This is a genomic window from Streptomyces fulvorobeus (assembly GCF_013167895.1).
In the GTDB taxonomy this organism is placed as follows: Bacteria; Actinomycetota; Actinomycetes; order Streptomycetales; family Streptomycetaceae; genus Streptomyces; species Streptomyces fulvorobeus.
This window is the reverse complement of record NZ_BLWC01000001.1, coordinates 5,482,278-5,710,867: the sequence shown is the minus strand read 5'-3', so window position 1 is coordinate 5,710,867 and position 228,590 is coordinate 5,482,278. Positions and strand designations below refer to the sequence as shown.

Sequence of the window (228,590 nt, the reverse complement as noted above, 5' to 3'; positions counted from 1 at the left end):
TGGAGCGGTTCCCGGCGAAGGGCGAGATGGTGCTCTCCCCCGCGCTGAAGGAGCTGCTGGAGTCGGACTCCGGCGCGCTCCTGCGCGAGCGGCTGCCGGACCGGATCGTCGGCACGATCGGGGAGAGCGGGCTGATCGGCTCGGCCGAACTCGCCTTCTACCAGGGCGCCGAAGGGCTCGCGCCGCACATCGACAGTGGCCGGATCGCCCGCATCGACGGGTACGGCACCCCGAACACGACCTCCGAGCGGTCAGATCCGGTGCTGCTCCTGCTGATCCTGGTCCTCTTCGTGGTGCTGCTGATGCCGGTCGCGGTCTTCATCGCGGCGGCGGTGCGGTTCGGCGGGGAGCGGCGGGACCGGCGGCTGGCGGCGCTGCGGCTGGTGGGCTCCGACAGCGGCATGACCCGGCGGATCGCCGCCGGTGAGGCGCTGGCGGGCGCGATGCTGGGGCTGGTCTTCGGCGCCGGGTTCTTCATGGTCGGGCGCCAGCTCGCGGGGACCGCCGAGGTGTTCCGCATCAGCGTGTTCCCGAGCTATCTCAACCCCTCGCCGCTGCTCGCCCTGCTGGTCGCGGTGGCCGTGCCGACGGCGGCGGTGCTGGTGACGCTGCTGGCACTGCGCGGAGTCGTCATCGAGCCGCTCGGTGTGGTGCGCTCGGGCCGGCCGCCCCGGCGCCGGCTGTGGTGGCGGCTGCTGCTGCCGCTCGCGGGGCTTGCCATGCTCTACCCGATGATCGGCAACGGACGGGAGAACGGAGACTTCAACCAGTACCTGGTGACCGGCGGTGTGGTGCTGCTCCTGGTCGGCGTGACCGCGCTGCTGCCGTGGATCGTGGAGACGGTCGTCGCCCGGCTCGGTGCCGGCGGCGTCGCCTGGCAGCTGGCCGTGCGCCGGCTGCAGATGAGCAGCGGCACGGCGGCCCGCATGGTCAACGGCATCGCGGTGGCCGTCGCCGGGGCGATCGCGCTGCAGATGCTGTTCGCGGGCGCCGAGGAGGAGTACACCAGGTCCACCGGGCAGGACGTAGCGTGGGCGCAGATGGAGGTGACCCTGCCGAACGCCGTGCCGCCGGCCCCGGCGGCCGAGAGGTTGCGGGACACCAAGGGAGTGAACGAGGTGTACGACTACTCCGAGGGCCATCTCGGTGACCGCGCCCGCGACCCGGAGGCCACCACGACCGTGACGGTGGGCGGCTGTACCGCGCTGCGGGAGATCGCCGATCTGCCCTCGTGCGCCGAGGGGGACGTGTTCGCCGTCCACGGCGCCGAGTGGGACTCGGGGGTCGACGTGGCGAAGCTGGCCGCCCCGGGACGGAAGCTGTACCTCGACCCGTCGTACGAGGGCACCCCGAAGAGCCTGGAGATCCCCTGGACGGTGCCGCAGGGCGTGAAGGCGGCGAAGCCGCGTCACGGTCTGCTGGCCGGGATCGACCGGGGCGGCATCCTGATCACGCCGAAGGCCGTGCCGGACACGCTCGCGCCGGCCCTGGAGGGGCACGCCTACCTCAGGCTGGACGAGTCGGTACCGGACGTCCACGACCGGGTGCGGAACACCGTGGCGGCCGTCGATCCGCTGGCGAACGCCGTGACGTGGGCGGAGACGGAGCGCAGCGGCCGGTTCGACGCCATCCGCACCGGTCTGTTCGTCGGGGCGGCGTGCGTGCTGGCGTTGATCGGCGCGAGCCTGCTGGTCTCGCAGCTGGAGCAGCTGCGAGAGCGGAGGAGGCTGCTGTCGGCCCTGGTGGCCTTCGGCACCCGGCGCCGCACGCTGAGCCTGTCGGTACTGTGGCAGACCGCTATCCCCGTCGCCCTGGGCCTGCTGCTGGCCTCGGTCGTGGGCCTGACGCTGGGCACGGTGCTCCTGAAGATGACGGGCACTCCGGTCCGCGTCGACTGGACCGGTGTCCTCGCCATGGCCGGCATCGGCGGCGCGGTCGTCCTGGCGGTGACCCTCCTCAGCCTGCCACCGCTGCTGCGGCTGATGCGGCCGGAGGGGCTGCGCACGGAGTAGCCCGGAGCTGCGGCCCCACGGGGCTCGACAGGTTCCCCCTCGGCGCGGTGATCAACAGAGGACCGGCCTTGTGGGGCGCCCAGATGCACGGCCAGCGTTACATCCCCATGCTGCTGGACCGTGTCGCCGCCGGGGAGCTGAGCACGTCCCATCTCGCGACGCACAGCGTCACCCTGAACGAGGCGCCCAGCGCGTACGACATGTTCAAGCACAAGTCCGACGGCTGCGTCCGCGCGGTCATCCGGCCCGAATAGTGACCCGAATGGTGAGGGGCCGGGACGGCGACGGAGGAGGGAAGTCGTTCCCACCCCCGTCGCCGTCGCGCGTGCCGTGGAGGGGGAGGGACGGAGTGCTCGGCCATATCGCCCGGCCCTGCACCCCCCAGGGATGATCGTGACGGCCCAACTCGACGGGACCCGCCCGGCTGAGACCGGTCGTCCGAAAGCGAGGGCTTCAGCCGCCGAGCTTGCCGACCGCGTCGTCCAGCGACGCGGCCATCAGGGTCATGGCCTGTGGGGCGGGGTGGGCGGTGCCCAGGCGGTCCACGAGCTCCGCCCTTGTGAGTACAACCGCCGCGCCCCGGAGGTCATCGCCGCGGCGGGTGGCCCGGTCGGCCACCCGGGCGCGGCCCTCCAGAAGGACCAGGGCGGAGTCGTCGTCGGCCGCGTCCAGCAACTCGCGGAGCAGAGCCTCGTCGATCATCACGTTCCGCCTTCCCGTTTTCTCCGCTTTCGATGGGCCTTCTCCTCCGTCTCACCGGCCATAGGCGTCCCTACGGGCCAGCGGCCCGACGTCGGAGTGCCGACCGGGGCGGACGGCGGCGTGGCGTTGTCCGGGTCCCGGACCGCCGCGTGCGGCGAGCGCGTCGGCGACGGCTCCCGTGGCGAAGGCGTAGACGGCCTTGTGCAGCACGTCGACGACGAGCTCCTTGCGAGGCCAGGTGGAAGGCGGGGCGACCGGTGACGGCTTGCTCAAGTTTCTCGCCGAGAGTCATCACGACACCGCCGACGGTGCCGGCGATCAGACCCCGCCACAGCCACCTGAGCGGCGCCGACTCACCGCGCCCGCGCCGGAAACGCGCCTGTCCGCCCATCCGCCCGACCGCCGGGGAGAGAGCCTCCCGGCACCCTGCTCACGCGACAGCCTGCGCGATCAAGGCGGACCACACCCCCGCGTGCAAGGCCCCTGCCGCCGGAAGCACCACTCCCCGTCGTCCTCTCCGGCAAACTCCTCGGCGCTGCCTGGGTCACCGCCTTCACCGCCCTGTTCCTCGTCATCACGGGCCTGGCATCCACCCTCGACATGCCCGACGTGCACTCCCTGCTCTGGCCCACGGGCTCCGGCTTCGTCGTCGGCCTGCTGTACGTCGCCGAAGGCGCCCAGCGCCGCAACCTGCTCCACTACACCCTCGGCACCTGGCTCGCCCTGACCTCCACCGCGGCACTCCTCTTCGGCATCCTCGCCGGCACAGACTGGCCGTCCTCGCGGCCCTGATGCTGGCCGCGTTCACCTTCAACACCACGGAGAACCTGCCGATCGGGCTGCTCGAACTCGTCTCGGCCGATGTGCAGGTGTCACTCTCGGCGGTGGGCTATCTGGTCACCGCCTACGGGCTGACCGTCGCCCTGGCCTCCCTGCCCCTCGCGCACGCCACCCCCTCGATGCCGCGCCGGCATGTGCTCACCGTGCTGCTGGCCGCGTTGGTCCTGTCCAGCCTGGTCTCGGCACTGGGTTCCGGTTGCTGGCTACGGCGCCGTCCCGCCGAATCCGGCCGGACGGCGGACAGCGGCCCCGTCGAGCGGCGCTGATACCGGCGCCTGATGACCCGTCCGTACGGTCCGCGCGGCGCCAGGGCCCGGGCCCAGCGGCCGGTGCCGACCACCGGTAGGGCTGCCGGGTGCTCCAGGAGCACCGAACCCCTCTTCATTTTGCTCGCACTTGCTCGAAACAGGCAGCTTGCGAGCAGATGTTGACATCACACGAGCGGTGCGACACCGTACTGAGCAGGCAGCCGCCGCCTACGCGGAATGCCGTTCACCGCTTCCGTGGAGAAGACCCGTGCCCCTCAGCCCGACCGATGCCATCACCGGCTCCGCGTACACCCGGCGGTCAGGGGTGGGCGCGTTCAACGTCGTTCAGATCGAGCACGCCCAGGCCATCGTCGCCGGGGCCGAGCGCGCCGGTCTGCCCGTCGTCCTCCAGATCAGCGAGAACACGGTCCGCTACCACGGCTCACTCGCCCCCATCGGCCTCGCCTCCCTCGCGCTGGCCAGGGCCGCGAGCGTACCGGTGGCGGTCCACCTCGACCACGCGGAATCAGCCGAGCTGGTCCACGAAGCGGTCGAACTCGGCTTCACCTCGGTCATGTTCGACGCCTCCAAGCTCCCGTACGAGCAGAATCTCGCCGCCACCCGGGACGTCACGGAGTACTGCCACCGTGCGCACGTCTGGGTCGAGGCCGAGCTGGGGGAGGTCGGGGGCAAGGACGGCGCTCACGCCCCCGGAGTTCGCACCGACCCCGAGGAGGCCCGGGCCTTCGTGGCGGCCACGGCCGTCGACGCCCTGGCCGTCGCCGTGGGCAGCTCGCACGCCATGCTCACCCGGGACGCCGTGCTCGACCTCGCGCTCATCGCACGGCTCCGGGCAGCCGTCCGGGTCCCCCTGGTGCTGCACGGCTCGTCGGGCGTCGGTGACAGCGGTCTCGTGCGAGCGGTGACAGCCGGAATGACGAAAGTGAACATTTCCACACATCTGAACAAGATCTTCACCCGCACCCTGCGCGACCAGCTGGACGCGGCGCCCGAGGTCGTCGATCCCCGCAGGTACCTCGGCCCCGCCCGGCACGCCGTGGAGTCCGAGGTGGCCAGGCTGCTGGGCGTGCTCGCGTCGCCGTCAGCGTCCGGGGCGCGTCCGTCCCCCGAATGCCCGGCGTATCAGGAGGCGTGAGCCCTTCACCGGCTGCTCACCCCTCCCCGTCCAGCGTGAACACCGACCGCGCCGTCCCTTGCCCCTGGGCCCGGTGCGCCGAAGTGTCCGCGCAGGGCGGCGAGCACAGCCGCGGGCCGCTCGACAGGTGCCAGACCCGCTCCGAGACGATCAGCCCACCGGTGAGGTGCAGGTTTCCGCACGCGGGCGGGGCGCACCCGCAGCCCGGTCACCAGCTCGGCCGCGTCCCGGGCCGCTCCCCCGGCCGGCAGCAGCAGGTCGCGTGAGGTCTCCCCCTCCGCGTGCCAGGCACCTGCGGGCCCTCCTCAGCGCCGTACGACTGCCGGACCCCGCGGCCTACTCCGCCTCGGCCTCAACCCGGGCCGCCTGCCCCTTGGCACGCCTGCCGACGACGGCGGCCGCGGCGAGCGCGCTTCCGGCGAAGGCCAGGGCGACCACCCACGGCCCGTCCAGGACGTGCCCTGTGACCTCGTCCAGCGAGTAGCGGCCGGGGCCGCTGAGCCCGATCGCGGCGGCGGTGAAGCCGAGGAAGGCCGGGTACTCGTACCCGCCGCCCTGCGCGAAGAAGCCCGCCGGCGCGTGTACGGCCACAGCGCCCGCCATCGCGCCGGCCGCAGCGGCTCCGGCCGCGGGTGTGGCGAGCCCGAGGGCGAGGAGAACCCCGCCGCCCGCCTCGCCCAGTCCGGCGGCGACCGCGCTGTGCCTGGGCGGCTGGAAGCCCATGGCCTCCATGGCGGCCGTGGTCCCTCGGATCCCACCGCCCCCGAACCAGCCGGCCAGCTTCTGCGAACCGTGGGCGGCGAGGACCGCTCCCGTACCGACGCGCAGGACGAGCAGGCCGAGGTCACGCCGGTTGAGGCAAACCATGGGTGTCTCCCGGGGATGGGGTGGCGAGCAGTACGCGTCCACTGTCCTCGGACCGGAGACTCCGGGTGCGATCGTGCTACGCCGTCCGGGCGCGGTGCCCGCCGCGAGTGCGACGTACGTCATTATGCAACTTGTTGCACAATGCGCCTCCCCTGGTCTACAACTGGCTCGACGACACTGCGCGAGGAGACGCCGGATGAACCCGTACCCCACCCTGCTGAGCCCTCTGGACCTGGGGTTCACCACCCTTCCCAACCGGGTGGTCATGGGATCGATGCATACCGGCCTGGAGGAGGCAGAGCGTGGCTTCGAACGCATGGCAGCCTTCTACGCGGCCCGTGCCCGTGGCGGGGTCGGCCTCATGGTGACCGGTGGCATCGCGCCCAGTGCGCGCGCCTGCTCGTTCCCCGGCGGCGCGAAGATGACGACCGAGGCCGAAGCCGATCAGCACCGCCAGGTGACCGACGCCGTGCACGCGGCCGGTGGCCGGATCGCGATGCAGATCCTCCACTTCGGGCGGTACGCCCACCACGCCGACCTGGTCGCGCCCAGCGCGCTCAAGGCTCCGATCAGCGGCTTCACCCCGCACGCACTGACCGACGACGAGGTGGAGGAGACCGTCGAGGACTTCGTCCGGGCCGCCGGGCTCGCGCGGCGCGCGGGGTACGACGGCGTCGAGATCATGGGCTCCGAGGGGTACCTGATCAACGAGTTCATCGTCGCCGCCACCAACCACCGCACCGACCGCTGGGGCGGCAGCTACGAGAACCGCATCCGGCTGCCGCTGGAGATCGTGCGCCGGGTCCGCGAGCGTGTCGGCACCGACTTCATCCTCATCTACCGGCTCTCGATGCTGGACCTGGTCCCCGGCGGCTCCACCCTGGAGGAGGTCGTCCAGCTGGCCCGCGAGGTGGAGGCGGCCGGCGCCACGATCATCAACACCGGGATCGGCTGGCACGAGGCGCGCATCCCCACCATCGCCACGTCGGTGCCGCGCGGCGCCTTCACCTGGGTGACCGAGAAGGTGCGCGGCGCCGTCTCCGTACCCCTGGTGACCAGCAACCGCGTCAACACCCCCGAGGTCGCCGAGGAGATCCTGGCCTCGGGCCGGGCCGACATGGTGTCCATGGCCCGGCCGTTCCTGGCGGACCCCGACTTCGTCGTCAAGGCGGCGGCGGACCGCGCCGACGCGATCAACACCTGCATCGGCTGCAACCAGGCGTGCCTGGACCACGTCTTCAGCCTCCAGATCACGTCGTGCCTGGTCAATCCGCGCGCCTGCCACGAGACCGAGCTGGTGCTCCTGCCGACCCGGACCCGCAAGCACGTCGCCGTCGTCGGCGCGGGTCCGGCCGGTCTGGCCTGTGCGGTCACGGCATCCGAGCGCGGGCACGCGGTGACGCTGTTCGACCTGGCCGAGGAGATCGGCGGCCAGCTCGACGTGGCGCGCCGCGTTCCCGGCAAGGAGGAGTTCGACGAGACGCTGCGCTACTTCCGTACGCGGCTCAGGGAGCAGGGCATCGAGGTCCGGCTCGGCACCCGGGCCACGGCGGAGATGCTCGGCGACTTCGACGAGGTCGTCATCGCGACCGGCGTGGAGCCCCGCACCCCCGCGATCCCGGGCGTGGACCACCCCAGCGTGGTCAGCTACCTCGACGTGCTCCGGGACGGGGCACCGGTCGGCGACCGCGTCGCGGTCATCGGCGCGGGCGGTATCGGTTTCGACGTCGCCGCGTTCCTCACGGACGGCGGTGACGCGGCCTCGCTGGACGCCGAGGTGTTCTCCCGGCAGTGGGGCATCGACACCTCGTACGCGGGCCGGGGCGGGCTCCGCGCTCCCGAGCGGCCGAAGCCGCCGCGCACCGTGCACCTGGTCCAGCGCAAGGCGAGCAAGGTCGGGGCCGGTCTCGGCAGGACCACGGGATGGATTCACCGCACCGAACTGCGCCACCGAGGCGTCACGATGATCGCGGGGGCCTCCTACGACCTCATCGACGACGAGGGCCTCCACCTGACCGTGGACGGCGAGCGGCACGTGCTGGCCGTCGACACCGTCGTCCTGTGCGCGGGCCAGGAACCGCGACGGGCGCTGTACGAGGAGATGGCCGCCGCCGGCCGGCCGGTGCACCTGATCGGCGGCGCCGACGTGGCGGCCGAACTGGACGCCAAGCGGGCGATCCGCCAGGGTACGGAGCTCGCCGCGACCCTGTGAACCGCCGGGACCGCCTCTCCTTAGGATGCACTCCATGTCACTCCCCCACGCGATCCTCACCGCCCTGCTGGAGAAGCCGTCGTCGGGGCTGGAGCTGACGCGCAGGTTCGACCGGTCGATCGGCTACTTCTGGTCGTCCACGCACCAGCAGATCTACCGCGAGCTGGGGAAGCTGGAGCGGTCCGGGCAGATCCGGGCCCTGCCGTCGGCTCAGCCGGCGCGTGGGCAGAAGAAGGAGTACGAGGTCCTGCCCGCGGGCCGCGAGGAACTGGCGGCCTGGATCGCGCTGCCCGAGGACCCCCGGCCGGTACGCGATCCGCTGCTGCTGCGCATGCGGGCGGCGGCGGTCGTCGGCGCGGAGGGGCTGGGTGCGGAGCTGCGCCGCCATCTCGCCCTGCACCGAAGCCAGTTGGAGGAGTACCTGCGTATCGAGGAGCGGGACTTCCCGCCCGAGCGGACCGCCGACGAGGACCGGCTGCGGCATATCGTCCTGCGCGGCGGGATCGACATGGAGACGTTCTGGATCGGCTGGCTGACCAGGGCCCTTGCCGACGAGCCGGTCCTCCGCGAAGGCCCCGCCGCACTGGACGAGCCCGCCCCTGCCGAGGGCTGAGACCAAGCGGAACTGCCTGTGCTCACCCCGCCCGCGAGGTCACCGCCTCGGCGCCACGCGGCTGCCGGTGACGTGCGCGGGGACTGCAGATGACCACCCGCGACGGCGCCGGGGCGGCCGGCGGGACGGTGTCCGCGGCGGCCGGCCCGGCCGCCTTCGCGGTGGCCCTGCTGAGCAGGATCACCCCGCCTACGGCAGCGGCGGTGCCGAACAGCGCGGACACCAGGCCGGCCACCCCGCCCTGGAGCCGCTCGCCCAGCAGCGCCGTCCCGACAGCGGCGGCGGCCACCGGGTTGGCCAGCGTGACGACGGCGAGCGGAGCGCCGAGGCCGCGCCTGAACGCGATCTGCGCCAGCAGCAGACCGCCCATCGCGAAGACCGAGATGAACAGGGCGACGGTCACCAGCCGCCAGCTGACCAGCGGGCCCGTGGTGTGGTCGGTGACGGCGACCGTGAGGGTCTGGGTGAGCGCGGAAGCGACTCCGGACGTGATGCCGGCCGCCGTCGCGTGCCGCAGGCCGGGCCGGGAGCCGGGCCTGCCGAGTACGGCGACGACCGCCATCGTCGCCCCTCCGACGCCGAGCGCCTCCGGCAGCGTCAGCGTCCGGTGCGCGGCGCCGCCACCGCCTGCGGCGAGCAGCAGCGCGCCGAGGCCGAGCAGGGTCAGGACCGTGCCGCGCCATTCGGTACGGGTGACCCGGCGCCCCGCCGAGCGCGCGCCGAGGGGGACCGCGGCGACGAGCGTGAGCGCGCCGAGGGGCTGGACCAGGGTCAGCGGACCGTACTTGAGCGCGACCACGTGCAGCAGCGCGCCTGCGGCGTTGAGACCGACCGCCGACCACCAGGCGCCCCGGCGCAGCATGCGCAGCACCCCGGTGGAAGGCTCGGTGCGTCCGGCGAGCCTCGCCTGCGCGACGGCGGCCAGCGCGTAGGCGGCGGCGGAGACGAGGGACAGCGCGACCGCGATGAGGGTGGCGTTCATCGCGGGCCTCCGGCCCGGGCGAGCGCCGTCGCGGCGCTCGGCACCGGGATGGCGGGCCACGGGTGGTGGACACGGGGCCGGGCGGTATGCGGCGGACGCAGCGCGGCGAAAGCGACGGCGAGCAGTGCCGATACGACGATGGCGTCCAGCCAGTAGTGGTTGGCGGTGCCCACGATGACGAGCAGCGTGGCCGCCGGGTGCAGCAGCCACAGCCAGCGCCACCGGGAGCGGGTCGCGACGATCAGGCCCACGGCGACCATGGCGGCCCAGCCGAAGTGCAGGGAGGGCATCGCGGCGAACTGGTTGGCCATGGAGTCCGTCGCGGGTGTGTCCCCGTACACCGTCGGGCCGTACACCTGACCGGTGTCGACGAGGGCGGCGGCGTCCAGCATGCGGGGCGGGGCGAGCGGGAAGAGCAGGTGGAGCGCGAGCGCGGCTCCGGTCAGCACCGCGAGGATGCGGCGCGACCAGACGTAGTGACGGGGGCGGCGCCGGTACAGCCACAGCAGGAACAGCAGCGTGGCCGGGAAGTGGACGGTCGCGTAGTACGTGTTCGCCGCGTGGACCAGGGTGTCGCCGCGCAGCAGGAGGGCCTGTACCGCCCCTTCGCCCGGCAGTCGCACGGCGCGCTCGAAGCTCCAGACGTGTCCGGCGTTGCGGAACGCCTCCTCGACGTGTCCGTTCGCGGCCTGTCGGCCGAGTTTGTAGACGAGGAAGAGTCCTGCGACGAGAAGGAGCTCACGGACGAGAGGTGGTCGGGCAGAACTGTCCGGCTCCCGTTGCGCAGGCTCGCTGCGGGCGTACATCACCCGGTGCCCCTTTGCTGACGAAGCGCTGTTTAGGCGGCGTGGTCCGGTCCACGCCTTATCGATACGCCAGTGTACCGATACGCGACCGTATCGGTACACCCACGTATCGGTAGACTGCGTACCGAAGGTCCTCGTCGCACCGCCGCTGAGAGGGAAAGCACATGTCGTCGCACGACCCCGCGCAGGATTCAGCAGCCACGTCCCGCCGGTCGAAGATCACTCCGGAGCGGGCGCAGGAGCTCTACGCGGCGGTGCTGGACCTGATCCGGGAAAGTGGTTACGAGGCGCTGACCATGGAGGGAGTCGCCGCCCGCACCCGCTGCGGCAAGTCGACGCTCTACCGGCAGTGGGGCACCAAGCCCGAGCTGGTGGTGGCCGCCCTGCACGGCACCAGGCGCATGCTGCTCCCGCCCATCGACACCGGCTCGCTCGCGGGCGACCTGCGGGAGGCGGCGCGTGCCATCGGCGCCGCCTCCGGGCACGACACCCCGCTGTCCCACGCGCTGAGCCACGCCGCCCTGCAGAGCCCCGAGCTCCTGTGCGCACTGCGGGAGGCGCTGATCCTGCCGCAGATCGCGGCGATCGAGGACATGGTCCGGCGCGGCCGTGAGCGTGGCGAGATCGCGCCCGACGCCCCGGCGGCCGAGTTCGTGGCCGCGCAGCTCCTGGGCGTCATGAGGGCGCGGCCCCTGCTGGAGATGGAGTACGCCGATGAGGCGTACCTCACCCGCTTCGTGGAGAGCTCGGTCCTGCCCGCGCTGGGCCTCGGCGCCCAGGCGGCCCCCTCCGGGGCCTGAAGAACGTGGCCGTCGCCCCAGCGGAGGACGACGGCCCGCCCGCGCCGCACCGTGGGGACGGGGGCGGCGCACCGTCCGGCCGGTGACCTCGCGAGGGGCCACCGGCCGGCCGCCTCTCCGGGCCGGCGCACGGCGGCCCCTCTCACCCGCCGGCCTCCTGACGGAGGAACGGGGAACGGTGACACTCGCCGTCACAGTGAACCGGTCCCCCCTTTTCGTCCGCTTGACGAATAACCTTTCCCCTCATTATCGTCTGAGTGACGACAACAAGGGAGCCGATACACATGGCCGACATCACCAGGCGCTTCGGCTGGCGCCACCTGCGCTCCGCGCCGACCGCCCACATCCGCCATCACAAGCGCGGCAAGCTCAGCCACGACGGCACGGGGCTCAGCTTCTGGTACCGCTCGCTGACCGCGGCGCTCTCCGAAATCCCCGTCGACGACCGCGAACTCGCCATGGCCTTCCACGCCCGCACCGCCGACTTCCAGGACGTCACCGTGCAGGCCACCGTGACGTACCGGATCAGCGACCCGGCCGGAGCGGCGGCGCGGCTGGACTTCTCCGTGGACCCGGACACCGGCGCCTGGCGCAGCGCGCCGCTCGAGCAGATCGGCACCCTGCTCACGGAGACCGCCCAGCAGCACACGCTCGACGTTCTGGCCCGCACGCCCCTCGCCGTCGCGCTCGTGGACGGCGTCGTCGCCGTACGGGAAAGGGTCGCCGCCGGGCTCGCCGCCGAACCCCGCCTGCCCGACACCGGCATCGACGTGGTGGCCGTGCGCGTGGTGGCCATCCGCCCGGAGGCGGAGGTCGAGCGCGCCCTGCGGACCCCCGCGCGCGAGCAGATCCAGCAGGAGGCCGACCGGGCCACCTACGAACGCCGGGCCGTCGCGGTCGAACGCGAACGGACCATCGCGGAGAACGAGCTCGCCAGCCAGATCGAACTGGCCCGCAGAGAAGAACAGTTGGTGGACCAGCGCGGCATCAACGCACGACGGGAGGCCGAGGAGAAGGCAGCGGCGGACGGAGTGCGCACGGAGGCCGAGGCCAGCCGCAAGGTGCGCCTCACCCGCGCGGAGGCGGAGGCGGCGCGCGACATCGGTGCGGCCCGCGCCGAGGCCCAGGCCGCCTGGCTGCGCGTCCACGCGGATGTCGACCCGGGGACCCTGCACGCGCTGGCCGCAACCCGGCTGGCGGAGAACCTGCCGCGCATCGACAGCCTGACCCTCTCCCCCGACCTCCTCACCGGGCTGCTCGCCAAGCTCGGCCGCCCCGAGACCGGGACGCGGCCGTGAGCCTCGCGCCGCGGGCCGTGCTGGTCCACCGCACCACGGAGTACGAGGAGTTGCTGGCCCGGCACGGCACCCACGGCCAGGCGGCCTTCCTCCTCGCCCGGCGCGGCCGGTCCATCGAGGAGGTGGCCCTGCGCCATCACCGCACCCGGCAGGCGCTCACCGAGGTGGCGGCGGCCGTCCCGCTCCAGTGGCGGCGCTCCCGGGTGGAGCGCCAGGACCTCGACCGCTTCCTCTTCGGCCCGGAGGACGTGGTGGTCGTGGTCGGCCAGGACGGGCTGGTCGCCAATGCCGCCAAGTACCTGTCGGGCCAGCCGGTGATCGGGATCGACACCGATCCCGGACGCAATCCGGGGGTTCTCGTACGACACCGCGCCCAGGACGCCCCGGCCCTGCTGCGTGCGGCGGCCGGGCCAGGCGCCCTGGTGGACGACCTCACCATGGTCGAGGCGGTGGCGGACGACACCCAGCGGCTGATCGCGCTGAACGAGATCTACCTCGGTCCGCCCGGCCACCAGACCGCCCGCTACCACTTGGCCGCCGACGGCGCCCCGCGCGCCGGGGAGGCCCAGGCGTCGTCGGGTGTCCTGGTCGGCACCGGCACGGGCGCGACGGGCTGGCTGCGCTCACTCTGGCTGGAGCGCGGCAGCACCCTGAGCCTGCCCGCCCCTCGGACCCCCGGCTGCTGTGGTTCGTACGCGAGGCGTGGCCGTCGCCCGCGACCGGCACGACCCTGGTGGCGGGTGAACTGGCGCGCGGCCAGGGCCTTGCGCTCACCGTCGAGTCGGACCGCCTGGTGGTGTTCGGCGACGGCATGGAGGCCGACGCCCTGGAACTGACCTGGGGCCAGACCGTCCGGCTCGGCGTCTGCGCCACGTCACTGCGGCTGGCCGTCTGACGCCACCGTCCCAGGCGTGGCGCTCGCCTGCGGACCATGCCGGGCATGGGCAACGTGCATGACAAGAACCACAGGCGCGGGCCATGACAAGGTCGGCGGCCTCCGCAGAACCCGTACGCGTGTGCCTTCGCAAGTGCCCCTCACATCAGCCCGGCGACAGCGGGAACGCGCCGGTCGCGGGCGCTTCACCAACGCAACGCAATCCCCCGATCGAGCGCCTTCCCCCGCATGAGTGATTCGAACGCAGGATTACGGTCGCCGCGCCTGAGACTCCACGGGCTACACGCCCTCACGCGAACATCCCTTCGACAAGTAGTCCCCACTCCTCCGTTACGCCCTTCTGATCAGCGGCGTTGTCCGGGCGCTCGTGTCCGACGACACCGTTCCAGGAGGAGCAGATGAGTTCTGTCCGTACCCGCCGTGCACGTTTGCGCGTTCATCGCACGTTCGAAGTGTTCCGTGCGGCCCTCGGCCTGTCCCCCGTGCCCGGCGTTGACGCGTCACCAGCGGCGCCGGGCGACACTCCCCCGCCTCCGTGCCCCGCCAGGAGGGCAGGGCCGGGGCTCCGCGCCCCTCCGCGCCGCCCGAGCTGGGCTACACCGGCCGGGCGCACTCCCGGGCGATGGAGGACACGTCGCTGGTGGACATGGCACGCCGCATCCCGGCGGCGCTCGGCGCCACCTTCCGGCTGGCCTGGTCGGTCGACCGGCGCATGGTCGCGACCGTGCTCGTCTGCCAGGTCCTCTCGGGCATCGGCACCGCCGTGATGCTCGCCGCCGTGGCGGACGCCATGGGGCCCCTGTTCGGCGCCACCCACCCGGCGGCGGGTCTGCGGGAGGCCGGCCCCTCGCTGCTGGTGGCGGGCGTCGCCCTCGGAGCGGGTTCGGGCGCGTGGATCGTGGCCGACTGGGCCACCCGCAGGCTGAACCCGCAGGTCGCTTCGGCCGCGGACCTCGCGATGGTGGACCTGCTCATGCGGGTCGAGCTCTCCGCGTACGACGAGGAGGGGTTCACCGACCGCAGCCAGGCGGCGGAGACCGGCGCCCTGCGGGCCGTCGACCTCGCCGAGGACGCCAAGAACATGACCAACGGCCTCGTGCAGCTCGTCTCGGCCGCCTCCGTGCTCACCGTGCTGCACCCGCTGCTCCTCGGCGTACTGCTGCTGTCCGTGGTGCCGCGCGGGATGGGCGGGGTGATCAGTGCCCGGATCGACTACCGGGTGTTCGACGCGTCCGTCTCGGCCCGCAACACCCGGGGCATGATGCGGTGGTTCCTCACGACGCCGACACTCGCCGATGAGCTGCGCGCCAACACCATGCGCCCCTACCTGCACTTCTGGTACCGCACGATGTGCGACCGCGTGGAGGGCAGAGCGCTCGCCGCGGCCCCGCTGCACCTGCGGGTCAACACCTTCGCCGCCTCGCTCAGTGGCGTGTTCACGGTCGGGATGTGGGGCTCGCTGGCCGCGCTCGTCGTGTCGGACCGGATGACACTCGCCCTCGCGGGCACCGCGATCGTCGCCTCCCAGACGGCGGGCCGCTCACTGAACTCGGTGATCCGCTACGGCGCGGCGATGTTCCACCACGCCCTCTACCTGGACGACTACCACCGCTTCCTCGGCCGGGCCGGGGAACTGACCACCCGCCGCGGCGGCGCGAAGCCCGAGGCCCCCGCCGAGATCCGGCTCACCGGGGCCGCCTTCAGCTATCCGGAGAAGCGCACGCCCGCCCTGCACCCGGTCTCCCTCACGCTGCGCCGGGGCGAGGTCGTGGCGCTCGTCGGTGAGAACGGGGCCGGCAAGTCGACGCTCGTACGCCTGCTGACCGGGCTGACGCTCCCCACCGCCGGTTCGGTGCACTGGGACGACACCGACCTGGCCACGGCGGACGCCGAATCGGTATGGCGACATGTCGGCCTCGTACCCCAGCAGAACGGCCACTGGCCGCTCGCCGCACGCGAGAACATCGACCTCGGCCAGCCCCGGACGCACGGCGACGACCTGGTGTGGCAGGCCGCCGAACAGGTCGGCATGGACGAGGTGATCCGGGAGCTGCCCGCCGGTCTGGACACGCTGCTCGCCCGCTCCCTGTGGGGCGGACACGAGCTGTCGGGGGGTCAGTGGCAACGGCTGGCGTGCGCCCGCGCGATGTACCGCAGCCCCGGCCTGCTGATCCTCGACGAGCCCACCAGCGAGATGGACGCACGGGGTGAGCACCGGATCTTCTCGGAGCTGCGCGGGATGGCACGGGACCGGATCACCCTGGTGGTCACCCACCGCCTGGACAATGTGAAAATGGCCGACCGGATCATCGTCCTCGACAAGGGCAGCATCCGGGAGGAAGGGACCTTCGGACAACTGACGGACGCGGGCGGCCTCTTCGCCGAGCTGTACGCGCTGTCGCAGGACCGCTGACGCCTCCGGGCGCCGCGTCCGCACATCGGCGCGGCGCCCCCGTTCCGTACGCGCAGGGAGCACACGGCATGACCACTGATTCCGACGACCGTCATACCCGCAACACCCGTCCGCCGGTGGCACAGGCCGCGCTCGGTGTGGGCGTCATCGTGCAGGACCAGGAGGGCCGCATCCTGCTGGGACGGCACCGGAGCGGTACGTGGGAACTGCCCGGCGGCAAGGTCGATCCCACGAACGAGTCCATCGCCGCCGCGGCCGTGAGGGAACTGCGCGAGGAGACCGGACTGGAGGTCGCCGAGCACGCGGTGACCGTATTCGCGATGGTGCACGACGTGGTGGGCGGCATCAACCGCATCTCGATGGGAGCCCAGGTCACCGTGGGGTCCGAAGTCCCCGAGGTGACCGAGCCCGAGCTCATCAGCGCATGGCGGTGGACCGGGCTCGACGAGATCCCGGAGCCGCTGTTCCACCCCTCGGCCCAGGTCCTGGCGGCCTGGCGGCCGGACCTCGCCATCGAGCACCCGGCGGCACACTGCCTGCCGATCGGCGCGGCGCCAGGAGCCGGCCGGCCGGGTACGCCGGTTCCGGGCACTCCGTGATACGGGGCAGCGGGGCCTGATGCATGAAGAGGGCACACACCGGGTGATCCGGGACCATCCACCTGCGGGGGATGGTCCCGGCTGACGTACTGGACGGAAACGATCAGGGCCGGTATCGAATTTCTCCGATACCGGCCCTGATCTACGACTCTCTTGAGTCGGGACGACAGGATTTGAACCTGCGACCCCTTGACCCCCAGTCAAGTGCGCTACCAAGCTGCGCCACGTCCCGATGCGTTTCCGCCCGGTCGTCCCGGGTGGCCGCGCATGGGAAACATTACCTCACTCCGAGGAGCGCAATGACGCCCGTGCCTGCTGGGCGCGGGCCGCGAGGCCCTCCGCTCCGCAGGCCGTCGCCATCTTCTGGGCCTTCGCCAGTTCCCGTGCGGAACCGATCGCGATCCCGTGGTCCAGCCGGGCCAGGACATGCTCGTACACCGATGTCGTCGGGGTCCTCTCCAGGTGGCGGACAGCTTCCGACAGCAGGTGCTCCGACTCCTCGGGAGGTGCGAAGAGGGCGACACAGCGCAGGGCCTCGCCGATCGCCGTGTCCGTTCCGAAGCGTTCGGCGTGGACGCGGGCACCGGCGGCGAGCCGGGCGCCGCGGGCCGGGTCCACGTCGACCAGCGCACGGGCGAGGTCGCAGGCCCATGGCGCCCAGACGACGTTGAAGCGCTCACGGGCCTCCAGCGCGACGCCCGCGGCTTCGAGTTCGGCGATGGCCTCCTCGGTACGGCCTTCGGCGAGAAGCAGCCGGCCGCGTACGCACGGGCCGTCGGGCAGCACCATGGCGCTGGGGTACGGCGCACCGAAGTCGTAGCGGTCGGCGACCAGCCGGGCCTCCGATATGCGGCCGCGGGCGAGCAGGGTGTCGATGAGCAGACAGGCCGCGTCCCAGTGGACGGGCAGTCCGCTGCCGACGCGGTCGGCGAGGCGCAGGCCCTCGCGCAGGAAGCCCTCCGCTTCGGCGAGGCGCCCGCGACGGCGGTGGACGAGCCCGAGGAGTGTGTGGGCGAAGGCGAGGTGCGCACCGCTCCAGCCGGAGATCTCGAAGGCGCGCACGGCCTCGCCGAACAGTTCCTCCGCCCGGTCGAGCTGGTCCGTGAACGCGTAGGTGATACCGACGAGGGTGGGGAGCTCGAAGCCCCATTCGGTGTCGGTCCAGCCGAGCCCGCGGGCGGGATGTCCGTTGACGAGTGCGCGTTCGCAGAGGTCGACGACGAGCTGGGCGTTCTCGCCGCGGAGCATGGCGTCGAAGGCGCGCAGGGTCAGCAGGGCCCGTTCGGCGTTGTCCCTGCCGGCCAGGTGGTCCGCGTTGCGGGAGAGCCTGCGTGAGCGGGCGGGACCGTCGTCCTCGACCGCCTGCATGCCCTCCCACAGGAAGTGCCCGGCCTGCAGTCGCATCAGCCCGGGTCCCGGGGCGGTGCGGGACGCCTCGGCGGCGAGGGAGATCGCCGCCTCCTTCAGCTGGTTGTTGTGGGCGAGCGCTGCCGCCAGCCGGAAGGTGGCGTCGATCCGCAGGTCGTCGCCGAGCCCCGGCATGTCGAGGGCCGCGCGGAGGTGCTGCACGGTGGTGGGCGGCGAACTGAGCAGGGTGGCGCAGCCCAGTTCGTACAGTACGGCCGCCTTGTCCTGCGGGCGCGGCGGTTCTTCCAACGCCCGTTCGAGACACCGTCTGGCCGCTTCCGGGGCGCCGACGGCAAGGTGCTGGCCCGCGGCCTCGCGGAGCTGCGCGACCAGTTCCTGATCGTCGTCCGGGTGGACTTCGAGCAGGTGGCGGGAGGCCGCGGCGGCGCCGAGACCGGCCCGGGTGATCGCCCAGGCGGCCCTGCCGTGGAAAGCGGTGCGGTTGGCCGGCGGGATCGAGCGGTACACGGCGGTGGCGATCAGCGGGTGGACGAACTCAAGGGGGTCGAAACCGCTGACGATACGGGCGTCGCGCAGCCGGGCGGTGCAGTCGGCGGCCTCCGCCGAGCTCATTCCGGCCAGGGTGGCGGCCACCTCCTGGGAGATGTCGGTACCGAGCACGGCGGCGGCCCAGGCGAACCGGTTGGCGTTGGTGCCCAGCCGTTCGAGCCGGGCGACGAGCCCACTGCCGCGCGCTGACGCGCCGAGTTCCCGCAGCATGCCGGCGGATTCCTCGACCGGCGGCAGCTCGCGGTCCTGCACCTTGGCGACGAGTTCGACTGCCTCGTACGGGTTGCCGCCGGTGACGGCCCACACCTCGCGGCAGAAGGGGTCGTCCGCGTGCTCACCGAGGGCCGCGCGGACCAGTTCGGCGGTGGCGTCCGGGGTGAGTGCGCGCAGGGCGACCCGGACGAGGCCCTTGTGGCCGGGTGGCTCGGTGTGGGCGGCGCTCAGGGCGGCGTTGCGTTCGGCCAGCTCCTGTGGGCGGTGGGCCTGGACGACCAGGACCGGCAGCTCGCTCAGGCGCGCGGTGAACGAGGCGAGCCAGGCGAGGGATTCACCGTCCGCCCAGTGCGCGTCGTCCACCATGAGCAGCAGCGGCCGGTGGCTGAGCCGCGAGGCGAGCCGGCCCACGACGAAGTCGAGGCCGTCCCGGACACCCTGCGGATCGGGCTGCGGGCCGGTCGGTTCGGCGAGGCCGAGCGCGGGAGCGGTGATCTCGTACCAGTCGCCGAACAGAACCCGCGTCTCGTCCTCGGGGAACTGGTCCAGTGCGGGCTGCAACAACTGGCGTACGACATGGAACGGTACGGAGGTGACGGTCTCACCGCCCCGGGCGGACCAGACGGTGCACCGGCCGGCCGCCATGGTCCGGACCTCGGCGAGCAGCGCGGTCTTGCCGATGCCCGCCTCGCCGCTGAAGACCAGTAACCCGCCGGACGCCTGGGCGCCGCACAGGGCGTCCACGGCTTGTGCGGCAGCGGCGAGTTCCGGTTCGCGCTCGTACAACGGCCGGGACGGCTTCATGCCCACCCTTCCCCTAGTCCGGCAGTGAAGACTGTCGAGACTAGTCGTGCGCGACGCCCCGCGGGCGGGGTTCCGATGAGTTCGCCGCAGGTGCGAGGCACAATCGGAGGGTGGACGAGACTCGCAGGGACCGTGATGCCGAAGGCAGGGCGCACAGTGCGCGCCCCCGGGACGGGCTGGGCCGCCCCCTGCCCTACGGGGCCCAGGGGGTGGAGCGCCAGCCCGAGGGCGTGGTGCGCACGCCCGGGGAGACGGTGCGCGAGGCTCAGCGGTTGCTGGACGCGGGAATGCCGTTCCACGCGCACGAGGTGTTCGAGGACGCCTGGAAGTCGGGCCCGGACGCGGAGCGCGAGCTGTGGCGCGGGCTGGCCCAGCTCGCCGTGGGCCTGACCCACTCCGCCCGGGGCAACGCGTCGGGCGGCGCGCGGCTGCTGCGGCGCGGAGCGGCCGCGGTCTCGGCCTACCGGGACGCGCGGCCGCACGGGATGGGCATCGGTCCGCTGATCACCTGGGCAGAGGAGCTGGCAGACCGGGTGGAGGCGGAGAGCCCGGGGGCGGTGGACGCGGCCGCGGAGGCGCCGCGGCTGCGGCCGTAGACCCGCCCGGTCGGCGTCTGTGGCCGAATCGGTGAACGATTACGATCCGTGGTCATGAGCACTTCTGACGGGGACCGGCACGAAGACCGGGACCGGGACACGGACACCGACGCGGACGCGGACGCGGACGCGGCGATACCTGAAGCGGACGTCAGGACACGGAGACTGACGCCGCGTCAGGCGCGTCGGCTGCGGATCGTCCTGTCCTCGGCGGGCATGGCGGTGATGGCCGTGGTCCTGGCCCTGCGCATCGCGAGCCGGTCATCGGTCCTGGTCGTCGGGGTGTACGGGCTGGCGCTCATCCTCTGCGGAATCGTGATCGAGCTGAGCAGGAACGGCCGTACCCGCCTGGCCAGCTGGCTCCTCGGCACCGGCCTCGTCGCGGCGGTGGGGGCGGACCGGCTGCTGATTCCCTGAGCACCGTTCTCTCGAGCACCGCCCGGGCCGTTCCGGTCGAGTAGCCGTGGACGCCTCGGGGCCAGGGCGGCCAGGACAGCCAGGACTCAGTCGCAGCCGGCGGTGGCGCGCGATGACCTCGCGGTCGTCCCTCGCTCCCGGCAGGACGGGGCACCCTCAGCTCAGCAGCAGGTGGAGCCCGCCCAGTACGGTGGCCCCGAGGACAAGCCGCTCGAAGAGCTTCTGGTCGATCCGGTCCACGCACCTGCGGCCGATCCAGGCACCGGGAACGACGAAGAGCACCAGGCAGGCGTCGACCAGCAACGAGTGCCGGTCGATGAGGCCGAGGCCCACACCGAACGGCACCTTGGACACGTTGACGATCAGGAAGAACGAAGCGGACGTGCCCAGGAATCCGAGCTTCCGGAATCCTGCGGAGAGCAGGTAGAGGGACATGACGGGGCCGCCCGCGTTGGCGACCATGGTCGTGAATCCGCCGAGCACCCCGTAGCTCCGGGCCCTGAACCGCGCGCCGCGCGGCGGCCCTCCGGTCTCCTCCTCCTCGGACGCCGCTGATCCGGTCTGCCCGGCAGCGGTGCGCCGGCGCCACAGGGTGACTCCCGACATGAGGAGCAGGATCGCGCCGATCGAGGTGCGTACCGCCCCGTCGTCGGCCCACAGCATGAACAGGGTTCCCGCCACGACACCCACGCCTACGGCGGGAAACAGCCGGAGCAGGGTCGGCCAGTGGGCATGGCGCCGGTAGACGGCCACGGCGAGCAGGTCACCGGCGATCAGGATCGGGAGCAGGACTCCGGTCGACTCCCGGGCCGGAAGCACGGCCGCGAAGACCGCGAGGCTGATCGTGTTGGCCCCGCTGACGGCCGTCTTTGAGAAACCGACGAGCGTGGTCGCCGCAGCGAGGGCGGCCAGTTGCCACAGGGTGAGAGTGTCCATGCCGGTTCAGAGATTAGACGCTCCCGCCGCCACTTTTGACACGCCCTTTGATCGTTTGACCGTCTGGATCTCCATATGAGCGATCTATTGACCGTTACCGATCACTCGATCAGGATGCGGATGTCCCGAGAAAGGCTGCGCCCTCGTATGACCCTCCCCTTCGCACTTCCCCCGGAAGACCGTGAGACGAGCCCGTACACCGGTTTCACCCGCGCGCACTGGGAAGCGACCGCTGACGGTCTGCTCGACGCGGCCTGGCGGTGGGCCACGCCCGGACGGGCCCTGCTCGACCTGCCGGGCCGGCCGTCCGCCTCCGGTGTCCGCTCCGACGGACTGGAGGGGTACGCGCGTACGTTCCTGGCGGCCGGCTTCCGGGTCGCCGGCGCGGAGGGCAAGGACCCGTACGGCTGGCTCGACCGGTACGCGGACGGGCTGGCCGCGGGTACGCGGACACCGGGGCGCGAGGATGCCGAGTCCTGGCCGCTGATCCTGGACCACCACGTGCGGGGCCAGCCGATGGTGGAGTCGGCGTCCGTCGCGACCGGGCTGCGACTCACCAGGCCATGGCTCTGGGACCGGCTGGACGCCGGGGTGCAGGACCGTGCGGAGCAATGGCTGCGCGGAGCGCTGCGGCACACGCCGTCCCCCAACAACTGGTACCTCTTCCCGCACGCGGTCGCCGGATTCCTGGAGTCGGTGGGACGCGCGGACGCGGAGACGGCCCGCGCGACGGACAGGGCGTACGAACTGATGGAGGGGTGGTACCGCGGGGACGGCTGGTACGCCGACGGGGACGGCCGCGCCTTCGACCACTACAACGGCTGGGCCCTGCACCTGTATCCGATGCTGCACGCGCTTCTGGCGGGCGACCCGGGCCTGTCGGCGCACTACGGCGGGCGGCTGCGCGAGCACCTCGGCGGGTTGTCACTGCTGTTCGGCTCGGACGGGGCGCCGGTCCACTTCGGCCGGTCGCTCACGTACCGCTTCGCGGCCGGTTCCGCCGTCGCGCTCGGCGCCCTCACCGGGCACACCCCGCTCACCCCCGGTGCGTCCCGCCGGCTGATCAGCGGGTCGCTGCGCTACTTCCTCGACCGGGGAGCCGTGGGCGGCGACGGGCTGCTGAGCCTGGGCTGGCACGGACCGCACGGGGCGACGCTCCAGAGGTACTCGGGTCCCGCGTCGCCGTACTGGGCGGCCAAGGGGTTCGTCTGCCTGCTGGCTCCGGCCGGTCATCCCCTGTGGACCGCGACCGAGGAGCCCGCGCCGAGCGAGGGCCCCGACAGGGTGCTCGCGCTGCCCGCTCCGGGCTTCCTCGTGCAGTCCACGCGCGCGGACGGCATCGTACGGCTCCACAACCACGGCAGCGATCATGTCAGGCCGCACGAGGGCGAGTCGGCCGCGCAGGACGACCCGCTGTACGGCCGCCAGGCGTACTCGACCGCCACCGGCCCCACGGCCAGGGGGAACCAGGCCGACAACCACCTGGCCGTGGTCGTCGCGGGCGAGCGCAGCCACCGCCGCCGCATCCGTCCACTGGGCGCGGGCGGGGGTGACGGCTGGGGGTGGGCGGCGTCCTGGCACCTGCCGGTGTTCGCCTCCGGTACGCCGATGGTGCCGGGGATGCGGGTGGAGAGCGTGACCGTGGTCCGGGGCCGTTACGAGCTCCGCGCCCACCGCGCCCTCGGTGTCCCGGCCGGGTCCCGGGTCGAGCAGACCGGGTGGGCGACCGGTCGCGACGACGCGCTGACGTCGGCCCTGCACGGCCTGCACGGCTGGGAGACACACGAGGAGGTACGGGCTCCGCAGGGCACGGCGTACACGAACTGGGCGGTGCTGCCGCGACTGGCCGCCGACGCGCGGGGCGACGTCGTCCTGCTGTCGCTCGCCTCGCTCACCGGGCAGAGCGCCCCGGACCCGCTCGGTCCGGCGGTGAGCGGGGTACGGGTCGACGGCGGCCGGATCGAGGTCGACTGGGCGGACGACGGGTCCACGACACGTATCGGCTTCGAGCCGTTGACGGTCGCGCATGGGGATCGCTGACGGTCGCGCATGGGGATCGGATGCTCGCGGGGTGCTTGTGCGGACCGGCCGTCCGCGTCACACGTCCGTGCGGACCACCACGACCAGGGTGCGCGGCCCGTGCACGCCCTCGACCCGCTCCAGTTCGATGTCGGAGGTGGCGGACGGTCCGCTGATCAGCGTGGTCGGCCGTTCAGGCACCAGCCGGGTGACCGCTTCCGGCACCCCGGCCTCGACCGTCGACAGGTCGACGACGCACACATGCAGATCGGGGACGAGGGAGAGCGCCCGCCTGCCCTGGCCGGGTGAACCGTCCAGGAAGATGGTGCCGGTCTCGGCGCAGCTGACGGCGGAGGCCGTGACCACACCGTCCAGCGCGTCGAGAGCCGGCGCGGGGATGTCGGCGGAGTCCTGCTGGACCTCTCCGTCGTAGCGGCTCAGCCATGTCTCGTCGAGCCCGTCCGGCACGCCGATCCGCCGGGCGCCGAGCTCCCGCAGGACGTCGGCGATGACGTCGGCGGTGCGATCGGCCGTGCAGGCGTGCACCTGGGCCTTGTAGTCGAGGAGCCGGTGGGTCAGCAGGGCGAGGCGTTCACCGTCGGGAAGCGTGCGTCCGGTGCGGTAGCCGCGCGGGATGGTGACCGGGGGCACGGGAGCCAGGGCGAGTGCGTCGCGGACCCGGCCGAGCACGGTCTCCCGTGCGCCGAGGGGGGAGTGTGTCACTTCTCGTCCTCCGGAACCGGGCCGGTGTACTCGTCGGCGGCGGCGCGCATCGTGGCGGCGCCTTCGTCGGATGCCAGCCAGGCGCGGAAGGTCTGCCGGGGCGGGGCGGGGGTGTCCCGGCTCGCGCTCCAGCCCCTGAACGGGGCCGGCAGGCGGGAGATCGTACCGCCGCGTCCTGCGACGGCGCGGCCGAGACCCGAAGCCCTCTGGGCGGCCGTGTAGAGCTTCGGCCGCTTCATCACCGCCGCCGCGGCCTTCATGGCGAGCTTCTCGGCCGTCGTACCCGACTCCTCGGTGTTCTGGTGGCGCAGCTCGACGAGCAGCGAGGGAATGTCGATCTTCACCGGGCAGGCGTCGAAGCAGGCGCCGCAGAGGGTGGAGGCGTACGGCAGGGAGCTGTTGGGGTCGTCGTCGGCCGCGTGCATCCCGGCGAGCTGCGGGGTGAGGACCGCGCCGATCGGTCCGGGGTAGGTCGAGCCGTACGCGTGCCCGCCAGTCCTCTCGTACACCGGACAGACGTTGAGACAGGCGGAACAGCGGATGCAGTTGAGCGCCTCGCGCCCGATCCTGTCGGCGAGTGCGGCGGTGCGTCCGTTGTCGAGCAGGACCAGATGGAAGTCCTGCGGTCCGTCGCCCGGTGTCACCCCGGTCCACATCGAGGTGTACGGGTTCATGCGCTCGCCGGTCGAGGAGCGCGGAAGCAACTGGAGGAAGACTTCGAGGTCCCCGAAGCGCGGCAGCACCTTCTCGATGCCCATGACGGTGATCAGGGTCTCGGGCAGGGTCAGGCACATCCGGCCGTTGCCCTCGGACTCCACCACGGACAGGGTGCCGGTCTCGGCGACGGCGAAGTTGGCGCCGGAGACGGCCACCTTCGTCGTCATGAACTTCTCGCGCAGGTAGGCGCGGGCGGCCGCGGCGAGGTGGGCGGGCACGTTGTCGAGCCCGGGTCGACGCCCGGGATACCGTCGAGGAAGATCCGCCGGATCTCGTCGCGGTTGCGGTGGATCGCGGGCACCAGGATGTGCGAGGGCCTGTCGTGGGCGAGCTGCACGATGAGCTCGGCCAGGTCGGTCTCGTGCGGGGTGATGCCGAGCGACTCCAGGTGTTCGTTGAGGCCGGTCTCCTGGGTGGCCATCGACTTGACCTTGATGACCTCGCGGCTTCCCGTCTCCTGGATCAGGCCGGCGACGATCCGGTTGGCCTCATCGCCGTCCCGCGCCCAGTGCACGGTGCCGCCGCGTTCGGTCACCTTCTGTTCGAGCTGCTCCAGGAGTTCGGGCAGCCGGTTCATGGCGTCGGTCTTGATGGCGGCGCCCGCCTCGCGCAGTTCCTCCCAGTCGGGGAGCTCACCGGTGACGTGGAGGCGCTTGGCCCGGATGGTGCGGGTCGCCCTGCCGAGGTTGCCGCGCAGTTGTTCGTCGCGCAGTTCGCCGCGGGCGGCCTCGGGGAACGTGCGCTCGCCGCGCAGGTTCCCCGTCCCGTACGGGGAACGGGGCGGGGTGGCCGGCATGCCGAGGAACGTGTTCATACGGCGGCCTCCGTCAGGACGTAGGGCGAGGGGCGGGTGGAGGCGAGGATCTGCGCGAGGTGCAGGGTCCGCGCGCCCGCCTTGATGCGGGAGAGCCCGCCGCCGATGTGCATCAGGCAGGAGGAGTCGCCCACGGTGCAGACATCCGCCCCGGTGGCGGTGATGTCGCGCATCTTGTCCTGGAGCATCGCGGTGGAGGTGTCGGCGTTCTTCACGGCGAAGGTGCCGCCGAAACCGCAGCAGGAGTCCGCTTCCGGGAGCTCGACGAGCTCGATGGAGTCGACGGCACGCAGCAGCCGCAGCGGCTTGTCGCCGACCCGGAGCATCCGCAGGGAGTGGCAGGTGGGGTGGTAGGTGACGCGGTACGGGAAATGGGCCCCGACCGAGGTGACGTCCAGGACGTCGACCAGGAACTCGGATAGTTCGTACGTCTTGGCCTTGACGGTCGCGACGCGGGCGCGCAGCGGGGCGTCACCGTACCGCTCGGCGATGATCTCGTGCTGGTGGCGGACCGAGCCCGCGCACGAAGCGGACGGTATGACCACCGCTTCGATGGCGGAGTCGCCGAACTGGTCGGCGAAGTTGCGGACCAGCGGGACGGGTTCGCGCTGGTAGCCGGTGTTGACGTGCATCTGGCCGCAACAGGTCTGCTCCGGCGGGAACACCACATCGTGCCCCAGGCGCGCGAGCAGGACCGCGGTGGACTTCACCGCATCGGGGAAGAGCGTGTCTCCCAGACAGGTGGCGAAGAGTCCGATGCGCATGGGGCCTCCCCGGTCGCCGTATGGTCGGACCATACTAGGTGCGGGCAGCGTTGGATGAAGGCGGGGACGGTGCGCGGGCGCCCTGCGGGCCGCCGGGCGCCAGGCGCTACTCGCTACTCGCTACTCGCCGGGATTCTCCTCGACGAGCGTGCCGTGCAGGCCGCGGATGTGCTGCTCGGCCAGGTCGGCCGCCTCCGCGCCCCGCCCCTCCCGTACCAGCCGCAGGAGCTCCTGGCGGTGGGCGTTGAGCGCGGTGGCCGTGGCGGCCCAGTCCTCGGCCCCTTCCAGCGCCCGCAGGATGAGCGGGCGCACCGACTCACGCACGGCGGAGGTGAGCGTGGAGGTCAGCGCGTTGCCGGAGCTGCGGGCGATCAGGACGTGGAAGCGGGTGTCCAGATCGTCGAACTCGGTTACGCCGGTGTCCGGCTCCCCATGCGCAGGACCAACTGCTCCGCCGCGTCGAGGTCTTCGGCCGGGGCATGCCGCGCGGCAGCCTCGAAGCTGGACCGCTCCAGTACGACGCGGACCTCCAGCATGTCGTGGAGGCTGTAGCTGCCCAGCGCGAAGTGCAGGCGCAGCAGCCGGCCGAGGGCGTCGTCCGGATTGCGCACGATCCGCGCCCCGGAGTCCGGGCCCCGGCCGGGCTGGGCCACCAGCACCCCGATGGTCTCCAGCACCCGCAGCGCCTCACGCAGCGCCGACCGGCTGACTCCGAGGACGGGCGCCAGCTCGCGCTCCGGCGGCAGCCGGTCCCCGCCTTGAGCTCTCCGGCGAAGACCCGCTCCTCGATGCTCCTGAGGACGAGTTCGTGGGTGCGCGACTGCCGTACGGGTTGCCACTCGACCGGCATCCGCTACTCCCTGATCCTGGCGATGGGCATGAGTTCGACCATGTCGCTCAGGGTATGTGGCAGGACCAAAGCCAACACGTCCCCCGGTTCATGTGATTCTCACGCTGCGCCTCTAAGGTGCACCCCGTGACCCAGATGACTCCGCCCGGCTGGCACCCAGATCCCGGGCACTCAGGAATCGGTCCCGCCCAGGAACGCTGGTGGGACGGGACCCGTTGGACGGATCAGCTCCGCGTGCCGCCCGCGACGGTGCGCCGCCGCCGGATGCGCGTCGGCGCCGGCATCACCGCCGGGGTGGTGCTGCTCGCCGCAGTCGGAGGCGGAGCGTTTCTGCTGGGGCAGGACTCCGGCGGCAGGACGGACGGTGCCACGGCCGGCCCCGCCCGACCGGCCCTTCGTCCGGCCCCTCCTCCGGAGCGCCTGGCGGGCCCGGTGCGCCCGAGGACGGCGAGGAGGGCGGTGGCCAGGCCCCGGACCAGAAGATGCCGCCGACCGAGGAGGGCTACGCCACGGACCTGGCGAGCGGGATCAGCCTTCCGGTCCCCAAGGGCTGGACCGGCTCGTCGGGCGTCGTCGGTGCCGGGCTGACGACGGGTGAGTACCCCTGCCCAGGTGACGCCGGGCAGAAGTGCGTGCGCGGCGGGGTGTTCTCGGCGCCGGCGGCCGCTCTCGACCTCAAGGCGGCCACCGCGGAGGAAGCGGCGAAGAAGGACATCGCGGTCAACGCGGCGGAGTCGTACGGCGAGGCGATCTACGAGGGGATCACCTCGCACCGGACGCTCAAGTCCGAGGCGGTCACCGTGGCCGGCCAGAAGGGTTATCTGGTGCGCTGGGAAGTGGTGACGAAGAAGGGCGACGACGGGTACGTGGAGTCGCTGGCCTTCCCCTCCCCCACCGCCAAGGGTCAACTGGTCGTCATCCGCTCCGGGTTCGACATCAACGACAAGGCGCCGAAGCTGTCCGTCCTGGAGGACATCAAGAAGGGCATCAAGGCCGCGTCGGGTGCCGGCGCGGGCTCGGTGGGCTCGGGCGGGAACGCGTAGCCGCGCCCGCACCCCACCACAGCCGGGAGGCCGTACCGGAGCGATCCGGTACGGCCTCCCGCGTCCGCCCAGGGATCAGACGACCGGTACGGGGAAGGTCGGGTACTCCACTCCGGAGACGTGCTGGACGACCCGGATGACCTGGCAGGAGTAGCCGAACTCGTTGTCGTACCAGAGGTAGAGGATCGCGTCGTCGCCCTCGACCTTGGTCGCCCCGGCGTCGACGATCGAGGCGTGGCGCGAACCGATGAAGTCGCTGGAGACCGCGTCGGGGGCGGTGGTGAAGTCGATCTGACGCTTGAGCGGCGAGGTCAGCGACACGTTGCGGAGGTAGCCGAGTACCTCCTCGCGGGTCGTCTCACGACCGAGCCGCAGGCTCAGGATCGCGATGGAGACGTCCGGGACCGGCACACGGATCGAGCTGCCGGTGATGCGCGCGTCGAGTTCGGGCAGCGCCTTGGCCACGGCGGCGGCGGCGCCCGTCTCGGTGATGACCATGTTGAGCGGCGCCGAACGGCCACGGCGGTCGGAGCTGTGGTAGTTGTCCAGCAGGTTCTGGTCGTTGGTGAAGGAGTGCACCGTCTCCACGTGGCCGCGGAGGACGCCGTACTCCTCCGCCATCGCCTTCAGCGGCGGGACGATCGCGTTGGTGGTACACGAAGCGCAGGACAGGATCTGCTCGTCCGGCTTGATCGTGTCGTGGTTGACGCCGTGGACGATGTTGGGAACGTCGCCCTTGCCCGGAGCGGTCAGGACGACCTTGTCGATCCCGGGGCGCAGGTGCTGCGACAGGCCCTCGCGGTCCCGCCACTTGCCGGTGTTGTCGATCAGGATGGCGTCCTTGACGCCGTACGCCCGGTAGTCGACCTCGGAGGGGTCGTTGGCGTAGATCACCTTGATCACGTTGCCGTTGGCGATGATCGTGCTGCTCGCCTCGTCGACGGTGATCGTGCCCTGGAACTGCCCGTGGATCGAGTCACGCCGCAGCAGCGAGGCGCGCTTGACGATGTCCTGCGCGCCGCCCCGGCGGACGACGATGGCTCGCAGTCGCAGACCGTTCCCGGAACCGGACTTCTCGATGAGGAGCCGGGCGACGAGACGGCCGATCCGGCCGAAGCCGTAGAGGACCACGTCGCGCCCCGCGCGGCGGTCGGCCTTGTTGGCGCCCGTGGCTCCGGCGACGGCCTCGGCGGTGAACTCCTCGACCGAGAGACCCCGCCCGTGGGCCTTGTACGTCACGGCGAGCATGCCGATGTCGATCTGGGAGGGGCCGAGATCGAGCGTGGTGAGGGCCTGGAGGAACGGCAGCGTCTCGGTGACCGAGAGCTCCTCGCCGTCGATCTGGCGGGCGAACCGGTGGGTCTTGAGGATGCTGACCACCGACTTGTTCACCAGGGAGCGGCTGTGGAGCAGGACGGTGACGTCCCGCTCCCGGTGCAGCTTCCCGATGACGGGGATCATCGACTCCGCGATCTCTTCGCGGATCTTCCAGTTGGTGAACGCGTCGTCATTGACAGTCACAGGTTTGTCTTTCGAGCTAGGCGGCGCTCATATGCTAACCCCATCACACTTTGATCACTCAGAGGGTGCCTTCTCGGCGACGGGACCGGCACCGGCACGGTCCCCGGACGCACGAAAGGCCGTCCTCTCATGGATGAGAGAACGGCCTCCGCCTGCGTACAGCACCGTCGGGACGACAGGATTTGAACCTGCGACCCCTTGACCCCCAGTCAAGTGCGCTACCAAGCTGCGCCACGTCCCGGTGCCCGTCTGACCTGGGGTTTCCCCGTAGCCGAACGTGCATGAGAACAATACCGCACTTGGGCCGGTGGTTACGAACACCTTGTGGACTTGACCTCAACCGAACTTGATGTCCGACGCTCGTCCCCATGACGAACACCTCTGCCGGGCCGGTGCCCGGCTACCGCGAGCTGGACCGGCTGATGCGCCTGATGACGGGCGACGAGAAACACGGGCCCGCCGCCACCTCCACGCTGGACGCGCTCTGGGTGCTGTACAGCCGGGTGCTGCGTGTCACGCCCCGCACCGTCGACGACCGGGGACGGGACCGGTTCCTGCTCTCCAAGGGCCACGGGCCGATGGCGTACTACGCCGTTCTGGCCGCGCACGGGTTCCTCGACGAGGCACTGCTGCCGGGCTTCGGTGCGTACGACTCGCCCCTCGGGCACCACCCCGACCGGCTGCTCGTGCCCGGGGCCGAGATCGGCAGCGGTTCCCTGGGGCACGGGCTGCCGCTCGCCGTGGGCAGCGTACTGGGGCTGCGGGCGCAGGGGCTCGCCGATCCCCGTGTCTGGGTGCTGACCGGGGACGCGGAGCTGGACGAGGGCAGCAACCACGAGGCGATCGCCTACGCCGGCCCGGCGGGACTTGAGCAGCTGCACACCCTCGTGATCGACAACGCCTCGGCCACCTACGGCCGCCCCGGTGGCATCGCCTCCCGGTTCGAGACCGCCGGATGGTCCGTGGGCATCGTTGACGGGCGGGACCACGAGGCGCTCCACACGGCCTTCACCACGCCGCATCCCGGCCGGCCCCGGGCCGTCGTGGCCACGGTCGCCCCCTGACAGCACGCCGCACAGGCACCGGACACGGAGAGAGGTACCCATGGACACCATGCGGGAACGCTTCATCGCCACCACCTCGCGGCTGCTCGACGAGGACCCCCGGCTCGCACTCGTCCTGGCCGAGATCAGCCGGGACGGCTTCGACCGGGCCCAGCGCGCCCACCCGGACCGGGTCGTCAACGTGGGCATCCGGGAGCAACTGCTGATCGGCGCGGGCGCCGGGATGGCGCTCACCGGGATGCGGCCGATCATGCACACGTTCGCGAGCTTCCTGGTGGAACGGCCCTTCGAGCAGGTGAAGCTGGACCTCGGCCATCAGGGGGTGGGAGGAGTCCTGGTCAGCGCCGGGGCGTCGTACGACTGGCCGGCCGGGGGCTTCACCCATATGTCGCCGGGCGACGTCGCGCTCCTCGACACCCTCGACGGCTGGACGGTGCACGTGCCGGGCCATCCCGACGAGGCAGAGGCCCTGCTGCGGCTCGCGGCCACCGGGGACGACCTGGTCTACGTGCGGCTCTCCCTCCAGTCGAACCGGGTCGCCCGGCCCGTGGGCGGCGGCGGGTTCGCGACGGTGCGCGAGGGCCGGGGCGGCGTCGTGATCGCGGTGGGCCCGATGCTCGACAACGTGCTCGCGGCGACCGAGGGCCTGGACGTCACGGTGCTGTACGCGACCACGGTGCGCCCCTTCGACGCGGCCGGGCTGCGCCGGGCCGTGGGCGCCGCCGAGGGCGCGGACGTGGTGCTCGTCGAGCCCTTTATGGCGGGCACGTCCACGGCGGCGGCCAACGACGCGCTGGCCGAACTCCCGCACCGGGTACTCGGCCTGGGCGTGAGCAGGGCGGAGCTCCGCCGGTACGGACGGATGGATGAGCACCTCATGGCGCACGGGCTGGACCCGAAGGGGCTGCGGGAGCGGATCGGCGGCTTCCTACGGCAGTGAGGAGCCATGGGACAGGAACGGCCGGAATCCGGCGGGTCGCCTCGGGCCGTCGGAGGCCGCCGGGGCCGTCCCGTGAGGGGGAGATGCCCGAGAGCTCATGTCAGCTGCGGCGGCGCTCCCTGCGGTCGATGTGTCCGACGAGCTCCTGGGCCAGGGACTTGATCGTGTCGAGCCCGGCCCGGCCCCACGGGCGGGGCACGGTGTCGACCGCGCAGACCGTGCCGAGGGCGATGCCGGTACGGTCGATCAGTGGCGCCCCGAGGTAGGAGCGAATCCCTATGTCGTCCACGACCGGGTTCCCCGCGAAGCGCGGGTAGTCGCAGACGTCCTCCAGCACCAGGGCCTTGCGGCGCACGAGCACGTGCGGGCAGTAGCCGTGATCACGGGCCATGTGACGCCCGCCGCGGCCGCTGCCCGCTGCCGCCGCACCCAGGTCGGAGCCGCTCTGCGTCCCGGCGGGGGTGTGCAGTCCCGCGAAGAACTGTCGGTTCTCGTCGATGAAGTTGACCATCGAGAAGGGCGTGGCGGTCACTTGGGCCACCCTGGCGGCGAAGGCGTCGAAGCTCTCGAACGAGGCGTCGGCCCGCTCCCCCAGATCCAGGCTGCGCAGCCGCTGGGCCCGTGCCACCCCGTCCGGGTCGACCGGGGTCAGCAGCAGCCGGCCGGTCGCGTAGCGGGTCATGGATGTGCTCCAAAACCGGCGACGGGTGCCGGTGACGCCAGGGCGTCGGTGGCGTTGATGAGGTGCTGCACCAGGGTGACCAGAGTGCCGGTGCCCGAGCTGGCGATCCGGGCGTCGCAGAGGACCACGGGCACCTCGGGCCCCAGGTCGAGTGCGGCCCGCACCTCGTCGGGTTCGTAGCGGTAGGCGCCGTCGAACTCGTTGACGGCCACGATGAATCCGATCCCGCGCCGTTCGAAGAAGTCGACGGCGGGGAAGCACTCCGCGAGCCGCCGGGTGTCGGCCATCACGACGGCCCCGAGCGCTCCCTTGGAGAGCTCGTCCCACATGAACCAGAACCGTTCCTGGCCGGGGGTGCCGAAGAGGTAGAGGACGTGGTGCTGGGAGAGCGTGAGGCGGCCGAAGTCCATGGCCACGGTGGTGGCCGTCTTGGACTCGACGCCTTCGAGGCTGTCGGTCGCCACACTGACCTGCGTCAGCAGTTCCTCCGTGCTGAGCGGTGCGATCTCGCTGACCGCGCCCACGAACGTCGTCTTGCCGACGCCGAACCCGCCCGCCACCAGGACCTTGAGGGCCACGGGAAAGAATTGAGGACTTCCGGTGCTGTCAGAGCTGTCGTCGTAGACCATCGAGCACTGCCTCCAGCAGGGATCGGTCGGTGGGCGTGTCATGGAAAGCGGGGGCGTGCGCGGTGACCGCTCCGCAGTCGACCAGGTCGGACAGGAGGACCTTGGTGACGACCGCGGGCAGTCGGAGGTGCGCGGCGATCTCGGCGACGGATGTGGGGCCGTCGCACAGCCCCAGGGCCACGGAGTGCTCGGGCCCCAGATGGATCTGGGGGGTGCTCCCGGTGGCCATCACCAGTGAGAGCAGGTCGAGTACGGTGGACGGCCGCGTACGGCCGTTGCTCACGGTGTACGGGCGGATGAGCCGGCCGGCCGCGTCGTCGAGCAGGGGCCCGTCCTGCGGGGCCGGCATCCTCACAGCCCCGGGGTGTACGGTGCCCCGGCCGCTTGCCGCACCGGGGTCATGAGATAGGACCGGACGCTCTTGATCAGCATGGCCATCTCGTAACCGAGCACGGCCGCGTCCGCCTCGCGCCCCGCCAGTACGGCGAGGCAGGTGCCGGCTCCGGCGGTGGAGACGAACAGCAGCGTCGAGTCGAGCTCCACGACCACCTGCCGCACGTCGCCGTTGTCACCGAAGCGTGCTCCGGCGCTGCGGCCGAGGGAGTACAGGCCGGCGGCGAGGGCCGCCATGTGGTCGGCGCTGTCGGGGTCCATGCCATGGACCGACTTCACCAGCCCGTCCGCCGACAGCAGGACCGCGCTGCGGGTATAGGGCACGCGCTGGACCAGCCCGCTCAACAGCCAGTCGAGATCGGCGATCTGACCGGACGGCATTTCGCTCGCCATGGTGCATCTACTCCTTGGGGGTGTTCTGTGCGGGGCTGACCGGTGCGGGCGCGTAGTCGGGGACGTACGGGTCGGCGTGGTGCCGGTCCGGCTCCGGAAGATCGGACAGGTGCGGGTCGGACAGGTGCGGGTCGAGCAGGTGCGGCTCGGGGCAGGCGGCTTCGCGGGACCGGGGGCGGCGGGGGTCCGGGAGCTGCGGGGCGGGGTACGCCTGCCGGAGCGGCTCGGGCCCGCGGCGCGGTCCGGGCCCGCGGACCGGGAGCGGCGCGGGGCCGGTGTCCCGCCGCTCGGGGGCCGGTACGACCACCGGGGTGCTCTCGTGGCTATCGCCTTGGGCGTCGCCGGGCCCCATGTCCTCGGCCGCCCGCGCCTCGGCGAGGTCGACTCCGCGCCGGAAGGCGGCGACGAGACCGGGGTCGTGCAGGGTGTGCTGGGCCTCGGTGCGGGGAACGGGGGCCTCGCGCAGTTGCGGGACGAGGTGTTCCTGGTTGCTGCGCCGGGGCAGCTGCGGACGCTCCTCGGCCGGGCGGTCGACGCGCTCGGCGGGCAGTGGCTGCGGCGGCGTGGGCGGATGGATCGTGGGCGGCTGCGGACACGCCGGCGGCGCCGTACCGGTGGTGTCGTCGGGGGGCGGCCGGTGTACGGCTCCGGGCGGCGGGGCCGGTGCGGCGGCGGGGTGCGTCGCGCCGCCCGCCTCACCGTCGACGCCCAGCAGGGCGTGCGGCAGGATCAGTACGGCTTGCGTGCCCCCGTAGATGTTGCTCTGGAGGCGTACCGCGATGCCGTGGCGACGGGCCAGGGCTGAGACGACGAAGAGGCCGATGCGGCCGTCCTGGAGCAGGTGGCCGACGTTGACCTGGTCGGGATCGGCGAGCAGCGCGTTCATGCGTTTCTGCTCGGTGCCCGGCATACCGAGGCCGCGGTCCTCGACCTCCAGGGCCAGGCCCGCGGTGACGTGCTGGGCGCGCAGCAGCACCTGGGTGTGCGGGGCGGAGAACACGGTGGCGTTCTCGACGAGTTCGGCCAGGAGGTGGATGACGTCGGCGACGGCGTGGCCGCGCAGCGTGCCGTCGATCGGCGGCACGAGCTTGACCCGCGGGTACTGCTCGACCTCGGCGATCGCCGAACGCAGCACCTCGGTCATGCTGACCGGATTGCTCCACTGCCGCCGGGACACGGCACCGCCGAGGACGGCGAGGTTCTCGGCATGCCTGCGGATACGGGTGGCCAGATGGTCGACGTGGAAGAGACCCTTGAGCAGGTCGGGGTCCTCGACCTCGTGTTCCAGCTCGTCCAGGATCTGGATCTCGCGGTGGACGAGGGACTGGAGGCGCCGGGCGAGGTTGACGAAGACCTCGACCTTCTGGTCGTTCCTCTCGCCGCTGAAGAGCCGCGACGCCTGTACGACGGCCGCGACGGCGCTGTCCTGCGAGCGGCTCATCTCCTGGGCGAGCAGGTCGAAGGCGTCGGCTCCCGGGTCGCCGGGCTTCGGGGGCGGCGGGCGGCCACCGGTTCCCCGTTGCGGAGCTGTTCCATCACCCGGCGCAGCTCGGCCTGGCCCTGGGCGCTGGAGCGCCGTAGTGCCTGGCAGCGGTCCAGGACCGCGGAGGCGACCCGGGCCGCGCCGAGGCACGCCGCGGCGACCGCCGCGACCGCCAGAGCGCCCGAACCGCCGAGTGCGGCCCAGAGACTCGCCGACGGCAGTTGGCCGGAGGCCCGGATGGTGAAGATGACCGCTGCGGCGCCGCTCAGCACGGCGGCGACCGTCGGCAGGAGCGCTGCCCTGAGCAGCTGGGGCCGTATGCGGGCGTCGGGCGGCGGCTGGACAGCGCGCGGCCTGGCCGTGGCCGAGTGGGCGGGGGCCCCCGGGCGGCCGTGCCGCCCACCCTCTCGGCGTTCCGGTCGCGCGTCGGGTGCGCGAAGTTGAGACATCATCGTCCTCGGTACGGGGGGCACCAGGAATCGGCGTTCGGTGGTGACACCTGCGGCAGTCGGTCGGGCTCGGGTCAACGGTCGGTCGGGCTCGGAGATGCGAGCCCACCGTTGATCGCCGAGCACACACGGTAGTCGTCAGCCGTGCATGTGCGGCGTGCACTTGTCGAACTTGCCCGCCAAGCGTCCCGCTCTGGTATGAGCTCTCGTACGCATGGACGAGAACACAGGATTGACCCCGCAGCGGGTGAACCGCTGCGGGGTCTGGTGACGGTGACGAGGTGAAGGGTGCTCGTGAAATACGCCGGGCCGGCACGGCGGTGCCTGCGCGGGCGCGGCCGAACCGCCCGGCGCCGTGGCGTGAGCCATCGGTTCCGGTCCGCCCGCCTCAGCCCGCGGGTGGACGGCGCCGGAACGTCAGCGGCCGCCCGCGAGGTCGAGGTCGCCGCGCGCGGTCGTCCCGGTGGCCTCCGCCTGCTCGGGGCCGCGCCAGGGACGGGCGAGCGGGGTGGACACGGCCCTCCACCAGGGGACGACGGGCAGCACACCGCCGGGCTCGAAGGACTCGCCCGGCCGGGGGAACGCGGCCGGCTGGCCCGCCTCCTCGGCGGCGTCCTTCGTCCATTCCGCCGGCTCGGCCCAGGCGTGCGGCGCGAGGTTGAAGGTGCCCCAGTGGATCGGCATCAGCACGCCGTGCGGGGTGTCTCCCTGAAGGTCGAGATGGGCCCGTACCCCCTGCGCGGGTGTCATGTGGATGTCCGGCCACGGGCCGGGCAGGGGCGTCACCGCCGTGTGCTCGCCGGACCAGTGCTGGGAGTAGGCACCGATCTGGATCATCGTCGCGTCGAAGGGGCCGTGCTCCGCGCCGATGTCCGCGAAGCCCGGGAAGTAGCCGGTGTCACCGCTGTGGTAGATCCGGTGCTCGGGGCCCGCGACCGCCCAGGACGCCCAGAGCGTGTGCTGCTGGTTGCGCAAGCCCCGGCCGCAGAAGTGGCGCGCCGGCGTGGCCGTGAGGCGGATGCCCGCCACCTCGGCGGTCTCGTTCCAGTCCAGCTCGCGCATCCGGTCAGGGGCGACGCCCCACCGCTCCAGATGGGCACCGACGCCGAGCGGGACCACGAAGACCGTGTCCGTGCCCGCCAGCTCGCGGATCGTCGGCAGGTCGAGGTGGTCGTAGTGGTCGTGGGAGATCACGACCACGTCGACGGGACCCAGTGCGGCCAGCGGCACCGGCACGGGATGCAGGCGCTTGGGACCGGCGAAGGCGAAGGGGGAGCAGCGCTCACCCCAGACGGGGTCGAAGAGCACCCGGCGGCCGTCGATCTCCGCCAGCACGCTGGAATGCCCCATCCAGGTGAGCCGGAGGCCGGTGACGGGCGGCTCGGCGAGGTCGGCGGCGGTGGTGGCGTGCACGGGCACGGCGCCTACCGGCGCCCTGAGGACCCGCTGCTCCTTGCGGAAGAAGCTCTTCGCGAACTCCGTCCTGGTGCCGGTCGGGGGCGTCCGGACGGCCGGCGGGTTCTGGAACACGCCGTCGGCGAAGTGGGGCGAGCGGAGAATGCGCTGCATACGGGCCCCGGCAGGGTCCGCCCCGAATGCCGCGGAGCGCATCGTGCGGAGTCTCGTACGGAGCGGGGGCTGCGGTTCGGCGCCGGTCACAACGTCTCCCGAAGGGTGGATGTCATCTCATTATGGGCGCGCCGCCGGTCGCGGCGATATCGGGGTGGTGAACGGAGTAATACGAACCGTTTGCGGCCCGCACTGCTCTACGGAAGCGCCTGACCGTACGCATGTTCTACATGCAGGGTCAGCAGCACCCGCTGCTCACTGACCATCGCCTGCCGGTACTCGTCCCAGTCGGGATGCTCCCCCGCGGCCTCCCGGTAGAACGCGACCAGCGCCTCCACCGTGGCGTCGTGGGGGTCGGCCGCGGGCGGGGTCAGCTCGGCGGTCGCGTCCACGACCGTCCAGGCCCAGCGGTCCTCACTGGTGACGTGGTAGCTCGCGCGCGGGTCCCTGCGGAGGTTGCGGGTCTTGGCCCGCCCCTCGGTGACCGAGACGCGGATCAGCCGCCCCACGGGGTCATAGGAGTGGTTGACGTTCGACAGCTGCGGCCTGCCGTCCCGCTTGAGCGTCGCCAGCACCCCGGACCCGCGCTCGCCGACGAGTCGCAGCAGCGCCTCGCGCCCTGTTCCCAGATCAGTCATACCGGCTCCAACGTGCGTGCGGGCCAAAGGATTCCGCGCGGGGCCTCCGGATGTCACATCCGGCGCCCCACCGTCCGTCCCAGGGGTGAACAGCGGCACGCACGCGCCGCCGGCCCGCACCACCACCCAGGGAGAAGAACCGTGAACGCTCGAATCTCACTCGACCCGCCCCGAAGCCTGCTCTACCGCGTCGCCTCCTGGTACTCGAAGCGTGAGTACGGAAAGGTCATCGACCCCGTACGGGCCACCGCACACCACAGGCAGGTGCTCCGGGCCGGTTCGCGCTTCGAGATGTCCATCGCCCGCTGGAAGGCGCTGGACCCCGACCTCAAGAACCTCGCGGTGATGGTGACCGCGGCGACGGTCGGGTGCGGCTGGTGCATGGACTTCGGGTACTGGGTGAACCACCGGCGCGGCATGGACGCCGCCAAGCTCCGGGACGTACCCGTGTGGCGCGGGAGCGAGGCGTTCACCCCGGTGGAGCGCGATGTCTTGGAGTACGCGGAGGCCATGACCGTCACCCCGCCGCAGGTCGAGGACGCGCTGGTGCTGCGCTTGCGCACGGCGCTCGGCGATGCCGCGCTGGTGGAACTGACCACCATGATCTCCGTGGAGAACATGCGCGCGCGGACCAATTCCGCGCTCGGTCTCACCAGCCAGGGGTTCAAGGACCACTGCGAGCTCCCTGGGGCCACCGGCCGCTGAATGGCACCCCCGGGACTTCCCGCCCCCCTTTGACAAGGACGGCCCTGCCTCCTGATACTGACTGGCCATTCAGTATCATCGCCTGTGGGGAGCCCCGGGGGCGCTGACCGAGGAGGCCGCCCCATGCCGGTGACGAACCCCCCGCAGCCGCTGTCCGCGCCGCTCCTCTCGCTGACCTGGACGGACCACGTCACCGGCCGTCAGGGGTATCTGGTCATCGACCGGCTGGTGCGCGGCGTCTCCAGCGGTGGGCTGCGGATGCGGCAGGGCTGCACCCTGGAGGAGGTGACCGGCCTGGCCCGCGGCATGACGATGAAGGAGGCCCTGCACTTCGACGCCGACGACGACCGGGCCCGGTACATCCCGCTCGGCGGCGCCAAGGGCGGGATCGACTGCGACCCGCGCGATCCGGACGCGTACGCCGTCCTGGTTCGCTATCTCCGCGCGGTGCGCCCGTACGTCGAGAGCGTCTGGACGACCGGCGAGGACCTCGGGCTCACGCAGGACCTGGTCGACCGGGCGGCGGTGGAGGCCGGGCTCGTCTCCTCGATCCAGGCCGTCTATCCGCTGCTCGGGGACGAGCCGGCCGCACGGCGGCGGCTGGCGGACGCCTTCGCCGTCACGGTGGACGGGATCGGCCTCGACGAACTGGTGGGCGGCTGCGGAGTGGCCGAGTCGGTTCTCGCGGCGCTGGACCTGGCGGGGGTGGCCCACCGCGGGGCGCGCGTCTCTCTCCAGGGACTCGGCACCATGGGCGGGGCGACCGCCCGGTTCCTGGCGCGAGCCGGGCTGGCGGTCGTCGCCGTCGCCGACATCAAGGGCACCATCGCCAATCCGGCCGGCCTGGACGTCGAAGCACTGCTGGCCGCGCGGGACGCCTACGGAACAGTGGACCGGTGCGCACTCCGCGAGGCGGACCGGGAGCTCGCGGCCGACGCCTGGCTGGCCGCCGACGCCGACATCCTGGTCCCGGCGGCCGTCTCGTACGCGATCGACGCCGCCAACCAGTCGCAGGTCAGCGCCCGGTGGATCGTCGAGGCGGCGAACATGCCCGTGCTGCCGGACGCGGAGCTGCTGCTCGCCGAACGCGGCGTCACGGTACTGCCCGACGTGGTCGTCAACTCCGCTACCAACGCCTGGTGGTGGTGGACGCTGTTCGGCGACATCGGCCCCGACGCCGAGGAGGCGTTCGCGCACACCCGCCGCTCGATGCGCGCGCTGGTCGAGCTGATGCTGGCCCGGGCGGAAGCCGACGGCTCGACCCCTCGGGAGGCGGCCCACGCCCTCGCCGCCGACCGGCTTCCGGTGATCGCGGAGCGGTTCGGCCGCTACCGGTGAGCTGGGTGAACGGGCCCCGTGCCGATGGCCGGGAACGGCCGGGGCAGCCGCCTGGCTCCCTTCCGCTTCGCCCCGCTCCCGGCCCTGGCGGCCGGTTCGTTAGGCTGGCCGCGTGGCGAGAGTGCGGTTGGGCGTGGCGGAGCGACGCGAGGAACTGCTGCGCGCTGCCGTCGAACAGATCGAGGTGCGGGGAGTCGCCGCGGTGCGGATCGCCGACGTGGCGTCCGTCCTCGGGGTGAGCAACGCGCTGGTGCTCTACCACTTCTCGACCAAGGAGAAGCTGGTCGCCGCCGCGTTCGCCTACGCGGCGGAGGCCGACCTCGCCCAGCTGCGCAAGCTGCTGACGCGCCGCACCAGCGCCGTACGGCGCTTGCGTGCGGCCGTGCGGTGGTACGCGCCGACAGGTCAGGCCAAGGGCTGGCGCCTGTGGATCGAGGGCTGGGCGGCTTCGCTGCGCGATCCCATGCTGCGCAATGTGGCCGGCGATCTCGACCAGCAGTGGAAGGCGGAGCTGGCCGAGGTCATCGAGGAGGGTGCCGCCGCCGGGGAGTTCCACTGCGACGACCCGATGTCCGTCGCCTGGCGGCTGACCGCCCTGCTCGACGGCCTGGCCGTCCAGATGATCTCGTACGGGGGTCCGCTCTCGCGGGCCACGATGCTCCAGTGGACCGACGAGGCGCTGGCCCGCGAACTGGGTCTGGAGCACGCCGCGCTCACCGCCTGAGACGGCGGTCCCGCCCCCGGCCCCTCCCCGGGTCAGGTCTGGCGGACCGGCGCGTACGCCTGGCCGTCCAGCCCGAAGGTCCAGGCGACGCCCTCCTTCGCCGTCCGGGTGCCGGGCGGCACCCGCAGCCAGTAGGTACGGCACGTGCCGTCCGGCTCCGGGGTGGAGTTGACCACCTCGACCATCACGACGTCCTCGTCGCCGTCCATGGCGATCCGCCAGAGAGTCCCCGTCTCGTCATGGTGCACGGGCTGCGCGCCGGACTCCGCGAGATAGCGGTCGTAGCCGTAGTACTCCAGCATCACCCGGCGCAGCTCCGCGTTCTCCTCGCCCCGTATCCGGTCGGGAGTGAGCGTCGCCAGTTCCGCCAGGAATTCTGCCGGGACCGGCATCCCCCGCCAGGCGTGGAGCGCGAATCCGTCGGGGTACGAGAGCGCCGGGCCCTCCCCGTGGTCGAGCCGCCCCGCCTCGTCGCGGTGGAGGACGGCAGGCCGCTCGCTGATCACCGCGACACGCTCGTAAGGCCACCACCAGCCGGCGTTCCTGGCGACCGCCGCGAGCCCGGTCAGCCTGTCGCCCCGGCCGTCGAAAGCGGCGAGCCAGGGAGCGTCGTGCTGCCCGAGGACCGCGTCGAGCAGCAGGAGCCGGACATCGGACTCGTCCTGCGGGCTCTCGGAGAGATCCGCGACCACGCCGGTCCTAATCCGCTCCGCCAGCGCCGCGGTGGTCTCCCAGAGCTGGGCCCCGGTGGCGGACCAGAGCGCCGACCAGCCCGCCGGGCCCAGCTCGTCGTAGATCCTGCGCCGTTCCTCCGCCCACGGCCGGGTGCGGACCTCGTCACGCACCGAACGGCCCGCGCCGACGAGCTTCTCCACCGCCTCGACGGCCGCCCTGGGCGAATCCGCCCAGACGATCGTCTCCGGTTCGTCGAGCCCCGCCCCGCGGTAGGCGAGCCGTACGCCCTCCTCGGCCGCCGGCCGGTCCGCCGCGCCCGTCGCCGCCGCCACGGCCCGCCATGAGTTCACATACCGCATCGATCGTCCCCGTCCCTGTTCGCTGATTTCTGACTTCCGCTCACCGGCCGCTGGTCCCGGGAGCGCGCCGAGCGGTGCGCTCCCGGGCGCCGGTCAGTCCGCGACGACGCGGACCGCACCTGGTGCGTACTCCCGCTGGCGCACGACGCGGAACCAGCCCCTGGGCAGCGGGATCACCGCGTGTTCCTCGTGCACCACACGCCCGCCCTCGGGCAGATGGAGCAGCATCGGGCCGAACACCCCGGCCTCCCGCATCAGTCGCCCGGGGCCCTGGACGGCGTGCGCGTGTCCTGTCACCTCGCCCAGCGCGAGCACCAGACGCCCCCGCCCGTCCCGTGGTTCTCCGGGCGCCCCCAACAGGTGGGCCGGCACCGCCGACTCCTCCAGCTCCACGATCAGCACATCGCCCTGCCGGTACACAGACGGCTCCCCTCCGGCCCGGCACCCACTGCGCCGATCCCGTGGAAAACGCTACGACGGGGGTCTGACAATCGGCGCGACAGCGGCCGCACCCGTCCCCGGCCGCGGGACTGTCAGTGGGCCTTGATACACCTTGCGGACATCAACGCCCCAGCGACAGGAGTTCAGGACCATGCCCGATGTCGACCACCTGCAAGAGTTGGCCGGCCTTCCCGCCGTCGATTTCCAGAGCGGGACTTCCGCGGTCCGGCCCACCGCCGGCGCCGCGGCCTGGCGCATCCGGGTCGATCCGTACGTGGACGAGGAGCGGACGTGGGAGGAGGAGTTCGCCGCCTTCCTCGACGAGGTCGATCCCGCCGGGGTCCGCGCCCTGATCATCGGGCAGTGGGGCGAGGCGTACGAGCGGGACTCCTCGTTTCCGATCGGTCTCGTCGTCGCGGCCGCCGGCCGGCTGACCTCGCTGGAGGCGGTCTTCGTCGGGGATCTGGTGCAGGAGGAGGCGGAGATCTCGTGGATCGAGCACGGGGACGTCACCCCGCTGCTCACCGCCTTCCCCCGTCTTCGCACTCTGGGGGTGCGCGGTGGATCGAGCCTGCGGCTCCCGCCGGTCCGGCACGAGAGTCTGCGTGAACTGGTCATCGAGTCCGGCGGCCTGCCCGTGGAGGTGGTCCGCGGGGTGCTGGAGAGTGAACTGCCGGCGCTGGAGCGGCTGGAGCTCTGGCTCGGCGTCTCGGCGTACGGAGGCGATGCGTCGGTGGCGGATCTCCAGCCCTTGCTGTCCGGCACCCGATTCCCGGCCCTGTCCCACCTCGGCCTGCGCAACAGCGAGTTGCAGAACGAGATAGCGGTGGCCGTCGCCTCGGCTCCGGTCGTCGCACAGCTGCGCACGCTCGATCTGTCCTCCGGCACGATGGGCGACGAGGGCGCTGCCGCACTCCTGGAGGGCCAGCCGCTCATCCACCTGGACGCGCTCGACCTCCACCACCACTTCCTGACCGAGCCGATGGAACGACGGGTCCGCACAGCGCTTGAGCCGCACGGGGTGCGGGTGGATCTGTCGGATCGCAACACGCCGTGGGACGACCAGGGTCCCGAAGGCCGCTACACGACCGTGGCGGAGTGAGCTGACGTGCGCAGCCGGGCGCCGCGCTTCGCGGTCGTCGCAATTCCTGGGAACCGCCGCGTGACCCTCTTCCAGGACGCCGTGCGCGCCGCCGGGCTGCCCGAGGCGCGGGTGGTGCCCTGGCGTGCGGTGCTGCGGGGCGAGGCGTTCTTCCTGCCGGGTGAGTCCGTACGGATCGACTCGCCGGGCGAGGACCCCGAGGTCGAACGGCTTCTGCGGGGCGTCGACGATCCGGCCGGGGTCGAGGGTTCCGCCCGGTGGTACGGGGCGTTCACCGGCGCCGTACGGGAGGTGGCCCGGGCGGCTGCCGCGGCGGGTGCGGTGCTCCTCGACGATCCCGGCGACCTCGCGGTGCTGTTCGACAAACGGCTGTGCCACGCCGCGCTGGGCGGCGCCGGAGTGCCCGTACCGGATTCGCCGACCTCCGGCGCCGGCGCACCCGCTGTACGGGGGTGGGCGGATGTGCGCACGCTGATGAGGGAGCACGGAATGCGGCGGGCCTTCGTGAAGCTCGCCCACGGTTCCTCCGCGTCGGGGGTGCTGGCGGTGGAGACCGCGGGCGCCGGCCGGGTGCGGGCGGTCACCTCCGTCGAGCGGGACGCGGCGGGGCGGCTCTTCAACTCGCTCCGGGTGCGCCGCTGCACGACGGAGGCCGAGGTCGCCGCCGTCGTCGACGCGCTCGCGCCGGACGGCCTGCACATCGAGCGGTGGCTGCCGAAGGCGTCGCAGCACGGCCGCGCCGCGGACCTGCGGGTCGTGGTGGTGGCAGGCCGGGCGACGCACGCGGTCGTGCGGACCAGCCGGTCGCCCATGACCAATCTTCATCTCGGCGGCAGGCGCGGCGACCTCGAAGCGGCCAGGGCCGCGACCGAGGCCGGGGGCGGCAGCTGGGCCGCCGCCCTGGCCGTGTGCGAGCGGGCGGCCGGCCGCTTCCCCGGCACCCTGTGCGTCGGCGTCGACCTGCTGCCCGCCATAGGCTGGCGCCGCTTCGCGGTGTGCGAGGTGAACGCGTTCGGTGATCTGCTGCCACGCCTGACCGGTCTGCCGGGCAGCGGCGCCGAGAACCTGGACACCTATGCGGCACAGGTCGCCGCCGTGACGAACCGGACAGGGGACCACCGTGCCGACTCCGCTCGCTGACCCCGCCCCGCACCGGCCGGGGGCGGAACCCGACATGTCCACGATCGTGGGCAGTCATGATCTGCTGCTCGTGACCCTGGACACCCTGCGCCACGACGTCGCGGCGGAGCTGGCGGCAGCCGGGCGCATCCCGCACCTGGCCCGCCATCTGCCCGGTGGTGTCTGGGAGAAGCGGCATGCGCCGGGGAGCTTCACCTACGCCTCGCACCAGGCGATGTTCGCCGGGTTCCTTCCGACCCCCGCTGCTCCGGGCCCTCATCCGCGCCTGTTCGCCGCCCGTTTCGCGGGCAGCGAGACCACGGCGGACGGCACCTTCGTCTTCGACACCCCCGATCTGGTCTCCGGGCTGGCCGCTGCCGGTTACCGGACGGTGTGCATCGGAGGTGTCGGTTTCTTCAACGGACAGGGCCCGCTCGGCTCCGTACTCCCGGGCCTGTTCCAGGAGAGCCACTGGGAGCCCGGCTTCGGTGTCGCCTCCCCCACCTCGTTCGAGGAGCAGGTGACCCGCGCCGAGCAGGTGGTGGCGGAACTCCCCGCCGGGCGACGGCTGTTCCTCTTCGTCAACGTGGCCGCCCTGCACCAGCCCAACTGGTTCCACCGGGACGGCGCCACACCGGGGGCTGGTGACTCCCGGGACACCCACGCGGCAGCGCTGGAGTACGTCGACCGTCACATCGGCCGGCTCTTCGCCGCGGCGAGCAGCCGGCGCCGGTGTTTCGCCATCGTCTGCTCGGACCACGGCACGGCCTACGGCGACGACGGGTACACCGGTCACCGGCTCGGCCACGAAGCCGTGTGGACCGTGCCCTACGCCCAATTCTTCCTTGACCCGAAGGCGCCCCGATGACCATCGCCACCCCCGCGGCCAGGCCGTACCAGCATTACGTCTACGCCTATCCGCACAAGACGGCGTACCGCCCGCTCGACGGACACCCCGCCGGGCGGCCCCTGCTGAGCGAGTTGTGGGCGGCGGAGCGGACGGACGCACTCTCCCTGTACATCCACATACCGTTCTGCGAGGTCCGCTGTGGTTTCTGTAACCTGTTCACACGGATCGGCGCGCCGGAGGAGTTGACCGCCCGCTACCTGGACGCGCTGGACCGGCAGGCCACGGCCGTCCGTGACGCGCTGGGCGACGAGCGGCCGGTCCGCCTCGCCGCGACGGCGTTCGGCGGCGGTACGCCCACCTTTCTGACCGCCGCCGAGCTGGAGCGGCTCTGCGACATAGCGGAGAAGCGGATGGGCGCGGATCTCCGGACGGTCCCGCTGTCGGTGGAGACCTCTCCCCCGACGGCCACCGCGGACCGGCTGGCCGTCCTCGCCGAGCGGGGAGCCACCCGGGTGAGCATCGGCGTGCAGAGCTTCATGGACGAGGAGGCCCGCGCCGCGGTCCGTCCGCAGCGCCGGGCCGAGGTGGAGGCGGCTCTCGGCCGCATCCGCGATACCCGCATCCCGGTCCTCAACATCGATCTGATCTACGGCATCGACGGCCAGACCGAGGACACCTGGCGCGCTTCGCTGGACGCCGCGCTGGCCTGGCGCCCCGAGGAGCTGTACCTCTACCCGCTGTACGTACGCCCCCTGACGGGGCTCGACCGTCTCGGCGCCGCGGCGCCGCCCGGGGCGGAGGCCACGGCCGAGGCCGCGTGGGACGAGCAGCGGCTGCGGCTCTACCGAGCGGGGCGCGACCAGCTTCTCGCCGAGGGCTACGAGCAGGTGTCGATGCGGATGTTCCGCCGTGCCGACGCCCCGCAGGAGGGCCCCGGCGACTACGCCTGCCAGACGGACGGGATGATCGGTCTCGGCTGTGGAGCCCGTTCGTACACCTCCGCACTGCACTACTCCTTCGACTACGCGGTGGAGACGCGTGAGGTCCGGGGCATCATCGACCGCTTCACGGCGACGGAGGACTTCACCCGCGCCGAGGTGGGGCGGTTCGTCGACGGCGACGAGGCGCGCAGGCGCCATCTGCTCCAGTCCCTTCTCCAGGCGGCGGGGATGGAGCGCGCGGGGTACCGCGCGCGGTTCGGCTCCGACCCGTACGAGGACTTCCCCCGTGAGCTGGACCGTTTCGCCGAGCGCGGCTGGCTCGCCGGGCCGGCGGACCACGGTCCGCTGCGCCTCTCCCCGGAAGGGCTGGCCCATTCGGACGCGCTGGGCCCCGAGCTGTTCTCCCCCGCCGTACGGGCCGCGATGGCCGCCTACGAGGTGAGGTGAAGCCCATGGACCTGACGATCCTCTACCGGGGCCCGCTGGCCTCCTGCGACTACGCCTGTCCGTACTGCCCCTTCGCCAAGCGGCGTGACACTCCCGGGCAGCTGCGCGCGGACCGCGCCGCCCTGGAGCGGTTCACCGCCTGGGCGGCGGCGCAGACGGGCGACCGGCTCTCGGTGCTCTTCACACCGTGGGGTGAAGGGCTGGTCCGGTCCTGGTACCGCCGGGCGCTGGTCGAGCTCTCGCGGCTGCCGCACATCGGGCGGGTCGCCGTCCAGACCAACCTCAGCTGCCGCACCGGCTGGCTGGCGGACGCCGACCGGGACAAGGTGGCGCTGTGGTGCACGTACCACCCGGGCCAGACCCCGTACGACAGGTTCCTGGGGAAGTGCCGTGACCTGGCGGAACTGGGCGTCCGGCACAGTGTCGGAATCGTGGGACTCGACGGTCACCTCGACGACGCGCGGCGGCTGCGGGCGGCGCTGCCCGAGGAGGTGTACCTCTGGGTCAACGCCGCCGAGGGTCACACCTACACGGACGAGGAGGCGGGCCGGTGGACGGCTCTGGACCCCCTGTTCCCGTACAGCCGCCGCCCTCACGAATCCGCCGGGCTGCCGTGCCGGACCGGTGAGTCGGTCATCTCCGTGGACGGCGACGGCACGGTGCGGCGGTGCCATTTCGTCCGCGCCGAGCTCGGCAACCTCTACGACGGGAGCTACCGCCGGGCTCTGGGCCCGCGCGGCTGTCCGCTCGCCGTCTGCGACTGCCACATCGGTTACGTGCACCTGGAGACACTGCCGCTGTACGACGTCTTCGCGGGCGGCGTACTGGAGCGGATACCCGCCAGGCGGCCGTCGCCGCGCTCTCCTTCCGTACCGGAGCGCTCCCTAGAGCGGCAGTAGGTCGGGGCGCTTGGCCGCGACGTGGTCGCCCGACGACTCACCGCGCAGCCGTCGCCCGATCCAGGGGACCAGGTACTCGCGGGCCCACTGGATGTCGTCGCGCCGGTGGTCGAACGGGCGGCGCAGGGCTTGCGGCGGCCATGCCTGGTCGGGATCGGCCGGCACGTCGATGCCGAGGACCTGGGCGGCGCGGAGTGCGACCCTGGTGTGGCCATCGGCCGACAGGTGCAGCCGGTCGAGGTCCCAGGCCCGGCGGTCCTGGACGGACCGCAGCGACCACAGGTCGAGGACCGGGCAGTCGTAGCGGTCGGCGATGGAGCGGACATGGGCGGTGTAGGTGGCGATCTTGCCCCGGAGGCGGCGCAGCACCGGCATGTGGCGGGGGTCGAAGCCGGTGGTGACCATGACGGTGCCGACCGCGCCGGACAGTTCCGCGACGGCGCGCTCGAAGCGCTCGGCCACGTCGTCGGGGTCGCTTCCCGGCCGCAGGATGTCGTTGCCGCCCGCGCAGAAGCTCACGAGGTCGGGGGCCATCTCCTTGGCTCGCGGGACCTGTTCCTCGACGATCTGGTCGAGGAGCCGTCCGCGCACGGCGAGATTGGCGTACCGGAAATTGGTGTGCCGTGACGGATCGGCGGCCGTCCCGGTTTCCCAGGCCGTGAGCTGATCAGCCAGCAGGACCGCGAATCGGTCCGCCCAGCCGATATAGCCTCCGCCGGGGCCGGGGTCACCGACGCCTTCGGTGAAGCTGTCACCGATCGCCGCGTACGACCCTATGACGCTCCTGACGCCTGGGACGCCCCGGATACCACGCTGATCGAGTCTCGAATCGTCTGCCACAAGCCCTTATCCTGCACCTGCGATTGTGACCTACGCGACCGTAATAAGGGGTTGACGGAGGGTGAGATAGACCACCCGGTCAGTTTTTGGTAAAGCCGGAATAAGTGGCGGGCCCGCCGTATCCGGTGAGGAAGCGAGGAAGGGCGGTGCGCCGCCGCGCACCGCCCTTCCTCACCATTCATCGCCTCAGCTCATCGCCTCAGAGGGAGACGCCGTGCTGACGCAGGTACGAGACCGGGTCGACGTCCGAGCCGTAGCCCGGGCCGGTGCGGACCTCGAAGTGCAGGTGCGGTCCGCTCGAGTTGCCGGTGGAGCCGGAGAGGCCGATCTGCTGGCCGCCGGTGACGGTCTCGCCGACCGACACGCTCAGCGAGGACTGGTGGGCGTACTGGGAGTACATGCCGTCCTCGTGCTTGATGACGACCTCGTTGCCGTAGGAACCGCTCCAGCCGGCCGACACCACGGTGCCGGGGCCGATGGCCCGGATGCTGGTGCCGGAGGCGGCCCGGAAGTCCGCACCGGTGTGGTAGCCGCTGGACCACATGGAACCGGAGGCACGGTACGGCGTGGTGACGGTGGCGTCGGCCAGGGGAGCGGCCCAGCCGGAGGTGGTGCCGGCCGAATCGGAGGAGGAGACCGAGTCCGCCGAGGTGTCCGCCTTGGGAGCGGCGGCCTCGGGCGCCGGCGCCTTCGAGGGGGCGGCCTTGGGGGCCGCGGCCTTCGGAGCGGCCTTGGGGGCGACGGCCTTCGAAGGCGCGGCCTTGGCGGAGCCGGACGCCTTGGCACCGAGCGTGAGTTCGGTGCCGGGGAAGATCAGGCTCGGGTTCTCGCCGACGACCTCGCGGTTGTCCTCGTACAGCTTCTCCCAGCCGCCCTTGATCTTCTGCTCGGCGGCGATCTTCGACAGGTAGTCGCCCTTGACCACGGAGTAGGTCTTCGGTGCGGCCTTGGAGACGGCGAGGGGCGCGGTGTGCGCCGCGGCGAGGGAGGCGGCCGCGGGCTTGGCGGCCGGTGCGGCCTGCTCCGCGGCCTGCGCCCCGGTGGCGCCGATCAGCGGAAGAGCGAGGACGGCGCCACCGGTCCCAGCGGCGAAGATGCCGCGGGCGATCGAGCCGGACTTCGTACGACGGTGCTTACCCTTTGCGGGCATGGGGGAATTCCTCTCCGGCGCCTACGAGGTGAGCTGTCGGGTTCGGGCTGGAGATGCCCGGTCGCGTCTGGTGCGACTTCACCCCGAGCCGGGCCGGATTCCTCCGGACCGGCGGCTTACCTGGGTCCCCCGCTCCTGCCACACGTGAGTGGATGCGGATTCCGGGCGGCGGCAGGATTAGGCGGTCCGTCCGGATTGACGGTGACCGTAAGCGAGTGAGGACGGCCATAACAAGCCGCGTCCCGAGCACCGGAATGCACGCTTCAATTCCGGTGCCGATTTCCGGTCACACTCCGTGGATTACGGATCTTGGCATTCCGGGCGGGGAGCGGACTGCCCACCGATCCGGCCGCCACACACCGTCACGGATATGATCCCGCTCACCAGGCGGTCACCATCTCCCCCATAAGCAGGGCATGTTCTGCTAAACGCACCAATTCGGACATGTGTCGGTCGCGGGGTACGACGGAGCCTCAGGGCCGCTCCTTGGCGACGGTGTCTCCCGGGCGGCGGCCCGCGGGGCGAACTGATTGCCTGAGGAATCGATGTCGTATCGTCACGACCGTGCCCTCGCCGGCGAGCAGCGTCGGCGCCAGACACTCCAGGAGCGACCGTGACCCAGCAGCTGCCGCAGGTCCCGCCGACCCACGCCGAGCTGACCGGTGTGCGCAACTTCCGTGACGTCGGCGGGCTGCCGACCACGGACGGCCGCCGGGTGCGCTTCGGACGGCTCTACCGCAGCGGTCACCTGGCGCACGCCACGGAGCAGGACAGGGCGTTCCTGGACGGGCTGGGGCTGCACACGGTCTTCGACTTCCGCAACGCGGCCGACCACAAGCTCGACGGCTACGACGTGGAGCTGACGGGCGTGCGCAACGTCAGCATCCCGCTCTCCGACCCGGCGGACGGCGCCGAGTTCTGGCGGCTGGTCCGCGACGGCAACATCGAGCAGCTGTGCTCGATCCTGGCGAACGGCAAGGGCGTGGAGCGCATGGTCGCCTCGTACCGCTCGATCATCAGGGACCGCACGGGTGAGCACAGCCGGGTCCTGCACGCCCTGGCCGAGGACAGCGTGCCCGCCCTGATGCACTGCGCGGCCGGCAAGGACCGGGCGGGGCTCTCCATAGCGGTGTCGCTGCTGGCCGTCGGCGTGGAGCGCGAGGCCATCGAGGCGGACTACCTGCTGTCGAACGACGCCCACCGCCGGTACAAGGTGAAGCGCAGCGACACCTCGGCCACCGGAATGTCCGATGAGGTCATGGAGCTGCTCGATCCCCTCTTCGGGGCGCGCCCCGAGTATCTGGCGGCGGCCTTCGACACCATCGCGGAGACCTGGGACACCACCGAGCGCTACCTCACGGAAGGGCTGGGGCTCTCCCCCCGGACCCGGGAGCGGCTGCGGGAGCGGCTCACCGAGGAGGCGTGACCCCGCTCCGGCGTCAGCCCTGGGATGCGTGCCTCCATGGGCCAGGATCCGCCCCGGAGGCGAAGCCGCGCCCGAGCAGGGGTCAGCGGTTGCCGACAGCCTGCTTCACCAGGGTCCTGCCGAAGTCCCACATCAGCCCGCCTCCGCTGTGCGCGTCGTCCATCACCGCCGTGAAGGCGCGCACGAACCGGTCCACCTCCGGCTCGCCGATGATCAGCGGCGGGATCAGTTTGATCACTTCCAGGTGGTCCCCGGAGACCTGCGTGAGAATCCGGTGCTTCTGGAGCAGGGGCACCACCACCATCTGCGCGAAGAGTCCCTTGCGGGCGGCCTGGAGCATGGTCCAGCGGCTGCGGAGCCTGAGAGAGGACGGCCGGCCGAACTCGATACCGATCATCAGCCCGCGTCCGCGCACCTCGTGCAGCAGCTCGTAGCGGTCGACGAGCGCGGCCAGCCGCTCACGCAGCAGATCTCCGGTCCGGCGGGCGTTCGCCACCGTCTCCTCGTCCTCCATCACGGCGAGGACGGCGAGACCGGCCGCCATCGCCTGCGCGTTGGAGCCGAAGCTCGCCGAGTGGACGAGGACCCGGTCCATGGACGAGTAGACGCGCTTGAAGATCCAGTCCTTGCCGAGCGTCGCCCCCACCGGCACGTAGCCGCCGGAGAGCGCCTTGGCGACACAGACCAGGTCGGGTTCGACGCCTTCCTCGTGCTGGTACGCGTAGAAGTCGCCGGTCCGCCCGAGCCCTGTCTGCACCTCGTCCACGATGAGCAGTGCCTTGTGCCGGTGCAGCAGCTCCTGCGCGGCTCGCAGGAAGCCGGGCGGTGCGGCGTGCACCCCCTTGCCCTGGACGGGCTCCACGACGAATGCCGCGACGTCGCCGCGCTCCAGCTCGCGCCGCAGCGCCGCCAGGTCGCCGAGTGCGATCGCGGTGTCCGGCAGCAGCGGGGCGAAGCCGTCCCGGAAGCCCGCCTCCCCGTTGACCGAGAGGGAGCCGGTGGTCAGCCCGTGGAAGGCGTGCGCGCAGTACAGGACTCTGGGCTTCCCGGTGGCGTAACGGGCGAATTTCAGGGCCGTCTCGACGGCCTCCGTACCACTGTTGCCGAAGAACACCCGGTCCAGGTGCGGGCTGTGCGCGAGCAGTTTCTCGGCCAGCAGGCCGGGGAGCGGCTGGCAGTCGAAGCGGGTGAGGTCGGCCAGGGAGGCGTCGAGGACGTCGTGCAGCGCCTTGCGCACGACGGGGTGGTGCCGGCCGAGACCCATCACCCCGAATCCGGCGAGCATGTCGAGGTAGTCGTTGCCCTCGGCGTCCCAGAAGTACGCGCCCTCGGCCCGCTGGTAGACCTTGTCGAAGCCGATCGTGCGCAGCATGCGCGGCAACTGGTGGTTGAGGTGCCTGGTGTGCAGCTCGTAGCGCTCCCCGCCCCGTGCGGCGAGGAGCCGCGCGAGGTCGAAGCCCTTGGGCCCGTCGTCCTTCATGCCCCGCTCTCCTTCGGTACCGGCTGCTGTGCCTTCACCCGCCGGGCGGCGAGGGCGGCGCTGATCCGTCCGGCGATCTCCACTTGGGCCCGAGGTGACCGCCTGTCCTGGACACCGCCTGGATCAAGAACGTCCCGGGGCCGACCGGCCCTACGGAGGTCATGCCGTCATCTGTTCCCGCCGATGGTCTCCCGTGCGGCGCGCAGCGACTCCTTCAGCGACCCCATGGTGGCGAGGACGGCGGTGGGCTCGTATCCGCAGTGCGCCATGCAGTTGGCGCAGCGCGGGTCCTTGCCCCGTCCGTAGGTGTCCCAGTCGGTGTCGTCCACGAGTTCCCGGTACGTCGGCACGTATCCGTCGCTCATCAGGTAGCAGGGCCGCTGCCAGCCGAAGAGCGAGTAGTTGGGGATCGCCCACGCCGTGCAGGGGAAGTCGGCCCTGCCTTCCAGGAAGTCCAGGAAGAGCGGCGAGTGGTTGAGCCGCCAGCGGGCCCTGTTGCCCCCCGCGAACGCCTTCTTGAAGAGCTCCCGGGTCTGCTCGACCCCGAGGAAGTGCTCCTGGTCGGGGGCCTTCTCGTAGGCGTAGGCGGGCGAGATCATCATCTCGTCGACCTTGAGGTCGTCGTTGAGGAAGTCGAGGACCTCGATGACGGTCTGCGGGGTGTCGGTGTTGAAGAAGGTCGAGTTCGTGGTGACCCGGAAGCCGCGGCGCTTGGCTTCCTTCATCGCCGCCACCGCCTCGTCGAAGACGCCTTCCTTGGCTACCGACTCGTCGTGCCGCTCGCGCAGCCCGTCGATGTGCACCGCGAACGCGAAGTAGGGCGAGGGGGTGAACTTGTCGAGCTTCTTACGCATCAGCATCGCGTTGGTGCAGAGGAAGACGTACTTTTTCCTCGCCACCAACTGCCGCACGATCTCGTCGATCTGAGGGTGCATCAGCGGCTCGCCGCCGGCGATGGACACCATCGGGGCACCGGCTTCGAGCACCGCGCCCACCGCCTGGGCCACCGGCATGCGCTGTTTGAGGACGCCCGCCGGATGCTGGATCTTCCCGCAGCCCTCGCACGCCAGATTGCAGGCGAACAGGGGTTCCAGCTCAACGATCAACGGAAATTTATCCCGCTTCCGAAGCTTTTGCTCGATGAGATACGTCGCGACCTTGATGGACTGACGGAGCGGCATGGCCATCTGGGCTCACCTCCTGGGGAGCAGCAAAGATCGGTGCCATTCATGGAAAGCCGGCAGCACGGCACGGAGAACACGGAAAGCCGATATTCCACCGCGCAGCGTGCCGATGCGGACGAGCTCGTGCTCCGGGGCGTCCACGACCACCCGTACGGCCGCAACCGGACGTGCCCCCGCCAGCAGGGCGGTACGCAGCGTGGCCGCTGACTCCATGTCCACCGCGATGGCACCGGTGGCGCTCAGCTCCGCGCGCTCGGGTCCGCGCACGACGTGGCCGGACCCGGTCAGCGGACCGGTGTGGACGGTTCGGCCCGGCACCGCCCTGGCGAGGGCTTCGGCGAGGACGTCCGTGCCGGTGCAGGCGGACCGGCCGCCGGCGTCCCGGGTCTCCTGTGCGACGACGAGGTCGCCGGGGCGCATCCCGGGGGCGAGACCCGCGCAGAAGCCGGAGGCGATGACCGCGGCGCCCTCGGTCCGCTCCAGGGCCAGGGCGCGCGTGACGGCCGCCTCGGCGGCCCTGGGGCCCATTCCCGTCCTGATGACGGTCACCGGCCCGGCGGCCCCGCCGCCCCTGCCGCTGCGCAGTGCGAGGTGCTCGATGGAGAGCGCGCAGGCGATCAGGAGCGGGTACGCGGGGCCTGGCGGCCCGGACGCAGGTCCCCCCATCAGGCCCCCTTGCGGAAGAGGGCGCGGTCGGCGAAGGGGTCGCCGTACACGTATCTGCCGAGCGCGGTGAGCGGGAAGACCTGCCGGTAGAGGTGGTAGTTGATGGAGAAGTCCCAGGGGAACCCGGTCCCGGTGAAGTACGGCTCGTCCCAGGAGCCGTCCGGCTGCTGCGCCCCGGCCAGCCAGGTCACACCCCGCCGCACCGCCCTGCTCTCACGCTCTCCGGCGGAGAGCAGCGCGAGGAGCGCCCAGGCCGTCTGGGACGCGGTCGAGGGGCCGTGCCCGATCCACTTCTCCTCCTGGTACGAGCGCAGATCCTCGCCCCAGCCCCCGTCGTCGTTCTGTACGGACTCCAGCCAGCTCACGGCGCGGCGGACCGAGGGGTGGTGGGCCGGGATTCCCGCGGCGACCAGCGCGGGTACCACGGACCCTGTCCCATAGATGTAGTTGACGCCCCAGCGCCCGAACCAGGCTCCGCTCGCCTCCTGTTCGGCGAGGAGCCACTCGACTCCCCGCCGGGTGCCGGGATGACGGGACATGCCTTCGAAGGCCAGCATCTCCACGACGTGCCCGGTGACGTCGGCGGACGGCGGGTCGACTACCTCGCCGAAGTCGCAGAACGGCAGCCGGTTGGGGAACGGGCTGGTGTTGTCCGCGTCGAAGGCGGCCCAGGCCCCGTTGCGCGACTGCATACCCAGATTCCAGCGCACACCCCGCTCGATGGCGGCCTCGACGCGCACCGGGTCGGGATGGCGGATCCTGCGCAGGGCGAGGACGACCTCCGCGGTGTCGTCGATATCGGGGTAGTTGTCGTTGTGGAACTCGAACGCCCAGCCACCCGGGGCCAGTCGGGGCCTGCGTACCGACCAGTCACCGGGCCGGACGATCTCCTCGCCGAGCATCCAGTCGGCGGCCTTCACCAGGGCGGGGTGGTCGGGGCTGAGTCCCGCGTCGGCGAGTGCGATCGTCGCCAGACAGGTGTCCCATACCGGGGACTGGCACGCCTCGACCATGCGGGCGCCGTCCTCGCGCCACACGGTGAACCGGTCGAGCGAGGCGAGCCCGGCCCGCATCACCGGATGGCCGAGGTCGTAGCCGAGCAGATGCAGGGCGATCACCGAGTACACGGCGGGCGGCTGGATGCCGCCCCAGCAGCCGTCGTTCTCCTGACGCTCGATGATCCACCGGGCCGCCAGGTTCATGGCGAAGCGCCGCAGCCCGCGTGGCGCGACCCTGTGGTACAGGTGCATCGCCTTGTCCAGCCGCTGGAAGATGCCGTCCCAGCTCATGGGAGGGGCCAGCGGCTTGGGCGGGTTCGGGCAGGCCGGGTCCGTGTGCAGCTCGTCCAGGGCGAAGGGCGCGGGGCGGACCGGCCGCGTGGCGGAGACGATGGTGAGCGGGACGATGGTCTGCCGCGCCCAGCAGCCGAAGTCGTAGATGTTGAGCGGCACCCACGGGGGAGGAACATCAACTCGGGCGGCAGCTCCGGCAGATCGTCCCACTTCCACCAGCCGAAGAGGGCGAGCCAGATCCTGGTGAAGACGCGGGCTCCGGCGATGCCGCCCTGTTCGCGGACCCAGCCCGCCGCCCGGACCATGTGCGGGTCCTGGGGCCGGTCTCCGGCCAGCCGCAGGGCCACGTACGCCTCGATGGTGGCGGAGAGGTCGCCCGGCCCTTCGTAGAAGGTCGCCCAGGTGCCGTCGCCGAGCTGTTCGCCCCGGATGAAACGGGCGGTCGCCTCGATCGTGGCGGGGTCCTGAATCCCGAGGAACTGCCGCAGCAGCAGATCCTCGGCGTCCATGGTGACGTTGGTGGCGAGGTCGCCCTTCCACCAGCCCTGCTCGTCCTGCCTGCCGAGGAGGTGCTCCACCGAGCGTTCCGCGGCCCGCCGCGCGGCGGCGAGGACATCGTCCGCGGCGGTGGTCGTGTCGGTCGGTTCGCCGGCCGGGGCTGCGCGGAGGTCCGCGGCTCCGGTGCTTCCGTCTGTCGTCGCTGTCATGGCTTCCCCTTCGTGCAGTTGGTCCTCTGCTGTGCTGGGGTATCCGTCGGCCGGCACCCGGTACGGGCGCCGGCCGGCGACTGCGAGTCATATGGAGCGGATGGTCGTCATCTCTTTCGCACGACCACGAAGTCGGCGAGCGCGGTGAGCTGCGCCCGTACCTGCGCGGGCATGTCGACACCGTGCAGCGCCTCGATGGCTACCGCGTGCTGCCGACGGGCTTCCTCCGCGGTCCACTCCCGGCCGCCCGCCTCCTCGATGAGTGCCGCGCGGGCGGCGAACTCCTCCTCGGAGAAGCTGGCGAACTCCGTGCTCTTCGCGTCGGCGGCGAGGAGCTCGCCGAGGCGCTCGGAGGCCGGTCCGCCCGCGGCGAGCGCGGCGACGACCGGCAGGGACTTCTTGCGCTGGCGCAGATCGCTCCAGGTCTGCTTGCCGGTGGCCACCGGGTCGCCCCAGATGCCGAGCAGGTCGTCGACGGCCTGGAAGGCGAGGCCGAGGTGGTAGCCGTACGCCTCCAGCGTGTCGGCGGTACGGTCGTCGGCCCCGCCGAGCACGGCGCCGATCGAGACGGAGCAGGCGAGCAGGGCGCCCGTCTTGTTGCCCTCCATCTCCAGGCACTCCTCGACGGTGACCCGCTCGCGGTGCTCGTAGGAGATGTCCTGGGCCTGGCCGTCGATCAGCTTGCGGGTGGCGGTGGTCAGCCGGCGGGCCGCCCGGCCCGCCTCGACGGTGCCGAGCTCCAGGAGGATCTCGTTGGCGAGCGCGAACAGCGCGTCACCGACCAGGATCGCCTGGGCCGGGCCGTGCACCTTCCACACCGTGTCCCGGTGGCGGCGCTGCTCGTCACCGTCCATCAGGTCGTCGTGCAGCAGCGAGAAGTTGTGCACGAGTTCGACGGCCACGGCGCCGGGCAGACCGGTCTCGGCCGGGGCTCCCGCCACCTCGGCGGAGAGCAGGGCGAGCGCGGGGCGCACCGCCTTGCCGCCGTCGCCGTCCGCGGGGCGGCCCTGGGCGTCGATCCAGCCGAAGTGGTAGGCGGCGACGGAGTCCATGGGCGGCGCGAGCCGGTCCACGGCGGCCCGCAGCACCGGCGCTGACATGGCCCTTCCGCGCTCCAGAAGCGCGGTGACGTCCGCGGTGTCCACCACGGTGTCGATAGCCGGATTCGCCGGGGTCACTGACTCTCCTCTTGTTCCGGTGGCACTGCTCATGCCGCCTCCTGCAGCGGATGTTCATGGCGGCGGCCCAGAGCGCCGAGGGCGGCGTCCGCGGCGCTGAAACCGCTGCGCACCGCGCCCTCCATCGTCGCGGGCCAGCCGGTTGCGGTCCATGCGCCGGCCAGCTGGAGGCCGGGTGCGCGGGTACGGGTGCCCGGCCGGAGCCGGCCGACGCCGGGTGCGGGGGCGAACGTCGCGGTACGTTCCCTGGTGACGAAGAAGTCGCGCACGCCCGCCCCGCGTGCGGCTGGAAGGAGCCGCTCCAGCTCGGGCAGGTAGCGCCGGCGCAGTTCGCCGACGGGCAGGTCGATCTCGTCCAGGGCCGCCGACTGGGACACCGCGAGGTACTGCCCCGCTCCCTGGAGCCCGGAGGACTCCGTGCGGTCGAAGACCCATTGCACCGGCGATCCGAGCGCGGCGAAGAACGGCCTGCGCAGCACCTTGCGGTCGTAGACCACGTGTACGTTCAGGATGGGCGCGGTGCCGATGTCCAGCAGCCGGTCCGGGTCGTGCAGTGCGCCTTCGGGCAGCAGGCCGTGGGTTTCGCCCTGAGGGACGGCGAGGACGACGGTGTCCGCCTCGATCCGCTCGCTGTCCGTCTCGACGGCCCAGCAATCGTCCTCGGTGCGGGACACGGAGCCGACCCGGGTGCGCAGTTCGGTCCGTACCCCGGCGGAGTCGAGCGCCTTGCGGGCCAGCGTGTCGTGGAGTTCGCCGAGCGGCACGGCCGCCCAGCCGATGTCGGCGGCGCCGGGCTCGGAGAGCAGCCCCGTCTTGAAGACCATGGCGGCCAGCGCCATGGAGGCGTTCGCCGCGGTCGCGTTGAGCGTGGCCACCCCGACGAGGTCCCACAGGGCCTCGATGGCGCGGGGCGACTGCCCGTGCCGGCCGAGCCAGGTCCCGAAGTCGATGCCGTCGAGCGCCGGGTCGGCCGGGTCGAGCCGGCCGAGCGCGAGCGCGGCCCGTCCGACGCCCGCCTTCTCGGCCAGGGAGAGGTGCGGGTAGCCGGCCAGTCCGGCCGCCAGGTGCAGGGGTACGGGGAGGCCGGTGCGGCGCAGCCTGCCCAGGCGCGGCCCCGCGGCGCGTCCCACATCGAGCACCGGTACGTCGAGGCGGTCCTGGAGCGGGGCGAGGCGGGCGCCGCCGATCCGGTCGAGGAACCAGCGGTAGCCGGTGCAGCAGCGCAGGTAGACGTGCTGGCCGTTGTCGACGCTGAGCTCTCCCCGACGGAAGGAGAAGGCGAGTCCGCCGAGCCGGGGCCGCCCCTCGAGCAGCGTCACACCGACGCCGGCGTCGGCGAGGCGCAGGGCCGCTGTCATGCCGGCGAGGCCGCCGCCGACGACGACCGCGCGGGAGGCGCGCGGGCTCTCCTCGCTCATGCGTCCCCCTCTCGCCGGTTCTTGGCCACCCGGATCGTCGCAGTCAGGGACGCGCCGGGCCACCGCAGGGTTGCCCGCGGTTCCGGGCCGCCGCCGCGCCGCGGGGTACGTCCGCCCAGGAGCATCAGGCGCGTCCCCTCGTCGTGAGGCGCGAGATGTGCCGCGCGTCGAGGCCGGAGAGGCCGCGCACCGCGACGTACGCCTTCTCGTGTCCCGGCAGGGAGACCCGGCCGCGCAGCACGGCCTCCGGGTCGCGCTCGATCCGGTCCAGGAGGCGGCGGTAGATCCCGGCCATCGCGGCCACGCACGCCCCGCTGCGGCGGTCGAGCATCGGCAGCAGCCGGTACCCCTCGGCGAACAGGGCGCGGGCGCGCCTGACCTCGAAGTGGACCAGCCCCGCGAAGTCGGAGCCTGGCGGCGGGTGGCCCGGTGGAATCCGGCGGAGCAGCCGAACTTCTCCAGGTCCTCGGCGGGCAGGTACGTCCTGCCGTTGGCGGCGTCCTCGCGGACGTCGCGCAGGATGTTGGTGAGCTGGAGAGCGAGGCCGAGGGTGTCGGCGTACTCGGCGGCACGGTCGGCGCCGGGTGCGCCCTGTTCCGTACCGAAGACGCCCAGGCTGAGCCGGCCGATGGCACCCGCGACACACCGGCAGTACGTCGCCAGAGCGTCCCAGGTCTCGTACGTCGCGCCGCGCACGTCCATCAGCACGCCGTCGATGAGCTCGTCGAGTCCGCCGAGCGGCAGGGGGAAGCGCCGGGCGGCGTCGGCGAGGGCGACGGCGACGGGATCGGTGTCGTCCTCGTCGACCGCACCGGCCCTGATCCGTTCGAGCAGTGCCCGGGTGCCTTCCAGCCGGGTCCACTTGGTCTCCGGTACCAGCTCGCCGTCGCCGATGTCGTCCACCCGACGGGAGAAGGCGTACAGCGCCGACATGGCCTGTCGCTTCTCGTACGGCAGCAGCCTGATGCCGTAGGCGAAGTTACGGGCCTGCTGCCCGGTGACGGCCTCGCAGTAACTGTATGCGGCCTGTACCGGTGCCGACATGTACGTCGTCTGTCCCTCCACGGTCGGGCTCACCCCTCTCTACGCGCTCTTCGCAAGACGACTCCCATTTCGCGCAGCAAGCTGGGCTTGGTGGGTCCGGGCGGTCCGGGCAGTACGTCGAACCCGGCGGCTCCGATCGCGGTGAGGGCGGCGTGCCCTCCGGCGACGAATCCGGCGAGCAGCAGCCTGAGTCTGCCGTGGACGCTGCCCACGAGTGGGGTGCCCTCGTTCAGCAGGTCGCGGGCGCGTTCGGCCTCGAAGGCGATGAGGCTGCGCACCGCCGCGCCGGCGGACGGCGCCGCCAGGTCGCTCTCGCCGACGTGGAAGCGGGCCATGTCCTCGGCCGGCAGGTAGATCCGGTCGCGTCCGAGGTCCTCGGCGACGTCCTGGAGGTGCTCGACGATCTGCAGGGCGGTGCAGACGGCGTCGGACAGGCGGTTGCGCTCGGGGCCGGCGGTGCCGGTGATCTGGAGGACGAGCCGGCCGACGGGGTTGGCGGAGAGCTCGCAGTAGGCGAGGAGCTCCCCGTAGGTCCCGTAGCGGCGGATCTTCTGGTCCTGCCGGTTCGCCTCGATGAGTCCGAGGAAGGGTTCCGGGGCGAGCGCGCAGCGCCGCACGGTGGGGCGCAGTGCGCGCAGGAGGGGGTGGCGCGGGCCGTCCCCCGTGGTGGCGAAGACGCGGTGCAGGTCGGCTTCGAAGGCATCGAGCATGGCGAGCCGGTCGTCGGTCCGGGCCGGTTCCAGGCCGAGGTGGCGGGCGTCGGCGCCGCCGGGAGCGAGGTCGCCGTCACCGATGTCGTCGACGAGGCGGGCGAAGCCGTAGACGGCCATCAGGTCGTCGCGCCAGGCCCGGGGCAGGAAGAAGGGGGCCACGGGGAAGTTCTCGTCCGCGGCCTTGCCGAGTGTGCCGGCCGCCGCCGCGTCGGGGTGGGCCCGAGGGGTGCGGGTCACCGCGTACCGCCCGGCGCGGGGACGGCGGGACCACGTCGGAGCTGGAGATCTTCCGTCATTGCCGTCACATCTCCCGTTCTACACTGCTGACCCAAAACAACCCTTTTCGGACACACCGCTCGCTCTTCCCAGTGCGGGGGAGCCGCAGGCCGCTCGCACCGGGCGTATCGCCCCACTTGCCACGAATCAGCACCGCTACAGCTTACGTTGTACAGCTCACAAGCCCCCCGCGGGGTGTTCCGCGCGTGGCGGCCGTGCCGGTGTTCCAGCCAACCTTCCCCGTCGGCGGGGAATTGGCGTCATCCGCCGGGAGGAGACCGGTGACCGGCGGTACCGCGGTCCGCGCGCGGGCCCCGCGCACCGCTGTGGCCTCCGCCCGGGCGTACTCGGGCGGAGGCCACAGGAACGGCGGACGGCTACTTGCTGGTCTCCCGCTCGTACGCCTTCAGCACCTCTTCGGTGGGCCCGTCCATCAGGAGCTCACCCTTCTCCAGCCACAGCACGCGGTCGCAGGTGTCCCTGATCGACTTGTTGTTGTGGCTGACGAGGAAGACGGTGCCCGCTTCCTTGCGCAGTTCACGGATGCGCTCCTCGGAGCGGATGCGGAACTTCCGGTCACCGGTGGCCAGCGCCTCGTCGATCATGAGGACGTCGTGGTTCTTGGCGGCGGCGATCGAGAACCGCAGCCTGGCGGCCATACCGGAGGAGTACGTCCGCATCGGCAGCGTGATGAAGTCGCCCTTCTCGTTGATCCCGGAGAACTCGACGATCTCGTGGTAGCGCGAGCGGATCTCCTCGCGGCTCATCCCCATCGCCAGACCGCCCAGAACGATGTTGCGCTCACCTGTCAGATCGCTCATCAGCGCCGCGTTCACGCCGAGCAGCGAGGGCTGGCCGTCGGTGTAGACCTTGCCGTGCTCCGTGGGGAGGAGCCCGGCGATGGCCCGGAGCAGCGTCGACTTCCCCGAGCCGTTCGTCCCGATGAGGCCGATGGCCTCGCCGCGGTACGCGGTGAAGGTGACCCCCCGTACGGCGTGGACCTTGCGGACGCCGCGCGACTCGCCCTTGCCGCGGCGCACGATCCGGCTCAGCGCCGCGGTGGCACTGCCCTTGCCCCCGGCCGCCCCGTTGACGCGGTACACGATGTGCACGTCGTCGGCGACGACGGTGGGAATCTTCTCCTGGATCTTGTCCTCAGCCACGGCCGTACCGTTCCTCTGCCTTCCAGAAGTACACGAAGCCCGCGACGCCCACGAAGAGCGCCCAGGCGAGCCCGACCGCCCAGACGTGCTGCGGCAGGTTCTCGGAGCCGTAACCGTCGATGAGCGCGAAGCGCACCAGGTCCATGTAGATGGCCGCCGGGTTGTACTGGAGCACGTCGGCGATCCACTGCGGCTTGTCCGCGAGCATCACCGGGATGGAGAACATGACGCCCGACGCGTACATCCAGGTCCGCATCACGAACGGCATCAGCTGGGCCAGGTCGGGCGTCTTGCTGCCGAGTCTGGCCATGGCGAGCGCCAGGCCCGTGTTGAAGAAGAACTGCAGGAAGAGCGCGGGCAGGACGAGCAGCCAGGAGAGCGTCGGATAACTGCCGAAGCCCACGGCCACGGCGATCAGCACGATCATCGAGAACATCAGCTGCTGGAGCTGCTGGAGCGAGAAGGAGATGGGGAGGGAGGCGCGGGGGAAGTGCAGCGCCCGGACAAGCCCGAGGTTCCCGGAGATGGAGCGGACCCCCGCCATGACCGAGCTCTGCGTGAAGGTGAACACGAAGACGCCGGTCACCAGGAAGGGGATGAAGACCTCCTGGCTCATCCCCTTCCTGGTCCCGAGGATCAGGCCGAAGATCAGGTAGTAGACCAGGGCGTTCAGCAGCGGTGTCGCCACCTGCCACAGCTGGCCGAGCTTGGCCTGGCTGTACTGCGCCGTCAGCTTCGCCCTGGAGAACGCCATGATGAAGTGGCGCCGGCCCCAGAGCTGGCGGATGTACTGGGTCAGCCCCGGCCGGGCGCCACTCACCGTCAGACCGTACTTGTCGGCCACCTGGGCCGCGCTGAGGCCCTCGTCGGCGGACGGCTGGGCGCTCAGCGCGACCGAGCCGTCATGGGTTGTGTCACTCACAAGTTGAAACTCTCGTCTTCAAGATGCGCAGCCAGTCGCGGGCGCGGCTCAGGCGGACAGGTCCCGGAAAGAAAAGTACGCCTCATGCTCTCAGAGGCGAACTTCTCAGATCACGGGAGGGCGGCCCAGTCTGGTCAGGCGCCACACCGTACGCCACTTCATCGGGCGCCGGGGTCCGCAGGGCGTCGCCCACCCTTCCCGGAAGCCGCCGAACCACGCCTTGAGCGCGGGACCGGACGGCCTGCGGACCAGGGTCAGCAGCAGCCAGACACCGACGTAGACGGGGACCAGGGGCGCGGGGAGGTTGCGGCGTGCCAGCCAGACCCTGTTGCGGGCCACCATACGGTGGTAGACCGCGTGCCGCGAGGGAGCGGTGGTCGGATGGTTGAGCACCATGTCCGCGCGGTAGTCGATCATCCAGCCGGCGTTCAGCGCGCGCCAGGCCAGATCGGTCTCCTCGTGGGCGTAGAAGAAGTCGTCCGGCAGCCCGCCGACCTCGGCGAGCACCTGGGTGCGTACGGCGTTGGCGCCGCCGAGGAAGGTCGTCACCCGCGACGAGCGCATCGGGTCCGACGCGCGGAGCCGGGGCACGTGCCTGCGCTGGGTGACGCCGGTCTCCGGGTCGGCGATCCGGAAGGTGATGATGCCCAGCCTGTCGTCGGCGGCGAACGCCTGCCGGCAGAGCTCGGCGGTGTCCGTGTTGGGGAGGAGCCCGTCGTCGTCCAGGAAGAGCAGCACGTCGACGTCGGCGCCGGAGGGACCGAACGCCTCGATCCCGACGTTGCGGCCCCCGGGGATGCCCAGGTTCTCCGGCAGTTCCACCGTGCGTACCCCCGCGGGGACGTCGGGCACGGGGGCGCCGTTGCCGACGACCACCACCTCGATCCGGTCGCCCTCCTGCGCCGCGACCGAGTCGAGCAGGGCACGCAGCTCGGCGGGCCGGTTACCCATCGTGATGACGACCGCGCCGAGTTTCATGCCCGCGCCCGCCCCGCCGCTCACTTCAGCCTGCTGGAAGCGAGCACGGACACCAGGTGGAGCAGCGTCTGCAGGAGCGCGATCCCCGCGAGGACGGCGACACCGAGCCGCGAGAAGAACAGGTCGTCCCTGATGCTGTCCGCGATCGCCGCGGCCAGGATCAGCAGGGACGCCTCGACCCCGAGGACCAGCCGGTGGAACTTGAGCGCGGCGGCGGCCTTGCGGGCCAGCGCCATCCCGGAGGAGCGCGGCTCGGAGGCGGACTCCTGCACCGGCGGCTTCCCGCCCTGGTGGCGGGCGACGCCGACGAGGTCGGTCTCGGCCTTGATCAGGATGGCGCCGAGTGCGGCCAGGGTGCCGAGGAAGGCCCACAGCCAGTCGATCCGCCCCTGGCCCCACAGGTCAGCGGCGCGCAGGCCGAAACCGACGAGGACCGCGGCGTCGCACAGGTAGGCGGCGACCCGGTCCAGGTAGACCCCGGCGAGGGAGTACTGCTTCTTCCAGCGGGCCACCTCGCCGTCCACGCAGTCGAGCAGCAGGTAGAGCTGGACCATCAGCACACCGAGCAGGGCGCCCGTGATGCCGGGGACGAGCAGCGCCGGGGCGGCGAGTGCGCCCGCGACGGTCATCACGTAGGTCAGCTGGTTGGGCGTGACCCTGGTGTTCACCAGATGCCGGTCGATGCGCAGGGAGACCTCGCGCATGTAGAGCCGGCCGGCCCAGTGCTCGCCGCTACGGCGGTCCTTCACACCCGGGGGGTGGACGACCGGTCGGAGCTCAGCTACCGATGGCTTTTGCATAGTCGGCGTATGCGTCCTTGATCTGTTCGGTGGAGAGGTTGAGGTGTTCCAGGATCGTGAAGCGTCCCGGCCGCGTCTGGGGTGCGTACTCGACGGCCTGCACGAACTCGGCGGCGCTGAAGCCGATCTCGCCCGGCAGGACGGGCAGCCCGTGCCTGCGCAGCGCGTCGGCGAAGAGACCGGACTGCTCCAAGGCCCCGCGCAGGTGCATCGCGAAGGCCGCGCCGAGGCCGACCTGCTCGCCGTGGCTCGCCGCGCGCTTCGGGAAGAGCAGGTCGAAGGCGTGGCTGATCTCGTGGCAGGCGCCGGACGAGGGGCGGGTGTCGCCGCTGATCGACATCGCGATCCCGGAGAGGACGAGCCCCTCGGCGAGGACGGTGAGGAACTCGTCGTCGCCGACGCCGCCGGGGTGGCGGAGCACGGCCTCACCCGCGGTACGGGCCATGGCCGCGGCCAGTCCGTCGACCGCTTCGCCGGTGACCTGGCGCGAGAGCTCCCAGTCGGCGATCGCGGAGATGTTGGAGATCGCGTCACCGATGCCGGACCGGACGAAGCGGGCGGGGGCCGCACGGATCACATCGAGGTCGATGACCATGGCGATGGGCGTGGGGACTCCGTAGGAGCCGCGTCCGTTGTCGTTGTCCAGCGTGGACACCGGGGAGCAGATGCCGTCGTGCGAGAGGTTCGTCGCGACGGCGACCATCGGCAGGCCGACCCGGGCCGCCGCGTACTTGGTCACGTCGAGGATCTTGCCGCCGCCGAGGCCGACCACGGCGTCGTACCGCTTGCCCTTGATGCCGTCCGCGAGCTTCACGGCGGAGTCGATGGTGCCGTCCGACACCACGTACCAGTCGGCGCCCGGCAGGAGGGGCGACAGCTTCTCCCGGAGTTTCTGTCCAGAGCCGTCGCTCACGGCGAAGGCGAGCTTGCCGGAGGAGGAGATCCGCTGGTCGGCGAGGAGACCGGCGAGGTCTCCGATCGCGCCCCGGCTGATGTCGACGACGACCGGGGACGGAATGAGCCGGGTCAGTACTGGCACGCGATCTCCCGGCCCCTCTTGAGGTCGTCGTGGTTGTCGATCTCGACCCACGTCACTTCCCCGATGGGGGCCACGTCGACGGTGAAGCCGCGGTTGACGAGCTCCTGGTAGCCGTCCTCGTAGTAGAGGTCCGGGTCGCGCTCGAACGTGGTCCTCAGCGCGTCGGCGAGCTCTTCGGCCGCCTCGGGCTCGATCAGCGTGACGCCGATGTACTCGCCGGTCGCGGTGGCCGGGTCCATCAGCTTGGTGATGCGGCGGACACCCTTGCCGCCCTCGGTGATGACCTTCATCTCCTCGTCGGCGAGGCTCTTCACCGTGTCGAGGGCGAGGATGATCTTCTGACCCTTGCCGCGGGCGTCCAGGAGGGTCTTCTCGACGGAGACCGGGTGCACGGTGTCGCCGTTCGCGAGGATGACGCCCTGCTTCAGGACCTCACGGGCGCACCACAGGGAGTAGGCGTTGTTCCACTCCTCGGCCTTGTCGTTGTCGATCAGGGTGAGCGTCACGCCGTACTTCGCCTCGAGCTCCGCCTTGCGGGCGTAGACGGCTTCCTTGCGGTAGCCGACCACGATCGCGACCTCGGTGAGTCCGACCTCGGCGAAGTTGGCGAGCGTGAGGTCGAGGACCGTCGTGTCACCGTCGACAGGGACGAGCGCCTTGGGCAGCGTGTCCGTGTAGGGGCGCAGACGTCGCCCTGCACCGGCTGCCAGTACGAGGCCGATCATGCGAGTTCTCCTTCGTCGTGTACGGCGGGGGCCGAGGAGGACACCCAGAAGCGGATGGACTCCACGAGCACCACCAGAGCCACGGCCACCGCGAGCGCGGTGAGAGCCGTGGTGAAATCCGAGGCGTGGGTCAGTACGGCGGCGCACACGGCCACCACGACGGTCCGGCCCTCGTGTCCACCGATCGTCCGCACCAGCCACCGGGGCGGCGCGCCGGTGCCGCCGCGGATGCGGTACACCGTGTCGTAGTGATGGTAGGCGACGGCTGAGACCAGCCCGAAGGCCGCGGGAAGGGCGTGCGGGACGTCGCTGCGGGCGGCCAGGACGAGCACCGTGCAGTACTCCGCGGCCCTGAACACCGGGGGTACGAGCCAGTCGAGCGCGCCCTTGAGGGGACGCGCGACGGCGGCGCCCGAGAGGACCGCGTAGAGCGCGGCGGCGGCCACGGTCAGCGGGCTTCCGTACGGCAGGAGGAGGGCCGCGGCGATGATCGCCGCAGCACCGGTGAGCGCCAGCAGCGGGGCGGTGAAACCGCCGCCGGGCCTCGGGACGACGGCGGCGGCCGCCCGTGCGAGCGGGCCCGAGTCCGCGAGGTCGGAGAGGGCCTGAGCGGCCCGGTCGGTGCGCCGCGCCTTGCGGGTCAGCGAGCGCAGGAGGCGGCCGGCGGTGGTGTAGCAGGCGGCGAGCGAGCAGCCGACGAGCAGGGCGTAGAAGACGACACGGGGGCTGGTCACGGCGGTCAGCACGGCGATCATGGCCCAGCGCTCGCCGATCGGCAGCACTATCATCCGCCGCAGCCAGACCGTCCAGCCGACGCTGTCGAGCCGGTCGGAGAGTGCCGCCGTGGGGCTCGTGTTGGAGACCGCGTCGTGGTTGGCCTCGTTGAATGAGAAGTCGACGATGTGGCGGCACGCCTGGAGGACCATCGCGCCGAGCGCGAGGACCCATACGTCGTCACCGCCCCGGGCCGCTCCGAGTGCGAGACCGGCGTAGTACGCGTACTCCTTGGCCCGGTCGAACGTGGCGTCCAGCCAGGCGCCCATCGTCGAGTACTGCAACGAGTAGCGGGCGAGCTGCCCGTCCGTGCAGTCCAGGACGAAGGAGAGGAGCAGCAGCACGCCTGCGGCGACGTAACCGCCGCGGGTGCCGGTCGCCGCGCTGCCCGCCGCGACCAGCGCGGTGATCAGTGAGGCGGTGGTGACCTGGTTGGGGGTGAGCCCGCGCCGGGCGCACCAGCGGGCGATGTAGCGGGAGTAGGGGCTGACCAGGAACGTGGTGACGAAACCGTCGTGGGCCTTCACCGCGTTGCGCAGCCGTACCGCCTCGTCGTCGACGGCGGCGACGGCCTCACGCGCGGCGGCGCGTGCCTGCGGACCGGTGGGGACGGCCGCGGTGAGCGAACCGAGCTCGGGCCGCTGCACCGGGGTGCCCCCGGTCTCCAGGGCCACCGCGAGGCGGCCCGGGACCGTGCGGTCCTCGGCGTCCGGGTCGGCGGGCGGGGGCCCCACGGGGCTTCCCGCGCCGACCGCGGCGACGGTCCTGTCCAGGGCGCGCACCAGCGCCGCCCGCGCCCCGGGCTGCGCGGTGAGCGCGCCGGGCAGGGCGGCGACGTCGAAGCGGGGATCGGTCAGCCCGAGCCGCAGGGCGTGCAGGTGGCCGACGAACCGGGGGTCGACCAGCGCGACGCGTCCGCCGGCGGGAACCGCGGCGAGCATCGCGGCGGCTTCGGTGGCGTCGTCGGCGGCCCGTACGTCAAAGCCCAGGGACCGCAGATCGTCCTCGAGCGACGATCCGGGTACCGGCGCACCGGTGAGGATGGCGGTCGACAGACGAACTCACTCCTTGGCGCTGGACGTGGACGGCGCGACCGTGCGGTCCGGAGGTGGGCCCGCGGCGCGTCGGCTGAGGCTATCGGATGAACGGAAGGCGGAGTTCACCGCCCGTTCAAGCCCTGTTCGGGGCGGTCGGGCACTATCCGGCGCCGTTCGCGGTCATCATCGTCGATCAACACCTCGGCCCACAAACCGCGGTGGGGGCAGCGCATAGGCTGACGCCCATGACGTGGCTGATCACAGGTGGAGCGGGTTACATCGGGGCGCATGTGGCGAAGGCCATGGCCTTCGCCGGGGAACGGGTCGTCGTGCTCGACGACATCTCCACGGGCATGCCGGGGCGGCTGCCCGAGGACATCCCCCTGGTGCGGGGTTCGGCATCGGACCGCGCGCTGCTGGACCGGGTGCTCGCCGAGCACGCGGTGACCGGTGTGGTGCACCTCGCGGCCAAGAAGCAGGTGGGCCAGTCCGTGGAGCAGCCGCTGCTGTACTACCGGGAGAACGTCACCGGGCTGACCGTCCTGCTCGAAGCCGTCGTCGCCGCCGGGGTGCGACGCTTCCTCTTCTCCTCGTCCGCCGCCGTCTACGGCGTACCCGACGTGGACCTCATCACCGAGGACACCCCGTGCGCTCCCATCAATCCCTACGGTGAGACGAAGCTCGCCGGCGAGTGGCTGGTGCGCGCGGCGGGGCGGGCGCACGGCCTGTCCACCGCCTGTCTGCGCTACTTCAACGTGGCGGGCGCGGCCCGGCCCGAGCTGGCGGACACGGGTGTCTACAACGTCGTCCCGATGTTCTTCGACCGGCTCACCCGCGGCGAGGCCCCCCGGATCTTCGGTGACGACTACCCGACGCCGGACGGCACCTGCGTCCGGGACTACATCCATGTCGCCGATCTCGCGGACGCGCACCTCGCGGTCGCCAGGAAGCTCGGCGGGGAGACGGCCGCCGGGGACCTGACGGTGAACGTGGGCCGGGGCGAGGGCGTCTCGGTGCGCGAGCTGGCGGATCTGGTGGGTGAGGTGACGGGCCGTCCGGTGGACGCCGTCATCGAGCCGCGCCGGGCCGGTGACGCGGCGAGGGCCGTCGCCTCGGCCGCCCGGATGTCGCGCGAGCTGGGGTGGAGCGCGCGGCTCGGGGTGCGGGAGATGGTGGAGTCCGCGTGGGAGGGCTGGTGCCTGCGCCATCCGGAGGCACGCCTCCGCTGACCGCGCGGCACGAGGGTGACGTGAGGTGCGGCAATGCTCTGACCTGCGAACGTTTCCGCAGGTCAGAGCATATGACAACGGTGTTCAGTGCCGTGTTGCCCGATACCCCCCACCCGTAGTTGACTGACCCCCGCAGGGCGGACCGCGCCGTCGTCGTTCCACCGGACCGGAGGGGTTTTCATGGGGGCTGGCCACGACCACGGGCACACGCGGGGAGGGCCGCCTCCTACGGCCACGGCGGCCGCCGCGTACAAGGGCCGGCTGCGGATCGCCCTCGGCATCACGCTCGGGGTCATGGTCATGGAGATCGTCGGTGGTCTGCTCTCCGACTCGCTGGCCCTGCTCGCGGACGCCGCCCACATGGCGACCGACGCGCTGGGGCTCGGCATGGCGCTCCTCGCCATCCACTTCGCCAACAGGCCGGCCGGGCTCAACCGGACCTTCGGCTTCGCCCGCGCCGAGATCCTCGCCGCGCTGGCCAACTGCCTGCTGCTGCTCGGCGTCGGCGGCTACCTGGTCTTCGAGGCGGTCGACCGCTTCATCACGCCCGCCGAGACCAAGGGCGGGCTCGCCATCGCCTTCGCCGCCGTGGGGATGGTCGCCAACCTGGTCTCCCTCTCCCTGCTGATGCGGGGGCAGAAGGACAGCGTCAACGTGCGGGGCGCCTATCTGGAGGTGATGGCGGACACGCTCGGCTCCGTGACCGTGCTGGTGTCGGCGGGCGTCATCCTGGCCACCGGCTGGCAGGCCGCCGACCCGATCGCCTCCCTGGTGATCGGCCTGATGATCGTCCCCCGTACGGTGAAACTGCTGCGGGAGACCCTGAACGTACTGCTGGAGGCGGCCCCCGAGGGCGTCGACATGGCTGAGGTCCGGGCGCACATCACCGCGCTCCCCGGGGTGCTGGACGTACACGATCTGCACGCCTGGACGATCACCTCGGGCATGCCGGTGCTCTCCGCGCACGTGGTGGTCCGCCAGGACGTGCTGGACTCGACAGGGCACGAGAAGCTCCTCCACGAGCTCCAGGGCTGCCTCGGCGACCACTTCGACGTGGAGCACTGCACCTTCCAGCTGGAGCCCGCCGGTCACGCGGAGCACGAGGCGAAGCTCTGCCTCTGAAGCGGGTGCCGCCTCGGGGCGGCCGGTGCTAGGGTTCCCCGGGTCCCGCGGGAATTCCCGCGGTGCGACGCCCGGTACGAAAGAGGAGCTGAGGACGATGACGGTCACTGCGACAGCTGCCCGGCGCAGCATGCGGTCCTTCCTCATCCACAGGGTTCTCGGCTAGCGCCGACTCGTCGTCGCCGCGTCGGCCGGAGCCCTCGTACCCAAGGGTTTCCCACGTTGACCGACCACTCCGACGCCTCCGCGCGTCACCAGGCGTTTTTCTCCCTGCACCACCGCCTTCCCCGGCAGAGCCCCGGCTCTGATGCCACCAGCCGGCGGCTGCTGGCCCTCACGGGTCCGCTGCCGGCCCGTCCGCGCGTCCTCGATCTGGGCTGCGGCCCCGGCCGGGCCGCCCTGCTGCTCGCGGCGGAGGCCGGCGCGGAGGTGACGGCCGTCGATCTGCACGAGCCGTTCCTCGACGAACTGCGCGAGGCCGCCGGGTCCCGGGGCCTCGGTGACCGCATCCGTACCGTCAGGGCCGACATGGCCGATCTCACCGGGCCCGGCTTCCCCGCCGGTTCGTTCGACCTGGTGTGGGCCGAGGGGTCCGCGTACCTCATCGGTTTCGACACCGCCCTGCGTGACTGGCGGCGGCTGCTCGCCCCCGGCTCGCTGGTGATCACCGAATGCGTCTGGACCACGGACTCGCCCTCCCCCGGCGCCCGCGCCTTCTGGGAGCGGCACGGCTCGCTGCGCCCGGTGGCCGCGAACACGGCGGCGGCGGTCGCTGCCGGGTACCAGGTGCGCGGGGTGCTGGTGCAGCCCGACAGCGACTGGGACGCCTACTACGTCCCGCTCGCCGAGCGGGTGGCCTCAGCGGATCCCTCGGCTCCCGGTATGGAGTGGGCACTCGCCGCCACCCGTGAGGAGCTGGCCGTACGGCGTGAGCACGGCGCGGAGTACGGCTACGCCGGCTACGTGCTGCGCCCGGCCGATCCGGGGTGACCGACCGGGCCGCGGACGGCGACCGGGCCGCCGTCCGCGCCGTGAACGCGGCGGGCCTCATGTTCCGGTTTCCGGCCTGAGGGCTGTCCCCCCGCCGCGCCCCGACGGCGCGGCGGGGGGACACCCCCGGAGCCGAAGTACGGACAAGCGGCTTTTGTACGGCAGACTTGACCGGACTCCAGGGGCCCGGCGCACGGGGCCGGGGACCAAAGCGAAGGATGGGTATGCCGACCACACCAGCCACCGCGGCGCACAGTTCGCCGAACGGCACCGCAGAAGCGATCATGCTCGAACTGGTCGACGAGAGCGGCACCACCATCGGCACCGCGGAGAAGCTCGCCGCCCATCAGGCACCCGGTCAGCTGCACCGGGCGTTCTCCGTGTTCCTCTTCGACGAGCAGGGCCGGCTGCTGCTCCAGCGCCGCGCGCTCGGCAAGTACCACTCCCCCGGCGTCTGGTCCAACACCTGCTGCGGCCACCCGTATCCGGGCGAGGCGCCCTTCGCCGCCGCCGCCCGGCGTACGTTCGAGGAGCTCGGGATCTCCCCCTCGCTGCTGGCCGAGGCGGGCACGGTCCGCTACAACCACCCGGACCCGGCGTCCGGACTGGTGGAGCAGGAGTTCAACCACCTCTTCGTGGGCATGGCCCAGGAGCGGCCGGCGCCGGATGCGGAGGAGGTCGGCGAGACGGCCTTCGTGACCGCGCGGGAGCTGGCCGAGCGGCATGCGCAGGCGCCGTTCTCGGCGTGGTTCATGACCGTGCTCGACGCCGCGCGGCCGGCGGTCAGAGAGCTGACGGGCCCGTCCGCCGGCTGGTGACGGCCTGTCGGTACGGGGCGGTCAGAGCTGCGTCCCGAACGGCAGCGCCGCCCAGATGATCTTCCCGCCGCCCGAGGTGTGCTCCACGTCGCAGGTGCCGCCCGCCTCCGCGGTGACCTCCCGCACCAGCAGCAGGCCCCGGCCGCCGGTCTGGGCGCAGTCGGTCTCCAGGGCGGTGGGACGGTAGGGGTGGTTGTCCTCGACGGAGATCCTGATCCAGTCGGCGCCGATGGCCACCTCGACCGCGAGTTCGGGCGAGAGCAGCGCCGCGTGCTTCACCGCGTTGGTGACCAGTTCCGAGACGATCAGCAGCAGGCCCTGGAGGATGTCGTCCTGGAGGGGCACGCCCTGGCGGTACACCAGATCCCGCACGGCATGCCGCGCCCGGGGCACCGAGACGTCGACCGCGGGGGCGGTGAAACGCCACACCCCCTCGTACACGGTGGGGGCCGGGACACTCCCTAGGCTGTCCATGATCGGGTACCCGCTCTCGGCTCGCACATCACTGACCGTCGGGTAAAGAGTGTTGGGAACCGCTTGGTCTGCACCGGGCCACTGACAACAAATAGTCACTTATCGGCGACATTTGCTCGGAGTGAGTATGACGGCGTCAACTGTCGGACCACTTCTGACGGTTTTCTGCTGTCTCGCCCCCGGAGGGCCCGTCGAGCTTCTCCCCGGGAGCCGCCCGGTCCGAAGCCGCCCCCGACGCCATCCGGTCCGAGACCATACCGACGATCTGCCGCCCGCCGATGCCGAACGCGATCAGACCGAGGCCGTCGAAGAGCAGGGCGAGCGAGAAGAAGCAGCCGAGCACGTAGAGGCTGCTGTGCGGCCAGTCGAAGAGCACCAGCAGGCCGAGCAGCAGACCGAACGCGCCCTGGAGCAGCGTCCAGCCGAACTGCGGGCCGCGCACGACGACACTGCCCACCAGGCGGAACACGCCGCCGGTGAGGAAGAGCAGCGCGGCGAACATCGTCAGCGCCTCGGCGCTTCCCTGCGGGTGACGGATCACCACGACCCCCGCCGCGATGTTCAGCGCGGCGACCACCACGCCGAGCCAGAAGAAGCTGGTACCCCGGGACTGGAGCGCGTGGAGCAGTCCTACCAGGCCGCCGAGCAGCAGCAGCCAGCCGAAGAGCAGCATCGAGGTCAGGGTGGCCACGCCCGTGTGGACGAGACCCACCAGACCCGCGAGTACGAGCAGAACGCCGAGCAGGACCAGCCAGCTGAAACTGCGGCTGAGCTTCCTGCCCTCGGCAGCGGGACCGGCCATCGACAGCTCCTCACCGTGCGTGTCGGCTTCGGCACCCCTTATCGATCATAGGATCGAACCGCCCGGATAGCATCCGGCGCATGGACCGTACGGATCAGCCCCGGCTGGAGCACGCCGTGGCGGACGGGATCGCCACCGTCGTCATCAGCAACCCCGCCAAGCGCAACGCCATGACCGCGGACATGTGGCGGGCCCTGCCCGTCCTGCTGGAGCGACTGGCCGCCGACCGCTCGGTGCGGGCGCTCGTGCTGACCGGTGCCGGTGACACCTTCTGCGCGGGCGCGGACATCTCCTCGCTCCGCGCCTCCCGCCCGGAGCCGGACGGCGGCCCGCAGACCCTCGCGGTGCGGGCCGAGGAGGCACTGGCTGCCTTCCCCCGGCCGACGCTCGCAGCCGTGCGCGGCTTCTGCGTGGGAGGCGGCGGCCAGCTGGCCGCCGCCTGCGACCTGCGGTTCGCCGAGGAGGGCGCCTTCTTCGGGATCACCCCGGCCAAGCTCGGCATCGTCTACCCCTCGTCGTCCACCAGGCGGCTGGTCGCGCTGGTGGGACCGGCGACGGCGAAGTTCCTGCTGTATTCCGGCGAGCTGATCGGTACGGAACGAGCACTGCGCACCGGGCTGGTGGACGAGGTGCTGCCGCCCGGCGCACTGGCCGGGCGGGTCGACTCCTTCGTACGCGTCCTGGCTTCCCGTTCGCAGCTGACACAGGCGGCGGCCAAGGAGTTCGCCTCGGGGCGCGAGGACCGGGACCCGTACTGGGCGGAGCAGGCACGCCGCAGCGGCGACACCGCCGAGGGGGTCGCCGCGTTCCTGGAGAGGCGGGCGCCCGTCTTCACCTGGACCACGGGGCCCGTGGACGGCGCGGCTACCGGATGACGAAGCGGCTCCCGTACGGAACTCTCCGACCGGGGCGGCCCGGTGATCCGCGGTCGTGGGGCGGCTGCGGACCTTGACGTCAGGCCCTGTGGATGCCGGCCGAGGCGCCCGCGGCCGTCGCGTACTGAGCCGTAACCGCGAGCCAGTCCCCCGCGGACCGCCCCGGCGCGGAGGGAGACGGGCCGCTCGGCCTGCGGAGCGTGCGCGCGGAGACCGTCGGTCAGCCTGGCATGCCCCCGCGCCGCCGGAAATCCTCCGCGTACGCCTTCCATCGCGTACCGACCAGTCGGTAACGTGCTGGACATGAGTACTCTCCCTCCGCGCGCCGGACGCCGCTGCCACAACGCCCTCAACCCGGTGCACTCCACCGTCTACTTCTCCCCGACCTGGGCAAGGAGATGGGCGCGCTGGGCATCGCCGACGCCGACGCCGCCTACTTCGCAGCACGCAGCGCCGCGCTGGGGGCAGTGGGAGCGGGCACCGTCAGCGCCACCTTCTACAACTTCAACCACGAGCTGGTGGCACGCCATCTGCCCGCCGTGTGGTCCGTCGCCTCACCGCAGGCGGTCCTGGACGCCCGCCTGCGGGCGGCCGACACGACGCTCCGCCGACTGCTCGGGGAGGAGACCATCGCATCCGCCGGGCTGGCCGAGGCCGCGCAGCTCGCGCTGCGCGCCACCGAGGGGTGCACCCGGCACGCCCGGCCGCTGTACGCCGCCCACGCCGATCTGCCGGTGCCGCAGGAGCCGCACCTGGCGTACTGGCACGCCGCCACCCTCCTGCGCGAGCACCGCGGCGACGCCCACCTCGCCGCACTCCTCGCCGCCGGACTGGACCCGGTCGAGGCCATGGTGAGCCACACCGCGACCGGCAAGGGCATGGCGCCGCGGTGGATCCTGGCCACCCGCGGCTGGCGCCGGGCCGACTGGGAGGCGGCGGCCGAGCGGCTGCGGGTACGCGGGCTGCTGGACGCCGAGGGCGAGCTGACCGAGGCGGGCGTGGCGCTGCGGGCCGGTCTGGAGGAGGCGACGGACGAGATGGACGCCGCGCCGTACGAGCACCTGGGCGCGGAGGGTGTCGAGCGGCTGACCGAGCTGGGGCGCGGGTACCTGTTCGCGGCGGCGTCCGCCGGAGCGTTCCCGGCGGACCTCACCGGTAAGGGCTGAGCGGAACGTTTAGAGGCTGGGGTCGGGGTCAGGCGCAGAGCACACAACCGCGACGAAGGAGAACATCATGCGCACGATCGCAGACCTCTTCCGCACCATCGGCTCCGCCGTCGCCACCGTGGTGACGCTCCCCTTCCGGCTGGTGGCCAAGGTCTTCGGCGGCGCCTCCCGCGGCGGCCGTACCCGTCGCGCCTGAGCGAACGGCCCGCCGCACGGCATCCGACGAGGGCGCGCGACAGGGCACCCGGCCACCCGGCACAATGCAGGCTCAGGGGATCACCCCCGCCGGGGACCACTGCGTGGGACCCGGCCAGCACAGCCGGTACCAGAAGGCGAGTCGGGAAAACCGTGACGACGTCCATCGAAGGCAGGATCGCCGAGGAGCTCGGCGTACGTGAGCGTCAGGTGAGGTCGGCCGTCGAGCTGCTCGACGGCGGGTCGACCGTGCCGTTCATCGCGCGCTACCGCAAGGAAGCGACCGAGATGCTCGACGACGCGCAGCTGCGCGCGCTCGAGGAGCGGTTGCGCTACCTGCGGGAGCTGGAGGACCGTCGCGCGGCGATCCTGGAATCCGTACGCGAGCAGGGCAGGCTCGACGAGGCGCTGGAGGCGCGGATCCGGGCCGCCGACACCAAGGCGCGGCTGGAGGACATCTACCTCCCGTTCAAGCCGAAGCGCCGGACCAAGGCGCAGATCGCCCGTGAGGCGGGGCTCGGCCCGCTGGCGGACGGGCTGCTCGGGGACCCGTCCGTCGATCCGCTGGTGGCCGCCGCGGCCTTCGCCGACCAGGACAGGGGCGTGGCGGACGCGGCGGCGGCGCTGGACGGCGCCCGCGCGATCCTCGCCGAACGGTTCTCGGAGGACGCGGACCTGACCGGTGAGCTGCGCGAGCGCATGTGGTCGCGCGGACGGCTCACGGCGAGGGTGCGGGAGGGCAAGGAGGAGGCCGGGGCGAAGTTCGCCGACTACTTCGACTTCGCGGAGCCGTTCACCGCGCTGCCCTCGCATCGGGTGCTGGCCATGCTGCGGGGCGAGAAGGAGGACGTGCTCGACCTCGTCCTGGAGCCCGAGGAGCCGGAGGCGGCGGAGCGTCCGGGCCCCTCGGCGTACGAGAACATGATCGCCCGGCGCTTCGGAGTCAACGACCGGGGACGCCCGGGCGACAAGTGGCTCGGCGACACCGTCCGCTGGGCCTGGCGCACCAGAATCCTGGTCCACCTCGGGATCGACCTGCGGATGCGGCTGCGTACGGCGGCGGAGGACGAGGCGGTACGCGTCTTCGCGTCGAACCTCCGCGATCTGCTGCTCGCCGCACCGGCCGGCACACGCGCGACGCTGGGGCTCGACCCCGGATTCCGTACGGGCGTCAAGGTCGCCGTCGTCGACGCGACCGGCAAGGTGGTGGCGACCGACGTCATCCACCCGCATGTTCCCGCCAACCGGTGGGACGAGTCGCTGGCCCGGCTGGAACGGCTGGCGAAGGAACACTCCGTCGACCTGATCGCGATCGGCAACGGCACGGCGTCCCGCGAGACCGATAAGCTCGCCGGTGAACTGTGCGAGAGACACCCTGAGTTGAAGCTCACCAAGGTGATGGTGTCGGAGGCCGGCGCCTCGGTGTACTCGGCGTCCGCCTTCGCCTCGCAGGAACTGCCGGACATGGACGTCTCCTTGCGCGGCGCGGTCTCCATCGCGCGGCGCCTCCAGGACCCGCTGGCCGAGCTGGTGAAGATCGACCCCAAGTCGATCGGGGTCGGCCAGTACCAGCACGACCTGTCCGAGGTGAAGCTGTCGCGCTCCCTGGACGCCGTCGTCGAGGACTGTGTGAACGGGGTCGGCGTCGACGTCAACACCGCCTCCGCGCCGCTGCTCTCACGGGTCTCCGGCATCGGCTCGGGCCTCGCCGAGAACATCGTCGCGCACCGCGACACCCATGGTCCGTTCCGTTCGCGGCGGGCGCTCAAGGACGTGGCACGGCTGGGTCCGAAGGCGTACGAGCAGTGCGCGGGCTTCCTGCGCATCCGGGACGGGGACGACCCGCTGGACGCGTCGAGTGTGCACCCCGAGGCGTACCCGGTGGTGCGGGCGATGGTGAAGACGGTCGGCAGCGGGGTGGCGACGCTGATCGGCAACGCGGACGTGCTGCGCACCCTGCGGGCGGACGACTTCGTGAACGAGAAGTTCGGTCTGCCCACGGTCACCGACATCCTGAAGGAGCTGGAGAAGCCGGGCCGCGACCCGCGTCCGGCGTTCAGGACGGCCACCTTCAAGGACGGCGTCGAGAAGATCGGCGATCTGGCATCCGGGATGGTGCTCGAGGGCGTCGTCACGAACGTGGCGGCGTTCGGGGCGTTCGTGGACGTCGGTGTGCACCAGGACGGTCTGGTGCACGTCTCCGCGATGTCCCGGACCTTCGTGAAGGACCCGCGGGACGTCGTGAAGCCGGGCGACGTCGTGAAGGTCAAGGTCATGGACGTCGACATTCCGCGCAAGCGGATCTCGCTGACGCTACGGCTGGACGACGAGGCGGCGCCGGCCGGGAAGACGGAGCAGCCGGGGCGGGACGGCGGCCGGGAGCGGGGTGGCCGGGGCGTTCAGGGTGAGCGGCCGCCCAGGCCGCGCCAGGGTGGCGAGCGCGGTGGGCGCGGTGGTCAGAGCGGCCAGGGCGGCCAGGGGCGTGACCGGCGCGGTGGTGGTGCGCAGGGCCCCGCTCAGGCGCCGGGGAACAGTGCGATGGCGGACGCGTTGCGGCGGGCGGGTCTGGCGGACCCGGGGCGGGGCGGCGGGAAGCGGTAGCGGGTGGGCGGGGTGGGGCGGTTGCCGCCGCGTGGGGCTTGCCGCCCCCGTCCCGTCCCTTTCCGCCCCCTGCCGAGCCGCTCCCCCTCCCCTTCGTCCTTGGTCCTCGATCTCCGGACGGGCTCGACGACCAGCCTGTCAGGTCAGATCTCCGTCACCTTGCCGTCGGCCACTTCCAGGCGGCGCGTCGTGCGGACCGACTCCAGCATCCGGCGGTCGTGCGTGACCAGCAGCAGCGTGCCCGTGTAGGAGTCCAGTGCCGACTCCAGCTGCTCGATCGCCGGCAGGTCCAGGTGGTTCGTCGGCTCGTCCAGGACCAGGAGGTTGACGCCCCTGCCCTGGAGCAGGGCGAGTGCCGCGCGGGTGCGCTCGCCCGGGGAGAGCGTCGTCGCGGGGCGGGTCACGTGGTCGGCGCGGAGGCCGAACTTGGCCAGCAGCGTGCGTACTTCGGCCGGCTCGGTGTCGGGAACGGCCGCGCAGAACGCGTCGAGCAGACTCTCCGGACCGTGGAACAGCTGGCGGGCCTGGTCGACCTCTCCGACCACCACCCCCGAGCCCAGCGTGGCATGCCCCGAGTCGAGCGGGAGCCTGCCGAGCAGAGCGGCGAGCAGGGTGGACTTGCCCGCGCCGTTGGCTCCGGTGATGGCGACCCGGTCCGCCCAGTCGATCTGGAGCGTGGCCGGGCCGAACGCGAAGTCGCCGCGTACCACCTCGGCGTCGCGGACGGAGGCGACGACCGAGCCGGAGCGCGGGGCGGAGGCGATCTCCATCCGCAGCTCCCACTCCTTGCGGGGCTCGTCGACGACGTCGAGGCGCTCGATCATGCGCTGCGTCTGGCGGGCCTTCGCGGCCTGCTTCTCACTCGACTCGCTGCGGAACTTGCGGCCGATCTTGTCGTTGTCGGTGGCCTTGCGGCGGGCGTTCTTGACGCCCTTGTCCATCCAGGAGCGCTGCGTCTGGGCGCGGTTCTCCAGGCTGGAGCGCTTGTCGGCGTACTCGTCGAACTCCTCGCGGGCGTGCCGCCTGGCACGGTCGCGCTCCTCCAGATAGGCCGCGTAGCCGCCGCCGTACATGTTGATCTCCTGCTGGGCCAGGTCCAGCTCCAGGACCTTGGTGACCGTGCGCATCAGGAACTCGCGGTCGTGGCTGATGACGACGGTCCCCACGCGCAGACCGGCCACGTACCGCTCAAGGCGTTCCAGTCCGTCCAGGTCCAGGTCGTTGGTGGGTTCGTCCAGCAGGAAGATGTCGTAACGGGACAGCAGCAGCGAGGCGAGTCCGGCGCGCGCGGCCTGGCCGCCGGAGAGCGCCGTCATCGGGAGGTCCAGGCTGATCGTCAGGCCGAGATCGGCGGCGACCTCCTCGGCCCTCTCGTCCAGGTCGGCGCCGCCGAGGGAGAGCCAGCGCTCCAGCGTCTCGGAGTACGCGTCGTCCGCGCCCGGCGCTCCGTCCACGAGTGCCTGGGTCGCGGTGTCCATCGCCTCCTGGGCTTCGGCGACCCCGGTACGGCGGGCGAGGAACGCCCGCACGGTCTCCCCGGGGCGCCTCTCGGGCTCCTGCGGGAGGTGCCCGACGTTGGCGGTGGGCGGGGAGAGGCGCAGCTCGCCCTCCTCCGGGCGGTCGAGCCCGGCGAGGAGGCGGAGCAGGGACGATTTACCGGCACCGTTGACTCCGACGAGACCGATCACGTCACCGGGCGCGACGACGAGGTCGAGCCCGGCGAAGAGAGTGCGGTCGCCGTGTCCGGCGGCGAGATCCTTGGCGACGAGAGTGGCAGTCATCAGGGTTCGATCCTAATCGGCGTCGGGGAGGGCCAGGGTCCGGCCGGCCCGACCGGAGCGCGGGGGCGTCCGCCGGTGTCCCGCCCACGGATACGGTCGGAACCGGAGCGGCAGGAAGGAGCCGGGGAGCTATGACGGACGTGATCGTGGTGGGCGGCGGGGTGATCGGGCTGACGACCGCGGTGGTACTCGCGGAGTCCGGCCGCCGGGTCCGGGTCTGGTCGCGCGAACCGGCGGCGGAGACGACGTCCGCGGTGGCCGGCGCCCTGTGGTGGCCGTACCGGATCGAGCCCGCAGGGCTGGTCGGCGACTGGGCGCTGACGACGCTGCGGGTGTACGAGGAGCTGGCCGCCGCCCCGGGGAGACCGGTGTACGGCTGGTCGCCGGCGTGCACGGGGGCGAGCGGTTCGCGGGGCTCGGGCCGTGGGCCCGGCAGCTCGGGGACGCGGCGGAGGAGGCGGCCGGGCTGCGGGTGACGCTGCCGCTCCTGGACATGCCCGTGCACCTGCGCTGGCTGGAGCGGCGCCTGGCGGCGGCCGGGGGCACGGTCGAGCGCCGGACGGTGACGGGCTTCGGCCAGGCGGCGGCCGAGGCACCCGCCGTCGTGAACTGCACCGGTCTGGGTGCGCGCGAACTGGTTCCGGACGCCGGGATGCGGCCGGTGCGGGGTCAGCTGACCGTGGTGGAGAACCCGGGGATCGACGAGTGGTTCACGCGGGCGGACCCGGCGTCGAGCACCACGACGTACTTCTTCCCGCAGCCGGGCGGTCTCGTGCTCGGCGGCACGGCGGATGTCGACGACCGGCGTACGGAGCCCGACCCCCGTACCGCGCAGGAGATCGTGGCGCGCTGCGCCCGCGTCAGACCGGAGATCGCCGGCGCCCGGATCATCGGGCACCGGGTGGGTCTGCGTCCGGCCCGGGACGGCGGGGTACGGGTCGAGGCCGGGCCGCTGCCGGGCGGCGGGCGCCTCGTGCACAACTACGGGCACGGGGGCGCCGGGGTCACGGTCGCCTGGGGCTGCGCGCGGGAGGCGGCCCGGCTGGTGGGCTGAACCACCGCGGAGGCGGCGTGCCGGGCTGCCTCCGCGTCAGGCGCCGGGTTCGGGGCCGGTCCCCGCCGTGCCGGTGCTGTCGGCCGTGCCGGACGCGGTGGTCCTCGTCGTGCGTTCCGTGACGATCTGGCTGGTGCCGGGGCCGATCCGGATCTCGAAGTCGCCGTCGTACTTGGCGTGGCCCTCGATGACCGCCGACTCGACGGCTTCGACACCGAACTCCTGCCGGACGATCAGCGGGTCCTGCCGCAGGTCCCGCAGCAGGGAGACGCACATGCCGACCATGACGAGGGTGAAGGGGGCGGCGACCAGGATGGTGAGGTTCTGGAGCCCGGCGAGCGCGTCGCCCTTGCCGTTGCCGATGAGCAGCATGATGGCGGCCACGGCGCCGGTCACGACGCCCCAGAAGACCACGACCCAGGTGGCGGGTTCGAGGACGCCCTTCTGGGAGAGGGTGCCCATCACGATGGAGGCCGCGTCGGCGCCGGAGACGAAGAAGATCCCGACCAGGACCATCACCAGGACGCTCATCACCGTGGCGACCGGGAACTCCTGGAGGACGCCGAAGAGCTGGGCCTCGGGGGTGTCGGCGTCACCGAGCCTGCCGGCCTCCTGGAGCCTGATCGCCGAACCGCCGAAGACCGCGAACCAGACCAGGCTGACGGTGCTGGGCACGAGGATCACTCCGCCCACGAACTGGCGGATGGTCCGGCCGCGGCTGATCCTGGCGATGAACATGCCGACGAAGGGCGTCCAGGAGATCCACCAGGCCCAGTAGAAGACCGTCCAGCTCGCGAGCCAGTCGGCCACGTCCCCCTTGCCGGTGGCCTCGGTGCGGCCGGCGAGCTGGGCGAGATCACCGAGGTAGGCGCCGATCGACGTGGGCAGCAGGTCGAGCACGATGATCGTGGGACCGGCGACGAAGACGAAGAGGACGAGGATCAGCGCGAGCACCATGTTGATGTTGGACAGCCACTGGATGCCCCGCTCGACGCCGGAGACCGCCGAGGCGACGAAGGCGACGGTCAGCACGCCGATGATCGCGACGAGCAGCCCGGTGCCCGTCTTCTCCATCCAGTCCAGTTCCTCGAATCCGCTGCCGATCTGGAGCGTGCCGAGCCCCAGCGAGGCGGCGGAGCCGAAGAGCGTGGCGAAGATGGCGAGGATGTCGATGACGCGGCCCCAGGCACCGTGGGCGCGCCGCTCGCCGATGAGCGGCTCGAAGACCGCGCTGATCGTCTGCCGCCTGCGCCGCCGGTAGGTGCTGTACGCGATGGCCAGGCCGACCACCGCGTAGATCGCCCAGGGGTGCAGGGTCCAGTGGAAGAGCGTGGTGGCCATCGCCGTCTGCATCGCGTCGGCGTCGTCGAAGGGGCGGGTGCCGGGCGGCGGATTCACGAAGTGGGCGAGCGGCTCGCTCACTCCGTAGAACATCAGGCCGATGCCCATCCCGGCGCTGAACATCATCGCGACCCAGGAGACGGTCCGGAACTCCGGTTTCTCGCCCTCCTGTCCGAGGGAGATCCGCCCGTACCGGCTGACCGCTAGCCACAGGGCGAAGACGACGAAGCCGGAGGCCGCGAGCATGAAGGCCCAGCCGCCGTTGTGGATCAGCCCGTTGAGCAGGGTGCTGGAGACGCTCTCCAGCGAATCGGTGGCCGTGGCGCCCCAGACCACGAAGGCGAGGGTGAACACCGCTGTGACACCGAAGACCACCCGGTCGGTCGTGGGACTCCGGCCGTGGCGCGGTTCGGCGGGGAGGTCGGCCGTGACCGGCAGTTCCCCCGCGCCTCCGTTCTCTGATCGTCCTGTGACACGGATGGCACCTTTCACGGAGTCCGAAAATCGCTCTCCGTAGGCAGTACCACACAGGTCGGGCATCTTCCGGGATCAACAAGCCGTGACGGCTTGACCGTTTGTGAGGTGATAGGTCGCCCGCTCGTCGAGGAGGAGCGGGATGAGACTGCGGGCCGACTGCCTCAGCGGTACGTACGCTCCGTCACCGTCGGGGCGGGAGGTGACCCCGTGGAGGGCCAGCTCGTCCCCCACGTCGGCGTACTGGGCGGCGCTGAGCCGGTAGCCGCAGGGCGGGTCCTGGAGGATCTCCGCCGGCTCGGCCGGGTCGTTGTCCGCGCCCCCCAGGCGGACCGGGCCCCGGTCGGCGTACCCCGCGAGACGGGAGGCGGTGGTGGCCGCCTCGATCCGGCCGCGCCGCTGGTCGTCGAAGGCGAACAGGCCGTCGAGCGCCGCCTGCTGCGACTCGACCCTGCGCCGGTGGTTGAGTGCCGGGTCGGCCTGCTCGGCGGCGGAGAGCGCGTCGACGCGGGACTCGATGAGCAGGCCCACCGCGTGCTTGATGCCCGAGGCGTTGCGCAGGATGCGCTCCTGCCCGTCGCCCGCGGTCTGCTTGACGGGGTCCCCGGTGGCCGGGTCGGTCCAGATTCCGTAGACGCCGCTGCTGTAGCCCGCCTCCTCGGCCGCCGCCCTGACGTACCGGTCGGACAGCGTCCTTGAGGCGTCGTGCACCCCGTCGTGGACGTTGAGGTTGCGGGGCCAGAGGACGAAGAGGTCCTTGTCGTAGTACGGCGGGGTCGCCCCGTACTCGTGCAGGTCGTAGATCACGTCGGGTCGTCGGTCGCGGACGATCCCGGCCACGGCACGGCCCTCGGCGGTCCGGAGCGCGATGTGGTCGCGGTTGACGTCGACACCGTCCGCGTTGCCGCGGGTGTTCGCCGCCCGTCCGTCCGGATTGGCCGTGGGCAGGACCAGTACGCGGGTACGGGAGAGGAAGGTGGTGGTCGCCCGGTCGCGGGCGGAGGCGAGATCCCGGACGGTCGAGAGGCACGCCTCGCGTCCGGCGGGTTCGTCGCCGTGCTGACTGCAGATCAGCAGGACCGTGTGGGCCGTGGGGCGGGAGGCGCCGATGCGGACCAGTTGGAGGGGACGGCCCTGCCCCGTCGTGCCGATACGCTCGACGGCCACGCGGTCGCTCGCCCGGTCGACCGCGGCGAGGAACTCCTGCTCCTCGGGCTGGCCGGTCCAGCGGGCTCCGCCGCTCGTCTCGAAGCCGGTCCGGGGCCAGGGGTGCGCGGCTTCGGCGGGGACGGTCGCGAACGGCACGGCGAGCGCGGCCGCGGCCAGGGCCAGGCCGCGCAGAGCGCCGAGGCGACCGCTCCTGGGTCGGGTGGTGCCGCGGAGTGCGCGGTCGGTGCGAGGGGTCATCTGCGGCTGCCTCCCGGGATGCGGTGGGCGGGCACCACGGCGCCCGCCCTCGTATCAGCGTGTGCGGAAGGTACCCCGGTCAACTCCCGTGCGACAGGGGGCGATGGCCCGGCGCGTCAGCGGGGCGCGCAGCCGCTCCGGCAGCACGGGTTCCACCAGGCCCAGGACACCGCAGAAGTGACGCGGCGTCCGCTCCTGGCCCGGGGTCCACTCAAGCCCGATCGCCGCACGGGCGTCCGGCGGCATGAGCCCCACGGTGACGAAGCGGCGGGACCGGGTCAGGGGCGGAAGCAGCACCGGCCACAACGGATGTCACCGGTCAGGCTCCACAGCACTCCGCCGGGCGGGGGTGGCGTGGGGGCACCGGCGTCCCCCGGCGCGTCGGCTGCTGCGCTGTCCATGCGAGGGCTCCTCGCGGTCGGCGGGCGCCGCGGTCCCCGTGACCGGTCCGGAGGCGATCCCGTACGCGGTCACGGGTGGTCCGGTGTGCCGGGGGCCGTCCCCCAGTCCGTCAGCCGGCCAGGAGCGGCACCAGGCAGCGGCGCGCGAGGAGCCTGAGCTGCTCGTCGTCGTCGGTCGCGAAGCAGCCCGCCGGGTTGAGCAGGAAGGAGACGATGATCCGCACGGCAAGTTCGGCGGCGGGCCCGGTATCGGTCTCCGGTCCTCCCCGCACGGGGTCGGCGTGGCGCAGCCGGTCCGCCAGATAGCCCCGCAACGCCTGCACGGCCGGCGCGTCCTCGGCGGTGAGGAGGGGCATCACGGCTTCCGGTTCGGTCCGCAGCAGTCCGGCGACGAGCGGGTGGGCGCGGACGTGCTCCAGGACGGCGACGAAGCCCTCCACGAGCCGCTGCTCCCGGGTGGGGAGCGCGGAGACCACCTCGTCCACGTCCACGACGAAGCGGCGGTACTCGCGCAGCAGACAGGCCGCCAGCAGTTCGTCCCTGCCGCCGATCCGGCGCAGGACGGTGAGCCGGGAGACCCTGGCCCGTACGGCGATCCGGTCGACCGTGGTGCGCCGGACGCCGTGCGTCATGAACTGCTCACGTGCCGCGTCGAGGATCTGCTCGCTCAGCGCGTCGGACGGGGGCGTCTCCGTGAGCGCACGGGTGAGCAGTTCCTCGTTCGGACTCCGTCGCGCCATGGACCCCTCCCCCGCTCCGCCACGCTCCCTCAACGATAGCCAGGTCGACACATGGATATGGAGACAATCGGGCACCAGCTGGCGTACGCCGGGGGCGTCAGGCGCGGTCGTTCATCGGGCGGGCTTTCACCACACTGGTGAGACAGCAATACTGTTGAACCTATGGGTACGCGGATCATGCGCTACCCGGCAGTACGAGCGTGAGCAGCGAGGAGCAGCCATGGCGACCGGGACCGAGGAGCCGACGCTCACCGTGGACGAGCTCGCGGCGCGCGCCGGGGTCACTGTCCGTACCGTGCGTTTCTACAGCACCCGCGGGCTGCTTCCGCCGCCGGTGATCGGGCCACGCCGGGTCGGGCACTACGGGCGTGAGCACCTCGCCCGGCTGGCTCTGATCGAGGAGCTCCAGCACCAGGGCATGACCCTGGCCGCGATCGAGCGGTATCTGGAGCAGTTGCCGCCCGACATGAGCGCGCGGGACCTCGCGATCCACCGGGCGCTCGTGGCGTCCTGGGCCCCGGACAAGGCTGAGGACATGACACGGGCCGAGCTGGAGCGCCGCGCGGGGCGGACGCTCACGGAACCGGATCTCGGTCTGCTGACGGCGATGGCCGTGCTGGGACCGCCCGAGGCGGGCGGGGAGGGGTATCGCGTCGATCCGGGACTGCTCCGGCTCGGGGTGGAACTCCTGGACGTCCCGATCGCGCACGAGACGATCCTCGCCGCGCGCACGGTCCTGCTGGAGCACACCCGGTCAGCGGCACAGGAGTTGACGCGGCTGTTCCGGGACGAGGTGTGGAGCCCGTACCGGGAGCGGGAGTCCGATCCGGAGCACGTCGCGGCGATGAAGTCGCTGTCGGCCCATATGCAGCCCATGGTGGTGCAGGCACTCGTGACCGCGTTCCAGCGTTCGCTGAAGGAGGAGCTGCGGGCCGCGTTCACGGCGAGGTAACGCCGGGAGAGCGCGGCCCGCGCGGAGCGGGTCTCTCAGTCGTGGAAGGTCTCGCCCTTCTCGGCCTTCTCCACGAGCAGGGCGGGCGGCAGGAAGCGGTCGCCGTACTTCGCGGCCAGTTCCCGGGCGCGCGCCACGAAGCCGGGCAGGCCGCCCTCGTACCCGTTGATGTACTGGAGCACGCCACCGGTCCAGGGCGGGAAGCCGATGCCCATGACGGAGCCGATGTTGGCGTCGGCGACCGTGAGCAGAACCTCCTCCTCCAGGCAGCGGACGCTGTCCAGCGCCTCGGAGAAGAGCATCCGCTCCTGCATGTCGGTGAAGGGGACGTCCGTGCCGGGCTTGGTGAAGTGCTCGCGCAGACCGGGCCAGAGGCGGGTGCGCCTGCCCTCCTCGTCGTACTCGTAGAAGCCGGCGCCGCCGCTGCGCCCCGGGCGCCCGAACTCGTCGACCATCCGGTCGATCACGGCGTCCGAGGGGTGCCCGGCCCAGGTGCCGCCCGCCGCCTCGACGGCCCGCCTCGTCTCGTCGCGGATCTTGCGGGGCAGGGTCAGGGTCAGCTCGTCCATCAGGGAGAGCACCTTGGCCGGGTAGCCGCACTGCGCCGCGGCCTGCTCGACCGAGGCCGGCTCGACTCCCTCACCGATCATGGCGACGCCCTCGTTGATGAACTGGCCGATGACGCGCGAGGTGAAGAAGCCGCGCGAGTCGTTGACGACGATCGGCGTCTTCCTGATCCGGCGCACCAGGTCGAAGGCACGGGCCAGGGCCGCGTCACCGGTCCGCTCGCCCTTGATGATCTCGACGAGGGGCATCTTGTCGACGGGCGAGAAGAAGTGCAGCCCGATGAAGTCCACCGGCCGGGACACACCTTCGGCGAGGACGGTGATGGGCAGCGTGGAGGTGTTGGAACAGAGCAGCGCGTCCGGCTCGATGATCCCCTGGATCTCCTGGAACACCTTGTGCTTGAGCGTGGTGTCCTCGAAGACGGCCTCGATCACCGCGTCGCAGCCCGCCAGGTCGGCCGGGTCGCCGGTCGGGGTGATCCGGGCCAGCAGCTCGTCCCGCTCCGCCTCGGTCGTACGGCCCCGGGCGAGCGCCTTGGCGAGGAGCTTCTCGCTGTACGCCTTGCCCTTGGCGGCGGCCTCGGTGCTGACGTCCTTGAGTACGACGTCGATACCGGCGCGCGCGCAGGAGTAGGCGATGCCCGCGCCCATCATCCCGGCGCCGAGCACGGCGACCTTGCGGACCGGGCGCTCCTCGACGCCCTTGGGGCGGCTGGCACCGGAGTTGACGGCCTGGAGGTCGAAGAAGAACGCCTGGATCATGTTCTTCGCGACCTGGCCGGTGACCAGTTCGGTGAAGTAGCGGGCCTCGATGGTCTGCGCGGTCTCGAAGTCGACCTGCGCGCCCTCGACGGCGGCGGCGAGGATGTTGCGCGGCGCGGGCATGGGCGCGCCCGCGAGCTGCTTCCTCAGGCTGGAGGGGAAGGCCGGCAGGTTGGCGGCGAACCTCGGGTTGGCCGGGGTGCCGCCGGGGATCTTGTACCCCTTGACGTCCCACGGCTGCCGCGACTCGGGATGGGCGTCGATGAACGCGCGCGCCTTGGCGAGCATCTCCTGGGGGGTGGACGCGAGTTGGTGGACCAGCTCGTTCTCCAGGGCGCGCGGCGGGGTGTACTGGGTGCCCTGGAGCAGGACCTTGAGCAGCGCGTCGGCGATGCCCATCAGCCGTACGGTGCGGGTGACGCCGCCGCCCGCGGGCAGCAGGCCGAGGGTGACCTCGGGCAGGCCGATGCGGGAGCCCGGCGCGTCCAGCGCGATGCGGTGGTGGCTGGCGAGCGCGATCTCGTAACCACCGCCGAGTGCCGCGCCGTTGATGGCGGCGACGACGGGCTTGCCGAGGGTTTCGATGCGGCGCAGGGAGCGCTTGACGGCGGTACCCGCGTCGAAGGCGTGCTGGGCGTTCTCAGGGCCGAGCTTGATCATGTCCTTGAGGTCGCCGCCCGCGAAGAAGGTCTTCTTCGCGGAGGTGTAGATGATGCCCCGGATGGAGTCCTTCTCGGCCTCGGCGCGGTCGGCGATGACCGCGATGGAGTCCCTGAACGCCTGGTTCATGGTGTTGGCGGACTGGTCGGGGTCGTCGAGTACGAGGGTGACGACGCCGGTCTCGTCCTGTTCCCAGCGGATGGTCGTGCTCTCGGTCATTGGCTTGTCTTCTCCGTAAGCAGGGGTGGCCTGGGACGCTCAGAGACGCTCGATGACGGTGGCGACGCCCATGCCGCCCCCGACGCAGAGGGTGATGAGTCCGTACCGCTTGTCGCGCCGCTCCAGTTCGTCGACGAGCGTGCCGAGGATCATCGCGCCGGTGGCGCCCAGCGGATGGCCCAGGGCGATGGCGCCGCCGTTGACGTTGACCTTGTCCAGGGAGAGACCCATGTCCTCGACGAAACGCAGGACCACACCCGCGAAGGCTTCGTTGATCTCCACCAGGTCGATGTCGTCGATGGTGAGCCCGGCCTTGGCGAGTGCCTTACGGGTCGCGGGCGCCGGTCCGGTGAGCATGATGGTGGGCTCGGAACCGGAGACCGCGGCGGAGACGATCCGGGCGCGCGGGGTGAGGCCGTAGCGCTCGCCGGCCTCCTGGGAGCCGATGGTGACCAGGGCGGCGCCGTCGACGATGCCGGAGGAGTTGCCCGCGTGGTGCACGTGGTCGATCTTCTCGACCCAGTGGTACTTCTGGAGCGCGACGGCGTCGAAGCCGCCCGTCTCGCCGATCACGGCGAAGGACGGCTTGAGGGAGGCGAGCGAGTCGGCGGTGGTGCCGGGCCGCATGTGCTCGTCGTGGTCGAGGACGACGAGCCCGTTGCGGTCCCTGACCGGGACGACGGACCGCGCGAAGCGCCCGTCCTTCCACGCCTCGGCCGCACGCTCCTGCGAGAGCGCCGCGTACTCGTCGACATCCCGGCGGGAGAAACCGCCGATCGTCGCGATCAGGTCGGCGCCGATCCCCTGCGGGGCGAAACCCGTCTCGTAGTTGGTCATCGGATCCATCGCCCACGCGCCGCCGTCACTGCCCATCGGCACACGCGACATCGACTCCACGCCACCCGCCAGGACCAGGTCCTCCCAGCCGGAGCGCACCTTGGCCGCCGCCAGGTTGACCGCTTCCAGGCCGGAGGCGCAGAAGCGGTTCTCCTGCACGCCGGCGACGGAGTCGGGGAGCCCGGCGGCGATGGCGGCGATGCGGGCGATGTCGGAGCCCTGGTCCCCGAGCGGGCTGACCACCCCGAGGACGATGTCGTCGATGGCCGCCGGGTCGAGATCCGGGAAGCGGCGGAGTGTTTCGTGGATGAGTCCGACGACCAGGTCGATCGGCTTGGTGCCGTGCAGGGCGCCATTGGCCTTGCCACGGCCCCGCGGGGTGCGGATCGCGTCGTAGACGAACGCTTGGGTACTCAAGACAGCAGCCTTTCGAGGGTGGGTGCGCGGCGAGGTCAGGCGAGGATCGAGCGGCCGATGATCTCCTTCATGATCTCGGTGGTGCCGCCGTAGATGGTCTGGATACGGCCGTCCAGGAACGCCCGGGCCACCGGGAACTCGGCCATGTAGCCGTACCCGCCGTGCAGTTGCAGACAGCGGTCGGCGACACGCTTCTGCAGCTCGGTGGCCCACCACTTGGCCATCGAGGCGTGTACGGCATCGAGCACACCGTCCGAGTGGTCCACGACGCAGCGGTCGACGAAGGTCCGGGTCACCGCGCACTCCGTGGCCATCTCGGCGATCTCGAACCGGATGTGCTGGAGCTTGGAGAGCGGCCGGCCGAACGCATCGCGCTCCTTGACGTACCGGGTGGTGATCTCCAGGAGGTGCTCGGCCCCGGCGATCGCGGCGACCGCGATGCCCATCCGCTCCTGGGCGAGGTTGGTCATGAGGTGGAGGAAGGCGCCGTCCCGCTCTCCCAGGAGGTTCTCCTTGGGGACCCGGACGTCGTCGAAGAACAGTTCGGCGGTGTCCTGGGCCTTCTGGCCGATCTTGTCCAGGTTGCGGCCCTGTTCGAAGCCCTCGGCTCCGCGCTCGACGACGATCAGGGACAGTCCCTTCGCACCGCCCTCCGGCGTGGTCTTCGCGACGACCACCACCAGGTCGGCGAGGATGCCGTTGGAGATGAACGTCTTCGAGCCGTTGAGCAGCCAGTGGTCGCCCCTGTCCTCGGCGGTGGTACGGATGCCCTGGAGGTCGGAGCCCGCGCCCGGTTCGGTCATCGCGATGGCCGTGATGGTCTCGCCGGTGCAGAAACCGGGCAGCCAGCGGCGCTTCTGCTCCTCGGTGCCGACTCCGGTGAGATAGGGGCCGATGATGTCGTTGTGCAGCCCGAGGGCGAGGCCGGGGGCGCCCGCCCGGGTGAACTCCTCGGCGAGGACGGCGCTGTAGCGGAAGTCGGCGTTGCCGCCGCCGCCGTACTCCTCGGGGACGGCGAGGCCGAGGAGTCCCTGCCGTCCGGCCGCAAGCCATGCCTCGCGCGAGACGATGCCGTCCTTCTCCCACTGCTCGTAGTGCGGGAGGACTTCCTTGCTGAGGAAGGTACGCACGGTATCGCGGAACGCGTCGTGTTCTCCGGTGAAGATCTGCCGCTGCACAGAGGCCCCCTAGAGCCGGTTGTCGTCGGTGGAGCTGGTGCGGATGCCCGGTACGTCCCAGTCGTCGGCCACCTCGTCGGTGTCGGCGCCCGGTACGGCGGGCCCGCGGCGCACCGAGACCGGGGTGGCGGAGAAGCGGGGGGCGGGCGCGGGCTGGGTGAGACCGCCGTGCTCGACGAAGGTGGCGCGGGCGGTGAGGTGCGGATGGTGCGGGGCCTCGCGGAGCGACAGGACGGGGGCGACGCAGGCGTCCGAGCCGTCGAAGACCTCGGTCCACTCCGTACGCGTACGGGTCAGGAAGCGTCCGGCGACGGCGGCGCGCAGGTCGCTCCAGCGGGTGAGGTCGGTGCGGTCCGGCGCGTCGTCCGCGAGGCCCAGGAGCGCGCTGAACTCCTCGTAGAACCGCTGCTCCAGCGGTCCCACGGCCATGTACTGCCCGTCCGCGGTCTCGTAGGTGCCGTAGAAGGGGCAGCCGCCGTCCAGCAGGTTCGCGCCGCGCCGGTCCTGCCAGCTGCCGTCCGCCAGCATCCCGTGGATCATCGTGGCGAGGTGGGCGGCGCCGTCGACGATCGCCGCGTCCACGACCTGGCCCGCGCCGCCCGGCGTCCTCGCGTGCTGGAGGGCGGCGAGGACTCCGACGACCAGGTAGAGCGAGCCGCCCGCGTAGTCGCCGACCAGGTTGGCGGGGACGGTCGGGGGCTCGCCCGGCCTGCCGAACATGGAGAGGGTGCCGGTGACCGCGATGTACGCGACGTCGTGCCCGGCGCGCGGGGCGAGCGGGCCGTCCTGGCCCCAGCCGGTCATCCGTCCGTAGACGAGCCGGGGATTGCGCGCCAGACAGGCGTCCGGCCCCACTCCGAGGCGCTCCGCGACGCCGGGGCGGTAGCCCTCGATCAGGATGTCGGCGCGCTCGGCGAGGTCCAGCACCCTGGCCGGTCCGTCCGCCGACTTGAGGTCGAGGACCACCGAGCGCTTGTTGCGGTTGGTGAGGTCCAGGGCGGGGTCGATGCCGAGGCCCGCACCGCCCGGCCGGTCGACCCGGACGACATCGGCGCCGAGGTCGGCCAGGAGCATGGCGGCGAAGGGGCCGGGGCCGATGCCGGCCAGCTCGACCACACGTACCCCGGTCAGCGGGCCCTGCGGAACGCTCTCTGCCCTTGCCACCAAGCCCCCAGAGGTATGACACAACCGATGTAACATCAATGATGCTAAGAATCCGCGGCCTCCCGCACAACCCTTTCGGCCGAGCAAGCGCTTAGCTCTCTGCGTGGATGGTCCCGCACTCCGGCCTCCGGGGCGCGCCACCACGTCGGCCTCCGCTAGCCTCTGCCTGCCGCATCGGCACCGGACCCGCGGAGGCACTCGTGAACAGGCAGAGCGGGGCGACTCGCCCCTATGACGTCGTCCTCTTCGGAGCCACCGGCTTCGTGGGGGCGCTGACGGCCCGGTACCTGGCCGCGCACGCCCCCGCCACGTGCCGCTGGGCGCTGGCCGGACGGGACCGGAGGAAGCTGGAACAGCTGCGTGCCCGCCTCGCGGCCACCGACCCGGGCTGCGCGGATCTGCCCCTGCTGCACGCGGACGCCGGCGACGCGGCGTCGCTGCGCGAGCTGGCCGAGTCCACGCACGTGGTGGCCACGACGGTGGGGCCGTACGTCTGGTACGGGCAGGAACTCGTGGCGGCCTGCGCGGAGGCCGGGACGGACTGTGCCGACCTGACAGGTGAGGCGGAGTTCGTCGACCGCGTGTATCTGAGACACGACGCGCGGGCCCGCGAGACGGGAGCGCGGATCGTGCACGCGTGCGGGTTCGACTCCGTACCGCACGACCTCGGGGTGTACTTCACCGTCCAGCAGCTGCCGGCCGGGGTGCCGCTCACGGTCGACGGATTCGTGCGCAGCAGCGCGGCCTTCTCCGGGGGTACGTTCGCCTCGGCCCTGACCGCGATGGGCCGCGGCCCGCATCTGCTGCGGGCCGCGAAGGAGCGACGGCTGCACGAGCCCCGCCTGGTCGGCCGCCGGGCCCGGGCCCCGCTGGGGGCCCCGCACTTCAGCGGGGAGACCGGCACCTGGGCGCTGCCGCTGCCGACCCTGGACCCCCAGGTCGTGGCCCGTTCGGCGCGGGCCCTTGAGCGCTACGGACCCGACTTCCGCTACCGGCACTTCGCCTCCGTGAAGCGTCTGCCGATGGCCGTCGGCGGAACCGCGGCGATCGGGGCGCTGCTGGCCGCCGCGCAGCTCCCCGCCGCCAGGCAGTGGCTGATGGGACGTCACGAACCGGGGCAGGGTCCCGGCGAGGAGCGCAGGAACCGGAGCTGGTTCACGGTGCGTTTCGTCGGCGAGGGCGGCGGACGCCGGGTCTTCACGGAGGTGGCCGGGGGTGATCCCGGCTACGACGAGACGGCGAAGATGCTGGCCGAGTCGGCGCTCTGCCTCGCCCTGGACGACCTTCCGGCGACCTCGGGGCAGGTCACCACCGCGGTGGCGATGGGTGACGCGCTGCTGGCGCGGCTGAGGGCCGCCGGGATGGGCTTCCGGGTGGCCGCGGTCCGCTGAACCCGGCAGGTCACAGGAGCCAGGAGGCCAGGGTGTAGAGCATCGCCCCGGCCCATACGAGCCCCGCGACGCCACCGAGGAGCATGCCCACCGCGACACGGCGCTGAGCATGCCGAACAGGGACGACTCGGACACTCGTACGGTGTGTGTTCATGTGTTCCACCCTGCCGATCGCGGGCGGCGGGCGCCATCCGTACGGATACTCAGGCCGTCGCCTCACGCAGGACCTGGCGGCAGAGCGCGTCGGCCCTGCGGGTGGTCTCCGGCTGCCGGAAGGAGCGGGCCAGCCGCAGGGTGTGGGCGCAGGCGTTGTCCAGGCTCACCCGGTGCCCCACCGAGACGAACACCGGCTTGGTGCCCCCCTGGGTGCGCAGGGCCCGGCCCACCTCCTCCTCGCCGTCCAGGAGCGGTGAGGAGTCGCCGCGGCCGGGCCCCGGCGCCTCGTAGTGGAAGGTGAACGGGTTCTTCCCGACACCGATGACCGGCAGCCCGGTGAGTACGCCCAGATGGCTGGCGAGGCCGAACCGGCGCGGATGCGCCAGCCCGTAACCGTCGCAGACGACGAGTCCGGGATCGGCGGACAGGGACTCCAGCGCCTCCAGCACGGTGGGCATCTCGCGGAAGGCCAGGAGCCCGGGGACGTAGGGGAAGGTGACACGGCCGACCGCTGTGGCCTCGTCCAGCACGTCGAGCGTCTCGGCGTCCAGGACGACGGCCGCGGCGACGACGACGTCCCGCTCGTCGTCGTAGGCGACGTCGACACCGGTGACCCGGCCGGTGCCGGGCGGCGGGCCGGGCTCGTCGAGCACCACACGGTCGCGCAGGGTGTCCTGGATGGCACGGGCTTCGGCCTCGTCGGCGGGCATGCGGAAGGTAGTCATAGTGGGTCCCAGCTTAGGTAGCCTGGCGATCATGTTCGTACTCGAGTTGACCTACACGGCCCCCGTCGAGCGGGTGGACGCGCTGATGCGGGAGCACATCACCTGGCTGGACGCGCAGTACGCCGCCGGGGTGTTCCTCGCCTCGGGCCGCAAGAACCCGCGCGACGGGGGCGTGATCCTGGCCGTGGGGGACGACCGCGAGCGGATCGAGGGGATCGCGGCGGCCGACCCCTTCGCGGCCGAGGGCGTGTGCGTCTACCGGATCACGGAGTTCCTCGCGACGAAGACCTCACCGGAGCTGGCTCCGTACCGGCAGTAGCCCGCCCTGGGCGGGACGGCGCCGGGGAGCGCCCCTCAGCCGCCCGGGCGGCCCCGGACGGCCACCCGCCCCTCCTCCCCTCCACCGTGTCGTACGGACCGTGGTCGGCCCTGCGCCAGGTCCGGCCGGCGTCGTCCAGGGTGAGATCCGTGCCGCCCGGACCGACAGCCGGTGCGCCGGACCTGCTGTGCGGCCGGTGCTGTCAGGGCGAAGGCAACCGGCGTACCGCGCAACCCCCTTGTCATCAGTCGAATCTTCTTCCCCCTGCTCCTCATGGCGCTGGAAGGCAACCCACGGGCGGCGGACCGTCCAGCGTGGGCCGCCCGGAAGTGGGCAGATGCGGGGTGGGGTGTGTGATGGCCGGGCGGTGACGCAGCTCACGCCGTACTCCAGTGCACGAAACGAGGAGTTCCGTCGTCTACTCCCATGCCGGGAGCCGTTCGCCGCGCGCGAGAGGGAGCAGGTCATGTCGAGCGTTATCGAGCAGTCCGTCCAGGCCCGCATGGTCGCATCCGCTCCGCGGATGGAAACGCTGCCCGCCACCTTGCAGTACGACCGGAGGGACCCGTTCGCCGTACGGATGGCGTTCCCCGCCCCCGCGACGCTGGAGGGGACGGAGGTGGCCTGGGAGTTCTCCCGGGAACTGCTCACGACGGGCATGGACGCCCCCGCCGGTGTCGGCGACGTACGGGTGCGGCCCTTCGGCTACGACCGCACGGTGCTGGAGTTCCACGCCGTCGAGGGGGTCGCGATGGTGCACGTGCGGACCGCGGAACTGCGCCGGTTCCTCGAGCGTGCGCAGGAGCTGGTACCGGTCGGCGACGAGCACCGGTTCCTGGACCTCGACCGGAGTCTGACGGATCTGCTGGGCGGGCCCTGCTGACCCCCCGGCCGTCCGGTGGGAGCCTCCGGTCGACGTCTGCCCGGGTTTCGAACCCCTCGGGATGGACAGGCGGCCCTGTAAGAAGGTAGAAGGCTGCGTGACCTGTCTCTCCTGGCGCCCCTACGACCTGCATACATAACGGGGCGTAGTCGGCGCCGCCGGGGCCGGGCTTGGCCGGGGCCTTACCCGCGCTTTAACCTACGGTCACGTAACCTACGAAGCCGTAGGTAATTCTCCCGTCCCCCAGGAGCCCCCCGTGACGATCACCTCTCCCCACATCGGCAGTTCGAAGGCGTGGACCGACGCCCAGCTGCTGTACGCACTGGAAGAGGTGGTGGAGAAGGAACTCAACCGCCATCTCAAGGTAGCCAAGGACTGGATGCCGCACGAGTACGTGCCGTTCTCGGACGGGCGCAACTTCCCCGGCATCTTCGAGGACGGCCAGGCGTGGGAGGCCGAGCAGTCCAAGGTCACCGACATCGGCAAGATCGCCCTCGTCGTCAACCTGCTGACCGAGGACAACCTCCCCAGTTACCACCACGAGATCGCCTCCCTCTTCGGCCGCGACGGCGCCTGGGGCACCTGGGTGCACCGCTGGACGGCCGAGGAGGGCCGGCACGGCATCGTGATGCGCGACTACCTGCTCACCTCGCGCGCCGTCGACCCGGACAAGCTGGAGCAGTTCCGGATGGTGCACATGGCGGAGGGCTTCGAGTCCGACAACCGCCACTCGATGCTGCACTCCGTCGCGTACGTCGCCTTCCAGGAGCTCGCCACCCGCGTCTCGCACCGCAACACCGGCCACCAGTCCGGTGACCCGGTCTGCGACCGGATGCTGGCGCGCATTGCGACCGACGAGAACCTGCACATGGTCTTCTACCGGAATCTGCTGGGCGCCGCCTTCGAGCTCGCCCCCGACCTGACGATGCAGTCCGTGCGCGACGTCGTGGTCAACTTCCGGATGCCCGGACACGGGATGCCCGGCTTCGAGCGGGCCGCCGCGCAGATGGCGATCGGCGAGATCTACAACATGCGCATCCACCACGACGACGTCCTCCAGCCGGTGCTGCGCTACCTCAAGGTGCTGGAGATCGACGGGCTCGGCCCGGAGGGACTCAAGGCGCAGGAGGAGCTCGGTCTGTACATGAGCGGCCTCGACAGCGAGGCGTCGAAGTTCGACGAGAAGCTGGCCGCCCGCAAGGCGAGGATGGTCGCACGCGGCAAGGCGTGAGCCGGCAGTGAGGCTGGGGGCGCCGGGCCGTGCCCGGCGCCCCCAGCCGTACGGGGGTGGGCTGACCCCTGCGGTTCACGGACCGTACCCTGTGGCGGGTGAAGCCAGTGACGCGTCTTTTCCTCTTCGGCGCACCGATCGCCATCGCCGCATCCATCGTGTTCGGCGGCAGCGGCGACCCGGTGCTGCCCACGGCTCTGCCGCAGGCGTCGGAGCCCGCACCGGCCACGCCTGCCGGGGGCGCTGCCCGTGCGGCGGCCGGGCAGGAGGCGGAGGACGCGGAGATCGCCGCTCTGCCCGCCGGACTGGCGGAGCCGCGGATGAAGGAGATCGCCTCGCGGCTGGTGGCCAGCGCGGAGAGCTCCACCCTGGACTGGCGCGGTCAGTACGGCAGCATCGAGGACGTCGGCGACGGCACCGGTTACACGGCGGGCATCATCGGCTTCTGTTCCGGGACGAACGACATGCTCCAGCTCGTCGAGTCCTTCACCGAGGAGCATCCGGACAATCCGCTCGCCCCCTTCCTTCCCGCGCTGCGCGCGGTGGACGGCACCGATTCGCACGAGGGGCTGGACCCCGGTTTCCCCGCCGCGTGGAAGAAGGCGGCCGAGGACAAGGCGTTCCGGGACGCCCAGGAGCGCTTCCGGGACGAGCTCTACTTCGAGCCGGCGGTCCGGCTGGCCAAGCTGGACGGGCTCGGCACACTGGGGCAGTTCGTCTACTACGACGCGATGGTCCTGCACGGCCCCGGCATCGAGGCGACGGGCTTCTACGGCATCCGCGACACGGCGATGGCGGCGGCCGACACGGCGGCCGAGGGCGGCGAGGAGACCGCCTACCTCCACGCCTTCCTGGACGCGGGCAGGTCGGTGATCCAGGCACGGAAGACCCAGCGGGACACGTCACGGATCGACACCGCGCAGCGGGTGTTCCTGCGCGAGGGCAATCTGGAGCTGCGGCCGCCCCTGGTGTGGCAGACGTACGGCGAGACCTACCGCATCGCGTCCTGACCGCGTTCCGTCCCGCACGGCAGGGCCGCGTGGCTCCCGTCCGGGCTGCGCGGCGTCCCATGGTCAGCCCTGGTCGGGTGTTCCTCTGCGCATCCGGTCCCGCTCCTTCTCCGACAGCCCGCCCCAGACGCCGAACCGCTCGTCGTTGGCGAGTGCGTACTCCAGGCAGGCGACCCGGCCCTCGCAGGCGTTGCACAACTGCTTGGCCTCGCGCGTCGAGCTGCCCGGGGCCGGGAAGAAGAACTCCGGTCCCGCCTGGGCGCAGAGTGCCGTCTCCCGCCAGGCGGGTGCTTCCTCGGTCATCGTGTTCGTCAGCATGACGCCCACAGTGCCCGGGTCCGATAAACAACCGATCAACGGCCCGTCAACGGGGCGCACCGGGGGCGGACTCATCTGTCCGGCATCACCGGTGCGGGCCGGATCACGGCGAACGCCGCGCCGAACGGGTCGGCGAGATGCGCGATCCTGCCCACGCCCTCGATCTCCTGGGGCGCCACCGTGACACCGCCGCCCAGCCGTTCGGCCCGCGCCGACGCCGCGTCGCAGTCCTCCACCGTGAAGTACGGCAGCCAGTGCGGGCCCCGGTCCGCTCCGGCCGGGACATCGCCCAGGCGTACCAGTCCGCCGAAGGAGGACTCCGGACCGCCGCCCGCCGGTCTCACCGTGGTGTACGAGCCGCTGGGGAAGGTCACCTCGTCGGCCTCCCAGCCGAAGAGGGTCTGGAAGAAGGCGGCGGCCATCGGCACGTCCGGGGTGTGCAGCTCCGACCAGACCAGGGAACCCGGCTCCTGGATGACACCCAGGCCGGGATTGGTCCCCGGCTGCCAGACACCGAAGTACGCCCCTCGTTGTCCGTGAAGCCGGCCATCCGTCCGAACTCGCGGACGTCCATCGGTTCGAAGAGGACGCTGCCCCCGGCCCGCGTCACGGTCGTGGCGGTGGCGTACGCGTCGGGCGACTGGAAGTAGACCGACCAGGAGGGCTTCGCCCGCTCCTCGGGCACCGTCATCACGCCCGCGGCCGCGTTGCCGTCCAGCGAGTACATCCCGTACTCACCGGTCTCGGGGCCACCGGGCACCAGCTCCCAGCCGAAGAGCCCGCGGTAGAAGGCGGTGGCCCCGTCGAGGTCGGGTGTGCCCAGATCGATCCAGTTGGGGACTCCGGTGGCGAAGCTGGGGTTGCGCATGGTGTGCCCCTTCAGCGAGTCCGGCCGTCTTGCTCGTCTCGTGGCGCGTGGCGGGGGAAAACTCCCCGCACGACCGAGTCTGGCACCGGGCACCGGCCACCGCAGTCCGGCCGCCCGGCCACCGCAGTCCGGCCGCCCGGCGGCAGGGGCCGGCCGCCGGCCCGGTGCGGCGGAGGCGCGGGGGCCGGGCCGGGGCTCAGTGCTGGTGCGCCTTCCCCGCGCCGGTGTCCGCCTCTTCCCCGGTGGCCTTCCCGGCGGCGGTCTTCCCGGCACCGGCGACGTGGTGCGGTTCGTAGCCCGGGACCGTGCCGTCCGTCTTGGCGACCAGCAGCAGTCCGGCCATGCCCATGTCGGAGTGGCTCTGGACGTGGCAGTGGTACATCCAGGCCCCGGCGCCCACCTGTTCGCCCGCGATGATCTGGAAGCCGAAGGAGTCGGCGGGCCCGCAGATCTTCGTGTCGATCACCCGGCTCGGATCGTCGGGCCCGGTGAGGAGCCCGGTCCTGTTGTCCGCCCACCGGTGCCCGTGGATGTGGAAGGTGTGGTAGTACTCGCCGTGGGTGATCATGACGACTTCGATCCGGTCGCCCACCGTGGCCTCGAAGTTCGGGCTCTGGTGCGCCGGCTTGTTGTTGATCGTCAGGTCGTTGAAGACGATCGTGAACGTCTTGTCCGGCAGGATGTCGCCCCGGCGCCGGACGACCAGGGGCCCGTACAGGCCCTTGCGGATGCCGCCCGTGCCGTGGTCGGTGCCGACGACGTGGTCGTGGTAGTGCCAGTACCCGGCGCTGCCCGCCCGCCAGGTGCCGTCCTGGCGCCGGCCCGGGGCGTGGGTGCGCCAGGTGTAGGTGCGGGTGCCGCCCGGTTCCACGTGGCTGCGGTTCGTCCGGGTGCCGTCGCTGGCGATGTCGTAGTCGACACCGTGGACGTGCAGGCTCGCGTCGACGTCGGTGGTGTTCTCGAACTCGATGTGCAGGGTGTCGCCCTCGTTCAGTTCGATGAGCGGCCCCGGCACCGTCGCCCTGCCCTTCTCGAAGCCGTACCCGAGTGAGCCGTCCGGCATCTTCTCGGCGTACATCTTCAGCCGGCGCACCTCGCCTCCCGCCGGGGCCGTCCTGGGCGGCGTCTCCGCCGAGCTGGCCTCGGCCGCACCGAGCGACAACGATGTCACCCCCGTCGCCGCGACGGCTGCGCCGCCCGCCAGCACGCGCCGGTTGAAGGTCCTTCGGTCCATGTCGAACTCCCCACTGCGAAAGGGCATCTGACGGGCTCTCGGAGACACTGGGGCAGAGGTGCCCCCTGGACGGCCCATACGGTAGCCGTGGACCCTTCGTTTATCCACACCCAGGACAAAGTTCGTGCTATTCCTGCCGTGGCTCTTGGCGAGGCACGAAAAGAGGTCTAGCTTCATGCGCTGTTGCAGTGACCAAAGAGGGGTGGGTGACCACATGCAGCGCACACCACATCACCGGTCCACATCACGACGAGGCATCGCGGCGGCCGTGGCGGCCGGCGCACTGACCGCTTCCCTGCTCGGCGGCGGGGCCGCCAGCGCCGGGCCCTATCCGCATCCGGCGGACCGTGCGACAACGTTGTCTCTCCCGTCGCCGCCCGGCGGCGCCAACGTCAGGGTGCTGGTCTTCCACGCCTCGGCGGGCGAGGAGGCTCCGACGGTCGACGCGGGCATCGCGGCGATCGAGAAGATCGGGCTGAGCGGTCCGACCGCGGGCCGCTTCCGCACCGTCGCCACCGACGACGCCGGGGTCTTCACCGACGAACGGCAGCTCGGCCGGTACAACGCGGTCGTCTTCCTGACCCGCGGTGACGTCCTGGACCCGGAGCAGGAGGCGGGTCTTGAGTCGTACATGGAGGCGGGCGGCGGCTTCCTCGGCATCCACGACGCCGCGCGCACGGAGCCGTACTCGGACTGGTTCACCGGTCTGGTCGGGGCACGGCCTGCCGCCGGCGGTCCGGCCACCGCCCAGCGCGCGACCGTCGAGGTCGGCGACCGGCAGCACCCGGCGACCAAGAACCTCCCGCTGGAGTGGAAGCGCCCCGACAAGTGGCTGAACTGGACGAAGAACCCGTCCGGTGAGGTCCACACCGTGGCCCGCGTCCGCGAGAGCACCTACAAGCCGGGCGCGAGCGCCAACGGCTGGGACCACCCGGTCTCCTGGTGCCGCGACTACGACGGCGGGCGTTCCTTCTACACGGGCATGGGCGGCACCGTCGACAGCTTCGCCGAGACGGACTTCCGCGAGCACCTGCGCGGCGCGCTCGCCTGGACCACCCGCGTCTCCCAGGCGGACTGCACGGCCACGATCAACGGCAACTACCGGGCGGAACGGGTCACCCAGCCCAACCAGCCCGGGAAGAACGACCAGATCGGTGAGCCGCACGGGCTGGTCACGGCGCCCGACGGCCGGGTCTTCTACATCGGCCGCGGCGGCGCGGACAGCAGCCGGCCTGTCGTCATCGACTGGAACGACCCGGACATCGGCAAGGGCCAGGGCGAGATCCACGTCTACGACCCGAAGACCGGGAAGGTCACCCTCGCGGGAGCACTGACCGTCTTCGGCAACAAGGGCGGCGGCGACGAGACGGTCAAGGTCGAGGAAGGGCTCCTCGGGATCGAGCTCGACCCGGAGTTCGCGGAGAACGGCTGGGTGTACCTGCACTACACCCCGCACGCGAAGATCGACCGCGACAGGCGGATGGCGGTACGCCAGGTCTCCCGCTTCACCTTCGATGCGGCCACGAGCAAGCTCGACCTGGCCTCCGAGAAGGTGCTGCTCCACTGGCCGGTCCAGATCCACAGCTGCTGCCACGCGGGCGGCGGCATGGCCTGGGACTCGAAGGGCAACCTCTACATCGCGACGGGTGACAACAACTCCTCGGGTTCCAGCGGTGGTTACTCCGGAAACAACCCGGCGCCGAACTACAAGGGCGTGTCGTACGCGGACGCCCGGCGCACCTCGGGGAACACGAACAACCTCAACGGGAAGATCCTGCGCATCCACCCCGAGGCCGACGGCACGTACACCCTGCCCGAAGGCAACCTCTTCACCGGCGAGGAGCCGGACGAGGGCGGCGGGAAGACCCGCGGGGAGATCTATGTGATGGGAGTGCGCAACCCGGCCAGGATCTCCGTCGACCCGGCGACCGACACCCTGTACGCGGGCTGGGTCGGCCCCGACGCGGGCGCGCCCAGCACCACGTGGGGACCCGCCAAGTACGACACCTTCGCCGCGATCACCAAGGCGGGCAACCACGGCTGGCCGTACTGCATGGGCAACAAGCAGCCCTACCGGGACCGCGGCCTGCCCGACCCGTCCGTACCGCTCGGCTGGTACGACTGCGACGCGCCCCGCAACGAGTCGCCGAACAACGACGGCCTGGTGAAGCTGCCGCCCGTCACGTCCAACACCATCTGGTACTCCCCGCAGGGCGGCGGCATCGACTACCCGCGCGACGCCAACGGCATCCCGAGCTACAAGCCGGAGGAGCAGAAGCAGCTCCTGCCGTGGCTCAAGGGCGGCGGCCAGGCCACCATGAACGGCCCGGTGTACCGGTACGACGCGGCGAGCACCAGCACCGACAAGTGGCCGGCGTACTGGGACGGCAAGTGGTTCGTCGGTGACTTCTACGACGGCGACCAGCCCCGGCACGCGGTGCTCACCGACCCGAGGACGGTCGGCCAGGGCGGTCTGCCCACGCACGCCGAGTCGCTGAAGAAGATCATCCCGGTGGGTGCCGCCGGCATCCGCAACCTGATGGACTGGAAGTTCGCCCCGGACGGTTCGCTCTACGTCCTGGACTACGGGCGGGGCTTCTTCACCTCGGACTCCAAGTCCGCGCTGTGGCGCGTGACGTACAAGGGCGGGGGGCCGACCCCGGCCGCCGCCGATCTGGCCAGGAAGGCGGAAGTCCAGTGACCCACCGTCCCCTCTTCACACGGTCCCGTCACCGGCCCGCCCGGCTGTGGCCGGCTCTGCTGGCCGCGTTCCTGCTGGTCCTCGGGCTCACCTCGACGGCTGCGTACGGCCGGGAGGACGACCGGGAGGCGGCCGCGGCGGACCAGGTGCTCACCTGGACCGCGGGCAACCCCATCGACCGCTATCTGTCCGCGCCCATGACGGCCGTGGCCGGCGCGGCGACCATCGTGTTCGAGAACAGCGCGGCGACCGGCAACACCACGGGCATGCCGCACACGCTGACGTTCAGCGTCTCGGACGTGGAGTTCAACAACGACGTCCAGCTGAACATCCTCGCCAACCCGAGCGACAGCGAGGGCGGCAGGCACACCGCGCAGGTCACGCTCAGCCCCGGCCGGTACTTCTACCACTGCACCATTCCCGGTCACGGGGCGATGCAGGGCATCCTCACCGTGACCGAGGGCGGCGGTGAGGACACCACGGCGCCGGAGACCTCGGCGAAGGTGGACGGTGACAGGAACGCCGATGGCGCGTACATCGGGCAGGCCGCCGTCAGCGTGGCGGCGACCGACGCCGGTTCGGGCGTCAACACCATCGAGTACGCGATCGGCGCGGACGGCGCCTGGCAGCCGTACACCGTGCCCGTCGTGGTGAACCAGGTCGGTGCGCACACGGTCCGCTACCGGGCCACCGACAAGGCGGGCAACACGGCGGCGGAGAAGGCCGTCGACTTCACCGTGGCCGCGCCGCCCACCGACGACGCGACGCCGCCGGAGACCTCGGCGACCGTATCGGGCGAGAAGGACGCCCAGGGGGCGTACCTGGGGATGGCCACCGTCACCGTGACGGCGTCCGACACCGGGTCCGGCGTCAACACCATCGAGTACGCGACCGGGGCGGACGGTGCCTGGCAGCCGTACACCGCGCCGGTGATGGTGCACGAGGCCGGCACGCACAAGGTCCGCTACCGGGCCACCGACAAGGCGGGCAACGCGGCAGCGGAGAAGGCCGTCGACTTCACCGTCGTCGAGCCGCCCACCGAGGACGCGACCCCGCCGGAGACGACGGTGGCGCTGACGGGCGAGAAGAACTCGGACGGCGCCTTCATCACCAGCGCGAAGGCGACGGTCACCGCGACCGACGCCGGCTCCGGTGTGGACCGGATCGAGTACTCCCTGGACGGCGGCCCGTACCTGGCCTACACCGCTCCGGTACTCGTCGACAGGACCGGCTCGCACACCTTCGCCCACCGGGCGACGGACAAGGCGGGCAACACCTCCGTGGCGAAACAGGTGTCGTTCACGGTCGCCGAGGGCGGCGGGGTCCCGGCGCCGCACTGCCCGGAGTTCGACGAGCGGCTGACGGTCATCGTGGGCACGGTCGACAGCGGTGTCCCCAACCGGGTCACCGGCAACCGGTGCACAATCAACGAGCTGATCGAGGACGAGAAGGACTGGTCCTCGCACGCGCTGTTCCTCAAGCACGTGGACACGGTCCTGGACAGGCTCCTGTCCGCCGGGGTGATCGACGCCCGCGAGCACCGCACGATCTACCGGGCGGCGAAGCAGTCCGGCATCGGCAGGCCGGGCCAGGTCGACGGCTACCAGAAGCTGTTCGACGGCACGGCCGCGTCGCTGGCCAGGTGGGAGCAGGTGGGCGGCGGCAGGTTCGGACTCAACGCGGACGGCACCATCACCAGCTCGACCACGGTCCCCGGCATGGGCATGCTGTGGTTCCCGGGCCGGCAGTACGGGGACTTCTCGCTCAAGCTCCAGTGGCGGGACGACGCCCCGGGTACGGGCAACGCCAACAGCGGGGTGTTCGTGCGCTTCCCGTACGTCCACGACAACCCGGAGGAGCCGCGTCCGGAGTGGGTCGCCATCAAGTACGGCCATGAGGTGCAGATCAACGACCGGCCGGACGGCGACATGTACAAGACGGGCTCGATCTACGGGTTCGACCGGGTGGGTCTCGGCGGCGCCGGGGTCACTCCCAAGGGCACCTGGAACGACTACGAGATCCGGGTGGTGGACCAGCACTACTCGGTCTACCGCAACGGTGTCCTGATCAACGAGTTCGAGAACTCCGGTGGCCGCCTCTTCGAGCCGCCGCGGAGCGACGACCCGGGCACCGACGGCCGGCGTTTCGCCTCGGGTTATGTCGGTCTCCAGGTGCACGGCACCACGGACGTGGTCTCCTACCGCGACATCCGTATCAAGGAGCTGTGAGCCGCGACCCCGCGTCAGGAGGCCGCGGCCGCGTGCCCGTGCACGCGGTCGCGGCCTCCCGGGTGCCGGTGGCGCCATACCCAGAAGACCGTGCAGGAGACCAGGGCCCAGCCGCCCAGTACCAGGTACGGGAAGACGAACTGGTGCCCCTGGTAGTAGACGGCCGTGTGCTGGGCGCTGACGGACGCGCCCGGCGGAAGCCAGTGGCCGATGTGCCCGAGGGCCGACGGCAGGAGCGGCCAGGAGACGGCGCCGCCTGAGGACGGGTTGCCGAGCAGCACCATGAGGCCCCAGGTGGGGAGCATCGCCCACCGCCCTATGATGGTGTTGAACATGGTGAAGACCATGCCGGACGCGAACATCGTGAGCGCCAGGATCAGCCAGGACTCGACGAACGGCAGGTGCAGCGCGCCCAGCAGCCGGTCCACGACGGCGGCGATGGCGAAGCCGCCGAGCAGGGCGTAGCCGAGGGTGAAGGCGATCCGTTCCAGGGGGGCGAGCCCGCGGGCGTGGACGCTCAGCTGGATGGCTCCGACGAAGCCGATGATGACGGCGGCGAGCGAGATGTAGAAGAGGGCGAGACCCCGGGGGTCGCCCTTCTGGAGCGGTTTGACGTCGGTGACCGTCACCGGGACGCCCACCGCGTCGCTCACCTTCACCGCGGACTCGGCGAGCAGCTGCGCGACGGAGGCGCCGGACGCTCCGGCGACGTCGAGCGCCACCCCGGCGCCCTCCCGGCGCAGGATCGTGAAGACCCTCTGGTCCTCCATCGCCTGGCGGGCCTTGGCCATGGTGGCGTACGGGCGCAGACGCAGGGAGGCGTCGAGCGCCTTTTCCATCCCGGCGACGAACGTCCTGGTGCGCGGTTCATCGGCGGGCCCGACCAGCGCGGCCGGGACGGCGCGGGGCGTCGGGTTCGCCATGGTGTAGGTGTAGGAGCCGGCGAAGAGCCCGGCGGCCGCGGCGAGGATGAACAGCAGGACGGCCGCCGGCAGGAAGGGCGACTTCTTGAACGCCTCCCACTTCTCGCCGCGCGTCGGCGGCCGGCCGTGCGCGCCGTGCTCGCGCCGCCCGCTCACGCCTCGTCGCCCTCCTTGTCGTGCCGGGCGCGGCTGGGCTGGACGCGTTTCGGTTCGCCCGGCATCTTGGGGTACTCCGGCGGGTAGGGCATGTCGCCCAGGCTCCGGTCCCGCTCGTCGCGCGCGGCGAGTTCCAGCACCTCCTCCAGGCCGAAGGCGTGGTCCTCCATCTCGGCGTGCAGGTCGCCCACCTCCGCGTACCGCGTGGGCATGGTCCTGATGTCGAAGTCGCGCGGTTCGACGTCGTCGAGCTCATCCCAGCGCAGCGGCGCGGAGACCGGGGCGTGCGGGAACGGGCGTACGGAGTAGGCGGAGGCGATCGTCCGGTCGCGGGCCGTCTGGTTGTAGTCCACGAAGATGCGTTCGCCGCGCTCCTCCTTCCACCAGGCGGTGGTCACCTGGTCCGGCATGCGCCGTGCGAGGTCCCGGCCGATGGCGATGGTGGCGCGGCGGACCTCGGTGAAGGTCCAGCGGGGTTCGATCGGTACGAAGACGTGGATGCCGCGCCCGCCGGAGGTCTTGGGCCAGCCGCGCAGGCCGTGTTCGTCCAGGACGGCGCGCAGTTCGTGGGCGGCGGTGACCGCGTCGGCGTACTCCGTGCCGGGCTGCGGGTCGAGGTCGATGCGCAGTTCGTCCGGGTGGTCGGTGTCCGTGCTCCGTACCGGCCAGGGGTGGAAGGTGAGGGTGCCGAGGTTGGCCGCCCACAGGACGGCGGCGGGCTCGGTGGGGCAGATCTCGTCGGCGAACCGCCCGCTGGGGAAGGAGATCCGCGCGGTCGGAATCCAGTCGGGGAGGTTCTTCGGCGCCCGCTTCTGGTAGAAGAACTCGCCGCCGACCCCGTCCACGAAGCGCTGGAGCGTGGTCGGCCGGTCCCGCAGCGCACGGGTGATTCCGCCCCCGACCGCGAGGAAGTACTCGGCCACGTCCCGCTTCGTATAGCCCTTCTCCGGAAAGTAGACCTTGTCGGGGTTGGACAGTCGTACCGGCCGTCCGTCTGCGTCCAGCTCCACCGCTGCTCCCATGTCGGCCACCGTAGGCCGGGCCCACCGCTGCCGCACATCGGGAGACGTCAAGGGAGGAATGGGTGACAATCGGGCGCATGGACCTGCCGGTGATGCCGCCCGTGAAACCGATGCTCGCCAAGTCCGTCTCCGCGATCCCGCCCGGAATGCACTACGAGGCGAAGTGGGACGGGTTCCGGGCCATCGTGCACCGGGACGGTGACGAGGTGGTGATCGGCAGCCGGACCGGCAAGCCGCTCACCCGCTACTTCCCCGAGCTGGTCGTGGCGCTGCGGGACAATCTGCCGGCCCGCTGCGTGATCGACGGGGAGATCGTCGTCATCCACGACGGGCGGCTCGACTTCGACCGGCTCAGCGAGCGCATCCATCCGGCCGAATCCCGGGTGCGGATGCTGGCGGAGCGGACCCCGGCCGCTTTCGTCGCCTTCGACGTCCTCGCGGCGAACGACGTGTCCCTGCTCGACACCCCGCTGACGGACCGGCGGGCGGTGCTCGGGGCGGCGCTCTCCGGTGCCTCGCCGCCGGTGCATCTCGCTCCCGCCACGACGGACCTGGCGACCGCCCGGGAGTGGTTCGAGCATTTCGAGGGCGCGGGGCTCGACGGCGTCGTCGCCAAACCGCTCGACCTGCCCTACCGGTCCGACATCCGCGCCATGTACAAGATCAAGCACGAGCGGACCGCCGACTGTGTGGTGGCGGGTTACCGCTTCCACAAGAGCGGCCCGGTCGTCGGCTCGCTCCTGCTGGGCCTGTACGACTCCGACGGCGTCCTCCAGCACGTCGGCGCGTGCGCCGCCTTCTCGATGCGGCGGCGCGCGGAACTGGTGGAGGAGCTGGAGCCGCTGCGCGGCGCCGGAGGTCATCCGTGGGCCGCGTGGGCGGACGCCGCCGCGCACGAGGCGGCCCGGCTGCCGGGCACACCGAGCCGCTGGTCGGGAAAGAAGGACCAGTCGTGGGTGGCGCTGCGTCCCGAGCGGGTGGTGGAGGTCGCCTACGACCACATGGAGGGCGACCGGTTCCGGCACACCACCCAGTTCCGCCGGTGGCGGCCGGACCGCACCCCCGCCGGCTGCACGTACGCGCAGCTGGAGGAGGTGGTGCGGTACGACCTGTCCGAGGTGCTGTCAGGCGGCTGAGGCGGCCGTGCCCGCACAGGGGTCCGGTGCCGGCGTCTCCGTCCCGGGGGCGGTGCTGTCGGTGGGATCAGTGGGATCAGTGGGATCGGGGGACGGCGAGTCCGAGGGGCAGGGGGGAGCGGTGGTACCGGGGTCGGGGGACGGCGACGGTGGCGGTGTGGTCGGTGACGGCGTGACCGGTGGCGTGACCGGGTCCGCGGGTGAGGGGCCGGGGCCCGGCGATCCGGTCTCCGTCGGGTCGGGTCCGGGGCCGGTCGGGCCCGGCTCTGTCGGGGCGGGACCCGGCCGCGGAGGTCTGCCGGGCACGGAAGGGGTGGGCCGGGGCGGCGGGGTGGTCGGCTGCGGGCCGACGACGATGCCGCCGCCTGCTCCGCCGGGGCCGTCCGGGCCTCCGCCTGAGGGCTTCGCCGGGCTGCCGGGGCCGCCCACCGGGACCTTGGGCACCACGGGGCCGCCCGGGCCGGGGCTCTGCGGCACACGGCCCTCGCCGTCGGCGACCGGGTGGGTGCCCTGGCGGTAGTAGGCCAGCCAGGACAGGACCGTACGCAGATAGGTGTCCGAGTGGTTGTAGCTGAGGATCGCCCGGTCCAGATCGCCCGGCTCGTTCAGGTTCCGCGTCCCGGCGCAGAGGTAGTGCCCCGCCGCGAGCGAGGCGTCGTAGATGTTGTCGGGGTCCCGGCGCCCGTCACGGTTGCCGTCCTTCCCCCAGCGGGCCCAGGTGGAGGGGATGAACTGCATGGGCCCTACAGCCCGGTCGTACCGCGTGTCGCCGTCGTAGGCGCCGTCGTCCGTGTCCCTGATGTCGGCGAATCCCACGCCGTTGAGCACCGGGCCGAGGATGCTGCCGAGTGTGGTGCCCGCGGAGTCGACCCGTCCTCCGCTCGCCTGGCCGGACTCCACCTTGCCGATCGCGGCGAGCAGTTGCCACGGCAGGTTGCAGCCGGGATCACTGCGCCCCAGTGCGTCCTCCGCCGCGCGGTAGGCGGCGAGGACCGTCGCGGGAATACCCGCCTCGGCCCGTGCCCGGACATCCACAGGTCCGGTGCCGCCCGGCGCCGGACCCGCCACCGCCGCGGGTGGCTGCGGTGTCCTCAGCGGTGGCAGCTCGGTGTGGTACGCGTCGTCGTCGGGAGCCTCGGTCCAGACCACGCCGTCCTGGGCCGCGGTCCTCTTCCCGTTCAGCGGCTGCCCCGGGAACCCCGGTGCCTGGGACGCGGTGAGCGCGGCCATCGCCGCGAAGGCGGTGGCCGTGCTGGTGAGTCCTCGGAGCATGGTGCCGTTGATCCTCATGCGTGCTCTCCTCTCCGCCGGATCACTTGGTGCGCCGGATCACTTGGTGAACGTGTCGATGGCGGAGATCCGCCAGCTGTCCCCCGGCGCACGGCGTCCACGGTGAACATGGCCGCCGCGTAGGTGGTCTCGTCCGCCTTGCCCGTACGGGTGTTGCTCTGGTCGGCGAAGACCAGCAGCCGGGCGCGGTCGCCGTCGAGCCGTTCCACGCCGCTCTCCGTGACGGTCGTGGTGAGGACGAGCCTCTGCTTCGGCGCCTGCGCCCGTACCTCGGCGAGCATCTCCTCGTGCTGGCCGACCGCTCTGCCCACCAGGTACGTTCTCGCGGCCTTCCGCGAGGTGGCGGGCGAGGCGTAGTTGTACGAGAAGACGGCACCGACCGCCTCGGTGATCTGGCCCTTCACCTCGCTGGTCCGGCCGATGTCGGTGAGCGCGGTGTTCTGCCGGGACGGGTCGTCGCGCAGCCGGTCGGCAGAGGTGGACGACCAGGCGGCGAAGGCGCCGAGCAGTACCGTGGCGGCGCACAGGACCGCGGGAAGCCGGACCGGCAGCGCGGGCGGGCGCCGCTTCGGCCGGGGCTCGGGTGGCGCGTCGTCCTCGGCGGTGTCCGGCGCCTCGTCCTGGGCGGTGTCCGCTTCCTCCGCCGGCCCCGCTTCGGGCCCGGCGTCGTGCGGGGCCTCGGGCGGACCGGGGATCGGCGCGGGTGCCGTGGTGGTGCGTGCGGCGGCGGTGGCCAGGCGGCGGCGCCGGTTGACGAGGTGACGGGTCGTCGACATGTCCGGGGTCCTCTCTCGGTGGCGGGGCGGGGGTCGGATGCGTCAGCCGGCCGTGTTGCCTACGGGCGCCTGGCCGAGTGCGCTGAGCTTCCACCCCCCGGACGTCCGGGTGAGCTGCCCGAGCATCCGGCTCTCCTTCACCGCGGGCTCACCCTTCGGCGCGGTCACGGTGACCCGCAGCGCCACCATCACCGCCGCCCTGCCCGCCCGGTCGTCGAGTTCGGTCACCGCGCCGGACAGGACGGTGGCCGAGCTGACCGTCTTCGCCGACTCGATCTGCTTCACGAACGCGTCCCGCCCTTCGACCAGTTGGCGGCGCAGATCACCTGTGGTGGAGTCCTCCCAGCTGTCCAGGCCCTCCTCCACCTTCCGGTGATCGAGGGTGTTCATGTTCTGCACGGCCTGCTCACCCGCGGCCAGCGCGTCGTCGCGGACCTGCGCGTACGCCGCGGAGTCGTCGTGGGCCGCCTCGTACCAGGACAGCCCCCCCCAGCCCGCCGCTCCTGCCGCCGCGACCGTCAGCGCGACCGCCGCCACCAGCAGCGGATCGCGCGTCGTCCCTACCCGTGCCATCGTTGTCCCTCCCCTGCCTGCGGATCTGGTCCGTTCCGATGCGCTCGCCGAGCGCCTGTGCGGGATCGCGGCCCGCTACCGGGAGGTGATCTCCACGATGTACCAGCGCCCGCCCCGGTGTTCGGCCGAGACGGAGAGCTGCGCCGCCGCTGTGCTGGGCGCCTTCCCCCGGCGTTCGTAGACCTGGTCGAGGAAGACCAGCAGATGGGCGCCGCGCCCCGTCAGCCGCGTCACTCCGGCCCGTACGACCTGGCTCGTGAGCGTCAGCCTCTGATCGGCCGCCTGCTTCTCGACCTGGCCGAACAGAGCCGCGTACTGCACGAGCGCCTTCCCCGCGAGAACCTCCTTCGCCGACGCCTTGGTGGCCGCTGTGGCCTGAGGGCTGTACGAGAACACCCTGCCGAGCGCGTTGCTCACCTCCCCCACGACTTCGGCCGTCGCCTCCGGGTCCGTCAGCGCACGGTTCGAGGTCGCGGCCGTATCCCTCAGCTGCCTGCCCTCCGCGAAGAGCAGACAGCCGGCGACGAGCAGGGCGGCCGCCGACGCCGCACCGGCGATCCGGGGCCACCGCCGGGAGGTCTCCCGCGTGGGTCCGGTGTCCGCCGTGTCATCGGCCGGGGCGGCGGGCCGCACGGGGTCCTTCGCCTCGCTGTCCTGCGTGTCCTTCGCGGTGCTCACTGTCGTCGTCCCCGCCCTCTCGTTCATGCGCCGCCGCCGACCGGGAGCGTGGTCAGCGCCTTGACCTTCCAGCCGTCCCCGGTCCTGGCGAGGCCCGCCTCGAAGCGTTTGCGCTGGGTGCCGCCCTTGCCGGTGCGCGGGCTGACCCGCACGTCGACGGTCGCGATCAACACCGCTGTTCCGGCCCGCTCGTCGAGCGCGGTGAGCGCCGCGTCGGTGACCCTGCCGCGGGCCGTGGCCCCGGACTTCGTCAGCTCGCGCGCGTCCTTGCCCCGGGTCCGCTCCAGCTGCTCGTGGAGCGGACCGGTGGAGGAGTCCAGCCAGGCCGCCAGCGCGGACTTCACACTCCCCGGGTCGCCGCCGTCCAGGGTGTTCAGCCGGGCGAGAGCGCGCCTGCCGTCGGCCAGCGCGGCGTCGCGGGCCTTGGCGTACGCGAGCTGGTCGTCGCCCCTGGCCTGGGCATAGGGCCAGCCGCCGAGTGCGCAGACCAGTACGGCGGCGAGCAGTGCGGCCCAGCCCGCGGGGCTCCTCGTACGCCGGGTCACCGGCCGCCTCCGAGTCCCAGGAGGCCGGCCATGCCCTCGGCGTACGGCCCGGTCGCGCCCGGCTCGACCGGCTCGGGCACGGGCCCTCCCCGGGGGGCGTTCGCACTGCCCCGGACGTTGATGCCGGTGCCGGGCGACGAGACGCAGCGGGCCCTGGTGTTGACCGGGGCGGACGGTGTGGTGTCGAGGCCGTTGCGGTAGGTCGTACCGCCGTATCCGGCGGTACAGGGCAGCGGCTCGAAGAAGGTGACCGACATGCCGAACCTGGCGCCCTCGTCGTCGACCGCGCTGGCACCGGCCGCCGCGACGGCGGGCAGTTTCACGAGCAGTTCCTCCAGTCCGCGCTGGCGGGTGACGGCCACTTCGGAGGTGGTGAGGAGGTTGGCGACGACCACCCGAAGCCCGGTTCGAGATCGCGCAGCAGGGCGCTGATCTGTCCGGCGGCGTCGGGCGCGGCGGCGATCAGCCTGCGCAGATCGGTGTCCGAACCCTTGAGTTCGGCGGCCAGCTCCCTGGCTCCCGAGGCGAAGCCCTTGAGCGCCTCGCCCTCCTCCGCCTGGGTGCGCAGGACGGTCTCGCCGTCCGTCATCAGCTTCGAGGTGACGGGCAGCGCGTCGTCCGCCGCCTGGACGAACTCGCTTCCGGTGTCCAGGAGGACCTGGAGGTCGTCGCCGCGTCCGTCGAACGCCGCGCCGAACTCGTCGACGACCGTGCGCAGATGCTCCAGGTCGACGGAGCTCGCCAGGTCGTCGACGCTGGTGAGGACGTCGGTGGGAGGTGCCGGGATGGTGGTGTCCGCCTGGTCGATGACCGAGCCGTTCCCGAGGAACGGGCCGTCCCCGCGGGTGGGCCGCAGGTCGATGTACTGCTCGCCGACTGCCGAGAGGTTGGCGACGACGGCCCGCAGGCTGTCCGGGATGGGCGGTGCGTCGTCCTCGATCCGCAGCTCCGCCTCGACACCGTCGTCGGTGAGCTCGATCGGGCCGACGCGGCCCACGGAGACGCCTCGGTAGGTGACGTCGGAGTGGGTGAACAGGCCGCCGGTGTGCGGGAGCTGGACGGTGACGGTGTAGTAGCCGCGCAGTCCGACGTAGTGGCCGAGGTCCGCGTACCGCACGCCCAGGTAGCCGAGCACGAGAACGGCGATGACCAGGAAGGCGATGTTCTTCAACCGGATACCGGGAGTGATCACCGCGTGCTCCCCTGCGAGGTCGCGGGGACGGACGGGAGCGGCAGTGGCGGCGCGGCGGCGGACGGGGGGCCGGGTGTCCCTGCCCCGGACTCCTCGGGCGGGGGGCCGGCCGGGGTGAGCGCCGGGATGATCTGTGTGCCGGGCACCGCCGTGACGTCGAGGTAGACGTTGAGGTAGTCGCCCTTCACCCCGCGCAGCACCTCGTCGGTGAACGGATAGGTGAAGAGCACCTGGAGGGAGTCAGGCAGGTCCTGGCCCGAGTCGGCGAGGGCCTTGAGGGTGGGGGCGATGGCCTTGAGGTCGGCGACCATGTCGGCCTTGCTCCTGTTGATCGTGTCGACGGCGACGGTGGAGAGCGTGTCGAGCGAGCGCAGCATGGTGAGGAGGGAACCGCGCTGCCTCTCCAGGACCTTCAGGCCGGGGCTCAGCCCGGTGAGGACCGTCCCGACGTCCTGTCTGCGGGTGGCGAGGGTGGCCGCGAGACGGTTGACCCCGTCCAGCGCCGCGGTGATGTCCTCCTTGTGGGCGTCCAGGTTGGTGACGAGGGTGTCGACGCGGCCGAGCATCGAGCGGATCTGCGGTTCCCGCCCGGCGAGTGCCTTGTTCAGTTCGGTGGTGATGGTCCTGAGCTGGTTGATGCCGCCGCCGTTGAGGAGCATCGACAGCGCGCCGAGGACCTCTTCCACCTCGGGGTTCCGGTTGGTGCGGGTGAGGGGGATGCGGCCGCCGTCGGCGAGCGTGCCCGGGCGGTCCCGGTGGCCGGCGGTGAGAGCTGGACGAACTTCTCGCCGAGGAGGCTGGACTGTTCCAGATGGGCGTACGCGTTCCCGGGCAGCTCGACCGTTCCGTTGACCCGCATGGTGACCTTCGCGGTCCAGCTGCCCGGGGTGAGCGAGATCCTGGTGACGCGGCCGACCGCGACGTCGTTGACCTTCACCGAGGACTGCGGGGCGAGGCTGAGTACGTCCCCGAACTCCGCGGTGATCTCGTACGGGTGGTCGCCGAGGTCGGCGCCGCCCGGCAGCGCCACCTGGTCGATACCGGTGAACACCGGTACGTCGACGGTGGTCACCACCAGGGCGACCGCCACACCCGCGGCGAGGAGGGCGGCTGCTCCGGCCGTGCGGGGCCCGGGCCGGCGAAGGGCAGGGCTCATCGGTTCGCCCCCTTCTGCGTCGTGGTCTTCCCGGGGGTGCCGTAGACGGTGCCGATCTCGGGGAGCGGCAGCACGGGCAGGTCCTCGCGGCGGCCGGGGTCCACGGGCTGGAGGCCGCTGAGGCCGGCCTGGCCGGCCAGGGGGCCGCCCATGGAGAGCTCGTTGAGGTTGGTCCGGCCGTTGAGGGTGCGGTTGGCCGGGTCGTAGGCGTTCAGTGCGTTGCCGGCCGCCAGGGGCAGGGTGTCCATGGCCTCGGCGAGCGAGGCCCGCTGCTCGACCAGGGAACGGGTGAGCGGTACCAGGGCGTCCACGTTCTTCTTCAGGGCGCCACGGTTCTCCTGGATGAAGGTCTTGACCTGTCCGAGCGCGGTGGAGAGCTCCCTGAGCGCGGCGCTGAGGTTCTTCTTGTCGTCGGCGAGGAAGCCGGTGACGGAGTTGAGCTGCCGCTCGGCGGCGCGCACCTGGCCGTCGTTGTCCTTCAGCATGGTGGTGAACGTCTGGAGGGAGGCGAGCGTGTCGAAGAGGTCGCCGCTGCTCCGGTCCAGGGTCTTCGTCGCCTTGCCGAACTGCTCGATGGAGTCCCCGATGGCTTTTCCGTTGCCGTCCAGGTTCTTCGCCCCCGTGGCGAGGAGCCCGGCGAGCGCTCCGTCCGCGTTGGCGCCGTCCGGGCCGAGCGCGGTGGCGAGTTCGGTGATGGACGCGTACAGCTGGTCGACCTCGACGGGGGTGGCGTTGTTCGCGGCGGGCAGTACCGCGTTGTCCGCGAGCCGCGCTCCCCCGTCGTACGCGGGTGCCAGCTGGACGTACCGGTCGGCGACGAGGCTCGGGGCGACGACCACGGCGTGCGCGCCCTTGGGTACCTTGACGCCCTCGTCGAGCCGCAGGGTGACCCTGACCTCCTCGCCCCGCGGCGTGACCGATTCGACGGTGCCGACCTTCACACCGAGGATGCGCAGGTCCGAGCCGGCGTACACACCGGTGGCCCGGTCGAAGTAGGCGGTGATGGTCGTCTTCCCACGGTCGTCCAGGGCCATCACCCCGGTGGCGGCCACGACGGCGACGACCGTGAGTCCGGCGCCGACGGAGACGAGGCGCGTGAGTCCCATGTCAGCGGCCGCCTTGCTTCGGAGGCATGCATCCGGGTACCTCGGGCTCCTGGGGCGGCAGGTAGTTCCTGGGGACGACTCCGCAGACGTAGTTGTCGAACCACCGGCCGCTGCCGAGGGTGTTGCCGATGAGCCGGTTGTACGAGCCGGTCAGCGAGAGCACCTTGTCCAGGCTCCTGCGGTTCTTCACCAGGACGGCCGTGACCCGCCCGAGGGAGTCCAGGGTGGGCTTGAGCTGCTTGTTGTTGTCCTCCACGACACCGGTGAGCTGGGTGCCCAGGTCACGGGTCCCGGTGAGCAGGAGGTGGATGGAGTCGCGGCGTGCCTGGATCTCGGCGAGCAGCAGGTTGCCGTCCTTCAGGAGGGTCTCGAAGCTGCTCTTCTTGTCGGCGAGGGTCCTGGTGAGCTGTTTGCTGCCCTTGAGGAGCCTGACGAGCTGGGCGTCCCGCTCGGAGACCGTGCGGGACAGCGCGGAGAGCCCTTCGGCAGCGCCGCGTACGTCGGGTGGCGAGTCCTTGAAGGTGGCGGAGATCGTCTCGAAGCTCCTGGCGAGCTGGGCGGTGTCGATCTCGCCGATGGTCTCGCCGAGTCCGTCGAACGCCTGGGTGACGTCGTAGGGGGCGGTGGTGCGGCTCACCGTGATGCGGGAGTCCGGGTCCTGGGGGGCGTCGCCCAGCGGGTCGACGGCGAGGTACTTGTCGCCGAGGAGGGTCTTGATCGCGATGCCGACGGTGGAGGAGTCACCGATCCAGGCGTCCTCCACCGTGAAGTCGACCTTCACCTTGTTGCCGTCGAGCGAGACGCCGGTGACCTCGCCGGCCTTGACGCCGGCGATCCGTACCTCGTCCCCGTCGGCGAGTCCCGCCGATTCGGTGAAGTCCGCGCTGTAGGCGGTGCCGCCGCCGATGAAGGGCAGCGAGTCGGCGCGGTAGGCGCCGAGTCCGACGAGGGCGAGGACGAGGAGTCCGGCGATGCCCACGGCGACGGGGTCGCGTTCCCCTACGGGCTTCATTCTCATGCCAGGCACCTCGGTTGGGTGATCTCGATGCCGGTGGGCGGCGCGCTGCCGTCCTCCGCGGTGACTCCGCGGACCTTCGCCTCGCAGAGGTAGAGGTTGAGCCACGAGCCGTAGGAGGTGAGGCGGCCGATCGCCGCCATCTTGGCGGGGGTCTTCCGGAGGAAGTTCTCGATCTGCGGGGTTCCCTTGACCAACTGGTCCGACAGGCGCCCGAGTTGCCGGATGTCCTCTTTGAGCGGCGCCCGGCCGTCGTCGAGCAGGCCGGCGGTAACCGTGGTGAGCGCGCCCATGGCCGTGACCGCTTCGCCCAGGGGCTCGCGGTCCCCGGCGAAGCCTGTGACGAGCTTCTCCAGGGTGATGACCAGGTCGTCGAAGCCGGCCTCGCGGTCGTTGACCGTCTTCAGGACCGTGTTGAGGTTCTTGATGACCTGCCCGATCACCTCGTCCTTGGCCGCCACGGTGCTGGTGAGCGAGCCGACGTGCTGGAGGATGCTGTCCACGGTGCCGCCTTCGCCCTGGAGCACCTGGACGATGGACCCGGCGAGCTGGTTGACGTCCGGCGGGGACAGACCTTCGAACAGCGGCTGGAAGCCGTTGAAGAGCTGGGTGAGGTCCAGGGCCGGAGTCGTCCGGGAGAGCGGGATGGTCGATCCGGCGGTGAAGCTCTCCCCGACCGGCCCCACTCCCTGGTCGAGGTCGACGTAGCGCTGGCCGACCATGTTCAGGTACTTGATCGAGGCGGTCACCGACGCGGGGAGCTCGCGCCCCTCGCGTACGGCGAGAGCGACCTCCGCGAGGCGCTTGTCGGCCACCTCGATGGACTCGACCTGGCCCACTTCGACTCCGGCGATGCGGACGCTGTCACCGACGACCAGTCCTGTGGCGTCCGTGAACCTGGCCTTGTACGTGGTGGTGTCCCCGACGCCCGTGTTGGCGATGGACAGGGCGAGTACGGCGGTGGCCATGACGGTCACCACGACGAAGACGACCGATTTCGCGAGCGGTCCCGCGAGGGAGCGGCGTTTCACCTGAGCTTCACCTCCGCACCGCGGAAGGCCGGACCGATGAGCACGCTGCTCCAGTCGGGCAGGGTCCGCGGCTGGACTTTCAGTGCGGGAGCGACCAGCTCGTTGACGAGCCGGGACTCCTGCGGTGAGTTGGGCATGCCGAGAGAGGTCGCGGGGGCCTGCTCGTCACCGGTGGCCGGGGAGCCGCCGGTGACCTCGCCGACCGTGTGCGCCGTGCGGGCGTCGGCGGTGGGCACGCTCCGGCCGACGTAGGGAACCGAGTAGCAGCGCGGCCCGCCGGTCGCGTCGTAGACCGGGGTGTCCTTGCCCGGTACGTACTTCCCCTTGGACGGCACGGACTTGACCGTGACGTGGAGTCCCGGCCTGCCGGTGCCCTTGCCGAGCGCCTTGTCCATGGCCGGGATGAATCCGGCGATGGTCCGCAGTGTGCAGGGGAACGCGTCCGAGTACCGCGCGAGGAGTTCCAGTGTGGGACGGCCGGACGCGGAGAGCCGGATGAGGTTGTCCTTGTTCCTGCGCAGGAAGGCGGTGACGTCCTGCGCGGAGGCGGTCGTGGCCCCGTACAGGTCCGCGAGTTCCGCCTGCTGTCCGGCGAGGGTGGAGCTGGTGGTGGTGAAGTCGGTCAGCGCGTCCAGGACGTCGGGCGCGGCGTCCCCGTACACCCTGCTCACCTTGACGAGCTCCCGGATGTCGGTGTTGAGCGTGGGGAGTTGGGGATTGAACTTCGCCAGGTGCCCGTCGAGCGTGACCAGGGTGTCGCCCAGCTTGTCGCCGCGCCCTGAGAGTGCCTGGGAGACGGCGTTCAGCGTGGCGGACAGTTTCTCCGGCTTCACCGCGGTCAGCATCGGCAGGACGCTGTCGAGGACCTGTTCCAGCTCGATGGCGTTACTGGAGCGGTCCTGCGGGATGACGGCGCCGGCGCGCAGCGCCTGGCTGGACGGGACGGGCGGCGGAACGAGCGCCACGAACCGTTCGCCGAAGAGGGTGGTCGGCAGCATCTGGGCGGTGACGTCGTCGGGGACCTGCCCGAGCTTGCCGGGCTCGATGTCCAGGGTGAGCCTGGCGCCGCCGCCGTCGACGGCTATGTCACGGACGTGGCCGATGACGACACCGCGCAGCTTCACATCGGCGTTGTCGTGCATCTCGTTGCCGACCGGCCCGGTGAGCACGGTGACGGTGGCGCTGTCGGTGAAGTCCTTCTCGTAGACCGAGACGGAGACCCACACGAGCACGGCCGGCACGAGCAGGAAGGTGGCTCCGGCGAGTCTGCGGCGGACCGTACGGAGGCTCAGAGCACTCATCAGCCGGCCACCTTCACCGTCGTCGTCGCGCCCCAGATGGCGAGCGAGAGGAAGAAGTCGGTGACGCTGATCAGCACGATCGCGTTGCGCACCGACCGGCCCACGGCCACTCCCACTCCGGCGGGGCCGCCTGTGGCGTGGAAGCCGTAGTAGCAGTGGGCGAGGATCACCAGGACGCTGAAGATCAGCACTTTGAGCACCGAGAGCAGCACGTCGTCCGGGGAGAGGAAGAGATTGAAGTAGTGGTCGTACGTGCCCGCGGACTGGCCGTTGAAGAGGACGGTGATGTAGCGGGAGGCGACGTACGAGGAGAGCAGCCCGATCGCGTACAGCGGGATGATAGCCACCACACCCGCGATGATCCGGGTGGTGACGAGGTAGGGCATGGAGCGCACCCCCATCGCTTCGAGTGCGTCGACCTCCTCGTTGATCCGCATCGCGCCGAGCTGGGCGGTGAAGCCCGCGCCGACCGTCGCGGAGAGGGCGAGTCCGGCCACCAGGGGCGCGATCTCGCGGGTGTTGAAGTACGCGGAGATGAAGCCGGTGAAGGCGGATGTGCCGATCTGGTTGAGTGCCGCGTATCCCTGGAGGCCGACGACGGTGCCGGTGAACAGGGTCATCGCGATCATCACGCCGACGGTGCCGCCGATGACCCCGAGGCCGCCGCTGCCGAAGGCCACTTCGGCCAGCAGCCGCTGGACCTCTTTGCGGTAGCGGCGCAGCGTCCGCGGAATCCAGACCAGCGCCCTCACGTAGAAGGTGAGGTGGTCGCCGGACCTGTCGAGCCAGCCGAGCATCGTCATCGGTCAGCTCCCCTTCGCGGGGACGATCTGGAGGTAGATCGCCGTGAGGACCATGTTCACGAAGAACAGGAGCATGAAGGTGATGACGACGGACTGGTTGACCGCGTCCCCCACCCCCTTGGGCCCGCCGCGCGGGTTGAGTCCGCGGTAGGCGGCGACGATGCCGGCGATGAACCCGAAGATCAGCGCCTTGAACTCGCTGATGTACAGGTCGGGCAGTTGGGCGAGGGCGGAGAAGCTGGCGAGGTACGCGCCCGGTGTGCCGTCCTGCATGATCACGTTGAAGAAGTAGCCGCCCAGGGTGCCGACGACCGAGACCAGGCCGTTGAGCAGGACGGCGACGAGCATCGTGGCCAGGACGCGCGGCACGACGAGGCGCTGGACCGGCGAGACGCCCATGACCTCCATCGCGTCCAGCTCCTCCCGGATCTTCCGTGAGCCGAGGTCGGCGCAGATGGCCGATCCGCCGGCCCCGGCGATCAGCAGGGCCACGATGAGCGGGCTGGCCTGCTGGATCACGGCGAGGACGCTGGCGCCGCCGGTGAAGGACTGGGCCCCGAGCTGCTCGGTGAGCGAGCCGACCTGGAGGGCGATGACCGCGCCGAAGGGGATGGAGACGAGGGCGGCGGGCAGGATGGTGACACTGGCGATGAACCAGAACTGCTCGATGAACTCGCGCAGCTGGAACGGCCTGCGGAAGATCGCGCGGGTCACGGCCGCCGCCAGGACGAACAGCTTCCCGGTCTCGCGCAGCGGGGCGAGCAGCCGCGAGGCGGAGGCCGGACGCGGCGGGTCCGGCACGTGGCCGGGGGACGGCTCGGGCGGCCGCACCGGCGGTGGAACGGTCATGGGCGCGCACCCCCGGCGGTCGGGGTGTAGCTGTTCAGGATGGCCGTACGGGCGGCCTGGGGCAGCTGCCCCATCATGGCGGCGACCCGCTCGCGGCGGCGGAGCGCGGCCTGCCGCACGGGCATCCCGGGCGAGGGCTCCAGCTGCGGGACGACCGTACGGGGCCCCGCACCGGCTCCGCCCCCGTTCACCTGCTCCGCGGCGAGCGTGGCGGCGTCCTTCTCCTCCGACATCCCGATGGGGCCTTCGCGGCGCCCGGCGAGGAACTGGGCGACGACCGGCACCTCGCTGGTGAGCAGTACCTCACGCGGGCCGAAGGTGACGAGGTTGCGGCAGAACAGCATCCCCATGTTGTCCGGGACGGTGGCCGCGATGTCCAGGTTGTGGGTGACGATGAGCATCGTCGCGTCGATCTGCGCGTTGAGGTCGATGAGCAGCTGGGAGAGATAGGCGGTACGGACCGGGTCGAGTCCGGAGTCCGGCTCGTCGCAGAGGATGATCTGCGGGTCCAGGACGAGCGCGCGGGCCAGGCCGGCGCGTTTGCGCATGCCGCCGGATATCTCGCCCGGCAGTTTCCCCTCGGCACCCAGCAGTCCGACGATGTCGATCCGCTCCATGACGATGCGCCGGATCTCGGATTCCTTCTTACGGGTGTGTTCACGCAAGGGGAAAGCGATGTTGTCGAAGAGCGACATGGAGCCGAAGAGAGCGCCGTCCTGGAACATGAGACCGAAAAGCTTCCGGGTCTCCATGATCTCCCGCTCGGGGCTGTTGACCATATCCACGCCGTTGATGAGGACGCGGCCCTGCTCCGGCTTCAGGAGGCCGATGATGGACTTGAGGAAGACGGTCTTTCCGGTACCGGATGGCCCGAGCATCACGCTCACCTCGCCGGCCGGGAGGGTGAGGCTGACGTTCTGCCAGATGTTCTGCCTGCCGAAGGACTTGGTCAGGCCGTCGACGACTACTTCGATTCCCATCGGCCCTCCCTCCAAGTGGTGATGAACGTGGTCATCTGTCGGCGCTCCGGCTCTGAGAAATCCGATGGCGGCTCGTCACACGTGCACCGGTTGTCACCGAATGACAAGTCCGCAGGGCGGCTCTGTCGGGACGTGCGTGATTTCTCCGGTGCGGCGGGTGGAAACCCTGCGGCCCGAGGGGACGGAGCCGCAGGATCTCCCGGGACAATCCCGGCCAGGGGCGCGACCAGGACTCGGCGTGCGTCGAACGAGCAGGTGCGGATGGGTTTCCGAGTTGCTCATGCGGGACGCTACGGGTGAGTAACCTCAGTCCGCAATAGCAGTTCACGAACTTTCTCGGACGCGGTCGCGCGACCCTGTTTTCTTGTTTCCGAGTGAGTAATCGGCGCGCGAAACCTATCCGATAGTGAGGGCTTCGCGGGTGGCCCGACAAAGCCCGGAAAGGCCGTCCCGGCACGCCGGAGCCCGCTCCGACCAGGGGGATTGAGGCCGGAGCGGGCTCGGTAACGCGGTGGTGGCGGCACGCACGAAGTGACAAGGAGCGAGGAGCGCCACCACTCTTTTCCCAGCGGCTAGTTCACCGCGGAGTGCCAGTTGTCGGAGAGCACTCTGCCCGCCTCGGGGGTCACCAGACCGGGAGCGGTGAGGCCGGCCGTGTAGGTCCTGGCGTCGTTGAGGACGAGCTTGCTCGACCCGGACGCGGCGGGCAGGCCGACCTTGAGGTCGATCGCCCAGCTGAGCAGCCCGGCCAGACCGCACCCGCTGGCCTTCGGCACGGAGAACGTGCTGTCTCCCTGGGCGGCCCCCGTCAGGGCGAACCCGATCATCGATCCCTCGTCCTGGTTGGCGGTGCCGTCACCGTCGAACCTGTTGACAGCCAGGGTCGGGGTGCTCAGGTTCCCGGGGCGCAGGACGACCGGAGCGCTGTTGGTGCCGATGTAGCAGTTGGACCCGAGGAGCGGGTTCTCCAGGTGGATTCTGACGGGCAGCCGCACGATGGGGCCTGAGGTGATCCCCGCGACCAGGCTGAACTCGGTCGGCGCCCCGGCCGATACGACCGTGGCGGTCACCTTGTTCAGCGTGGCGTCGGTTATCTGCCCGCAGACGGCGGAGACGACCGGGATGTTGCTGGGGCACATGAGCCCGAGCAGACCGCCGGGGATCGTCGTCCGCCCGCTGACGAGGGAGCCGGCCGCGGGCGGAACGACCGTGTACGTGCCTTCGGCCGGGTGCTGGACGACGCCGAACTGCAGGTTGGTGGCCCCGGTCGTCGCCGTGGTGTTGCCGAGCTTGATCGAACCGTTGGGCGACACGGAGGCCACGCACAGCGGCACATCGGTGTCGCCGTCCGCCGCGAGCATGGCGGGGGCGTCCACCGGACAGCGGTCGAAGGGCGCCCATCCGCCGTTGAGCTGGGCGGCGGCTGTGGCGGCACCGGCGGGGGTCGCCGCCAGGGGCATGACCAGGGCGGCGGAGGCGGCGACGGCGGAGGCGCCCTTGATCCAGGTCTTCGGGGCAGGTCTCATCGGTCCCTCAATTCGGTAGCGACTCTCGGATTTGCGGCTGAGTTACGGCTGAGTTGCGGGGCTCGGTGCGATGGTGGGTACGGCCGCGTGGGTCAGCGGGTCGGTACGGGCACGTCCACCGGTTCGTAGCCGGACGTGCAGAAAGCGGCGGAGCCGGAGCCCTGCGCGGCCGCGCAGGGAGCACCCTGGACCTGCTTGACCAGGCCGGGCGCCCCGGACAGCGAAGCGGTGAAGAGGTTGTCGAGGTCCTCGTCGACACCGCATCCGCTGAAGGGCGGAAGCGATACCGACCCCGTCAGTTGGCCGCCCGTCGCCAGGGTGTATCCCTCAAGGATTCCCGCGGAGCTGCGCGTCCCCAGGCCCTTCACGGTGAGCGTGAACGGCCTGCTCGTACGGCAGTCGTCGCCGACGTCCAGCGGGACGCCGTTCACCTCGACGTCACGCAGTCTGAGCATGAGTTCCATCGTGATCGTGGTGACGCTTCGGCTGGAGAAGTCGGCGAGGCTGATGGCCAGATCGGACTTGATGTTGGGAATCCTCGTGCCGTCAGGCCGCGTTCCCTCCGGAATCTGCGTCATTTCCAGCGTCGCCGTGGTCGGCATGAAGCCGAAGGTCAGGAACGTCCCCTGCGAGGGCGGAAGTTGAGGCTTCCCCTGGTACCGGAGGTCGACGGTCGAGTCCTGGTAGAGATGCATGAAGCCCGGATCGGTGAAGTCCAGCCAGGACGGACCCTGGGAGATCTGCGCACAGGCCAGGGGGAACCTGCTCGCGCCGTCGAGCTTCGCCACATTGGCGTAGCCGGTCACGTACGCGACCATGTTGAGCTGGTCGTCGGGGTCTCCGGCACACGGCGGCGCGTCGGCGGCCCCCGACTCCTGCACCCTCGTACCGACCTCGGGGGCGTCCGGCGCGGGCTCTTCCCCTTCCCGCCCCCCTTCCTCGTCCTCGCCGGGCCATTCGGCGGAAGGGGAAGGTGAGGGTGGGGGCGACGTGGTCCCACCGGCGACGTCCACCGCCGCCAGGGCCGGGTCCTGGCCCGCGTCGAGGACGCAGACCAGGTCGGTGGTGGCCGGCTCGGTCGGGGCACCCTCGGCCGTCCTGGTCGTGAGCACTGCGGTCAGACCGGCCGCCTTGAGCGAGAGGTCCCCCGGCGCCCCGGGGGCGACGTAGGGAACGGCCCCGGATGTACGCAGTACCAGTTCTCCCTCGGAGGGAACCGGCGCGGGGTCGGCAGTCCTGCCGATCCACTCCGCCCTGGCCTCCTGCCCCTTCTGCGCGACATCGACCGACAGCGTCATCTCGGCGCTCACGGTCGCCGCCGGGTCGGCGGATGCCGCGAACGCGCCCTCGGGGAGCGTCACGTCCATCACCACGTCCTCGGGCTGTACCGCCTGCCCGGGCAGCGCCGACTCGGGGATCTTCGCGGTGATCCCCACCTTCACCGGCTGCTCGCCCCGCGGGAAGTCACAGGTGTACGCCAGCTCCGTGTCGATCTCCTGGACACCGGATGCCGCCTGCGCGCCGGGGATCATCCCTCCGAGCAGCGCCACGGTGGCCAACGCTGCGCCCCGCGCCGTTTGCCGCCGGGCTCCTGTCATGCGACTTCCCCTCACTGACGAAGCCCCCCTTCGAAAGGACCGGCGTGCGGCCGGACCGGCGGGTGTTCGATGGCCGGAAGGACCGGGCGCGGTCGCACGGCGGACGGACCCGCCGTGCGACCGCTGGTCACCCTGGAGCCGGTGCGGAACCGGGTCAGGGGGTGTACACGATGGTCGGCTTGACCGTGCCGCCGGCCGGTGTGACAGCCAGGTAACTGGCGGTGTACGTCGGGTTGTTACCCACCGCGGCGATGCCGGCGCAGCCCGCGCTGGCGGTCGTGACCGTCAGCTTGCGCGTGCTGTTGTTGCTGACCGCGAGCCGGCCGGTGGAGTTGGTGTACGTGGCGGCGACCTGGCCCTCCACGGTGAAGGTGCAGGTGAGGACCGTCAGCGACGCCTTCACGCCGTTGATGTATCCGTTCGTGACACCGGCGCTGTAGGTGTTCGCCATCAGCTTCCACGAAGTGGAGGTGTTGGCTGTGGGCGACACGGGGCCGAAGGGGCTGGTGCACCCGCTCCAGGTCAGCGGAGCGATGGCGCCGACCTGCACGTTCGTGCTGCCGGCCGCGGACGCCATGGTGCCGGCCGCCGCGGACGAGGTACACGTCATCGGAATGCCGTTGAGGTTGAGCGTGACCGTGTCGGCGGTGGCCGAGAACGACGCGGGCGAGGTGGGACCGACGGTCCACGTCGGGGCGGCGATGCCGGCGAGGGCGGTGGGTGAGGCGAGGGCGACGGCCGCGGTGGCGGCGCCGGCCGCCATGGCGAACTTCTTGAGGGTGTTGCGCACAGTAGTTCCTCCGATTCGACAATGCGGGTGGGGTGCACTGTTGCGGGGATCGCACGAGAGCCCGCACCAGGGGCGGGACGTGCGGCTATGAACCGTGTTGCGTGGGCCGTGCTGCTCATTCGAGCCACATACACTCTGTGACAGGCCGTGACGTTACTCGCGGGAAACTTCGAGCACAATCCTGCTCGTCGAAATTGCTCGGGCCCGGTTCTTTTCTCGTCCTCGACTTACTAATTCGCCGGGCGCCCTTGTCACTTGATGCGCAATAAAAGTGGCGGCCGGGCCCGGACCGGCTCCGGGCCGCGCGCCGGGCGGGGAAACCCGCGGCGGCCGTACGTAAGGGGCGCGGTCGGGCCACGGCGCGACGGCGGACTCCCGCGCTCAGCCCACTCCGGCAGAGCGTGCGGCCGAAAACATTGTCCGGAAGTGAGCAATCCCGCCTCACCTGCGCGGGAGCCCCGTCACCGGTCCGACGTGCGTGGCCCATGCACTTCGATCTTGTGCAACCGGTGGGCATGCTCGTTGGCTTGGTCTATCTTCATCGCGAACTTGGTACGCACCTGTCGGTCCGTGGGAGTGCTTTCCCCCACCGCCTCACCCCCACCGGGCGCCGGAGAGCAAGGGGACACGTCATGCCGAGAGTCATTTCGCCGTCGGACACGGGGGATCCACTGGGGCCACTCCCCCAGGAGTTCGCCGCGATCATGCGACCTGAGCTTCCCAGCCTGATAAAAGAGATCGGCGTCGAGGTCACCCGCGCCTATCCGGAGTACGCGCGTCTGCTCAACGGACCCAACGGTCAGGCGATAAGAGTCGGTGTGGAGCAGAGCCTCGCCTCTTTCGTCGACCTGGTCGCGGAACCGTCCACGTCGACGACCGTCCGGGACGACATGTGCCGCCGCTTCGGCCGTTTCGAGGCGTATGAGGGCCGCACCATGGAAACGCTCCAGGGCGCCTACAGACTGGGTGCCCGAGTGGCTTTACGGCGGGCGAAGAAAGTCGGCCGCAGTTTCAAGTTCTCGCCCATGCTCATGCTGAGTTTCGCCGACGCGGTGTTCGCGTACATCGACGAACTGGAAGCGCTTTCCCGTGAGGGCTTCCAGGAAGTGCACGCGCATTCCGGCGAGCAGAGCGAGGCGATGCGCCGCCGCCTGCTCCACCTGGTACTCACCGGCAGCCCCGTCCCCCGTACCGCCATCGCCGAACTCTGCGAACAGACGGGGTGGACCCTGCCCGACCAGGTCACCCTGGTCGCCCTCCGCGCCCCCGCCGGCCTCGACCGGCTGAGCGCGGACCGCGACCTCCTGACCGATCTCGGCGACCCGCAGCCGCACCTGCTGATCCCGGGCCCGTTCGACGACGCCCGAAGACTCATGCTCGGACAGTCCCTTCCCACCACGCGGGCCGCGATCGGCCTGACGGTTCCCACCGCCCTCGCCTCGGACTCGATCCGCTGGGCGCGCCGGGTGCTCGAACTCGTCGACTCGGGTGTGATCGACGACGCGCCCCTCCTTCACTGCGAGGACCACCTCATCACCCTCTGGCTGCTCTCGGACCCGGCCCTTCTGGACCAGCTCGCCCGGCGCGAACTCGCGCCCGTCGCCGGAATCAGCGCCACACGGCGGGAGAGACTGGTCGAGACGCTCCGCATCTGGCTCGACACCCGGGGCACCGCCGCCCAGATGGGCGAACTCCTGGAGGTGCACCCCCAGACGGTCCGCTACCGCATGCGCAATCTGGAGTCCATCTTCGGTGAGCAACTGGTCGACCCCGAAAGCAGGTTCGCCACCGAGGCGGTACTGCGCGCGATGCGGTTGCGCGCCCGCGGCGTGGAGTCGGCTCCCTGAGGGCTGTCGGACAGTACGGGAGCAGGGGAACTCCGGGCGAGGACGGCTCGTTTCGCGCTTGGAACTCGAACGAGACCGAGTGGATACCCGTATCACCGGTTCGTGAGGTAAGCGCGTACGGCCCACCCCCGCTCCATGGAGGCTCCGGAACCAATGACACGCAACCACCCCCTGCCGTCCCGGCGTTCCGTCCTCGGCGGCGCCGCCCTCACCGCGCTCGCCACGGCGACCGGCGCGGGCGCGGCGGGCGCCGCCCCCTCGCACCGCCCGGCGCGTGGCCCACCGAGTTCCCTCTCCCCGACGGTTTCCTGCCCGAGGGGATCACCATCGGCGCACAGCCGTTCGCGTACATGGGCTCCCGCGCCGACGGGGCCGTCCACCGCACGGACCTGCGCACCGGCAGGGGCCGGATCATCCACCAAGGCACGGCCGGCAGCGCCTCCATCGGCCTGAAGCTGGACCGCGACGGACTGCTGTACGTCGCCGGAGGCGGCGGGGGCACCGCGCGCACCGTGGACGCCCGCACCGGCTCCCTGGTCACCGTCCACCAGCTGACCGCGCCGACGGGCCACTTCATCAACGACGTCGTCCTCCTCGGCGAACGGGCCTGGTTCACCGACTCGCGCGCGGCCGTGCTCCACGGGGTGCCGCGCGGGCGCGGGCGCGGCCGGGGGGTGCGGAGCCTGCCGCTCACCGGTGACTGGGTGCAGACGCCCGGCGTCAACAACGCCAACGGCATCGTCAGCGCCCCGGACGGCCGGGGACTGATCGTGGTCAGCAGCACGCCCGGCGAGCTCTACCGCGTGAGCCCGGCCACCGGGCACGCCACGAGGATCGCCCTGAGCGGTGCGGAGACCGTCGTCAACGGCGACGGCCTGGTCCGCGTCGGCCGCACCCTGTACGTCGTGCAGAACCGGCTGAACCTCATCAGCGTGTTCGAGCTCGACGCCGGGGCCCGGACCGCCCGGCTGCGCCGGACGATCACCGACCCACGGTTCGACGTCCCCACCACCGCGGCGCGCTTCGGCGGCCGTCTCTACCTGGTCAACGCCCGCTTCACCTCACCCCAGACCCCCGAGACGGCCTTCAGTGGCGTCGCTGTCGCCCTCTGACGCGCCGCGCTCCCGCGGACACCGGCGGCGGGGCGGCGGGGGCGGGGGCGGGCGGTACCGGCCGAGGCGCGCGTGCCGGCCGGAGCACCCCCTGCACTCCAAGTCAACTTACCCACGGGTAAGGCGAAATAGGCGGTCAGTCCCAGACGGTTGCGACACGGAGACGTTCTCGCCGAGAAACCTGGAACCGCGTCCCGTACACCAGGAGGAGTCGGCCGCCCACCCGGTGGCCGCGCCGCACCGCCTCCTGGCCGACCATCCGAGAGGGAAACCCACATGACCGCCTCGCACCTACTCGTCCCCGTGCCGATCCCCGACCGGGTCGCGGCGCTGATCGGTGCCTGCACTCCGCCGCACATCCTCCAGGCGGAGTTCGACGCCGAGTGCGCCGCCCGGGAGGTCCGCAGGTTCCGCGGGCCACGCCTGGGCGTCGAGGACCAGGGGACCGCGAGCAGGCCCTCTCGGAGCTGGCGCGGGCCAACAAAGTCCTCGCCGCGCACCACCCCCGTCTGATGGTGGGCGCCGATTCCACCTGGTGACCGCCGTACCGGGCTTCTCCCCCGGGCTGGACAATGGCGCGGAGGCGGCACCCGCCCGCCCGTACCTCCCAGGAGAACGCCTTGTCCACAGCACCCGCCGCCCGCCGTCCCGCCGTCCTCTACGTCACCGACTACAGCTACGAGGCGCGCGGCCGGCGCTACAGCGACGAGGACGTCTTCCTGAGCCGGCGGATGCGGGAGGAGTTCGACGTCGAGGTCTGCCACCCCCGGGACGCCGCGGCGATGCTGGACGGCTTCGACGCGGTGGTCATCCGCAACAGCGGCCCGGTGATGTACTACCAGGAGGCGTACGACGCGTTCCGCGCCCGGGCGCGCGAGCTGGGGACCGCCGTCTACAACCCCTTGGACGGCCGCGGGGACATGGCCGGCAAGCAGTATCTCGTCGAGATGAGCCGCGCCGGCCTGCCGGTGATCCCGACCGTGGACCGGGCCGCTGATCTGGGGCTGCTTCCACGAGCGGCGGAGTACGCCGTGAAGCCGAAGGCCGGGGCGGACTCCGTCGGACTGCGCTTCACCACCGATCCCGTGCTGCCCGAGGGCTCGGACGGCACGTTCCTCGTGCAGCCGAGGATCGACTTCCGGTACGAGGTGTCCTTCTACTTCATCGACGACGACTTCCAGTACGCCCTGTACGCGCCGGACACCGAACGGCGCTGGGTGCTGGAGCCGTACGGACCGGGCCCCGCGGACCTGGAGTTCGCCCGGACCTTCATCCGGTGGAACAGCCTGGCGCACGGCATCCAGCGGGTCGACGCCTGCCGTACCCTGGAGGGCGGGCTGCTGCTCGTCGAGCTGGAGGACCTCAATCCGTATCTCTCGCTCGACCGGGTCTCCGAGGAGGTCAGGGAGGCGTTCGTGGCGCGGATGAAGACCTCCGTGCGCGGGGTGCTGGCCTGACCCGTCCGGTCCCTCCCCGCATGCGACCCCAGGGGGCGGGGGTGAGGGTGCAAGCGTGACCACTGCCAGCGAGACCGCCCCCGCCGCGCAGGGTGCCGCCGCGCCGCCCCCCGTGCTCGACCGTCGCCGCCGCAACGTCATCTTCGCGACCATCGTGCTGGGCATGCTGCTGGCCGCGCTGGACCAGACGATCGTGGGAACCGCGCTGCCCACGATCGTCTCGGATCTCGGGGGCGCCTCCCACATGTCGTGGGTGGTCACCGCGTACCTGCTGGCCGAGACCGTGGCGACGGTCCTGGTCGGCAAGTTCGGTGACCTGTTCGGGCGCAAGCTGGTCTTCCAGGTCTCGGCGGTCGTCTTCATCACCGGTTCGTTCCTGTGCGGCCTCGCTTCGGACATGCTGCTGCTGATCATCTGGCGGGGCATGCAGGGCATCGGCGCGGGCGGTCTCATGGTCACGTCGATGGCGCTGATCGCCGATGTGATCCCGTTGCGCGAGCGGGGCAAGTACCAGGGCGCGATCGGCGCGGTCTTCGGCATCTCCACGGTCATCGGGCCGCTGCTCGGCGGGCTCTTCACCGACCACCTGACCTGGCGCTGGGCGTTCTACGTGAACGTGCCGATCGCGATCGTCGTGGTCATCGCGGCCGCCCGCAACATCCCTTCCGTGAAGGCGGCCGGACGGCCCGTGATCGACTACACGGGCATCGCGCTCGTCGCGGCCGGTGCCAGCGCGCTGATCCTGGCGACGAGCTGGGGCGGCAACGAGTACGCCTGGGGGTCACCGGTCATCATCGGTCTGTTCCTGGGCGGCATCCTCGCGCTCACGCTGTTCTGCCTGGTGGAGGCGCGGGCCGAGGAGCCGATGCTGCCGATGCGGCTCTTCCGCAATCCGGTGTTCACGGTCTGCTCGATCCTCAGTTTCATCGTGGGCTTCGCGATGCTGGGCTCCATGATCTTCCTGCCGACGTACCTGCAGTACGTGGACGGGGACTCGGCCACGCTCTCGGGGGTGCGCACCCTGCCGTTGGTCGTCGGGCTGCTGATCGCCTCCGTCTTCAGCGGCAACGTGGTGAGCAAGACGGGCCGGTACCGGATGTTCCCCGTCGTGGGTTCACTGGTCATGGCACTGGGGCTCTATCTGCTCTCCCGCATGGGCCCGGCCAGCGGGGTCGGGCTGGAGTCCTTCTACATGCTGGTGCTGGGTCTCGGCATCGGTCTGGCCATGCAGGTGCTGACGATCGCGGTACAGAACACGGTCGACTACGCGGACCTGGGCACCGCGACCTCGGGCGTGACGTTCTTCCGTACGCTGGGCAGCGCCTTCGGCACGGCGGTGTTCGGCACGATCTACGCGAACGCCCTGCGGCCGAACCTGTCCGAAGGGGTGGCGCGGGCGGCGCGGGCAGGAGGTGATCCCGTCGTCCTGGCGACGGCCTCGCAGAACCCGCAGGCCGTGCACGCCCTGCCGGCCGAGCAGTCCGCGCCCCTGGCGCAGGCGTACGCCGACACCCTGCAGACGGTGTTCCTGTGGACCGTCCCCGTCGCCCTGACCGGCTTCGTCGTCGCCCTCTTCCTGAAGCAGGTGAAGCTCCGGGACTCCGCGCGGGCCGGCTCGACGGACATGGGCGAGGGTTTCGCCCAGCCCGGTGCCGGGGACTCGGGGAGGCTGCTGGAGTTCGCCGTGGCCGGCATCCTGCGGGACGCCGGTCCCGACACGGCGAGACGGATCGTCGCCGGCTCGGACACCCGGCTCGACATGGCGGGGGCCTGGGCGGTCATGCAGGTGGACCTCTTCACGAGAATGGTCGGGCACGCGGGCCTCGGCCTGATGGCGGCCAGGCACCGCATCCCGCCCGAGGTGCTGGTGCCGGTCTTCGACCGGATGGTCGAGGAGGGCTACCTCACCGGGGACGGCCGGCTCTTCGCCCACACGGCGGCCGGCCGGCGGGAGGCCGAGACGATCTCGGGTGCCTGGGGGAACTGGCTCAACGAACGGCTCGCCGAGGACGGCGCCCGCCCCGACGACCGTCAGCTGCGGGCGGCCGTCGACGTGATCGCCAAGCGTCTGCTGGCCGAGGACCTGGCCCATGAGCTGTCACCCGCGGCTCCGGTACGGGGGCGACGCGGGTGGGCGCCCGCACCTGACCCGCTCAGACGTGGTCCCACGAGCGGGGGCGGTCCCGCGCCTCCCATTCGGGGCGGAGCAGGGACAGCAGCGAGATGTCGTGGCGGCGCCCCCGGTGCAGGCAGGCGGACCGGCGTACGCCCTCGTGGACGAAGCCCGCTCCGGCGAGGACGCGCAGCGCCGGGGCGTTGCCGGTGTGGGTGTGCGCCTCGACTCGCTGGAGGGGCAGTTCGCCGAAGGCCAGGTCCATCAGGGCGTCCAGGGCGTCGGCGCCGTGGCCCTCGCCCCGGTGTTCGGGGGCCAGCACCAGGTACGCCTGAGCCGACCCCTCGGCGAGCTGCTGATCGATGAGGGCGGCATGCCCGACGGGGGTGCCGTCCGGGAGGAGGACGAGGAAGTCGTCGCGGCTGCTGTCGTCGTGATGCCGCTCGATACGCTCGCGGAGCTCGTACAGCGAAGCGGGCCAGACGCCGGTCTCATGCGCGGTCACCGGATCGAAGCGCCAGCGCTGGATGAGTTCGGCGTCGTCGGTCTCGACGGGGGTGAACCTGATGGTGCGTCCGCGCCAGCAGGGCTCCCGTACGGTGTCCGGCTCAGCCGTGTCCTCGCTCATGCGCGGATCGTACGGCCCTGTGGGGAGCCGGGCACAGCGGTTTTCACTCGACGAAGACGGCGGTGGCGTAGACCCAGTGGCTCTCGTGCCGGACGAAGCGGCTCCGCTCGTGGAGGGAGTCGGGACGGCCGTCGTCCGTGTAGTGGGCGCGGAACGTGACCGTGCCCGTGGTGTGGAACGGGCTGCCCTCCGTGACCGCCAGGATCTCCAGGCCCGTCCAGCGCAGGCCGGGGTCGAAGTCGACGGTGGGTGGACGGGTGTCCGGATGCCAGGTGCGGAGCAGGTACGCCGCGTCCTGGACGACGAAGGCCGTGTACCGCGAGCGCATCAGCGCCTCGCAGGTGGCGGCGGCGGCGCCGGCGTGCAGGCGTCCGCAGCACTCCGCGTACGTCGCGGGCAGGCCGCACGGGCACGGGGCGTCCGCCATGGTCCGCGGTGCGGGCGCGGCGGTGCCGGTGGAGCGGCGCGGGCGGGAGGTGCGTCGTGACATGCCTCCATTGTGACCCGCGGGATGGCGCGGTGCGGCGGCGGTCGTGCGGCGGGCGGGGCCCGTGCCGGGGTCCCGGGTCACGTCGGAGCGACGACCGGGCACGCGCCCGGTCAGGGCTTGCGGGCGACGCCCGCGTATCCGGGGATCGGTTCGCCACCGGGGACGTGGATGACCTCGCCGAGCTCCGGGTGCCAGTCGGCGGAGAGCGAGACGCCCGGCTACGCGGGCGCAGCGTCATCCCACGGGACCTGTACCGGGCGCGGGCCTGGGCCGCGCCCTGCGGGCTGAAGTCCCCGGTGGTGTGCGAGAGCACCGGATAGCTGCCGGAGGGGAGCTGCTCCACGGGCTGGACGACCAGTTCGGCGGCGCCGTCCTCGTCGTCCACGAAGTGCAGCAGCGCGAGCAATGACAGCGCGATCGGCTCGCCGAAGTCGAGTATCCTGCCGGCCTCTTCGAGGATCGTCGCGGGTTGGCGCGCGTCGGCCTGGATGTACTCGATGGCACCCTGGGGTGTGGAGCGCAGCAGGGCCGCCGCGTGCGCGAGCACGATCGGGTTCGTTGTCGCAGCAGACGATGTGCGCGTCCGGGGCGGCCTGCTGGGCGATCTGGTGGAGGTTGGGTGCGTCAGGTGAGGAGGAAGTCCGCCTGGCCCGCCTTGGCCCCCTGGATGAAGGCGGCGATCTCGCCGTTGGAGTAGATGAGGGCGGGGCCTTCGGGGTCCGCGGACTGGCGTACGGCGACTCTGCCGTCCGCCAGCTTCATGGCCTCGACGCAGTTGCCACCGTTCCCGCCGCTCCAGGGCTTGCACCAGCCTTCGGAGCCGAGGTCGGCGGCCGGCATGCCGTTGTAGATGTCGCTCATTCACAGCTCCTTGCGGAAGTCCCGGAGGAGTTCCTTCGTGCGTTGTGCAGTCGCGGCCTGAGCCGCCATGCGGTCCATGACTTCGAGGTAGGAGGCCACCTCGGGGCGCGCGTCGAAGTAGACGGCACCGGTCAGGTACTCGCTGTAGACCATGTCGGGCAGTTCGGGGACGGCGAAGCGGAACAGGACGAACGGTCCGTAGGTGCCCGGGTGGTGGCCGGTCGCGAACTCCGCTATCTGGAGCGTCACATGAGGCAGCTCGGTGGCTTCGAGCAGCCGGTCCAGCTGCGCCCGCATCGCCGCGGCGCTTCCCACCGGGCGGCGCAGGACGGTCTCGTCCATGACGACCCACAGCTTGGGAGCGTCCTCCCTGGTGAGCAGCGACTGCCGCGCCATCCGAAGGTCCACGTGGCGTTCGATCTCCTCCGGCCTGGTCCGGCCGACGGCTCCCGTACGCATGACGGAACGCGCGTACTCCTCGGTCTGCAGGAGGCCGGGGACGAAGTGCGGCTCGTACATGCGCAGGAGGCTCGCGGCGCCCTCCAGGCTCACGTACATGCTGAACCAGTCGGGCAGCACGTCGTGGAACCGCTGCCACCAGCCGGGCTTGTTGGCCTCCTCGGCGAGTTCGACGAAGGCGTCGGCCTCGTCCTCGTCGATCCCGTACGCCCTCAGCAGGAGCTGTACGTAGGGGATCTTGAGCCCGACCTCGGCCGTCTCCATCCTGCGTATGGTCGCGGGCGCCACCCTGAGCACCTTGGCGGCCTGGTCGCGGCTCAGGCCCGCCCGCTCCCGCAGATCCTGCAGGCGCTTGCCGAGGACGACCTGGCCCACGGTCGGGGCGGACCGCGGTTCGCTCACTTGAGACCTCCCCATGCGCTGTTGCGAGCAGTGTGTCATGGGGGGTGGCGTCAAGGACACAGCCACTCTGCAATTTTCAGAGTGCCCCTTGCCAAGTGTTCGCGACAGAGGGAGAGTTGGGTGGTGAACCAGTTCGCACGGTCACGCCCGCCTCTTCTGACAAGGGTGCGAAGCGTGACGCGTCCCCCACTGTGAGGAATCGGTCGTGGCACCTGGCAGTGCGCTCATCCCCCGGCTCGTCGACCTCAGCCCTGGGACGGAGGCGCTCCGTTACTGCTTCGCCCTGCCGGCCCAGCCGGAGTCGGCAGCAGGCGCGAGACGGCTGACGCGCGTCCGCCTGGACGCGTGGCGCCTCGGTGGCGACGCCTGCGAGGCCGCACTGCTCATCGTCTCCGAACTGGTCACCAACGCCGTCGTCCACACCGCGAGCTCCCGCGTCGTCTGCGAGCTGCGACGGCTCGACCGGATGCTGCGCATAGCCGTGCAGGACCAGGGCCACCAGCCTGGCGGCCCGCGGCTGTGCCGTACCTCCGACGACGAACACGGGCGCGGGCTGCTCCTCGTGGACGCGATGAGCAGCGCGTGGGGGTCCCATGACGCCACGGACGCGTCGGGCCGCATCGTCTGGGCGGAACTGCCGCACGGCGCGGAGCAGCCATGCTGAGGAACGCCCTGTACCAGTTGCGCGGAGCGCGCCGCTCCAGGGCGCCCGAGCAGGGGGGCGGCGGAGGCCGGGTGAGGCTGTCGCTGCCGCCCGCGCTCTCCGCCAGTCTCGGCTGCGACGCGGTGGGCGTCCCGGCCCGGTACGGCTTCCGGCTGATGTCGCACCTGCCGCGCACCGGGTGCGTGTTCGCCGATGCCGACCGTTTCTGGTGGATCGTGCCCGCCGGTTCGGATCTGGACCTGGACTGGCCCGAGCAGGTCGCGTACGCCGCCGGGGCCCTCGTGCCCTCGGCACGGCCCCGGCTCATCCACACGCCGGACAGCCGGACGCCCTACACCCCGCCCATTCCGCTCTTCCTCATGGTGTGCCAGGTGATGGGCGTGGCCCCGACCTGGGCACCGGCGGGGCGGCCGAGGGCCGTGCCCGCCACCTGAGCCCGGGCGGCCCCGGGCTCAGGAAGCGCTCCGCGTTCACGGCCGGTCGAGATACGCGAGGCCCGGGTGGACCTTGGTGTACCCGTCGAGAAGGCGGCGGGCGACGGTGACCGAGTCGACGAGCGGGTGCAGGGCGAACGCCTTGACCGCCGCCGCCCGGGAGCCGCTCCCCGCCGCGTCGAGCACGGCGCGTTCCACGGCCTTGACCGCCGTGACCAGTCCCACCGCGTGGTACGGCAGCGGCTCGACGGCCACGGGACGCGCCCCGTCGGAGTCGACCAGGCACGGCACCTCGATCACCGCGTCGGCGTCCAGCACCGACAGGGTCGTGCGATTGCGGACGTTCAGGATCAGGGAGGTCCGCTCATCGCGGGCGACGGCCCGCATCAGGGCGAGGGCGACCTGTTCGTACCCGCCGGACCCCAGATCGCTCTCCTCGCGTTCACCGGCCCCGGAGACCTCACGGTTCTCCGCCATGTACGTGGCCTCGCGCTCCGCTCGTGTCCGGTCCCAGGTGGTCAGCGGTGGGGCGGCGGGGTCCTTCATCCGGGCGTAGAAGCCCTCCTGCTGCTCCTGGAGGAACGCGCCGCGGGTCTGCTCGGCCTCCTGGTAGGCGCGTACCGCTTCCCGGTTGAAGTAGTAGTAGTGCAGATACTCGTTGGGGACCGCCCCGAGCGACCGCAGCCAGTCGGCGCCGAAGAGCCTGCCCTCCTCGAAGGAGCCGAGCAGCTGGGGATCGGCGAGCAGGCGGGGGAGTTCGTCGCGGCCGTCGACGTACAGCCCGCGCAGCCAGCCGAGGTGGTTGAGACCCACGTAGTCGATCCGGGCCCTGTCCGGATCGACGCCGAGGACTCTCGCGACGCGGCGGCCGAGTCCCACCGGCGAGTCGCAGATCCCGATGACCCGGTCGCCGAGGTGGCGGGACATGGCCTCGGTGACCAGTCCCGCCGGGTTGGTGAAGTTGATGACCCAGGCTCCGGGCGCGAGCCGGGCGACGCGGCGGGCGATGTCCACCGCGACGGGCACGGTCCGCAGTCCGTACGCGATGCCGCCGGCACCGACCGTCTCCTGGCCCAGTACGCCTTCGTCGAGCGCCACCCGCTCGTCGGCCGCCCGGCCCGCCAGGCCGCCGACGCGGATGGCGGAGAAGACGAAGTCCGCCCCGCGCAGCGCCTCGTCCAGATCGGTGGTGGCGACGACCGCGGGGGCGTCACCGGCCCCCTCGGCCTGCTCACCGAGGACGCGTGCGACGGCACCGAGCCGGTCCGCGTCCGTGTCGTACAGCGTCACACGCGTCACGCGGCCCTCGGCGTGATCGCCGAGCAGCGCCCGGTACACCAGAGGCACCCGGAATCCGCCACCGCCAAGAATCGTCAGCTTCACGCTGCTCGATGGTACGGAAGCCGACGCCCGCCCGGAGCCGCACGGGCGTCGGCGACGCGTCAGTACCCGCTCCACCAGCGCGAGAGCGCCTGCCACAGCCTGGCCGGTGCGCCAGGCACGCGCTGCCGGGGAATGGCGGGTGCCCGGTCCGGTACCGCCGGCACCGCCGGTTCCTGCGGGACGGCGTCGGGGGCGGGGGCGGGCGGCGGGACGGTGGTGGTGCGGGCCGGCGCGGGGGCGGGCCCGGCCGGGGAGGAGACCTCCCAGTCGTCGCGCGACCGGGGCCGGCTCATCAGTGTCAGCGGGTCGGCGTCGATCTCGTGCTGCGGGGCCGGTTCGAACTTCACGGGCAGCTCCACCAGGTGCCGGGACATGATGTTCCCGATCCAGCGGAGCTCGCTCTCCTGGACGCCGAGCTCCAGATCGGGCAGGCGCATGAGCAGGGCGTCGACCCCGACGTCCGCGATGGCACGCCCGATGTCCTGGCCCGGGCACTCGTGCGGGCCGCCGCTGAAGGCCAGGTGGGCCCGGTTGCCCTCCATGTCGGCGCTGAGGTCGGGCCGTACGGCCGGGTCGGTGTTGGCGGGGGCGATACCGACCAGCAGGGCGTCACCCGCCTTGATCTGCTGGCCGCCCAGCTCGGTGTCGCCCACGGCCCAGCGGCCGAACACGGCGGTGAACGGCGGCTCGTCCCAGAGGGTCTGCTCCACCGCTTCGGGGACCGTCATGTGGCCTCCGCTGAGCCGGGCCCGGAAACGGGGATCGGTCAGGACCATGCGCAGCACGTTGGCGATGAGGTTGGCGGTCGACTCGTACGCGGCGATGAGGATCAGCCGCAGGTGCTCGGTGACCTCGATGTCGGTCAGCGAGGCGGGGTGCTCCAACAGCCAGGACGCCAGGTCGGGGGCGGGGGCGGCGCGGCGGCGTTCGACGAGCCCGCTGAGCGCGCTGACGACGTGGGCGTTGCTCGCGACGGCGGTCTCGGTGCCGCGGGTCATGTCGCGGGCGGCCTGCACGAGACGGTCGTCGTACTCCTCGGGCATGCCGAAGATCGCGCACATCACCATCATCGGGAGGTGGTCGGCGAACTGGCTGACGACGTCGGCGGTGCCCTTGAGGCAGAAGTCGTTGACGAGCCGGTTACTGAAGCGGTTGACGTGGCGCCGCACACCGCGGGTGTCGATGCGCGCCATGCTGTCGGTCACGGCACCGCGCAGGCGCTCGTGGTTCGCGCCGTCGGCGAAGACGCAGACGGGCTGCCAGGTGAAGATCGGCGCGAGGGGTGGTCGGGGGCGACGCTGCCGTCCTGGAGGGCGCGCCAGCGGCGGGAGTCCCGGGAGAACTGCGAGGGCGTACGGGTCATGTGCAGGTTCTCGCTGTGTCCGAGTACCAGCCAGGCGGGCACGTCCCCGTGCAGCAGCACGGGGGCCACCGTGCCGTGCTCGGCGCGCAGTTTGTCGTACAGGCCCGCCGGGTCGTTCTCCGCCTCCGGTCCGTAGAACCGGCGCAGTCCGCCGGGGGCGAGCCCGTGCGCGGGGCACTCGGAGGGCGGAACCGGCCCCGGGGCCGTTCCGGGTTCGTGGTGGAAGGGCGTGGTCACAATCGCTCCAGAGTTCGGGCCGCCCGGTGTCCGGGCGAAGGGCGCGGGTATCGCCGCGCGGATGGTGAGGAGACGGCGGCCGGTGTGCGGCCACGCGTGCGGCCGCACGGACCGAAGTGCGCGCGCGGTGGCGTACGCGGGCGCGCACATCCGTCAGGCGAGGGGGACGGCGAGGCTGTGCAGATACTGCATCAGGGTCAGCAGCACGTCCCGGCTGGAGACCCGCTGCCGGGCATCGCAGTCGATCATCGGGACCTCGTCCGGCAGGTCGAGTGCGGTCCGCAGCGCCTGGACCGGGTGATGCGGTGCGTCGGGGAAGGTGTTGACGGCGACGACGAACGGGACACCGCGCTCCTCCAGCCGGCCGATCACGTCGAAGCTGACCTCCAGCCGCCGGGTGTCGATCAGGACGACCGCCCCGAGAGCTCCTTCGAACAGCCCGTTCCACAGGAACCAGAAGCGTTCCTGGCCCGGGGTGCCGAAGAGGTAGAGGATCAGCTCCTCGCTGAGGCTGATCCGGCCGAAGTCCATGGCGACGGTGGTGGAGGTCTTGCTCTCCACCCCGGCGTTGTCGTCCACGCCCACACCGGCCTGGGTCATGGTCTCTTCGGTCGTCAGGGGCCGGATCTCGCTCACCGAGCCGACCAGCGTGGTCTTGCCGACCCCGAAGCCGCCGACGATCACCACCTTCACCGCGGCCGTGGCCGTGGTGGGCAGGACGTCCTCGCTCCGGGGGCCCGTGATCGTGTCAGAGCTTCTGAAGTCCATGCATCACCGCTTCGAGAAGGGATCGGTCCGGGAGTGTGGCGCGGACGACGGGCGCGCGCGATTCGATCTGTTCGCTCGCCAGCAGTTCGGTCAGGAGCGAGGTCACGACACTGAAGGGCAGGCTCAGATAGGCCGAGATCTCGGCGACGGACAGCGGCGCCCTGCAGAGCCGCAGGATCGCGGCCTGCTCGGGCTGGACCGTCGGCGAGGGTTCCGCCTGGGAGACCACCATCGTGACGAGGTCGAGCGCCGCACGCTCCCCGTCGGGATCGCCGGTGATGACGTACAGCCGTTCCGGATCTCTCCGCGCCGGGTCGGCTTTCCGGCGTTCTCGTCGGGGAGCACTCATCCGGCCTGCCCGTCATGTCGGGGCGGGGTCGAGAGGTGGGCGCCGATCCGGACGACCATGTCGCGCATGCGTGCTCCCACCAGGCCGGCGTCGACCGTCTCGTCCGCGAGGACCGCGAGGTAGGAGCCGGCTCCGGCGGCCATCAGATAGAAGAACCCACCGTCGACCTCGATGACGACCAGGCGCATCATGCCGTCGCTGTAGGGGATCTCGGAGGCCACGGCGGCGGCCAGGCTCTGCAGGCCGGCGCAGGCCGCCGCGAGGCGGTCGGCCACGTCGGGGTCGCCGCCGTGACGGGCGATACGCAGCCCGTCCGACGAGAGCACCACGATCTGGTGGATGCTGGGCACGTCGTCGGCCAGTTCCTTGAGCATCCAGTCCATGTTCCCGCGCTGCTGGATCACTTCAAGTCTCCCTTGTCCCACACGCCATCGGCGTCCTCGTCGTTCTTCGGTTCCTGGGGCACACCGTTGACGGCCTGGGTGAACGCCTCCAGCCAGAGCCCGGGCGGCGGCGGTTCGCCGTTGCCCCGGCCTGTGTCGTGCCCGTTCTGCGCTCCCGCGGCGGGGACGGCGGGCTGCTGTGCCGCCTGCCGTGGGAGGTTGTGCGATCCGAGGGGGGCGCGGCCGCGGCTGCGGCGCTGCGGCAGTCCGCCCTCGGTCCACTCGGTCACCACCGGGGCCTCGTCCTCCAGGGCCGATGCCGGGACCGCCGGGGTGGCCGGCTTCTCCGTGTACCCGGGCATGCCCGCGGCGACCGAGGGAGGCAGTTCCGTGGAGACGGGCTTGGGCCTGCGCTTGCCGGGCGGCGGCACGACGTGCTGGAGCTGCGACATGTCGAGCGAGCTCTGGGGCCGCGAGGTGGCGCCGATGCCGTGGGCGATGCCGGGCGCGGCTCCCGTGGTGAGCATCTCGCGCGGCACGATGACGACGGCCCGTACCCCACCGTAGGCGGACTGCCGCAGGGAGACCTGGAGCTGGTACATCCGGGAGATCCGGCCGACGACGGCCATGCCGAGGCGCGGGGACTCCCCGAGGTCGTTCATGTTGATGCCGGCCTGGGCCTGGGCGAGCATGTTCTCGGCCCGGGCGCGGGCCTCCTCGCTGAGGCTGACGCCGCCGTCCTCGATCTCGATGGCGATGCCGGTCTGGACCTCGACCGCGGTGACGTGCACACGGGTCTGCGGCGGCGAGTAGCGCGTCGCGTTGTCCAGGAGTTCGGCGCAGGCGTGAATGAGGGGTTCGACCGAGGTGCCGACGATGGCGACCTTGGCGATCGAGTGCAGCTCGACGCGCTGGTATTCGAGGATGCGGGACATCGCACCGCGCAACACGCTGAACAGCGGGACCGGCTTGGGCCACTGGCGGCTGGGGCGGGCGCCGCCGAGCACCGCGATGGAGTCGGCGAGCCGCCCGATCAGCGCGGTGCCGTGGTCGATGCGGAGCAGGTCGTCGAAGACCTCGGGGTTGCGCCCGTGGTGGTCCTCCATCTCCCGCAGCTCACTGGCCTGCCGGTGGACGATGGCCTGGACGCGCCGGGCGACACTGACGAACGCGCGCTGCGCGGAGTCGCGCATCGCCTCTTCGTTGTCGATGATGTCGAGGATCTGGAAGACCAGGCCGCGCAGGGCCTTGGGGAGATTGCGGTACGAGTCGTCGGCGTCGACGATGTCGCGCATCACCTCTTCGGGCGAGTTGCCGATGCGCAGCCGGCGGATCGCGGCCGGCAGCAGCTCCTTGGCCATCCGCACGGTGTCCGTGTCATACGCGGCGATGCGGGCTTCCAGGTAGGCGATGCGCTGCTCGTAGTGCGCACGCTGGGCGCTCAGGGCGCGGTGGCGGCGGCGGTTGTGTACGACGGTGAGCGCGCAGACCACGAATGTGGCGATCGCACCGCACCAGACGACTGGTATCCGCGCGGGCTCGGTCACCAGCGCCGTACCGGCGGCGGTGGCGCCGGCCATCAGCACGAGGGGCGTCAACAGGGCACGGGTTACGCGCACTTCTCGGTCAGTCGGTGGTGATTCAACACGAACCATCTAAACCCTCTGGCGGTTGATTCGGGAGTATTCGGAAGTTCTGTGGATCCGCGCACCTGTGGTGACAGTCGTGAACAAGTGCTCGAATTCATATCAACTCGTCTTCGATGCGCGTGAGCTTAGCCAGATCAGAACACCGCATCGGCATATTCACCCAACCCCCTGCGCGAGCGACCCAGCAGTAATACACTCGCCAGTTTTGCACTCACGGGCATCGGGCATGCGCGGGGAGTAATCACGGCGGAGGAGGCGCGGGCCCCGGGCCCCGGCGCCCCGTTGCGCGGGAAGCCGAAACGCCCGGCACGCGGGCGGAGTTGGCGGTTCGTCGGGCATGTCCCGCAAAGGACCACACACCAGACGGAACAAAGAAGATCTATTCGATTTATGAGCGAATTCTCTGCCCCTCGTGGCGGGGCATAGGCACAGGTGATCGAACTGGATCGAGAAAAGCAGCTTCCTGACCAAGGGACTGATTCACCGGAAAGAAGCCACCGCGGCGGCACGGAGCCGCACCGATGACGGACGCGCGGGTGTGCGCGTTCACCCCGCGTGCGGTCCGCTCAGCCGCGCAGATCCTCCGTCGCATCCGCCGCCCTGGCAGCAGTTCCATGGAGACCTGCTGCTCGTCGGTGGAGCGGGCCGAGGAAGACCTGGCGCATGCGGGATGGACGGCGCCGGTCCTCCGGCCGTCCGCCCCGGTGAGCAGCAGCGGAGGTGCACCGTGGCGGTCCGGATACCGGCCCGCAGGTACGTTCGAGTGCGTGGTCGCCGGGGCACACTATCCGCGAACCTGCGACCCCATATTCCTTGAATCTTCACACACCATTACGATGGCGGCGATGACCAGGCTGAGCGAACGGACGGACCGGCGGCGGAGCGGCGCCCGCGCGCCCGCCGCCGTGGTCCGGACCCTGGTGCTCCTGGCGATGGTGTTCTGCTGCTCGCCCGCGACCGCGGTGGCCGTCGCGCCGCCGCCCGGCGCCCGGCCCGCGGCTCCGGCCCGGGCCATGACCCCGACGCCGGAGACCCTGGCGTCGCTCGTGATGGCGCACGCGCCGGACAGCCGGGGCATGGGCATCTCCTGCCATGGCACCGCGGACCACTCGTCGGCCGTCGTCCTGCCCGGCCCGCCCACGCTCGCGGCCCTTCCCACCGCTCTCGCGGCGGCCCCGGCCGTCCCGCTCACCGGAGCGGCCACGATCCGCGGCCCCTCGAACGACGGCGTGGGCGGCGTCGACCGTCTACGACTGCAGATCCAACGGATTTAGAGGGCCGGAAAGGCCCCGGAGGCACCTGCCTCCCCTCATCCCTTCCCCCGCGCAGCGCGCACGCCCGCGCCTGCGTCCCGTTGCACACCCGAGGACCTGCCATGGCTTCCGCCAAGAACAAGAACCCGAACACCCCCGCCACCGCCCGCCGGGCCAAGCTCGACGAGGCCCGCCGCAAGGAGCGGGCCCGCGAGCGGCGTGTCCGCGCCATCACCATCAGCGCCTCCGTCGCCGTCGTCGCCGCCCTGGTCGCCGGGGGCGCGTATCTGATGTCCGTCGCCGACGACAAGGACAAGGCCGAGGAGCAGGCCAAGACCTCCCCGGTCACGGGCGAACGGACCTGGGACAAGCTGAAGCAGAACCACGTCAGCGAGAAGGTCGACTACCCGATGAACCCGCCCGTCGGCGGCGACCACAACCAGGTCTGGATGAACTGCGACGCCGACGTCTACACCGCGGAGATACCGAAGGAGAACGCGGTCCACTCCCTGGAGCACGGCGCGGTCTGGGTCACGTACAACGACAAGGCCAAGGACGCCGACGTCAAGGCGCTCGGCAATCGCGTCTCGTCCACCCCGTACTCCCTGATGAGCCCCGTGGCTGACCAGAAGGACCCGCTGATCCTCAGCGCCTGGGGCAAGCAGGTCACGGTCAAGAGCGCCACGGACCCCCGGGTCGCGCAGTTCTTCACCAAGTACGTCCAGGGTCCGCAGACGCCCGAGCCGGGCGCCGCCTGCTCGGGCGGACTGGACAAGTGACCTCCGCCGTACGTCTCCCCCGCCCGCTGGTCCTGGCGGGCGCCGTGGTGTTCCTGCTCGCACTGGGGCTGGTGGTGCTCACGATCGGGCAGCCGTCCTCGGCGGCCCCGTCGCCGGCGGGCACCTCATCGTCGGCCGCGCCCGCGGAGGACTCGGCCGACGTGGGGTTCGCCCGTGACATGTCGATCCACCACCAGCAGGCGGTGGAGATGTCCTTCATCGTTCGGGACCGCACGGACGACGAGGACGTACGCCGGCTCGCGTACGACATCATCAACACCCAGGCCAACCAGCGCGGCATGATGCTCGGCTGGCTGGAGACGTGGGGCAGGCCGAAGAGTTCCGAGCGGCCGCCGATGGAGTGGATGGGGCACGCCGTCACGCCCACCGGCGACGGCTCGCTGATGCCGGGGATGGCGACCGACGCGGAACTGGACGAGCTGCGCGGGGCCAAGGGCCCGGCGGCCGAGATCCTCTACCTGCGGCTGATGACCGTCCACCACCGGGCGGGCGCCGAGATGGCGCGGGCGGCGGCCGGTTCGGCGGTCACGAAGGAGATCGGGAACCTGGCGGCGGGCATGGTCCGCGGCCAGCGGTCGGAGATCGGGCTCATGGCGGACATGCTCACGCGGCGCGGCGCGACCGTCTGAGGAGCGCCAGACCGCGGGGGTGCCCCGCCCACCCGGTACGCCGGGCGGGCGGGGCGGCCCTCCGCACCGTTCGGCGGCCTGGGGCGGCCTGCCGCGGGATAGGGTCGACGACTATATGAAGAGCAACCTCGCGCCCCTGGGGCCCAAGGCGGACAAGGACACCGTGCGACGCCACAACCTGAGCCTCGTGCTGCGGGCCGTCCGGGACGAGGGCGAGGCCGGGGAGGCGACGAGGGCCGGAGTGGCCGGGCGGGTGGGGCTGACCCGGGCCGCCGTGTCCTCGCTGGTCGAGCAGCTCATCGACAGCGGTTTCCTCACCGAGTCGGGCAAGACGTTCAGCGGGCAGGCCGGGCGTCCCGGCACCGCCCTGAAGGTGGCGCGCACGGGCCCGGCCGGCCTCGGCGTCGAGATCAACATCGACTACGTCTCGGTGTGCGTCGTGGACCTCGCGGGTACGGGGCGGGTCCGCCAGACCGAGCACCTCGACAACCGCGGCGCACCGCCCGGTGAGGTCCTGGCCAGGGCGGCGGGCATCGCCGCCCGCACCCTGGAATCGGCGGCCGAGCAGGAGCTGCGTCCGGTCGGGGCCGCGCTCGCGCTGCCGGGCCTGGTGTCCGGTGGTTCGGTGCGCCAGGCGCCCAACCTCGGGTGGAACCAGGTGCCGGCCGAGGAGCTGTTCGCCGGCGCGCTCGCCGGGCTGCGGCCCGGCCGGTCCGTGCTGCCGGTGAGCTCGGAGAACGAGGCCAATCTCGCGGCACTGGCCGAGCTGTGGTTCGGCGGCCTGGACAAGGCGCGCAGTTTTCTCTACCTGACGGGTGAGATCGGGGTCGGCGGGGCCCTGGTGCTCGACGGTGAACTGCTGCGTGGGGCCCACGGTTTCGCCGGGGAGATCGGCCATGTGGTGGTGGACCCGGCGGGTCCGCAGTGCCGTTGCGGTTCCCGGGGCTGCCTGGAGCAGTACGCGGGTCAGGCCGCGCTGCTGCGGGCGGCGGGCATCGACGAGGGCGCGACCGGTCCGGTGGCCGAGCTGGAGCGGCGTGCGCGGGCGGGCGACGCGCGGGCGGTGGGGGCGGTGGCGGAGGCCGGTCGCATGCTCGGCAGGGTGCTGTCGGGCGCGGTGAACCTGATCGACCCGGAGGCGGTGGTGCTCGGTGGCATCTACCGCGGCCTGATGCCGTGGCTCGCGCCCCCGGCCGACGAGGAACTGACCGACCGGGTGGTCTCCGGCCTCTGGTCCGCCGGGAGCGGGCGGCTGCGCGCCTCCTCCGTCGCGGGGGACGCGGCGCGTGGCGCGGCGGCCCTGGTCATGCAGGATGTGCTGGCCGACCCCGTGGCGTACGCCGGGCGGAACGAGCCGGAGGTGGCGCGATGAACGGAAGCTGGGGACCCGCCGACGCCGGCGTGCTGACCCTGCCTTCGGGCCTGCTGGTGCGGGGGCGGGGGCTGCGCCGTCCGCTGCCCGCCGGGACCGCGCCCACGTTCGGGGTGTATCTGCTGGGCAAGGAGCCGGAGCCCGTCGCCTGGGAGTCGCGGTGGGTGCGCTGGCCCGACTTCCGGCTCCCCGCGGACCGGGCGCGGGCCCGGGAGGTGTTCGGCGAGGCGCTGGCGCGGGCGGCGGCTGACCGGGTGGAGGTCGCCTGCGGCGGAGGCATCGGGCGTACGGGGACGGCTCTGGCGTGCCTGGCGGTGCTGGACGGCGTCCCGGCGGACCGGGCCGTGGAGTTCGTGCGCCGGGGCTACCACCACCGTGCTGTGGAGACCCCGTGGCAGCATCGGTTCGTACGGCGCTTCGGCGCCCTCGTCTGAACGCGGAGAGCGAGGGGCGCGGCCCCGGGCGGGCGCGGCGGGGAAGCCGCCGCTTCGCCGCCGCGCCCGCCGCGCCCGCCCGGGGCCGCGCCCGGGCCGGGTGCGGCCCCGGGTCAGCGCACCCCGAGCAGGTGGTCCATCGCCAGCTGGTCCAGTACCTCGAACGCCATCCCGCGCTCGGCGGCCGTCGTGATGTCGAACTCCTCGTACGCCGAACGGTCGGCGAGCAGTCCCGCGACCCCGTCCTCGGCGGTGGGCAGGGCCAGCTCGTCCAGACGGGAGGCGCGCAGCGCCTCCTGCACGGCCGGGTCGGCGCGGAAGGCGGCGGCCCGCTCCTTGAGGATCAGGTAGTTGCGCATGCAGCCCTCGGCCGAGGCCCACACCCCCGTGTAGTCCTCGGTCCGCGGCGGCTTGAAGTCGAAGTGGCGCGGCCCTTCGTAGCCACCGCGCTCCAACAGGTCGACCAGCCAGAACGCCTGGCGCAGGTCACCGGCGCCGAAGCGCAGGTCCTGGTCGTACTTGATGCCGGACTGGCCGTTGAGGTCGATGTGGAAGAGCTTCCCGGCCCACATCGCCTGGGCGATGCCGTGCGGGAAGTTGAGCCCGGCCATCTGCTCGTGCCCGGTCTCCGGGTTGACGCCGACGAGCTCCGGGCGCTCCAGGCGCTCGATGAAGGCGAGGGCGTGGCCGATGGTCGGCAGGAGGATGTCGCCGCGCGGCTCGTTCGGCTTGGGCTCGATGGCGAAGCGCAGGTCGTAGCCCTGCTCGGTGACGTAGTCGCCCAGCAGGTCGAACGCCTCCTTCATCCGGTCGAGCGCGACCCGGACGTCCTTCGCGGCGCCGGACTCGGAGCCCTCGCGGCCGCCCCACGCCACGTAGGTGGTGGCGCCGAGCTCGACCGCGAGATCGATGTTGCGGAGGGTCTTGCGGAGCGCGAACCGGCGTACGTCCCGGTCGTTGGCGGTGAAGGCCCCGTCCTTGAAGACCGGGTGGGTGAAGAGGTTCGTCGTGGCCATCGGCACCACGAGTCCGCCGGCGTCCAGCGCCTGCCGGAACCGCTTGACGAGCCCCTCCCGCTCGGCGTCCGTGGAGCCGAACGGGATCAGGTCGTCGTCGTGGAAGGTGACTCCGTACGCGCCGAGCTCGGCGAGCCGCCGCACGGACTCGACCGGGTCGAGCGCCGCGCGGGTGGCGTCACCGAACGGGTCGCGCCCCTGCCAGCCCACCGTCCACAGACCGAAGCTGAACTTGTCCTCCGGTGTGGGCGTGAAGCGTTCCGTCATCGTCTGGCCGCCTTCGAGTGCTGTCGGGTCCGGTGCCGAGCACTGCGGACCCTATTTGTTCACTGTCATGACTAATCATGCACGGGGCACCCCTGTGACGTAACCCCCCACCCCCGGAAAACCCGATTCACCCCTGGTCGGGCCCGCGACGATCACGTAATTTGTTTTCGGCACGGTCAAATACCGGCGTGCGCCGTTCCGCGCACCCGGTGCCAGCACCGTTTCGCAGGACCCGGCACTGTTTCCCAGGCGAGAAGAGGTAGCCCATGCCGCCGCGCAGCGTCGTCATCGGCGTGGACAGCTCCACCCAGTCCACCAAGGCGGCGGTGACCGACGCCGTGACCGGCGAGCTGCTCGCCGTCGGCCGCGCCCCGCACACGGTCACCGGGGAGGGCGGGGCCCGCGAGAGCGACCCCGAGACCTGGTGGCAGGCCCTGTCCCTGGCGGTGGCCGCGGGGATCGAGGAGTCCGGGGTCAGCGCGTCCGCCGTCACCGGTATCGCCGTCGCCGGGCAGCAGCACGGCCTCGTCGTGCTCGACCGCGCCGGCCGGCCCCTGCGTCCGGCGATGCTGTGGAACGACACCCGGTCCGCCCCGCAGGCCACCGCGCTCACCGCGGCGCTGGGCGGCCCCGACGCCTGGACCGCGCGCACCGGCTCCGTACCGGTCGCCTCCCTCACCGCGACGAAGTGGCAGTGGCTTCGCGAGAACGACCCCGGCGCGGCCGCGGCCGCCGCCGCCGTCCGCCTGCCCCACGACTTCCTGACCGAACGGCTCACCGGCACCGCGTTCACCGACCCCGGCGACGCCTCGGGCACCGGCTGGTACTCCACGGCGACCGGCGGCTACGACCCCGAACTGCTCGCCCTCCTCGGCCTGGACGGGGCCCTGCTGCCTGAGGTGGCCGCCACCGGGGCGACCCGGACCGGTTCCCTGACCGCCGCCGCAGCGGCAGCCATCGGCCTGCCGGCCGGGATCGCCGTCGCCGCGGGCACCGGCGACAACATGAGCGCCGCCGTGGGCCTCGGTCTTGGCGGGGCCGGTCTGCTGGACCATCCGGTGCTCAGCCTGGGCACCTCCGGGACGGTGTTCGCCGCGTCCCGCACCCGGCCCGTGTCGGCGGCCCTCTCCGGCTTCGCCGCGGCGGACGGTACGTACCTTCCGCTGGCCTGCACCCTCAACTGCACGCTCGCCGTCGACAGGGTGGCCGCCCTGCTGGGCCTGCACCGCGAGGACACGGCACCCGGCGGCGAGGCCGTCCTGCTGCCGTACCTGGACGGCGAGCGCACCCCCGATCTGCCGCTGGCGTCCGGCCTGCTCACCGGGTTGCGGCACGACACCACCCCGCAGCAACTACTGGGCGCCGCCTACGAGGGCGCGGCCTTCACCGTGCTGCGCGCCCTGGACGAGCTGCTGCGGGCGTGCGGGCTCGACCCGGCCGATCCCGCCGTCGCCGCCCGCCCGCTGCGGCTGATCGGCGGCGGGGCCGGGGGCCGCACCTGGGTGGAGACCGTGCGCCGCCTCTCCGGTCGGCCCCTGGTCGTGCCGGCCGGTGGTGAACTGGTCGCCCGCGGCGCGGCGGCGCTCGCCGCCTCGGCGGCGGGCGGCGGCGACCCCGTGGCCGTGGCGGCCTCCTGGAACAACCCGGCGGACGACCGTCAACTCCCGCCTGTGGAAAGGGACGTGGATACCTGGGAGCGGGTGGGCACGGCGCTGGAGCGGGCCGCGGGGCCGATGTTCGGAGGATGAGACCGGGCGGTGAACCGGCTCGGGTTCACCGCGCGGTCGCCGGTCCCGGGTGGCAGGCCGCCACCGCCCCGAGGGGGCTCATCGCCCGTCTTCGGGCCCTTCGCCGTGGTGCCCCGTCACGTGGCGCAGGCCGCCGAGCAGGTGGGTGCGGAAGTCCGGATCGCGGAACATGTCGCCGGTGTGGCCGAGCGCCGTGTAGAAGACGGCGGCGCCTCCGTGTTCGTGGGTCCAGACGAGGGGGTGGTCGGCGCCCATGCTACCGCCCGTGTAGCTGGACTCGTCGGCGCCGGCGAGGACGCGCACGGAGCCCCGCGGGCTGGCGCGGAAGTCGTACCACTCGTCGGTGAGTTCCCAGGTGGCGCCCAGGTGGCCGGTAGCGGGGTGGTCGTGGTCCTCGACCCGCACGGTACCGGGCTGGAGCTCGGGGTGGCGGGCGAACCTGGCCCCCAGGAGCGCGCCGTAGAACGGCCAGTCGTACTCCGTGCAGGCCGCCGCGTGCACCCCCATGAAGCCGCCGCCCGCGGCACAGTGCGCCCGCAGTCCGGCGCGTCCGGCGGGGTCAGGACGTCGCCGCTGGTGGAGAGGAACACCACGGCGGCGTACGGGCCGAGCCCGTCCTCGAAGACGCGAGGGTCCTCGGTGGCGTGCACGGTGATGCCGTGCTCCGCGCCGAGCTCCTGGAACGCGGCGACACCGTCGGGGATCGAGTCGTGCCGATAGTCGGTGGTCCGGGTGTAGACCAGCACTGCGGGGAGGCTGCGGGAGGGCATACGTACTCCGGGGGAGGTGGGCGGTCTGCGGCCTTCCATGATGTGCCGTGCGGGGTCCTCGGCGCGTACGGGCACCGGGAAAGGGGGTTGCACTCGCCCACGGGCGCGCATTGGCTTGTCCCATGCAGCAACCGCTCCCTCCGCCACGGCAGCCGTCCGCGCTCGACCACCGCTACCGGGGCGAGCATCCGATCCGCACACTGGGCTATCTGCTGCGGCCCGACCGGCGGCGCCTGGCCGTCGGCGTGGCCGCCTTCGTCGTCAAGCACAGCCCTGTCTGGCTGCTCCCGCTGATCACGGCGAACATCATCGACGTGGTCGTCCAGCACCGCCCCGAGCGGGAGTTGTGGCTGAACGCGGGAGCGCTCCTCGTCATCCTCGTACTCAACTACCCCATGCACCTGCTGTACGTCCGCTGTCTGTACGGCAGCACGCGGCGCATGGGCACAGCGCTCCGTGACGCGCTCTGCCGCCGCCTCCAGCAGCTCTCCATCGGCTATCACACCCGGACCAGCGCGGGCGTGCTCCAGGCCAAGGTGGTCCGGGACGTGGAGACCGTGGAGCAGATGACGCAGCAGGCGTCCGACATGGGACTGGCAGCCGTCATCACGCTCATCGGCGGGCTCAGCGTCATCGCGTTCCGCGTGCCCTCCTTCCTCCCCGTCTTCCTGGTGGTCGTCCCGGCCGCCGCCCTCCTCGTCATGAAGCTGCGCTCCCGGCTGCGCAGCCACAACGAGTCCTTCCGCCAGGAGGTGGAACAGTTCTCCGCCCGGGTGAGCGAGATGACCAGCCTCATCCCCATCACCCGGGCGCACGGCCTGGAGCATGCCGCGCTCGGGCGGGTCGACGGCTCGCTGCGTCAGGTGTTCCTGGCCGGAGTGCGGCTCGACCTGCTCAACGGGCGGTTCGGGGCACTCGCCTGGATTCTGCTGAACTCGCTCGGCGTGGCCTGTCTGGCGGGCTCGGCGCTCGTCGCGTACCACGGCTGGCTCCCGATCACCGCGGGTGACGTCGTCATGCTGAGCGCCTTCTTCACCACGCTCACCGGCTCGATGTCCACCCTGCTGAGCCTGGCCCCCGTCATCAGCAAGGGGCTGGAGTCGGTCCGCTCGGCCGGCGAGGTGCTTGAGGCGCCGGATCTGGAGAACAACGCGGGCAAGGACCTCGTCGAGCGCGTCGAGGGGCGGATCGACTTCGAGGGGGTCGGCTTCGCGTACGAGGGGGCGGGCGGCGCCGCGGTCGAGGACTTCACGCTCTCCGCGCGCCCCGGTGAGACGGTCGCCCTCGTCGGCGCCTCGGGAGCGGGCAAGTCGACGGTCCTGAACCTCCTCATCGGCTTCATCCGCCCCACCACGGGGCGGATCGTCCTCGACGGCACGGACATGGCGACACTGGATCTGCGCAGCTACCGGCAGTTCCTCTCGGTCGTGCCGCAGGAGTCGATCCTGTTCGAGGGCAGTATCCGGGACAACGTCACCTACGGGATGGGGGACGCGGACGAGCGGACCGTCCGGGACGCCCTGCGGGACGCCAACGCCCTGGAGTTCGTGGAGAGTCTGCCCGACGGCATCCACACGGTGGTCGGTGAGCGCGGGGCGAGGCTGTCGGGCGGGCAGAAGCAGCGGCTCGCCATCGCCCGCGCCCTGATCCGCAACCCCCGGGTGCTGATCCTGGACGAGGCGACCTCCGCCCTGGACACCCGCTCGGAGGCGCAGGTCCAAGAGGCCCTGGCGCGGCTGGTGCACGGCCGCACGGTGTTCGTGGTCGCCCACCGGCTCTCCACGATCCGGGCGGCCGACCGGATCGTGGCCATGGAGCACGGGCGGATCGCCGAGATCGGCACGCACGAGGAACTGGTGGGACGGGGCGGGGTGTACGCGGGGCTCCAGTCGAAGCAGTCGGCGTAGGGCCGCGCCCGATCCGCGCGCCGGGCACGGTCACACCCGCCGGCTCAGCCGCTCCGCACGGCTGATGACGGTTCCGGCCATGCCGTACGTACCCCCTGCCGGAGCGCTCCCCCGTCGTGTTTCGATGAGGGCCGGGTCACCGCGTGCCGGCTTCGGTGCGCCACCAGGGAGCGGAGTCCTTTTCATGTCCAGGGACAGGGATACGGATACGGGTACGGGCGGGGACAGCGGCACGGCTGCTGTCGCCGGGCCGCGCGTCCACACCCTCGTACCGGGTCCCTCAGGGTGGCCGCTCCTGGGGAATCTGCCCCGGTTCGCGAAGGACCCCCTCGCCTTCTTCGAGCAGCTGCGCGGTCACGGGGACATGGTGAGCTGGCGCTTCGGCCGTAACCCCTGCGTGTTCCTCTCCGACCCGGCCTGCATAGGCGAGCTGCTCACCGAGACGGAACGCACCTTCGCCCAGCCCGCGTTGGGGATCGCGTTCCGTACGGTGATGGGCAACGGCGTGGTGGTGGCGTGGGGGGCGGACTGGCGGCGCAAGCGTTCGCTGGTCCAGCCGTCCGTGCGGCCCAGGCAGGTGAAGTCGTACGCCTCGACGATGGCCGCGTGCGCGGTGGAGCTGGCCGACACCTGGGCGGACGGTGCGCGCGTGGACGTCAGACGGGAGATGGCGGCGCTGACACAGCGGATCGCGGTCCGCACGATCTTCGGTGTGGACACCCCGGCCGACGCGGACGCGATGGGCCGGGCGATGGACGTCGCGCAGCAGGAGATCGGCAAGGAGTTCAGCGGTATCGGTGCGGTCCTCCCCGACTGGGTGCCGACACCGGGCCGGCGCCGGATCAGGAAGGCCGCCGCCGTCATCGACGCCGAGGTGGCCCGGGTCGTGGCCCGCCACCGCGACGGTGACGGGGAGCGCCCCGATCTGCTGAGCCGGCTGCTCACCGCGGTCGACGAGACCGGCGCGCACCTCACCGACGAGGAGATCCGCGACGAGACGGTCACCCTCTACATCGGCGGTCACGAGACGACCAGTTCGACGCTGGTGTGGGCCTGGTACCTGCTCTCCCGCAGCCCGCGGGCGCGCGCGGCCCTCACGGAGGAGCTGGACCGGGTGCTGGGTGAGCGCGAACCCGGCTTCGACGACTACGCGCGGCTGACCCGGACCCAGTCGGTGGTGAAGGAGACACTGCGCCTGTACCCGACGATCTGGCTGGTCACCGGGGTGGCCGGGGAAGGCGCGCGGATCGGCGGTGTACCGATGCCCGAGGGCACCCGGGTGTGGACCAGCCAGTGGTCCACCCAGCGCGACCCGCGCTGGTTCCCGGATCCCGAGACGTTCCGGCCCGAGCGCTGGGACCCCGTGGACGGCGACGAGATCGCGGAGTACGCGTGGTTCCCGTTCGGGGGCGGCCCCAGGGTGTGCCTCGGTACGCGGTTCGCGATGGTGGAGGCCGTCCTGGTCCTGGCGGTGCTGGCGCGCCGGTTCGATCTGGACGTGGACCCGGGCGACATCGGCCACGTACCGTCGCTGACGCTCCAGCCGGACCGGGATGTGACGGCGACGGTGCGAGCGCGCTGAGGACGCGGCGAGGGGCCCGTACCCGCCGGTCGGAGGGTACGGGCCCGTGGGAGTCACGCAGGCGTCCCCTTCAGGACAGCGTGTCCTAGAAGACGCTGAGGCCGTACAGGCTCAGCGGCCGGGTGACCGGCTCGAAGAACGTGGTGCCGCCGGAGGTGCAGTTGCCGCTGCCGCCGGAGAGCAGGCCGTACGCGGTGTTGCCCGCGAAGAGCGGGCCGCCGCTGTCGCCGGGCTGGGCGCAGGCGTTGGTCTGGATCGTGTTGTAGACCAGTTGGCCGTTGCCGTAGTTGACGGTGGCGTTCAGGCCGGTGACGGAACCGGTGCGGTAGCCGGTGGTGCTGCCGGAGCGCTCGATGCGCTGGCCGACGGTGGGGCTGCCGGCGTTGATGATGTCGCGGTAGGTGCCGTTGTACAGGTACACGCGGCCGTCGGCGGCGGCGGGGTTGGAGTGCTGGATGACCCCGTGGTCGTAGTTCGGGAAGACGGTCTGTCCCGGCACCGCCGTACCGATGCTCCAGCTGGGCCGGCCGGTGGTGCAGTGGCCCGCGGTGAGCGCGAAGTACTGACGCGCCGAGTTGACGACGTTGAAGCCGAGGGAGCAGCGGACGCCGGACGAGGTGATGGCCTCACCACCGGCGATCAGGCGGCTGAACTTGCCTGGCGTGCGCTTGATCTCCAGTCTCCCGGTCTGGTCGCCGGCCGCCTTCTTTATTCTGTTGATCTCCGCCGCCGACACCGTGCTGTCGGCTGTGACGACGACCTTGCCCGACGCCTTGTCGGTGAACCAGGCCGTGCCACCGACGTCGGCACTGAGCACGGCGTCGCCGGCCTGTGCGAGTTGGGCGACGGTGGCCTTGGTGTCCGCGGGTGCCGGAGATGCCGTGGCGGTGGGGACCACGAGCGCGGACACGGTCGCGAGGCTGGCGACGACGGTGGCGGCGCGGACTTTCCGGGTGACAGAGCCCGAAGACAGAAACGTCTTGACCTTCATGCGTCCTCCGATGACAGGTCCTGGGCCCGTTCGGTGTCCGGGCCCCAGGTCACGTCGGCGGCGGTCCCCTGCGGCGTGTGGGACGCCTCGGGACCGCCACAACGATGGTTGAAGCTTGGATGTAGCCATCCCCCGCCAACAAGTTCGCCTTTCGGACACTCTGGTGAAGGGCCGCGGCACGGGACGCGGTTGGCAGGATGGCGCTCTTGTCAGCCCTGGCGCGGAATGCGGCGGCCGGACGAGGACATGACGATCTCTCAGCTTCGCCGGGCTCCTGCCGTGCTGATCGTGCTGACGGCCCACGTGTCACGCACCAGAGGGAAACGCGCCACCCGTGACAGCGCCGGGGCATGCACGGTGACCCTTCATGGAGAACAAAGGTTTCGCTGTTCAGAGTCGCGCCGATATCGAGGGGGCGCGTCCGGGCGGTGAGCGCGTCCGGGAACGTGGCTGATTCGTGAAGATTCAGTGGATCATTCCGGAATATCTTGTGGCGTATCAGGGAAGGCCGGGCCGACTGTGCGCTCGTCCTCCGCGTCCGGCTCCGGGACGGCCGCAGGACCGGAGCGCCTTCAGGGCGTCCCGGCCGGAAACGCCCCCCGGCGGCAGTCGCCCGGCCACGGCCGTATGGGCCACATTGCCCGGCTTACCGCAGCGTTGCCGGTGTCCGGTTCGACGCCTTCGCGGGCGCTCCGGTACGAACGCGCTCCTCACGGACTCGCATCCGGGCAGGGCGAATCCCCTCGGCCTGACCGGGACAGCGCCCTAGTCACTGAGCCACTTCTTCCACACCTGCGGGTTCTTGCCGATCCAGCGCCCGGCCGCCTCCTGCGGAGTGAGATTCTCCGAAGCGATCATCCTGGACACCTCGTTCTGCGCGTCCTCGGTCCAGTTGAACTTCTTCAGGAAGTCCGCCGCCTCGCCGCCGCGCTGGGAGAAGTCGGCGTTGAGGTACTTCTGAAGGGGAGTCCTCGGGTAGGCGCAGTCGATGTCCTCCGGGGCCTTGGCTCCGCACGCCTCGGTGTACTCGGGCAGCTTCACCTCGACCATCGGCACCTCGTTGAACAGCCACTGGGGCTGGTACCAGTAGCTCAGGAAGGGCTTCTTCTCCTTGGCGAACTGCTGGATCTGGGTGATCTGGGCGGCCTCGGAGCCCGCGAAGACCACCTTGTAGTCCAGGTCCAGGTTCTTCACCAGGGCGGTGTCGTTGGTGACGTAGGACGGTGAACCGTCCATGAGCTGGCCCTTGTCCCCGCTCTCCGGGGTGCGCAGTTCGTCGGCGTGGTCGTCGAGGTTCCGCCAGTCCGTGACATCGGGGTGCTCGTCCGCCCAGTACTTCGGTACGTACCAGCCGATGTGGCCGGTGACGCCCAGGTCGCCGGCGGAGACGATGGTCTTCTTCTCCTCGACGTACAGCTTCTCCTGGTCGGGGTGGCCCCAGTCCTCCAGGATCGCGTCGACCCTTCCCTGGCTCAACGCGTCCCAGGCGGGGATCTCGTCGGTCTGGACGAGGTCGACGCGGTAGCCGAGTTCGTCCTCCAGCAGCTTCCGGGCGACGGCCACGTTGGCCTGCGCGCCGACCCAGGACTGTACGGACAGGGTGACGGTCCTGATGCCGGCCGGGGCGGCGAACGGCGAGGTCTGCCGCGTCATGTCCGCCGCGCCGCAGCCGGTGACGGCGAGCAGGACCACGGCCGACGAAGCGGCAGCGAGCACCCGGGGACGGGTGCGGATCGGCGTACGCGCCATGTCAGCTCTCCTTCCGCGCGGTGCGCGTGGTGGGCTGGGTGACCCGGTCCAGCATCAGCCCCAGACAGACGATGGCGGCGCCCGCGACGAGGCCGGTGGCCAGGTCGCCCTGGGCGAGGCCGAGCACGACGAGGTATCCGAGCCCGCCGGAGCCGACGAGCGCGCCGATGATGACCACGGCGAGGACCAGGACGACTCCCTGGTTGACGGCGAGGAGCAGCGCGGGCCTGGCCAGGGGCAGCTGGACCTGGCGCAGCTGCTGACCCCGGGTGGCGCCCAGCGAGCGGGCGCACTCCATGGCGGCGGGGTCGACGCCCCGGAGTCCCTGGGTGGTGATGCGGATGACGGCCGGGAGCGCGTACACGACCGCGGCTGCCGCGGCGGGGGCGCGGCCGACACCGAAGAGGGCGACGACCGGGATGAGGTAGACGAACTGCGGCATGGTCTGGAAGACGTCGAGGACCGGGCGCAGCAGGCGTTCGAACCGTTCGCTCCGGGCGGCGCCGACCGCGGTGGCGAAGCCGATGACCAGGGTGACGGCCACGGCGGCGACGACCTGGCTCAGGGTGTCCATGGAGGGTTCCCAGACGCCGAGGACGCCGATGGCGGCCAGGGCGAGTACGGCGGTGAGCGCCGTGCGCCAGGTGCCGATGGTCCAGGCGAGAGCGGCGACGATCAGCAGCACCGACCACCAGGGCAGTCCCTGCAACCCGCTGCGCAGCGGGTTGAGTATCCAGTTGGTGAAGTGGGCGGCCCAGTCGGCGGTGCCGCCGATGACCGGTACCCCGGTGTAGAGGTGGTCGACCATCCACTCCTTGGCGGTGTTGACCGGTCCCGCGACGGCCACGATCGCGCCCTCGGGCCAGATCCGGCCGCCCGTGAACCGTCCCACGACGACGACGGCCGCCACGATCACGGCGGCCAGGCCCCAGCCGCGTGCTCCGCGCAGGACGGCGGGGCCGGTGGGCTCCGCTCCGACGCGCCGGCCCGCGGCCTCGGTCGTACGGTCCAGGACGACGGCGAGCAGCACGATCGGGATGCCCGCGGCGAGTGCGGCACCGACGTCGACGGAGGACAGTGCCTGGTAGACGCGGTCACCCAGGCCGCCGGCGCCGATCACGGAGGCGATGACGGCCATCGACAGGGCCATCATGATCGTCTGGTTGAGGCCGAGCAGCAGCTCCTTGCGGGCGAGCGGCAGCCTGGCCGTGAGCAGCCGCTGCCTGCCGGTCGCACCGAGCGAGCTGACGGCCTCCATGACGCCCGGGTCGGCGCCGCGCAGTCCGAGTGCGGTGAGCCGTGCCATCGGCGGAGCCGCGTAGACGACGGTCGCGAGGACCGCGCCGGGCACCCCGATGCCGAAGACCAGTGCGACGGGCAGCAGGTAGGCGAAGGCGGGGAGCACCTGCATGGTGTCCAGTACGGGGCGCAGTGCGCGGAACGTACGGTCCGAGAGTCCGGCCGCGAGGCCGAGGAGCACGCCGAGCGCCACGGACGCGAGGACGGCGACGACCATCAGGGCGAGCGTCTGCATGGTCGGCACCCACATGCCGAGCAGACCGCATACGACGAAGGAGACCGCGGCGGTGAGGGCGAGCCGCGAGCCGGCGGCCCGCCAGGCCATGACGGCGGCGACCGCGGTGACGCCGGCCCAGCCGAGGGCGAGCAGCAGCAGGTAGACACCGCGCACGGAGAGCACGACGGCGTTGCTGAGGTGGCCGAGGAAGTACAGGAACAGGGGGTGGCTGTCGCGGTTGGCGATGATCCAGTCGTTGACCTCGCCGAGGGGGGCCGTCAGATCGACGGTCAGCGCGCCGGGCCAGGGCGCGCCGGACCAGCGGGCGTGCACCACCGGTACCGCGACGGCGGCGATCAGGGCGAGCGCCAGCAGCTTCACGGCGGTGGGCCGGCGGAGCAGCGTCAGGAGCGGACGGCGGCCCGGCGGCCCCGCGACGCCGGGGGTGGCGGCGTGGGCGGTGGCCATCAGGCGGCCACCTCGCGGGGGTTGGCGGCCTGTGTCCCGGCGACGACCCCGAGCAGGCAGGCGTGGTCGACGACTCCGACGAGCCTGCCGTTGTCCATGACGCGGGCCGCCGGGCCGCCGGAGCGGGCGACGGCTTCGATGGCCTCGGAGACGGTGGCGTCGGGGCGGACCGCGGGACCTCGCTCACCCTCGCCCGCGGCCGGCGGCCGCATCGCGCCGGCGACGGTGAGGACCTGTTCGCGCGGGACGTCGCGGACGAATGCGCGTACGTAGTCGTCGGCGGGCGATCCGACGATCTCCTCGGGGGTGCCGAGCTGGACGATGCCGCCGTCACGCATGAGCGCGATACGGGTGCCCAGGCGCAGCGCCTCGCTGAGGTCGTGGGTGACGAAGACCATGGTCCGGCCCTCCTCGCGGTGCAGCCGGACGACCTCGTCCTGCATCTCCCGGCGGGTCAGGGGGTCGAGAGCGCTGAAGGGTTCGTCGAAGAGCAGTACGGACGGGTCGACGGCGAGTGCGCGGGCCAGGCCGACGCGTTGCTGCTGACCGCCGGAGAGCTGGGAGGGTCGGCGGCCCTCAAGGCCGGCGAGCCCGACCTTCTCCACCAGCCCGGCCGCCCTGCGCCGCCGCTCGGCCCTGCCCAGGCCCTGGATCTCCAGGCCGTAGGCGACGTTGTCCAGGACGGTGCGGTGCGGCAGCAGTCCGAAGTGCTGGAAGACCATGGCCGCGCGGTGGCGGCGGAGCTCACGCAGGCGTGTGCGGTCCATGGCGAGCACGTCCTCGCCGTCGATGGCCAGGGTGCCGCTGGTGGGCTCGATCAGGCGGGTCAGGCAGCGTACGAGGGTGGACTTGCCGGAGCCCGACAGGCCCATGACGACGAAGACCTCACCCTTGCGCACGTCGAAGGAGACGTCCCGTACGGCGGCGGTGCAGCCGGTGCGTTCGCGCAGTTCGGCCGGGGAGAGCTCGGCGTGTTCACCGCCGGGGACGCGGTCGGCCTTGGGGCCGAAGACCTTCCAGAGGTTCCCCACGGCGAAGACGGGGGTATCGGTCGCGGTCATCGGACATCGCCTCCAGTGGCCGGACCGAGCAGTTCCGCGCATTTCTCGCCGACCATGAGGACGCCGATCATCGGATTGACGGCGGGCATCGTGGGGAAGACGGAGGCGTCGGCGATCCGGAGGGATTCCAGCCCTCGCACGCGCAGTTGGGGATCGACGACGGCCGCCGGGTCGTCGGCCGCACCCATCCGGCAGGTGCCCGCCGGATGGTAGACGGTGTGCGCGACCTTGCGGGCGTAGGCGCTGATGTCCTCGTCGGAGGTGATCTCCGGCCCGGGGCACACCTCGCGCTTGAGCCAGTGCGCGAGCGGTTCGGTCTTCGCTATCTCGCGGGCGAGCTTGATCCCGTCGACCAGTGTGCGGCCGTCGTAGTCGTCCTCGTCGGTGAAGTAGCGGAAGTCCAGGGCCGGTTTGACCTCGGGGTCGGCGCTGGTGAGGAAGAGGCGGCCCCGGCTGCGCGGCTTGGGGATGTTGGGCGTCATCGACACACCGTGTTCGGGGCGCTCGTAGCCGAGGCGTTCCGGGTGGTCGGTGAAGGGGATCTGGTAGAAGTGGAACATCAGGTCCGGGCCCGGTGAGCGGGGGTCGCGCCGGACGAAGAGGCCCGCGTCGGAGTCCATCGCGGAGTTCTCCGGGATGGGGCCCTCGGTCTCCCAGACGATGACGGACTCCGGGTGGTCGAGCAGGTTCTCGCCGACGCCCGGCAGGTCGTGGACGACCGGGATGCCGAGCGCCTCCAGGTCCCGCTTCGGACCGATGCCGGAGTGCATCAGCAGCCGGGGGGTGTCCACCGCGCCCGCGCAGACGATCACTTCGCGGGTGGCCCGCAGCAGGAGCTCCTCGCCCTCCTGGGTGCGCACGCGCACCCCGGTGGCGCGGTTGCCGTCGAACTCCAGCCGGTGGGCCCAGGTCTCCAGCATGATCGAGAGGTTGGGGCGGTCGCCGGCCTCGATGTGCGGGTGGAGGTAGGCGACGGAGGCGGAGGAGCGCTTGTTGTCCTGCGGGTGGTAGGCGAGGTCGAAGAAGCCGACGCCCTCGTGGAACGGCTTCCTGTTGAAGCCCTCGACGCGCGGGACTCCGGCGGCGGCCTGTGCGGCGTCGACGAAGTCACGGGCGATGGCGTTCCTGTCCTTCTCGTCCACCGGCACGATGTGGTTGCGCAGCCGGGCGAAGTAGGGGTCCATGGCCGCCGCGTCCCAGCCGTCGGCGCCCGCATCGGCCCACTCGTCCCAGTCGCCGGGCAGCGGCTTGAAGCTGATCAGCGTGTTGTGCGAGGAGCAGCCGCCGAGCACCCGGGCGCGGCTGTGGCGGATGTGGGAGTTGCCGCGCGGCTGTTCGGTCGTCGGGTAGTCGTAGTCCAGCTCGCCGCCGAGCAGTCCGAGCCAGCGCCGCAGGGTCAGCACGTCGTCGCGGCCGACGTCGGTGGGACCGCCCTCGATCACGGTGACGGTGACACCGGGGTTCTCCGTGAGCCGGGAGGCGATGACCGAGCCGGCCGTACCGCCTCCGACGATCAGGTAGTCGACCGGTCCGGGCTCGGCCGTGCGGGGGGTCGGGGGCATCGGTCACTGCTCCTTCTGCAAGGTTCGTGCGTGTACGGGCTGCCGCGAACAGGGGATCGGCGGATCGCTCAGCCGGCGAACCAGCGCTGGGGGCGCGGGTTGAGGTTCTGGTAGATGTGCTTGGACTCGCGGTACTCGGCGAGTCCGGTGGGACCGAGTTCGCGGCCTGTCCCCGACTTGCCGAACCCGCCCCACTCGGCCTGCGGGAGGTACGGGTGGTAGTCGTTGATCCAGACGGTGCCGTGCCGCAGCCGTCCCGCGACCCGGCGGGCGCGGCCCGCGTCGGTGGTCCAGACGGCGCCCGCCAGGCCGTAGTCGGTGTCGTTGGCCAGGGTGACGGCCTCTTCCTCGGTACGGAAGGTCTCGACGGTGAGGATCGGGCCGAAGGTCTCCTCGCGGACCACCTTCATCCCGCGGTGGCAGCCGTCCAGGACGGTCGGCCGGTAGAAGTAGCCGCTCGCGGGCCGTACCGGGGAGGGTTCGGGGCGGGCGCCGCCGGAGCGGACGACCGCGCCCTCCTCGCGCGCGGAGGCGACGTACGCCTCGACCTTGGCGAGCTGCTGGGCGGAGACGAGCGGTCCGCATTCGACGCCGTCCTCGGTTCCGCGGCCGAGCCTGATGGCGTCGGCGCGGCGGGCCAGCTCGGTGACGAAGCGTTCGCGGACGGACTCCTCGATGATGAGCCGGGCCCCGGCGGAGCAGACCTGCCCGCTGTGGAAGAACGCGGCGTTCAGCGCCTGGTCCACGGCGGTGTCGAAGCCGGCCTCGGTGGCGCAGGCGTCGGCGAAGACGACGTTGGGGTTCTTGCCGCCGAGCTCCAGGGCGACCTTCTTGACGGTGGGGGCGGCGGCCTGCGCCACCTTCGTACCGCTGGCGAGTCCGCCGGTGAAGGAGACCAGGTCGACGTCGGGGTGTTCGGAGAGCCGGGCGCCCACCGGGTCGCCGGCACCGGTGACGAGGTTGGCCGTGCCGTCCGGCAGCCCGGCCTCGGACAGCAGCCGGATCAGGTGGACGGTGGACAGCGGGGTGACCTCGCTGGGCTTGAGCACGAAGGTGTTGCCCGCGGCGAGGGCGGGGGCGATCTTCCAGCTGGCCTGGAGGAGGGGGTAGTTCCACGGGGCGATCAGCGCGCAGACGCCCACCGGCTCGTGCACGACGATGCTGTGGACGTCGGGGTCGCCCGCGTCGACGACCCGGCCGCCGCTCTCGTTCATCACGAGGTCGGCGAAGTAGCGGAAGGCGTTGGTCACGTCGTCGACGTCCACGCGCCCCTCTTCGAGGGTCTTGCCGGTGTCGCGGCTCTCGACGAGGGCGATCTCCTCGCGGTCGCGCTGGAGGAGGTCCGCGACGCGGCGCAGCAGCCCGGCGCGGTCGGCGACCGCGCGGTGGGGCCAGGGGCCGTCGTCGAAGGCGCGGCGCGCGGCGGCGACCGCCCGGTCCGTGTCCTCGGTGCCGCCCTCGGCGACGAGGGCGAGGACGGTGGCGTCGGCGGGGTCGATGATCTCGCGGGTCGCCCCTGAGGCGGCGGCCTGCCACCTGCCGTCGATGTGGATGGTGTCGAGCGCCGCCATGTCCTGTGTCTGCCTTCCCTGCCGAGATGCTTCCCGCCGGATCGGCCGGGGAGCGCGTGCGCGGGCGGCCACGATCCGGGCGCACCAGCGGCCTGGGCCCCTCCCCGGTCCGGCGCTATGTATGCCAAGAATCTCACTCTGCGTGATGTGACTCACTCCGCGCTCCTCCCTCGCCCGGGAAACGCCACGGCCCGCCGGGCGTCCCTGGTCGGGGAGGCCGGCGGGCCGTGGCGGTGGCCGGACGCGCGAGCGGGCAGGCGGCTCCCGGTCCGGGCCCGTACCGGGCTCAGGCGGCCACGGTGACCGTCCCCTTCCCCGCCCCCGTCGCCCCGGAGCCCTCCACCCGCACGTGGTACGCCCGGTCCGTGCCCTGCGCCGTGACCCGCACGGTGCCGTCCTCGTGTACGACGTGGAAGGCGGCGGCCGGAGCACCCGACAGATCCGGTACGCGTACGGTCCGCCCGGCGCCGGGCAGGTCACCGAACACCCGCAGGGTCAGTCCGTCCAGCCAGTCCCCGTCCGGCCGCTGGTCGTCGGCGCCCCAGGGCAGTACGGCCCCGGGGCGCACCAGCAGGGGCAGGCTGTCGAAGCCGTGCGTCTCGTGGTGCCACGCGGGGCCGGTGATCCGCTCGCCGGTCAGCAGTGAGGTCCAGGTGCCCTCGGGGACGTAGAACTCCACCTCGCCGTCGCCGGAGAAGACCGGGGCGACGAGCAGGTCCGGGCCGAGCATGTACTGGCGGTCCAGCGTGCGGGTGGCCGGGTCCTGCGGGAACTCCACCAGCATGGGGCGCATCATCGGGACGCCCGTGCGGTGCGCCTCGGCGGCCACCCCGTACAGGTAGGGCATCAGCCGGTGTTTGAGGAGGGTGAACCGGCGTGCCACGTCCACCGCTTCCTCCCCGAAGGCCCACGGCACCCGGTAGGACACGTTGCCGTGGAGCCGGCTGTGCGAGGACAGCAGCCCGAAGGCGAGCCACCGCTTGAAGACCTCCGGGTCCGGGGTGCCCTCGAAGCCGCCGATGTCGTGGCTCCAGAAGCCGAACCCGGACAGGCTCAGGGACAGGCCGCCGCGCAGCGACTCGGCCATCGCGGTGAACGAGGCGAAGCAGTCGCCGCCCCAGTGCACCGGGAACTGCTGGCCGCCCGCCGTCGCCGAGCGGGCGAAGAGCACCGCCTCGCCGCGCCCGCGCTCCTTCTCCAGGAGCTCGAATACGGTGCGGTTGTAGATCTGTGCGTAGTAGTTGTGCATCCGCTCCGGGTCGGAGCCGTCGTGCCAGACGACATCGGTGGGCACGCGCTCGCCGAAGTCCGTCTTGAAGCAGTCCACGCCCTGGTCGAGCAGGGCCCTCAGCTTGCTGCCGTACCACTCGCGCGCGGCCGGGTCGGTGAAGTCGACGAGCGCCATGCCGGGCTGCCACAGGTCCCACTGCCAGACGTCGCCGTTCGGTCTGCGCACCAGATAACCGTGTTCGGCGCCCTCCGCGAAGAGCACGGACTTCTGCGCGATGTACGGGTTGATCCACATGCTGATCCGCAGTCCGCGCTCCTTGAGCCGGGCCAGCATGCCTTCCGGGTCGGGGAACACGTCCGGGTCCCAGAGGAAGTCCGACCACTGGTACTCGCGCATCCAGAAGCAGTCGAAGTGGAACACGGTCAGCGGGATGCCGCGCTCGGCCATCCCCTCGACGAAGGACGTGACGGTCTTCTCGTCGTAAGAGGTGCAGAACGAGGTGGTCAGCCACAGGCCGAAGGACCAGGCGGGCGGCAGCGCGGGACGGCCGGTCAGCGCGGTGTAGCGGGCCAGCACCTCCTTGGGTGTGGGCCCGGCGACCACGTAGAACTCCAGCGACTGGTCCTCGACGCTGAACTGCACCTGTCCCACGGACTCGGAGCCGATCTCGAAGGCGACCTTGCCCGGATGGTTGACGAAGACGCCGTAGCCGCGCGAGGAGAGGTAGAACGGGATGTTCTTGTACGCCTGCTCACTGCTGGTTCCGCCGTCCGCCTGCCAGATGTCGACGCTCTGGCCGTTCTTGACGTACGGCGTGAAGCGCTCGCCGAGGCCGTAGACGTTCTCGCCCACCGCGAGAGCGAGCTGGGTGATCATGTGGTGTGCGCCGTCAGGAGTGGTGGCGAAGGCGGTGCCCTTGGCGTCCACACCGGTGAGGCGTCGCCCCCCGGCGTCCAGGAAGGACATCCCCCATGGTCCGTCGCCGTCCATGCGCAGGGTCAGCGGACCGCTGGTCAGCTCGGTGACCGGGCCGTCCCTGTGGACCCGGGCCGGTGAAGCGGGGCCTGGGCCGGACAGCAGGGCGAAGTCGGGCCCGCGTCTCGCCCTTCCGGCGTGGTGGGTGGTACGCACGCCGATGATCCCCTCGGCGGGCGAGAAGCACTCGACGGTGATCAGCGGGGTGTTGAGGGTGTCGCCGCGCTCGGTGACGTGTTTGACGGCCGCGTAGGCGGTGAAGCGGTCGTCCTCCGCGCGCAGATCACGGATCTCGGTCGCGTAGCAGGCGCGGACGCCCTCCCGCATGAGCCAGAAGCCGTCGGTGAACTTCATGAGGACTCCTTGGCGGAGACGAAGGCGAGGTGGGCGAGGCGTACGCCGCCGCGCAGTGCGACCCGTACGTCGTGGACTCCGCGGACGGTGAGCTCCGCGTCATGGCCGCGGATGTCGTACGGTCCCCCGCCGCCCGGAAGGGTGACGTCCGCCGACGCCCCCTCCACCGTCACCTCGACGGACCCCCGTCCGGCCGCCGACACCGTGACGGCCCGCACTCCGTCCCCGAAGTCGCAGCGGCTGAAGAGGAGTTCGCCGCCGGACTCGCACGAAGGGGTCACCGCGTCCCCGGCCGTCTTCGAGCGGTCGACGATCCGCGTGCCCCGCTGCTCGTCGTAGTCGGCCGCGTCGAGCCCGCGCCGCAGGACGGGCCGGGGGCCGGACGGTTCGCCCGCCACGCTCACCTGGGTCCGCACCCGGATGTCCGCGCTGGAGGCACCCGCGAGCAGTTCGTACGTGCCGGGCTCGACGGTCCAGCGGCCGTGGGCCACGTCCCAGTGGCCCAGTTCCGCCACCGGAACCGGGAACTCGACGCGCTCCCCCGCGCCCGCCGCGAGGTGCGCCCTGCGATGGCCGACCAGCTTGCGCAGCGGCAGGCCGGCCTCAGCTCCGACCTGCCGCACGTACAGCTGGACGACCTCGTCACCGTCGCGGGGACCGGTGTTGGTGAGCGTGAGCGACACCCGGACCAGGTCCTCGTCGCGTACGGCGCTCAGAGCCGCGTAGGTGAAGTCGGTGTACGTGAGGCCGTGGCCGAACGGGTAGAGCGGGGTCCCGCGGAAGTAGAGGTACGTCTGCCGGGAGCCGATGATGTCGTAGTCCAGCAGGTCCGGCAGGTCGGCGTCGGCGGCGTACCAGGTCTGCGGGAGCCGGCCGGCCGGGGAGACGTCGCCGGAGAGGACGCGCGCGAGGGCGGTGCCCGCGGCCTGACCGCCGTGGGCGGTCCACAGCAGGGCGGGCAGGGTGGCCGCCGCCTCGGTGACCGCGTACGGATAGGACGAGGTCAGCACCAGGACGGTACGGGGGTTCGCGGCGTGCGCCGCACGCCACAGCCGCTCCTGCTGGGGCGGCAGGCCGAGCGTGGTGCGGTCCTCGGTCTCACGCCCGTTGATGTGGGGGTCGTTCCCGGCGACGACGACCACGGTGTCCGCGGCGGCGGCGGCGCGTGCCACGGCGTCCTCGCCGCGCTCGGCCACCTCGACCTGGAAGACCGCGGCGGGGGCGGCGGGGGTTTTCTCGCCTGGGGCGGCAACCTTTACCCCGCCGGCGGCGACAGACACGTACCCACCCGTCCCTATGTGCAGAAGGCGGTGCGCGCCGTCGTGTCCCTCCACCGGTTCCAGGCGGAACGTCTCCTGGACGACCCAGCCTCCCGGCGCGTCGGCGGAGGCGCGTACGTAGCCGTCGTCCGCGACCGACAGGTAGCGGCCGCCCCCGGTGCGCAGGGTGAGGACGCCGCCGCCCCAGTCGACCAGGGCCAGTTCGGTGGCGCGCTCCCCGCAGGTCAGCGGCGGCAGATCGGTGCGGCCCGCGAGCAGCGCCGGGTCGAGGGCGCCCCCGGCGCCGGGCGCCGGGTCGGTGTCGGTGTCGGTGTCGGTGTCGGGGACCTGGAGCCATCCCTCGGCGCACCTGAACCGGACCCGGTCGGCGCCCTCGGCGAAGACGACGTTCCCGGCGCCGTACCGTTCCCGCAGTCCGTCGAGCGGGGTCGAGCGGTGCAGGAGTGTGCCGCTGTACCAGTCGAGCTTGCAGGCGTCCGCGAGGAGTCCGACGACGGCGACGGTCCGGCCGGCCTCCGGTGCCAGGGGCAGCAGCCCGTCGTTCTTGAGCAGGACGACGGCCTGCTCGGCTGCCTCCTGTGCGAGGGCGCGGTGCCCGGCCGTGTCGAAGTCGGCGGCGCCCGCGTACGGGTCGAGCCCGGGGTCGAACTCGCCGAGCGAGAGCCGCAGGGTGAGCAGTCTGCGTACCGCCGTGTCGATGTCGTTCTCGTCGATGAGGCCCTTGGCGAGCGCGTCGCGGACGCGCCCGGTCATGACGGCGGAGTCCTGGCCGTGGTCGGTGAAGCTGTCGACGCCGGCCTTCAGGGCGGCGGCGGTCGCCTCCTCGTGCGTGTCGTAGTAGTGCTCGGAGTCGACCAGGTTGGAGGGCGCCCCGGCGTCCGAGCAGACGACGAGGGACTGCTCGGTCCAGCGGCGGAGCTGCTGGTCCAGGAGGGGCGAGAGGTGGTTGGGGCGGCCGTTGACCAGGTTGTACGCCGGCATGACACCGGCTACGGCGCCGGCCCGCACGGCGTCGCGGAAGGCCCGCAGGTCGTACTCGTGCAGCACGCGCGGGCGGACCGAGGAGGAGGTGGTGTCACGGTCGGTCTCGTTGTTGTGCGCGAGCCAGTGCTTGAGGACCGGGGCCGTGCGCCAGTAGAGGGGGTCGTCACCACGCAGCCCCCGGGTGTACGCGACGGCGATGGCGGAGGTCAGTGCCGGGTCCTCGGCGTACCCCTCCTCGCCCCGGCCCCACAGCGGATGGCGCAGCAGATTCACGGTGGGGGCCCAGACGTTGAGCCCGACCCGGTCGTCGCCGGCCCGTTTGGCGCGGACCTCGTTGCCCACGGCCTCTCCGATCCGGCGCACGAGTGCGTCGTTCCAGGTGGCGCCGAGCCCGACAGCCTGCGGGAAGACCGTCGCGGTGCCCATCCAGGCGACTCCGTGGAGTGCTTCCTGTCCGGTGCGGAAGGCCCCGAGTCCCAGCCGCTCCACCGGGGGCGCGAACTGGTGGAGCATCGCGATGCGTTCCTCCAGCGTCAGCCGTCGCAGCAGGTCGTCGGCGCGCCGGGCGAAGGGCAGCCGCGGGTCGCGGAAGGGCAGCGAATGGTCCGTCACGTGCGGGTCCCCTTGGAGAGGTGGGAGGTCTGAGCGCTCCGTCGAGGCGCAGCCCGAGAAGATCTTTCGAAGCGCTTCGATGCTCCGTGCCGAACCCTGCGAGTGTCAAGGGTGCGGCAGCGCTCAGCCGCGCCCTGACGCTCTGCCAGGCCCCGCCTGGCGCCCACGGCACCCGGGAAACGGAACGGGGGCAGCCGCGGCGAATTGGGGATCGGACTCTTGTGCGGCCGGATGGCTTCACTTAACCTCGCTGCAACATCGAAGCGCTTCGACAGGTTTCGGGACCGGCCGGTTCGTCCGGCTCAGTCAGTAACGCCCCACCTCAGACACAGGAGCCGACCGGCGCTCATCCGCCGTGTGTCCTGGTGCGCCTCGAAGGGTTGACGCAATGACGCCGAATTCCTCCTCTTCCCCGAGCCGGAGAAGCTTCCTCGCTTCCACCGCGGTCGTCGTGGCCGCCGTGGGAGGCGGAGTACCTCTGCTCACCGCCTGCGGCGGCTCGGGCGACGAGAAGAACGAGGGCACCACGACCGGCAGGAAGCTCAAGGGCCTGCTGCCGGCGTACGTCCCCTCCGAGGCCGTCACCCCGGACATCCCCGCCAGGAACGGCTCCGCCATCGGCTTCACCACCGCCAGGCCCGCCGGCCAGCTGGCCGTGTCGGTGCCCGAGAAGCTGGGCAAGGGCGGCGAGGTCAGCATCATGGCCCCGCTGTGGGGCACCTCGCCCGGCACCGGCAACGCGTACTGGACCGCGATGGACGAGGCGGCCGGGGTCAAGGTCAAGTGGCAGAACCAGGACGGCAACGTCTACGGCCAGAAGCTCGGCGCCGTCCTCGCCTCCAGCAACGTCCCCGACGCCGTGGTCGTGCCCAGCTGGGAGCTGAACGGCAAGATCCCGAGCGCGATCACCAACAAGTTCGCCGACCTCGGGCCCTACCTGGCGGGCGACAAGGTCAAGGCGTACCCGAACCTCGCGGCCATCCCGACCGGCGCCTGGCAGCGGGCGGTCTTCGGCGGCAAGCTGCGCGGCCTGCCCTTCCCGGCGGAGTCCACACCCAACATCGCGCCGTTCTACCGGCCCGACGTCTTCGAGGAGCGCGGCTACCAGGTCCCGGCCACCACCCAGGAGTTCTACGACCTGTGCAAGGAGATGAACGCCCCCAGGAGCAAGGTGTGGGCCTGCGGTGACATGACGTGGTCGGCGTTCGCCTTCTTCGGAGTGCTGGCCGAGAAGCCGCACTACTGGAAGCTCGTGGACGGCAAGCTCGTCAACCGCTACGAGACCGACGAGTACCTCGAAGCGCTGGAGTGGTCGCGCTCGCTGTACTCCGCCGGCTTCGTCCATCCCGACGTCAAGGCCGAGCGGGGCGACCAGAAGAACCTGTTCTCCTCCGGCAGGCTCATGATGTACAACGCCGACATCTCCGACTGGTACGGCGCGACGGCCGTCCAGCGGCTGGCCGACCCGAAGTTCACCATGGCGGCGATGGACATCTTCGCCCACGACGGCGGCGAGCCCACCCTCTACGCGGCCCCGCCCTCCAACATCTGGTGCTTCGTCAGCGAGAAGGCCGACAAGAGGAAGATCGAGGAGATCCTCGCCCTCGCCAACTTCACGGCGGCCCCGTACGGCTCCAGGGAGCAGCGCCTGAAGGCGTACGGCGTCGAGGGCGTCCACCACACCGTCAAGGACGGTGTGATCGCCAAGACCGAGGACGGCAACAACCAGGTCTTCGCCACCTACGAGTACATCGCGGGCCCGGCCGCCTTCCGCGCCTTCCCCGACCACCCGGACGTCGCCAAGGGCATGGTCGAGTGGCAGCAGCGCCAGGGCGCGCACACCCGGAAGCCGCTCTTCTACGGCATGCAGGTCCAGGAACCGGCCCGGTACGCGGAGCTCAACGCCCAGTTCGAGGATCTGGAGAAGGACATCGTCCGGGGCCGCAAGAAGGTCTCCGACATGCAGCAGAACGTCTCCGACTGGCGTACGCGCGGTGGCGACAAGCTCCGCGACTGGTACAAGAAGCTGCTCGACGAGACCGGCGACTCGGCCTCCTGACATGGTCGACACCGAATCCCGCGCCGAGCCGCAGGCGCGTCACCCGGCCACGGGGAGGAAGCGCCCCGAGCCCGCGAAACCCGCGGGCGGGATCACGCTGCGGCACCGGTTGCGGCGTGACCGCACGCTGATCCTGATGACGCTCCCGGCCATCGTCCTCCTGCTCGTCTTCGCGTACGTCCCGCTCGCCGGGAACGTCGTCGCCTTCCAGGAGTACGACCCGTACATCGCCGACAACGCCTTCCAGGCCATCCTCCAGAGCCCCTGGGTCGGCCTCGACCAGTTCCGGCAGATGATGGACGACCGCCTGTTCTGGGCGGCGCTGCGCAACACGCTCGCGATCTTCCTGATCCAGCTGACGCTGTTCTTCCCGGTCCCGGTCCTGCTCGCCCTGTTCATCAACAGCTTCGTCCGGCCGCGTGTCCGCGCCGTGGCGCAGGCGATCCTCTACCTTCCGCACTTCTTCTCCTGGGTGCTCGTCGTCACCGTCTTCCAGCAGATGTTCGGTGGCGCCGGCCTCATCTCGCAGACCCTGCGGGACCACGGCCACGACGGCATCGACCTGATGACCGACCCCGGTCTGTTCAAGTTCCTGATCACCTTCGAGATGATCTGGAAGGACGCCGGCTGGGGCGTCATCGTCTTCCTCGCGGCCCTCGCATCCGTCAGTCCCGACCTGTACGAGGCGTCCGCGATGGACGGGGCGAACCGGTGGCGCCGGATCTGGCACATCACGCTGCCCGCCCTGCGCCCCGTCGTCGCCCTGCTGCTGGTCCTCCAGGTCGGCAACGCGCTGACCGTCGGGTTCGAGCAGATCCTGCTGCAGAGGACCGCCGTGGGCCCCGGCGCCTCGGAGGTGCTGGACACCTACGTCTGGAACGTCGGCATCACCAACGGCGGTTTCAGCTACGCGGCGGCCGTCGGCATCGTCAAGGGAATCGTCGGCCTGCTGCTCGTGCTCGCGGCCAACAAGGTCGCCCATCTCATGGGCGAGCAGGGGGTGTACAGGAAGTGAGCCTGACTACGGAGAAACTGAGCGGACGTCAGCGGGGCCCCGCGGTACGGGGCAGGCTGCGGCCGGTGTGGGAGGAGGAGCCGGCCAGGGCCGGACTCGCGGCCAAGGGCGTCGTCCTGGTCGTGGTCTGCCTCGCGGTGCTCTTCCCCTCTGGGTGGTGGTCGTCACCAGCCTCTCATCGGTGGAGACCATCACCGGGACGGGCGGACTCGTGGTGATCCCCCGGGACATCACCTTCGTCGCGTACCAGGAACTCCTCGGCGGCGGCCAGGTGACCCGGGCCACCCTCGTCAGCCTGGGTGTGACGGTGGTCGGCACGCTGTTCAGCATGACGGTGTCGGTCATGTGCGCCTACGGGCTCTCCCGCAGCGGATCGGTCCTCCACCGGCCGTTCCTGATCGTCCTGCTCGCCACCATGTTCTTCGGCGCCGGTCTCATCCCCACCTACCTGGTGGTGCAGGGCCTCGGCCTCACCGACTCCTACCTGTCGCTGATCCTGCCCAGCGCCCTGAACGTCTTCAACATCCTGGTCCTGCGCGCCTTCTTCATGAGCACCGCGCAGGAGCTCATCGAGAGCGCCAGGATCGACGGGGCCGGCGACTTCCGCATCCTGTGGCAGATCGTCATGCCGCTCTCCCGGGCCGTCATCGCGGTGATCACGCTGTTCTACGCGGTCGGCTACTGGAGCGCCTGGTTCAACGCCTCGATCTACCTCAGCGATCCCGACATGCTCCCCCTGCAGAACATCATGAACCAGCTGGTCCTCAAGCAGGAGAGGCCCGTGGGGCTCGCCCAGGCCATCAACACCGGAGGACTCTCCCCGCTCGCCGTCCAGATGGCCGTGATGGTGCTGGCCCTGCTGCCCGTGGCGGTCCTCTCGCCGTTCGTCCAGAAACACTTCAAGAAGGGCATGCTCACCGGGGCGGTCAAGGGCTGAGCCCGCGAGCCGCACCCTCCTCTCCCGCACAGTGCGACCCCACCACTCCCCCACCGGAAGGTGTTCGTCATGCGCGACTCGTCCCTCCCCACGCCCCGCCGCCGTACCGTGCTCGCCGGAGCGGCCGTCGCGGCCGCGGCCGCCACCCTGCCGGTCGCGGCTCCCGCCGGGGCCGCGTCCCGCCGAGGACGGGCCACCACCCAGGCGTACCGCTGGCGGACCGCCGCGATCGGCGGCACCGGTTTCGTGACCGGCGTCCTCTTCCACCCGGCCGTGGCGGGCCTGGCGTACGCCCGCACCGACATCGGCGGTGCCTACCGGTGGGACTCGGCCCAGGCACGGTGGACCGCCCTCACCGACCACCTCGGCTGGGACGACTGGAACCTGCTGGGCGTCGAGGCCCTGGCCGTCGACCCCGCCTTCCCCGACCGGCTCTACCTGGCACTCGGTACGTACTCCCAGTCCTGGGCGAGCCCGGGCGCGGTGCTCCGGTCGAACGACCGGGGCGTGACCTGGGCCCGCGCGGACCTGACCGTACGGCTCGGGGCGAACGAGGACGGCCGGGGCGCGGGCGAACGGCTGCTCGTCGACCCGCGCGACAGCGAGACGCTCTGGCTCGGCACCCGCCACGACGGTCTGCTGCGCTCCACCGACCGCGGTGCCACCTGGTCCCCGGCGGCCTTCCCCGCCACTCCTTCGGCCAACGGCCAGGGCGTCACGCTGCTCGTGGCGGCGGGCCGGACGGTGTACGCGGGATGGGGTGACGGCGGCACCGCCCTGTACCGCACGGACGGTTCGGGCGGCTGGCAGGCGGTGCCCGGCCAGCCGTCGGCCGGGGCGGCCGCCACGAAGGTGCCGATCCGTGCCGCGTACGACGCGGGCACGCGGGCGCTGTACGTGACCTACGCGGACGGCCCCGGCCCGAACAACCAGTCCAACGGCTCCGTCCACCGCCTCGACACGGTGACGGGCGTCTGGTCCGACGTGTCCCCCGTGGCGCCCTCCGGGGGCGACGCCTTCGGGTACGGCGGTGTCACCGTCGACGCGCGCCGCCCCGGCACGGTCGTGGTGTCGACCAACAACCGCTGGGGGCCCGTGGACACCCTCTTCCGTTCCACGGACGGCGGCGCGAGCTGGACCTCGCTCAAGGACTCCGCGGTCCTCGACGTCTCCGAGACCCCGTATCTGCGCTGGGGCGCGACCCAGGCGAAGTTCGGCTGGTGGATACAGGCCCTCGCCGTCGACCCCTTCGACTCCCAGCACATCGTGTACGGCACGGGCGCCACGATCTTCGGGACGCGCGACCTGGTGCACTGGGCGCCGGAGATCCGGGGTCTGGAGGAGTCAGCGGTGCGGCAGCTGATCGCACCCCCTTCCGGAGGCGCCCAACTGCTCAGCGGGCTCGGGGACATCGGCGTGATGTACCACGAGTCGCTCACCGCTTCCCCGTCGCGCGGCATGGCGTCCAACCCGGTCTTCGGCTCGGCCACCGGGCTGGCGCTGGCCACGCTCAAGCCCTCGTACGTCGTACGGGCCGGCTGGCCCTCCGGGGGCGCCGCCGGGGCGTACTCGAACGACGGCGGCGCGAGCTGGCGGCCCTTCGCCTCCCAGCCGTCCATCGCCGCGTCGGCGCCTGGACCGATCGCCGTGAGCGCGGACGGCAGGACGCTCCTGTGGTCCTTCATCCACTGGGACGGCACGAAGTACGCCGCCCAGCGCTCGACCGACGGCGGTGCCACCTGGGCCGAGGTGCCCACCTTCCCCAAGGGCGGTACACCGGTCGCCGACCCCCTCGACCCCAGCCGCTTCTACGTGTACGACACCGACACGGGTGCGGTGTTCGTGTCGAGGGACGCGGGCGCCCGCTTCACCAGGGGGGCCGCTCAGCTGCCGGCGGGCGACGTGCAGTTCCGGATCGCGGCGGCTCCCGGCCGCAGCGGTGACCTGTGGCTGTCGGCGAAGGACAACGGACTTCTCCGCTCGACGGACGGGGGCCTGCGCTTCACCGCGGTGGCGGGCTGCCAGGCATCGCACGCCCTCGGCTTCGGCAAGGCGGCGACCCGGTGGGGCAGGGCCTCCTACCCGGCGATCTACCAGACCGGCCGGGTCTCCGCCACGTACGACGGTGTGGCGGTGCTGCGCTCCGACGACGCGGGAGCGACCTGGACCAGGATCAACGACCAGGCCCACCAGTGGGGCTGGACCGGCGAGGTCATCACCGGCGACCCCCGCGTGTACGGCCGTGTCTACCTGGGCACCAACGGCCGCGGCATCCAGTACGCGGACCCGCAGTGAGAGACGAGACGTCCATGCCGTCCCTGCGCGACGCCACCCGGGGCCGCGTGCTCTTCGGCGGCGACTACAACCCCGAGCAGTGGCCCGAGGAGGTGTGGGCCGAGGACGCCAGGCTCATGCGGGAGGCCGGCGTCAACTCCGTCACCGTGGGCGTCTTCTCCTGGTCCATGATCGAACCCAGACCTGGCGCGCGGGAGTTCGGCTGGCTCGACCGGCTGATGGATCTGATGCACGCGCACGGCATCGGAGTCGTACTGGCCACGCCGACCTCGTCACCGCCGCCGTGGATGGGCGCCCGGCACCCGGAGACGCTGCCGCGCGCCGAGGACGGCTCGGTTATCTGGTACGGGTCCCGGCAGCACTTCTGCGCCAGCTCACCCGTCTACCGGCAGTACGCCGCCGCACTCACCGAGGACCTGGCGGCGCGGTACGCGGACCACCCGGCGCTCACCGTGTGGCACATCAACAACGAGTACTGCACGCACTGCTGGTGCGATGCCACCGCTGAGCACTTCCGTCGCTGGCTCACCGGCCGTCACACCACGGTGTCGGCCCTCAACGAAGCCTGGGGCACCGCTTTCTGGAGCCAGCGCTACGACTCCTGGGCGGAGATCCTGCCACCCCGCAAGGCGCAGTACCTGCACAACCCGGCGCACCTGCTGGACTTCAGGCGTTTCACGTCCGACGCCCTGATGGAGTGCTACCTCGCCGAACGGGACATCGTCACCCGGCACACCCCGCACATCCCGGTCACCACCAACTTCATGCCGTTCTGGTCGGGTCAGGACGCGTGGGCGTGGGCGGCCGAGGAGGACGTCGTCTCGGTCGACGTCTACCCCGATCCACGGGACCCGCGGGGCGGCCAGTACAACGCCATGATCGCGGACATGACGCGTTCGCAGGCCGGCGGCCCGTGGATGGTGATGGAGCAGGCCGCGGGCCCGGTCAACTGGCGCGGGGTCAACCATCCCAAGCCCGCCGGGCTCAACCGGCTCTGGTCGATGCAGTCGGTGGCCCGGGGCGCCGACGCCATCTGCTACTTCCAGTGGCGGCAGTCGCGGCAGGGCGCCGAGACGTTCCATTCGGGGATGCTCAGCCACGCGGGCGAGCAGGGCCGTACCTTCGGCGAGATCAAGCGGCTCGGGGCGGAGCTCGGCCTGATCGGCCCGGAGGTGAGCGCCGCCGCCGTGGCGGGCGACGACATCGCGATCCTGCACGACTGGGACGCGTGGTGGGCCGGCGAGCGGGAGGGCCGGCCGTCCTCGCTCCTCTCCTACCCGGAGGTCGTCCGGTCCTGGCACCGCGGCCTCTGGGAGAGCGGGTTCACGACCGGGTTCGCCCGCCCGGAGGGCGACCTGAGCGGGTACCGCATGGTGGTCGTGCCCCACCTCTATCTGCTCACGGACGCGGCGATCGGCAACCTGGTCGCCTACGCGCGCGGTGGGGGCACCCTGGTCTGCGGCTTCTTCACCGGCATCGCCGACGAGGACGGCCGGATCAGGCCGGGTGGCATGGACGTCCGGCTGCGGGAGCTGTTCGGCATCCGTACGGTCCACGAGTGGTGGCCGCTCGACGCGGGCGCCACGGTGGAGTGCGACGGCTTCGACGGCGGGCTCTGGTCCGAGGAGCTGGAGCCGGACAACAGCGCCGAGACGGTCTCCGCCTATCGCGGCGGGGAGCTCGACGGTCTGCCGGCGGTGCTGCGCAAGGGCACCGCCTGGTACGTGTCGACGCTGCCCGCCCCGCACGCCCTTCGTGAGCTGCTGGGCAGGGCGGCGGCCGGGGCGGGCGCCCGCCCCGTACTGGCGGACCTGCCGGCCGGCGTGGAGGCGGTCCGCCGGGGTGACGTGCTCTTCCTGCTGCACCACGGCCGGGGCCGGGTGAGCGTCACACTGCCGGGCCCGCACCTCGATCTGCTGACCGGCACGAAGACGGACGGCAGCGTCGAGCTGGACCGCTACGGTGTCGCCGCACTCAGGAGCACCGCGGCGGCATGACCGGCGGCACGGTGTACCGGCTCCCGCTCATGCCCGGGCGGGGGCCGGTCCCGTGCTGGCTCTGACGGTCAGCTCGGGCGCCAGCAGCTCGACTTCGCCGGTACCGCGGCCCGCGAGTTCGGCCACGACCTGCTCGACCGCCCGGCGGCCCATCTCCTGCGCCGGTATGGCGACCGAGGTGAGCCGCACCGATGCCTGGGCCGCCACCTGGTCGGGGCAGATCGCGACGACGGAGACGTCCTCCGGCACGGCCCGGCCCTGCTGTCGCAACAGGTTGAGCAGCGGCTCGACGGCTGCCTCGTTCTGCACGACGAAGCCCGTGGTGCCCGGCCGCTCGTCGAAGATCCGGGCCAGTGTGCCGGCCGTCGCCGCGTACCCGCCCTCGCAGGGCCGGTGGAGCACCCGGACGCCTGTTTCACGGGCCTTGGCCCGCACCCCGTCGACGGTGCGCTCGGCGAAGCCGGTGTGCCGCTCGTAGACGGCGGCGGCCTCCCCGATCACGGCGATCTCGCGGTGTCCGAACCCGGCGAGGTGTTCCACGCACAGCGCACCGGTCGCCTCGAAGTCGAGGTCCACACAGGTCAGTCCGGAGGGGTCGGCGGGCAGCCCGATGAGTACGGCGGCCCGCCCGGCCTCCCTGAGCAGGGGCAGCCGCTCGTCCTGGAGCTCGACGTCCATCAGGATCATGGCGTCCGCCAGGGAGCTCCCGGCGATCCGCCGTACGGCCGCGGGGCCCTCCTCCCCGGTGAGCAGGAGGACGTCGTACCCGTGGGTCCGGGCCGTGGTGGCGACCGCGATGGCGATCTCCATCATCACCGGCACGTACATGTCGGTGCGCAGCGGCACCATCAGCGCGATGATGTTGGACCGGCTGCTGGCGAGGGCCCGGGCGCCCGCGTTGGGGTGGTAGCCGAGCCGCTGGATGCTCTTCTCCACCCGCTCGCGCGTGGAGGCCGAGATGGACCGCTTCCCGCTGAGGACGTAGCTCACCGTGCTCGCGGAGACTCCGGCGTGCTGGGCTACCTCGGCAAGCGTGACCATTCAGCTCTCCATTGCGGGGTGACTGCTGACGGAGCGTTCGAAGCGCTTCGACACGCCGTCTTCGAGTCTCTGTGACGGATCTGACATGCGCGGATACACCGGAGCCTAGATCGCTCTGTACCAGCTGTCCAGGAACTTGTCGAAGCGCTTCGATCAGGCCGCGTGACGCTACCCCCGCCGGATGGCCGCCGAAAGGAACCGGTGGGCCGGGGAGCGGGTGGCCGCCGCCGGCAATGCCCGGGTTCCCGGTCGCGGATCTCCGGGTTCCCGGTCACCATTCTCCACGTGTTCCCGGTGACGGCCGCCCGCGGGGCGTGCTCAGCCCACCGGCCCCGCGCCCTCCAGCAGGACGGGGAAGGACTCCATGTCGTTCTGCGTCATCACCGGCAGCCTGCGGATCTCGTCGTCCGCCACCGCGAGCCGCAGCCCCGGGAAGCGCCCGAACAGCGCCGGGAGCGCGATGGCCGCCTCCACCCGGGACAGCCCGGCCCCGGGACAGATGTGCGGGCCGTGCCCGAACGTCATGTGCCGGACGGGCGCGGGGCGGGTGAGGTCGAAGGCATCGGCGTCAGCGCCGTGCTGCACGGTGTCGCGGCCGATGGACCGGTAGGAGATGACCACGCCCTCCCCCTCGGCGATCACGTCGTCGCCCACCTGGATGTCCTGCGTCGCGAAGCGCATCAGCAGGTGCGTCGTAGGGGTGTCCCAGCGCAGGGTCTCCTCGATCACCTGCTCCCAGGAGAACTCACCGGCCAGGACCCCGCGCAACTGGTCGGGGTGGGCGAGCAGGGCCCGCACGGCGTTCAGGATCAGCCCGATCGTCGTCTCGTGCCCGGCCGCCACCATCGCCTTGAGGTTGCCCACCACCTCTTCCTCCGTGAGCGGTTCCCCGCCTTCGTCGGCGAGGACGAGCGCGCTGGTGAGATCGTCCGTGGGCCGGGCGGCCTTCTCCCGGACCAGGCTCGTGTAGAAGACGTCCAGCTCGGCGAGGAGGGCAAGCCGTTCCTCGTGCGGAGTGAGCATCGAGAAGAACGCCTTGTACCGCTGGGCCAGCATGGCGTGCTGGGACTCGTCCACGCCCATCAGCAGTCCGACGACCCGCATGGGCAGCGGCTGGGCGAACACGCTCTTGAGGTCGACGACCTCCCCGCCCCGGCCGCGCGCGGCGAGGTCGTCGAGCAGCTCGCCGGTGAACCGCTCGATGTCCGGGCGTATCTCCTCAAGCCGCCGCGGAGTGAGCGCCTGGGAGGTCTTGGTCCGCAGCCTCCGGTGCTCCGCCCCGTCCACGGTGAACATGGAGCGTCCCGCGTCGACCATGCCGATGAGCGGCCAGGAGCGCGTCACCTCTCCGCTCCGCCAGAGCCCCCAGGCGGCGAGGTCCTTCACCAGCCGGGGGTCCAGGAGCAGGCGGCGCGCCTCGGCGTGCCGGGTGACGGCCCAGGCCGGCACGCCGAGCAGCTCGATCCGCGCCAGCGGCCCCGCGTCGCGCAGCCGTTCGGTCTCCCCGTCGAGGTCCCGCACCAGGGGATCGATGACGACGGCGGCGTGGGGGCACTTCACGACGAGTCTCCTGTCGGACGCACGGGGGTGAAGCGGACGGGGAGCGAGTTCATTCCGCGCAGGAAGGCGGAGGGCCGCCGTACGAGATCCCGCGCGTCGACGGCGAGTGCGAGGTCGGGCAGCCGGTCGAGAAGCACCTCGATGCCGGTACGGGCGATGATCTCGGCGATCTCCTGCGCGGGAAACGGGCAGCGGTACTCGCCGTGGCTGAAGGCGAGGTGCGCGCTGTTGGCGCCCTGCCCCGCCCGGCTCCCCGTGGCGGACAGGTGCTGACGCATGTGCGGGTCGGTGTTGGCCGCTCCCAGCCCGAGCAGCAGCATGTCCCCCGCCCGGATGTCCTGTCCGCCGAGCCGGGTGTCCCTGGCCGCCCAGCGCCCGGCGAGTATCTGGTTGGGGCAGTCCTCCCACAGCACCTCGTTCATGGCCTCGGCGACGCTGCGCCGGCCGCCCGCGAGGGCCTCGGCGAACACGTCGTCGGTGAGCATCAGCCGCAGGGAGTTGCCGATCCAGTCGGCGGTGGGGAGGTGCCCGGCGGCCGTGACGGCCATCAGGTCGAGTACGTACTCCTCGTCGGTGAACGCCTCGGGGTGGGCCAGCATCCGGGACGTCACGTCGTTGCCGGGTGCCGCCCGGCGGGCGGAGAGCAGCCGGCTCATGTGTTCCCCGAACCGTGCGTAAGCCTCCTGCGCCCCGGACCCGCCGTCGGCCAGCTCCTTCAGCACCTGGGCGATCTCCGGCCCCTCGTCGTCCGGGAAGCCGAGGAGGCGGGCGAGTACGAGCACGGGGAGGGGTACGGCGAAGTCGGCGATCAGGTCGGCGGTCCCGCGCCGGCACACCCCGTCGATCAGGCGGTCCGACAACTGCTCGCAGTGCGCGCGCAGTTCGTGCGGTTCCACTCCTTCGAGCGCGGGCCCCACCATCTCGGCGTGCCGCCGGTGCTCGGCGCCGGCGGTGAAGTAGATGGACGGCATGGGCCGCCCGACCATCGGCAGGAGCGGCCAGTCCTCGGGCAGGCTGTCCCACTGGTTCCACAGCCCGACGTCCCGGGGGAACAACGCGCCGTCGCCGGTGACCTGGTGGAGCTCCCGGTATCCGATGACCAGCCAGGCCGGGACGCCCCCGGCCAGCTCCACGGGCACGACCGGCCCGCGCTCGCGGCGCATGGCCTGGTAGAGAGCCTGCGGTTCGGCCTGGAACCCGGGCCCGCCGAGGGGGACCGCGGCCGGTCCCGGACCCACGGGGCAGCCGGCGCCGGTGCGGGCCTCCGTCGTGGGTTCGGGTGACGGCACGGCGGAAGAGGGGTGCGTCATCGTCCTGACTCCTGTGGCGGAAGCTTCACGCGTTGCGATCGTACGATCAACGCGGCACCACTATAGGGAGGTTGCGGCGGCCACGGCCTCCCCTCGCCGTCACAGCCCTCCCCGCACCCCCTCGGGCGGCACCGGCTCATGAGCCCGGCCAGCCGGGCACGGCCCCGCAGAGGGGGAGCCGCTGACACCACCGCCACAGGGACGTACACCACGGCTTCACGGTCGCCAGGCCCCCGCTGGGCGGCCTGCCCCGTGCCTAGCCCTCCGGCCGCACGGCGCCCGGGTTCAGGACCCGGGCGAGGAACGCCTTGGTCCGTGGGTGTTCCGGCCGGGTCAGCACCTCCTGCGGGGTGCCCTCCTCCACCACGCGGCCGTCGTCCATGAAGACCACCCGGTCGGCCACGTCACGGGCGAAGCCCATCTCGTGGGTGACGACCATCATCGTCATGCCCTCGTCCGCCAGGGTGCGCATCACTCCCAGGACGTCGCCTACCAGCTCGGGGTCGAGCGCGCTCGTCGGCTCGTCGAAGAGCATCAGGCCGGGTCCCATCGACAGGGCCCGTGCGATGGCCACCCGCTGCTGCTGGCCGCCGGACAGCTGGGAGGGGAAGCTGTCCTCGCGGTCCGCCAGGCCGACCTTCACGAGGTTCTCCCGGGCGATGCGGCCCGCCTTCTCCCGGTCGCGCCCGAGAACCCTGCGCTGGGCGATCGTCAGGTTCTCCAACACGCTCAGGTGGGGGAAGAGGTTGAACTGCTGGAAGACCATGCCGATCCGGCGGCGCATCGCGTCCAGATCGATGTCCGGATCGCTCATGTCGACACCACCGACGGTGACCGTGCCGCCGGTGGGTTCCTCCAGCAGGTTGACACAGCGGAGCAGGGTCGACTTCCCCGACCCCGAGGGGCCGACCACGCAGACGACCTCTCCGGCCGCGACCGTGAAGTCGATCCCGCGCAGCACTTCGACATCGCCGAACGACTTGCGCAGTCCGCGGATCTCGATCGCCGGAGTACCCGCCGTCATCTCAGCCCTCCCCACCTCGTGTTCACCGTTCCTGTGCATGACGGGCCTCAAGACGCCGTACGAGGTAGCCGAGCGGGATCGTGACCAGGAGGTAGCACAGGCCCGCCACGAAGATGGGCGTCGTGTTGGCCGTCGTGCTCGCCAGGTCCCGGCCGAACTTGGTGAGTTCACGCTGCTGCAACGTGACTCCCAGGAAGAGCACGAGCGAGGAGTCCTTGAAGAGCAGGACCATCTCGTTGGTGAGCGGCGGCACGATGATCCGGAATGCCTGGGGGATCACGATCGACCGCATCGCGGTGGCGTGCGACATGCCGAGCGTCCGCGCGGCCTCCAACTGGCCGCGCGGTACGGCCTGGATACCCGCCCGGATGGTCTCGGCCATGTACGCGGCGGAGACCAGCCCCAGGGCGCAGGCGACCTGCCCGTACGTCTCCCCGGGAAAGACGATTCCCGGGAAGGCGAGGGGGACGCCCACCCCGACGAAGATGAAGATCAGCAGGGCGGGCAGGCCACGGAAGAACTCGATGTACGCCATCGCCAGCCAGCGGTAGGGCGCGACGGACGACAGCCGCATCAGGGCGACGACGAGTCCCAGCACGAGTCCGACGCCGAAACCGGTCAGCGTGTACACCACGGTGTTCAGCAGCGCGACGGTGATGAGTTCGGGGAAGAGCTGCCGGGCGACCGACAGGTCCAGGAACTGCTCCCGCAACTGCTGCCAGTCGGCCAGCGCGCCCACGACCACCACGGCGACCGCGAAGACGGCGTACTGCACTCCCTGGGAGATCCGGCGCCGGCGGCGCGGCGACATCCGGGGCCGCTCAGCCGCCTTCTCCGGGTCCCCGCCGGTGATCAGGGTGGTCACGGGGCGTCGGCACCCTTCGGCATCGGCCCGATCCACTGCTCGTACAGCTTCTTGTACGTGCCGTCGGACTTCGCGTCCCCGATGGCCTGGTCGATCATCGCGAGGAGCTTGGGATCGCCGCCCTTGCGGACCGCGAAGCCGTACTGCTCGCCGGTGTCGAGATTGCCCACTATCTCGAACTTGGCCGCGGTGGCGGGGTTCTTGAGCCAGTTCTGCGCGACGGGGTAGTCCTGCACGATGATGTCGACCTGACCGGTGCGCAGTCCGTTGAGCTCGGCGTCGGAGCTCTCGAAGGACTGGGGGTCGGCGCCGTGCTTGCGGGCGAAGTCCTCGCCGGTGGTGGAGGACTGGGAACCGAACTTGAGCTTCTGCTCGGTGATCTCCTCGATCGTCGCCGCCTTGACGCCCTTGCGGGCCACCAGGGCCTGCGTGGCGTCGAAGTACGGGGCGGAGAACTCCAGATGGGCCTTGCGCTCCTCGGTGATCGTCATACCGGCGGCGGCCACATCACAGACTCCGGCGTTGAGGTCGGCCCCGGTCTTGATCGTCTCGAACGACTTGTCCACGACGACCTGCTTCACGCCCAGGTCCTTGGCCACCAGATCGATCATCGAGACGTCGAACCCCACCACCTCCCCGTCCTTCTCGGACTGGAAGGGCGCGTACGGCAGATGTGTACACGTGGTGATCTGACCGGACTTGACCAGCTTGGCGCCCTTGACGGTCGCGCCACTGTCACTGCTGCCGCACGCGCTGAGCGCAAGGGCGAGCGCGGCGGCCGCGCAGACCGCGGCGATCCGGCGGGAAGGCGGACGGGACGGAATCATGGCGGTTCCCCTTGCACACGAAGGACGGACTCGCGGACGAACGCGCGGACCGGCGGAGATCCACGATCAAAGTCCGCACAGAATGTCGGAGCGCCGGGCGAAAGTCCACCCTGCGCAGCCCGTCGGGGATCTGGTCCCGCCGCACACGTCCGAGCGGCGCGCTTCCGGAACCAGGGACAACCCCCAGACGGCCCTGGGGGTAGCCCCCCAGCGAAGTCGGGGACAGACCCGGTCGCTCGGTGGACGACGCGTCCGTAGGTTCTGGAGTGGAATCGAAGCACCGTTTCCCCTGACCTCCGGAGGACCCCCCGTGACCGCCCCCTCATACCCGCCGAAGCGCACTGTCCGCCCGGTTCTCGCGGCATTCACGCGCTTCGTCGTCTGCGGTGGTGGCGTCGGGCTAGCCTCCGGCGGGGTGCTGGTCCTGCTCGACGACCGGATGCCGATGGCCCTGGCCAACGTGCTGGTCACCGTCGTGTCGACGTTGCTCGCGACGGAGTTGCACAGCCGGGTGACCTTCCGGAGCGGGCCCGGCCGATGGGGAGTCCACCTGCGGTCCGGGCTGACGGCGGCCGTGAGCTACGCCTTCACCACCGGGGCCCTGCTGTGCCTGTACGCCGTGCGGCCGGAACCCTTGGCCCTGGTCGAGCAGGCCGTCTACCTGTCGGCCTCGGCCCTGGCGGGGGTCGGGCGGTTCGCGGTCCTGCGGATCGTCGTCTTCGCCGAGCGGGCCGCGACCGCGGACATCTCCCTGGGGAAGGCGTCCGTGGCGATGGCCGCCTGACGCCGTACGGGCCCTGGACGGTGCGGGCGACCGGGACCAGCGGTGAGCCGGCAGGCTCGGGGCGCGTGACGTACGAGGTGCGCGGGCCGTTCCACCGCTGACAGCGGCAGGCGGGGCGGCTGCCGGACGGCCTCGCCTCCCTGGCCTGGTACGTCCGTCGTGTCAGCGGCGCCGTCTACTGTTCTGGGCGGGGCGTCGGATGTACGCCGTCCAGCGACGGCGTCCTGCGTACGGCGTCGGAGCACCGTGGGAGCAGGGAGCGAGCAGTGGCAGAGACACACCGGGTCCCGGCCGACCTGTTCCGGTTCACCATGGGCGACAGGGCGCCGTTGTACTCGGCGATCCTGCGGGCCTTCGGCGATGCCGACGAGCGTCTGGTGACGGCGCTGGGGCTGGACGAGGTGCGGGAGCAGGTGCGGGGCGTCGGATGGTTCGGCGCGCTGACGGACGACGACCTCACCGGCGCGCTGAAGCAGCTCCGGGAGTGGGAGCTGCTGGACGTCATCCTGAACCAGGCGGAGGACTACCGCACCGCCGAGGAGTACGAGCGGCGCACCCTGCGGTACTCGCTGACGCGGCGCGGGCAAGCGGCCCTCGCGGGCGTGCGGCACGCCCTCTCGGTCCTCGAATCGACCGGAGCCCTCCAGACGGCCGTGCTCGACGCGATCGCGGACCGGCTGGCGGAGCTCGACCGGCTGGCGCAGGACACGACCACCGGCGACCGCCGGATATTCGCCACGCTGCTGGAGCTCGAGGGGCACTTGGACGCGCTCACGGGCAACACCAAGCAGTTCAACGGTGAGCTCCAGCGACTGCTGCGGAGCGAGGGGGCCGAGCTGTCCACCTTCCACGAGGTGAAGGGGTCCACGGTCGCCTACCTCCAGGATTTCCTCACCGGCCTCGACCAGCGGGCCCACGCGGTCGCGGCGGCCGTGGCGCGGGTCGAGGAGCACGGGCCGCGGTCCCTGTGGGAGCGGGCGCTGCGCGGGGCCGAGCTCCCGCCGACCGGTGGTGACGATCCCGCGCCCGCCTGGCTGGCACGCCGACAGGCCCGCTGGGACGGCTTGCGCGCCTGGTTCCTGCCCGCCGACGGTTCGCCCCCGCGCGTGGAGCATCTGCACCACGTGGCGCGCCGCGCGATCGTCACCCTGCTCCAGGCGCTGGACCGGATCACCGAGTCGCGGCGCGGGTCGGCCGGTGCCGTACAGGATTTCCGCGAGCTGGCCCGGTGGTTCGCCGCCGCACCCGGCGAGGACGATCTGCACCGGCTGTGGGCGGCCGCCTTCGGGCTCGGGCCGGCGCGTCACGCGCATCTCGCCCACACCGACCCCGAGCTCGTCGCCGCCACGGAGAGCTGGCACGACGCACCGCCCGTGGAGGTCTCCGCCCTCCTGCGCACGAGTGGCCGTACGGAGAGGTTCACCCGCACCGGGCGGGTGCGGGACGTGGCCGCGCTCAGGGCGGAGCGGGCCGGGCGGGCACGGGCGGAGCGGGCCGAGCTGGAGGCCGCGTGGAGTCTGCTGCGTACCGAATCCCCGGTGCGGCTCTCCCGGTTCGGGGGTCTCGACCACGAGGTCTTCGAGCGTCTGCTCGATCTGCTCGGCCGGGCGCTGGCGGTGCGGCCCGACACGACGGGGGCGCGGCGGGCGGTCACCGGGGACGGGCGGGTCGAGGTCGTGCTGCGGCCACCGGCGGGTCCCGGCGGAGCACCCGCGGTCCTGCGGACCGCGCGCGGCACACTGACCTGCCCGGACTACGTCATCGAGGTCCACAGTGCGGGAGCTTCCGGCCCGGCCCGCGCCGGGGACCGGGAGGTGACGGCCGGATGAGCAACTCCGCCAACCAACTGGTGGTGGCCGAGCGGGAGGAGATGTCCCGCTGCATCCGCACGCTGCTGGTGCGGCCGCTGCTCACCGAGCGCTCCGACCCGGCCGTGTTCGATCTGGTGCGCCGTCGCCGGGACCCGCTGACGCACTGGTTCGACTATCACTGCGGCTGGACGCTGGCCGTCGAGCCGCGCCTCGGGTACGCCCGGCTGCTCAAGGTCGGCGGGGACGCCGACGCGTCCCGGCCTGCCAGGCGGACGCACGCGGGCGGGGCGCCCTTCGACCGGCGGCGGTACGTCCTGCTGTGTCTCACCGCCGCCGAGCTGCTCTCCGTCCCGGTCACCACGATCGGTCTGCTGGCCGACCAGGTCGTACGGGCGGCGTCGGCGGACGAAGCCCTGCCCGCCTTCGACACGGCGCAGCGCTCGGAGCGCGTCGCGTTCGTCGACGTCCTGCGGCTGCTGGAGTCGTACGGCGCGTTGCGGACCGTGGACGGGACGACGGACAGCTTCGCCGACTCGGCCGAGGCGAAAGTGCTCTACCGGGTGGAGGCGAGCGTGCTGATGCGGCTGCCGGCCGCCCCGTGCGGGCCGTCCAGACTCGCGGTGCCCGCCACCGGCGTACCGGCCGGCTTCGATGCCCTGCTGGCCGGGCTGGTGCGGGAGCGGCGGTACGGGCTGCCGGGCACCGGGGAGACGGCGGACGACGACGGGGTGGACACACCGCTCTCCCCGGTCCAGCGCGATCTGTGGCTGCGGCATTCGGTGCTGCGGCGCCTCTTCGACCAGCCGGTGGTGCACCGGGACGAGCTGTCCGATGGTGAGCTCGGCTATCTGGCCTCACCGACCGGGCGGCAGACTGTGCGGCGAGCCGCCGAGCAGGCCGGTTTCGTACTGGAGGAGCGGGCCGAAGGGGTTCTGCTGGTCGATCCGGACGCCATCGCGACGGACAGCCGGTTCCCCGACGACGCGAACCACGCCAAGGTCGCCGCTCTGCTCCTTCTCGACGTCCTGAACGCCACACCGGCCGGCTGCGCACCCGAGCAGCTGGCCTTCGAGGCGGACCGGCTCCTGGACCGGTTCCCGCGCTGGGGCAAGGCGTACCGGACGGAGGGCGGTGCGGCGGCGCTCGCCGAGGACGCCGTCCGGGTCCTGGCCGATTTCCGGCTCGTACGGCACGAGGGCGGCCGGGTCGTGCCCAGACCCGCGGCCGCCCGCTACCGCGTCACCAGCGCCACTCTCAAGGAAGAACACTCCGCATGACGGTCACCCCGCTCCCCCTCGGCGCCTCCGGGTCCCCCGCCGCCAGTCCCGGCCCCGGCGAGCGCTGGCAGCCGACCAGAGCCGGTGTGCTCAACGTCTGGCGCTACTACGACGAGGTGTTCACCTTCCACCGCGGACGCCTGCTGCTGCGCGGGCCGAACGGCACGGGCAAGTCGAAGGCACTGGAAGTCCTGCTGCCGTTCCTCTTCGACGCGAGTCTGCGCCCGCACCGGCTGTCCACCTTCGGCGGCTCGGAACGCACCATGCACTGGAACCTCATGGGCGAGGGCGCCACCGGGCTCACCCGGGTGGGATACGTGTGGCTGGAGTTCCGGACGGCGCGGGGTGAGGGCGGCGCCGAGGAGTTCCTCACCATCGGTGCGCGCCTGCAGGCCGGCGAGCGGACCACGACCGTCACGACGGACTTCTTCACCAGCCGTCGGCGCGTCGGTGTTCCCGGCGGCCTCTCCCTGGTCAACGAGTCGGGTCAGCCACTCACCAGGGCGTCGCTCGCGGCGGAGCTGGCCGGCCACGGTGACGTGTACGCCTCGGCGGCCGACTACCGGGACGCCGTGCGCCGGACCCTCTTCCCCGGTCTCAGCGAGCAGCGCTACGGCGCTCTGATCACGGCGCTGCTCCAGCTGCGCACCCCGAAGCTGTCCCAGCGCCTCGACCCCTCGCTGCTGTCGGAACTGCTGTCGCGTGCCCTGCCCCCGCTCGACCAGGGGGAGATCTCCGAACTGGCCGACGGGTTCGAGCGGCTGGACCGGCGCCGCGAGCATCTGGCCCGGCTGGAGGACGAGGTGCGGGCCGCGCAGGCGCTGGGTGCCCGTCAGCGCTCGTACGCCCAGCGGGTGCTGCGCGCCGGGGCCGCGGCCCTGATCTCGGCGACCACCGACTTGGACAACCGCACTCGCGCGGCGGCGGAGCGCGAGGAGGAGCTGCGCGCCGCCGTGGCGGAGCGGGGCAGGACCGAGGAGCGGCAGCGCGGGACGGAGGCGTCGGTCACCGAACTGAGCGCCCGGATCGAGGCGCTGACGGAGTCCGACGCCTACCGGGAGGGGCGGGAGCTGGACGGCCTCCGTCAGCGCGCCGCGCAGGCGCACCGGGAAGCCGAGGCGCGGCACCTGGCGGCCGGTGCCGCCCGGACCACCGCGGACGAGGACGAGGCCCGGCTCGCCGGGGCGCTCGATGCGGTGGAGGCGCAGGCGGAGCGGGTCCGGGCCGCCGAAAGCGACTCCCGGCAGCTCGCTGGGCGGGCCGGCATGTCCGCCGCGTGCACGGAGGTGAGCGGTGCGCTGGAGGCGGGCGACGCCGACCGGGCCAGGCAGATCCTGCACGGGGCGGTGCGGGGGCGGCGGGGCCAGACCGAGGACGTACGAGAAGCTCTCGACGCCCTGCGTACCGCCCTCACCGCACGTACGGCGGCCGAGGAGCGTGCGGAGACCTCCCGGACGGCACTCGCCGCGGCGGCCGAACGGCGTACGGAGGCCGCTGCCGGATATCAGCGGGCGGTCGCGGCGCAGGAGGAGCGGCTGCGCGGCTGGGCCCGCCGGTGCGGGGAGCTGTCCTTCGACGAGGCCGCGCTGGACGAGCTGGCCGGCCGGGCCGGCGGTGAGGCCGGGGTACTGGCGCTGGTGGACGCCGCGACGCGGACGGCCGACCACGCCCTGACCACGGCGGAGGCCGCGGTCACCGCCCGTCTCACCACGGCCGGGGCGGAGCGCGAGGCGCTGGCGGCGGAGGCCGAGCGGCTGCGGCACACCGCCGACCTGGCGCCACCGCGACCGGTGTTCCGTACCGCCGACCGTGCGCGGCTGTCCGGCGCGCCCCTGTGGAAGCTGGTGGCCTTCCACGACACGGTGCCCGCGGCCACGCGCAACGCGGTCGAGGCCGCCCTGGAGGCCAGCGGTCTGCTGGACGCCTGGGTCGCGCCGTACGGGGGCGCGGTCGCGCTGGGCCACGACGCGTTCGCCGAGGCCGAGTGGGCCGTTCCCGCCCCGGGCCGCCAGCTCGGCGAGGTGCTGGGGCCGGAGCCGGGCGCGCCCGTCCCGGCCGAGCGCATCGGCCAGTTGCTGGCCGGTATCGCGTACGGAGACACGCTGCCCCCGCGCACGGTGCCGCGGTGGGCGCGGACGGCACCTGGCGGCTCGCCAGTGCGACGGGAAGCTGGGCCAAGTCCGACGTCGCTTACATCGGGGCGTCGGCGCGCGCCAGGTCCCGGGAGCGCCGCGTCGCCGCGCTGGCCGAGGCGATCAGCGCCCTGGACCACACCCTGGCCGCTCTGACGGTCGAGCTGTCGGCGGTCGCCGCCCGCCGGGAGACGCTGGAGGCCGACCGGCGGTGCCGCCCCGGTCACCGTGCCGTCGCCGAGGCCGAACGCGAGCTGGACCGCGCCCAGTCGGTCACCGAGGCCCGGGAGGACGCGGTCCGGGACGCGGTCACCGCGCTCACCAGGTGCGAGTCCGCCGCCAGGGTGGCGCGGGACGGACTCGACCACGTGGCGTCCCAGCACGGGCTGCCGTCCGACGCCCAGGCGTTGCGCGCGGTGCGGGAGACGGTCCAGGCCCTCCAGGACTCCGGCAGTCAGTGGCTCATCGCCCAGGTCCAGCTGGTCTCGGAGCGGCGTACGGCCGCGGAGCTGCGCTCCCGGGCGGAGCGTTCCGGACTGGCGGCGCGGGAGCTGGACGCGGAGGCGGGCCGCGCGGCATCGGCGGCACGGGGGCTGACCGCGCAGTTGGAGGAGATCGAGCACACCGTCGGCGCCGCCTACGAGGAGACGCTTACCCGGATCGACGGGATGCGGACGGCGCGCCGGGCCCAGCAGTCCGCACTGCGCGAGCACACCGCTTCGCTGCTCACGATCGAGGGGCGGATCGGAGCACGGACCAGTGAGCGGTCCGCGGCGGCGGCCCGCCGTGACGCCGCGGTGGCCGCGCGCGACGCCGCCGCGGAGCGCTTCAGGTATCTGCTGCGGCTGGGGTTCCCCGCCGACGCGGGCGCCGGGGCTGAGGTGCTGGCGGGAGAGGGGACCAAGGCAACGCTGGAGACCGCGCGTTCCCTGGGTGCGCTGTGGCCGTCCGTCCCGTACGAGCCGAAGCACGTCGCGGACGCGCTGGGGCGGCTCGGGAGACCGTCCAGGCGAGCCGCCAGGCACTCGGCTCGCGGGCCGGCCTCGCGATGGAGACGCACGACGACGTGCAGGTGCTCTCCGCCGCCATGGACGGTGTACGCATGGGTGCCTCGGGTCTGCTCGCCGCTCTGGCCGCCGAGCGCGACCGCGGCCGGGAGGAGATCACCGGTGACGAGCGGGAGTTGTTCGACCGCACGCTGACCGGCGACACCAGGCGGCATCTCGCGGCCCGTATCCGGCAGGCCGACGAGCTGGTCGACGCGATGAACGCCCGGCTGGAGCGGGTGCGTACGGCGTCCCGGGTGGCCGTACGCCTGGTGTGGCAGGTCGATCCGGGGCTCCCGCCCGGCACCAGGGCCGCCCGCGACATGCTGCTGAAGGACCCGGGGCGGATGTCGGACGCGGACCGGGAGGCGCTGCACCGCTTCTTCCGCGAGCGGATCGAGGAGGCCAAGGGGTCCGGCACCGCGAGGAACTGGGAGGAGCAGCTGACCCGGGTCCTGGACTACACGGCGTGGCACCGGTTCGTGGTGAAGCTCGACCGGGCCAACGGCCAGGGCTGGCAGTTGCTCACGAAGAAGCTGCACGGTGCGCTGTCGGGCGGGGAGAAGGCCATCGCCCTGCACCTGCCCCTGTTCGCCGCGGTGGCCGCGCACTACCAGGCGGTGCCGGGAGCACCCCGGCTGATCCTGCTGGACGAGGTCTTCGTCGGGGTCGACTCCGCCAACCGGGGCCAGGTCTTCGAGTTGCTGTGCTCGCTCGACCTCGACCTCATGCTCACCTCGGACCACGAGTGGTGCACGTACCGGGAGCTCGACGGCATCGCCGTGCACCAGCTGATCACCGGGGGCGGTGGCCCGGGTGACGACGCGGTGACCACGGCGCGCTTCGTGTGGGACGGCGCGGACCTGATGGCGCAGGACGAGCCGGTGACCCCGCCGCCTGCCGCACCCGTACCGCTGCCACGGGACGGGCAGAGGTGAGGCACCCGTTGAATCGTCCCGGGCCGGCCCCGCTGCTGCGGGCGCTCCACGCATGTCTCTCCCCCGCGCTCCCGTCCGTGGATGGCGGATAACGAGCCATGCGCCCCACCACGAAGACCCCGCGGAGACGGGCGGAAGAGCCGCGGCGCATTGCATCACTGCGTCAGGGCCCGACCGAGGTGTTCAGTGGAGGAGACGGCATGCTAAACGGGGATGTACGGGGCACGACGAGCAGAGGGCGGTGGAGTCGGTTATGGGCCTGGAGTGTGCCCGTCGCCGTGGCGGTCACCGCCTCCGCACTGATGACGGCTCCGACGGCGACGGCCGCCGGAGCCCCGGCTTCGACGAAGGCGGCGGCCGCGCAGCCGGCGCCGTGTCCGCTCCTGCCGTGTGAGGGCTCCGAGCCCGGGAGCGTCACGGCATGGCACACGGGTGGTGCGCCGAAGCTGCTCAAGGAGGTCGTCCTCGCCTCCGGCTCGCGGCTGAGGATGTACACGGGTAAGCCTGCCTGGGACACGTCCGCGACGGTCTACTCCTGGGCCGAGGTGACCCTCACCGGGACGACGCAGGGACGCGGCTGGCTGCGGACCGAGGAGAACCTCGGCGACGGCATCAACACCAGGTCGACGATGGAGCACCCCCGCTCGTACCGCGACACGACCGGCACCACCGGCATGTTCCTGTTCAACACGACCCGGTACGGGGTCGCTTACGCCAACGCCGCGTGTGTCACGGACGGCAGGCAGACAGGGTGCGTCAACGACACCGTGTCCACAGTGGTGCCCAACGGCCCCTGCGCGGGCTGGTGTTCCGACGCGAATCCGACCACGATCCCCGCATCGGACTGGTCGTCCGTGTACCGCTCCGAGTACGAACGGGTGGCGCTTCCCTCCGGAGCCTCCGTCCAGATGGTCGACGGGCGTCTGAAGCAAGGGAGCTATCTCGGCTGGGCCGAGGGCCAGCTGACCGGCTCCGGCGGAAGGTTCTGGCTGGAGGCGTGGCAGGGCGCCGGTCGCTGGGGTGAGGTCTACACCGAGTTCACGCCGCAAGGCGCCTCGCGCACCACCTCCGGCTCGACCCACGCGTACTCGTGGCTGCCCCAGCTGCGGGCCTGCGTGAGCGACAGCAGCGGCACCGCGTGCACCCAGGACCCGGATGCCACGACGACCGCCCCGACCCAGGCACCCTGCGCCACGCTTCCCTGCACGGGCGTCGACTCGTCGACCGTCACGGAGTGGATGCCGAACTACGAACCGCGCCTGGTCGAGGACGCCAGCGTCTACCAGGGCGGCCGGCTGAAGATCTGGCAGGGCCGTCCCGCCTGGGACCCCCACCACATGTACTACTGGGGCGAGGCCGAGCTTCCCACCGGCCGCACGGGCGTCTTCGCCACCCTGATGACCCACAGCGACTCCGGCGTCGACTCCCGCGTCCAGCGGCCGGTGCCGATCCCCGGCACCCGGCTCACGGCGACGGGCCGGACGAAGATGGCCGCCCTCGACCCGCTGTCCGGCAAGGAGATCGCGGGACTGGTCGTGGACGGCAAGACGTGGGCGTTCGCCACCCACCAGGACGACAACCTCTACACGAACGACAGGGAGGGCGCGATGGGCCCCTGCGCCCCCGGCGAGATCTGCGAGGGCGTCGCGCCCTCGACGGTCACGAAGTGGGCATCGGTCGCCACGGACTGGTCCACGGCCCGGCTCCCCGGCGGACAGCAGGTCACGCTCAGCGGCTCGCGTCCGTCCTGGTCGGTCTCCGACTACTACGCCTGGGCCCACACGACGGCCACGGGTACGACGGTGTGGCTGGAGGACAGGGCGCCCGGCGGGACGTACACGAAGGTCGCGGCCGAGAAGGTGATGAAGGCGACGACCGGGCAGTCGGTACGGGCCTGCATCAGCGACGGCACCACCACGGTCTGCACCAAGCCGCTGCTGTAGGCGGACGCCCGGCACACCGGGCACGCCGGAAACGACAGATCCCCACGGTTCGCGAGGAACCGTGGGGATCTGGCTGGTGTCCGAGGGGGGACTTGAACCCCCACGCCCGATAAAGGGCACTAGCACCTCAAGCTAGCGCGTCTGCCATTCCGCCACCCGGACAAGGTGTCTGTCGTGCGCGGTGGGTTTCCCCGCGGCGACAAAGAAAACAATACCAGGGGTTTGGATCGCCTCTCACCTGCGTTTTCGGTGGTCAGTGGCGCGGTGCCGGGGTGGGCGGGCTGGTGCTCGGCGTGAGGTCGCTACGCGCGCACGGTCCGTCGTCCGCCGCGCACGCGGAGTGCTCCCGGCTGCCTCCGTGGGCGTGCGTGACCGCGCCCGCCGGCGGCCCCGGGGAGTCTCGGCGCCCCGGGGCCTGTGCACGCGGCGGCCGGGCGGCTACTCGCCGCACCTCTCCCGCAGGGAGTGCAGGTGCTGACTGGACTTGCGGGCGAACGCCAGGGAGTCGGCGGGGTTGTCGTGCTCGGCCTGCCAGTGGTGGTAGGTACGGCCGCGGGGGGTGCGCGCGGTGACACGGCTGAGGAAGGTCTTGTAGTCGATGTCGCCGTCGCCGACGTCCGTCATGCGGTAACCGTCGCGTGCCGTGTCATCCCGGATGCCGTCCTTGACGTGGAAGAGCGGAAAGCGGTCGGGCTGCCTGAGTACGTACTCGACCGGGTCGAAGGGGGCCGGTGTGCCGTCCGCCCTCTTCCCGAAACGGAACTGGGCGGCGTAGGCCCAGTAGATGTCCATCTCCAGGTACACCAGGTCCGGGTCGGTCTCGGCGAGCAGGACGTCGTAGAGGCGGACGTCCGGCTGGTCGGTCGCGAAGGAGAACTCCTCGGCGTGGTTGTGCTGGTAGAACTTCATCCCGCGCTTGCGCGCGGCGGCACCGTAGGTGTTGAAGTCCTCGGCGGCGCGCTTCCAGCCGTCGACGGTCGAGCCGTAGCGCCAGGGGCCCGAGGCGGTGCCGATGTGCTTGAGCCCGAGGGCCTCGGCGTCGTCCAGGACCTTGGTGAGGTTCTGGGCGAAGGTGTAGGCGCCGGGGTTGTTGTCGTCGTGGTAGCCGACATGGCTGCCTATGGGGTTCAGTCCGTGGTCCCGGGCGAGCCGCTTCAGCTGGGCGAGGGTGAGGGGGCCGGCCGAGCCCTGGGTGTATCCGGCGAACTCGATCTCGTCGTAGCCGTACTTCTCCAGTTCCGCGAAGACCGGTGCGAAACCGAGCGTGGAGACCTTGTCGCGGAGGCTGTAGAGCTGGATTCCGAGACGGCCGGGCGGCAGGACGGGACGGCCCCTGCCGTGCGCCTCGGCGGTCCCGGTGCCCAGCAGGGTCGCCGCGGTGGCTCCGGCGACGACGCCGAGGACGTTGCGGCGGCTGAGCCTGCGCGCGAGTCCGGCGTCCTTGGGGGTTCGGCTCATGATCAGGTAACTCCCTTGGTGAGTGAGCGGACAGCTCAGTGCAGTCCGGCGAGCCGGAGCAGCAGGGACTTCACTTCGGTGGCCTCGACGCGGCCGGTGAACGCGTGGGGGGTGGAGCAGAGGATGAGCGGACCTTCTTCGTCGCTCGTGGGCAGGCGGCCGTGGCTGCCGCGGATGGGTGCGGGGTCGAGGGGGACGACGGCCATGCGGTAGCGCATGCCGAGCTTCTTGCGTGCGAGGGCACCTGCGGCCTTGACCCGGACGAAGGGGTCCTGGGGGTCCATGAAGAGCTCGACGGGGTCGTAGCCCGGCTTGCGGTGGATCTCCACCAGCTGGGCGAAGTCGGGGGCGAGGTCGTCCTCCAGCCAGTAGTAGTACGTGAACCAGGCGTCCGGCTCCGCGACGGCAACCAGTTCGCCGGAGCGGGGGTGGTCGAGGTGGTGGGCCTTCTTGCCCTCGTCGTCGAGGAGCTGCTCGATGCCGGGCAGCCCCGCGAGTGCCTCCCGGGTGGCTTCGAGGTCCTCGGGGCGGCGTACGTAGATGTGCGCGATCTGGTGGTCGGCGACCGCGAAGGCCCGGGAGGCCATCGGGTCCAGGTACTCCATGCCGTCCTGGGTGTGGACCTCCAGCAGGCCGGCGCGGCGCAGGGCGCGGTTGATGTCGACGGGCCGGTCCACGCGCGTGATCCCGTACTCGGAGAGCGCGACGACGGTGCGCCCCTGGCGGCGGGCGTCTTCGAGCAGCGGTGCCACGGCCCGGTCGAGTTCGGTCGCCGCCCGGTGGGAGCGCGGGTCGTCGGGGCCGTAGCGCTGGAGGTCGTAGTCGAGGTGCGGCAGGTAGCTGAGGGCCAGGTCGGGGGCGCGGGTGGCGAGGATGTGCCGGGTCGCGTCGATGATCCACCGTGAGGAGACGAGGTCGGCGCCGGGGCCCCAGAAGTGGAAGAGGGGGAAGGTGCCGAGCTTCTCGGTGAGCTCGTCGTGCAGGGCGGGCGGCCGGGTGTAGCAGTCGGGTTCCTTGCGGCCGTCGGCGTAGTACACGGGGCGCGGGGTGACCGTGAAGTCGGTGTCGGCGCCCATGGCGTACCACCAGCAGATGTTGGCGACGGTGTAGCCGGGGTGGGCGCGGCGGGCCGCGTCCCACAGTTTGTCGCCCGCGACGAGCCCGTTGTGCTGGCGCCACAGGAAGACCTCGCCCAGCTCGCGGAAGTACCAGCCGTTGGCGACGATCCCGTGTTCGGCGGGGGTCGTGCCGGTGAGGAAGGTCGACTGGGCGGCGCAGGTGACGGCGGGCAGCACGGTGCTGAGCGGTGCCTGCGCCCCGCGGGCCGCCATGGCCTTGAGGTGGGGCATGTGGTCGAGGAGCTGCGGGGTGAGTCCCACGACGTCGAGGACGAGGAGGGGGGTCGGGGCGGAGGTGAGGCCCGCTTCGGTCGCTGCTTCGGGTGAGGTCACGGGAGCTCCTTGAGCCCGAGGTCGACCAGGAGATCGCGGGCGAGGGTGAGTTCGGCGGCGATGCCGTCGGCGAGCTGGGTGCGGGTCCGTGGGCGCAGCTCGGCGGGCAGCGCCTGCCAGGTGTACGTCTCGACCTCCAGGTGCCGGGTCAGGGCCACCGGACCGCCGACGAGCCGGTTCAGCGTGGACCTGAGCACCGGGAGCGTGGAGGTGAGCGGGGGCGCCGGGGGTGCGTGCAGCGGCACGTGGAAGTGGGAGCGCCAGGGGGCGCTGTCGGGCAGCGCGTGGCCGTCGAGTGCCTCGTGGAGGTCGTCGGTGCCGCGCAGCCCCGCGGCGCTGTTCATCCGGGTCTGGTGCAGGAAACGCGGTTCGGCGAAGTCGGCGAGCGCGGCGCGGACGTCGGGCAGGTGGGGTTCTTCGGCGTGCAGGGCCGCTGAGAGCTGGGCCTTGGCGACGAAGACGCCGGCCGCGGCGAGGGCGTCGAGCGCGGTGTCCGGGTCCTCGAACGACGTGGCGAGGTGGCAGGTGTCGACGCAGATGCCGATGCGGTCGTGGCCGATCGCGGTGAGCGGGGCGATCGCGTCGGAGGTCGTCTCCACGGTGCAGCCCGGTTCGGGTTCGAGGCCGATCCGGATGGACTTCCCGGTCAGTTCGGCGAGGGCGTCGAGGCGCTGGGCGAGGGTGGTGAGGGCTGCCCGCGCGGTGCGGGCCGCGCCGGGGTCGCCGTCGTACGGGGTGCGCCAGGCGATCGGCAGGGTGGAGATGCTGCCCTCGGTGACGTCGTCGGGGAGCAGTGCGGCGAGCAGTCTGGCCAGGTCCGTGGTGTGGGAGAGGCGCTCGGGCTCGGTCCAGTCCGGCCGGTAGACGCGGTACTTGACCTTCTCGGCGCCGAATCCCTCGTACGGGAACCCGTTGAGTGTGACGACCTCGAGGCCCCGGCGCTCCAGTTCCGCGCGCAGGGAGCGCAGGGCCGCCGGGTCGTTGACCAGGGTGCGGGCGGCGTCCTTGGCGAGCCACAGGCCGATGCCCAGCCGGTCGCGGCCGAGACGTCTGCGTACCGGTTCGCAGTGGTCGCGCAGTTGCGCCCGCACCCCGTCGAGGGTCTCGGCCGGGTGCACGTTGGTGCAGTAGGAGAGGTGGACGGTGGAGCCGTCGGGGTGACGGAAGCGCATCGTCTCACTCCCCGCCGCGCAGGATGGAGTTCCCCTCGTGCTGGGGGTCGGGGGCGGCGACGTCGAGCTGGAGCCGGCCGCTCTGCCCGTAGAAGGCGACGGGGTTGCGCCAGAGGACCTGGTCGACGTCGTCCTCCGTGAAGCCGGCCTTCAGCATCGCGTCGCCGACCTTGCGGGTCTTCAGCGGGTCGCTCTGACCCCAGTCGGCGGCCGAGTTGACCAGCATCTTCTCGGTGCCGTACGTCCGCAGGATCGTCACCATGCGGTCCTCGTCCATCTTGGTGTCGGGGTAGATGGAGAAACCGGCCCAGCAACCACTGTCGATGGCGTGTTCCACGGTCGTCTCGTTGAGGTGGTCGAGCAGGACCCGCTCAGGGGGCAGGTGGGATTCGCGGACGACGTCGACGGTGCGGTGCAGACCGGCGAGTTTGTCGCGGTGGGGAGTGTGGACGAGGGCCGGCAGGCCGTGGTCCGCGGCGAGCTGGAGCTGTGTGGCCAGGGCGATGTCCTCCGCCGGGGTCATCGAGTCGTAGCCGATCTCACCGACGGCGACGACTGAGTCCTTGACCAGGTAGCGGGGCAGGGCGTCCAGGACGGGGAAGCAGCGGGGGTCGTTCGCCTCCTTGGGGTTGAGGGCGAGCGTGCAGTGGTGGGCTATGCCGTACTGGGAGGCGCGGAAGGGCTCCCAGCCGAGCAGCGCGTCGAAGTAGTCGAAGAAGCTGGCGGGCGAGGTGCGGGGCTGGCCGAGCCAGAAGGAGGGTTCGACGAGCGCGCGGACCCCCGCGTCGTACATCGCCCGGTAGTCGTCCGTGGTGCGGGAGGTCATATGGATGTGGGGGTCGAAGATGCGCATCAGGACTCCTGGGACGGGACCGTGGTGGCGGGAGCGGTGCAGCTGAGTACGTACGCGAGATCGGCGGGGACGTCCCGCCCCGCCGCCGTGCGCTCGGCCGCGAAGTCGCCCAGCATCCGGGCGAGTTCGAGATCGCCGAGCGCCCTGCGGGCCAGTGCGTCGACGCAGTCCACGGGGACGCCGGTGAAGAGGCACTTGAGAACGGCGTGGCGCCACTGGTGCGCGTCGAGGTGTGCCGCGGCGTACGGGCCGACGGCCGCCGCGACGAGCCGTGTGTCGTTGGTACGCAGGGCGTCCTCGACGAGCGGCAGGGCGGCGGAGCCGATGTCCAGCCGGTGCAGGGTGCGCAGCACGGCACGCCGTTCGGCGGCGGTGCCCTGGTCGTAGAGCCTGGTCAGGGCGGGCAGCCCGGCCCGGGCCGCCAGCAGCAGCAGGGCGCGTACGGAGTCGGCGTGGTCGAGCCCGCAGTACCGGCCGGCTGCCGCGTACCGCAGTTCCCACGGCGGCGCGGCGATGAGCGCTCCGGGCCCGGCGGCCGGAGGGCCGGTTTCCTGCCGGGCCGCGTGCGCGGCGGTGTGTTCGGCCGCGTGCTCGGCCTCGGCGAGGGCTTCGTCGAGCCAGGCGCGGGCGGCTCCGCCGAGCTGCGCGTCGAGCTCTTCGCGGGCCAGCAGCGGGGTCATCGGCATGGCGTTGCTCCCTGTCGCGGATTCAGCGGCTCGATGGACTGTGCTTGTGCAGGAACTCGATCGAGGTGCGGGCGAGCTCCGGACCCGCGTGCGAGTGGCGGGGCAGCTCGACGACGGTGAGGCCGCCGTAGTCCGCGGCGGCGAGCTCTTCGAGGACGGGCGGGAAATCGATCTCGCCGTCACCGAAGGGCAGGTGTTCGTGCACCCCGCGGCGCATGTCCTCGATCTGTACGTGGCGCAGCCAGGGCGCGGCGTCCTTGACGCAGTCGACGGGCGAGGCGGGCTCCAGGCACTGGCAGTGGCCGATGTCGAGGGTGAGGCCGAGAGGTTGTGGGTCACCGAGGAGGGCACGGAGGTGGTGGAAGTCGGCGATGGTGGCCAGGAGATGGCCGGGTTCGGGCTCGATGGCGATCGGGACGCCGGTACGGGTCGCGGCGTCGATGACGGGGGTGAGCGCGTCGGCCAGCCGCTCCCAGGCGACGGTGTCCCCGGTTCCGTCCCCGGTCTCCGGGGGGATGATGCCGCTGAAGCAGTGCACGGCGTGCGCGCCGAGGTCGGCGGCGACGTCGACGGCCCGGACGAGCAGTGCGGTGCGGGCCGCCCTGGCCTCGGGGTCCGGGTCGAGCAGCGAGGGGCCGTGTTTGCGGCGCGGGTCCAGGACGTAGCGGGCGCCGGTCTCGACGGTCACGCCGAGCCCGAGGTCGCCGAGGCGCCGCGCCACCTGGCGGGTGCGGGCGGCCAGGTCGGGGGCGAGGGGGTCGAGGTGCATGTGGTCGAGGGTCAGCCCGACGCCCTCGTAGCCGAGGTCGGCGAGGAGCCCGAGGGCGTCGTCGAGCCGGAGGTCGGTCAGCCCGTTGGTGCCGTAACCGAAGTGGAGCGTCATGTGGGGCTCACCTTCCGTGCGAGCGCGCGCGCCAGGGGCACGAGCCCCATGAGGACCAGCCCGGTGACGGGCGCCCCGGCGCGGGCGGCGAGAGCGGCCTGGAGCGGGATCATGGCGCGGATGCCACCGCCGACGGCGCGCTGGGTGAGGGGTGGGGAGGGGTTGAGGGCGGCGTACAGCTGGGGGCGCGCGGCGGTACGGAGATAGGCGCCCGCGAAGGCGGTGAGGAGCAGGCGGGCCGCGGTGCCGGCGGGGCGCCCCGGGGGCCGGACGAGCGGTGAGTCCCCGCCCGGACGGGAATCGCCGGGGTGCCGGGGGGTGTTCGCGACGGTGGCCCCGAGCGCCAGGGTCGCGGCGAGCGCGCCGAGCGGTGCGACGGTGGAGCCGCCCTGCGCCTCGTGCCGGGAGACGACGGTGACGGCGTAGGTGTGCGCGCCGAGGATCGCGGCGGCCGGGAAGGCGGCGCGGAGTGCCGGCGGGGGCGGGACCGGCGTGGCCCGCGCGGGAACCGCCGCCGCTGCTGGTGCCTTGGCGGGCGCCGGTGCGTGGGCCGCTCGGGGTGATACCTGCGCCGGCGCAGGGGGCCTCGCGACTGTCACCTTCGCGGTCGCCGTCGCTCCCAGGAGCAGGTCGAGGGAGCGGGCCGTCGCCATGGCCGCCGGGCCCGCCGGGGTGTGCTTCAGATACAGGTCGTAGGACCACACCGTGGCCGCGAGGCCCGAGGCCACCGCAAGTGAGGGCCGGCCGGCTCGTGCGGCCAGGGCCAGGCCGGCCGCCGTCAGGGCGCCCGCCACGGCGAGGGCCGCGCCGGGGGCGACGCGGCCCGAGGGGATCGGGCGGTGGGGGCGGTCCACGGCGTCCTCCTCGCGGTCCGCCCAGTCGTTGAGCGCCATCCCCGCCTCGTACAGGCAGAGGGAGGCGGCGACAGCCAGTGCGGTGCCCCGGTCGGGCCGGCGCCCCAGGGCGGCGGCCCCGGCCAGGGCGTCGCCGGGGACGCTGAAGAGGGCCGACACCCGCAGCAGTTCCGCCCACGCGCCCGCCCGGTCGCGCACCCCGGCCAGGCGGGGCCCGGTCCCGGGCGCGGCGCCACCGCCCCGGCCGCCCATTGTGCCGCGCCTGTCCGGTGCGGGCGCGGTCCCGCCAGCGCCGGAGAGGCCGTCCGTGGCCGCGACGGTGCCCGGTTCGGAGCCGGACGGCACAGAACCGGCAGGCGCAGAACCGGACGGCACACAACCTGACCGCCCGGAACCGGACCTCCAGGCGCGAGCACCGCGCAGAGCACCGGCCGCCGCTGTCACCGCCAGGGCGGCCGTCAGGGCCGGCAGCGCGCCTGCCGCGCCGCCCCACCGGCTTGGCCTCATCGCTCGCCCCGCAGCCGCTCACCGAAGGCCAGCAGCGCCGCGTACTGCTCGGACAGCCCGGCCGGGCCGCCGTCCGGGTCCTTGAAGTAGAAGCCCAGCTCGGGGAGCGGGCCCGCGATGCCCCTCTCGTGGGCGCGCGCCAGCAGCCGGGCGAGGTCCAGGACGAGGGGGGCGGCCAGCGCCGAGTCGCAGCCCTGCCAGATCGTCTGGAGGATCATGCGCGAGCCGAGGAAGCCGTCGAAGGCGATGTGGTCCCACGCCGTCTTCCAGTCGCCCATCGCCGGTACGTCGTCGATGTGCACCTCGCCCTCGGGGCGGTGCCCAGGGTGTCGGCGAGCACCCGTTCCTTGCCCGCGTTCTTGGCCGCGGCGGCCGCCGGGTCGGCCAGCGCCGCTCCGTCACCGCCACCCAGGAGGTTGGTGCCCGACCAGGCCCGTACGGGCAGGGCGCGCTGTACGAACATCGGGGCGAGCACGGAACGCAGCAGCGTCTGGCCCGTCTTGCCGTCGCGCCCCGCGTGGGGAAGTCCGCAGGAGTCGACGGCGTCCTGGAGGGCCGGGGTGCGCAGGCCCGTGGACGGGGTGAAGTTGACGTACGGGCAGCCGGCCCGGAGCGCGGCGGCCGCGTAGAGGGAGCTGGCGGGGAGGCGGTCGTCGCCGTCCTGGGGAAGGGGCTCCGTGGAGGCGACGTTGATCACGACCGTGCGCGCCAGTCCGTGGCGGCCGGCGAAGTCGGTGAGGTCCGCCGCGAACGCGGTGATGAGCTGTTCGTCGGTACGCGTGTCGCCGGGAAGGGGGCCGCCGGTCCGTATCTCCGCGTCGGCCGCGGTGAGTTCGGCGCGTACCGCGGACGGCAGGCCGTACGGCAGGACTTCCCCGGCGGCGAGGGCCTCGGCACGTTTGGGCAGGGGGCAGTCGACGGTGTCGTGGCCGCCGAACACCAGGGAGTGCAGCGGGGGCAGCCCACTGGCGGCGAAGGGGGATGTCTCGGTGACCATGCCGGTCGCCGGGTGGAGTCCTGCTGCGATGGCGGCGCACCCCGCGGTGGCGGTGGTGGCGACGGAGCCGCGTGCTCCGATGAACCAGACTCCGGTGCGGACGGCTTGTGCGGTCACGGACTGCCTCCCTGGCTGTGGCTCTTGGGGCTGTGGTGAGCGGCGGGCGGGGGCTGGGACTCTCCCCCGCCCGCCGCCGGTCGGGGCCGCCCTACGTCGAGGGCAGCTGCTTCAGCTTGATGTCACGGAAGGACACCTGGTCCTGGGCTCCGTGGTTCTGGAGGCCGATGTGGCCGTTCCTGAGACTGCGGACCGGGTCGGTGTTGGTGAAGTCGTTGATCTTCACGCCGTTGAGGAAGACCCGCAGGCGTTCGCCCTGGACCCGGATCTCGTAGCTGTTCCACTCCCCCGGAGCCTTGAGCACCCGGTCACGGGCGGCGAGGTCGGCGGATGTGAAGCCGTAGACGGCACCCGTGGTGCGGTCGGCCGCGTCGGTGGCGTCGATCTGGATCTCGTAGCCGTTGTTCACGGCGGACCAGGGGTCGTCGGAGGCCGGGAAGCCCACGAAGATCCCGGAGTTGTCGTCGCCCGCCATCTTCCAGTCGAGCTTCAGGGAGTACGACTCCAGCTCCTCGGCCTGGTACCAGAGCATCCCCATACCGCCCTCGGTGCGCAGCTCGCCGTCGACGACGTCGAACGTCCCGGGGCCCGCCTGCTTCCAGCCGTCGAGCGTCTTCCCGTTGAAGATCGTCCGGTAGCCGGTGTCGGGCTTGCAGTCGGCCGTGGCCTGACCGGTCGTGTAGCGCATTGCGCCGAGCAGGTGCTTGCGGAAGTCCGGTTCGGCGTACGACTCCTTGGTGTGGCCGAGGCCGGTGTAGAAGGAACGGCCGCCCTGGTAGGTCTGGCACCAGGAGATCGGGTGGTCGCCCTTCATCGTGCCGCCGGTGTAGCTGGACTCGTCCAGTGTGGCGAGTACCTGGGCCTTGTCCCGGGGGTTGGTGCGGTAGTTGTACCACTCGTCGGTGCGGTCCCAGGTCTCGTCCAGATGGGCCGTCGCCGGGTGGTCGTGGTTCTCGACCCGTACGGTGGCGGGCTGGATCTGCGGGTGCGAGGTGAAGTACGCGCCGACGAGTCCGCCGTAGAACTCCCAGTCGTACTCGGTGTCGGCGGCGGCGTGGACGCCCATGTATCCGCCCCGCCGGCCACATAGTCCTCGAACGCCTTCTGCTGGACGCTGTCGAGGACGTCTCCGGTCGTGGAGAGGAAGACGACGGAGTCGTACCGTGCCAGGTTGGCCGCGGTGAACTGGCCGGGCGCCTCGGTCGCGTCCACGGTGATGCCGCTCTCGGCGCCGATCTCCTTCAGCGCGGTGATGCCGGCCGGGATGGAGTCGTGGCGGAAGCCGCCGGTCTTCGAGAAGACGAGGACCCGCTTGGCGTCCGGCTGGCGGGGGCCGAGGAGAGCTGGAAGTCGTCGATGTCGTAGAGCGCTCCGCTGCCGCCCCTGAAGACCAGGAAGAGCTGCGTGGTCCGCTTCGGGGCCTTGCGCAGGGAGACGTCGACGTCCTGGAAGGTGTCCCAGCCGCCCGTGACGGGGACGGTGGTGGAGCCCAGCAGGGTGCCGGTGGGTGAACCGGTCCGTACTTCCAGCGAGCCGCCCGCTCCGGCGGAGGAGATCCGGGCGGTGAGCTCGGTGGCGCCGGTGAGCAGGTACGGCGTGAAGGAGATCCAGTCACCGTCGTGGATGTCGCCGACGGTCTTGCCGCCGTGCGCGCTCGCCTTGTCCTGCGGTGCGACACCGGACTGGGCGCTGTAGTGCTCGGCCTGGCGGTGGCGCGGCTGGAGCTGCGCCTGGTCGCTGCCGGTGAGCGCGGCCTGGCCGCCGCCTCCGCCGTCGGTGTACGAGGCGTCGACGACTCCGAAGATGTTGGCGTTGGGGTCGTGCCCGCCGTCCGCCTCGGTCTTGATGACGCCGGAGCAGCCGTTGACCGTGGTGACGGGGTGGCCGTGGCTGTCGTGGCCGAGGATGAAGCGGACCGCGACCCGGGAGCAGTCGACCGTGCCGTCCTCGGGGTCGGTGACGGTGACCTTGAACGGGATCTCGTCACCGAAGGTGAACAGCTGCCCCTCGGCCGGGAGTTCTAGTCTCACGGTCGGAGCGGTGTTGCCCACGGTCACGTGCACGCTCGCCGAACCGGTGCGTCCGCTGAGGTCCTTGACGGTGACGGTCGCGGTGTACGTGCCGTTCTTCCGGTAGGTGTGGGTGGGGTTGGCGGCCGTCGACGTGCCGCCGTCGCCGAACTCCCAGGCGTAGGTGAGGGTGTCGCCGTCCGCGTCCGTCGTACCGGCCGAGGAGAAGGCGACTCTGAGCGGCGCGGTGCCGGAGGTCTTGTTCGAGCTCGCCTCGGCGACGGGTGAGCGGCCGCCGGTGGCGTTCTCGATGCGGTAGAGCCCGGCGTTCTCGTCGCCGCCGAACCAGGCGGTGCCGTAGTCCAGGACGTACAGCGCCCCGTCCGGCCCGAAAGCCATGTCCATGACCTGGGTGCCGGTCCACGGGACCGGGCTGATCGACTGGACCGTGCCGTCGCTGTCGTGCTCGATGCGCTTGATCCAGCGCCTGCCGAACTCTCCGGCGAAGAAGTCCCCGTCGTACGCCTCGGGGAACTTCACCGGCGAGTCGAGCTCCGGGTCGTAGTGGTAGACGGGCCCGCCCATCGGGGACTCGGAGCCGCTGCCGAACTCGGGCAGCGAGTCACCGTCGTACGGAATCCAGGCGGTCTCCGCCGGTGGCAGGTCGACCAGGCCGGTGTTGTGCCGCGAGGTGTTCTTCGGTGCCGCGCAGTCGAAGGCGGCGCCGGACGTCCTGGTGGCGAAGTCGTAGTCGACGTACGGCTCGTTGTCACCTGTGCAGAACGGCCAGCCGAAGTTGCCGGGCTTCGTCACGCGGGCGAACTCGACCTGTCCGGCCGGTCCGCGCTTCGGGTCGGCGGCGCCCGCGTCGGGGCCGTAGTCACCGACGTAGAGGACGCCGGTGGCTTTGTCGACGGAGAAGCGGAACGGGTTGCGGAAGCCCATCGCGTAGATCTCGGGCCGCGTCCTGTCGGTACCGGGCGCGAAGAGGTTGCCCTCGGGCACGGTGTACGAGCCGTCTTCGGCGACCTTGATCCGGAGGATCTTGCCGCGCAGGTCATTGGTGTTGCCGGAGGTGCGCCGGGCGTCGTACGCCGGGTTGCGGCCCGGGCTCTCGTCGATGGGTGTGAAGCCGTCCGAGGAGAAGGGGTTGGAGTCGTCACCGGTCGAGAGGTAGAGGTTGCCCTGTGCGTCGAAGTCGATGTCGCCGCCGACGTGGCAGCAGATCCCGCGGGTGGCGGGGATGTCGAGGATCTTCTTCTCGCTGCTGTTGTCGAGGGTGCCGTCCGCGTTCAGCACGAAGCGCGAGAGCCGGTTCACTCCGTCGAACTCGGCGAACTCCGCGGCCGTCCCGTTGGCCGGGGCGTCGCCCGCGGGGGTGTCCATCGGGGGCGCGTAGTAGAGGTAGATAGCCCGGTTCTCGCTGAAGTCCGGGTCGATACCGACGCCCTGAAGCCCTTCCTCGTCGTGCGAGTAGACGGGGATGGTGCCCGCGATCCGGGTGTTGCCCGCGCTGTCGGTGATGCGCAGCTCGCCACTGCGTGAGGTGTGCAGGACACTGCGGTCGGGGAGGACGGCCAGCGACATGGGCTCACCGGTCTCGGCGCCGCCCTTGGCGAGGGTGACCTGCTGGAACTCCTCGGCGGCGACTACGGCGTTCGCGGTACGTGGTCCTGCCAAGGCGCCGGGGGCGGCTCCGATGGCGAGCGTCGTCGCGGTCAGCAGACCACCGGTCAGCAGGGCGAGGGACTTACGGAATCCGGTGTGCTGTCGGCCTCGACTGCGGTTTCGGTTTCTGTGCACGAATGTCCTCCGAAGAGTGCCGGTCGTACGGGCGGGTGGTGCCGTGGCCGTGCGGCGCGGGGACTGCCGCGCACGTCAGCGGGGCCGGTTTCCCGGCTCCGCCGACGCCAGTCGTGTGGTGTACACCAAGGGGACGGTAGACCTGTTCGTCCCCCACGGAAAGCCCTTGCGCGGCAAGTGGATCGAACTTTTTCCCGCGTCAGGACAAAGCGGATTCGCCTCGGTCGGACCCGCCCCCGGTCCGTTCAGTCCGCGCTGCCGAACGCCGCGTCGAACGAGGAGGCCGGCGGATCGAAATCGAACCGCTTCAGTGAGGTCAGCGCTTCCGGTGCGCCCGTCAGCCGGTCCATCCCCGCGTCCTCCCACTCGACGGAGATCGGCCCCTCGTACCCGATGGACCGCAGCATCCGGAACACGTCCTCCCACGGCACGTCACCGTGGCCCGCCGAGACGAAGTCCCAGCCGCGCCGGGGATCGCCCCACGGCAGGTGGGAGCCGAGCCTGCCGTTGCGCCCGTCGAGGCGCTTGCGCGCCTCCTTGCAGTCCACGTGGTAGATCCGGTCCCGGAAGTCGTACAGGAAACCGACCGGATCGAGGTCCTGCCACACGAAGTGGCTCGGGTCGAAGTTCAGCCCGAAGGCCGGCCGGTGGTCAACCGCCTCCAGTGCGCGTTGCGTTGTCCAGTAGTCGTACGCGATCTCACTGGGATGCACCTCGTGGGCGAAGCGCACCCCCTCCGCGTCGAAGACGTCGAGGATCGGGTTCCAGCGCTCCGCGAAGTCCTGGTAGCCGCGCTCGATCATGTGCGGCGGTACCGGCGGGAACATCGCGACCAGGTGCCAGATGGACGACCCGGTGAAGCCGATGACGGTCCGCACCCCGAAGGCCGCTGCCGCGCGCGCGGTGTCCTTCATCTCCTCGGCGGCCCGGCGCCGCACACCCTCGGGCTCGCCGTCACCCCAGATCCTGGCGGGCAGGATCGCCTGGTGGCGCTCGTCGATCGGGTTGTCGCAGACGGCCTGCCCGACCAGGTGGTTGGAGATCGCGTAACAGGTGAGCCCGTACTTTTCGAGCAGCCGGTGCCGCCCGTCCAGGTAGCCGGGATCGGCGAGCGCCTTGTCGACCTCGAAGTGGTCGCCCCAGCAGGCCAGTTCGAGACCGTCGTAACCGAAGTCCCTGGCGTGCCGGCAGACCTCCTCCAGCGGCAGGTCGGCCCACTGGCCGGTGAAGAGCGTGAAGGGACGGGGCATGCGCGGGACCTCCTAGTACGGGACCGGGGTGTAGACGGAGTTCTTCTCTGCGCTCTCCTCGACGGCGGCGAGCACCCGCTGTACCTGGAGCCCGTCGGCGAAGGACGGCATGGGCGCCGACCCCGAGGCGATCGTGCGCACGACGTCCGCCGCCTGGTGGACGAAGGTGTGCTCGTAGCCCAGGCCGTGGCCAGGCGGCCACCACGCCTCCAGATAGGGGTGCTCGGGCTCGGTGACGAGGATGCGCCGGAATCCCGCGCTGACCGCGGGTTCGGTGTGGTCGTGGAAGGAGAGTTCGTTCAGCCGCTCCAGATCGAAGGCGAGCGAACCGAGCTCCCCGTTGATCTCCAGGCGCAGCGAGTTCTTGCGGCCCGCCGCCATCCGGGTCGCCTCGAAGGAGGCCAGCGCGCCGGAGGCGAGCCGGCCGGTGAACAGTGCCGCGTCGTCCACGGTGACCGCCCCGCGTGCCGTACTGTCCCCGGCCCCCGAGAGCCCGCCCCCGGGCCCGGACAGGACGGGCCGGCTCCGTACGAACGTCTCACTGACCGCCGACACCCCGACCAGCGGTTCCCCCGTCAGGTACTGGGCGAGGTCCACGATGTGGGCCCCAGGTCCCCAGGGCGCCCGACCCGGCCTGCTCGCGTTTGAGCCGCCAGGTCAGGGGCGACTCGGGGTCGACGAGCCAGTCCTGGAGGTAGGCGGCCCTGACGTGCCGCAGGGCGCCGAGCCGGCCCTCGGCGATCAGTGTGCGGGCGTAGGTGATCGCGGGCACCTTGCGGTAGTTGAAGCCCACGATCGCCACCTGCCCTCGTGCGGCGGCCCGTTCCGCCGCCGCCACCATGGCCTCCGCCTCGGCGACCGTGTTGGCGAGCGGCTTCTCGCACATCACGTGCTTGCCCGCCTCCAGGGCGGCGATGGCGATCTCCGCGTGGCTGTCGCCCGGAGTGCAGATGTCCACGAGCTGCACGTCGTCCCGGGCGATCAGGGCACGCCAGTCGGTCTCGGCCGCCGCCCAGCCGTGCCGGGCCGCGGCCGCGTCGACCGCGGCCCGGTCACGGCCGCAGATCGCGGCGAGAGCGGGCCGCATCGGCAGGTCGAAGACGTGTCCCGCGGTGCGCCACCCCTGTGAGTGGGCGGCCCCCATGAACGCGTATCCGACCATGCCGACTCCGAGCGTCGCCGTGTCCGGCGCCTGTCTCGGCGGCGCCGCGGCCTCCTGCTCCGTCTCTTCCCTAAGGGACATCCGGGCTTCCTCCTCGTCGGTCGTTCGGTGGGCACGGCAGGAGGGGCGGTCAGCTCCCTCCTACGGCCGGATCAGCTGAAGCCCGTCGGCAGGTACTGGTCGATGTTCTCCTTGGTGACCACGGCCGAGTAGAGCGTGATCGAGGTCGGGATCTCCATCTCGGAGAGGCCCCCGACGCCCTTGCTCTGCCCCAGGGCGCGCGCCAGGTCGATGGCGGACGCGGCCATGGTGGGCGGATACAGGACGGTGGCCTTGAGCACGCTGTTGTCGGCCTTGATGGCGTCCATCGCCGACTTGGCCCCGGCCCCGCCGACCATGACGAACTCGTCGCGGCCCGCCTGCTGGATGGCGCGCAGCGCGCCGACGCCCTGGTCGTCGTCGTGGTTCCACAGGGCGTCGATCTTCTTCTGCGCCTGGAGGAGCTGCGCCATCTTCGCCTGACCCGACTCGACGGTGAAGTCGGCCGCCTGACGGGCCACCAGCTTGATGTTGGAGTAGTTCTTCAGGGCGTCGGCGAAGCCCTGGCTGCGCTGCTTGGTGAGCTCCAGGCTGTCGATGCCGGCCAGTTCGACGACCTTGGCGTCCGACTTCCCCTTGAGCTGTTCGCCGATGTAGTGGCCGGCGTTCAGTCCCATGCCGTAGTTGTCCCCGCCGACCCAGCAGCGGTACGCCTGCGGTGAGGCGAAGACACGGTCGAGGTTGATGACGGGGATGCCCGCCCGCATCGCTTCGAGGCCCACCTGGGTGAGTGCCTTGCCGTCCGCGGGAAGGATGACGAGGATGTCGACCTTCTTGTTGATGAGGGTCTTGACCTGGCCGATCTGGACGGCCGTGTCGTTGGACCCCTCGGTGATCTCCAAGGTGACCTCGGAGTACTTCTCCGCCCGGGACTTGGCGTTGACGTTGATCGCGTTGAGCCAGCCGTGGTCGGCCTGGGGGCCCGCGAAGCCGATGGTGACGGGCTTGCCCGGCTTGTCGTCGGCGGCGGGCTGGGCGTTCGGGGCGGCCGAGTCGCCGGTGGACTTGGGCTCGTTGCTGGTGCAGGCGGTGAGGAAGGCGCCCGCGGAGACGGCTGCGGTGCCGAAGAGCAGTCCTCTGCGGCTTGTTTCTGGCATGGCTGTCAAACCCTTCATCCGGTGCGGTGCGTGCGGAACAGCGGGTGGTGGTGGGGAGGACCGCTGGATCAGGTCTCTCCGTTGCGCAGCGTGCGGCGCTGGACCAGGACGGCGGCGACGATGATCGCGCCCTTGGCGATCTGCTGGACATCGCTCTGCAAATTGTTGAGCGCGAAGATGTTGGTGATCGTGGTGAAGACGAGGACGCCGAGCACGGAGCCGACGATCGTGCCGCGCCCGCCGCTCAGGAGGGTGCCGCCGATGATGGCCGCCGCGATGGCGTCGAGCTCGTAGAGGTTGCCGTTGGTGTTCTGGCCCGATCCGGACAGGATGATCAGCATGAAGGCGGCGATGCCGCAGCAGAGTCCGGAGAGCAGGTAGAGGTAGAGCCGCTGGCGGCGGACGTCGATGCCGGCCAGCCGGGCCGCTTCCGCGTTCCCGCCGACCGCGACCGTACGCCGTCCGAAGGTCGTCCGGTTCAGGATCAGCCAGCCGACGACGGTGACCGCGGCGAAGACCAGGACCAGCGGCGGAATCCCCAGGATGTAGGAGTCGGGCAGGCCGAGGTCGAGGACGGACTGCACGGTGACGATCTGGGTCTTGCCGTCGGTGATCTGGAGGGCCAGACCGCGGGCCGACGCCAGCATGGCCAGTGTCGCGATGAACGGGACCATCCCGCCGTACGCGATGAGGAGCCCGTTGACCAGTCCTGCCGCGAGGCCGACGACCACGGCGGTGAAGAGGACGCCCGCGAAGCCGTACTCCTGGGTGGCCAGTGTCGTCGCCCAGACGGAGGCGAGCGCCACCATCGCGCCGACCGACAGATCGATGCCGCCGCTGGTGATGACGAAGGTCATGCCGACGGTGACGACTCCGATGACGGACGCCTGCGTCAGGATCAGCTGGAGGTTCCCGGTGTCCAGGAAGGCTTCCGGCTCGGTGATACCACCGACGGCGATCAGTACGGCGAGTACGCCGAGCAGTGACAGGTTGCGGACGTCGGCGCGCAGACCGAACGCGCGCGGACCTCCCTGCTTCTTCGAGGGCGGGGCGGTGGCCGGGCCGGTCAGGACCCCCTTGTCCGGCCCGTTGTGCTGCGCCGACGAGACGGGCTGCGTCATGTCGCGGGGCTCCCTTCCATCACGAGATCGAGTACGCGGTGCTCGTCGAGCTCCTGGGCGTCGGCCGCGTGCACGACGCGCCCTTCGCGGAGCACCAGCACCCGGTCGGCGAGGCCCAGCACTTCGGGTACCTCGCTGGAGACGAGCAGTACGGCGAGGCCGTCGTCGGCCAGCCGGCGGATCACGGCGTACAGCTCGGCGCGGGCGCCGACGTCGACGCCGCGGGTGGGTTCGTCCAGGAGCAGGACCCGGCAGCCGCGCAGCAGCCAGCGGGCCAGGACCGCTTTCTGCTGGTTGCCGCCGGAAAGGGTGCGGACGGCCGCGTCCGGGTTGTCGGGCCGCAGCGAGAGCTCCCGGGTGGCGGCCCTGGCGGCGGTCCGTTCGGCGCCCCGGTCGAGCCAGCCGGCCCGGGCGAACCGGGAGAGGGAGGAGACGGAGACGTTGCGGGTGACCGATTCGGTCAGCAGGAGCGCCTGCGCCTTGCGTTCCTCGGGTGCCAGCCCGATGCCGGCGGTGACGGCGGCCCGGACGCTGCCGGGGCGCAGCGGCTTTCCGTCGACGGTGACGCGGCCCGTGGTGGGCTTGCGCGCGCCGAAGACCGTCTCCAGGATCTCGGAGCGCCCTGAGCCCACCAGTCCGGCGAGACCGACGATCTCGCCGGGCCGGAGTTCGAGGTCGATCGGTTCGAACTCGCCCTTGCGGGAGAGCCCTTCGACGGTGAGCACGGGCTGCGCCGTGGCGCGGGCGGCCGGGGCCGCGGTCCGCGGGGGGAACACGTACTCGACGTTGCGGCCGGTCATCAAGGCGACGACGTCGCGCGTGGGGGTGGTCTTGGCGGGAAGTCCCACGGCGACGGCCCTGCCGTCCTTGAGGACGGTCACCCGGTCACCGATCCGGCGGATCTCCTCCAGCCGGTGGGAGATGTAGACGACGGCGACGCCTTCGGCGGTGAGCCCGTCGACGGTGCGGAAGAGGTTGTCGACCTCGTCCGGGTCCAGGGCGGCCGAGGGTTCGTCCATCACGATGAGCTGTACGTCGTGGGAGAGCGCCCGTGCCATGGAGACGATCTGCTGCTGGGCGGCGGAGAGGTCACCGACCAGGCGGGCGGGGTCGATCTCCGGGTGGCCGAGCCGCTTGAGGAGTTCGCCGGCAGCCGTACGGGCCTGGCGGGTGCGGACGACGAAACCCGCGGTGGTCGGTTCGTGGCCGAGGAAGACGTTCTCGGCGACCGACAGGCCCTCGACCAGGTCGAGTTCCTGGTAGATGGTGGCGATCCCGAGGCTCATCGCGGCGATGGGCGACTTGAGGGCGACGGGTGCGCCGCGCCAGGTGATCTCACCGCCGTCGGGCTGGTGGGCCCCGGCCAGCACCTTGATGAGGGTGGACTTTCCGGCGCCGTTCTGCCCGAGGAGGCAGTGGACTTCGCCGGCCAGCACTTCCAGGTCCACGCCGTCCAGGGCGCGCACCCCGGGGAAGGACTTGGTGATGCCGGACATGGTGAGCAGGGGGCCTTCCGGCGCTGTTGCCGGTGGTGGTGCCATGACAAATCCCCTCGGTGCGGGACCGGTGAGCGGGCAGGGCGAAGTACGCGGGGTACGGGACGTGCGTGACGTGTTCTCGTGCGGAGGTGCTGTCGTGCCGACCGGCCGAGGATCAGGCCGGCGAGAAGAGGTGGTCGCTGATGAGCCGGGCGGCGCCGATCACTCCGGCAGCCGGTCCCAGCTCCCCCAGGACGATGGGGAGGTTGCCGGTGGCCAGCGGCAGGGACTGCCGGTAGACCTGGGTGCGGACACTGGCGAGGAGGTTGTGCCCGAGGCCGGTGACACCGCCGCCGATCACCACAAGGCCCGGGTTGAAGAAGCTGACGAGTCCGGCGATGACCTGGCCGACCCTGTTTCCGCCCTCGCGGATCAGGTCGAGGGCGGCGGCGTCACCGGCCGCCGCGGCTGCGGCGACGTCGACGGCGTTGAGCTTCCCGGCCGCCTCCAGCCGGGCCGCGAGCTCCGCCGACTGCCCGGAGCGCGCGGCGTCCTCCGCGTCGCGGGCGAGCGCCGCACCGCTGAAGTGGGCCTCCAGGCACCCCCGGTTGCCGCAGGCGCAGGCCCGGCCGTCCGGTTCCACCTGGATGTGGCCGATGTCCCCCGCGCTGCCCGTCGTACCGCGGTAGACCTCGCCGCCGACGACGATGCCGCAGCCGATACCGGTGCCGATCTTGACGCAGAGGAAGTCGCCCACGGAGCGCGCGACGCCCGCGTGCTGTTCCCCCATCGCCATGAGGTTCACGTCGTTGTCGACCATGACGGGGCAGCCCAGCTCCTGGCTGAGCGCCTCGCGGACCGGGAACCCGTCCCAGCCAGGCATGATGGGCGGCGCGACCGGGATGCCCTCGGGGAAGCGGACGGGCCCCGGTACGCCGATGCCCGCGCCGTCGAAGCCCTCGGCGAGCCCGGAGGCCCGGAGCTTGGCCGCCATCGTCAGCACCTGCTCGAAGACGGCGACCGGGCCCTCGCGTACGTCCATGGGGTGGTTGAGGTGCCCGAGGACCTCCAGCTCGGCGTTGGTGACGGCCACGTCGATGGAGGTGGCGCCGATGTCGACGCCGAGGAAGCGCAGTGCCGGGGCGAGCCGGATGTTGTGGGAGCGCCGCCCGCCGCGCGAGGCGGCGAGTCCGTCCGCCACGACGAGGCCGGTCTCCAGCAGCCGGTCCACCTCGACGGCGAGCTTGGAGCGCGAGAGGTCGACCTCGTCCCCGAGCTGGGCGCGGGAGTTGGGACCGCCGTCGCGCAACAGCCGTAGCAGCCGCGCCTGATGCGCGTTCGCGGGCCGAGCCGTCATACGTCTCACACGTCCCTCCCCGCCACATCGGACAGTCCGTCGGGCTTTGGAGGGGAACGTAGCAGCGCTTTCCCGGAGTGGGAAGAAGTTGCGCAGGAATCAGCTCCAACTTTCTCCACACGCAGGACAAAGAAGGGTTGAAGTCGTACGGACACGCCGATGGGGCACCGTTGATCCCGGTGCCCCATCGGTCTTGACGCGTCTCTTCTATGCCTCTTCCCGCGCACGGTCGCCGCCGACCCGGCCTGCCACCTCGTCGTCGGCCACGGTCCGCTCACCCTGGCGCACAGTTCTTCGTGCGCCTCGACGCGCCCACAGACCGCCTACGGCGGTGGGCGGGTCAGGGGCAGCGGATCACTTGGCCGGCGTACGAGAGATTGCCGCCGAAGCCGAAGAGCAGCACCGGGGCGCCGCTCTCGATCTCCCCGCGCTCCACCAGCTTGGACAGCGCCATGGGGATGGAGGCGGCGGAGGTGTTGCCCGAATCCACGACATCCCGGGCGATGATCGCGTTGACGGCGCCGATCTTCTTCGCGACCGGTTCGATGATCCGCAGATTGGCCTGGTGCAGGACCACCGCGGCGAGCTCCTCCGGTGCGATTCCCGCCTTCTCGCACACCTTGCGGGCGATCGGCGGGAGCTGCGTGGTGGCCCAGCGGTAGACGGACTGCCCTTCCTGCGCGAAGCGCGGGGGCGTGCCCTCGATGCGTACGGCGTTGCCCATCTCGGGCACCGAACCCCAGAGCACGGGGCCGATTCCCGGCCGCTCGTCGGTACCGGGGTCCGCGACGACGACCGCCGCGCCCGCGCCGTCACCGAGCAGGACACAGGTGGTGCGGTCGGTCCAGTCGGCGATGTCGGCCATCTTGTCCGCGCCGATGACGAGGACCCGCGTCGCCGCCTCGGCCCTGATCGCGTGGTCCGCCGTCGCCAGCGCGTGCGTGAAGCCGGAGCAGACCACGTTGATGTCCATCACCGCGGGTGAGCCCATGCCCAGTCGCGCCGCGACCCGGGCGGACATGCTCGGCGAGCGGTCGATGGCCGTGGAGGTGGCCACGAGGACCATGTCGATGTCGGAGGGCTGGAGGCCCGCCGCGGCCAGTGCCTTGGCTCCCGCGTGTGCGGCCATCTCGTCCACCGGCTCGTCGGGACCCCCTACGTGCCGGGTCTTGATGCCGACCCGGCTGGTGATCCACTCGTCACTGGTGTCGACCATGGCGGCCAGATCGTCATTGGTCAGCACCTTGGCGGGCTGGTAGTGGCCGAGCGCCACGACACGTGAGCCGGTCATGTACGGGTTCCCCTCGTTTTACGTATAGCAGGAACCATCCAGTCTTGGTCGCTACTGCCCGGTATGAGGGCACGTAACCCCACAGGATTCCGGGCCCGGGGTTGGAGCCTTGACAACAGCTCCGGCAACAGCTCTGACCCCTTTGAGGCCCATTGTAGACAATATGGTGTCGGCGACCCGTCGTGCTGCTCGCCGCCGTCGGCGAACCGGCGGCGCAGGGGCGCAGGACAATGGGATCGTCGAGGTCACTTCGCCGTACGACGACCCGGTGCCCCCGGCGACCTCGGCGTCAAGGGCCGCTTCGGCCACCGACACGTACAGAATCGGGTTCTGCCGCCATGGGACGGGTTACCGAGCGCCGCCGCACCCTCCGCATCCGGGACGGAGCGGTCACCACCCGCCCGGACACCCTGGTCGCCGAGGAGCCCCTGGAGATCCGGCTGAACGGCAGGCCGCTCGCCATCACGATGCGCACCCCCGGCGACGACTTCGCGCTGGCGGCCGGCTTCCTGGTGAGCGAGGGCGTGCTCGGTGAGGGCTCCGAGGTGCAGTCGATCGTGTACTGCGCCGGGGCCACCGCCGGCGGAGTCAACACGTACAACGTGGTCGACGTGAAGCTCGCGCCGGGCGTCGTGGTCCCCGACATCACGCTCGAACGCAACGTCTACACCACGTCGTCGTGCGGCCTGTGCGGCAAGGCGAGCCTGGACGCCGTCCGCACCACGACCCGTCATCCCGTCGCCGACACTCCCCCGGTCCGGGTGACACCCGGGCTGCTCTCCGGCCTCCCCGACCGGTTGCGCGAGGCGCAGCGGGTGTTCGACCGGACCGGAGGGCTGCACGCGGCGGCGCTGTTCTCGGAGGCGGGCGAGCTGCTCGACATCCGGGAGGACGTCGGCCGGCACAACGCGGTCGACAAGCTCGTCGGCCGGGCCCTCACCGACGACCGGCTGCCCCTGTCACGGGCGATCCTGCTGGTCTCGGGGCGGGCGTCCTTCGAGCTCGCGCAGAAGGCGGTGATGGCCGGCATCCCGATGCTCGCCGCCGTCTCGGCACCGTCGTCGCTCGCCGTGGACCTGGCCGTGGAGACCGGGCTGACCCTGGTCGGTTTCCTGCGGGGTCCGTCCATGAACGTGTACGCGGGTGAGCACCGCATCGCCCTCAAGGCGCCGGCCGGCGAGGGCTGAGGCGTCCCCGCCCGGCGCCAGGGCCTCCCTGCGCACCCTCAGCGCCTTCGAACCGCATCCGTGCAGCGGCAAACCCGCCCGCCCACCGGGGTGATACGGGGTGATACGGCGCGTGGAGCCCCGTAGCTTTATATGCGCGCAGAACAGGAGTGATCGCGGTGTACGGATTCGGTGGAGGTTCCGACGCAGGCCCCGTACGCCGTGACCGGAACTCTGCCCGCACCTTGCCCATCTGGCCGGATTTCTACGCTTGACCTGTGCGCTTGCCACGTTTTGAGGAGGCTTGACCGTCTCCCGCGACGGCGCCCGGTGGGGTAGCGTCGCGGCGCTGTGCGGAGGCCACGAGGAGCGGTTCATTGCGCGAATTCACTGTCCCACCCATGGCGGCCGCCCCCCACGTAGGCGGACTCGCCGATGCCGTGTTCGACAACGCCGAGGATGACCCGCATCGGGTCGCGCTGGGGCGCAAGGGGGCGGACGGTCACTGGCGTGATATCACCGCCGCGCACTTCCGCGACGAGGTGCTGGCCCTGGCCAAGGGGCTGATCGCGCACGGCGTCCGCTTCGGCGACCGCATCGCCCTGATGTCCCGTACGCGCTACGAGTGGACGCTCTTCGACTTCGCGGTGTGGGCCGTAGGGGCCCAGTCGGTGCCCGTCTATCCCACCTCCTCCGCCGAGCAGGTCCTCTGGATGCTCCACGACGCCGAGGTCACCGCCGTCATGGTCGAGCACGAGGACCACGCGATGACCATCGGCTCGGTCGTCGACCGACTGCCCCTGCTGAAGCGGCTGTGGCAGCTGGACGCCGACGCGGTGGGCGAGCTGGTCGCCGCGGGCACGCAGATCGACGACGACGTGGTGCACCGGCACCGCCGTGCGGTGACCCCCGGGTCGGTGGCGACGGTCCTCTACACCTCGGGCACCACGGGCCGCCCCAAGGGCTGCGTGATCACGCACGCCAACTTCATGTTCGAGTCCGACACCATGGTCGGCCGGTGGGAGCCGGTGTTCCACTCCAAGCCGGGCGACGAGGCGGCGACCCTGCTCTTCCTGCCGCTGGCCCACGTCTTCGGCAGGATGGTGGAGATCGCCGCGATCCGGGGCCGCGTGAAGTTCGGCCATCAGCCGGAGCTCTCGGCGCGCGCCCTGATGCCGGACCTGGTCTCGTTCCGGCCGACGTTCATCCTGGCGGTCCCCTACATCTTCGAGAAGGTCTTCAGCGGCGCCCGGCGCAAGGCCGAGGCGGAGGGGCGGCTCGCAGCGTTCGACAAGGCCGTCGAGATCGCGGTGAAGTACGCGGAGGCCATGGAGGACCGGGCCTTCGGCACCGGACCCGGCCCCTCGGCGGGGCTGCGGATGCAGCACCAGTTCTTCGAGAAGATCGTCTACAAGAAGGTCCGCGACGCGATGGGCGGCCGGGTACGGCACGCGATGTCGGGCGGTTCGGGGATGGACCGCAGGCTCGGCCTGTTCTTCGCCGGGGCCGGCGTCCTCGTCTACGAGGGCTACGGCCTCACCGAGTCCACAGCGGCGGCGACCGCGAACCCCCCGGAGCGCATCCGGTACGGCACGGTCGGGCAGCCGATCCCCGGCACGACCGTGCACGTCGCCGATGACGGCGAGGTGTGGCTGCACGGCGCGAACATCTTCTCGGGCTACCTGGGCGACCCGGCGGCCACCGAGGCGGCACTACGGGACGGCTGGCTGGCCACCGGGGACCTCGGCGCGCTCGACAAGGACGGCTATCTGACGATCACCGGGCGGAAGAAGGAGATCCTGGTGACCTCGGGCGGCAAGAGCGTCTCGCCCATCCCCTGGAGGAGCGGGTGCGGGCCCATCCGCTGGTGGCGCAGTGCATCGTCGTCGGCAACGACCGTCCGTACATCGCGGCGCTGGTCACCGTGGACCGGGAGTCCGTGGACCACTGGCTCACCGCGCAGGGCCGGTCGCCGCTGAGCCCGAGCGAACTGGTGCGCGACCCCGATCTGGAGATGGAGGTGCGCCGGGCGGTCGTGGCCGCCAACACGGCGGTGTCGCAGTCCGAGTCGATCCGTACGTTCCGTATCCTGGCGCACCCGTTCAGCGAGGAGCGGGGGCTGCTCACCCCGTCGCTGAAGCTGAAGCGCAAGGCGATCGAGAAGGCGTACGCGGCCGAGGTCGACGCGCTCTACCACTAGAGGGTGCGCTTCGGGAATATGTAAGCTTCCCTGACCATTATCCCTTGAAGACCCAACCGACGACGTAAGGATCGATCGCTCGTGAGCCAGGTTCCCTCCCTCACCCTCAACAACGGCGTCGACATGCCGCAGCTCGGTTTCGGTGTCTGGCAGGTGCCGGACAGCGATGCGGAGAAAGCGGTGGCCACGGCCATCGAGTCCGGGTACCGGAGCATCGACACCGCCGCGATCTACGGCAACGAGGCCGGCACCGGCAAGGCCGTCGCCGCCTCCGGTGTCCCCCGTGACGAGCTGTTCATCACCACCAAGCTGTGGAACAGCGAGCAGGGCTACGACAAGACGCTGCGCGCGTTCGACGAGTCGCTCGACAAGCTGGGCCTCGACCACGTCGACCTGTACCTGATCCACTGGCCGCTGCCGGCCAAGGACACCTACGTGGACACGTACAAGGCCCTGGAGAAGATCTACGCGGACGGCCGCGCCAGGGCCATCGGCGTGTCGAACTTCCTGCCCGCGCACCTGGAACGCCTGATCGCCGAGACCTCCGTGGTGCCCGCGGTCAACCAGATCGAACTGCACCCGCAGCTCCAGCAGGCCGAGCTGCGGGCCCTGCACGCCCAGCACGGCATCGTCACCGAGGCATGGTCGCCGCTGGGCCAGGGCAAGGGCCTCCTGGAGATCCCGACCGTCGTCGCGATCGCCCGGAAGCACGACCGGACGCCCGCGCAGGTGGTGCTGCGCTGGCACATCCAGACGGGCAACGTGGCGATCCCCAAGTCCGTGACGCCGTCGCGGATCGTGGAGAACCTGGACGTGTTCGGATTTGAGCTGGACCCCGACGACCTGGCGGCACTCGGCGTCCTGGACGAGGGCAAGCGCCTGGGCGCGGACCCGGCGGAGTTCCACTACGGCGCCTGATCCGCCCGTAGAAGCTGATCCGACGCCGCCACCTGCCCGCACGGGCCGGTGGCGGCGTCGTGCGCCGGTGCGGACACTGAGCCCGGCGTCGGGGCCTACTGCCGCCCCGCCACGTGAACCGTCCTGGCCGAGAGCACGAACACGTCGTCGCGCCGGTACAGACCGGCCGGGTCCGCCGGGTCGAGCAACCGGTCCAGTACGGCGACGTCCTCGGCCGCCAGCCGATCGGCGAGCACCTCGCGCTGGCGTGCGAAGGTCTCCACGACGTGCTCCCGCGCGGGCGCGGGGAGCGGGGCCGGGAGGTCCAGCAGGAAGCTGCGGGTGCCCCGCGGTTCCAGTCCGGCCGCGCCGAACAGGGCGCTCCAGTCCTCGGTCTCCCGCTTGGCGTCCGGCAGGGCCGCCCGCATCTCCGCGAACCAGTCGGCCGAGGCCGCGTCGATACGGGCTTCGAGCCCGGCCCTGCCGATGCCGATGTCACGCGGCAGCTGGCGCGGGGGAAGCCCGCCCTCCACGAGGGCGACGGCGCCGCCGGGGCGCAGCAGTCCCGCGAAGCCCGCGAGGACAGCACGCTGGTCGCCCAGGTGGTGCAGGGAGTTGCCCGCCCAGATCAGGTCGGCCTCGCCCAGCCGACTCAGGCCGTCCGGGAGTTCGGCGTGCAGGGTTCGGACCCGGTCGCCCAGGCCGTGCCGCTCCGCGCGGGCCCGGGCGCGTTCCAGGAGGGCCGGGGTGCCGTCCACGGCGACGACCTCGGCTTCGGGGAACACCTCGGCGAGCAGGCAGGTGATGACGCCGGGGCCGCTGCCGATGTCCAGGACCCTGCGGACCCGCGGAGCGGTGGGCAGACCGGCGACCCAGCGGGCCGCTTCGCCGTACTGGCCGAGGCCGAGCTCGCCGTTCCTCTCCAGCATGGGCCCCATCACGTCCCAGTCGAACTCGCCCGCGTCGCCGCCGTGGCCATGAGCGGCGTGGCCGTGCCCCTGGGAATGTCCCTGGCTGCTGTGGTGTCCGTGCTCGGTGTGTCTGGTCATGGCGCCAGCCTGCATGGGAACCGGGCCCGCGGCGAGATTTCTTGGTGGTTCCGCAAACCATGTTCCCCTGCCGCGCCCCGCGCGACGGCGTGAGGCGCGCCCCGGGCCGGGAGCCGAGGGATTTCGGCGCGTACGGACGGGAGGCGGCCGGGGACGGCGCCCGGCGGGTGTGACAGCCGCCCGGCCCGCCGGTCAGGCGCGGCGGAAGGCCAGCAGCCGGTACGCCGGGTCGGGTCGGGGCCGGTCCGGTTCCGGAAGGCCGGTGAGCCGCATCGCGAGCCGTTCCGCCGCGTTCCCCGGCAGGGCGAGCCGTGAGGCGAACTTTCCCTGGCGTACGGCCCTGGCGGTGGTGAGCGGGGACCGGCCCTGCCCGTGGCCGGTGAAGCGGGCCTCCCCCACCCGTTCCAGCCCGCACCGCTCACCGTGGCCCGCGACGGTCTCCGCGGCGTCGGTCGGGTGCGAGGTGCGGTACGGGGCGAAGAGCTCGTCGATGTCGCTCCCCACGTCGTGGCCCGCGTCCTTGTCCACGGTGGTGACGAGGACCCCGCCGGGTCTCAGGACCCGCGCGGCTTCCGCCACCACGTCCCGTACGGCGTCGGCGGAGCTCAGCAGGTGCAGCAGCCAGATCGCGGTGATCGCGTCGACCGACGCGTCGGCCAGCGGCAGCCGCCGGGCGTCGGCGAGGGTCACCGTGTCGATCCGCTGGTGCGCCATCCGCGCCATTCCCGGCGAGTCGTCGGCGCCGATCACCCGGAGCCCGGGGCGGCCCAGCGCTATGCGCTCGCTCACGAGACCCGTACCGCAGCCGATGTCCAGCAGGGTGCGGGTGGTGGGCGGGATCAGGCCGAGGACGGCACTGGCCGCGGCCTCGGCGCGGGGCACTCCGCCGCGCGTGGTGTCGTAGACCGCTGCCTCGATGTTGTAGTCCAGCACATGAACGACTCTAGGACACCGGACTGACATCGCCCGGCAGGAAAGAGGCGCGCGTATTGCCGCCGCGTCGCCGGGGCCCATAACGTGCGTTTATGGAGCTGGAGTTACGCCATCTGCGGACCGTACGTGCCATCGCCGACACCGGAAGTCTCACCAAGGCCGCCGCCTCCCTCGGACTGGCGCAGCCCGCGCTCAGCGCCCAGCTGCGGCGGATCGAGAAGGCGCTCGGTGGTCCCCTGTTCGACCGGGACCACACAGGCGCACGGCCCACCCCGCTCGGTGAACTGGTGCTCGAACGGGCCAGGGTGGTGCTGCCGGCCGTGAGCGAACTCCAGGAGGAGGCCGTGCGGTTCGCCCACGCCCGGGGGACGATCGAGCGCTTCCGGCTCGGCGGGACGCACGGTCCGCTGCTCGGCGGGCTCGTCGACCGGCTGGCCGCCGCCCATCCCACGGCGCCGGTGTCCACGTACACCAGCTGGTCGGTGGCGGAGCTCGCCTCGCTGCTGATCGGGGGGCGGCTGGACTTCGCGCTGATCGGCACGTGCGGCGAGAGCCCGCCGCCCGAGCCCGACCGGCTCAGCTGGCGGGTGGTGGGCGTCGACCCGGTGTTCGTGATGCTCCCGGAGAGTCACCCCCTCGCGGGCCGGCCGGAGCTGGAGCTGTCCGCGCTGGCCGGGGAGTGCTGGGCGGACGTCCCCGGCGACGGCTGTTTCGCGGACTGCTTCGCCACCGCGTGCGCACGGGCCGGTTTCACCCCGGCGTCCGTGTACGAGACGGAAACCGCCTCCGTCGTCCATCTCGTGCAGGTGGGACGGGCGGTCGGACTGTGCCGGGCGACGTTCCCGCCGACACCGGGCCTGGTGACCCGGCCGATCACCGGTTCACCCCTGAGCTGGCGTCATCTGCTCGGCTGGCATCCGCGTTCACCGGACGCCGATCGCGCGGCCGGTGGGGTGAGCGGGCACGCCGGGGCGGCGTACGCGCAGGCGGTGGCACGCAGCGACAGCTACCCGGGGTGGCTCGCCGGACATCCCCGGTTCGGTGCCGCGTCCTGATCCGCGCCCTCCGGGGGCACAGGGCGCGGCAACGCCTTCACCGGGCGCCGTGCGAGGGAGCGACGGCCTCCACCCGTGCCGCCAGGGCCAGGTCCTTCTCCGTGACGGCGCCGCCCGCGGAGTGGGTGTGCACGGACAGCCCCACGGTGTCGTAACCGAGCGTGAGGTCCGAGTGATGGTCGAGCTCCTCCTGGATCTGCGCGACGTGCAGGGTCAGGGCAGCGGCGGCGAAGTGCGAGGGAAGGCGGTAGCCGCGGACGATCCTGCCCCCTTCGAACGTCCAGCCGGGCAGATCACCCAGCCGGGTCTCGATCTCCTCCTGCGACAGCGGCTCATCGGCCATGACACGGCTCCCTACGGTGACGGGCGGATCAACAGTGCCCGTGACGTTACGGTCCGCGCGCGACAGCTGCCGCGCGCAACGCGGCGACGGGCCCGGCCCCGGCTCCGTCACCGAGCGGGCCGCGGCGCATCCGCTGAGCTGTCAGCCGAGGGCGCCGGGCACCGCTTCGTCGGCGGACGGCCGGGACACCTGGGAGGACGGGGCGGACACGGCGTCCGGGGACAGCGGTACCTGGGGTCCCGACGCCTCGCGCAGCCAGCACGCCAGGACCCGGTGCACGGCCTCGGCGCCCCTCAGCACTCCCCTGGTCCCCGCGGCTTCGAGCGGATCGGTCAGCCCGGCGGGCCAGAGCAGGAACGGCCGCGACTGCTCCCCGCCCAGCCCTCCGTGCGAGCCGATCTGCTCCTCGAAGGCGTGCACGTTCCCCGTGCAGGGCTCGTACATCGAGTTGATCATGACGTCGGCGACGTGCGGGAAGGTGTCGGTACGCCGCACCGCGTCCGCCGCACCGGTACCGAACACCGCGAGCGGCCCTTCCCCGTCCACCAGCTCCGACACCGGGATCTCGTGACCGCCCCCCAGCACCACGGACCCGTGTTCCTCACTCCGTACGAGCAGGAAGCCGACCCCGGATGGCCGGCGAGCGTCCCCAACAGCGCGGGGTGGCGGAGGTCGATCTGTTCGCGCGAGGCGCGTCCCTCGATGTCCGGGAAGGACAGCAGCCCGAGGTTGCCCGAAGCGAGCACGACCGGGTCGGACGGCTTCGCGGGGTGCTCGGCCTCCCCGGCGACCGGCCTGTGCAGGGCCGTCCTGACCGCGTCACGGGCCTCCGAGCCGCTCCTCGAGCGCTGCGCCCGGCGCGGCACCGGCAGTCCGCACCCCGCCCGCACCAGGTCCTTCAGGGTCAGCCCGTACTTTCCGGCGAACGTCTCGCCGGGGCTCTGGCCGTGGTCGGAGAGCAGCACGATCCGGTAGGTGCGCGGGGCCTGTTCGGCGACCTTCGCGATGAGGGCGAGGGAGCGGTCGAGCCGTTCGAGCACCTTCCGCGCGTCGCGGCTGTGCGGACCCGAGTGGTGTGCGACCTCGTCGTAGGCGACGAGGTCGGCGTAGACGGCGGTGCGTCCGGCGAACATGTCGCCGATCACCGCGGCGACCACCACGTCACGTTCGACGACGGTGGCGAAGGCCCTGATGAAGGGGTAGAGACCGCCGCGCTTGATCCGGGGCGTCTCCTTCCGCAGCCGTGCGCGGGTCGACTGGCCGATCTCGCGGCCGACCTCGGCGACGAAGGAGAGCGCGGTCCGCACGGCGTTGGCGGGGTCGGAGAAGTACGCGAAGTACCCGGCGCGCGAGCGCCTCCCCTTACCGCGCCTGGCAGCCATCGACAGCACGAGGGCGAGCTGGTCGGCTCCGCCGCCGAAGAGGTTGCCGCGGCTCGCTCCGTCGACGGTGAGCAGACCCCCGTCGCGGGTACGGGCGATGGCGCGGCGCTGGAGTTCGAGCGCGCTCGCCGGCCTGCTGGAGACCATGACGGTGCCGGTCTCCTTCTCGTACCACCTGAACGCGGGTACGTCGTGGTTGCTGCCGTGCAGGATGGCCAGCTGGCTGGCGCCCGTCTGGCTCGACCAGTCCGTGTGCCACGGCATCAGCCGGTGGCCCGTCTCACCGGCCAGCCAGCGGCCGACGGTCGGCATCAGCCCGTCGGCCGCCGCGTTCCTCAGCACGTCGTGGCCGACCCCGTCGAGCTGGATGAAGACCGTGCCCGGCGGGCCGCCCCGGCCGCCGTCCGCGGTGCCCTGCGTGCCCCGGCGGCGCCTGCGCCGGTCGGCGAGCCGGGAGAACCGGCGCCGGTAGGCGTCGTCGTCGCGGACGGCGAGTGCGGTGGAGGTCGCGGAGGCCACGGCCGACATCACCGCGGCGACGACGACCGCCGTCTCCGGGTCGGCGGCGCCGCGCCCGTCCGGGATGAGGCGCAGCGCGATCAGCAGGAGCGAACCGTTGAGGAAGAAGACCAGGGCGCCGAGGACCAGTGCCGGCACGACGAGGAGCGCGCGTACGAGCACGGGCCAGACCAGCGCGGAGAGCAGACCGAACGCTCCCGCGCCCCAGGCGGCGGTGAACGCCGTCTTGGTGACGCTGTCGCCGATGTCAGCCTGCAGCTGGAACTCCGGCAGGAGGCCGGCGAGCGCGAGCATCGTCAGGCTGGACACCGCCCAGACGGCCAGCACCCGCATCAGGGCTCTGCCCGTCGTACGCCATCGCGCGTCTCTCACGCCGTCCACCTCAGGTCAGGGCCCGGCGTGTCGTCACGGGGCCCGCGACCAGCTTTTCACAGCGGGCCCGGCGGGCCCCGGGACGGGCGGCCCGAGCCGTCGCGTGCCCGGCCACCCCCTAGGCTCAAGGGATACGAGCGAGGAGGGGAGGCGTACCGGTGGAGATCACTTGGTGGGGTCATGCCACGTGCACGATCGAGGACTCGGGGGTGCGGGTGCTGACCGATCCCCTCTTCGCACGGCGCTTCGCGCATCTGCGCCGCCGCCGCGGTGCGGTGCCCCCGCCCGAGGCGGCCTCCGCCGAGCTGGTGCTCGTCTCGCATCTGCACTCCGACCACCTGCACCTTCCGTCGCTGGCGCGGCTGGCCCCGGGCAGCCGGCTGCTCGTGCCCACCGGGGCGGTCCGTGCCGTGCCGGGGCTGCGGACGCTGCGCAGGACGCGGGGTCTGCACATCACCGAGGTCGACGCGGGGGACGAGGTGAAGGCGGGCCGCCTGCGGGTGCGGGCGGTGCCCGCCCGGCACGACGGGCGCCGGCTGCCCGTCGGCCCGCACCGCTCGCCGGCGCTCGGGTACGTGGTCGAGGGCGAGGCGCGTACGTACTTCGCCGGGGACACCGGCCTCTTCGACGGCATGGCCGAGGTGGTCGGCCCGGTCGACGTGGCGCTGCTGCCGGTCGGCGGCTGGGGCCCCGGGCTGGGGCACAACCACCTGGACGCGGCCCGCGCCGCCGAGGCGCTGACCCGGCTCGGGCCGCGCTCGGCCGTCCCGGTCCACTACGGCACGTACTGGCCGATCGGAATGGACGGCGTCCGGCCGCACGAGTTCCACGCGCCGGGCGAGGAGTTCGTGCGGCAGGCCGCGCGGCTCGCCCCCGGGGTGGCGGTGCACCGGCTGGAGCACGGTGAGTGTGTGCGGCCGGAGACCGCGTGGTGATCGCCGAGGTGGTGCGGCAGCTGCCGGACGAGTCGGCGCAGCATGTCGTCGGCTATCCGTCGCTGTTTCTTCTGGTGGCACTGGGCTCCCTGGTACCGGTGGTGCCGACGGGGGCGCTGGTGAGTACGGCGGCGGTGGTGGCGTTCCACCAGGCGTCCCCGTTCGCGCTGCTCGTGGTCTTCGGGATCGCGTCGGCCGCCGCCTTCCTCGGCGACATCTGCCTCTACTGGCTGGGGCAGCGCGGGGTGCGCTCCAGGAACGGCTCGAAGTGGCTGCGGGCCCTCACCGACAGGGCGGCTCCGGAACGGCTGGCCCAGGCGCAGGAGAAGCTGGACGAACACGGCGGGACGCTACTGGTGCTCTCCCGGCTGGTCCCGGCGGGCCGGATTCCCGTGATGCTGGCGTGTCTGCTCGGCCGGATGCCGCTGCGCACGTTCGCCCGCGGGGACGTCCCGGCGTGTCTGGCCTGGGCGGCGACGTACCAGCTGATCGGGATCGTGGGCGGGTCCCTCTTCCCCGAGCCGTGGCAGGGCGTGGTCGCCGCGGTGGTCCTGACCCTCCTGATCAGTGCGGCACCCGCGGCGTGGCGGAGGGTGCGGACGTGGTTCGGGCGTGGGACCGGCGACGCCGCGGGTCAGTGAGCGACCACCCGCGAGCCACCGATCGGCACGTCCCAGAGCCGGTCCCGCGGGTGCCCGGCCCGCTGCCACTCGGTGCGGAGCCGGCGGAGCGGTTCGAGGACCGGTTCGGCCGAGAGCAGGAACGTCGCCCAGTGCATCGGCGCCATCGCCGCGGCCCCGAGGTCCTCGTACGCGCGCACGGCGTCCTCCGGGTCGGTGTGCACGTCGCGGAGCCACCAGCGCGGTTCGTACGCCCCGATCGGCAGCATGGCCAGATCCAGGCCCGGGTAGCGGCGGCCGATCTCCTTGAACCAGTGCCCGTAGCCGGTGTCCCCCGCGAAGTAGATCCGCTGCCCCGTGCGCCGGTCCCCGAGCACCCAGCCGCCCCAGAGGGTCCGGCAGGTGTCCGTGAGGGTCCGCCTGGACCAGTGGTGCGAGGGCACGAAGTCGAACCGGACCCCGGCCAGCTCCGCCGACTCCCACCAGTCCAGCTCGGTGACGCACGTGAAGCGGCGGCGCCTGCACCAGCGGCCGAGACCCGCGGGTACGAACAGCGGGGTCTGCCGGGGCAGCCTGCGCAGGGTGGGGGCGTCGAGGTGGTCGTAGTGGTTGTGGCTGATGACGACCGCGTCCACGGGCGGAAGATCCTCCCAGCGGACCCCTACGGGGGTGATCCTCGCCGGGGTCCCGAGCAGGCGGCGGGACCACACCGGGTCGGTGAGGACCGTGAGCCCTCCGACGCGCACGATCCAGCTGGCGTGCCCGGCCCAGGTCACCGCGCTCGTACCGCTGTCCGCCACGGGCAGCGGAGCGGGGGCGAACGGCAGCCGGTGGACTCCCCGCAGCCCTTCGGCGCTGGGCCGCATGGCACGTTCCCGGGCCAGCCGCGTCATGCCCGCGATGCCGGGCAGGGGCGTGGTGAGGCGGTCGGCGAAGGTACGGGGCCAGACACGGACCTCGCCCAGCGGGCGCAGCGCGGCCGCGCCGGCCGGCGCGGTGGTCCGGGCCCTGCCCGTGGGTCGCTGCGTCTGTTCCGTCATCGCGCGGCTCCTTCACCGGAGTTCGTCGAGGGCGCTCGCGAACATGGTCAGCGCCTCGGCGACGTGCGGCAATTTCAAGGGCTCCGCAGCGGTGAGGGACGCCGTCTCCTCCTGCGGGGTCGACCCGAGCAGCGGCCCCGTGCCCAGCCGCGCCCGCAGCGCGCCCAGTTCGTCCCCGAACCTGTGCCCGCCGGGCGTCGGGGCGCCGAGGCGGTCGGTCAGGTACTCCTCCAGCTCCATGGAGTCCGTCACCCCCCGCGCCGCCAGCCGCGAGCGGAGCGGGCCGAGGTCCGCGTACAGGTGACGGCCCGCCTGCGGGGGCCTGGCCAGGGCGCCTGCCGTGAGCACGGCGCGGTGCACGGCGGTGGCGACGACCGCGTGGACGTCGGCGGCCTGCCGCATCCTGAGGGTGACGGCCTGCGGCTCGCGCAGCGCGTGGGCGGCGGCCGGGGCGACGGGTCCGGCGACGAGGGCGCCGAGCGCGGTGAGGACGTCGAGCGTGCGGGCCCGGCACGCGGCGGCCCGCGCGGTGGCCGGGAACCGGGCGACCGCGACCGGCCAGCCGGCCGGGGTCAGGGCGCCGGCCAGGTCACTGAGCACGGTGACGTCGTCGGGGCACATCTCGGCCGGGCTGAGCAGGACCGTGTCGTGCGGCCGGTGCAGCGTGTCGCGCCAGGT

171 protein-coding genes, 3 tRNA genes, 30 pseudogenes and 1 riboswitch (2 of these 205 cut by a window edge) are annotated in these 228,590 nt (G+C 71.8%); of the genes and pseudogenes, 77 read left to right on the top strand and 127 right to left on the bottom strand.

The genetic code is table 11. From position 1 onward, the window contains the following. Positions 1–2,012, top strand: a pseudogene (locus Sfulv_RS25645) (ABC transporter permease) (it extends 297 nt beyond the left edge of the window). A gap of 47 nt (positions 2,013–2,059) precedes the next feature. Then, complete coding sequence (locus Sfulv_RS25640; protein ID WP_256669108.1) at positions 2,060–2,266, top strand: hypothetical protein; 207 nt, start codon at positions 2,060–2,062, stop codon at positions 2,264–2,266. Positions 2,267–2,465: 199 nt separating this feature from the next. On the opposite strand, the gene Sfulv_RS25635 is transcribed toward Sfulv_RS25640, so the two are convergent. Both Sfulv_RS25635 and Sfulv_RS25630 read right to left on the bottom strand, forming a co-directional pair. Continuing rightward, positions 2,466–2,714, bottom strand: coding sequence for a hypothetical protein (locus tag Sfulv_RS25635; RefSeq protein ID WP_173316841.1), 249 nt, complete (start codon positions 2,712–2,714; stop codon positions 2,466–2,468). 51 nt (positions 2,715–2,765) lie between these two features. Then, positions 2,766–2,987 (bottom strand): hypothetical protein, encoded by a 222-nt coding sequence (locus Sfulv_RS25630; RefSeq protein WP_246353234.1) that lies wholly within the window; start codon positions 2,985–2,987, stop codon positions 2,766–2,768. A 327-nt stretch (positions 2,988–3,314) separates the two neighbouring features. Between Sfulv_RS25630 and Sfulv_RS25625 the strand changes: the two genes are divergently transcribed. The 3 genes and pseudogenes from Sfulv_RS25625 (at position 3,315) to Sfulv_RS25615 (ending at position 4,958) form a co-directional block, all read left to right on the top strand. After that, positions 3,315–3,506 carry a hypothetical protein gene (locus Sfulv_RS25625; RefSeq protein WP_246353233.1) on the top strand — a complete coding sequence of 64 codons (192 nt, stop codon included), beginning with the start codon at positions 3,315–3,317 and terminating at the stop codon, positions 3,504–3,506. Next, positions 3,506–3,748 (top strand): annotated as a pseudogene (locus Sfulv_RS25620) (MFS transporter); the annotation flags it as partial. The gene Sfulv_RS25625 and the pseudogene Sfulv_RS25620, both read left to right, overlap by 1 nt. Positions 3,749–4,070: 322 nt before the next feature. Further along, positions 4,071–4,958, top strand: coding sequence for a class II fructose-bisphosphate aldolase (locus Sfulv_RS25615; protein WP_173316840.1), 888 nt, complete (start codon positions 4,071–4,073; stop codon positions 4,956–4,958). A gap of 133 nt (positions 4,959–5,091) precedes the next feature. Here the strand turns inward: Sfulv_RS25615 and Sfulv_RS30780 are convergent. Together Sfulv_RS30780 and Sfulv_RS25610 are read right to left on the bottom strand one after the other, a co-directional pair. Beyond that, positions 5,092–5,257: pseudogene (locus tag Sfulv_RS30780) on the bottom strand (3-carboxy-cis,cis-muconate cycloisomerase); the annotation flags it as partial. 37 nt (positions 5,258–5,294) lie between these two features. Next, entirely contained in the window at positions 5,295–5,825 is a 531-nt protein-coding gene (locus tag Sfulv_RS25610; RefSeq protein ID WP_173316839.1) for a DoxX family membrane protein, read from the bottom strand. A 196-nt stretch (positions 5,826–6,021) separates the two neighbouring features. On the opposite strand from Sfulv_RS25610, the gene Sfulv_RS25605 reads away from it, so the two are divergent. Together Sfulv_RS25605 and Sfulv_RS25600 are read left to right on the top strand one after the other, a co-directional pair. Continuing rightward, entirely contained in the window at positions 6,022–8,037 is a 2,016-nt protein-coding gene (locus Sfulv_RS25605; RefSeq protein ID WP_173316838.1) for an NADPH-dependent 2,4-dienoyl-CoA reductase, read from the top strand. Positions 8,038–8,071: 34 nt separating this feature from the next. Next, positions 8,072–8,650 (top strand): PadR family transcriptional regulator, encoded by a 579-nt coding sequence (locus tag Sfulv_RS25600; RefSeq protein ID WP_173316837.1) that lies wholly within the window; start codon positions 8,072–8,074, stop codon positions 8,648–8,650. Positions 8,651–8,672: 22 nt separating this feature from the next. Here Sfulv_RS25600 and Sfulv_RS25595 read toward each other — a convergent pair whose 3' ends face one another. After that, positions 8,673–9,632, bottom strand: a complete 960-nt coding sequence (locus tag Sfulv_RS25595) for a DMT family transporter (RefSeq protein ID WP_173316836.1) — start codon at positions 9,630–9,632, stop codon at positions 8,673–8,675. Next, positions 9,629–10,441 carry a phosphatase PAP2 family protein gene (locus Sfulv_RS25590; protein ID WP_173316835.1) on the bottom strand — a complete coding sequence of 271 codons (813 nt, stop codon included), beginning with the start codon at positions 10,439–10,441 and terminating at the stop codon, positions 9,629–9,631. Before Sfulv_RS25590 ends, Sfulv_RS25595 begins: the two co-directional genes overlap by 4 nt. Positions 10,442–10,602: 161 nt before the next feature. Between Sfulv_RS25590 and Sfulv_RS25585 the strand changes: the two genes are divergently transcribed. The 5 genes and pseudogenes from Sfulv_RS25585 to Sfulv_RS25565 all read left to right on the top strand — a co-directional run bounded on the left by Sfulv_RS25585 (position 10,603) and on the right by Sfulv_RS25565 (position 16,443). Further along, positions 10,603–11,238, top strand: a complete 636-nt coding sequence (locus Sfulv_RS25585) for a TetR/AcrR family transcriptional regulator (RefSeq protein ID WP_173316834.1) — start codon at positions 10,603–10,605, stop codon at positions 11,236–11,238. Between the two features lie 284 nt (positions 11,239–11,522). Next, positions 11,523–12,536 (top strand): SPFH domain-containing protein, encoded by a 1,014-nt coding sequence (locus Sfulv_RS25580; protein WP_173316833.1) that lies wholly within the window; start codon positions 11,523–11,525, stop codon positions 12,534–12,536. Next, positions 12,533–13,431, top strand: a pseudogene (locus Sfulv_RS25575) (hypothetical protein). Before Sfulv_RS25580 ends, Sfulv_RS25575 begins: the two are co-directional and overlap by 4 nt. 622 nt (positions 13,432–14,053) lie before the next feature. Then, positions 14,054–15,844 (top strand): ABC transporter ATP-binding protein, encoded by a 1,791-nt coding sequence (locus Sfulv_RS25570; RefSeq protein WP_173318222.1) that lies wholly within the window; start codon positions 14,054–14,056, stop codon positions 15,842–15,844. A 68-nt stretch (positions 15,845–15,912) separates the two neighbouring features. Continuing rightward, on the top strand, positions 15,913–16,443 hold the full coding sequence (locus Sfulv_RS25565; RefSeq protein ID WP_173316832.1) for a nucleotide triphosphate diphosphatase NUDT15: 531 nt from the start codon (positions 15,913–15,915) through the stop codon (positions 16,441–16,443). Positions 16,444–16,601: 158 nt separating this feature from the next. On the opposite strand, the gene Sfulv_RS25560 is transcribed toward Sfulv_RS25565, so the two are convergent. Both Sfulv_RS25560 and Sfulv_RS25555 read right to left on the bottom strand, forming a co-directional pair. Continuing rightward, a tRNA-Pro gene (locus tag Sfulv_RS25560) sits at positions 16,602–16,675 on the bottom strand. A 50-nt stretch (positions 16,676–16,725) separates the two neighbouring features. After that, the gene (locus Sfulv_RS25555; RefSeq protein WP_173316831.1) at positions 16,726–19,377 is read right to left on the bottom strand and encodes an ATP-binding protein; all 2,652 of its coding nucleotides are present in this window, start codon (positions 19,375–19,377) and stop codon (positions 16,726–16,728) included. A 110-nt stretch (positions 19,378–19,487) separates the two neighbouring features. Here Sfulv_RS25555 and Sfulv_RS25550 point away from each other — a divergent pair, with 110 nt between their 5' ends. After that, positions 19,488–19,973, top strand: coding sequence for a DUF309 domain-containing protein (locus tag Sfulv_RS25550; protein WP_173316830.1), 486 nt, complete (start codon positions 19,488–19,490; stop codon positions 19,971–19,973). A gap of 54 nt (positions 19,974–20,027) precedes the next feature. After that, the gene (locus Sfulv_RS25545; RefSeq protein ID WP_173316829.1) at positions 20,028–20,390 is read left to right on the top strand and encodes a hypothetical protein; all 363 of its coding nucleotides are present in this window, start codon (positions 20,028–20,030) and stop codon (positions 20,388–20,390) included. A 156-nt stretch (positions 20,391–20,546) separates the two neighbouring features. On the opposite strand, the gene Sfulv_RS25540 is transcribed toward Sfulv_RS25545, so the two are convergent. Next, positions 20,547–21,326 (bottom strand): sulfite exporter TauE/SafE family protein, encoded by a 780-nt coding sequence (locus Sfulv_RS25540; protein WP_173316828.1) that lies wholly within the window; start codon positions 21,324–21,326, stop codon positions 20,547–20,549. A 147-nt stretch (positions 21,327–21,473) separates the two neighbouring features. On the opposite strand from Sfulv_RS25540, the gene Sfulv_RS25535 reads away from it, so the two are divergent. Continuing rightward, a complete protein-coding gene (locus Sfulv_RS25535; protein WP_173316827.1) occupies positions 21,474–23,366 on the top strand; it encodes a DUF2264 domain-containing protein in 1,893 nt (630 codons plus the stop codon). A gap of 57 nt (positions 23,367–23,423) precedes the next feature. Here Sfulv_RS25535 and Sfulv_RS25530 read toward each other — a convergent pair whose 3' ends face one another. From Sfulv_RS25530 to Sfulv_RS25515, 4 genes and pseudogenes are all read right to left on the bottom strand, one after another. Beyond that, entirely contained in the window at positions 23,424–24,068 is a 645-nt protein-coding gene (locus Sfulv_RS25530) for a LutC/YkgG family protein (RefSeq protein ID WP_173316826.1), read from the bottom strand. After that, positions 24,065–25,599, bottom strand: a pseudogene (locus Sfulv_RS25525) (LutB/LldF family L-lactate oxidation iron-sulfur protein). The gene Sfulv_RS25530 and the pseudogene Sfulv_RS25525 overlap by 4 nt, the downstream one beginning before the upstream one ends. Then, positions 25,596–26,363, bottom strand: coding sequence for a (Fe-S)-binding protein (locus Sfulv_RS25520; protein ID WP_173316825.1), 768 nt, complete (start codon positions 26,361–26,363; stop codon positions 25,596–25,598). Before Sfulv_RS25520 ends, Sfulv_RS25525 begins: the two are co-directional and overlap by 4 nt. 120 nt (positions 26,364–26,483) lie before the next feature. Next, a pseudogene (locus Sfulv_RS25515) lies at positions 26,484–27,213 on the bottom strand (FadR/GntR family transcriptional regulator). A 135-nt stretch (positions 27,214–27,348) separates the two neighbouring features. Here Sfulv_RS25515 and Sfulv_RS25510 point away from each other — a divergent pair. Beyond that, positions 27,349–28,256, top strand: a pseudogene (locus Sfulv_RS25510) (DUF2510 domain-containing protein). 75 nt (positions 28,257–28,331) lie between these two features. Here the strand turns inward: Sfulv_RS25510 and Sfulv_RS25505 are convergent. Next, a complete protein-coding gene (locus Sfulv_RS25505) occupies positions 28,332–29,777 on the bottom strand; it encodes a glyceraldehyde-3-phosphate dehydrogenase (RefSeq protein ID WP_173316824.1) in 1,446 nt (481 codons plus the stop codon). A 167-nt stretch (positions 29,778–29,944) separates the two neighbouring features. Further along, positions 29,945–30,018: transfer RNA gene (locus tag Sfulv_RS25500), tRNA-Pro, on the bottom strand. A 127-nt stretch (positions 30,019–30,145) separates the two neighbouring features. On the opposite strand from Sfulv_RS25500, the gene Sfulv_RS25495 reads away from it, so the two are divergent. Then, the gene (locus Sfulv_RS25495) at positions 30,146–30,841 is read left to right on the top strand and encodes a thiamine pyrophosphate-binding protein (RefSeq protein WP_173316823.1); all 696 of its coding nucleotides are present in this window, start codon (positions 30,146–30,148) and stop codon (positions 30,839–30,841) included. A 40-nt stretch (positions 30,842–30,881) separates the two neighbouring features. Further along, the gene (locus tag Sfulv_RS25490) at positions 30,882–31,781 is read left to right on the top strand and encodes a transketolase family protein (protein WP_173316822.1); all 900 of its coding nucleotides are present in this window, start codon (positions 30,882–30,884) and stop codon (positions 31,779–31,781) included. Positions 31,782–31,881: 100 nt separating this feature from the next. Here the strand turns inward: Sfulv_RS25490 and Sfulv_RS25485 are convergent, their stop codons facing one another. The 7 genes and pseudogenes from Sfulv_RS25485 to Sfulv_RS25455 all read right to left on the bottom strand — a co-directional run bounded on the left by Sfulv_RS25485 (position 31,882) and on the right by Sfulv_RS25455 (position 38,017). Further along, positions 31,882–32,463: a GAF domain-containing protein gene (locus Sfulv_RS25485; RefSeq protein WP_173316821.1), complete on the bottom strand. Its 582-nt coding sequence runs from the start codon at positions 32,461–32,463 to the stop codon at positions 31,882–31,884. Next, positions 32,460–33,092 (bottom strand): GTP-binding protein, encoded by a 633-nt coding sequence (locus Sfulv_RS25480; protein WP_173316820.1) that lies wholly within the window; start codon positions 33,090–33,092, stop codon positions 32,460–32,462. The genes Sfulv_RS25485 and Sfulv_RS25480 overlap by 4 nt, the downstream gene beginning before the upstream one ends. Further along, a complete protein-coding gene (locus Sfulv_RS25475) occupies positions 33,070–33,441 on the bottom strand; it encodes a DUF742 domain-containing protein (protein ID WP_173318220.1) in 372 nt (123 codons plus the stop codon). Before Sfulv_RS25475 ends, Sfulv_RS25480 begins: the two co-directional genes overlap by 23 nt. Positions 33,442–33,443: 2 nt before the next feature. Further along, positions 33,444–33,878 (bottom strand): roadblock/LC7 domain-containing protein, encoded by a 435-nt coding sequence (locus Sfulv_RS25470; RefSeq protein ID WP_173316819.1) that lies wholly within the window; start codon positions 33,876–33,878, stop codon positions 33,444–33,446. A 313-nt stretch (positions 33,879–34,191) separates the two neighbouring features. After that, a pseudogene (locus tag Sfulv_RS25465) lies at positions 34,192–35,810 on the bottom strand (sensor histidine kinase); the annotation flags it as partial. A 417-nt stretch (positions 35,811–36,227) separates the two neighbouring features. Next, positions 36,228–37,469, bottom strand: a complete 1,242-nt coding sequence (locus Sfulv_RS25460; RefSeq protein ID WP_173316818.1) for an MBL fold metallo-hydrolase — start codon at positions 37,467–37,469, stop codon at positions 36,228–36,230. A 107-nt stretch (positions 37,470–37,576) separates the two neighbouring features. Continuing rightward, positions 37,577–38,017, bottom strand: a complete 441-nt coding sequence (locus Sfulv_RS25455; RefSeq protein WP_173316817.1) for a PPOX class F420-dependent oxidoreductase — start codon at positions 38,015–38,017, stop codon at positions 37,577–37,579. A 141-nt stretch (positions 38,018–38,158) separates the two neighbouring features. Here Sfulv_RS25455 and Sfulv_RS25450 point away from each other — a divergent pair, with 141 nt between their 5' ends. The 3 genes from Sfulv_RS25450 (at position 38,159) to Sfulv_RS25440 (ending at position 40,784) form a co-directional block, all read left to right on the top strand. Next, a complete protein-coding gene (locus Sfulv_RS25450; protein ID WP_173316816.1) occupies positions 38,159–38,722 on the top strand; it encodes a carboxymuconolactone decarboxylase family protein in 564 nt (187 codons plus the stop codon). Positions 38,723–38,872: 150 nt separating this feature from the next. After that, complete coding sequence (locus Sfulv_RS25445; RefSeq protein WP_173318218.1) at positions 38,873–40,060, top strand: Glu/Leu/Phe/Val dehydrogenase dimerization domain-containing protein; 1,188 nt, start codon at positions 38,873–38,875, stop codon at positions 40,058–40,060. A gap of 133 nt (positions 40,061–40,193) precedes the next feature. Beyond that, the gene (locus tag Sfulv_RS25440; protein ID WP_173318216.1) at positions 40,194–40,784 is read left to right on the top strand and encodes a TetR/AcrR family transcriptional regulator; all 591 of its coding nucleotides are present in this window, start codon (positions 40,194–40,196) and stop codon (positions 40,782–40,784) included. A gap of 32 nt (positions 40,785–40,816) precedes the next feature. Here the strand turns inward: Sfulv_RS25440 and Sfulv_RS25435 are convergent, their stop codons facing one another. Both Sfulv_RS25435 and Sfulv_RS25430 read right to left on the bottom strand, forming a co-directional pair. Beyond that, on the bottom strand, positions 40,817–41,818 hold the full coding sequence (locus Sfulv_RS25435; protein ID WP_173316815.1) for a DUF6745 domain-containing protein: 1,002 nt from the start codon (positions 41,816–41,818) through the stop codon (positions 40,817–40,819). 93 nt (positions 41,819–41,911) lie between these two features. After that, a complete protein-coding gene (locus Sfulv_RS25430; RefSeq protein WP_173316814.1) occupies positions 41,912–42,238 on the bottom strand; it encodes a DUF8820 family protein in 327 nt (108 codons plus the stop codon). Between the two features lie 172 nt (positions 42,239–42,410). Between Sfulv_RS25430 and Sfulv_RS25425 the strand changes: the two genes are divergently transcribed. From Sfulv_RS25425 to Sfulv_RS25405, 5 genes are read left to right on the top strand one after another with little or no spacing between them, the layout of a single operon-like run. Next, entirely contained in the window at positions 42,411–43,361 is a 951-nt protein-coding gene (locus Sfulv_RS25425; RefSeq protein ID WP_173316813.1) for an STM4015 family protein, read from the top strand. Between the two features lie 6 nt (positions 43,362–43,367). Then, the gene (locus tag Sfulv_RS25420; protein ID WP_173316812.1) at positions 43,368–44,501 is read left to right on the top strand and encodes an STM4014 family protein; all 1,134 of its coding nucleotides are present in this window, start codon (positions 43,368–43,370) and stop codon (positions 44,499–44,501) included. A gap of 34 nt (positions 44,502–44,535) precedes the next feature. Continuing rightward, on the top strand, positions 44,536–45,348 hold the full coding sequence (locus tag Sfulv_RS25415) for an STM4013/SEN3800 family hydrolase (RefSeq protein ID WP_173316811.1): 813 nt from the start codon (positions 44,536–44,538) through the stop codon (positions 45,346–45,348). After that, complete coding sequence (locus tag Sfulv_RS25410; RefSeq protein ID WP_173316810.1) at positions 45,345–46,718, top strand: STM4012 family radical SAM protein; 1,374 nt, start codon at positions 45,345–45,347, stop codon at positions 46,716–46,718. Before Sfulv_RS25415 ends, Sfulv_RS25410 begins: the two co-directional genes overlap by 4 nt. A gap of 5 nt (positions 46,719–46,723) precedes the next feature. Next, a complete protein-coding gene (locus tag Sfulv_RS25405) occupies positions 46,724–47,617 on the top strand; it encodes an STM4011 family radical SAM protein (protein ID WP_173316809.1) in 894 nt (297 codons plus the stop codon). Here Sfulv_RS25405 and Sfulv_RS25400 read toward each other — a convergent pair. Together Sfulv_RS25400 and Sfulv_RS25395 are read right to left on the bottom strand one after the other, a co-directional pair. Beyond that, complete coding sequence (locus Sfulv_RS25400; RefSeq protein WP_173316808.1) at positions 47,603–48,457, bottom strand: SGNH/GDSL hydrolase family protein; 855 nt, start codon at positions 48,455–48,457, stop codon at positions 47,603–47,605. The genes Sfulv_RS25405 and Sfulv_RS25400 overlap by 15 nt on opposite strands. A gap of 199 nt (positions 48,458–48,656) precedes the next feature. Beyond that, positions 48,657–49,607, bottom strand: coding sequence for a M23 family metallopeptidase (locus tag Sfulv_RS25395; RefSeq protein ID WP_173316807.1), 951 nt, complete (start codon positions 49,605–49,607; stop codon positions 48,657–48,659). A 5-nt stretch (positions 49,608–49,612) separates the two neighbouring features. After that, positions 49,613–49,768, bottom strand: a riboswitch (cyclic di-AMP (ydaO/yuaA leader). A gap of 452 nt (positions 49,769–50,220) precedes the next feature. On the opposite strand from Sfulv_RS25395, the gene Sfulv_RS25390 reads away from it, so the two are divergent. Beyond that, entirely contained in the window at positions 50,221–51,033 is an 813-nt protein-coding gene (locus Sfulv_RS25390) for a tyrosine-protein phosphatase (protein ID WP_173316806.1), read from the top strand. 82 nt (positions 51,034–51,115) lie between these two features. Here Sfulv_RS25390 and Sfulv_RS25385 read toward each other — a convergent pair whose 3' ends face one another. The 15 genes and pseudogenes from Sfulv_RS25385 to Sfulv_RS25315 form a co-directional block, all read right to left on the bottom strand. Next, positions 51,116–52,513 (bottom strand): aspartate aminotransferase family protein, encoded by a 1,398-nt coding sequence (locus Sfulv_RS25385; protein WP_173316805.1) that lies wholly within the window; start codon positions 52,511–52,513, stop codon positions 51,116–51,118. 167 nt (positions 52,514–52,680) lie between these two features. Then, positions 52,681–53,700: an adenosyl-hopene transferase HpnH gene (hpnH, locus tag Sfulv_RS25380; RefSeq protein ID WP_173316804.1), complete on the bottom strand. Its 1,020-nt coding sequence runs from the start codon at positions 53,698–53,700 to the stop codon at positions 52,681–52,683. Positions 53,701–53,706: 6 nt separating this feature from the next. Further along, positions 53,707–54,363: a phosphorylase family protein gene (locus Sfulv_RS25375; RefSeq protein WP_173316803.1), complete on the bottom strand. Its 657-nt coding sequence runs from the start codon at positions 54,361–54,363 to the stop codon at positions 53,707–53,709. Then, positions 54,363–56,362, bottom strand: a pseudogene (gene shc / locus Sfulv_RS25370) (squalene--hopene cyclase). The gene Sfulv_RS25375 and the pseudogene shc overlap by 1 nt, the downstream one beginning before the upstream one ends. Positions 56,363–56,469: 107 nt before the next feature. After that, positions 56,470–57,573: a polyprenyl synthetase family protein gene (locus Sfulv_RS25365; protein ID WP_173316802.1), complete on the bottom strand. Its 1,104-nt coding sequence runs from the start codon at positions 57,571–57,573 to the stop codon at positions 56,470–56,472. Continuing rightward, positions 57,570–58,958 (bottom strand): hydroxysqualene dehydroxylase HpnE, encoded by a 1,389-nt coding sequence (gene hpnE / locus Sfulv_RS25360; protein WP_173316801.1) that lies wholly within the window; start codon positions 58,956–58,958, stop codon positions 57,570–57,572. Before hpnE ends, Sfulv_RS25365 begins: the two co-directional genes overlap by 4 nt. Positions 58,959–59,082: 124 nt before the next feature. Then, positions 59,083–60,002, bottom strand: a pseudogene (gene hpnD, locus Sfulv_RS25355) (presqualene diphosphate synthase HpnD). A gap of 29 nt (positions 60,003–60,031) precedes the next feature. Beyond that, positions 60,032–60,952: a squalene synthase HpnC gene (hpnC, locus tag Sfulv_RS25350; protein WP_173316800.1), complete on the bottom strand. Its 921-nt coding sequence runs from the start codon at positions 60,950–60,952 to the stop codon at positions 60,032–60,034. Between the two features lie 416 nt (positions 60,953–61,368). Further along, on the bottom strand, positions 61,369–62,154 hold the full coding sequence (locus Sfulv_RS25345) for an ABC transporter ATP-binding protein (RefSeq protein ID WP_173316799.1): 786 nt from the start codon (positions 62,152–62,154) through the stop codon (positions 61,369–61,371). Continuing rightward, positions 62,147–63,076, bottom strand: a complete 930-nt coding sequence (locus Sfulv_RS25340; RefSeq protein ID WP_173316798.1) for an ABC transporter permease — start codon at positions 63,074–63,076, stop codon at positions 62,147–62,149. The genes Sfulv_RS25345 and Sfulv_RS25340 overlap by 8 nt, the downstream gene beginning before the upstream one ends. A 105-nt stretch (positions 63,077–63,181) precedes the next feature. Next, positions 63,182–64,054 carry a glycosyltransferase family 2 protein gene (locus Sfulv_RS25335; protein WP_173318214.1) on the bottom strand — a complete coding sequence of 291 codons (873 nt, stop codon included), beginning with the start codon at positions 64,052–64,054 and terminating at the stop codon, positions 63,182–63,184. A 20-nt stretch (positions 64,055–64,074) separates the two neighbouring features. Next, entirely contained in the window at positions 64,075–64,854 is a 780-nt protein-coding gene (locus Sfulv_RS25330) for a CDP-alcohol phosphatidyltransferase family protein (RefSeq protein ID WP_173316797.1), read from the bottom strand. Continuing rightward, positions 64,832–65,893, bottom strand: coding sequence for an iron-containing alcohol dehydrogenase family protein (locus Sfulv_RS25325; RefSeq protein WP_173316796.1), 1,062 nt, complete (start codon positions 65,891–65,893; stop codon positions 64,832–64,834). The genes Sfulv_RS25330 and Sfulv_RS25325 overlap by 23 nt, the downstream gene beginning before the upstream one ends. After that, complete coding sequence (locus Sfulv_RS25320; RefSeq protein WP_173316795.1) at positions 65,881–66,618, bottom strand: phosphocholine cytidylyltransferase family protein; 738 nt, start codon at positions 66,616–66,618, stop codon at positions 65,881–65,883. Before Sfulv_RS25320 ends, Sfulv_RS25325 begins: the two co-directional genes overlap by 13 nt. Then, the gene (locus tag Sfulv_RS25315; protein WP_173318212.1) at positions 66,615–68,447 is read right to left on the bottom strand and encodes a DUF5941 domain-containing protein; all 1,833 of its coding nucleotides are present in this window, start codon (positions 68,445–68,447) and stop codon (positions 66,615–66,617) included. The genes Sfulv_RS25320 and Sfulv_RS25315 overlap by 4 nt, the downstream gene beginning before the upstream one ends. Before the next feature lie 227 nt (positions 68,448–68,674). Here Sfulv_RS25315 and galE point away from each other — a divergent pair, with 227 nt between their 5' ends. The 4 genes and pseudogenes from galE to idi all read left to right on the top strand — a co-directional run bounded on the left by galE (position 68,675) and on the right by idi (position 72,588). Further along, on the top strand, positions 68,675–69,658 hold the full coding sequence (galE, locus tag Sfulv_RS25310; protein WP_173316794.1) for a UDP-glucose 4-epimerase GalE: 984 nt from the start codon (positions 68,675–68,677) through the stop codon (positions 69,656–69,658). Between the two features lie 180 nt (positions 69,659–69,838). Next, a complete protein-coding gene (locus tag Sfulv_RS25305) occupies positions 69,839–70,780 on the top strand; it encodes a cation diffusion facilitator family transporter (RefSeq protein WP_173316793.1) in 942 nt (313 codons plus the stop codon). 222 nt (positions 70,781–71,002) lie between these two features. After that, positions 71,003–71,838 (top strand): annotated as a pseudogene (locus tag Sfulv_RS25300) (class I SAM-dependent methyltransferase); the annotation flags it as partial. Between the two features lie 156 nt (positions 71,839–71,994). Next, on the top strand, positions 71,995–72,588 hold the full coding sequence (gene idi, locus Sfulv_RS25295; protein WP_173316792.1) for an isopentenyl-diphosphate Delta-isomerase: 594 nt from the start codon (positions 71,995–71,997) through the stop codon (positions 72,586–72,588). Positions 72,589–72,609: 21 nt separating this feature from the next. On the opposite strand, the gene Sfulv_RS25290 is transcribed toward idi, so the two are convergent. After that, entirely contained in the window at positions 72,610–73,062 is a 453-nt protein-coding gene (locus Sfulv_RS25290) for an ATP-binding protein (protein WP_173316791.1), read from the bottom strand. A 136-nt stretch (positions 73,063–73,198) separates the two neighbouring features. After that, positions 73,199–73,864 carry an HdeD family acid-resistance protein gene (locus tag Sfulv_RS25285; protein ID WP_173316790.1) on the bottom strand — a complete coding sequence of 222 codons (666 nt, stop codon included), beginning with the start codon at positions 73,862–73,864 and terminating at the stop codon, positions 73,199–73,201. Positions 73,865–73,944: 80 nt separating this feature from the next. Between Sfulv_RS25285 and Sfulv_RS25280 the strand changes: the two genes are divergently transcribed. The 4 genes and pseudogenes from Sfulv_RS25280 (at position 73,945) to Sfulv_RS25270 (ending at position 78,701) form a co-directional block, all read left to right on the top strand. Continuing rightward, a complete protein-coding gene (locus tag Sfulv_RS25280) occupies positions 73,945–74,739 on the top strand; it encodes an enoyl-CoA hydratase/isomerase family protein (RefSeq protein WP_173316789.1) in 795 nt (264 codons plus the stop codon). 303 nt (positions 74,740–75,042) lie between these two features. Beyond that, a pseudogene (locus Sfulv_RS25275) lies at positions 75,043–75,905 on the top strand (SCO6745 family protein). 64 nt (positions 75,906–75,969) lie between these two features. After that, positions 75,970–76,101, top strand: coding sequence for an LPFR motif small protein (locus Sfulv_RS30775; protein ID WP_371874731.1), 132 nt, complete (start codon positions 75,970–75,972; stop codon positions 76,099–76,101). 152 nt (positions 76,102–76,253) lie between these two features. Beyond that, positions 76,254–78,701 carry a Tex family protein gene (locus tag Sfulv_RS25270; RefSeq protein WP_173316788.1) on the top strand — a complete coding sequence of 816 codons (2,448 nt, stop codon included), beginning with the start codon at positions 76,254–76,256 and terminating at the stop codon, positions 78,699–78,701. A 143-nt stretch (positions 78,702–78,844) separates the two neighbouring features. Here Sfulv_RS25270 and Sfulv_RS25265 read toward each other — a convergent pair whose 3' ends face one another. After that, positions 78,845–80,482 carry an ABC-F family ATP-binding cassette domain-containing protein gene (locus Sfulv_RS25265; protein WP_173316787.1) on the bottom strand — a complete coding sequence of 546 codons (1,638 nt, stop codon included), beginning with the start codon at positions 80,480–80,482 and terminating at the stop codon, positions 78,845–78,847. Between the two features lie 131 nt (positions 80,483–80,613). Between Sfulv_RS25265 and Sfulv_RS25260 the strand changes: the two are divergent. After that, positions 80,614–81,536: pseudogene (locus tag Sfulv_RS25260) on the top strand (FAD-dependent oxidoreductase). Positions 81,537–81,572: 36 nt separating this feature from the next. On the opposite strand, the gene Sfulv_RS25255 reads toward Sfulv_RS25260, so the two are convergent. From Sfulv_RS25255 to Sfulv_RS25240, 5 genes and pseudogenes are all read right to left on the bottom strand, one after another. After that, positions 81,573–83,315: a BCCT family transporter gene (locus Sfulv_RS25255; protein WP_173318210.1), complete on the bottom strand. Its 1,743-nt coding sequence runs from the start codon at positions 83,313–83,315 to the stop codon at positions 81,573–81,575. Positions 83,316–83,426: 111 nt separating this feature from the next. After that, positions 83,427–84,758 carry a M14 family metallopeptidase gene (locus Sfulv_RS25250; RefSeq protein WP_173316786.1) on the bottom strand — a complete coding sequence of 444 codons (1,332 nt, stop codon included), beginning with the start codon at positions 84,756–84,758 and terminating at the stop codon, positions 83,427–83,429. Positions 84,759–84,812: 54 nt separating this feature from the next. Beyond that, positions 84,813–85,064, bottom strand: a pseudogene (locus tag Sfulv_RS25245) (oxygenase MpaB family protein); the annotation flags it as partial. Then, entirely contained in the window at positions 85,037–85,159 is a 123-nt protein-coding gene (locus tag Sfulv_RS30770; RefSeq protein WP_256669102.1) for a hypothetical protein, read from the bottom strand. The gene Sfulv_RS30770 and the pseudogene Sfulv_RS25245, both read right to left, overlap by 28 nt. A gap of 110 nt (positions 85,160–85,269) precedes the next feature. Continuing rightward, positions 85,270–85,899: a TetR/AcrR family transcriptional regulator gene (locus tag Sfulv_RS25240; RefSeq protein WP_173316784.1), complete on the bottom strand. Its 630-nt coding sequence runs from the start codon at positions 85,897–85,899 to the stop codon at positions 85,270–85,272. A 220-nt stretch (positions 85,900–86,119) separates the two neighbouring features. Here Sfulv_RS25240 and Sfulv_RS25235 point away from each other — a divergent pair, with 220 nt between their 5' ends. Continuing rightward, positions 86,120–86,851, top strand: coding sequence for a MerR family transcriptional regulator (locus Sfulv_RS25235; RefSeq protein WP_173316783.1), 732 nt, complete (start codon positions 86,120–86,122; stop codon positions 86,849–86,851). 35 nt (positions 86,852–86,886) lie between these two features. On the opposite strand, the gene Sfulv_RS25230 is transcribed toward Sfulv_RS25235, so the two are convergent. From Sfulv_RS25230 to Sfulv_RS25215, 4 genes are read right to left on the bottom strand one after another with little or no spacing between them, the layout of a single operon-like run. Continuing rightward, positions 86,887–89,058, bottom strand: coding sequence for a 3-hydroxyacyl-CoA dehydrogenase NAD-binding domain-containing protein (locus Sfulv_RS25230; RefSeq protein WP_173316782.1), 2,172 nt, complete (start codon positions 89,056–89,058; stop codon positions 86,887–86,889). Positions 89,059–89,097: 39 nt separating this feature from the next. Then, positions 89,098–90,312 carry an acetyl-CoA C-acetyltransferase gene (locus Sfulv_RS25225; protein ID WP_173316781.1) on the bottom strand — a complete coding sequence of 405 codons (1,215 nt, stop codon included), beginning with the start codon at positions 90,310–90,312 and terminating at the stop codon, positions 89,098–89,100. A 35-nt stretch (positions 90,313–90,347) separates the two neighbouring features. Then, positions 90,348–91,490, bottom strand: coding sequence for an acyl-CoA dehydrogenase family protein (locus tag Sfulv_RS25220; RefSeq protein ID WP_173316780.1), 1,143 nt, complete (start codon positions 91,488–91,490; stop codon positions 90,348–90,350). 9 nt (positions 91,491–91,499) lie between these two features. Continuing rightward, positions 91,500–92,690 (bottom strand): CaiB/BaiF CoA transferase family protein, encoded by a 1,191-nt coding sequence (locus Sfulv_RS25215; protein ID WP_173316779.1) that lies wholly within the window; start codon positions 92,688–92,690, stop codon positions 91,500–91,502. Positions 92,691–92,854: 164 nt separating this feature from the next. On the opposite strand from Sfulv_RS25215, the gene Sfulv_RS25210 reads away from it, so the two are divergent. Continuing rightward, positions 92,855–94,045 (top strand): saccharopine dehydrogenase family protein, encoded by a 1,191-nt coding sequence (locus tag Sfulv_RS25210; RefSeq protein WP_173316778.1) that lies wholly within the window; start codon positions 92,855–92,857, stop codon positions 94,043–94,045. 10 nt (positions 94,046–94,055) lie between these two features. Here Sfulv_RS25210 and mmpA read toward each other — a convergent pair whose 3' ends face one another. Both mmpA and Sfulv_RS25200 read right to left on the bottom strand, forming a co-directional pair. Continuing rightward, entirely contained in the window at positions 94,056–94,199 is a 144-nt protein-coding gene (mmpA, locus tag Sfulv_RS25205) for a morphogenic membrane protein MmpA (RefSeq protein WP_173316777.1), read from the bottom strand. A 49-nt stretch (positions 94,200–94,248) separates the two neighbouring features. Then, positions 94,249–94,926 (bottom strand): endonuclease V, encoded by a 678-nt coding sequence (locus tag Sfulv_RS25200; RefSeq protein ID WP_246353230.1) that lies wholly within the window; start codon positions 94,924–94,926, stop codon positions 94,249–94,251. Positions 94,927–94,957: 31 nt separating this feature from the next. Here Sfulv_RS25200 and Sfulv_RS25195 point away from each other — a divergent pair, with 31 nt between their 5' ends. From Sfulv_RS25195 to Sfulv_RS25180, 4 genes are all read left to right on the top strand, one after another. Continuing rightward, positions 94,958–95,245, top strand: a complete 288-nt coding sequence (locus Sfulv_RS25195) for a YciI family protein (RefSeq protein WP_173316776.1) — start codon at positions 94,958–94,960, stop codon at positions 95,243–95,245. 466 nt (positions 95,246–95,711) lie between these two features. Next, on the top strand, positions 95,712–96,128 hold the full coding sequence (gene ssgD, locus Sfulv_RS25190) for a spore wall synthesis regulator SsgD (protein WP_173316775.1): 417 nt from the start codon (positions 95,712–95,714) through the stop codon (positions 96,126–96,128). Positions 96,129–96,384: 256 nt separating this feature from the next. Then, positions 96,385–97,359, top strand: coding sequence for an acyl-ACP desaturase (locus Sfulv_RS25185; protein WP_173316774.1), 975 nt, complete (start codon positions 96,385–96,387; stop codon positions 97,357–97,359). A 107-nt stretch (positions 97,360–97,466) separates the two neighbouring features. Next, positions 97,467–98,369: a chitosanase gene (locus Sfulv_RS25180; RefSeq protein WP_256669288.1), complete on the top strand. Its 903-nt coding sequence runs from the start codon at positions 97,467–97,469 to the stop codon at positions 98,367–98,369. Between the two features lie 63 nt (positions 98,370–98,432). Here Sfulv_RS25180 and Sfulv_RS25175 read toward each other — a convergent pair whose 3' ends face one another. From Sfulv_RS25175 to Sfulv_RS25165, 3 genes and pseudogenes are all read right to left on the bottom strand, one after another. Next, the gene (locus tag Sfulv_RS25175; RefSeq protein ID WP_173316773.1) at positions 98,433–98,687 is read right to left on the bottom strand and encodes a WhiB family transcriptional regulator; all 255 of its coding nucleotides are present in this window, start codon (positions 98,685–98,687) and stop codon (positions 98,433–98,435) included. Between the two features lie 71 nt (positions 98,688–98,758). Then, positions 98,759–99,555, bottom strand: a pseudogene (locus tag Sfulv_RS25170) (VOC family protein). A gap of 196 nt (positions 99,556–99,751) precedes the next feature. Beyond that, on the bottom strand, positions 99,752–100,789 hold the full coding sequence (locus Sfulv_RS25165) for a multicopper oxidase domain-containing protein (RefSeq protein ID WP_173316772.1): 1,038 nt from the start codon (positions 100,787–100,789) through the stop codon (positions 99,752–99,754). Between the two features lie 268 nt (positions 100,790–101,057). Here Sfulv_RS25165 and Sfulv_RS25160 point away from each other — a divergent pair, with 268 nt between their 5' ends. Together Sfulv_RS25160 and Sfulv_RS25155 are read left to right on the top strand one after the other, a co-directional pair. Next, positions 101,058–103,490: a ThuA domain-containing protein gene (locus Sfulv_RS25160; protein ID WP_371874730.1), complete on the top strand. Its 2,433-nt coding sequence runs from the start codon at positions 101,058–101,060 to the stop codon at positions 103,488–103,490. After that, positions 103,487–105,718 carry an OmpL47-type beta-barrel domain-containing protein gene (locus Sfulv_RS25155; RefSeq protein WP_173316770.1) on the top strand — a complete coding sequence of 744 codons (2,232 nt, stop codon included), beginning with the start codon at positions 103,487–103,489 and terminating at the stop codon, positions 105,716–105,718. Before Sfulv_RS25160 ends, Sfulv_RS25155 begins: the two co-directional genes overlap by 4 nt. Before the next feature lie 14 nt (positions 105,719–105,732). On the opposite strand, the gene Sfulv_RS25150 is transcribed toward Sfulv_RS25155, so the two are convergent. Next, positions 105,733–106,797 (bottom strand): ABC-2 transporter permease, encoded by a 1,065-nt coding sequence (locus tag Sfulv_RS25150; protein WP_173316769.1) that lies wholly within the window; start codon positions 106,795–106,797, stop codon positions 105,733–105,735. Continuing rightward, entirely contained in the window at positions 106,794–107,819 is a 1,026-nt protein-coding gene (ligD, locus tag Sfulv_RS25145; RefSeq protein WP_218900461.1) for a non-homologous end-joining DNA ligase, read from the bottom strand. Before ligD ends, Sfulv_RS25150 begins: the two co-directional genes overlap by 4 nt. Before the next feature lie 77 nt (positions 107,820–107,896). Between ligD and Sfulv_RS25140 the strand changes: the two genes are divergently transcribed. Further along, positions 107,897–108,955, top strand: a complete 1,059-nt coding sequence (locus Sfulv_RS25140) for an ATP-dependent DNA ligase (protein WP_173316768.1) — start codon at positions 107,897–107,899, stop codon at positions 108,953–108,955. On the opposite strand, the gene Sfulv_RS25135 is transcribed toward Sfulv_RS25140, so the two are convergent. From Sfulv_RS25135 to Sfulv_RS25055, 17 genes and pseudogenes are all read right to left on the bottom strand, one after another. Further along, positions 108,944–110,245, bottom strand: a complete 1,302-nt coding sequence (locus tag Sfulv_RS25135; protein ID WP_173316767.1) for a lytic transglycosylase domain-containing protein — start codon at positions 110,243–110,245, stop codon at positions 108,944–108,946. The genes Sfulv_RS25140 and Sfulv_RS25135 overlap by 12 nt on opposite strands. Before the next feature lie 39 nt (positions 110,246–110,284). Continuing rightward, positions 110,285–111,021 (bottom strand): annotated as a pseudogene (locus tag Sfulv_RS25130) (hypothetical protein). Between the two features lie 42 nt (positions 111,022–111,063). Continuing rightward, on the bottom strand, positions 111,064–111,594 hold the full coding sequence (locus Sfulv_RS25125; RefSeq protein WP_173316766.1) for an Rv1363c family protein: 531 nt from the start codon (positions 111,592–111,594) through the stop codon (positions 111,064–111,066). 75 nt (positions 111,595–111,669) lie between these two features. Next, entirely contained in the window at positions 111,670–112,299 is a 630-nt protein-coding gene (locus tag Sfulv_RS25120; RefSeq protein ID WP_173316765.1) for a hypothetical protein, read from the bottom strand. After that, entirely contained in the window at positions 112,296–112,817 is a 522-nt protein-coding gene (locus Sfulv_RS25115; protein WP_173316764.1) for a hypothetical protein, read from the bottom strand. Before Sfulv_RS25115 ends, Sfulv_RS25120 begins: the two co-directional genes overlap by 4 nt. Beyond that, positions 112,814–114,009, bottom strand: a pseudogene (locus Sfulv_RS25110) (MCE family protein). Before Sfulv_RS25110 ends, Sfulv_RS25115 begins: the two are co-directional and overlap by 4 nt. Continuing rightward, positions 114,006–115,165, bottom strand: a pseudogene (locus Sfulv_RS25105) (MCE family protein). The pseudogenes Sfulv_RS25110 and Sfulv_RS25105 overlap by 4 nt, the downstream one beginning before the upstream one ends. After that, entirely contained in the window at positions 115,162–116,271 is a 1,110-nt protein-coding gene (locus Sfulv_RS25100) for an MCE family protein (RefSeq protein ID WP_173316763.1), read from the bottom strand. The pseudogene Sfulv_RS25105 and the gene Sfulv_RS25100 overlap by 4 nt, the downstream one beginning before the upstream one ends. Before the next feature lies 1 nt (position 116,272). Continuing rightward, complete coding sequence (locus Sfulv_RS25095) at positions 116,273–117,289, bottom strand: MCE family protein (RefSeq protein WP_173316762.1); 1,017 nt, start codon at positions 117,287–117,289, stop codon at positions 116,273–116,275. Continuing rightward, positions 117,286–118,317 carry an MCE family protein gene (locus tag Sfulv_RS25090; RefSeq protein WP_173316761.1) on the bottom strand — a complete coding sequence of 344 codons (1,032 nt, stop codon included), beginning with the start codon at positions 118,315–118,317 and terminating at the stop codon, positions 117,286–117,288. The genes Sfulv_RS25095 and Sfulv_RS25090 overlap by 4 nt, the downstream gene beginning before the upstream one ends. Beyond that, positions 118,314–119,618 (bottom strand): MCE family protein, encoded by a 1,305-nt coding sequence (locus Sfulv_RS25085; RefSeq protein ID WP_173316760.1) that lies wholly within the window; start codon positions 119,616–119,618, stop codon positions 118,314–118,316. Before Sfulv_RS25085 ends, Sfulv_RS25090 begins: the two co-directional genes overlap by 4 nt. After that, positions 119,618–120,421 carry an MlaE family ABC transporter permease gene (locus Sfulv_RS25080; protein WP_173316759.1) on the bottom strand — a complete coding sequence of 268 codons (804 nt, stop codon included), beginning with the start codon at positions 120,419–120,421 and terminating at the stop codon, positions 119,618–119,620. Before Sfulv_RS25080 ends, Sfulv_RS25085 begins: the two co-directional genes overlap by 1 nt. A gap of 3 nt (positions 120,422–120,424) precedes the next feature. Beyond that, on the bottom strand, positions 120,425–121,270 hold the full coding sequence (locus Sfulv_RS25075) for an MlaE family ABC transporter permease (protein WP_173316758.1): 846 nt from the start codon (positions 121,268–121,270) through the stop codon (positions 120,425–120,427). After that, complete coding sequence (locus Sfulv_RS25070; protein WP_173316757.1) at positions 121,267–122,250, bottom strand: ABC transporter ATP-binding protein; 984 nt, start codon at positions 122,248–122,250, stop codon at positions 121,267–121,269. The genes Sfulv_RS25075 and Sfulv_RS25070 overlap by 4 nt, the downstream gene beginning before the upstream one ends. 572 nt (positions 122,251–122,822) lie before the next feature. After that, positions 122,823–123,776 carry a hypothetical protein gene (locus Sfulv_RS25065; RefSeq protein WP_173316756.1) on the bottom strand — a complete coding sequence of 318 codons (954 nt, stop codon included), beginning with the start codon at positions 123,774–123,776 and terminating at the stop codon, positions 122,823–122,825. A 92-nt stretch (positions 123,777–123,868) separates the two neighbouring features. Then, entirely contained in the window at positions 123,869–125,326 is a 1,458-nt protein-coding gene (locus Sfulv_RS25060; RefSeq protein WP_256669101.1) for a DUF6801 domain-containing protein, read from the bottom strand. A 202-nt stretch (positions 125,327–125,528) separates the two neighbouring features. Then, positions 125,529–126,164: a hypothetical protein gene (locus Sfulv_RS25055; RefSeq protein WP_173316754.1), complete on the bottom strand. Its 636-nt coding sequence runs from the start codon at positions 126,162–126,164 to the stop codon at positions 125,529–125,531. 632 nt (positions 126,165–126,796) lie between these two features. Between Sfulv_RS25055 and Sfulv_RS25050 the strand changes: the two genes are divergently transcribed. From Sfulv_RS25050 to Sfulv_RS25030, 5 genes and pseudogenes are all read left to right on the top strand, one after another. Further along, positions 126,797–128,011: a PucR family transcriptional regulator gene (locus Sfulv_RS25050; RefSeq protein ID WP_173316753.1), complete on the top strand. Its 1,215-nt coding sequence runs from the start codon at positions 126,797–126,799 to the stop codon at positions 128,009–128,011. A 153-nt stretch (positions 128,012–128,164) separates the two neighbouring features. Then, positions 128,165–129,123 (top strand): annotated as a pseudogene (locus tag Sfulv_RS25045) (SMP-30/gluconolactonase/LRE family protein). A 276-nt stretch (positions 129,124–129,399) separates the two neighbouring features. After that, a pseudogene (locus Sfulv_RS25040) lies at positions 129,400–129,662 on the top strand (hypothetical protein). 33 nt (positions 129,663–129,695) lie between these two features. Next, on the top strand, positions 129,696–130,580 hold the full coding sequence (locus Sfulv_RS25035; RefSeq protein WP_173316752.1) for an ATP-grasp domain-containing protein: 885 nt from the start codon (positions 129,696–129,698) through the stop codon (positions 130,578–130,580). Between the two features lie 55 nt (positions 130,581–130,635). Next, positions 130,636–132,720, top strand: a pseudogene (locus Sfulv_RS25030) (MDR family MFS transporter); the annotation flags it as partial. 13 nt (positions 132,721–132,733) lie between these two features. Here the strand turns inward: Sfulv_RS25030 and Sfulv_RS25025 are convergent. The 5 genes and pseudogenes from Sfulv_RS25025 to Sfulv_RS25005 form a co-directional block, all read right to left on the bottom strand. Further along, the gene (locus tag Sfulv_RS25025) at positions 132,734–133,321 is read right to left on the bottom strand and encodes a GNAT family N-acetyltransferase (RefSeq protein ID WP_173316751.1); all 588 of its coding nucleotides are present in this window, start codon (positions 133,319–133,321) and stop codon (positions 132,734–132,736) included. 43 nt (positions 133,322–133,364) lie between these two features. Beyond that, positions 133,365–133,811, bottom strand: coding sequence for a YchJ family protein (locus Sfulv_RS25020; RefSeq protein ID WP_173316750.1), 447 nt, complete (start codon positions 133,809–133,811; stop codon positions 133,365–133,367). 110 nt (positions 133,812–133,921) lie between these two features. Then, positions 133,922–134,440, bottom strand: a pseudogene (locus tag Sfulv_RS25015) (SAM-dependent methyltransferase); the annotation flags it as partial. Continuing rightward, positions 134,436–134,672, bottom strand: coding sequence for a DUF397 domain-containing protein (locus tag Sfulv_RS25010; protein WP_173316749.1), 237 nt, complete (start codon positions 134,670–134,672; stop codon positions 134,436–134,438). The pseudogene Sfulv_RS25015 and the gene Sfulv_RS25010, both read right to left, overlap by 5 nt. After that, positions 134,673–135,533, bottom strand: a complete 861-nt coding sequence (locus Sfulv_RS25005) for a Sco1979 family transcriptional regulator (RefSeq protein ID WP_173316748.1) — start codon at positions 135,531–135,533, stop codon at positions 134,673–134,675. 205 nt (positions 135,534–135,738) lie between these two features. Between Sfulv_RS25005 and Sfulv_RS25000 the strand changes: the two genes are divergently transcribed. Then, the gene (locus Sfulv_RS25000; RefSeq protein ID WP_173316747.1) at positions 135,739–136,197 is read left to right on the top strand and encodes an ATP-binding protein; all 459 of its coding nucleotides are present in this window, start codon (positions 135,739–135,741) and stop codon (positions 136,195–136,197) included. Beyond that, positions 136,191–136,631: a hypothetical protein gene (locus tag Sfulv_RS24995; protein WP_173316746.1), complete on the top strand. Its 441-nt coding sequence runs from the start codon at positions 136,191–136,193 to the stop codon at positions 136,629–136,631. Before Sfulv_RS25000 ends, Sfulv_RS24995 begins: the two co-directional genes overlap by 7 nt. A gap of 36 nt (positions 136,632–136,667) precedes the next feature. Here Sfulv_RS24995 and Sfulv_RS24990 read toward each other — a convergent pair whose 3' ends face one another. From Sfulv_RS24990 to Sfulv_RS24965, 6 genes and pseudogenes are all read right to left on the bottom strand, one after another. Further along, the gene (locus tag Sfulv_RS24990; protein ID WP_173316745.1) at positions 136,668–138,014 is read right to left on the bottom strand and encodes a 6-phospho-beta-glucosidase; all 1,347 of its coding nucleotides are present in this window, start codon (positions 138,012–138,014) and stop codon (positions 136,668–136,670) included. Positions 138,015–138,073: 59 nt separating this feature from the next. Next, positions 138,074–139,614, bottom strand: a pseudogene (locus Sfulv_RS24985) (cytochrome P450). Positions 139,615–139,767: 153 nt separating this feature from the next. Beyond that, positions 139,768–140,382: a GTP-binding protein gene (locus tag Sfulv_RS24980; protein ID WP_173316744.1), complete on the bottom strand. Its 615-nt coding sequence runs from the start codon at positions 140,380–140,382 to the stop codon at positions 139,768–139,770. Beyond that, on the bottom strand, positions 140,363–140,731 hold the full coding sequence (locus Sfulv_RS24975; RefSeq protein WP_173316743.1) for a DUF742 domain-containing protein: 369 nt from the start codon (positions 140,729–140,731) through the stop codon (positions 140,363–140,365). The genes Sfulv_RS24980 and Sfulv_RS24975 overlap by 20 nt, the downstream gene beginning before the upstream one ends. Continuing rightward, positions 140,728–141,135 (bottom strand): roadblock/LC7 domain-containing protein, encoded by a 408-nt coding sequence (locus Sfulv_RS24970; RefSeq protein WP_173316742.1) that lies wholly within the window; start codon positions 141,133–141,135, stop codon positions 140,728–140,730. The genes Sfulv_RS24975 and Sfulv_RS24970 overlap by 4 nt, the downstream gene beginning before the upstream one ends. Beyond that, positions 141,132–142,769 carry a sensor histidine kinase gene (locus Sfulv_RS24965; protein ID WP_173316741.1) on the bottom strand — a complete coding sequence of 546 codons (1,638 nt, stop codon included), beginning with the start codon at positions 142,767–142,769 and terminating at the stop codon, positions 141,132–141,134. The genes Sfulv_RS24970 and Sfulv_RS24965 overlap by 4 nt, the downstream gene beginning before the upstream one ends. 839 nt (positions 142,770–143,608) lie before the next feature. Here Sfulv_RS24965 and Sfulv_RS24960 point away from each other — a divergent pair. From Sfulv_RS24960 to Sfulv_RS24940, 5 genes are all read left to right on the top strand, one after another. Then, a complete protein-coding gene (locus tag Sfulv_RS24960) occupies positions 143,609–144,037 on the top strand; it encodes a hypothetical protein (RefSeq protein WP_173316740.1) in 429 nt (142 codons plus the stop codon). 101 nt (positions 144,038–144,138) lie between these two features. Further along, the gene (locus tag Sfulv_RS24955) at positions 144,139–144,795 is read left to right on the top strand and encodes a thioredoxin-like domain-containing protein (RefSeq protein WP_173316739.1); all 657 of its coding nucleotides are present in this window, start codon (positions 144,139–144,141) and stop codon (positions 144,793–144,795) included. Then, the gene (locus Sfulv_RS24950; RefSeq protein ID WP_173316738.1) at positions 144,792–145,445 is read left to right on the top strand and encodes a DUF305 domain-containing protein; all 654 of its coding nucleotides are present in this window, start codon (positions 144,792–144,794) and stop codon (positions 145,443–145,445) included. The genes Sfulv_RS24955 and Sfulv_RS24950 overlap by 4 nt, the downstream gene beginning before the upstream one ends. 115 nt (positions 145,446–145,560) lie before the next feature. Next, positions 145,561–146,817 carry an ROK family protein gene (locus Sfulv_RS24945; RefSeq protein WP_173316737.1) on the top strand — a complete coding sequence of 419 codons (1,257 nt, stop codon included), beginning with the start codon at positions 145,561–145,563 and terminating at the stop codon, positions 146,815–146,817. Then, positions 146,814–147,251, top strand: coding sequence for a protein-tyrosine phosphatase family protein (locus Sfulv_RS24940; protein WP_173316736.1), 438 nt, complete (start codon positions 146,814–146,816; stop codon positions 147,249–147,251). Before Sfulv_RS24945 ends, Sfulv_RS24940 begins: the two co-directional genes overlap by 4 nt. A 113-nt stretch (positions 147,252–147,364) precedes the next feature. On the opposite strand, the gene xylA is transcribed toward Sfulv_RS24940, so the two are convergent. Next, complete coding sequence (gene xylA, locus Sfulv_RS24935) at positions 147,365–148,534, bottom strand: xylose isomerase (RefSeq protein ID WP_173316735.1); 1,170 nt, start codon at positions 148,532–148,534, stop codon at positions 147,365–147,367. Between the two features lie 266 nt (positions 148,535–148,800). Here xylA and xylB point away from each other — a divergent pair, with 266 nt between their 5' ends. Then, on the top strand, positions 148,801–150,282 hold the full coding sequence (gene xylB, locus Sfulv_RS24930; protein WP_173316734.1) for a xylulokinase: 1,482 nt from the start codon (positions 148,801–148,803) through the stop codon (positions 150,280–150,282). 78 nt (positions 150,283–150,360) lie between these two features. Here xylB and Sfulv_RS24925 read toward each other — a convergent pair. Next, a pseudogene (locus Sfulv_RS24925) lies at positions 150,361–151,052 on the bottom strand (ThuA domain-containing protein). A 122-nt stretch (positions 151,053–151,174) separates the two neighbouring features. On the opposite strand from Sfulv_RS24925, the gene Sfulv_RS24920 reads away from it, so the two are divergent. Then, positions 151,175–152,959: an ABC transporter ATP-binding protein gene (locus Sfulv_RS24920; RefSeq protein WP_173316733.1), complete on the top strand. Its 1,785-nt coding sequence runs from the start codon at positions 151,175–151,177 to the stop codon at positions 152,957–152,959. A gap of 184 nt (positions 152,960–153,143) precedes the next feature. Continuing rightward, positions 153,144–154,541, top strand: coding sequence for a cytochrome P450 (locus Sfulv_RS24915; RefSeq protein ID WP_173316732.1), 1,398 nt, complete (start codon positions 153,144–153,146; stop codon positions 154,539–154,541). 85 nt (positions 154,542–154,626) lie between these two features. On the opposite strand, the gene Sfulv_RS24910 is transcribed toward Sfulv_RS24915, so the two are convergent. The 8 genes from Sfulv_RS24910 to Sfulv_RS24875 all read right to left on the bottom strand — a co-directional run bounded on the left by Sfulv_RS24910 (position 154,627) and on the right by Sfulv_RS24875 (position 168,895). Continuing rightward, a complete protein-coding gene (locus Sfulv_RS24910; RefSeq protein WP_173316731.1) occupies positions 154,627–155,532 on the bottom strand; it encodes a S1 family peptidase in 906 nt (301 codons plus the stop codon). Between the two features lie 765 nt (positions 155,533–156,297). Continuing rightward, the gene (locus tag Sfulv_RS24905) at positions 156,298–157,281 is read right to left on the bottom strand and encodes an ABC transporter substrate-binding protein (protein WP_173316730.1); all 984 of its coding nucleotides are present in this window, start codon (positions 157,279–157,281) and stop codon (positions 156,298–156,300) included. 1 nt (position 157,282) lies between these two features. Beyond that, positions 157,283–159,265 carry an ABC transporter permease gene (locus tag Sfulv_RS24900; RefSeq protein ID WP_173316729.1) on the bottom strand — a complete coding sequence of 661 codons (1,983 nt, stop codon included), beginning with the start codon at positions 159,263–159,265 and terminating at the stop codon, positions 157,283–157,285. Then, entirely contained in the window at positions 159,265–160,326 is a 1,062-nt protein-coding gene (locus Sfulv_RS24895) for a quaternary amine ABC transporter ATP-binding protein (protein WP_173316728.1), read from the bottom strand. Before Sfulv_RS24895 ends, Sfulv_RS24900 begins: the two co-directional genes overlap by 1 nt. Then, complete coding sequence (locus tag Sfulv_RS24890) at positions 160,323–161,888, bottom strand: GMC family oxidoreductase (protein ID WP_173316727.1); 1,566 nt, start codon at positions 161,886–161,888, stop codon at positions 160,323–160,325. Before Sfulv_RS24890 ends, Sfulv_RS24895 begins: the two co-directional genes overlap by 4 nt. Positions 161,889–161,956: 68 nt before the next feature. Next, the gene (locus tag Sfulv_RS24885; RefSeq protein WP_173316726.1) at positions 161,957–163,459 is read right to left on the bottom strand and encodes an aldehyde dehydrogenase family protein; all 1,503 of its coding nucleotides are present in this window, start codon (positions 163,457–163,459) and stop codon (positions 161,957–161,959) included. A gap of 286 nt (positions 163,460–163,745) precedes the next feature. Next, on the bottom strand, positions 163,746–166,019 hold the full coding sequence (yicI, locus tag Sfulv_RS24880; protein ID WP_173316725.1) for an alpha-xylosidase: 2,274 nt from the start codon (positions 166,017–166,019) through the stop codon (positions 163,746–163,748). Next, on the bottom strand, positions 166,016–168,895 hold the full coding sequence (locus Sfulv_RS24875; RefSeq protein WP_173316724.1) for a glycoside hydrolase family 3 C-terminal domain-containing protein: 2,880 nt from the start codon (positions 168,893–168,895) through the stop codon (positions 166,016–166,018). Before Sfulv_RS24875 ends, yicI begins: the two co-directional genes overlap by 4 nt. 388 nt (positions 168,896–169,283) lie before the next feature. On the opposite strand from Sfulv_RS24875, the gene Sfulv_RS24870 reads away from it, so the two are divergent. The 5 genes and pseudogenes from Sfulv_RS24870 (at position 169,284) to Sfulv_RS24850 (ending at position 177,198) form a co-directional block, all read left to right on the top strand. Beyond that, positions 169,284–170,954, top strand: coding sequence for an extracellular solute-binding protein (locus tag Sfulv_RS24870; RefSeq protein ID WP_173316723.1), 1,671 nt, complete (start codon positions 169,284–169,286; stop codon positions 170,952–170,954). 1 nt (position 170,955) lies between these two features. Next, complete coding sequence (locus Sfulv_RS24865; RefSeq protein ID WP_173316722.1) at positions 170,956–171,969, top strand: ABC transporter permease; 1,014 nt, start codon at positions 170,956–170,958, stop codon at positions 171,967–171,969. Between the two features lie 2 nt (positions 171,970–171,971). Beyond that, positions 171,972–172,906 (top strand): annotated as a pseudogene (locus tag Sfulv_RS24860) (carbohydrate ABC transporter permease). Positions 172,907–172,975: 69 nt separating this feature from the next. Continuing rightward, a complete protein-coding gene (locus Sfulv_RS24855; protein ID WP_173316721.1) occupies positions 172,976–175,201 on the top strand; it encodes a WD40/YVTN/BNR-like repeat-containing protein in 2,226 nt (741 codons plus the stop codon). 14 nt (positions 175,202–175,215) lie between these two features. Continuing rightward, entirely contained in the window at positions 175,216–177,198 is a 1,983-nt protein-coding gene (locus Sfulv_RS24850) for a beta-galactosidase (protein WP_173318202.1), read from the top strand. A 27-nt stretch (positions 177,199–177,225) separates the two neighbouring features. Here the strand turns inward: Sfulv_RS24850 and Sfulv_RS24845 are convergent, their stop codons facing one another. The 6 genes from Sfulv_RS24845 to Sfulv_RS24820 all read right to left on the bottom strand — a co-directional run bounded on the left by Sfulv_RS24845 (position 177,226) and on the right by Sfulv_RS24820 (position 183,825). Then, the gene (locus Sfulv_RS24845; protein WP_173316720.1) at positions 177,226–178,239 is read right to left on the bottom strand and encodes a LacI family DNA-binding transcriptional regulator; all 1,014 of its coding nucleotides are present in this window, start codon (positions 178,237–178,239) and stop codon (positions 177,226–177,228) included. A gap of 318 nt (positions 178,240–178,557) precedes the next feature. Then, the gene (locus Sfulv_RS24840; protein WP_173316719.1) at positions 178,558–179,799 is read right to left on the bottom strand and encodes a cytochrome P450 family protein; all 1,242 of its coding nucleotides are present in this window, start codon (positions 179,797–179,799) and stop codon (positions 178,558–178,560) included. Then, positions 179,796–181,109: a cytochrome P450 gene (locus tag Sfulv_RS24835; RefSeq protein ID WP_173316718.1), complete on the bottom strand. Its 1,314-nt coding sequence runs from the start codon at positions 181,107–181,109 to the stop codon at positions 179,796–179,798. Before Sfulv_RS24835 ends, Sfulv_RS24840 begins: the two co-directional genes overlap by 4 nt. A gap of 256 nt (positions 181,110–181,365) precedes the next feature. Continuing rightward, entirely contained in the window at positions 181,366–182,133 is a 768-nt protein-coding gene (locus Sfulv_RS24830; protein WP_173316717.1) for an amino acid ABC transporter ATP-binding protein, read from the bottom strand. Positions 182,134–182,155: 22 nt separating this feature from the next. Continuing rightward, positions 182,156–182,944 (bottom strand): amino acid ABC transporter permease, encoded by a 789-nt coding sequence (locus tag Sfulv_RS24825; protein WP_173318200.1) that lies wholly within the window; start codon positions 182,942–182,944, stop codon positions 182,156–182,158. A gap of 50 nt (positions 182,945–182,994) precedes the next feature. Next, positions 182,995–183,825: an ABC transporter substrate-binding protein gene (locus tag Sfulv_RS24820; protein ID WP_173316716.1), complete on the bottom strand. Its 831-nt coding sequence runs from the start codon at positions 183,823–183,825 to the stop codon at positions 182,995–182,997. A gap of 310 nt (positions 183,826–184,135) precedes the next feature. Between Sfulv_RS24820 and Sfulv_RS24815 the strand changes: the two genes are divergently transcribed. From Sfulv_RS24815 to Sfulv_RS24795, 6 genes are all read left to right on the top strand, one after another. Next, a complete protein-coding gene (locus Sfulv_RS24815) occupies positions 184,136–184,609 on the top strand; it encodes a GtrA domain-containing protein (RefSeq protein ID WP_173316715.1) in 474 nt (157 codons plus the stop codon). Positions 184,610–184,875: 266 nt separating this feature from the next. Beyond that, positions 184,876–186,438, top strand: coding sequence for a TIGR02677 family protein (locus Sfulv_RS24810; RefSeq protein WP_256669097.1), 1,563 nt, complete (start codon positions 184,876–184,878; stop codon positions 186,436–186,438). Beyond that, entirely contained in the window at positions 186,435–187,697 is a 1,263-nt protein-coding gene (locus Sfulv_RS24805) for a TIGR02678 family protein (RefSeq protein ID WP_173316714.1), read from the top strand. The genes Sfulv_RS24810 and Sfulv_RS24805 overlap by 4 nt, the downstream gene beginning before the upstream one ends. Further along, a complete protein-coding gene (locus tag Sfulv_RS29830; protein ID WP_218578062.1) occupies positions 187,694–189,985 on the top strand; it encodes a TIGR02680 family protein in 2,292 nt (763 codons plus the stop codon). The genes Sfulv_RS24805 and Sfulv_RS29830 overlap by 4 nt, the downstream gene beginning before the upstream one ends. Positions 189,986–190,931: 946 nt before the next feature. Further along, positions 190,932–191,813 (top strand): SbcC/MukB-like Walker B domain-containing protein, encoded by an 882-nt coding sequence (locus tag Sfulv_RS29825; RefSeq protein ID WP_218578061.1) that lies wholly within the window; start codon positions 190,932–190,934, stop codon positions 191,811–191,813. Positions 191,814–192,079: 266 nt separating this feature from the next. After that, positions 192,080–193,756, top strand: coding sequence for a hypothetical protein (locus tag Sfulv_RS24795; protein WP_173316713.1), 1,677 nt, complete (start codon positions 192,080–192,082; stop codon positions 193,754–193,756). A gap of 74 nt (positions 193,757–193,830) precedes the next feature. Here the strand turns inward: Sfulv_RS24795 and Sfulv_RS24790 are convergent. The 17 genes and pseudogenes from Sfulv_RS24790 to Sfulv_RS24710 all read right to left on the bottom strand — a co-directional run bounded on the left by Sfulv_RS24790 (position 193,831) and on the right by Sfulv_RS24710 (position 215,401). Further along, a tRNA-Leu gene (locus tag Sfulv_RS24790) sits at positions 193,831–193,918 on the bottom strand. 276 nt (positions 193,919–194,194) lie between these two features. After that, entirely contained in the window at positions 194,195–195,214 is a 1,020-nt protein-coding gene (locus tag Sfulv_RS24785) for a sugar phosphate isomerase/epimerase family protein (protein WP_173316712.1), read from the bottom strand. A 35-nt stretch (positions 195,215–195,249) separates the two neighbouring features. Then, a complete protein-coding gene (locus Sfulv_RS24780; protein ID WP_173316711.1) occupies positions 195,250–196,665 on the bottom strand; it encodes an alkaline phosphatase family protein in 1,416 nt (471 codons plus the stop codon). After that, complete coding sequence (eboE, locus tag Sfulv_RS24775) at positions 196,662–197,837, bottom strand: metabolite traffic protein EboE (protein WP_173316710.1); 1,176 nt, start codon at positions 197,835–197,837, stop codon at positions 196,662–196,664. The genes Sfulv_RS24780 and eboE overlap by 4 nt, the downstream gene beginning before the upstream one ends. Before the next feature lie 4 nt (positions 197,838–197,841). After that, positions 197,842–198,690, bottom strand: a complete 849-nt coding sequence (locus Sfulv_RS24770) for a TatD family hydrolase (protein ID WP_173316709.1) — start codon at positions 198,688–198,690, stop codon at positions 197,842–197,844. After that, entirely contained in the window at positions 198,690–199,376 is a 687-nt protein-coding gene (locus Sfulv_RS24765; protein WP_173316708.1) for an EboA domain-containing protein, read from the bottom strand. The genes Sfulv_RS24770 and Sfulv_RS24765 overlap by 1 nt, the downstream gene beginning before the upstream one ends. Positions 199,377–199,398: 22 nt before the next feature. Continuing rightward, on the bottom strand, positions 199,399–200,259 hold the full coding sequence (locus Sfulv_RS24760) for a sugar phosphate isomerase/epimerase family protein (RefSeq protein WP_173316707.1): 861 nt from the start codon (positions 200,257–200,259) through the stop codon (positions 199,399–199,401). After that, the gene (locus Sfulv_RS24755) at positions 200,256–201,365 is read right to left on the bottom strand and encodes an SCO3242 family prenyltransferase (protein WP_246353228.1); all 1,110 of its coding nucleotides are present in this window, start codon (positions 201,363–201,365) and stop codon (positions 200,256–200,258) included. Before Sfulv_RS24755 ends, Sfulv_RS24760 begins: the two co-directional genes overlap by 4 nt. A 251-nt stretch (positions 201,366–201,616) precedes the next feature. Continuing rightward, positions 201,617–202,734 (bottom strand): annotated as a pseudogene (locus Sfulv_RS24750) (inositol-3-phosphate synthase). Positions 202,735–202,825: 91 nt separating this feature from the next. Continuing rightward, positions 202,826–206,546: pseudogene (locus Sfulv_RS24745) on the bottom strand (ThuA domain-containing protein). 245 nt (positions 206,547–206,791) lie between these two features. Next, positions 206,792–207,796: a sugar phosphate isomerase/epimerase family protein gene (locus Sfulv_RS24740; protein WP_173316705.1), complete on the bottom strand. Its 1,005-nt coding sequence runs from the start codon at positions 207,794–207,796 to the stop codon at positions 206,792–206,794. Positions 207,797–207,808: 12 nt separating this feature from the next. Continuing rightward, positions 207,809–209,039, bottom strand: a pseudogene (locus tag Sfulv_RS24735) (Gfo/Idh/MocA family protein). Between the two features lie 71 nt (positions 209,040–209,110). Next, positions 209,111–210,154 (bottom strand): substrate-binding domain-containing protein, encoded by a 1,044-nt coding sequence (locus Sfulv_RS24730; RefSeq protein ID WP_173316704.1) that lies wholly within the window; start codon positions 210,152–210,154, stop codon positions 209,111–209,113. A 68-nt stretch (positions 210,155–210,222) separates the two neighbouring features. Next, complete coding sequence (locus Sfulv_RS24725; protein WP_173316703.1) at positions 210,223–211,275, bottom strand: ABC transporter permease; 1,053 nt, start codon at positions 211,273–211,275, stop codon at positions 210,223–210,225. Continuing rightward, positions 211,272–212,816, bottom strand: a complete 1,545-nt coding sequence (locus Sfulv_RS24720; protein WP_246353226.1) for a sugar ABC transporter ATP-binding protein — start codon at positions 212,814–212,816, stop codon at positions 211,272–211,274. Before Sfulv_RS24720 ends, Sfulv_RS24725 begins: the two co-directional genes overlap by 4 nt. A 112-nt stretch (positions 212,817–212,928) precedes the next feature. Continuing rightward, positions 212,929–214,110, bottom strand: coding sequence for an ROK family transcriptional regulator (locus tag Sfulv_RS24715; RefSeq protein ID WP_173316702.1), 1,182 nt, complete (start codon positions 214,108–214,110; stop codon positions 212,929–212,931). Positions 214,111–214,450: 340 nt separating this feature from the next. Next, a complete protein-coding gene (locus tag Sfulv_RS24710; protein ID WP_173316701.1) occupies positions 214,451–215,401 on the bottom strand; it encodes a beta-ketoacyl-ACP synthase III in 951 nt (316 codons plus the stop codon). A gap of 338 nt (positions 215,402–215,739) precedes the next feature. On the opposite strand from Sfulv_RS24710, the gene fdhD reads away from it, so the two are divergent. The 3 genes and pseudogenes from fdhD to Sfulv_RS24695 all read left to right on the top strand — a co-directional run bounded on the left by fdhD (position 215,740) and on the right by Sfulv_RS24695 (position 219,685). Beyond that, positions 215,740–216,588 (top strand): formate dehydrogenase accessory sulfurtransferase FdhD, encoded by an 849-nt coding sequence (gene fdhD / locus Sfulv_RS24705; RefSeq protein ID WP_173316700.1) that lies wholly within the window; start codon positions 215,740–215,742, stop codon positions 216,586–216,588. 380 nt (positions 216,589–216,968) lie between these two features. Beyond that, positions 216,969–218,767, top strand: a pseudogene (locus Sfulv_RS24700) (AMP-dependent synthetase/ligase). Between the two features lie 81 nt (positions 218,768–218,848). Beyond that, positions 218,849–219,685, top strand: coding sequence for an aldo/keto reductase (locus tag Sfulv_RS24695; protein ID WP_173316699.1), 837 nt, complete (start codon positions 218,849–218,851; stop codon positions 219,683–219,685). Positions 219,686–219,780: 95 nt separating this feature from the next. On the opposite strand, the gene Sfulv_RS24690 is transcribed toward Sfulv_RS24695, so the two are convergent. Both Sfulv_RS24690 and Sfulv_RS24685 read right to left on the bottom strand, forming a co-directional pair. Next, complete coding sequence (locus Sfulv_RS24690; RefSeq protein ID WP_173316698.1) at positions 219,781–220,713, bottom strand: class I SAM-dependent methyltransferase; 933 nt, start codon at positions 220,711–220,713, stop codon at positions 219,781–219,783. Between the two features lie 192 nt (positions 220,714–220,905). Continuing rightward, positions 220,906–221,646: a class I SAM-dependent methyltransferase gene (locus Sfulv_RS24685; RefSeq protein WP_173316697.1), complete on the bottom strand. Its 741-nt coding sequence runs from the start codon at positions 221,644–221,646 to the stop codon at positions 220,906–220,908. Positions 221,647–221,738: 92 nt separating this feature from the next. Between Sfulv_RS24685 and Sfulv_RS24680 the strand changes: the two genes are divergently transcribed. After that, on the top strand, positions 221,739–222,701 hold the full coding sequence (locus tag Sfulv_RS24680; protein ID WP_173316696.1) for a LysR family transcriptional regulator: 963 nt from the start codon (positions 221,739–221,741) through the stop codon (positions 222,699–222,701). Between the two features lie 37 nt (positions 222,702–222,738). On the opposite strand, the gene Sfulv_RS24675 is transcribed toward Sfulv_RS24680, so the two are convergent. Next, positions 222,739–223,044, bottom strand: coding sequence for a 4a-hydroxytetrahydrobiopterin dehydratase (locus tag Sfulv_RS24675; protein ID WP_173316695.1), 306 nt, complete (start codon positions 223,042–223,044; stop codon positions 222,739–222,741). A 141-nt stretch (positions 223,045–223,185) separates the two neighbouring features. Next, a pseudogene (locus tag Sfulv_RS24670) lies at positions 223,186–225,278 on the bottom strand (phage holin family protein). 197 nt (positions 225,279–225,475) lie between these two features. Between Sfulv_RS24670 and Sfulv_RS24665 the strand changes: the two are divergent. Continuing rightward, a complete protein-coding gene (locus Sfulv_RS24665) occupies positions 225,476–226,252 on the top strand; it encodes an MBL fold metallo-hydrolase (protein WP_173316694.1) in 777 nt (258 codons plus the stop codon). After that, complete coding sequence (locus Sfulv_RS24660; protein WP_371874729.1) at positions 226,249–226,893, top strand: DedA family protein; 645 nt, start codon at positions 226,249–226,251, stop codon at positions 226,891–226,893. The genes Sfulv_RS24665 and Sfulv_RS24660 overlap by 4 nt, the downstream gene beginning before the upstream one ends. Here the strand turns inward: Sfulv_RS24660 and Sfulv_RS24655 are convergent. Both Sfulv_RS24655 and Sfulv_RS24650 read right to left on the bottom strand, forming a co-directional pair. Beyond that, positions 226,887–227,912: an MBL fold metallo-hydrolase gene (locus Sfulv_RS24655; RefSeq protein WP_173316692.1), complete on the bottom strand. Its 1,026-nt coding sequence runs from the start codon at positions 227,910–227,912 to the stop codon at positions 226,887–226,889. The two genes, Sfulv_RS24660 and Sfulv_RS24655, sit on opposite strands and share 7 nt — an antisense overlap. Before the next feature lie 12 nt (positions 227,913–227,924). Further along, positions 227,925–228,590, bottom strand: partial view of an aminotransferase class I/II-fold pyridoxal phosphate-dependent enzyme gene (locus Sfulv_RS24650; RefSeq protein WP_173316691.1) — the 3' portion only. The gene runs 561 nt beyond the window's last position; the window shows 666 of its 1,227 coding nt (coding positions 562–1,227); its start codon lies off the right edge, out of view; its stop codon occupies positions 227,925–227,927.

What these genes read in the sequence shown, in the direction of transcription:
- Sfulv_RS25635 (WP_173316841.1), bottom strand. Translation starts at nt 2,714, where the DNA reads ATGATCGACGAGGCTCTGCTCCGCGAGTTGCTGGACGCGGCCGACGAC.
- Sfulv_RS25625 (WP_246353233.1), top strand. Translation starts at nt 3,315, where the DNA reads ATGCCCGACGTGCACTCCCTGCTCTGGCCCACGGGCTCCGGCTTCGTC.
- Sfulv_RS25610 (WP_173316839.1), bottom strand. Translation starts at nt 5,825, where the DNA reads ATGGTTTGCCTCAACCGGCGTGACCTCGGCCTGCTCGTCCTGCGCGTC.
- Sfulv_RS25605 (WP_173316838.1), top strand. Translation starts at nt 6,022, where the DNA reads ATGAACCCGTACCCCACCCTGCTGAGCCCTCTGGACCTGGGGTTCACC.
- Sfulv_RS25600 (WP_173316837.1), top strand. Translation starts at nt 8,072, where the DNA reads ATGTCACTCCCCCACGCGATCCTCACCGCCCTGCTGGAGAAGCCGTCG.
- Sfulv_RS25595 (WP_173316836.1), bottom strand. Translation starts at nt 9,632, where the DNA reads ATGAACGCCACCCTCATCGCGGTCGCGCTGTCCCTCGTCTCCGCCGCC.
- Sfulv_RS25585 (WP_173316834.1), top strand. Translation starts at nt 10,603, where the DNA reads ATGTCGTCGCACGACCCCGCGCAGGATTCAGCAGCCACGTCCCGCCGG.
- Sfulv_RS25580 (WP_173316833.1), top strand. Translation starts at nt 11,523, where the DNA reads ATGGCCGACATCACCAGGCGCTTCGGCTGGCGCCACCTGCGCTCCGCG.
- Sfulv_RS25570 (WP_173318222.1), top strand. Translation starts at nt 14,054, where the DNA reads ATGGAGGACACGTCGCTGGTGGACATGGCACGCCGCATCCCGGCGGCG.
- Sfulv_RS25565 (WP_173316832.1), top strand. Translation starts at nt 15,913, where the DNA reads ATGACCACTGATTCCGACGACCGTCATACCCGCAACACCCGTCCGCCG.
- Sfulv_RS25555 (WP_173316831.1), bottom strand. Translation starts at nt 19,377, where the DNA reads ATGAAGCCGTCCCGGCCGTTGTACGAGCGCGAACCGGAACTCGCCGCT.
- Sfulv_RS25545 (WP_173316829.1), top strand. Translation starts at nt 20,028, where the DNA reads ATGAGCACTTCTGACGGGGACCGGCACGAAGACCGGGACCGGGACACG.
- Sfulv_RS25540 (WP_173316828.1), bottom strand. Translation starts at nt 21,326, where the DNA reads ATGGACACTCTCACCCTGTGGCAACTGGCCGCCCTCGCTGCGGCGACC.
- Sfulv_RS25535 (WP_173316827.1), top strand. Translation starts at nt 21,474, where the DNA reads ATGACCCTCCCCTTCGCACTTCCCCCGGAAGACCGTGAGACGAGCCCG.
- Sfulv_RS25520 (WP_173316825.1), bottom strand. Translation starts at nt 26,363, where the DNA reads ATGCGCATCGGACTCTTCGCCACCTGTCTGGGAGACACGCTCTTCCCC.
- Sfulv_RS25495 (WP_173316823.1), top strand. Translation starts at nt 30,146, where the DNA reads ATGACGAACACCTCTGCCGGGCCGGTGCCCGGCTACCGCGAGCTGGAC.
- Sfulv_RS25490 (WP_173316822.1), top strand. Translation starts at nt 30,882, where the DNA reads ATGGACACCATGCGGGAACGCTTCATCGCCACCACCTCGCGGCTGCTC.
- Sfulv_RS25485 (WP_173316821.1), bottom strand. Translation starts at nt 32,463, where the DNA reads ATGACCCGCTACGCGACCGGCCGGCTGCTGCTGACCCCGGTCGACCCG.
- Sfulv_RS25480 (WP_173316820.1), bottom strand. Translation starts at nt 33,092, where the DNA reads ATGGTCTACGACGACAGCTCTGACAGCACCGGAAGTCCTCAATTCTTT.
- Sfulv_RS25475 (WP_173318220.1), bottom strand. Translation starts at nt 33,441, where the DNA reads ATGCCGGCCCCGCAGGACGGGCCCCTGCTCGACGACGCGGCCGGCCGG.
- Sfulv_RS25470 (WP_173316819.1), bottom strand. Translation starts at nt 33,878, where the DNA reads ATGGCGAGCGAAATGCCGTCCGGTCAGATCGCCGATCTCGACTGGCTG.
- Sfulv_RS25455 (WP_173316817.1), bottom strand. Translation starts at nt 38,017, where the DNA reads ATGACTGATCTGGGAACAGGGCGCGAGGCGCTGCTGCGACTCGTCGGC.
- Sfulv_RS25435 (WP_173316815.1), bottom strand. Translation starts at nt 41,818, where the DNA reads ATGCGGTATGTGAACTCATGGCGGGCCGTGGCGGCGGCGACGGGCGCG.
- Sfulv_RS25425 (WP_173316813.1), top strand. Translation starts at nt 42,411, where the DNA reads ATGCCCGATGTCGACCACCTGCAAGAGTTGGCCGGCCTTCCCGCCGTC.
- Sfulv_RS25415 (WP_173316811.1), top strand. Translation starts at nt 44,536, where the DNA reads ATGTCCACGATCGTGGGCAGTCATGATCTGCTGCTCGTGACCCTGGAC.
- Sfulv_RS25410 (WP_173316810.1), top strand. Translation starts at nt 45,345, where the DNA reads ATGACCATCGCCACCCCCGCGGCCAGGCCGTACCAGCATTACGTCTAC.
- Sfulv_RS25405 (WP_173316809.1), top strand. Translation starts at nt 46,724, where the DNA reads ATGGACCTGACGATCCTCTACCGGGGCCCGCTGGCCTCCTGCGACTAC.
- Sfulv_RS25395 (WP_173316807.1), bottom strand. Translation starts at nt 49,607, where the DNA reads ATGCCCGCAAAGGGTAAGCACCGTCGTACGAAGTCCGGCTCGATCGCC.
- Sfulv_RS25385 (WP_173316805.1), bottom strand. Translation starts at nt 52,513, where the DNA reads ATGAAGGACGACGGGCCCAAGGGCTTCGACCTCGCGCGGCTCCTCGCC.
- hpnH (WP_173316804.1), bottom strand. Translation starts at nt 53,700, where the DNA reads ATGGCCATGCCGCTCCGTCAGTCCATCAAGGTCGCGACGTATCTCATC.
- Sfulv_RS25375 (WP_173316803.1), bottom strand. Translation starts at nt 54,363, where the DNA reads ATGGGGGGACCTGCGTCCGGGCCGCCAGGCCCCGCGTACCCGCTCCTG.
- Sfulv_RS25365 (WP_173316802.1), bottom strand. Translation starts at nt 57,573, where the DNA reads ATGAGCAGTGCCACCGGAACAAGAGGAGAGTCAGTGACCCCGGCGAAT.
- hpnE (WP_173316801.1), bottom strand. Translation starts at nt 58,958, where the DNA reads ATGAGCGAGGAGAGCCCGCGCGCCTCCCGCGCGGTCGTCGTCGGCGGC.
- Sfulv_RS25335 (WP_173318214.1), bottom strand. Translation starts at nt 64,054, where the DNA reads ATGAAACTCGGCGCGGTCGTCATCACGATGGGTAACCGGCCCGCCGAG.
- Sfulv_RS25330 (WP_173316797.1), bottom strand. Translation starts at nt 64,854, where the DNA reads ATGCAAAAGCCATCGGTAGCTGAGCTCCGACCGGTCGTCCACCCCCCG.
- Sfulv_RS25320 (WP_173316795.1), bottom strand. Translation starts at nt 66,618, where the DNA reads ATGATCGGCCTCGTACTGGCAGCCGGTGCAGGGCGACGTCTGCGCCCC.
- galE (WP_173316794.1), top strand. Translation starts at nt 68,675, where the DNA reads ATGACGTGGCTGATCACAGGTGGAGCGGGTTACATCGGGGCGCATGTG.
- Sfulv_RS25305 (WP_173316793.1), top strand. Translation starts at nt 69,839, where the DNA reads ATGGGGGCTGGCCACGACCACGGGCACACGCGGGGAGGGCCGCCTCCT.
- idi (WP_173316792.1), top strand. Translation starts at nt 71,995, where the DNA reads ATGCCGACCACACCAGCCACCGCGGCGCACAGTTCGCCGAACGGCACC.
- Sfulv_RS25290 (WP_173316791.1), bottom strand. Translation starts at nt 73,062, where the DNA reads ATGGACAGCCTAGGGAGTGTCCCGGCCCCCACCGTGTACGAGGGGGTG.
- Sfulv_RS25285 (WP_173316790.1), bottom strand. Translation starts at nt 73,864, where the DNA reads ATGGCCGGTCCCGCTGCCGAGGGCAGGAAGCTCAGCCGCAGTTTCAGC.
- Sfulv_RS25280 (WP_173316789.1), top strand. Translation starts at nt 73,945, where the DNA reads ATGGACCGTACGGATCAGCCCCGGCTGGAGCACGCCGTGGCGGACGGG.
- Sfulv_RS25265 (WP_173316787.1), bottom strand. Translation starts at nt 80,482, where the DNA reads ATGACTGCCACTCTCGTCGCCAAGGATCTCGCCGCCGGACACGGCGAC.
- Sfulv_RS25250 (WP_173316786.1), bottom strand. Translation starts at nt 84,758, where the DNA reads ATGACCCCTCGCACCGACCGCGCACTCCGCGGCACCACCCGACCCAGG.
- Sfulv_RS30770 (WP_256669102.1), bottom strand. Translation starts at nt 85,159, where the DNA reads ATGGACAGCGCAGCAGCCGACGCGCCGGGGGACGCCGGTGCCCCCACG.
- Sfulv_RS25240 (WP_173316784.1), bottom strand. Translation starts at nt 85,899, where the DNA reads ATGGCGCGACGGAGTCCGAACGAGGAACTGCTCACCCGTGCGCTCACG.
- Sfulv_RS25235 (WP_173316783.1), top strand. Translation starts at nt 86,120, where the DNA reads ATGGCGACCGGGACCGAGGAGCCGACGCTCACCGTGGACGAGCTCGCG.
- Sfulv_RS25230 (WP_173316782.1), bottom strand. Translation starts at nt 89,058, where the DNA reads ATGACCGAGAGCACGACCATCCGCTGGGAACAGGACGAGACCGGCGTC.
- Sfulv_RS25215 (WP_173316779.1), bottom strand. Translation starts at nt 92,690, where the DNA reads ATGTTACATCGGTTGTGTCATACCTCTGGGGGCTTGGTGGCAAGGGCA.
- mmpA (WP_173316777.1), bottom strand. Translation starts at nt 94,199, where the DNA reads ATGAACACACACCGTACGAGTGTCCGAGTCGTCCCTGTTCGGCATGCT.
- Sfulv_RS25200 (WP_246353230.1), bottom strand. Translation starts at nt 94,926, where the DNA reads ATGACTACCTTCCGCATGCCCGCCGACGAGGCCGAAGCCCGTGCCATC.
- Sfulv_RS25195 (WP_173316776.1), top strand. Translation starts at nt 94,958, where the DNA reads ATGTTCGTACTCGAGTTGACCTACACGGCCCCCGTCGAGCGGGTGGAC.
- ssgD (WP_173316775.1), top strand. Translation starts at nt 95,712, where the DNA reads ATGTCGAGCGTTATCGAGCAGTCCGTCCAGGCCCGCATGGTCGCATCC.
- Sfulv_RS25175 (WP_173316773.1), bottom strand. Translation starts at nt 98,687, where the DNA reads ATGCTGACGAACACGATGACCGAGGAAGCACCCGCCTGGCGGGAGACG.
- Sfulv_RS25165 (WP_173316772.1), bottom strand. Translation starts at nt 100,789, where the DNA reads ATGGACCGAAGGACCTTCAACCGGCGCGTGCTGGCGGGCGGCGCAGCC.
- ligD (WP_218900461.1), bottom strand. Translation starts at nt 107,819, where the DNA reads ATGGGAGCAGCGGTGGAGCTGGACGCAGACGGACGGCCGGTACGACTG.
- Sfulv_RS25140 (WP_173316768.1), top strand. Translation starts at nt 107,897, where the DNA reads ATGGACCTGCCGGTGATGCCGCCCGTGAAACCGATGCTCGCCAAGTCC.
- Sfulv_RS25135 (WP_173316767.1), bottom strand. Translation starts at nt 110,245, where the DNA reads ATGAGGATCAACGGCACCATGCTCCGAGGACTCACCAGCACGGCCACC.
- Sfulv_RS25125 (WP_173316766.1), bottom strand. Translation starts at nt 111,594, where the DNA reads ATGGCACGGGTAGGGACGACGCGCGATCCGCTGCTGGTGGCGGCGGTC.
- Sfulv_RS25120 (WP_173316765.1), bottom strand. Translation starts at nt 112,299, where the DNA reads ATGAACGAGAGGGCGGGGACGACGACAGTGAGCACCGCGAAGGACACG.
- Sfulv_RS25100 (WP_173316763.1), bottom strand. Translation starts at nt 116,271, where the DNA reads ATGGGACTCACGCGCCTCGTCTCCGTCGGCGCCGGACTCACGGTCGTC.
- Sfulv_RS25095 (WP_173316762.1), bottom strand. Translation starts at nt 117,289, where the DNA reads ATGAGAATGAAGCCCGTAGGGGAACGCGACCCCGTCGCCGTGGGCATC.
- Sfulv_RS25085 (WP_173316760.1), bottom strand. Translation starts at nt 119,618, where the DNA reads ATGAGTGCTCTGAGCCTCCGTACGGTCCGCCGCAGACTCGCCGGAGCC.
- Sfulv_RS25080 (WP_173316759.1), bottom strand. Translation starts at nt 120,421, where the DNA reads ATGACGATGCTCGGCTGGCTCGACAGGTCCGGCGACCACCTCACCTTC.
- Sfulv_RS25075 (WP_173316758.1), bottom strand. Translation starts at nt 121,270, where the DNA reads ATGACCGTTCCACCGCCGGTGCGGCCGCCCGAGCCGTCCCCCGGCCAC.
- Sfulv_RS25070 (WP_173316757.1), bottom strand. Translation starts at nt 122,250, where the DNA reads ATGGGAATCGAAGTAGTCGTCGACGGCCTGACCAAGTCCTTCGGCAGG.
- Sfulv_RS25065 (WP_173316756.1), bottom strand. Translation starts at nt 123,776, where the DNA reads ATGAGACCTGCCCCGAAGACCTGGATCAAGGGCGCCTCCGCCGTCGCC.
- Sfulv_RS25050 (WP_173316753.1), top strand. Translation starts at nt 126,797, where the DNA reads ATGCCGAGAGTCATTTCGCCGTCGGACACGGGGGATCCACTGGGGCCA.
- Sfulv_RS25035 (WP_173316752.1), top strand. Translation starts at nt 129,696, where the DNA reads ATGGCGCGGAGGCGGCACCCGCCCGCCCGTACCTCCCAGGAGAACGCC.
- Sfulv_RS25025 (WP_173316751.1), bottom strand. Translation starts at nt 133,321, where the DNA reads ATGAGCGAGGACACGGCTGAGCCGGACACCGTACGGGAGCCCTGCTGG.
- Sfulv_RS25020 (WP_173316750.1), bottom strand. Translation starts at nt 133,811, where the DNA reads ATGTCACGACGCACCTCCCGCCCGCGCCGCTCCACCGGCACCGCCGCG.
- Sfulv_RS25010 (WP_173316749.1), bottom strand. Translation starts at nt 134,672, where the DNA reads ATGAGCGACATCTACAACGGCATGCCGGCCGCCGACCTCGGCTCCGAA.
- Sfulv_RS24995 (WP_173316746.1), top strand. Translation starts at nt 136,191, where the DNA reads ATGCTGAGGAACGCCCTGTACCAGTTGCGCGGAGCGCGCCGCTCCAGG.
- Sfulv_RS24980 (WP_173316744.1), bottom strand. Translation starts at nt 140,382, where the DNA reads ATGGACTTCAGAAGCTCTGACACGATCACGGGCCCCCGGAGCGAGGAC.
- Sfulv_RS24975 (WP_173316743.1), bottom strand. Translation starts at nt 140,731, where the DNA reads ATGAGTGCTCCCCGACGAGAACGCCGGAAAGCCGACCCGGCGCGGAGA.
- Sfulv_RS24965 (WP_173316741.1), bottom strand. Translation starts at nt 142,769, where the DNA reads ATGGTTCGTGTTGAATCACCACCGACTGACCGAGAAGTGCGCGTAACC.
- Sfulv_RS24960 (WP_173316740.1), top strand. Translation starts at nt 143,609, where the DNA reads ATGACCAGGCTGAGCGAACGGACGGACCGGCGGCGGAGCGGCGCCCGC.
- Sfulv_RS24955 (WP_173316739.1), top strand. Translation starts at nt 144,139, where the DNA reads ATGGCTTCCGCCAAGAACAAGAACCCGAACACCCCCGCCACCGCCCGC.
- Sfulv_RS24945 (WP_173316737.1), top strand. Translation starts at nt 145,561, where the DNA reads ATGAAGAGCAACCTCGCGCCCCTGGGGCCCAAGGCGGACAAGGACACC.
- Sfulv_RS24940 (WP_173316736.1), top strand. Translation starts at nt 146,814, where the DNA reads ATGAACGGAAGCTGGGGACCCGCCGACGCCGGCGTGCTGACCCTGCCT.
- xylA (WP_173316735.1), bottom strand. Translation starts at nt 148,534, where the DNA reads ATGACGGAACGCTTCACGCCCACACCGGAGGACAAGTTCAGCTTCGGT.
- xylB (WP_173316734.1), top strand. Translation starts at nt 148,801, where the DNA reads ATGCCGCCGCGCAGCGTCGTCATCGGCGTGGACAGCTCCACCCAGTCC.
- Sfulv_RS24920 (WP_173316733.1), top strand. Translation starts at nt 151,175, where the DNA reads ATGCAGCAACCGCTCCCTCCGCCACGGCAGCCGTCCGCGCTCGACCAC.
- Sfulv_RS24915 (WP_173316732.1), top strand. Translation starts at nt 153,144, where the DNA reads ATGTCCAGGGACAGGGATACGGATACGGGTACGGGCGGGGACAGCGGC.
- Sfulv_RS24910 (WP_173316731.1), bottom strand. Translation starts at nt 155,532, where the DNA reads ATGAAGGTCAAGACGTTTCTGTCTTCGGGCTCTGTCACCCGGAAAGTC.
- Sfulv_RS24905 (WP_173316730.1), bottom strand. Translation starts at nt 157,281, where the DNA reads ATGGCGCGTACGCCGATCCGCACCCGTCCCCGGGTGCTCGCTGCCGCT.
- Sfulv_RS24900 (WP_173316729.1), bottom strand. Translation starts at nt 159,265, where the DNA reads ATGGCCACCGCCCACGCCGCCACCCCCGGCGTCGCGGGGCCGCCGGGC.
- Sfulv_RS24895 (WP_173316728.1), bottom strand. Translation starts at nt 160,326, where the DNA reads ATGACCGCGACCGATACCCCCGTCTTCGCCGTGGGGAACCTCTGGAAG.
- Sfulv_RS24890 (WP_173316727.1), bottom strand. Translation starts at nt 161,888, where the DNA reads ATGCCCCCGACCCCCCGCACGGCCGAGCCCGGACCGGTCGACTACCTG.
- Sfulv_RS24885 (WP_173316726.1), bottom strand. Translation starts at nt 163,459, where the DNA reads ATGGCGGCGCTCGACACCATCCACATCGACGGCAGGTGGCAGGCCGCC.
- yicI (WP_173316725.1), bottom strand. Translation starts at nt 166,019, where the DNA reads ATGAAGTTCACCGACGGCTTCTGGCTCATGCGGGAGGGCGTCCGCGCC.
- Sfulv_RS24870 (WP_173316723.1), top strand. Translation starts at nt 169,284, where the DNA reads ATGACGCCGAATTCCTCCTCTTCCCCGAGCCGGAGAAGCTTCCTCGCT.
- Sfulv_RS24865 (WP_173316722.1), top strand. Translation starts at nt 170,956, where the DNA reads ATGGTCGACACCGAATCCCGCGCCGAGCCGCAGGCGCGTCACCCGGCC.
- Sfulv_RS24855 (WP_173316721.1), top strand. Translation starts at nt 172,976, where the DNA reads ATGCGCGACTCGTCCCTCCCCACGCCCCGCCGCCGTACCGTGCTCGCC.
- Sfulv_RS24850 (WP_173318202.1), top strand. Translation starts at nt 175,216, where the DNA reads ATGCCGTCCCTGCGCGACGCCACCCGGGGCCGCGTGCTCTTCGGCGGC.
- Sfulv_RS24845 (WP_173316720.1), bottom strand. Translation starts at nt 178,239, where the DNA reads ATGGTCACGCTTGCCGAGGTAGCCCAGCACGCCGGAGTCTCCGCGAGC.
- Sfulv_RS24835 (WP_173316718.1), bottom strand. Translation starts at nt 181,109, where the DNA reads ATGACGCACCCCTCTTCCGCCGTGCCGTCACCCGAACCCACGACGGAG.
- Sfulv_RS24830 (WP_173316717.1), bottom strand. Translation starts at nt 182,133, where the DNA reads ATGACGGCGGGTACTCCGGCGATCGAGATCCGCGGACTGCGCAAGTCG.
- Sfulv_RS24825 (WP_173318200.1), bottom strand. Translation starts at nt 182,944, where the DNA reads ATGTCGCCGCGCCGCCGGCGCCGGATCTCCCAGGGAGTGCAGTACGCC.
- Sfulv_RS24820 (WP_173316716.1), bottom strand. Translation starts at nt 183,825, where the DNA reads ATGATTCCGTCCCGTCCGCCTTCCCGCCGGATCGCCGCGGTCTGCGCG.
- Sfulv_RS24805 (WP_173316714.1), top strand. Translation starts at nt 186,435, where the DNA reads ATGAGCAACTCCGCCAACCAACTGGTGGTGGCCGAGCGGGAGGAGATG.
- Sfulv_RS29830 (WP_218578062.1), top strand. Translation starts at nt 187,694, where the DNA reads ATGACGGTCACCCCGCTCCCCCTCGGCGCCTCCGGGTCCCCCGCCGCC.
- Sfulv_RS29825 (WP_218578061.1), top strand. Translation starts at nt 190,932, where the DNA reads ATGGGTGCCTCGGGTCTGCTCGCCGCTCTGGCCGCCGAGCGCGACCGC.
- Sfulv_RS24785 (WP_173316712.1), bottom strand. Translation starts at nt 195,214, where the DNA reads ATGAGCCGAACCCCCAAGGACGCCGGACTCGCGCGCAGGCTCAGCCGC.
- eboE (WP_173316710.1), bottom strand. Translation starts at nt 197,837, where the DNA reads ATGCGCTTCCGTCACCCCGACGGCTCCACCGTCCACCTCTCCTACTGC.
- Sfulv_RS24770 (WP_173316709.1), bottom strand. Translation starts at nt 198,690, where the DNA reads ATGCGCATCTTCGACCCCCACATCCATATGACCTCCCGCACCACGGAC.
- Sfulv_RS24765 (WP_173316708.1), bottom strand. Translation starts at nt 199,376, where the DNA reads ATGCCGATGACCCCGCTGCTGGCCCGCGAAGAGCTCGACGCGCAGCTC.
- Sfulv_RS24760 (WP_173316707.1), bottom strand. Translation starts at nt 200,259, where the DNA reads ATGACGCTCCACTTCGGTTACGGCACCAACGGGCTGACCGACCTCCGG.
- Sfulv_RS24755 (WP_246353228.1), bottom strand. Translation starts at nt 201,365, where the DNA reads ATGGGCGGCCGGGGCGGTGGCGCCGCGCCCGGGACCGGGCCCCGCCTG.
- Sfulv_RS24740 (WP_173316705.1), bottom strand. Translation starts at nt 207,796, where the DNA reads ATGCCCCGTCCCTTCACGCTCTTCACCGGCCAGTGGGCCGACCTGCCG.
- Sfulv_RS24730 (WP_173316704.1), bottom strand. Translation starts at nt 210,154, where the DNA reads ATGCCAGAAACAAGCCGCAGAGGACTGCTCTTCGGCACCGCAGCCGTC.
- Sfulv_RS24725 (WP_173316703.1), bottom strand. Translation starts at nt 211,275, where the DNA reads ATGACGCAGCCCGTCTCGTCGGCGCAGCACAACGGGCCGGACAAGGGG.
- Sfulv_RS24720 (WP_246353226.1), bottom strand. Translation starts at nt 212,816, where the DNA reads ATGGCACCACCACCGGCAACAGCGCCGGAAGGCCCCCTGCTCACCATG.
- Sfulv_RS24715 (WP_173316702.1), bottom strand. Translation starts at nt 214,110, where the DNA reads ATGACGGCTCGGCCCGCGAACGCGCATCAGGCGCGGCTGCTACGGCTG.
- Sfulv_RS24710 (WP_173316701.1), bottom strand. Translation starts at nt 215,401, where the DNA reads ATGACCGGCTCACGTGTCGTGGCGCTCGGCCACTACCAGCCCGCCAAG.
- fdhD (WP_173316700.1), top strand. Translation starts at nt 215,740, where the DNA reads ATGGGACGGGTTACCGAGCGCCGCCGCACCCTCCGCATCCGGGACGGA.
- Sfulv_RS24690 (WP_173316698.1), bottom strand. Translation starts at nt 220,713, where the DNA reads ATGACCAGACACACCGAGCACGGACACCACAGCAGCCAGGGACATTCC.
- Sfulv_RS24680 (WP_173316696.1), top strand. Translation starts at nt 221,739, where the DNA reads ATGGAGCTGGAGTTACGCCATCTGCGGACCGTACGTGCCATCGCCGAC.
- Sfulv_RS24675 (WP_173316695.1), bottom strand. Translation starts at nt 223,044, where the DNA reads ATGGCCGATGAGCCGCTGTCGCAGGAGGAGATCGAGACCCGGCTGGGT.
- Sfulv_RS24655 (WP_173316692.1), bottom strand. Translation starts at nt 227,912, where the DNA reads ATGACGGAACAGACGCAGCGACCCACGGGCAGGGCCCGGACCACCGCG.